Source organism: Winogradskyella sp. ABM4_392, from assembly GCF_056160445.1.
The window spans coordinates 57,672-288,357 of sequence record NZ_JBSWXE010000003.1 but is presented as its reverse complement, the minus strand read 5'-3'; the positions used below and the strand labels follow the sequence as shown (position 1 = coordinate 288,357).

The window sequence follows — 230,686 nt, the reverse complement described above, 5'->3', positions numbered from 1 at the left end:
CGATTGAGTTTAGATAATCCTATGACCTTACCAGATGATTTATAGGCTACATGCGCTTTTCCAATGATTGGTACAAAGTGATGCTCGCAATTAGAATAGAAAGTAATGTCCTTTTCTACAAGCATTTGATTGTATTGATATTTATTATCAAAAAGTGCAACTTTAGGTTTGTTTTCTGGATCTAAACCAGAAAAAATTTCTTCAATGTACATCTTAGCTACTCTGTCTGGTGTTCCCTTTAGAGAATCATCAGTAAGGTCTAAGCCAAGTACATCCATAATCTCTGAGAACAGAATAGAAATACGTTGTTTTTTTTCATCATTAGACATTTCAAAAGCATTGGCTTTCATTGGTGTGTCTATACCAGTAAATAAATGGTCATCTCCAATGTCATCTATAGATAATCCATTGAGTTGATGACCATTTCTGTTAGGAATAATTTTAGTTTTCATAGCATCTTTTTAATGTGCTGTATTTAAGTACTCCAAGCTTAAATCAAAGCACGAGTTATCGTTTTGAAATAGAGTTGTTTGATATACTTCTTTGACGAGAGCATTTAAATCTGCCTTTGTCAAAGGGTCTTTTATTCATATGTTTTGTAGCTCTTCCTTGCACACGTTTTCTCCACATTCTAAAGCTACTTGGTTTCATTTCGCGTCGCATAAGTTCTATAACTTCTTGTTCTTTTAAACCAAATTGAAATGTAATGGCTTCAAATGGTGTGCGATCTTCCCAAGCCATCTCAATTACACGATCTATTTGTCTTTCATTTAAAGTCATACTTATGCAGGCATCGAATATTGTAAATCGTATTTTACTTTTTCGTCTAAAAGTTTGTCAAAAAACTTTTTATTCTCTTTAAATGTTTTACTGTTTCTAAAATGAATAAACCGTCCTTGCGCATGTAAACTAGAGCCGTTTACCTTGTAAATTACTAGCTGGTAATATGGTATTATCCACGTAAAATTTTTCAGACCTTTGTTAATCATAATTAAAATACCTTTTGGTCTGAGCTCTATGTTAGCATAATTAATATCCGAAACCGTATTCATGATACTTTGCATATTCGGACTTACTTCGTCAATAATCATTCGTTTAGAGCCTATACCTTTCATTTTCAATTTCTGTACCAAACTAAAAGGACTGCCAACAAGGTCGGTAATGATTTGTTTGTGTTCAGAATTAAAATGTGTGGTATTTAAAATCATAACTACGTAAAGATACAAATGTTTAACCTTTTAAAATAATAGTTAAACAAAAATTAACAGAGAATTATGAAAGTATGTTCTGACTTTTAAAAAAATACTATTAATCAGTCTTTAATAGTCTACTTCTGTCTTGTAAAGTGTGTCGTTTTAAAATGCGAAAACTTTCTTTTACCACCTCAGGATCTTTTTTCATATTCCATAAAATATCGCTGGCACGCTTTCTGTTTTCCTTTATGTCTACAATAGGCTCTGGGTAATCTTCACCTAATTTAAAGTTGTATAACCCTTGTTCTAATTCAGTCATTAAATAAGGTTCATGAATAAAAGGCACATCTAAATGTGCAAGTTCTGGTACCCATTTTTTTATAAAATCAGCATCAGGATCGTGCTTAAGTCCGTTTAATGTTGGATTATAAATTCTTAGATTATTAATTCCGGTTTCACCTGCTTGCATTTGCAATTGCGGAAAATGAATACCAGGTTCAAAATCTAAAAACTGTCGCGATAAGTGTTCTGAGGCATTTTGCCAAGGCTGCCACAAAATATGTGTAAAAAAGGATACAAGCATGGCACGCATTCTAAAGTTTACATAACCAGTCTCTACTAAACAACGCATGCTTGCATCTACTAGAGGGAAACCTGTTTGACCTTCCTTCCAGGCTTGTTGGTATTTTAAGGAAATACTCTTTTTTAATTTTTGATACCCTTTGTTAACGCTTTCGTTTTCCATGGTATGTTCCATTTCAAACTTTTGAATAAAATGGGCTTGCCATCGTAATCGCGATAAAAAACCGCCAATATGTCTTTTATCGTTGCTTTGTTCTTTAAGGTTTTGAGCTTTTTGAAAAATCTGTCGGATAGAAACATTTCCCCAGGCAATATAAGGCGAAAGCCTACTGCAACTGGTACGTGATGCTTCTGGTTTTGATATGTTGAACATATAGTCTTTATGACGATTCTCAAAAAATGACGAAGCATATTTCCAAGCAGTAGAACTTCCACCTTTTTGAAATATTGAGTCTTTTGGTGTGTCTAAGTCTGTAACTGTAAGTACACTTTCTAATGTAGTTATGGCATTAAGGTGAAGTAACTGATTTTCTTGTGGATTAAACTCTACAAGTGGTTGACTCATATAGTCTTCCCATTGTTCTAACCAGTTGTCTCTATTGGTTAGCCCACGTTCTACACCATTGTTTTTGCTTTCGCTCCAACGGATAAAGTTATTACGACAATAACGTGTAAATTCTTTATCTCTATTGTATGTCACTAGAATGCCTGTTTCTACATGAGAGAAAATGGCATCTATTTTATAGAATTCTTGAATTAAATTAAATGCTGTTTGAATATCACTCGTAACGCTTAATACTTTGGTGTTATATGGCTCTAATTGCTTGTTAAGGTCATTGATTGATTCTTTAATGAAGTTAAAATGTCGTTCACTATAATGATTGTCGTTTAGTAAAATATGTTCAAACACATAAAGCAGTAGTGTAGGTTTAGCAGTGCTGAGCGCATTAGTAATAGCTTCATTATCCTGAAGTCGTAAATCGCGCTTTAGCCATACAACATTAATATGTGGTTTGTTAGTCATTATAGCGTATTGAGGAATTTTTCTGCCTTATTAAAATGGTTTTCTAGCGTAACCTTTTTCATACGATCTAGGTTGCCTAAAAGCATGCCTAATCTAGGATTGCTCTCAAAAAAATCACGATGCTTATCCATAAAGGTCCAAAACAAGCCATCCCAAGTGTCTTGCCATTCACCTTTGCTGTAGTTGCTCATTTTCATAATGTAATTGCTGCTGCTTATGTATGGTTTTGTAGACATTAAACCACCATCGGCAAACAAACTCATGCCATACACATTTGGCACCATAACCCAATCGTAGGAATCAATAAATAATTCCATAAACCATTGGTAAACTTCATCTGGATCGAACTCGCAAAGCACCATAAAATTCCCAAGAATCATTAGGCGTTCTATATGGTGAGCATAACCTGTTTTTAATACTTTTTTTATTACATCGTCTATGGGTTTTATGCCAGTAGAACCATCGTAAAATGATGCAGGAATTTTTCGGTCAAAGTTCCAGAAGTTTTTGGTGCGTTCCTCTGTGCCTTTTACTTCGTAAACACCTCTTATAAACTCGCGCCAGCCTAAAATTTGCCTTACAAAACCTTCTGTTGAATTGATTGGTACATCATTTTCTTTGGCATAAGTAATGGCTTTATCAATAACGCTTGAAGGATTTAGCAAACCAACATTAATCAAAGGCGAAAGTAAACTATGGTTTAAAAAATGCTCTTCTTTTACAATGGCATCTTCATACACACCAAATTCATGAAAACGGTACTCAAAAAACTGCTGTAACCACGCTTCACAAGATTCAAAATCGATAGGATAATTGATAAAGTCGTTTAGTTCACCATAGTGATTATCAAAATGTTTCTCTGTGTACTTTTTCGCTTCCTCATAATATTCAGACTCTTCAGGAAACTGAATGTTTGGTGGTGTTTTGTCTTTTGGATATTTCTTTCGGTTTTCAGAATCGTAAGTCCATTTACCTCCTTCAGGTTCTTGGGAAACCATTAAAATGTCTCGTTTTTTTCGTTGTTCTTTATAAAATGAAGTTTGAAAAAATTTCTTTTTTGAAGGTTTAAAAAATGAGCTGAGGTCTTTTTTTGTATTGATAAACAGTGGACTTTCATACCATTCAATTGTAATGTCTTTTGAATTTGATTTAATACGCTTTTCTAACCAATTGTCTGTTGGGTCAATAACATGAAGCGTTTCTGTACCATTGTCTATGAGTTTAGGTATCAATGTTCTGATATCACTATCGTCTGAAGTTGCTTTAATATAATTTACTGTCTTGCCTTTCGATTTTAAATAATCTTCATAAGCCTTCATAGATGCTCTATGGAACGCTATTTTCTGTTTATGAAATTTATAGTGTTTGAAAAACAGATATTCTTCAATGAGGTAAATAGCAGAATCGATTTCAAGAATAGGTGAATCCTGAAATAATTGATGAGGAAATAGTAATATGTAGTCGTTTTTTTTCATGTTTACTTCCTGCGAATGCAGGAATCTTATTTTAGTCTTATAATTTCTTTACTTTTACGACCAACAAGATTTTAAAACTTGAAGGTTGTCTAATTCTTTTAATACAGCTTAAACGATAGATGTTACTACCAATAGAGGGATTCCTGTTTTCACAGGAATAAACTCGGTTGTAACCATAGATTTCTAAATTTTCCATTGCTGTCGTAACGCTCGGCTTGCAATTGTACATTGAATTTACGATCACGAGGATCGTTACCAACTCCAGCCACATACATCCAATTACCATAGTTGCTGTGCACATCATAATCGAGTAGAAGGGATTCAAAATACGCAGCACCTATGCGCCAATCTAACTCTAACTCTTTAGCAAAAAAGGATGCTACGTTTTGGCGACCTCTATTGCTCATCCATCCTGTTTCTTTAAGTTCTATCATATTGGCATTTACAAAGTCAGACGCTGTTTCTCCATTAATCCATTGTTGAATTTGTGTACGATTTGTAGACCAATTATAATCTTTGTTTAGTATGCCTTCGAGTTTAAAAATCTGGTTGCCATGCTTCAGAGAAATGTATTTGAAATAGTCGCGCCAAATCAATTCAAAAATTAACCAGTAGGTGGATTGGTTTTTGTAATGTTCTTTTTCAAATTGCTTTACTTTCCAATAGATCGCTTTGGCAGAGATACTGCCATTAGCCAGCCAAGGCGAAAATTTTGAACTATAATCCTTGCCTACCAAACCATTTCTGGTTTTTTTATAAAAACCTAGTTTTTTGGTATTGAAAAAATAGTCATTCAATCGGTTTTGGGCTGAAGTTTCACCACCTTTAAACGGAAATGCTGAGTGTGGATGTATTTCAAAATTATTAAAACCTAAATCTGAAAGTGTTGGAATCCTTGTAGTGTTTTCGATACGATTACTTTTCGACAGTTGTGGTGTTTCAACCTCAGGCCTAATACTGATGTATTTTTCTAATTTCTTTCTAAAAACCGTAAAGACTTGCGGTGTTTTTGAAATCTCAAAATTGATATCTTCAGGATGAAATAGAAATTGATTGTAAATGTGATGCCAAGTCACATTGTCAATGTTTGCTTTAACTGCATTTTCAGTGTCAATTTCTTCTTGTGTCCATTCCTTTTGAAGGTAAATGGCTTCAACATTTAGTGTATTACAAAGCTTCGGAATTATTAATTCGGGATGCTCGTTGTATACTAATAATTCTATGTTGAGTTGACTAAGTTGTGCTTTTAAATCTTTAATGGTTTCAATTAAAAATTGTGCTCTGAATTTTTCTGTTTTTCTAAAACCAAAAGCATCAATTTGAAACTGTTTTGGATCGAAACAATACACACCAAAAACAGTATTACCATTTTTAGTAGCTTCGCTTAAAACAGTATTATCTATAGTTCTGAGATCATTTCTAAACCAAATCAGATTTTTTATGTCGTTTTTCTGCATTTTTCGCTACAATATTTTACGTTGTCCCAATTTTTTGCCCATTTTTTGCGCCAAGTAAAAGGTCGCTCACAAACTGGGCATATTTTTGTGGGTAGATGTTGTTTTTTTACACCTCTCATTCGGGTTTTATTAGGGCATTAATCATTCCTTTAAAAACAAAGGCATGAAATGGTAAAACCATATACCAATACAAACGACCCCAAAGTCCTTTTGGCCTAAATACGGCACGTTGGTAGAGTTTATTTTTTACAATTTTAAATTCAAGCCAAGCTTCACCAGGTAGGCGCATTTCGGCAAATAGGAGTAGTCGTTTTTCTTGTTTGTCTGCAAAAAGTACGCGCCAAAAATCTAGAGGATCTCCAGCTTCAAGATAAGTGTCGTGCGTACGTCCTCTTCTAAGTCCAACACCACCAAAGAGCTTATCTACATAGCCTCTTATTTTCCATAAACCATTAAAACTGTACCAGCCATTACGACCACCAATACTCCAGATTTTATTCAGCGTATAATCTTCATTTTCTATCGTTCTGGAGCGTATATCTTTAAAGCAGCCATACTGCGGTAATTCTATATGTTTAGATAGCTGATCTTTAAATCGTCCGCTACTGACTGCGTCTTTCCAACTAGAGATTACACTGTTTTGCTCAATTCTTTGAAAAGCTAATTCAACAGCCTCTTTATAAGAAAGCGGCGAAATGTCTATATGTGTATTGATATCACTTGGTTTGCCAATGACTTCCACTTTCATGCTATCGACCAAGGCTTGGGCCAATTGAAACGATGTTGAAGTGACAAAATAGAGCCAATAAGAAGAAAGTTTAGGGCTTAAAACAGGTAAGGTGTAGATATACCGTTTTAAACCACGTACTTCTGCAAATTGTAAAAGCATTTCCTTATAAGTTAATACTTCAGGACCAAAAATGTCATAGGATTTATTGTAGAGTGCTTCTTTGCCTAGGGCTTGTGATAAGTAGGTGAGTACATCTCTAATACCAAGAGGTTGAGTTTTTGTGTTCAACCACTTTGGCGTAACCATAACCGGAAGCTTCTCTACGATATCTCTTATAATTTCAAAAGAAGCACTACCACTACCTACAATAATACCTGCTCTAAATGTTGTCAGGGCATAGCTGTCAGATTTTAATGTTTCTTCAACTTGTAAGCGCGATTTTAGATGTTTAGAAAGTGAATCGTCGTTAACGATACCACTGAGATAGATAACTTGTTTACATTCAGTAGCTTCAACAAGATTTTTAAAATTATGAGCACACTGACGTTCTAAATCTTCAAAATCGTCAGCATCTGTGGCCATAGAATGAATGAGGTAATAAGCCGCATCTATGGTTTTTGGAATTTTATTAGGTTCTGGACTTAGAAAATCCATTTTTATAAAAGAACATTGAGGATGTTCTTCAATTTCGTCTGGAATGCGATTTAAATCACGAACACAACAAACCAACTCATGTCCTTCCTCAAGAAGTTGAAGCGCTAATCTTTTGGCAATGTAGCCTGTTGTTCCTGTAATTAGTATTTGCATTAGTCATTAGGTATTGCAAATTCTGGTTTTGGGCGTTGGTATTCTAATCGCTGTTTTAAATTCGGGATGGCATAACCGTCTAAACCATTAATAGTGGCTACTTTAGCTTTAGATAAGTTTATAAATCCATCCTTTTCCAACAAATCGTCTTGCACGTAAAGGTTTTCAATTTTTCCTATTAATAGTATGGTATTATTGGCTTCAATTGCATATTCCTCTACATAGCTCATGGCCATTTGTATCGGACAACCCTTTACAAAAGGCACAAAAAAATTGTCTTTATATTCTTCTTCTAGTTTAGTGGTATCAAATTCTGAAATCGTAGCATCGTATTTCGCTGAGGTATGATGTGCGTCTTCTAAAATATCTTCATGAATATGGTTGATGGTGAATTTCCCAGTGGACCTTATATTATCATAAGTATTTCGAATAACTGTTGTTGGTCTTAGGAAAAAACCTAATAAAGCAGGATTAGAACCTAAATGCGTAATGGAACTAAAAACCGCAACATTTGTAACATCTAAATTGTCTTTAGTACCAATTAGATTCGCAGATTTGTAACCACTACAACTGTTAATTAGGTTGATGCGATACAAATGATGCATGTTGTCTATGTCTTGAATACTAAAGGTTGCCATATTAAAGATTTAAAAAATTGTTGATTTTGATGTTCTCGGCCTTAAGGTCAAACATTAGGTTGTACAGTCCGAAAAAGGTTCGGTTGATGTAAATAAAATGCTTAGAACCACGATTACCATTCATGTTACGTAATTCTGTACTTTTCGAATATTTCTGACCCATTTCTGTAATTCTTCCAAAGAAATTAGCATCCGAAAAGTCAAATTCTTCTGAGTGAAAGGGTTGTGTAAAAAGGCTTAATAGCTCATGAAACATGTCGGTAAAAAAGATAATCTCTTCTTCGGAATCATCTTTTCTTAATATTTCAAGTTCGTAGAGTTTTTCTTTGAATTTTTCAGGGTTATTGATAGTATCTTTTTCCGCAAGTTCAAAATAAGGTTTGTAGAATTTCTCAGGAATAGTTTTCATACAACCAAAATCTAGAGCAATAAGTTGTCCGTCTTTAGAAATTAAGAAATTACCTGGATGCGGATCGGCATGTACTTTTTTAAGGTTATGAATTTGAAACATATAAAAATCCCATAACGCTTGACCTAATTGAGTTGCCAACGCTTTATTTGTATTATGACTGGCGAATTCAGAAAGATGTTCACCTTCCATATAATCCATGGTTATAATACGCTCAGATGATAAATCTTCGTAATATTCTGGGAACTTTAAATTCGGAATGTGCTTACAAGCGTCTACAACAGCTTTACTTTGTGCTATTTCGAGGTTGTAATTGGTCTCTTCTGTAAGTTTGTCTTCAACTTCTTTAAAATACTTGTCGGAGTCTTTTCCTTTTATATTAAACATCTTTATAGCCACTGGTTTTACCAATGCTAAATCTGATGCGATACTCTCTGCAACTCCAGGATATTGGATTTTCACAGCAAATTTTTTCCCATCCTTTTCTGCAATATGGACTTGGCCAATACTAGCAGCATTGACTGAAGTTGCATTGAAAGTATCAAATAAATCATCGGGATGTTTCCCAAAGTATTTTTTAAATGTTTTTATAACCAATGGTGGTGACAATGGTGGTACCGAAAATTGGGACAACGAGAATTTTTCTACATAAGCCTGTGGTAAAATGCTTTTTTCCATGCTAAGCATTTGTGCCACTTTGAGAGCACTTCCTTTAAGTTGTTTTAAGCTGTCGTAGATGTCCTCAGCATTATTTTGATTAAGACGTTCTTTAGCTTCGGCTTCAGATTTGGTAATCTTATCACCATAATATTTTAAGTAGTTAACACCAACTTTTGCACCTGTGGTTACCAGTTTTGAGGCACGAGATATTTTTGATATAGGTATGCTATCTATGGTCTTCATTTAATTGCTGTGTATTTTTTCTTTGTAAATAAACTTCCCAAAGTCAATTAAACTTTTAAGTGGTGTGGTATCTATGAGGTCAAAACTTGCACGTACTGATTTTTCAATAAATACATCTGTTTTTTCAAATGAAGGTGAACTGTCGTCTAACCAAAATTTCATCGTTAGAAGCAATTGCAACCATGCTGATTCTTTAATGCTACGTTGCTGTAATTTGGTTAATTGTTCTTGCTTTAAATCAATGGTTTTGATATCTAGCAATTCAATGTAATTTGTAAAACGCTGTTTTAAAGGTGCTAAAGTGCGTAATGTTTTTAATGACTTTTTGTGTTCACCCAAAGCATAAGCGACATAACTTCTGTTTGCTGTTAGAATTTCAAAAAAAGTGAAGTAAAAGCTTAAAAGCTTATTGCGTGCATCAAAGGAAGCGTAGTCATCACTTTTCTCTAAAACTGTAATTGTATTATCAAAGAATATTTTGAAGATGGATTGTTCTAAAATATCAAATGACGAAAAGAACTGATAGAATTGTTGTTCTTCAAAATTATTGTCCTTTGCAAACACATATACCGATTTTGGTTGTTGGTTATGTGTAAGGACATAATCCATATAATAAGAAATAAGATCTGCTTGCTTTATGTTTTTTTTCTTTGCCATTGTAATAGATTTACAATGTAAAGATACAAAATGTTTAACGATATAAATTAAAAGTTAAACAAAATTTAACTCCCAATATAAAGCAAGCAGATTTTTTAGGCTTATGCTTTTGATTTGGTATAGTACTTTTTGCGCAACCAAAAAGCGACACGTACCAATAGAATTAATGCTGGTACTTCTACTAAAGGGCCAATAACTCCTGTAAAGGCCTGGCCAGAATTAAGTCCAAAAACTGCAATGGCAACTGCAATGGCTAATTCAAAATTATTACCAGCAGCTGTAAAAGCAATAGCTGCATTTTTATCATAAGGTGCTCCCATTGATTTGCTCACAAAAAAGCCAATAAGAAACATTAAGGTAAAATAGATTAACAATGGTATGGCTATAATAAGTACATCACCAGGAATCTCAACAATCAGTTCACCTTTTAATGAAAACATCACAATAATTGTAAATAACAATGCAATTAATGTTAATGGTGAAATTGTTGGAATAAACTTTTGTGTATACCAAGCTTCACCTTTAAGTTTTACCAAGATTAGGCGCGACAATATGCCAAGTAAAAAAGGAATACCTAAATAAATAGCAACACTCTCTGCGATGGTTGCAATAGATATATCTACAATAGCACCTTCAAAACCAAAATAGGGTGGTAGCACAGTGATAAACAGATAGGCATAAAAGCTATAACCAAACACCTGAAAAATACTATTTAATGCCACTAAACCAGCACCATACTCACTACTACCTTCTGCCAAATCATTCCATACTAATACCATAGCTATACAACGTGCCAAACCAATAAGAATAAGGCCTACCATATATTCTGGGTGATTTTGAAGAAATAGTATGGCCAAAACAAACATTAAAACAGGGCCAATAATCCAGTTGAGCACTAATGAAATTGATAATATTTTTACATCCTTAAAAACCTTAGGTAGTAAGCTATAATTAACTTTTGCCAGTGGAGGATACATCATTAATATAAGTCCGATGGCAATAGGAATGTTTGTAGAGCCACTACTATAAGAGTTAATTAGCTCTGGAAATTTTGGAAAAAAGTAACCTATCCCAACTCCCAAAATCATGGCTAAAAATATCCATAATGTTAGGTAGCTATCTAGAAAACTGAGTTTCTTTTTCATTTTTGATTAGTGCTTTATTTGAGAAAAAACAAACTTCATTTCAGTGCCGATTTGAGTGCTACGTTCCAGGTACTTTTCGGCTTGTTGAGGAGTTCCATCCGCTATTTTTGGATCTTCGTAAGTAATTGGAATACGCTTTTCCGCACCAGCAATAAAAGGACAACCTTGATCCGCCGAAGAGCAGGTCATTATGGCGGCAAAACCACTTTGAGGGTTAAATTCTGACGCAATGGTTTTTGAAAATCCAATTATAGGATGCGTGTTTTCAGCATACTTTAAACTGTACACAGGATTGTTGCCTTCAGATAATGTTTCTACATTAAATCCAGCGTTAGAAAGTGTTTCTGCTGCTACAGGAAATAAAGCAGTAGCTTCTGTACCAGCTGAATAGCAAAACAGATTATCAATGCCATAGTACGTACCCAAGACTTGTGCCCAAGCTTGTGATAAATGACTTCTTCTAGAGTTGTGCGTACAAATAAAATTTAGGTTTACAGTGGTTTTGGCATCAACTTTAGATTGAATAAAATCTATTAAAGGTTGAAGTATTTTTTTTCGTTTTTCAGGGATTGAAGCTGTATCAAAGTTTTCAATATTTTCTTTTAACGTTGGGTATATCATGATCTAGATTTTGGATTTAACAACAGTTGCCATCAGGTGAACAACAAGGCTCATCATCCGTTAAATTTGAAAGTTGAAGTTTTGGTTTTTTTTCCTTTTTCCCAGGCTTTTCAGCATATACTGTGATACTGAAAATACCAACATCTTCAGAATTAAACTGTTCGATCATCTCTTTATCCAAATATTTACTTAAAATATCATCTGGAATAGTGATAGGCTTTTCTTTTTGAATATTAACATTCACAAAACCTTCATCAGAAATATGTTTTAGATATTCCTCTTTTTGAATTGCGCCAGCCACACATCCAGCATACATTTCGGCATCTTCTTTTAATGCTTTTGGCAAATCACCTACCAAAACAATATCAGAAATACTAAAATGACCTCCAGGTTTTAATACTCTGAAAATTTCACTGATAACTTTTTGTTTGTTAGGCACTAGATTAAGTACACAATTACTAACAATAACATCAGCAACATTATCGCTTACAGGCATATTATCGATATCACCTTCTCTGAATTCAACATTGTTGTAGCCAAGTTTTTCAGCATTAATGCGTGCCTTTTGTATCATAATAGGAGTGAAGTCTATACCAATAACTTTTCCTTTGCTACCAGTTTCATGTCTCGCTACAAAACAATCGTTACCAGCACCAGAGCCTAAATCTATAACGGTATCACCTTTTTGTATTAAAGCGAACTGCGTGGGTAACCCGCAACCTAAACCTAAGTCAGCATCACTGACATAACCTTTAGTTTCAGAATAATCATCCATCATTATGTTATAAACTTTGTTGGATGGAGTAGTGGCGCCACAACAAGATGAAGCATTTTCAATCTTACCTTGCTCGGCAATTTTTGCATATCGTTCTTTTACGATGTCTTTAAGTTCTTGTTCAGTTTTCATAATTATATGTTTTGTATTGATGTATAATCAATATGGTTTAACAACAGTTGGGTTTTTTAGATTCATAATCCAGAAATTGAGAGATAAGATTCTTTGCATTAGTCCAATTATCTTCATCTATACAATAGCACACACTAGTGCCTTCTATATTTCCTTTAATTAATCCAATATTTTTTAATTCTCTGAGATGTTGAGAAATTGTAGCTTGTGCTAAACCAATTTCTTCCACCAAATCACCACAGATACAGGTATTAGAATTGATTATGTGTTGTAAAATTGCAACTCTTGCAGGATGCGCAAATGCTTTTGCTATTGTAGCAATTTGGTTTTGCTCTTCTGTGAAAATCTCAGATTTCGTAAGTCCCATAATTTTTCTTAATTATTATATTGCAATATTACGATTAAATAAGTTGTCAAACGCAATTTCAATGTTAATTTTTCATTTTTAGGTATTCGTTAACATACTGCACTTATGTTATGTCGTAATTTTAACAAAACATTAATCAACATTTATAAAATGAAAAAATTAGTACTTTTTGCATTTGCCTTAACCTTAATGTTTAAGGTAAACGCACAGGTGGAAACACCACAGCCAAGTCCTTTTACTAAAATAGAGCAGAAGGTTGGTTTAACAGACGTAACCTTAGAATACTCTCGTCCAAGTATGAAAGGAAGAAAAATATTTGGGGATCTTGTACCTTATGGAAAAATGTGGCGTGCTGGTGCCAATAAAAACACTACTGTTACTTTTAGTGATAATGTTTCTATAGAAGGTAGCAAACTAAAAGCAGGTTCTTATGCCATATTTATCACTCCAAATAAGGACTCTTGGGACATTGTATTTTATTCAGATACAAATAACTGGGGAACACCAGCTGAATGGGATGATTCTAAAGTTGCAGCAAAGGCTTCTGTAAAAGTTTATGAAATGCCAATGGATGTTGAGACTTGGACTATTGGATTTGATGATTTAACTAATAATTCTGCAAGTATTGGTTTCGTATGGGAAAACACTTATGCTGCCGTTACTTTTAAAGTCCCAACAGAAGAGAAAGTATCAGCTTCTATCAAAAATGTAATGTCTGGTCCTTCAGCTGGTGATTATTACTCTGCAGCAGTATACAATTTATCTGAAGGTAAAGACTTAGATCAAGCAATGAAATGGATTGACAAAGCTGTAAAAATGACAGAAAAAGAACCACGTTTTTGGTATTTAAGACAACAATCTTTAATACATGCAGCAAATGGTGATAAAAAAGGAGCTATAGAGGCTGCAAAGAAATCTCTTGAAGGTGCAAAAGCAGCAGGAAATGCTGATTATATTAAAATGAACGAAGATTCTTTGAAAGAATGGGGAGCTATGTAATAGTAGCTAACCACATAGTAAAAAACGCAACTCATTGAGTTGCGTTTTTTATTTATAAGTTAAACCTATATGTTTTCTAACTAAATCCAGAGTTGAAATAAGCTCTTTGCTTTTTTCAAAAGTCATAACATCACTTTCGGTTTTACCTTTTCTAATGAGTTGATTGAAGTGTTCTGTTTCGTAACTATATCCAATTGTTTTATAATCAAAAATTTTAAGCTCTTCATTCTCATTTTTGTCAATTATAGTTACGGTTGAAGGTTCATGAAAGCGACCATTAATTTTAATAATTCCCTCTTCGCAGTGAAAAACAGCTTCTGTTTTAGTTTCTTCTTTTAATGTACTTCTAAGAATTGCTAAGACATCACTGTAATTAAATATCATTTTACATTCTGAATCTGCACCAGTTGGGAAGAATTCAGCCTCTGCTTCTATGATGTCAGGTTTTCCTAAACTAGAGATTGCTGTAAAAATAGGATAGATACCAATGTCTAAAAGACTACCACCTCCAACAGATTTGTCAAATAATCTTGATGTTACATCATACTCTGGCTTAAAACCAAAATCAGCCTCAAGCTTTATGAGTTTACCAAAATACTTTTGCTCAATTAAATCTAATGCATATCTAAAATGAGGAAGAAATATAGTCCACATTGCTTCCATTAAAAGTGTATTTTTTTCTTTTGAAAGTTGAATCATTTCTTCAACTTCCTTTAAATCCATGGCAAAAGGTTTTTCACACAAAACAGGAATACCTTGATTAAGACATAAAAGGGTGTGTTCTTTATGAAAGCTATGTGGTGTTGCGATATAAACAGCATCAACTTTAGGATCTAAACTTAACTCTTTGTAATTGCCATAAGCTACATCAGCATTAAATTCTACACCAAATCCCTTAGCTTTTTCAAGGTTTCTTGATGCAATAGCATATAGTTTAGCATTAGGGACAGTACTTAAATCCTTTGCGAATTTAGCAGCGATTTTACCAGCTCCAATAATTCCCCAACGTATTGTTTTAGTTTCCATTGTTTTGTGTTTTAGGTAATATAGGCTGAATTATATGTGCTATAACAATAACCAATATACAACCAAAAAGATTTAGCCATAAATATGGCATCCAATCAAAAGCCCAACCGATAATTACAATAGCTTGTGTAATTAGCGCTCCAATAAAAACAGAGTTACCTTTTACGTGTTTAAAGAAAAAAGCTAGCAAGAAAATACCAAGCACATTACCATAAAATATAGAGCCAATAATATTTACAAGTTGGATTAGATTTTCAGCCAAATCCGCAAAGCAGGCAATAATTATAGCTATAATTCCCCAACCTAACGTAAACCACTTGGTCATATTTACCATATGTACTTCACCTTTATCTACTTTTAGATTTCTGCCGTATAAATCAATGGATGTAATCGTTGCTAAAGCATTAATTTCTGATGCCGTTGAAGACATAGCTGCCGATAAAATTACAGCCAATAATAAACCGATTAAACCTGTTGGCAAATGATTTAGAATAAACCGAATAAACATGTAATCTCGGTCATTAGTTTGAGTGTCTTTGGCAGCGTCTTTGTAGAGCGTTTTTAATTCAGTCGACTTGGTTTTGTAAGCTTCGCTTTTAGGGTCAGACTCCAGTTTTTCAACTGTTTTTTCAAGAGCAATATATTTTGCCTTGTATTCTGGATCAATGGCTTTTTTAATTAAGAATTTAGACTCTAAACGATAGCTTTTTTCAATACTATCTATTTGAAATAATTCTTGTTTTAATTCAGGGTTTTCATCTTTTGCATAAGCTAAACTAAGACGTTGCTTCATATCAAACAATTCTGCTTGTTTATCTTGAAGCGCTCTATATTCATTTCCATATTCTGAAGCTAAAACTGTTTCAGTAGACTTATCAATAAAATTTAATGGTGAAGGGTTAAACTGATAAAATACAAATACCATAACACCAACCAGAAGAATAAAGAATTGCATAGGTACTTTTAGTAGTCCGTTGAAGAGTAGGCCCATTTGCATTTCTTTCATGCTTTTACCAGAAAGGTAGCGTTGCACCTGACTTTGATCTGTACCAAAATACGATAACATTAAGAATGTGCCACCAATAAGTCCTGTCCAAACGGTATAGCGATTTTCTAAATCGAAAGAAAAATCTAATACTTGCATTTTTCCAGTTGCACCAGCAATATCAATAGCATCAACTACAGAAACTTCATTAGGAATGAGGTTGATGATGATGATTAATGCAGCTACCATACCAGCAAAAATGACAAACATTTGCTGTTTTTGGGTTACTGTTACAGCTTTAGTACCTCCAGAAACGGTATAGATAATAACAAGAACACCAATGATAATGTTGAGCGTAACAATGTTCCAACCTAATACAACAGATAAAATAATGGCAGGAGCAAAAATGGTAATACCTGCTGCCAAGCCACGCTGAATTAAGAATAAAATGGCAGTAAGTGTTCTGGTTTTTAAATCGAAACGATTTTCGAGAAATTCGTAAGCGGTATATACTTTAAGCCGATGGTAAATAGGGATGAATACCAGACAGATGATAACCATAGCAATTGGCAAACCGAAATAGAATTGTACAAATCCCATGCCGTCTGAAAATGCTTGACCTGTGGTAGAAAGAAACGTGATAGCACTAGCTTGTGTTGCCATTACAGACAAACCGATAGTCCACCATTTTGTAGTATTTCCACCTCTTACATAATCCTGAACATTTTTGCTACCTCGCGTTTTCCATGTGCCATAACCTACAATTACAGCTAATGTAACAATGAGAACAGTCCAATCTATCCAGTCTAAAGTCTGTTGCATAAGCTTAAGCGAATGAAGCAGTTATAAAATAAAATAATACAATGTAAAGTGCATTTGCGATGAGTACGATGGTGTACATCTTGTCCCATTTTTGCTTTGGTTGCGGTTGATCTTGGTTCTGCATTTTAATAAAGTATTAGTTTTTAAGTTTATTAATTTCTTCTTTACCAGCAGAAAGTAAATTGGCAAAAAGTCGATAAGCACCAGAGACACCAGCAGGAAACTCTCTAAAAAAGCTTAAACCTGTGTATATGTAGTTACCTTTTCCGTATTTGGCAACCAATAAACTACCTTCTTTAGGCGATTCACCTTTATCATTCATGGATAGAAGTGGTGTAAATTCTTCTGACCAATCATTAGGGAAGTATAAACCACGTTCTTGCACCCAGCCATCAAAATCTTCTGTTGTAATTTTATTTGGAAAATTTAGTAGTGAGTGGTTAGGATCAAGTATTGTTACTGAGGCATTTTCATCTGTAACACGATCTCTTGAAAGTTGTAAATGGTAAGGTGATAAATTATCAACTTTTAGACGTCTGTTAGTATTATACTGCACGATAAGATTTCCACCTTCTTTAACATAGTCTAGTAAGAATTTTTGTTTGAATTTTAATTCATCTAAGATATTGTAAGCTCTGATACCAACAACAATTGCATCAAAATTTATAAGGTTTTCGGCTGAGATTTGTTCAGGTTTTATGATGGTAACGTTGTAGCCAATTTGTCTTAAACTCTCTGGTACAACATCTCCAGCACCTTCAATATAGCCTATGTTATTACCACGTTTGTCAATATCTAAACGCACCACTTTGCTTACGCTTGGCATTAAAACGGTTTGGAAAGGAATGTGACTGTAGTCTATTTCTACAAGTTCATCAGTGTAATATTCTCCATTAATGTTTACCATTGGAGTAATAAGACCTTCACTCTGATTTTTTGGAGGAATCACTGTAAATACTACTTTTTGAACGTCACCCTTATTAACAATTTCAATTTTTTGTTTTTGTGGATAGACATTCCAATCGTTTGGATATGCCATTTGCACATAGCCTTCAATTGCATCTCGACCAGCTTTTACAGTCACTTCAATCTCTTTTTGTTGATCATTTTCAAAAATGAAAACTTTATCAGAGATGCTTGCAGATACTTCTGGTATCACTTCAAAAGGCCTGTACAATTCACCTTTGTCTGGTTGCGAATAACGGTATACTACAGGCTTTGTTATGGTGATAGGTGTACCTTCAATGTTTAAATTAAAATCTACAAATGCAGCTCTTGGTGTTTCTGGCTTGCCTACCCATTGAGCATTATCGACATGATACATGCCAAGTGTGCTCTTTTTATTCAACCAATACGGAGTCGTATAATGTATGTTTTTTGGTATTGTAATGCCTTCGTTAAAATTTAATTTCTGGTTTTCTACCATATTCATATCCTTAGAAATAGCATTAGGAAGTGTCGATAATTTATAGGATTTTAAATTAATTGATGCAGAGCTTCGGTTTAATGCTTCGATATTTAGACTTACTGTTGAGTTGGGTGCTGCATGTGGTGAATTTGCTGATACTTCTAGGTATAAGCCTGCACAAGCCTCAATTATGGTCAGTAATTCTTTGGTTTTAATGGCTTTCCAATGCTCATCTTTTACATTTTGGAGCAATCTATAGGCTTCTAATAATTGTGGTAGGTGAGTGGCTGGATTTTTAAAATTAAAATTCTCTTCAACGGAGTTTAAAATGTCTCCGATTGCTTTTCCGTCTTCAATTCTATTCCAAGACGTGTCTATACCTGCAAACACTGAATTGCTATTATCCAGTGGTTCGCCTTTTAAAAACTCGATATATTCCTGTTGCCTTCCTCGTTGCGATAGACGACCAAAACCTTGGCATAAGTGCTGACTGCTTGCCAAAGCAGCAACTTCGTTGTTAGACATACCTTTACTTGGATAATAAACACCAATATCAAAATTCAGCATATTGCTTTTGTCGGCTTCTTCAAATTTTTCCTGGCTACCATAAAACCACCAAGACGTGTTAAAAAAGATACGCTTTGGCTGCCATGTATCAGTATATTGCAATTGTGATGGATATTGAGAGGCATCGTTTGCTAAATCGAAAGCTTCCATACTTAACATTGCGGAAGATGTGTGATGTCCATGAGTTCTACCAGGTGTTCTATGATCAAAACGGTTGATAATCACATCTGGTTTAAATTGTCTTATTGCCCAAACCACATCGGCAAGCACCAAATCTTTATTCCAGATATCTAGGGTTTCGTCAGGATGTTTTGAGTAGCCAAAATCGTTGGCTCTGGTAAAACGTTGTTCACCACCATCTACACGACGAGCTGCTAATAATTCTTGGGTTCTAATGACTCCAAGCAGTTCTCTAATTTCTGGTCCTATAAGGTTTTGTCCACCATCTCCACGTGTTAGTGATAAGTAGCCTGTGCGTGCTTTCACCTGGTTGGACATGTAAGAAATTAATCGCGTGTTTTCGTCATCTGGATGTGCTGCAACATATAAAACAGAACCTAAAACATTAAGCTTCTGAACAGCTTCATAGATTTCTGAGGAATTGAGTTTTTTGGGTTGTTGTGCTGATAAAGAAATTAAACAGCTAAAAACAAAGAGAATACAGAGTCTAATCTGAAACATGAGGTTATCTAGTTAGTGTGCTCATCAAATATAAAAAACATGCCTACTATAACCTTGTTTTTAGGTTTTGTTTAACGTTGGGTTTCTGAGATGTGAAATATTAGATACTAAAAGTTAGAAATGTGGACTGTAACTATGGTAGGTAATCTCTATGAATACTGGTAATTATAATTACAAATCGTTCCATAAAGAAACCTACATTCATTAGAATGGAAACTAATAACACAAAATAGATGTTTTTACCAAGTGGTTTGTAAAAAAGAATAAGAGGAAAAATACAATTAAAGAATAGCATTAACCAATATGCCCAAGCATATGGTCCTGTAGCACGATTAATAAAAGCATAGTCACCAGAATTTGGTAGTGCTAAAATCAGAAACCAACATATTATTGTGATTATTGAATAAATAATCATTATCCATCTAATGAAGTTGAAGGCAGAAGAGTAACTATTTTCTTTACTAGTTAGAATTCGTATTATTATAAGAAGGAATATAACCAGATATAAATAAGCAATGATGTACTTGCTTAAGAATATTGGGATTTCAAAAAGTTTATCAGATAAAAACATCCTTTAGAATAGCTACAACCACTTCTTCCTTTTAAAATAATAAAGCATTGCCAAAAATAGCACTATCATAACTCCCCAAAGTATATGGTAACCATACTTGTAGTGTAGTTCTGGAATGTTTTCGAAATTCATTCCATAAATACCTGCAATGAAGGTAAGTGGAATAAAAATGGTAGCAATAATGGTTAGCACTTTCATCACTTCGTTCATTTTGTTGCTAATGGTAGTCATGTACATATCCATTAAACTCCAGATCATTTCACGGTAGATATCTATGTTTTCTGATACTTGAATTAAGTGGTCGTAAATATCTCTGTAAAAGGTAATTGTGCGTTTGAAAATAAATGGATGCTCACCTTTTTCAATACGATTAATAATTTCGCGAAGTGGAAAAATTGCACGACGGACTTTTAGAATTTCACGTTTAAGTTGTTGTACTTCGATATTTATGTTTTCTCTGGCATTACCAGAAAACAATTCGGTTTCTAAATCTTCAATTTTGTTGCCTAAGGTTTCAATGATACTAAAGTAATTATCTACAATAGCATCAATTAATGCGTACATTAAATAATCGGATTTTAAACCTCTTATTCTTCCATTAGACAATCGCAGTCGCTCTCTAATAGACCCAAAAACATCTCCTTCGGATTCTTGAAAAGTTAATACATAGTTTTTGCCCAAAACAATACTTACCTGCTCAATAACAATGTTTTCGTCCTCATCGTAATAAAGCATCTTTAGTACTACAAAAAGATAATCATCGTATTCGTCTATTTTAGGTCGTTGAGAAGTGTTTACAATATCTTCTAAAACCAGTGGATGAAGGTCGTATTGTTTACCAATATCTTCAATTTTGTCTGTATGTTTTAGTCCATCGACATTTATCCAGGTTACCGAATCTGTTTCTTTATAGTTAACAGCATCTTCAATATTGAGTAAAATAGATTCTTCAATATGGTCTTTTGTGTAATCGAAGCATTCTACATGAAAATCTTTGTCTGATTTTTTTCCAGTATAAATTAGCGTTCCAGGAACCTGACCAATATGTTTTTTAGATTCTTGGGTGCGTTTTTTCTTAGTTCGTCTTTTAATCATAATTTAAAGGATACTGCTATCGTCTAAGGCATCTTTCTCCATTAAAGTTACAGCTTTTTGAAGAATTAAGTTATTTGGATAAGTAACCAAGTCTCCATTATCTTCTCTAAGGATGAGTTGAAATGCTCTAATATCTTCTATAATAGCTTCTACAGGATAATCTTTGTCGTGTATTTTTATCTTATCACCAACCTTGTAAGGGAATGAAAAGAACATAATTACTCCAGAAGTTATGTTGCTTAAAATAGACCAAATAGCAAATAAGGCTATACCGATAACAGCAAATACAGACGAAAACACTAAGGTGATGTCACTGGTTTTGGCACCGAGAATAAAGGCTTCTATCAACAATGCTAACAGTACCAAGGTTACTGTTGCATAACGACCAATTAGTGCAGCTCTGGCTTCGGTAGTTCCGCTTTTTTTACCAATTTTATTTACTGCGACAACAATTATCGCTCGTATAATTAGCATTACAACAAGAACAATAACGGAATAGATAATCTCAGATTGGTAAGTTTCAAAGAAATTTGACATAGAGTAATATGGTTAGTATATAAACAAAGGTAGATAATATTCTATTGTAACTTTAATGTAGTTCTTAAACTTTCGTCTGTATTATTGTTTTTGTTCCAATAGGCAGATTTAATCGTTTCTAGCTTAGTGGCTTTAGTTGTTAAAGTCTTTGCAGATGCACCAAATCCGCTTGTTGATGTTTCTTCCCAACCTAAAATTTCGAAAGGGAATGCTGTGTTAAAATTAATCTTCAGGCTTCGGTTTAATTCAGGATAGTTTAAAGTATATGTACCATCATTTAAATTTGCGAAAGCTTTGTAAGCAGTAATGGTTTTATGTTTTAATCTGGTAAACTCTAATGATGGAATTATACTAATTTCACCAATTGGTAAGGTACTTGGATTTATTCTCAGTTTAGTCCAAAGCTCATTTTCTGTCCATGTTTTTTCAAGTTTAAAATTTTGATCTGCTTCACCTTGAAAATAGGAGTGTGACATAATTTCAAACTGATTACGGTTATTAAGTTGCGTGTACACATGGCCACACCATTCTTGTATAGAAGCTGATACTTTTAGTGCATGTTGATTATTTGCTACAGGGAAAAACGTGCTCTGCATAATACTATATGGATAAATACCAGTGTTGAATTTTTTGGTGGCATTTAGCTTTAAAACTGGTATGTTGCTCTCGTCATAAGTATCTGCTTTGACTTGTGTGTCTGGTAAAAAATCTTCAGTAACAAAAACTAAAACGGCTTTACCATCTCTTATTTCACCATAACGCGCTTGTTCTAGTTTGTAAGATGTAATTTCTGCTTCACCTGAATACCAATAATCTTTATAAGCTTGAGATAACTCTTCTTTTGGCTGCTTTTCTTCAATCTCTGGACGTAAGTTTTCTGAGATTTCCGAAGAGGTTTCAACTGCTTCTTTACAACTTTGAAATGCAACTACTAAAATTGGGAATATAAAAAGTAACTTTTTCATGACTAATATTTATTATTTTCAATAAACTGATAGTCAGTAATAAATGATATGGAAAGGTGATGTTTACTGACAGGCAGGAGCCTAAAATGGGCTTTCTTACAAAGTTACAATCTGCTTAAGTGTTGGCAATGGCATTTAACGTTTCGTAAAGTAAATGTGTAGGTAAACCTACTACGTTGTTATAAGACCCTTCAATATTGGTGATTCCTACAGCTCCAATCCATTCTTGTATGCCGTAAGCACCAGCTTTGTCTAAGGGCTCGTAGGTGTTTACATAGTACCAGATTTCAGTATCTGTTAATGCCTTAAAAGTAACTTTAGTAATGGTGTTGACAATTTTTTGCTGAGTTGGTTGTGTAAAGCAAATTGAGGTCATTACCTCATGGGTTTTGTTGCTAAGCGATTTAATCATCCTAAAGGCATCCTCCTTGTCTTTTGGTTTTTCAACAGGTTTGTTGTCTAACCAAACAATGGTATCGCTAGTAATTAAAATATCTTTGTCTTTGAGTTGATTTTTAAAGGCTTCAGCTTTTAATTTTGCTAAATAATCTGTGATTTCTGTGCCTTTTAGAGTATTTGGATAAACTTCTTCAACAGGGTGAAGACGTACTTCAAAATCTATATTCATAGACTTTAAAAAGGCATGACGTCTTGGAGAAGCAGATGCTAAAATGATGTTGTAATCTTTTAGTTTATTGTTTAGCATATTACTTCAAAATAAAAGGATAAAGACTCATAGAAAGCATGCCTGTGAGCATAACTAGTTTTAACATCAGACTAATATGTTTGTAATGCGATTGTTGCTCTGCGCTAAAAATCTTAATGGTAATATAGATTAGTGGAGCAACAACAAATACTAAAAAGTAACCTACTAAAATTTGTTGCGTATATAAACTCGTGATAATGTAATACACAACTGCAAAAAGAGGGATTAAAGATAGCACAAACGCGATTTTATTTGCTCTATCTCTTCCTAAAACAATTGGCATGGTTTGCATACCAACCTTATGGTCTCCATTAATATCTTCAATGTCTTTTATAACTTCCCTTACCAGATTTATTAAGAAAGCGAAAATAGCATAGTCCCTTATAATTTCTAAAAAAGGCATGTTGGCTACATTGTTGAAAGACATCATAGAAGGGATTAATTCAAAAATGCCAACCACCAAAATACTCAGTGCAACAACAATAGATACCACAATATTTCCTATTAAAAACATCTGTTTTAGTGCAGTAGAGTAGATGTATAGCAACGCAGAACTAATAAAAAATACTACAAAAAGAGAAGAATAATTAATGTGATACGATAGGTAAAAACCTAGTCCAACACCTATAACATTTAGAAGCATGAAGTAGGTGTAGCCATCCTTTTCTGAAATGTATTTATTGATAATAACTTTGCTTGGTTTGTTCACCTTATCAGTGTCAATATCATAAATATCGTTAATTATATAACCTCCAGCCGCTATACAAAGTGTTGCTATTACCAAAATAGCGAAGGCAAAAGTACTTAGAGTTGTTGTAACACCTTGGCTTTCATTAAATGGAAGCAATAAAGCATATTTAATTAATATTTGCACAAGGGCAATCATAATTAGGTTTTTCCAACGGATTAGATTAAGAAAATGAATCATTTATAGGGATTAATGAGAAAGAATTTGATTGATTAAATAATAGACAACATAAACTACAAAAGAAAAAATAATAAGGCTTATAATAACTGTTCTCCTAAATAGTTTTCGTTCTTGTTTGCGAATTTTATTTTTAATTTTTTCTTTATCGGCTTTACTAAGATTTTTGTGCATAAACTCCATTTCGTAATGGAGATGAGCCTCTAAATCTAGTTTTTCTTTGTAAACAGAAAAAGGTGTACTTGTTTTTTGGTTAAAAGTAGATTGGTTGTTGCCAAACCCTATATAACCAAAACCAGTGCTATGTCGTCTGCTTCTACGAGCCATGTTATTTAATCGTATTTAGCGTCAAAATTACCATTCCACTTATTATGCACTTTTAGTACTTGCTCTATAACATCTCTGGCAGCACCTTTCCCGCCATGTTTATGTGAAATATACTTTGAAATAGCTTTAATTTCTGGCGCAGCATCTTGTGGACAACATGGTAGACCTGCTAGTTTCATAACAGGAAAATCTGGGATATCATCTCCCATATATAACACATTAGAGGCTTTTACATTTCGCTTTTCTAAATAATCGTTGAGTTGTTCAATTTTATTGTGCGCGCCTAAATAAATGTCTTTTACACCTAAGCCTTGCAAACGTTTACGAACACCTTCGTTAGAGCCACCAGAAATTATACACACATTAAAACCAGCATCAACAGCAGTTTTTAAAGCAAAACCATCTTTAATGCTCATTCTGCGAAGCATTTCTCCAGAGGTTGTAATGGTAACTGTACCATCAGTAAGTACACCATCTACATCAAAAATAAAGGTGTTGATATTTATAAGGTATTCTTTATAGCTTTTATCGTTGTCCATAAGTTTTAAGGTATGATATTTCTATCATTCAATTTTTTAAATATATCAAAATAATGTTTGTCAGTTCTTAATTCAATAACCAATTCTTTGTTATTGTTGGAAATGTGATACACTTCACCTGTTATTAATAAAGGTCTCAAGATAGTAATCAAATCTGAAATAGATTTTGAATTGTTTTCAGATATTAAAGTGTACTTCTTAAAGTTGTTTAGTTCTCTGAATTTCGGCTTTAAAACTTTTAAAAATGAATCTTTTATTTTCTTTTTTCTAATTACAAATCTTCCATTTTCTAATCCATGTGTTTTCCAAATAGAGGACACAAATAAGTTTTGGGTTTTAGTAGAAAGTAGCAAGTTACCTGAAGTTAAAGTAGATTTTTTATACTTTAAAACCCATTCTTTCGGAGTATTAATTTTGCCAATGACCAAATAAGACCAAGCGTTGTACTTACCCTCAGAGAAACCTTCATATTCTTTAATAAACTTTTCAAAAGTTAAGCAGAACTCTTTGTTAGCTTTATAAAAAGGTGATGACTGTTCAGAAGGTGAAGCGTTAGTCTCAATCATCTATAATTATGTGTTTTTTTAATTGAAGCCGTTAATAATTCATAAATGGCTTTATGCTCTTCGCTTTCTATCTGTTTTAGATGACGTTTTATGGTCTTTTTATCGTTGCGCTTTGCTGGTCCTGTTTGTGCCATGTAAGGTGACATATCCTGAACCTTTCTGGCAGTTTCCATAATCAATGGTTTTAGAATATCAAAGTTAATGCTTTTTGCATCACTTATTTCGTGGGCTATTCTATACAATTGATTGGTGAAATTATTAATAAAAACAGCCGATAAATGTAATGTTTGGCGTTGTTCTGTTGTAATCTTATGAGCTTTACAGCCTAAAGCTTCAGCTAAATCTTTTATAAACTGAAGATTTGCTTTTTCAGTCACTTCAATACAAATAGGAATCTCACTAAAATCTAACTCCGCATCCTTTGAAAAAGTTTGTAGAGGATAAAAAACAGCACGCTGATTTTTCTTATCTAAATCGTGGATAGAAACACTGCCAGACGTATGTGCTACCAACCTGTTTTCAAACGGTAGTGCTCTAGAAAGCGACGCAATACTATCATCGCTAACAGCCATAATATAAATGTCAGCATCTTCAAGTTTAGAAAAATCATCTATAGTATCAACTTCATTTGCGTAAGACGAAATATCGCTGTATGTGCGATTATACCATTGTTTAACAGTAACATCTTTAGCGTTTTTAAAGGCTTTATATAAATGAGATGCAACATTTCCTGCACCCAAAATTGTAACAGTTATCATGCTGTAAAAATAGTAAGATTTAGATTAAAAGAATAACTTTGAAATATGAGTAAATCTGATATCAAAACAAGAGATGATATATATCGCTTAGTCTCACAATTTTATGCAAAAGTGAGAAAAGATAAAGTGTTGGGTCCATTTTTCAATGAAACTATTAAAGATTGGGATGTGCATCTAGAACATCTTACAACGTTTTGGGAATCGAGTTTGTTTTTAAAAACACGTTATTATGGTAATCCTTTGGAAGCTCATGTTAAGGTAGATGTAGCTCACAACCATAGTATAAAAAATGAACACTTCGGACTATGGTTAAATCTGTGGTATCAGACCATTGACGAACTTTTTGAAGGCGACTATGCCGAAAACGCAAAGCGACGTGCTCGTAAAATGGGAACTTTTCTCTATCTCAAAATATTTGAATCCAGAAATAAATAACCCTTTCTTCTTATTAACTTTGTTGGTTTAAATGTTAATTTAAACCTAATCAAAAATGAAGCTATTAAAAGAATTTAAAGAATTTGCAGTAAAGGGCAATATGATGGATATGGCCATAGGTATTATCATTGGTGCTGCTTTTAATAAAGTAATAGATGTCCTTGCAAAACAAGTCTTATTACCACCTTTGTCATTATTATCTGATGGTACTAATTTTCAGGATAAAAGATTGATTTTGAGAGAAGGTGTAACTGATACTTCAGGTGCAATAATAACAAGTGAAGTAGCTGTTGAATATGGAAAACTCTTCGAAGTATTTTTAGATTTTTTAATTATAGGATTCACTGTGTTTATTGTTGTAAAAGCCATGAATAAATTAAGAAACAAAGCACAAGATACTAAGGACGCAACGGTTGCAACACCAAAGGATATTGAGCTGTTGTCTGATTTGAAAGTTTTGATGGAAGAGCAAAACAAACTCTTAAAATCTCAGGTTTCAAAATAATTGAAAATATATTAGTGAATTTTAACGCATTTGGGAACTGAAAAACAAAGCCAAAACGGTAAAAAGCACTATCTTTGCACGAGCTTAAAAAGCCCTTAAGACTATGCAAAAGAAAATCGCAAACTTCCTCTTTTCAACCAAACTTACTGCTGTTTTATTTATCGTATTTGCTGTTGCCATGGCTGTTGGTACCATTTTAGACCGTAATATGGATACTTCACCAACACCTTACACCAGAACTTTGATATACAACGCTTGGTGGTTTGAGACGATTATGGTCTTTTTTGTCATCAATTTTATTGGTAACATTTCACGTTATAAGCTTCTTAGAAAAGAAAAATGGTCTATCCTAATTTTGCATATATCTTGGATTCTAATCATAGTAGGAGCTGCGGTAACCAGATATATTGGTTATGAAGGTATGATGGCGATAAGAGAGGGTGAAACAGAAAGCCAGTTTAGATCTCAGAAAACATACATAAGCGGAAGAATTCTTGGTGATTACGAAATTAATGGGCAATTACAACAACGAAATATCATGGAAGCGGTGGATTTTTCACCTCGTCTAGATAATGATTTTGAAAGAACTTATGATTACGGCAATTCTAAAATTACCTTAAAGCTTCGAGAGTTTATAAAGGGTGCAGAAAAAGACATCATTCCAAATGATAAAGGTGAAAGTTATCTAAAAGTTGTTGAAGCTGGTGACGGTAGTCCACACAATCATTTTTTACAAGAAGGACAAGTATCTAGTCTGCATAACGTACTTATTTCTTTAAATAAAGAACAAGACGGAGCCATTAATATTTATAATACAGAAGAAGGACTTTTTATAAAATCTCCGTTCGAAGGTGAGTACATGACCATGGCAACAGGTCAGACGGGTTTATTGGTGAAAGATAGTTTACAACCATTAGCATTACGTTCGAGATATGTTATAGGAAATATGCAATTAGTATTTCCAAAACCTGTAGTTAAAGGTGTTTTTGGAATTGTAAAAAAACCAACCATACTAAAGGGTGATGACGATGGAGTAGTACTGGATGTTACTGCCAATGGAGAAACTAAAAGTATTAATCTATTGGGTGGACAAGGAATTTATAACAGACTCGAAGAAATTAAAGTTGGTGGCTTAGAGATTGCCTTGCGTTACGGTTCACGTTTAGAACAATTACCTTTTGAAGTAAAACTTAATGATTTTATTGCTGAAAAGTATCCTGGTACGGAGAAAGCGTATTCGTCTTACGAAAGTAAAGTAACCGTTTTAGATAAAGAGAAAGGTGATTTTGATTATCACATTTACATGAATCATATTTTAGACCACAGAGGTTACAGGTTTTTTCAGGCGAGCTTTGATCCAGATGAAAAAGGTACCATACTTTCTGTAAACCATGATCGTTGGGGAACGTATATTACCTATGCAGGTTATATGTTATTGTATTTTGGGTTAATGGCTATTTTATTTGCTAAAAACACAAGGTTTGATGATATAAGAAAACGTCTAAAAAAGCTCAAGGAAAAGAAAGTGAATATGATGACTATGATGCTTCTGTTTTTAAGCCTTTCAGGTTTTGCTCAACAGCATTCATCAAATGATGGTCATCAACACAATCAACAACCAATTAAGGCGCAGTTAGACTCTATTCTGAAAGCTAATGTTGCACCAGTAGAGCATGCAGATAAATTTGCAGAATTAGTCATACAAGACTATAGCGGACGTATGATGCCAATACATACTTACGCGTCTGAAATGTTGAGAAAACTCAGCAAAAGCGATACTTACGAAGGCTTAAATGCTACTCAGATATTCTTATCCATACAAGAGAGTCCTGTGCTATGGTATAATATGCCAGTGATTTATTTAACACCAAGAAAAGCAGATTCCATAAGGACTATAATTGGTGTAGATAAAGATCAAAAATATGTAAGTTTATTAGATTTCTTTACAGAAGATAGACGAAACAAATTAGGGCCATACCTTGAGGCTGCTTTTGATGCAAAGGTACAAGGTGGTTTTTTAAGTGAAGTAAAAAAGACCTACGAGCGCTTAAGTTTATTGTCTGATGCTATCGAAGGAAGAAATATAAAAATGTTTCCTGTACCAGAAGATGAAAATAATAAGTGGATATCATCTTTTGAATATACCCAGGAAGGTTATAAAGATGTTATTCAAGATTCGTTATATAGTGCTTTTGTTAGCAAAGGGTTTAACTACTATTTAATGACCTTAAATAATGCAAAACAGTCAGGCGATTTTACCAATGCAGACAGATTATTAGAAGATTTTAAGCGTACACAGCAAAAGTTTGGTAGTGAGGTAATGCTGTCTGATGAAAAAGTAAAATCTGAAATATTATACAATAAGTACGATATATTTAAGAAGCTGTTTAGTTACTATATGTATGCAGCGACCTTGTTATTTGTATTTATAATAATTCAAATTTTAAACTCTAAAGCCAAATGGCTAAAAGTTGTAATAAATACTCTATTGGTTATAGTTTTTGGTTTGTTTTTACTACACACCTTCGGGCTAATTTGGAGATGGTATCTATCTGGTCATGCACCATGGAGTGATGCCTATGAGTCTATACTTTTTGTGGCGTGGTCTACTATGTTGTTTGGTTTTATCGTAGGAATAACGAAGCAAAAAACTAAATCAGATAAAAAAGATGCTTCAAGTAAATTTTCATCTATTATTAGTAATAAAGGAAGTGTTTCGAGCTTAACAGTGGCTTCAGCTACGTTTGTGGCCTCAATGATGTTGATGATCGCTCATTGGAATTGGATGGATCCTGCTATAGCAAATTTAGAACCTGTTTTACAAGGCTATTGGTTAATGATTCACGTATCTGTAATTGTTGGTAGTTATGGGCCATTTGCTTTGGGTATGATATTAGGAATTGTGACTTTACTTCTAATGGTTTTTACCACCAAAAAGAATAAAAAGCACATGAATATTAATATTAAGGAACTGACAATCATTAATGAAATGGCGCTTACTGTAGGTCTAGTAATGTTGACTATTGGAAACTTTTTAGGTGGTATGTGGGCCAACGAAAGTTGGGGACGTTATTGGGGCTGGGATCCAAAAGAGACTTGGGCTTTAATTAGTATTATGGTTTATGCCTTTGTTATACATATGCGAATAGTACCGGGATTACGTGGCAGATGGTTATACAATTTAATGTCAGTGCTGGCTTTTGGTAGTGTTTTAATGACCTATTTTGGTGTTAACTTTTACTTAGCAGGATTACATTCTTATGCTAGTGGAGATCAGATCTTGAGTTTTCAGTTTATAGCCATTACCTTAATAATCATTGCCGTTTTAGCTTTCTTAGCATATAGAAAATATAAGATTTACTATAAATAGTCTAAACTTTATCTTTCAGTAGAAATCTTTAATAGTTATTTTTTCTTAAATTGAGGTATTAAAACTAACCCTCAAAAATGGACTACTTCAAAAAATTAGGAACTGCGAATGTACTAATGTTGATTTTGTGTGCAGTAATTATACTTGTTGCTGAATATTTATTTTTAACAGGAGATCAAATGCACGGTTTATTCATTGGTCTTTGGGCACCTACTTTGTTAGGTGTTATGATTTATTTAAAACTCGTTGATAATGGTAGCAAATGATATTGTATTATGGTTTTCTGTCATTGTTATAGTTTTGGTTGCTCTCTGGGCAATCCTAATGATACGTGCTTATAACAAAGCTAGTGAGAAGAAAGATTAAACAGTTCTTTTAGATAATTCAATATGAAAAAATGGTCAGTACTGTTCATATTCATGATGTTTTTCTCAACTTGTTTAGATGCTCAAATTCCTATTGAAAAGTTTCGAAAGGAGATTTCACAACTAAAATCAGAATCTGAAAAAGATACCTATTGGCAAAAACTTCATAAAACAGATCAGGATACTCTGCTAAGATTACCTACTGATAACATAACAAATTACGATTCTTTATCTACAAGTCTAATGATAAAGACAGTTCTGATGTTCAATATTCATGGCATTAAGGTTTACAAGAAAAATAACACTGTTCCTATACTCAATTTCACTCATAATTATATCGGAGAAGCCAATCTAATTTTCTGGCCAATTATTGCAAAATGTCTTTCAGTTGGTGGTTATATAAATACTTTCGCTACTGGTTTTCCTGCGTATCAGTTAGAAGCGATTTCAAATAATTTTTACAAATATTCTTTGGTTGGGAAGAAAGAAAAATACGCAGAACTTGTCCAAAAATTAGACACAGCGCAAAACGATTCAATTATTCCAAAACTTGAAGCTGCTTATCAAAGACAAAAACAGTTAAGGACGTTGGGAGTTGTAGATATCTTGGGTAATTGGTATGAGCAACCATTTAAAAACTTAAAAGAGGAGTATTGTTTTCAAATTGTTAGACTTTCAGACCAACATATTTATATAAAGCATGGTGGGTATCTGCAGAAACTAATTTTATTGGGTGTTGATGATGGCTTGAAAAAGTATAAAATTGAAAACGAGCCATTTGACTGGTATTATCAACTTGATAATGAAAATCGTCTTAAATTGCTAGATCAAAATAATTCAATTCTTATTGAATATTCTCAATGCAATTAATGAGTGTTTTTTTAGCTTAATCTTGAATATTCAAAAATAATATGCATATTTGTGCTATTATGATTGCCTAATTTACCCATCGGATATAAATCGTCACTACTTCATGTGATGTAAAATTGTTGAACATTTCAATATGTTCAGCTATAATTAATCGTACATTTTTAGTTATGCAATCAAATAAAGTTTCAATACGTCAATTTTTCAAATATTTAAAAATCGCAGTTTCTGGTAAAGAGCAGGAATTCACTTCAGGTAGTATTCGTAAAGCTGTTTTTATGCTTTCGGTTCCCATGATTTTAGAAATGCTAATGGAATCTATCTTCGCAATCGTTGATATTTTTTATGTTTCTCAAGTCAGTGTAAATGCCGTTGCAACAATAGGTTTAACCGAGTCTGTTATTACATTAGTATATGCTGTTGCTATAGGTTTAAGTATGGCTGCAACCGCAGTTGTTGCCAGACGCATTGGTGAGAAGGATAGGGAAGGAGCTTCACAAGCAGCAGTACAAGTGTTAGGATTAGGTATTATAGTAGCTGCTATAATAAGTGTTGTAGGTATTCTTTTTCCAAAGGAAATCCTACAATTAATGGGAGGTGAACCCGATTTAATTGCTGAGGGTTATGGGTACACCCAAGTGTTACTTGGAGGAAATGTTACCATAATGCTTTTGTTTTTAATCAACGCCATTTTTAGAGGAGCTGGTGATGCATCTATAGCCATGTGGGCTTTGGTGTTATCCAATGGTTTAAACATCATTTTAGACCCAATTTTTATTTTCGGTTTCGGTCCAATACCAACATTTGGTGTAGAAGGAGCGGCAATCGCTACAACCATTGGTAGAGGTACGGCAGTTATTTTTCAACTTTTAGTATTGTTTTATGGATGGAGTAAAATCAAAGTTGGTTTTAAAGACTTAGTGCTTAGAGTAGCAGTCATGCTTAACTTAATTAAAGTGTCTCTAGGTGGTATAGGTCAGTTTTTAATAGGCACATCTTCATGGGTATTTTTAATGCGTATTATGAGTGAGTTTGGTAGCGAAGTATTAGCCGGTTACACCATAGCTATACGTGTTATGATGTTTACCCTTATGCCTGCTTGGGGAATGAGTAATGCTGCTGCAACATTGGTTGGTCAGAATTTAGGTGCTCAAAAGCCAAACAGAGCAGAAGCTTCTGTTTGGAAAACGGGAAAGTATAGTGCAATTTTTATGGGATTTGTCTCTATTGTTTATCTCATTTTTGCACCACAAATTATATCATGGTTCACGCAAGAACCAGAGGTAATTAAAAATGGAGCACTTTGTCTAAGGATTATAGCCGCTGGTTATGTATTCTATGGTTACGGAATGGTAATCATAAATGCTTTTAATGGTGCTGGTGATACCAAGACACCAACTTGGATTAATTTTATTTGTTTTTGGTTGTTTCAATTACCACTTGCTTATATCACAGCATTAATGTTAGACATTGGACCTTTAGGTGTTTTTATTGCGATAACTTTAGCTGAAGTGTTGATTACTATTTTAGGACTTATATGGTTTAAAAAAGGTCATTGGAAAACAACACAGGTTTAAGATCATTTCGTGGTATTTTTTCTTAATTTTAAGTCCATAATAAAGAAGCTATGTCAAAAGATAAATTAGGATTGAATACCATTTGTACACAAGTTGGTGAAGTAAAGGACGAACAATTTAAAGGAGCAATTTCTCCCATATATTTAAGCTCATCTTACGAATTTTTAGATGTTGATGTAAAGCGCTATCCACGTTATTTTAATACACCAAATCAAGAATACTTAGCAAAGAAAATAGCTGCTTTAGAACATACTGAATCAGCTTTGATTTTTGGATCAGGCATGGCAGCTATTAGTCATATGTTTTTGGCGTTTTTACAAAAAGGTGATCATTTAGTTGTACAAAACACGCTATATGGTGGAACGGTTAATTTTATAAAAGAAGAATTTCCAAAATATGGAATAGAATACACCTTTACTAATGGTTACAAAGTTGAAGATTTTGAAGCGGCTATTCAACCTAATACAAAGCTCATTCATATTGAAACACCTTCGAATCCATTATTGACTATTACAGGTATTAAAGCCATTGCTAAGCTTGGTAAAACCAAAAATATCGTAACATCTATTGATAATACGTTTGCTTCGCCAGTAAATCAAAATCCGATAGATTTGGGTATAGATATGGTAATGCATTCTGCTACAAAATATTTTGGTGGTCATAGCGATATTTGTGCAGGTGCAGTAGCAAGTTCTCAAGAGCACATTGATAAAATTTGGAATGTAAGTAAGAATCTAGGAGGTAGCCTTAGCGATATGACGGTCTGGATGCTAGAGCGTAGTATGAAAACTCTAGGCTTACGTGTAAAAGCGCAAACCAAAAATGCTATGAAAATCGCAAAATGGCTAAACAAACATCCAAAAATTGCTAATGTGTATTATCCAGGTTTAAAATCGCATCCTGAGCATAAATTGGCAAAATCTCAAATGAAAGGATTTGGTGCTATGCTGTCTTTTGAGCTTAAAGAAGGTCTTGATGCTTATCAATTTCAGAAAGCATTAAAACTCATTAAATCTTCAATGAGTTTAGCAGGTGTAGAAAGTACCGTGATATCTCCACACTTAACTTCGCATGCACTTTTAACGCAAGAAGAGCGTGATAAGGTTGGGATAAGCGACCGACTAATTAGATTTTCAGTTGGTATTGAAGATGTAAAAGATTTAAAACGCGATATAGATAAGGCTATAGCTGCGCTAAAGTAGTTTTTGGTTTGCGGTTATCTGTTTTAAAGCTAATACCAACTTGTATTCTGTTGAGATTGTTTTTGCGAATGTGTTGCTTCAGGTAACCTATTTGTAATTGTGAGTAGCTAGTAACGTTAAAACCAAAACCTGTGTAAAATCTATTTTCATGAAATACCTGATCTTGAAAGTTTACAAAAGGTTCTTCTGAAACGTTTATGAAAACAGTATTACTCAAATTATATTTCAAACTTAATCGATATCTAAATCGATTTTGAAGTTCATTTCTGTTTGAAAAGTCTAAAAAGCGTTGCTCAAATCTAGCTCTATGTTGAATACTAAATTTAGACTTTGTTTGGTTATATGTGTACTGTTCATAAACACGATGCTCATGTACGTTGGGTTGATGGTCAAACTCAAAAACAGTCTCTATATCTAAATAAGCATAGGCTACCCCTAAGGTCTGATTTTTTTTTAAGTGATAGTTTCCTCGTAAAGAAATATAAGCTAAGTTATAGTTTGAAGACGCTTCATAAAATCGTAATTCGGCCCAAGGATTTATACTAAAGCGCTCGTTTAATCTATGATGACTCCCATAAGTATACCAAGAGCCTAAATGATTTTCTGATGAATTTTGGGCTTTGAGGTTAGTTGTAATTAAAAAGATAAATACTAGAAGTAGAATTCTCATGTGATTTACAATCTATGAGTTTGAGAATTAATATTCAGTTAAGTGAATGAAAAAGAGGAGCTCCATGAGAGCTCCTCCTTGTCATGGAATTATTAAACATGGTCTGTTAAATGATGGTGTTCATCAATTAATGGACCTCCTTCTATAATTTGATCAGAAGCTTCACTTGCAAATTTTTCAAAATTCAAGTGGAATGAGTGTGCTAATTGAATAGCTTTACTAATGTAGGCTCCTTTTTGTAACCACGTATTCATTGGGTCTAACATTTCTGTAGGAACATTAGGAATATATTTTGGCATGTATAACCCAAAGATTGGATGTTGCTCATAATCTACGCTGTCTAACTCTCCATTTAGAATAGCAGTAATCATAGCTCTTGTATATTTTAATTTAATACGAGAACCAACTCCATAAGGTCCGCCACTCCAACCAGTGTTTAGTAACCATACATTAACACCAGCTTCTTGCATTTTGTTGCTTAACATTTCTGCATATTTAGTTGGGTGTAATGGCATAAATGGTTCACCAAAACAAGCAGAGAATGAAGGAACAGGCTCTGTAATACCAGCTTCTGTACCAGCTACTTTAGCAGTATATCCAGAAATAAAGTGGTATGCAGCCTGACCAGGTGTTAACTTTGAAACAGGAGGTAATACACCAAAAGCATCACAGGTTAAAAAGAATATATTCTTAGGATTATCTGCATAAGATGGCTGTTGTATGTTATCTATGTGGTAAATAGGATAACTCACACGTGTATTTTGTGTTATGCTACTATCCATATAATCTACTTCACCGTTGTCTTTAAAGATTACATTCTCTAAAATAGCACCAGGTTTAATAGCTCTATAGATGTCTGGTTCTTTTTCTTCAGTTAAATCAATAACCTTGGCGTAGCAACCACCTTCAAAATTAAAGATTCTGTTTTCAGATGTCCAGCCATGCTCATCATCACCAATTAATTTTCTGTTAGGATCAGCAGATAGTGTCGTTTTACCAGTACCTGATAAACCAAAGAAAATGGCTGTTTCTCCATCTTCGCCAACATTGGCAGAACAGTGCATTGGTAATACATTTTTATCAACAGGTAGTATCATGTTTAGAGCAGAGAAAATCCCTTTTTTCATTTCACCTGTATATGCAGAACCACCAACTAATGCTATTTTTTTAGTGAAGTTAAGAATTGAGAAGTTACCTTGTCTTAAACCATATTTTTTTGGTTCAGGACATTCATAACCAGGTGCACAAAGCACTAGCCATTCTTCTTCAAAATTTTCTAATTCTTCTGCAGTTGGTCTTAAAAACATATTGTATATAAACATGTTAGACCATGGATATTCTGTTACAGTTCTAACTCCCATTTTGTATTCTGGGTCAGCACCTACAAAACCATCACGCACGTAAATTTCTTTACCACTCAAGTATTTTTCTATTTCACCTTGTAAATAGTCGAAATTTTCTGGTGATATGGCTTTGTTTGTTTTTCCCCACCAAACTCTATCTTTAGTATAATCGTCTTTTACTAAAAATCTATCTTGAGGTGAGCGTCCTGTAAATTTTCCAGTGTTAATGGCTAAGGTGCCATTAGAAGTTTCTTTGCCCATTCCTTTTTCAACGGTAATGGCTTGTAATTCTTCAGGAGAAAGATTCCAATGTGCTTTGGTATCTTTCAGTCCATACTTTGTGAGGTCTCTAGTTTTCATAATCGGATCTTTTAATAATGTTTCCATGAGTTAAAAATTTTAAAATGGCCAAATCAATGGCACTAAGGTTAATGTTGTTATTAAGAAGAGTAGAAGCAACGGTGCACCTACTTTTACATAATCAATAAATTTGTATCCACCTGCTGTCATTACCATAGCATTTGTAGTAGTACCTACAGGAGTTAAAAATGCTGTTGAAGCACTAATAGCTACGGCTATCATAAATGGTGCGGCAGATAGACTTAATGTGTTGGCTGCAATAATGACAATTGGTGCCATTAGTACTGCAGTTGCAGAATTATTTATCACTTGGCTAAAGGTCGTTGTAAGTAGAAATACTCCACCTAGTAGTACGATTGGATGTAATTCGCCTAAAGAATTAACTAATCCATCGGCAATAAGTTTTGCAGTTCCTGTTTTTTGAAGTGCTAATCCCATAGGAATCATAGCTGCAATCATAACTACACTTACCCAACTAATCCCTTTGTATGCTTTTGGTATTGGTACACATCCTGTTATTAATATAATACCTGCTGATATTAATGCGGCAACTGCACCAGGAACAATTTTAAACACTAATAATCCAATCATTAATACTAATGCAAAAAGTGCTATATAAGATTTGTAAGTAATATTGGTTACCGTTTTTGCCATACCTTCAGGACTACCAATAATTACTAGGTTTTCATGATAAGTTTTAAGTTGTTCTATATCGTTCCAAATTCCTCTGATTAAGAAAGCATCACCAGCTTTAACCACAATTTCTCTATCTGTAAATGGTTTATTGTTTCTAGATGCGGCCATAAGTTGAACACCAAATCGTCTAAAGTATCTTCCAATTCTTAAGCGTCTGCCAACTAATGTAGAATTTGGTGTTACAATAATTTCAGTCATACCGACCTCTTGATTAATTAAATTATTACGCAACTCATCTGCAATAGGTTCTAATGGTAGTAATCCTAATCTAAATTTTATCATTAATGCATTAATCGCTTCGGTAGTCCCTTTAACAGTTATAATGTCATGATATTTAAATTCAGTGTCATTTGAAGGAAATTCAATAAAAGCTTCATTTCCCTTAAGTAGATTAGGATGACGACGTTTAATTCTCAATATTGAGACTTGATGATTGTCCTCAAAATTCCATTTGCCAATATTGGTGCCAAGCAAGGGAGATACAGAACGTACTCTTAATCGGTAATAGTCACCTTCTACCTTGTAAGCTTCAATCCATTTGTGAAGCGTTGTACTAATATCTACAGGTTTATTGTTGGTTTTATTACTAGGTAATAATTTGTAGCCAATAAATCTAAAGTAGAGTAGTGCAATTAATAAAAGAGGAAGACCAATTAACCCAAATTCAAAGAAAGAAAAGCCTTCTAAACCACTTTCTAACATGGTATTATTAACAATAATATTCGGTGGTGTTCCGGTTAGTGTGAGTAAACCGCCAGTATTAGAGCCAAATGCCACAGGCATTAATAGTTTAGAAGGTAATGTCCCAATACTCCATGCAGAAGATATTGTTACAGGCATTAGTGTTGCTACTGTACCAGTATTACTAACAACACCAGATAGTAAACCAGAGCCTAAAGTTGTGATTAATAAAAGCTTTGTAATGCTTTTTCCAGCCATTTTTATAAACTTCTGACCAGCTAAGGCTGTCCAACCAGTTTGAGATAAACCTTCACCAATAATAAATAATGCAGCAATCATTATTACAGTAGGATTGCTAAAGCCACTTAAAGTTTCTTGTAGGTCTAAAATTCCAAAAAGAAATAAGCTGAGCATAGAGAGTAGTGCAATAATGTCTGGTGTAAATTTTCCCCAAATGAAAAGGATAATTGTAACTGTTAAAATGACCAGCATTAGATTCATAATGGTTAGTGCTTTAAAATCTACTGTAAAGTTAAAGGCAATACATACCAATATTTATGACGAATGTCATGCTTTTGAGGATTTACGAATTATTCAATTATTGGTAGATAATAGAATAACAATTCAAAGAAAATTTAAACGAAACCGTTTGCGAAATAGAAAGAAGATGAAATTCTATATACTTTTTAATATTTTTGACATTAGAGAAAAACTAAAAACACATGAAATTAGACATTTTAGCCATCGGAGCACATCCTGATGATGTAGAATTAGGTTGCGGAGCTACAATTGCAAAAGAGGTAGCAAATGGCAAAAAAGTTGGAATTATAGATTTAACAAGAGGAGAACTAGGAACAAGAGGTACGGCAGACACTAGAGATGAAGAGTCTTTTAATGCAGCAAAGATTCTTAATGTTTCTATGCGTAGTAATATGGAGTTTACTGATGGCTTTTTTGTTAATGATAAAGAACACCAAATAGAGCTTATAAAAGAAATACGAAAGTATAGACCAGAAATTGTGCTATGCAATGCCATAGATGATAGGCATATAGATCATGCTAAGGGAAGTAATTTGGTTAGTGATGCTTGTTTTTTGAGTGGATTGAGAAAAATTGATACTAAGCATGATGATGTTGACGATTGGCAAGAACCTTGGAGACCTAAAGTAGTATACCATTACATACAGTGGAAAGATTTAGAACCAGATATTATAGTTGATGTTACTGGTTACATTGAAAAGAAGATGGAAGCTGTTTTGGCATATAAAACACAGTTTTTTGATCCAGACAGTAAAGAACCAGAAACACCTATTTCTAGTAAAAATTTTACGGATAGTATAATTTACAGAGCAAGAAATGCAGGAAGACTTATTGGTACAGAATACGGTGAAGGATTTACTGTAGAACGTTATCCTGCAGTAGATTCATTATTTGATTTAAAATAAGTGCAGAAAACGTTTTGTAGAAAAATGTAAATAATTTACATTTGCAGTCCAATTTTAAATGGTGGTTGTAGCTCAGTTGGTTAGAGCGCCTGATTGTGGTTCAGGAGGTCGTCGGTTCGAGACCGATCTTCCACCCAAAAATACAAAGCCTTTCAGTAATGAAAGGCTTTTTTTGTATATCTATTTAAAGTTGTTATTCTGTAGCTTTATCAACAACTGGTTTATTTGCTCTATTTGCAATTTCCCATGCTGTGTAAAACACCAATCGAGCTCTGTTTTCTAGTAAATCATATTCAATTTTGTCTGCCGTGTCACTAGGTCTGTGATAATCATCATGTGTACCATTAAAATAAAAGATTACTGGAATATTGTTTTTAGCAAAGTTGTAATGATCTGATCTGTAATAAAAACGATTTGGGTCATTATCATCATTAAAGGTATAATCTAATTCTATGTTACAGTATTTTTTGTTTACCTCTTCCGAAATATTATGCAAATCTGTACTCAACTTGTCACTACCTATAAGATAGACATAGTTTCTATCACCTTCTTTGCGTTTTGGGTCTGTTCTACCAATCATATCTATGTTTAGATTTGCAACTGTGTTTTCTAAAGGAAAAATAGGATCATTATCTGTATAATGCCTAGAGCCTAAAAGACCTTTTTCTTCACCTGTAACATGAAGAAACAAAATAGAACGCTTTGGTCCATGTCCTGCTTTTTCAGCTTCTTTAAAAGCTTCTGCTATTTCTAGTATTGCTATAGTACCAGAGCCATCATCATCAGCACCATTATATATTTCACCATTTTTAATGCCTTCGTGGTCTAAATGTGCAGAAATTACAAGAATTTCATTTGGCTTATCTGATCCTTCAATAAACGCTACTACGTTTTCGGAAGAAATTTGCTCAGACTTATTTTCTATTTCTAAATTTAAGTTCGTTTTAAGTGCTTTTGCTTTATCATCTTCCAAAATTGAAGGGTGTAATGCTTTCGCTAAATTCTCATTAACCATTAACATCACCAATTCAGCATTATTACTTTTTAGAGATAATCGTCCTGAAGTTCCACTGGCTGCTTGCCTTTGATAATAAGGCGCATATCTGGTAAACATATATTCGTCTAAAAGAATCAATCCTTTAGCTCCATTTTCTATGGCAGCATCTCTTTTGCTAGATAAAGACTGACGACCATTTGTCCATTTGGTATCTTCCTTGCTTCCTGTTGTAACGTAGTTTCCATCGGTATCCTTAGGTTCACCAGCTTTGGCTAAAACAATTTTGTCTTTAACATCTATGTCTTTATAGTCCGAGTATTTTTCAGAATGAATTCCGTAACCAACATAAACTATTTCTTCTGTTGAAATTTTTGTGTTACCAGATGCTCTTAAAACAATATGCTCTTCAAAACTTTTAAAATCCTTACCATTTACAGATAATTTTGCTTCAGATACACTTTGTTTTTCTAGAGGAACTTCTTGGAAATAATCGTCATCACCCAATGGTGTTTGTATTCCTAATGTTTTATATTGATTTTTTAAATACTCAACGGCCATTTTTTGCCCTTTTTCACCGGTTTCTCTACCTTCAAATTCATCCGAGGCATATTTATAGAGCATTTCTTTAAGTTCATCAGCAGTAATGGTAGAAGCATATTTTGTTGGGTCTACAACTTTAGCTTCATTCATTTGTACCGAAGCTGTATTACTTTTTGAAGAACTTCCGCAATTAGTGATTAAAAGCGAAGCAAAAAAGATTAATAATATTTTTTTCATTTTATACATATTTATTTAATCGTAACAATTTTGAATAAAATTACGAAAATCGGAATTATTGAAGAGGTTTTTTGATTTTTCTTTAAGCAAAGCTTAATTCTAGATTATTTCAGGTTTTAAGCGTTCAGGTGAATTTGCCAAATACCATGCAGTTGCAAAGATGAGCCTTGTGCGTTTTGCGAGTAAAGGATAATTTATTTTATCTGCAGTATCTGTTGGCTTTGTGTAATCTTCGTGCTCACCATTAAAAAAGAAAACTACAGGTATGCCTTTTGTTGCAAAGTTATAATGATCAGACCTGTAATAGTAACGATTAGGGTCTCCAGTGTCATTATACTCATAATCTAAATCTAAATTTATAAAATTATAATTGGCTTCTTGAATTATAAAGTGAAGCTCCGTACTTATACGGTCTGCACCAATTACATAAATATAGTCTTCATTTCCATCATCTAAATGCCTTTCATCTACACGACCAATCATATCAATATTAAGATTGCTTACCGTGTCTTCTAATGGAAATATTGGGTTGTTGGTGTAATATCTAGAACCATGGAGTCCAACTTCCTCACCAGTAACATGTAAGAATACGATACTACGCTTAGGTCCATAACCATCTTCTGTGGCCTTTTTAAAAGCCTCAGCCATTTCAAATACAGCTGCTGTACCAGAACCATTGTCGTCTGCGCCTGGATAAATTTTACCATCTACAACTCCTTCATGATCTGAGTGAGCAGTTATGAATATATATTCATCTGGAAACTCTGAACCCTCTATATAGGCAATGACATTCTGTGATTCTTTTAAATCATCTGGTAAAACCGATTTTGGTACTATTTGATAATAATCCGGATGGGTTTTAGGCGGTTTTATTCCTAGCGAGTTATAATAACCTCTTATATAGTTACAGATATCATTATGACCTGTTTCTCCAGTCATACGTCCATAATACTTTTCTGAAGAAACTTCCTCTACGTAGAGTTTAAGCTCCTCAGTAGTAATGGTTTTTAAGTATTTTTCAACAACATTCTTATTGTCATAAGAAATGCTATCTTTTAATTGTTCAATTTTCTCACTATGTCTTAATGTAGCGCAAGAACCTACAAGAATAAGTGCTGAGGCAACTAATACTTTCATTTAACTAAATATTTCTAACGGATTAACTTTTGTTACAAATTCTAATAATCATTCTCTTGCGAAAAATTAGGGCTTGATAATAGAATTTAGTTGTAACTATTTGATTTAGGCAAAAATAAGTTAAAAGTGTTATATATTTTCTTACAGTGAGGATGAAATTTTATAAATCTTCATCAATGTCTATGTCTTCTAGTAATTCTTTAGAATCTTCAAGATTTTCTTCATCACGTTGTTCTAATTGCTCAATGTCACCTACTTCTGATGTATAAAAAACACTTTTGTAAATAGTAAGAGCTAAAGCAATTATGACCATTAAAAAAATATATTGGATAGATTTTGTTTTGGTTTTGTCTTTCTTAGACATAAAAACAATTAATAAACCACACACAAAGGCCACTATAATTGGTATTACAGCAAGATTTGAGAGCGGTGTAACGGCTAAGACAACTGCTAAAACCGCAGCTATAAATCCTAAAATGATAATTAATTTCTTTCCCATAACATTTTAATGTTTTAAACCAGTTGCAGATTGTATTTTTAATTCTCCATTACCAACAGGAATTTTAAATTTTGCGTAAACAGGAATTTTGTTTTCGTCAGCAGTTAACCATAGTAAATTAGAATTAGAACCCTTAAGAACATCACTGCCTTTAATTGATATTGCCAATTTGTAACATTCTTTAGATCCTATCTTGGTAGAAATAGTTTCTTTACTAACATATTTTAATGTAATGGTAGTTTCTTTATTGTCAAACAGTACCGTAAAGTCTTGTTGATCACCAGGATTCGCTTTGTGAATGTCTAAATTTCTTATGTAATACAATGTGCTTACAATGTCTTTTGTAGAAGCGTTGATTTTTACATTTTTGTTTTCATCCCAAGTTGTACCATCTTTTCTCTTTTTACGCTTTAAGCTTTTTACCAATTTTGCTTTATGGTTATACTTATATTGCATAAATTTATAATAACCACCTTCACTAATGTCTCTTTTATACAAATAAGGGGTTAGTGTTTTTGGATTTACATAACTTTCGTATAAGTCTCTAATTTTAAAGAAATTATCCCATTTTTTATAAGTCGCTGCAGTACACTTTAAACGCATAAGCGTACTTTTTGAAGTTTTTACTTCACTGGTTTCCATTTTAACTTCTGCAATATCGGTTAATATACCAGACATATTATACGATGCTGAAAAGACTAATTTTTCACCGAAAGCAATTGTATTGTTTTGGGCTGTTATAGACAATCCACATAAAAGTGTAAGAACAAAAAAGTATTTTTTCATAAAGATTGATTTGTGATAATAACGAAATATGTAGCATATATTGTGCCGAAAATACAATGCATTATTCAATGTTGCTAATTTTATTTAAAAATCACTGACAAACATTTTTAAAAAAACTAGATAAAAATCTTTGGCTACATCAAAAAGGGTTTTATATTTGCATCCGCAATTGGAGAAATGGCAGAGTGGTCGAATGCACTGGTCTTGAAAACCAGCGAGGGTCACACCTCCGGGGGTTCGAATCCCTCTTTCTCCGCCAAGATTTATTCAAAATCGAGCAAAGTCCTGTAAACACTATGTTTACGGGACTTTTTAGTTTCTACAAAACATCAAAAAGTGTATTAAAAACCATTCTGTTGGTGACCTTTTGGGTGACCTTTTTAAAACCTTTTTTAGGTCACCTATTTGTTAATAACTACATATAAATCAATTAGTTAAATACAAAATAACACCTAATTATTTCGTAAATTAATGTATAATTTTAAAGGTCACCAGAATGAACAAAACATTTGGATTATTATTCTACTTGAAGAAAAGTAAGGTAGATGCACAGGGCAAATGCCCTATTTATCTTCGTATTACCATAGATGGTAAACGTACAGAAATCAGTACAAAACGCAGTATTGAAGTTAATAAATGGAACAGTCAAGGCAATAAAGCAATTGGAAGAACTGAAGATATAAGAGAGCTTAACGCCTATTTAGATTCCCTTACTACAAAAGTATATCAAAGTCAAAGAGACCTAATTCAAGACAATAAAGAGGTCACTACAGAAATCCTAAAGAATAAGTTTTTAGGTATTGAAGAAAAAGAGCGTACACTCATAACAATTTTTGAAAACCATAATACACAAGTAAAAAAGTTAGTAGGTAGAGAATTTTCAGCAGGTACTTTAGAGCGCTACAAAACCGTATGCAAACATCTTAAAGAATTTATGCAGCATCAGTATAAAGTAAGCGATATAAGTATTAAGCGAGTAAACCACCAATTTATAACAGACTTTGAGTTTTACTTAAAAACCGTTAGAAACTGCGGACACAACAGCACCATTAAATACATAAAGAACTTCAAAAAAATAGTGCGTATTGCTTTGGCTAATGGTTGGATAGCAAAAGACCCTTTTTTAAATTACAAAGTACGTTTAAAAGAAGTTGAACGTCAATTCCTATCAGAAGAAGAAATACAAGATATGCTCGATAAAGAATTGCATACACCAAGATTGGAGCAAGTAAGAGACATATTTATTTTCTGTTGCTTTACTGGTTTAGCCTATAGCGATGTTAAGAAGCTCTCAAAAGATAATTTGGTATTTGGTATTGATGGCGATAAATGGATTAAAACAAAGCGTACCAAAACAGATACACGCAGTAACATTCCACTACTTCCAACAGCTTTAGATATTATAAAGAAATACGAAAACCATCCAGAGGCAGTAACAAAAGGTGTTTTACTTCCAGTGTTGAGTAATCAAAAGTCTAATGCTTACCTCAAAGAGATAGCTGATTTATGCAAAATAAATAAAAACCTAACCACGCATTTAGCTCGTCATACGTTTGCTACTACGGTAACTCTCTCAAATGGTGTACCTATGGAATCGGTCAGTAAAATGTTAGGTCATAAATCACTTAAAACAACCCAACACTATGCTAAAATATTGGATAGAAAAGTGAGTGATGATATGGCAATTTTAAAGCAAAAGTTCGCTAATAAAAGTAATGTAGAAGCATCCAAGCGATTAGCTAATTAGGAGATATAAACATTACTTTTTATTGAATTGGCTCTACATTAAGTCGAACCCTTGTAAACGCCTATAAAATCAAGGGTTTTTCTGTTAAAATATAGTGCATAAATGTTAATAAGTTTGTTTTAACTAAAGTTCAAAATGTAGTAAATTAACACAATATAAATCAGGCGTTTATGCCTTTTAATACGTTTTATAAGAAAATGACATTTGAAGTAATTACAAAGGATGATTTAAAGACTCTTAAACAAGAAATCATCACAGAACTGAAGACAATTTTAGGAAGCCAAACGGAGCAAAAAAAGTGGTTAAAATCAGCAGACGTAAGAGAGATGCTTAACATCTCACCAGGTACGCTACAAAACTTACGTGTAAACGGCACACTACCCTTTACCAAAATGGGTAAAACAATGTACTATGAGTATGACGATGTAGTTAGAATTTTAACCCAAAACAAAAGTGCATAATGAGATTATACATACCAGAGAATTTGGATGTCGACCAATTGATGTATGATAATCCACCGAATTTTAAAAAATACGGATGCAAAAGAGATAAGCTACTTTATATTATTCATTTAATAAATGCGCTACCTCTTTATAACAAAGACTTAATGTTTGATGGCTTTGTACCATTAAACTCTAAACTCTTACAAGATAAAATATCTAATTATAAGGAGTACATAGATTATCTATTGCACGACTTAAAAATAATTGAGACTGATGGACAATATATACCAGTCTTTAAATCCAAAGGGTATCGTTTAGTAGATGAATACAATACAGCGATTACTTCAACAGCTGTGACAGATTTTACTTTTTATAGAAAACTAAAAGTAGAACGAAACAATAGAGAAGCTTCTGTTAAGCACCTTGACTATTTAACAAAGTGGTTTAATGATAAGTTAGAAATTGATATTGATTACGTCAATGAATTTTTAGCACAAGAATTTAAATTAAAAGATAATAACGAACAGTTAAAGGATTATGATAGAAGTCGTAAAAAATTCAAAGAACCTATATCACAATTAAACCACGCAAAAATTAGCGCAGAAAAAATAGGTCGTCAAGATTATTATTTATTGCACGATGATAATGTGTATCGCTTTCATTCCAACCTTACTAATATGAGGAGCGTTATCAGAAATGCAGTAACGTATGATGGTCAAAAATTAATTTCGATTGATATTAAAAATAGTCAACCTTATTTAAGCACCATATTGTTGAGTCGTTCGTTCTGGATTGAGCAAAAAAATGAGCCAAATGCACAAAAAGAGTTGTCAATCACGTTTGACGAGCCCAAAAATCGACCTTTTTATTCTTTTAATAGTATAAATGATAATATTTATAAGGTTAATGGTAATATTAATGATAGAATGAATATATCACATATCAAAGTACACGATACTGATTCTTACATTATGTTAGGAGATATTGATAAAACCCTTATGAATAGTGAGTTTAGTCAGTATATAAATCTTGTGGTGAGTGGAACACTTTATGAGTTTTTAGAAGAACGCTTTTCAATCCTTTTAGGTGAAACCTTTGCTAACCGCAAAGAGGTTAAAACAGCAGTATTCCAAGTGCTATTTACAGATAATAGGTTTTTGGGGCAAGAGGATGCAAAACCAAAGAAGATGTTTAAGGAGATGTTCCCAAACGTATATGATGTGTTTAGACAGATTAAGAGTAAAGACAAATCACTACTTCCAAGATTGTTGCAGAGTATTGAGAGCTACTTAATGATAGATGTTATAGCAAAGCGTATATCAGCAGAATATCCAGATGCACCAATATATACAATACACGATAGTATTTCTACAACAGAAGAATACATAGACGTGGTTGAGGCTATAATGAAAGAGGAGTTATCTAAAGCCATAGGTCACGCACCTAAATTAGCTCGTGAGGAATGGTGTAAGAGCAATATGGTAAAGTATCTCGAAACCTTAAAGGAGAAAGCAAAGGTTGTGGCATAAATAATCCAAGATAATCCAAGACAGCTAAAGTAGGTTGTATTAAGTTCGTACATTAAAAAACAGATGAGTATAGAAGATTTAAGATTGAGAGCAAACGGTGAATATGAAATCAAAATATTTCAAATTGATACTACGCATAGAGATATTAAAGGCTTAACTAATCATCAAATAGTCAATACCCTTGTAAAACACCACAAAACAAGAATTGATGAAACAGAATCTATAAATGTAGAATTATTACCCAAGGTAATAGATGGTGTTCACTATTACACATACGTCTACAACGAAAAAGAAAAAAAAGCACATTGGGATAGTTTTTTACCTACCACATTATCAGAGAACCTTGACTTCACAGTTCTAAAAATATCATTTGTGTTGTTTGCTTGTATAGACAATAAAATATTTGCTGTTATTGGAGGAGGTGGTACAATGGTTATAAAGGCATTTCAAAATCATCGTTTTGGATTGGAGTTTTATGAATATCTAACAACTCTTGATGAAGAAATTGTCTCACTTACAACAAGAGGTATTTCTGGGACATTAACCCAAAGTAATAGAATTTTTAAGGAAGGCCAACGATTAAGTGATGTTCTAAATTTTGTAAATATTCCTACGAGTATTAATTTAATTTTAAAAGATGCTATTAGAGATACATATTTTGATTTTATAGATTTTGGAGATAAAAATGTACAATTAGAAATTGCTTCATATTTTCACATAAAACATAGAATCTCATTTGCAGAATTGCATTTACTATTTAAGAGAATTAATGAAATTATAGATACCCAAACAAGAAGACCTTTAACATCATTTGTAGAAATTAAAGAAAGAGGTTTAACAGATAGTGAATTTGTAAAAATCTTAATGATTGAGCTTCGTGATGATATGTTAAATAGATTTTCTCAAACAAGAGGGCAAAACCCTAAAAAAGCCGATATAGATTTTGTTCATCCATCTAAAATAAAGCAGTTCTATGAGTGCGATAGATTTGAGATAAAGATGAAAGGGCAACGCAAAGACTTTTTAGAAGTTAAGGATAGAAATAAAATTTATGAGGATGGTCTAAAATATATTTTTAATCAACTTGATTTAAATGCAAGCCAAGTAGATTTTAACAAACTAATGTGGGGATTAAAAGTTGAAGGATTTAAGGGAAATCAAAAAAAGAAATATGTATGGGCAAACTTTTGGCATTATGTGACCTGTGAACTACAATATGAAAATAAGCCTATATTTCATATAGATTCTAAATGGTATTTTGTAAAAGATGATTTTACAGACTCTATGAATCAATTATGTAGTCAAATGATTAATAGACATCATTCTCAAAGAAATATTTTATTTAACCCTTGGATTTCAAGTAGTGAAGATGCCTATAATTCTCTTTACAGAAATGAGCCTAATTATTGGGTTTTTGATAAAGCGTTAGGGCAGAATATTGAGCTATGCGATATTATGTATGAAAGTGATGATACAATTTATCTTATTCATATTAAAACAGGTTTTGATGCTAAAATTCGTGATTTATGTAACCAAATAGTTATTTCGGCCAATAGGTTTATGATTTCTCGTAATTCTGGAGATAATGCATTTGTCAATGATGTTATAGATAGCTATAATAGAAGAGCTGATAATGTTGGTTATGAGATTGCAGATAAGGATTCATTTATTCAAAAATTTGCTACAGGAGGTAAAGAAATAGTGTTTGTAATGGCATTTAAGTCAGATACACAACGTGTTCCTGTCATTAGAAATAATGTCGAAAAGTTAGAGTCTAATATTGCTAAATTCTCTTTAATTCAATGTATCAGGGAAATGAGCACTTTTAATTATCCCATTGAGATAATAGAAATAAGTAATTCTTAATATGTATATGGTACTAAAAGACTTAATAAAGAGAAAACTAAAGCTGTAGCTTAAATAAAATATTTGCACAACCATTGCATCTCTAAATTTTTATCTTTGTAACTGTGAAATTTGTAACAATCATATTATCCTTAATAATACTATTGCTTTCGGCAAAACCTTGTTCTGATGGTCAAAACATAGAAGACCAACATCAAGACGAGATAAGTGTTAATCACAACCATCAAGAAGATAGTGACGATTCTTGTCCTGTCACTTGTATTTGTAATTGTTGTGGTATGTCTATTACTTACGAACCAATCAAAACATTTAATTTAAAACTCAATATAGAAATTTCAACGGAGCTAATTTCTACATACCAACCTATTTATAGGTTTAATTTCCTTTCCAATATTTGGCAACCGCCACAAGTAATAAGCTAAAGTAACACGATTTTAAATCAATTATTTAGTTAATTACAATTATAATTCAATGAATAAATACATATTGAGCATAAAGCTCATATTAATACTTTGCCTATCATTACAGGCACAAACATCAGACATACAAATTAAAGTCATCACAGAGGCAGAAAATGAGCCTTTAATGGGTGCTACGGTTTACTTTGAGGCATTAGAAAAAGGTGCAGTTACCAATTTTGATGGTGTCGCAGAATTTACAGAAATACCAGAAGGCGAACATCAAATAGTAATTTCCTTTTTAGGTTTTGAAACATTAGAAACCACAATTCAAATTCCAAGTAATACAGAATTAGTGTTTAAGCTAAAAGAAGGTGGTAACGAATTGGATGCTGTCGTATTACAATCTACAAGAAGTACAAGAACAGTAAGAAAAATACCTACACGTATAGAGTTTATTGGTGCAGAAGAATTGGGAGAAAAAGCAATAATGAATCCTACCAATATTTCTATGGTGTTACGTGAAAGTACAGGAATTCAGATGCAACAAACATCATTAAGTAGTGGAAGTACTAATATCCGCATTCAAGGATTGGATGGTAGATACACACAACTATTAAGAGATGGATTTCCATTATATGGTGGTTTTTCAAGCGGATTGAGCATTTTACAAATACCACCTTTAGACTTGCAACAATTTGAGATAATCAAAGGAAGTTCTTCTACACTTTATGGCGGTGGTGCAATAGCAGGATTGGTTAATATGGTTTCTAAAACACCAGATGAAGAACCTGCTTTGGATATTATGCTAACGCAAACCCAAGCATTAGGAAGTACAGCTAATATCTTCTATAGTAAAAGAGATGAGAAATTTGGTTTTTCACTCTATGGTTCTGGTCACTATCAAAAAGCATACGACCCAGAAGATGATGGCTTTAGCAACCTACCAAAAACAACATCAATTTCTTTCAACCCTAAATTGTTTTATTATCCATCGGATAAAACAACACTTTGGTTTGGATTAAACGGAACATATGACGATAGAATTGGTGGTGATATAACTAAAATTGAAAATGGTGAAGATGGTATTCATCAATATACAGAAGAAAACAACTCAAAACGATTAAGCAGTCAATTTGTATATCAAACACAATTAGATTCCGTTAGTTCATTAGAGTTTAAAAATAGTGTCTCTTTTTTCGATAGGAACTTAACTGTTCCGGATTTCAATTTTGATGGCAAACAAACAAATACGTTTACTGAAATATCTTATAATACAGCATCAGAAAATACGGATTGGATAGTTGGAGCTAATCTATATACCTCAAATTTCGATGAAAATGATAACGCACCATTACAAAGAGACCAAAAAGATGTGACCTTTGGAGCATTTGCAAATAATATTTACGACATATCGGATAATTGGATATTAGAAACAGGATTAAGAGCAGATTATAATACGGATTTCGGTTTCTTTCCACTTCCAAGAATTTCATTACTTTATAAAAACAATAGTGGATTTTCAAGTAGAATTGGTGGAGGTTTAGGGTATAAGATTCCAGATATTTTTACAGAAGAAGCAGAGTATATCAATTTTGAAAATGTGCTTGCTATAGATAAATCTACAGTAGATGCAGAACGTTCTTATGGTGTTAATTTTGATTTGAATTATCAAACTCGTCTATCTGATGAGATTGGTTTTTCGATAAATCAATTATTCTATGTTACCGCTATTAATGATGGATTGCTTTTAAATTCAACAGATAACGGATTATTTCAGTTTGAAAATGCACCAGATGAAATCTTTAGTAAAGGAGCAGAAACCAATATAAAATTTACATACAAAGACTTTAGATGGTTTTTAAACTATGCACTTATTGATACCAAACTAAATTATTTACCTGGTAATCCACAAAAGCCATTAACAGCAAAGCATAACGCAGGTAGTGTTTTAATGTACGAATCTGAAAAATGGCGTATTGGTTATGAAACCTTTTATACAGGAAAACAATTCTTATCCAATGGTACAGAAACTACAGACTTTGTAACTATGGGTTTATTGGTGATGCGTAATTTTAAATTAGGAAGTGTATTTGTGAATTTTGAGAATTTTACAGATAGAAGACAAAGCAGGTTTTCACCTTTAGTTTTACCGCCACACGACAATCCTGTTTTTCCAGAGATTTATGCACCTACAGATGGTTTTATATTTAGTGTAGGTCTTATTATTAAACCATTTGGAAACGAAGACCACGATTAAATATGGAAACAATAGAACAAGTATTAGAGTCAAAAAATATTCGTGTTACAGCAATGCGTATGTTAATTTATAAGTTTCTTGCAGAAAAAGAGATAGCGGTAACATTGAGTGATATTGAAAATGCTTTTGAAAAAGCAGATAGAACTACCTTGTACAGAACTATTAAAACTTTTGAAGAAAAGGATATTGTGCATCAAATAGACGATGGCACAGGGATAACAAAATATGCGTTATGCGAAAAGGGATGTAATTGTGATATAAAAACCGATTTACACTTACATTTCCATTGTAACAATTGCAATGAAACCATTTGCCTAACAGAACATAAAATACCGCAAATTAAAGTACCTGATGGTTTTGTGTCAGAGAATGTAAATTTGGTGGTAAAAGGTATTTGCGATAAGTGTAGTGGCTAATAATTGCACTTCCATTGCACTTACTATTAAAGTACATTTATCCAAAATTAGTGAATATGAAGTTTAATACTAAAATACCTAAACATCTTAAACAGGCGTATAACGAAGAATTAAAACTATACAGTTTCTGTTTAGAAAATAAGCATTTTGGCAATGCTTGGTATCATTTAGAACGCAGTCATATCATAGGGCAATCTTATCCAATAGAACATACCTATTCACATTGGTTAATGCTAAAATTTGGATTTAGACAAAAAGATACTAAAGAAGTAATAGGTCAAATAGTTAGGTTGTTTGTGGGTGGCTGGAAATCATTTATAAATCACGTTCCACTTGGTAATACAGGTGGAGCAAACGTGCCACCATTAAAACGGATGCCTATTCCCAATGACATTGAAAAATTATTAGATATTAAATGAAAAAAAAGAAAGTCAATTTAAGAGATTTAAAACCAAATTCAGAAGAACAACATTCTCACGATGATGGTCACGACCACGGAGATGGAAGTGCATTCAAGACATACATTCCTGCTATTATAAGTTTTGTTATGTTAATGGTAGGTATCGCTGTAGATTATTTTGATGCGATTCCTCAATTTGAAGGATTGATTCGAGTAGTTTGGTACACTTTAGCATATATTCCAGTTGGATTTCCTGTAATTAAAGAAGGATGGAAAAGTCTTATAAAAGGCGATGTTTTTACCGAGTTCTTTTTAATGTCTATTGCCACCATTGGTGCGTTTATCATTGGTGAATATCCTGAAGGTGTGGCAGTAATGCTATTTTATGCAGTAGGAGAATTATTTCAAAACGCAGCAGTTAATAGAGCAAAAGGAAATATTAAAGCCTTATTAGATGTTCGACCAAAAGAAGCCAATGTATTTCGTGATGGTGATTATGTTAGTGTGTCGCCAGAAGCTGTAAATATTGGTGAAAAAATACAAATTCGAGTAGGTGAGAAAATACCGTTAGATGGGATTTTATTATCCGAAAAAGCATCTCTAAACACCGCAGCGTTAACAGGCGAGAGCAAACCAGATTCCATTCAGAAAGAAGCAAAGGTTTACGCAGGTAGTATCAATTTAGAAAGCGTTATTGAAGTTGAGGTAACTAATAAGTTTGAAGACAGTTCTATTGCGAGAATATTAGATTTGGTTCAAAATGCTACAGCTCGTAAGTCTAAAACAGAACTATTTATTAGACAGTTTGCTCGTATCTACACACCAATTGTTGTGTTTTTAGCTATTGGTGTTACTTTTATACCTTACTTTTTTGTAGATGATTATGTGTTTAGAGATTGGTTATACAGAGCATTAATTTTCTTGGTAATATCTTGTCCTTGTGCCTTAGTGATTTCAATTCCATTAGGATATTTCGGTGGATTGGGAGCAGCTTCAAAAAATGGAATATTATTTAAAGGTGCTTCATTTTTAGATGCTATGACCAAAATAAATACTTTGGTAATGGACAAAACAGGAACCGTTACCAAAGGTGTTTTTAAAATCAAAGAAGTAAAAGCAATTGGTTGGAATGAAACCGAATTTATGCAATACTTAATGGCGTTGGAAGAACAATCCACGCATCCAATTGCTAAAGCCATTTTAGAGTACAAAGCTGAAGGAGAAGATTTTGAAGCACAAGACGTTTCTGAAATTGCAGGTAAAGGTTTAAAAGGCGTTGTTAATGGTAAAACAGTTTTAGTAGGAAATAAAGCCTTAATGACTGCGAATAATATAAATGTTCCATCTGAAACGGAATCTATTGTAGAATCGATAGTATTAGTTGCAATCGATAATCAATTTGCAGGTTATGTAGTCATAGCAGATGAATTAAAGGAAGATGCAAAAGAAACAATTACAGATTTACATAAAGTAGGCATTAAAAATATTATGATGCTTTCTGGTGATAAAGATTCTATAACTCAACAAGTCGCTAAAGAGTTAAATATTGAAAATGCTAAAGGTGGTTTACTACCAGAAGATAAATTAAAGGAAGTAGAAATTTTAAAGAAGTATCCTGAAAATAAAGTAGCTTTTATTGGTGATGGTATTAACGATGCACCTGTTTTAGCAGTAAGTAACGTTGGTATTGCGATGGGTGGTTTAGGTAGTGATGTAGCTATTGAAACAGCAGATGTCATTATTCAAACAGACCAACCATCTAAAGTAGTGAGAGCCATTAAAATTAGTCGTTCTACACGTAAAGTAGTTTGGCAGAATATCATTTTAGCTTTTGGTGTCAAAGTGATTGTTTTGATTTTAGGAGCAGGTGGTTTAGCTACAATGTGGGAAGCAGTATTTGCAGACGTAGGCGTGGCATTATTAGCAATTTTAAATGCTGTTAGATTACAGAAAATGAAATGGAGTTAAGCATTAAACTTCTGTTAATTAAACAGGTATTTGTTAAAATTTCGTAACTTCGCATTTACAATGAAACTAGTATTCCATAAAATAATGTCTTTGTTAATGGCTTTTGTAGTGTTATTCTCTACAATGTCTTTTACTATGAATATGCATTATTGTGGTGATACTTTAGTAGAAACTGCTATTTTCCATAAAGCTAAAGGTTGCGGAATGGAAATGGAAAAACCTTCAACTGAAAGCTGTTCAATTACAAAGAAAAATTGTTGTGATGATAAGCAATTAGCTATTGAAGGTCAAGACGAACTACAACTACAATTAGACAAAATTACGTTTGAGCAACAGGTATTCATAGCTTCATTAGTTTACACCTATATCAACCTTTTTGAAGGGTTAGATAACAATGTATCTTCTTATGAAGAATACAAACCACCACTCGTCGTCAGGCAAATCTTCAAGATTGACGAGACTTATTTAATTTGATTTTTAAACATTAGACTGTTTTATCCTATAGCTTTATGCTATGTGGATAATTTGTTGTATTCGGTGTTGTCCTAACACCAATGTCTAACTGTTTAATTATCAAAACCAATGCTAAACAAAAGCATCAAATTCTTAATAGAAAACAAACTCGTAGCAATTCTGTTACTCGTCCTTTTCGTTGGATGGGGAACTGTAAATGCACCTTTCAATTGGGATACAGGTTTTTTACCAAGTAATCCGGTAGCAGTCGATGCTATTCCAGATATAGGTGAAAATCAACAAATTGTATTTACCAAATGGGATGGTCGTTCACCACAAGATATAGAAGACCAAATTACCTATCCATTAACCACATCCTTACTTGGTATTCCAGGAGTAAAAACCATACGTAGCTCGTCTATGTTTGGCTTTTCAAGTATCTATATCATTTTTGAAGAAGACATAGAGTTTTATTGGAGTCGAAGCCGAATATTAGAAAAACTAAATTCCTTACCAAGCGGCTTATTGCCAGATGGAGTTAATCCTGCATTGGGTCCAGATGCTACAGGATTAGGTCAAATATTTTGGTACACACTCGAAGGTCGTGATGAAAACGGAAATGTAACGGGTGGTTGGGATTTACACGAATTACGTAGTATTCAAGATTACTATGTAAAATATGCTTTATCCTCTGCAAGTGGTGTTTCCGAGGTTGCATCTATTGGTGGTTACGTGCAAGAATACCAAGTGGATGTAAACCCAGAACTAATGCGACAATATAATATTGGTTTGCACCATATTGTTAAAGCAGTTAAAGAAAGTAACCGAGATATTGGAGCACAAACATTAGAAATCAATCAAGCCGAATATCTGGTACGTGGTTTGGGTTATGTGAAATCCATAGCAGACATCGAAAATGCAGTAGTCACTTCAGAAGATTATACTTCAATTAGGATAAAGGATATTGGTAAAGTTTCATTAGGTCCTGCAACAAGACGTGGTTTATTAGATAAAGAAGGTGCAGAGGTTGTTGGTGCTGTTGTGGTGGCTCGTTATGGCGCAAACCCAATGGAAGTTATCAATAATGTGAAAGAGAAGATTAATGAATTAAGTGCAGGATTACCTTCAAAAGTATTGGCGGATGGTAGAACTTCCCAAGTAACAATAGTCCCATTTTATGACAGAACAGAACTGATACAAGAAACTTTAGGTACACTCAATGAAGCATTGACTTTAGAAATCTTAATTACCATCCTGGTAATTATCATTATGGTATTTAATCTTCGAGCTTCCATACTAATTTCTGGACTTTTACCAGTAGCGGTTTTAATGGTGTTTATTGCGATGAAACTCTTTGGTGTTGATGCTAATATTGTGGCATTATCAGGTATTGCTATTGCTATTGGTACAATGGTCGACGTAGGTGTCATACTATCAGAAAACATTATAAGGCATTTGGATGAAAACGAAAATGTCATTCCGACAGAGCAAGGAACGAGCGACGAGGAATCTCATAAAAAGTTACCCATAAACACAGTAGTCTATAACGCAACAGCTGAAGTGTCTGGTGCAATCGTAACCGCAGTTATGACAACTATTATCAGTTTCATTCCTGTATTTACAATGATTGGAGCGGAAGGAAAACTATTCAGACCATTAGCCTTCACAAAGACTTTTGCATTAACAACTTCTATAATAGTAGCGTTGTTTTTAATTCCACCGTTTGCTGCATTTTTATTCAGAAAGAAAAACATCAAAAACACTTTTAAATATGTTTTAAATGGTGTTTTAATAGCATTGGGAATCGTAGCCATAGTCTATGGATATTGGTTAGGATTAATTTTAATTGCGTTTGGGATTACAGCATTTCTCAATCTTCAAAGTAAGATAACAGACAAGCAAGCTAATCTTATCAATATCATTATTTCGGTATCAGCTATTGTATTCTTGTTAGCCGAATATTGGAGACCATTAGGCGTTGATAAAAGCATTTTTTGGAATCTCATTTTTGTGAGTGTTATTTGCTTTGGTTTATTAGGTGTTTTCTCATTATTTATAAAATACTACACACGTATTTTAAGGTGGTGTTTAGATAATAAGTTATTGTTTTTATCTGTACCAACGGCTATTGTAATTGCAGGTTTTTTCATTATGAAAAATACAGGCAAAGAGTTTATGCCCTCATTAAATGAAGGCTCATTTCTACTAATGCCAACCTCGATGCCTCATTCTGGCGTGGAAGAAAATAAACGTGTTTTACAGCAATTGGATATGGCAGTAGCCAGTATTCCAGAGATTGAAACCGTAGTTGGTAAAGCAGGTAGAACAGAATCAGCGTTAGACCCAGCACCTTTGTCGATGTATGAAAATATCATTCAGTATAAACCAGAATATATGCTGAATGAAAACGGAGTACGCCAACGCTATAAAGTCAATGATGATGGTGAATATGTGTTAAAAAACGGAATGTCATTGCGAGCGGAACAGCGTGAAGCGTGGCAATCTCTTAAAGCAAAAGAACAACTCATTCCAGACGATGATGGCGAGTTTTACCGAAACTGGCGACCAGAAATACAATCACCAGACGATATTTGGAACGAAATTGTAAAAGTCACCAAATTACCAGGTGTCACATCAGCACCAAAATTACAACCTATTGAAACCCGATTGGTAATGCTACAAACAGGTATGCGAGCACCAATGGGAATCAAAATAAAAGGACAAGATTTAAAAGAAATCGAAGCTTTTGGAATGCAGTTAGAAACCATTTTAAAAGAAGCTGAAGGAGTAAAGGATGAAGCCGTTTTTGCAGACCGTATTGTAGGTAAACCGTATTTACTTATCGATATTGACCGAGAAAAAATTGCACGTTACGGTGTAAGTATTGAAGAGGTGCAAAACGTATTAAAAGTAGCTGTTGGTGGTATGTCCTTAACCCAAACCGTTGAAGGTCGTGAGCGTTATGGTGTACGTGTGCGTTATCCAAGAGAATTACGAGCAAATCCAACCGATTTGCAACAAATTTACGTGCCTGTTGAAAAAGGCAGTCCTGTACCTTTAAGCGAATTGGCAACCATTCGTTATGAGCAAGGTCCACAAGTGATTAAAAGTGAAGACACCTTTTTAGTGGGTTACGTGTTGTTTGATAAACTAGATGGTTATGCCGAAGTCAATGTAGTTGAAAATGCACAGGCAATGATTCAAAGTAAAATTGATTCAGGTGAATTAATAGTCCCAAAAGGCATTAATTATCAATTTACAGGAACTTACGAAAACCAATTACGTGCCGAAAAAACCTTATCGGTAGTTGTACCATTAGCATTGGCAATCATTTTCTTAATTCTGTATTTCCAATTTCGTTCAGTAGGGACATCACTAATGGTATTCACAGGTATTGCAGTTGCTTTTGCTGGTGGTTTTGTAATGATATGGCTCTATGGTCAAGATTGGTTCTTAAACTTCAATGTCTTTGGTGAAAATCTGCGCGATTTATTTCAAATGCACCCCATTAATTTAAGTGTAGCGGTTTGGGTTGGGTTTATTGCACTATTTGGTATCGCAACCGATGATGGAGTTGTAATGGCAACTTATTTAACACAAACATTTGATAGAAATACACCAGAAAATAAAAAAGAAATCAGAGCATCAGTAGTAGAAGCAGGAGAAAAACGTATTAGACCTTGTTTAATGACAACTGCTACTACCATATTGGCATTATTACCAGTATTAACATCTACAGGAAGAGGTAGTGATATTATGATACCTATGGCAATACCAAGTTTTGGTGGAATGTTAATCGCTTTAATAACACTATTTGTAGTCCCTGTTTTATATAGTTGGAAAGCAGAAGTTAAACTTAAAAGAACAGTATAATGAAACATATAAAATCACACATAAAGTCAGTCATTTTTCTTTGTTTTTTAATCTTTGTTCTCAAAGGAAATGCGCAACAATTAGATGTGCTCATTAATGAAGCATTAGATAACAACCCTGAAATTCAAAAATTTGAATTGCAATACAAAAGGGTTTCAGAAAAAGTAAATGAAGTAAATACGGTTCCTAATACAGAATTTGGAGTTGGTTATTTTGTAAGTGAACCAGAAACTCGAACAGGTGCGCAACGCTTTAAGGTGTCTGCAAAACAAATGTTACCGTGGTTTGGTAATATTTCGGCAAGAGAAAATTACGTGAGTTCGTTAGCAGATGTTAAGTATGAAGATATTGTAATTGCGAAGCGAAAACTAATGTCTTCAGTTTCACAATCTTATTATAGACTATATGCTAATAAAGCAAAACAAAAGGTATTAACAGAGAATATCAATCTGTTAGAAACTTATGAAACAATGGCTTTGACTTCTGTTGAGGTTGGTAAAGCATCAGCGGTTGATGTATTGCGTTTACAAATGCGTCAAAACGAAATGCAACAACTCAAAGATGTGTTGCAACAACAATTTTTAGCAGAACAAACTAACTTCAATAATCTATTGAATAGAGGTAATGATGTTACCGTGAATGTGGTAGATAGTTTAATGATACCTTCTGAAGACTTTGATATTACTTTTGAAAAATTAGTATTACATCCTGAATTACTAAAATTTGATAAACTCTATCAATCCATAGAGCAATCAGAATTATTGAATCAAAAAGAAAGCAGTCCAATGATTGGTTTTGGGTTAGATTATATCAATGTTTCCGAAAGGCCAGATATGAATTTCTCGGATAACGGTAAAGATATTGTAATGCCTATGGTATCGGTATCAATCCCAATTTTCAATAAGAAATACAAGTCTATTTCCAAACAAAACGAATTGGAACAGCAAGAAATTAATTATCAAAAACAAGAGCGTTTAAACAGTTTAAAAACCGTGTTAGATAAAGCTATAAACGACCGAATTTCAGCAAGAATAAGTCATAAAACAGCAATAAAGAACCTGAAACAAGCTAAAGATGCAGAACAAATTCTTATCAAAAGCTATGAAACTGGCACGATTGATTTTAATGATGTTTTGGATATTCAGGAATTACAATTAAAGTTTCAAATCAATCAAATAGAATCGGTTAAGGGTTATTATTTACAGAGTACTATTATTAATTATCTAATTCAATAAAAAATGACACATACATATAAAATAACAGGAATGACCTGTGGCAGTTGCAAAGCTTCTGTAGAAAAAAGTTTAGAAAGCATTGACAATGTTACTAATGTTGAAGTTAATCTCGAAAAAGGAGAAGCTGAAGTTACAATGAGTAGCCACGTTGCTACAGAAACACTGAAAAAAGCGTTATCTGAAAAATATACACTATCTGAAAAGAAAGAAAAGAATGTGTTTGCTTCTTCAAGTATGTCGGCAATGCCAATGGAAGAAGAAAAAAGCAAACTACAGCAATTAAAGCCCTTACTACTAATCATCTTTTATATAGCAACCGCAAGTGTATTATTGCATTATAAAGATTGGAGTTGGAGTGCTTTTATGCTCGATTTTATGGGCTTATTCTACATCGTGTTTAGCTTTTTCAAAATGTTAGATTTAAAAGGCTTTCCAGAATCATTTAAAATGTACGACCCATTAGCAAAACGAGTCCCTGCTTATGGTTGGGTATATCCTTTTATCGAAACAGCTTTAGGATTAATGTTTTTAATGCGCTTTAAAGTAGAAATTGCTTTAATAATAACACTTGTTGTTTTAGGTATTACAACTGTTGGAGTTACTAAAACATTATTGGATAAAAAATCGATTAGATGTGCTTGTTTAGGTACAGCTCTGAAACTTCCTATGACAGAAGCCACTTTTATTGAGAATGCCATTATGATTGTAATGGCAGTATTAATGCTAATAAATTAAATAATAACCACTAAAATTTTAAAAATATGAACACGCAAGAACACAAAAACAACGAAAATGGAATGAGTAATTACACGAAGTTTTTTTTAATGTTAGGCTCATCATTCATAGCAATGTATATCACAATGTATTTAAACACCTATGAATTTGACCACGTATGGTTTAGTCTCACACGTTTTTATATGGTTTGTTTGGGTATTGCCACAATGGCTTTGATTATGTTCTTTTTTATGAAAAATATGTACAAGAATAAAAAGAAAAATATGGGTATAGTCATAGGTAGTATTGCACTATTTGCAATTGCTTTAGGATTAGTACGTGACCAAAAATCAACTGTTGGAGATGTTCTATGGATGAAAGCTATGATACCACATCATTCCATAGCAATATTAACAAGTGAAAGAGCAGACATAAAAGACCCAGAAGTCAAGAAGTTGGCAGAGGATATTATTAAAGCACAGAAGAAGGAGATAGAAGAAATGAAAGTAATGATAAATCGTTTACAGAATGAAAAATAATAAAACGGTCATATACATAGGATTACTCGCAGTAGGTTTGCTTTTGGGTTGGTTACTTTTTGGTAGTTCATCAAACGAGGAGACAGAACATAATCACAATGAAGTTTCAGAAACCAATCAAATGTGGACCTGTTCAATGCATCCACAAATTATGCAACCAGAACCAGGTGATTGTCCTATTTGTGGAATGGATTTAATTCTTGCCGAAAGTGGAAGTGATGGCCTGTTAGCAGACCAATTCAAATTAACCGAAAATGCGATGGCTTTAGCCAATATTCAAACAACTGTTGTAGGCAAAGGAAATGTTGATGGCAACACCCTTAAATTATCTGGTAAAATTGCTGAAAATGAAGAAGCTAATGCAGTACAAGTCAGTTATTTTTCGGGTAGAATAGAACGTTTGAATATCAGTTTTACAGGAGAAGAAGTCCGTAAAGGTCAATTACTAGCAACCATTTATTCGCCAGAATTGTATGCAGCACAACAAGAGTTAATTACAGCATCGTCTTTAAAGGAATCACAACCTGCATTGTACAAAGCGGTTCGTAATAAATTGAAGTTATGGAAGCTATCTGAACATCAAATCAATCAGATTGAAGAAACTCAAAAAATAAAAGAAAACTTTCCAGTTTATGCAACCGTTTCAGGTACAGTTACCGAAAAATTAGTAGAACAAGGCGACTACATCAAACAAGGTCAACCATTGCTTAAAATTGCAAATCTCAATACGGTTTGGGCAAACTTTGATGTATATGAAAATCAAATCGATTTATTTAAAAAGGGACAAGAAGTTTTAGTGACTACAAACGCTTATGCTAATAAGGAATTTAAAGGGAAAGTCGATTTCATTGAACCAATATTAAATACCAAAACAAGAACAGTAACCTTACGTGTGGTGCTTAATAATAAAAACGATGTATTTAAACCAGGAATGTTTGTAACCGCCAATATTGAACGAGTTTCAAGAAGTAATGATGAGGTATTAACAATCCCAGCATCTGCTGTACTTTGGACAGGTGAACGTTCTGTTGTCTATTTAAAAACCAATCCAGACCAAACCGTTTTTGAAATGCGTGAAGTTGTTTTAGGGAATCAAATTGGTAATGAATATGAAGTTTTAGAAGGATTATTTGTTGGAAATGAAATCGTAACTAACGGAACATTTACTGTAGATGCTGCTGCACAACTACAAGGCAAAAAATCAATGATGAATAAGCAAGGTGGTAAAACAATGACAGGTCACGAAGGTCATTTAGGTATGGATAATAATTTAAAAAATGAAAGCGACCATACTTATATGAATGAACGCTTAAAAGTGTCAGGGAAATTTCAAGAGCAATTAAAAGAGGTATACTATGATTACATCAATTTAAAAGATGCTTTAGTAAAAGAAGACTCAAAAGGTAGTTCAAAAAATGCAACTACTTTACTATCAAATTTGGGTAAGATAGATATGAAATTGCTTAAAGATGAAGCACACAATCATTGGATGTCATTAATAGATGAGATAAAATCTTCTACAACTTCAATAGCCGGTTCACAAGACATTAAAACCCAAAGAAATCACTTTAAACACTTGTCTTCACATTTAATAAAAGCGGTTCAAATATTTGGTGTAAAAGAAAAGGTATATGTAGAATTTTGCCCTATGGCAGATAACAATAACGGAGCCTATTGGTTAAGTAAAGAAGAACAAATCTTGAATCCATATTTTGGTGATGCAATGCTTAAATGTGGTGAGGTTAAACAAACAATAGAATAAATAAACACAGATAATAAATAAATTTTTAAACAATGAAAAAAGTAATTTTAAGTGTAGCTGTAATAGTAGCTATGGGATTAACAAGTTGTAAAAACGAAACTAAAAAAGTTGAAGAAAATACAACAACTGAAGTGTCAAAAGAAATTGCAATGACAGATTTATCGTTTGGTGTAAGAGGTAATTGCGGTATGTGTAAAAATACCATTGAAAAAGCAGCCAATAGTGTTGAAGGTGTTACTGCTGCAAACTGGGATAAAGACAAAAAGAAAATAGATGTATCTTTCGATAGTTCTAAAACAGATGCAATGGCAATTCATAATGCAATCGCAGCTTCAGGTTATGACACTGAAAAAGTAGCAGGAAACGAAGAAGCATACGATGGTTTACCAGGTTGTTGTAAATATGACCATAATATGGCTATGAATCAGTCTGGAGAAATAAAAGCTGATGACCATTCAAATCACGACCACTAAATAACAGTAAAAGAGTCTTTTTCGGAAGGCTCTTTTTTTATTCCCCACAACCCAAAACCCAGTTTTTTCGTGCCTCAAAATCCTCTGTCTTTTGTATTGTTCCGCTCACCTAACAAGTTTAGCGTTTTTTTGTCTTTTAGGTAATAGCATATTACAGCTTTGGTTTTTCATAAAATCAAACCAAACAGCAATAAGCTATTCTGTTATTATTCTATCATAAAACCCTAAACTCACCCAAGCTATGTTACATAATGCGTAGTTATAGCAACTAAAAGCGCTATAACGGTCATTATGTAAAATATCCGCTATAGTCAACGCTCAATTTAGAACTTAAAATCAAATTTAGAGCTATATTGAAACAGTAGTAAGATGAGGTAAGTTAAAATATTAGTTATCTCATTCATCTGCACAAAACCATCGTTAAGTCCAAGTATTCCTTATCTCAAGTCTTTGTTTGTTTCATTTCGTTAACAAATATCAAGTAACATACAGCTATAATTGAAAACCTTTAAATTGTGCTTAACTTGAAAATGCAGTACATAATAAAATAAAAAAAGATAGCAAATATAGGTAGCTACCTAATGCCAACGCTATATGCTATAAAGGTCAAGCCCTAAAGGGTTTTAAATAAAACTTTTTTCAAAATAGTTCTTCTATTTCATTAAACGTATTAACATAAAAAACTTTTATTCAAAAACCTTGACAGCATCATCCACGCTACCAAAGCATCAGCTTTCTTTTTTTGTTTTCTTTAAAAAAATAATAGTAAAAAGAAAAAGCCCTATGATACAAAACCATAGGACTCTTTCAGCTTCAAAGGTCAGAATGAAACTTATGCTACTTCTACGATATTTAAAACGTTATATGCGCCATTTTTAAGCGGATATTGAACACCGTTAATCTCTTGAAAGAACTCAACCAAAAGCAAGTAAATATCGTTTCCTGTACCTGTTGGCACACCTGCTGGAGTTAGTGTTTGCGATGCAGAAGTCGAATCAATTGCAATATTTACAGTCGGACTGTACTCAATCGCATTATCTGTAGTATCGAAGTCAACTTTTAGATAAGCCGATGTAAAACTAACGTGAGTCGCACCACTTGGATAAGCAATATCGTTTGTTGGTGTTAAATTTGGGATTGAAATTTCACCTGTAGAACCATCAACACTAAAAGGAGCAAATAAAACAGCACTTAAAATAGCTCTATTATTGAAATCAAAGCCTTTTAAAGCAGCTTTACCCTCTGGTGTTGCTAATCCTGTAGCTACATTTCTTTCGCCTCTTATAGAACTTGTATCAAAGTTCTTAATTTTTGTCATTACTTGCGTAACACGACTTGAAACACGATTATCTTTTGCTTTAATCATTAAGTTTCTTGCAGAAGTTCTTAACAACTTACCAGAAGATGCAGAACTTCCAAATTCAGAACCATTTTCACGAGTACGCTCAAAAGCAGGATCGTTTTGAATACGCTCTTTTGAAACACCGCTTTTAGTCTTTACTAAATAGCCTTCTTTACCCTTGTAAAACGTCAAATTATCTAACGTTCCTTCGAGTTTAATAATACCTTTTAACTTTGCCATAACAATACGTTTTTTAATGATGAATAATCAAATATACGTGCTATAAAGCATCAATGTTTATAAGCACTTCCGTACTGTTTACAACTTGCCAAAACTTCCGAAATAGATAGTTTTTTCACTGCGATAATTGTCGTATATTGTATATAAGAGCTTTAGAGCTACGGTATAGCTAAAGTATAGTTAGAGTATTAATTTTAAATTTTGAGCCAATGAGCAGAATCTGTATTTACCCTAAAGACGTTCAAATAGTAACAGGTAAAAGTGAGCGTTATGGTAGGTCAATTATCAAGAAGATAAAAGACCACCTAAACAAAGAAGCTCACCAATTAGTTACTATTGATGAATTTTGCGACTTTATGGGCTTTGAAATCAGTAAAGTACGAGGATTAATCAAGTAAATTTCGTATCTTTAAGACAAGGTTTTAAAGGTGACCTATTAGGTGACCTCATAATGGTACAGGACTGAAACATCGATAAATAAAGACGCTGAGAAAGAGGTTCACTTACCTCTTTCTCCGCAAAAGAGTTCCAAGAAATAGGAGCTCTTTTTTTGTTTATAGTATATCTTTGCAACAAAAAAGAACATGTCTATAATCGAAAAATTGAAGTGGCGTTATGCAACAAAAAAGTTTGATACTACAAAAAAACTATCTAAAAATCAGATAAATACTTTAAAAGAAGCATTTAATCTTACTGCATTATCCTATGGTTTACAAACTCTAAAATTGGTCATTGTTGAGGATAAAATTTTTAGGGAGCAGTTGGTAGAACATTCTTATGGTCAGCGCCAAGTGGTTGATGCATCACATTTATTAGTCATTTGTATTCAAAATGAAATTAACGAAGATGATGTTGACACTCATTTTAATACTGTAAAAAATATTAGACAAACACCAGAGGAAATTTTAAATCCATTTAGAGATGGTCTTAAATCTACTATCCAAAATATGACTATCGACAAAAAAACCGATTGGGCTACTAGACAAGCTTATATTACATTGGGTAATTTAATGACAGTTTGTGCGGTAGAGCAAATAGACAGCTGTCCTATGGAAGGTTTTGTTTCAGATAAAGTAGATAGTATTTTAGAATTAGACAAATATGGTTTAAGTTCTGTGCTTTTATTTCCTGTAGGTTTTAGGGCAGACGATGATATGTTTGCTAATCTCAAAAAAGTGCGATTACCATTGTCAAAAACCATTATAGAGTTATAATTAAGCTTTTTATAGTGCTTCAAAAGTTTATATTTGTTTAAATTAAAATCAAAAAATTTATGCCTGGATTTGAGTTAATCGGTGACTTAGAACGTAAAGAAGTTAATGATGTTTTAGATAATGGAGTCTTAATGCGCTATGGATTTGATGGTATGCGAAATGGCCATTGGAAAGCCAAAGAACTTGAACAAGAGCTTACTAAAACCTTTGATTCGAAATTTGTTCAGTTGGTATCGAGTGGAACAGCTGCTGTCTCGGTAGCCTTAGCTTCTGCAGGAGTAGGTGCTGGTGATGAAGTAATTATGCCAACATTTACCTTTGTGGCTAGTTTTGAAGCGATAATGATCCTTGGTGCAATTCCTGTATTAGTAGATATTGACGATACTTTAACTCTCGATCCAAAAGCGGTAGAAGATGCTATTACTCCGAAAACAAAAGCAGTTATGCTGGTACAAATGTGTGGAAGTATGGGTAATATGGATGCACTGAAGGTAATTTGTAATAAGCATAATCTAATATTTGTAGAAGATGCGTGTCAAGCCATTGGCGGAAGTTATAAAGGTAAGCCACTTGGAAGTATAGCTGATCTAGGCTGTTTCTCGTTCGATTTTGTAAAAACTATTACATGTGGTGAAGGAGGAGCTGTAGTAACTAATAATAAAGACTATTACACTAATGCCGATCATTATTCAGATCATGGTCATGACCATATAGGAAAAGATAGAGGTGCAGAAACACATCCTTTTTTAGGCTATAATTTTAGAATATCAGAGTTAAATGCTGCTGTTGGTTTGGCACAAGTAAAACGATTGCCAGAGTTTATTACTATTCAAAAACGAAACTATTCGATTATAAGAGAAGTATTAACTGATATTCCAGAAGTTACATTTAGAACAGTCCCTGAAGGAGGTGAAGAGAGCTATGCCTTTTTAAATTTCTTTTTACCAGATTTAGAATCTGCACGAAAAGTATCCCAAGGTTTCAAAGACAATGGTATAGATGCTTGTTTTCATTATTACGATAACAATTGGCATTACATAAGGAAATGGGATCATCTTAAGGAACTTAAATCATTATATCCAATTTCTAAAGAAGTTAAAGACGGACTTCAGTATTTAAAAACTAAGACTTTTGAGCAGTCTGATACTTACATCGCCAGAAATATCTCTTGTTTAATAAAATTATCTTGGACAGAGGAAGAGGTTAAAGAAAGAGCCGAAAAGATGGCACAAGTTATTAAATCTATCTAATTATTAAATAATTCAACTTAATGAAGAAATCATTTTTTTTAATTGCTGTATTTTTATTTTCAACATTTTTCTTAACAGCGCAAAGTAACTATAAAGACTTTTGGGACAATCTTTTAAAAAACAATAGAGAAGAAGCGTTCAAAATACTTAATAAAAAAAAGGACAATTCTACGGAGTGGTTAATCCTCAATGAGATTTCTAGGATAGAATTAGGTCAGTTAGAAAAAAACAAAGATTTTATTGATAAATTTATAAAGCAAGACGATTTTGAACATTATCTATTTGCTTTTTGGAGTAACCCCTTCATTTTTGATGATTATTTAGGGGATGGATTTAATGACCATGTTGTAGAGGCAATAAATAAAATTACTCCAGATAAAGTTGAAAATATTGATTTAGTAGATGCCTTAGTATATCTAAGATCAGCCGAGAGACGCCATTTTAATGATTGGGAATCTTATTATCAACAAAATTCTAAGATTAATAGTATTAAGGACTGGCAATACTGTGGTGCTTTTGAAAATATGAACAAAAGTGGTATTGATAAATTTTATGAACCTGAGACTCAAGCAAGCAATGATATGGTTTTTGATGCAAGAAGTAATGGTTCTTTAAAATGGTATCCAGGGATTGGCAAAAAAGAAGCGTATCAATTTTATGAAAATCATGTTGAATATGGATCAGGTGTCCATTATGCTCAGACATTTATTACATCTTCAATAGATCAACGTGTTACTTTAAGACTAGGTAGTGGATCTGCATTTAAAATATTTTTAAATGATATTGAAATTTTTAAAAATGATAAAGATGTCAATACAGACCTTAACGGTTATGAGCTAAAAGTTAATTTACCCAAAGGTACAAACCGACTTTTAATAAAATCTGCAGAAAGTACTTCTACTTCCTATTTTATGCTTTCAATTTTAGATGAAAACAAAGCTCCATTAGACAATTTTATGGTTTCGAGCCAGCCTGTCACCTACAATTCATCAAGTTTAGATCAATTAAACCCAACGGAAAAAGAAAATGATTTTGAAAACTTTTTTAAATTAAAGGTTAAGCAAAATCCTGAAGATTTTTTCTATAGTTATGCTCTATTTAATACTTATATAAGAAACTCAAAGTATGACGAAGCAAGAGCTGTAATTTTACCTTTTTACGAGGAATACCCTCAAAGCTCTTTTTTAAGAAAAGCACTTATTACTACCTATAAGTTAGAAGGCGACTCAACTTCTATTAATGAATTAAATGAAAATATCGAAAGAGATGATCCTGAATATTACCTGCCAATCCTAAATAAAATAGGTAATTACAACGAATTATTAAGGATGAGTATGACGGATTTTGAGGATTATATTGCTAAACTTAAAAAGGCATTCGATTCAAAACTAATTCATGCATCAGCAGATTTCTTTTATTATGCTAGAAAGGAAAACATGGTAGAATTACAAAAGACGCTAGACGCTATTAATAAAAATTCTATCGGGAACCAGAAGTTTAATCTCACTTTTATTCCACTCTATGATCAGATTTTTCAAGATCAGGATAAAACAGTTAAACTGCTAGAGGATATGATATCAAAAACATTTTCTATAAGGGCGGAAAATAAGCTCATTAGATATTACGAAGATAGAAATCAGAAAGACAAATGTGTAGACCTAATTACTAAATACTATGATGAATTAAAAACTGACAATGCTTACATAAAACGAATAGTAGATAAGCTAATAGAATATCAAAGATATAAAGAAGCATTGCCTTATGTAGATCAATTATTGGAGAATTATCCTTATAGTTTTGTCGCTATGGAATATAAGGGTGATATATTGAGACAGCTAGATAAAAATAAAGAAGCACTTAAATATTATAGACAAGCATTAGAACATAACAGTGCTGACTCTGGTCTCAGAAAAAAGATAACTGATCTTTCTAAAAAAGAAGATATTATTAAAGATCTTATTATTGAAGATGTTTATGCTTTTGTAGATAAACACAGAAATAAAATTACCAAGAATAACTATGGTTTTAATATTCTTTTAGATGACAGTAATGTTGAGATATACGAAGAAGGTGGATTTAAATATCGCTATATATATGTTTATGAGATAACTTCTAATAATGGAGTAGAAACTTTTAAAGAATATAACCTAGGGCTAACAGGATCTTATAATATTTCAAAGTCTGAATTAATAAAACCTAGTGGTAGTATAGTACCAGCAGATAGGAGAGGCTCATCTTTGGTATTTACAGATATAAGTATTGGTGATGTAGTTTATATTGATTATGAAGGTACTAGGTCTACATCTGGACGATTTTACAAGGATATCTCAGATAAATATCAATTTTACTCATTTCATCCAATAGTAAAGTCTTCTGCTAAGGTGTTAGTGCCTAATACTACCAAAATTAATTACGAGTTTATTAATGGTGATTTAAAACCGACAATTAAGAAAAAAGATAAATATACACTTTATCAATGGGATGTAAATAATCCTGAAACTTTACCGTATGCTGAAGATTATATGCCAAACACAGTTGATGCTGTTGGGTACCTACATTTTAGTACAATACAAGAATGGGATGATGTATCAGAATGGTATTCGGATTTGGTGAGATCGAGAATAGAAATAAATGATTTAGTAAAAGCAGAGTTTAAAAAATTGTTTCCTAATGGCCATGAAAATCTAAGCGAAGACGAAAGAGCAAAGATTATTTATAATTATGTAGCCAAAAGTTTTAATTATAGTTATGTGAGTTTTAGACAAAGTGGATTTATTCCTCAAAAACCTGCTAAGACAATTAATACTAAGCTTGGTGATTGTAAAGATTTTTCAACATTATATATTACCATGGCGAAAATGGCAGGCCTTAAATCTAATCTTGTACTAGTTCTTACATCAGATTATGGTAGAAATAATTTGGTTTTACCAAGTACCGATTTTAATCATTGTATTGTTAAAGTTTTTATAGATGGAAAAGAGCAGTTTTTAGAATTAACAGATAAATATTTACCTTACAAATCATTACCTACTAGCTTAAGAGGCGCTACAGCATTAGAAATTCCTTTTGATTCTGAAGATAATTCAAAAAAGTATAATCTTATACATCTAGATAATGTTAATAGAGATTTCTCTGAAATAAAAAATGTAGTTACCTTAAATATTTCAGAAAAAGACATGAACCTTTTGATAAATACAGATGTAAAAGGGCATAATACTTCCTATTACAATCAAGTATTTGATGAGCCAAATCCTGAGGTTATAAGAAAATCTATACTTGAAGATTATAAAGGTAAATTAGTTGACGATTTTAATCTAAATAAGGTTAGTGATATTTCAAACTCTAATGATGGTGAGACTGTTTCATATAAATCAGACCTTACTATTAATAAAAAACTTAACAGTATTGGGTCTATAAAAATTCTACAACTGCCTATTATAACACATCCTTATGAAAGCTCAATTATTCAATTAGAAGAAAGAAATTTCCCTATTGATTACATACAATATGAGTATGTTGATAACTATGTTACGGATTATATAATTGATTTGGACGCATCACAATCATTCGTTGAGATACCAGAAAGTAAATCATTTACATTCAAAGAGCATTCTTATAGTATAACTTATGAAAACCCTCAACCTAACAAGTTAACAGTATCAATAAAATGTAAAACATCTTTAGATAATATTAGTCCAGAAGATTATGCTGAATATAAGCTATATGTAAAAAGTATTTTAGATGCTGAAGCAGAATATATAGGATTTAAATAATGCTGTATAGTTAGTGTATAGGTAGATTTTAAAGTTAGCTGTAAACTGTTTCATATTTTTAGAAAAATTAAAAGTATGAAGCAGTTTTACATCATAACACTATTTATATTAATTGGTACTAAGCAATTGTTTTCTCAACAAACACCAATTGATTTTTCTCAACAGGCTCATCAGTTTACTGCTTTTGCAAATAGTGGCTTTGCATTTAATGTAGACCCAACAAATCCTAGCAATGATGTCGGTCAATTTTTTAATGATGGCTCACAGGATTGGCAAGGCTTTTATTTAGATTTGTCTAATCCAATAGATTTGGCTTCAGAACAGGTCTTAACCTTGTCCTTTTATCAGTTCGATCCTAATATGCATACCATTATGGTGAAATTAGAGAATGGTACAGAGCCAGATGTAGAGGTGGTTCAGACTAATTCAGGATCTGGTTGGTCTTACGATTTATCTTTCGATTTTTCAAATGCTATCTTAAGCGGAAATGGATCTTCTATAAATGCTATGGGAACATACTCTAGACTTGTAATTTTTATTGATGGCGGAACTATGACACCAGGCACATATCTTATAGACGATATAAATGATGGTTCCGAGGCTACAGATCCTTATGAGTTAGATGTTATTTATGAAGACTTAGTGTGGGCTGATGAGTTTGATAATAATGGAGTAGTAGACACTAACAAATGGTTTCATCAAACACAATTACCAGCTGGTGGCAGTTGGTTTAATGGTGAGCAACAACATTACACCAATCGTATTGAGAATTCGTATGTAGAAAATGGATTTTTAAATATTGTGGCTATAAAAGAGAATTTTACAGACCAAGGTGAAACTAAGCAATATACATCAGCACGTTTAAATTCTAAATTCGCATTTACTTATGGTAGAGTAGATGTTAGAGCTAAGTTACCAGAGGGTAATGGTACATGGCCAGCAATTTGGACTTTGGGTAAAAATATTAATGAAGCAGGCGCATATTGGCAAACTCAAGGCTATGGTACTACAGGATGGCCAGCTTGTGGGGAAATAGACATTATGGAGCATGGATTAGGACCAGTAAACCATGTAAGTAGTGCCATACATACACCATCTAGCTTTGGAAGTACAATTAATTACCAGTCCTTTATTTTGAATGATGTTGCCAACGATTTTCATGTGTATTCCATGAACTGGTCACCAAATCAAATTACGTTTTTAATAGATGGAGTAGGTTTTTATACGTACAATCCTGCTCTTAAAGATGCAAGTACATGGCCTTTTGATGAAGATCAGTATCTACTTCTTAATATAGCAATGGGTGGAACAGCAGGTAGTATAGATTCATCATTTTCACAAAGTGAAATGGTAATAGATTATGTAAGGGTCTATCAGAATACATCTCTTGGTCTAGAAGAAATAGCTCAAGAGAAATTTTCTGTTTATCCAAACCCTGTTTCGAGTAAAGTTAATATTGGCAGCAATGTTGAAATAAGTAGTATAGCGCTTTATAGTACCTATGGACAACTCATTGTTGAGAAAAAATCAAATACTGATGTATTAGATGTAAGTCAATTAAACCATGGAATTTACATGCTTAAGATAACATCTAACAATCGTATAATTACAAAGCGAATAATAGTTAACTAGTAGTTAACGTAGTCTACTATTTCTAGTCCATAACCTATCATACCAACACGTTTGGTCTGTAAGCTGTTAGATAATAAGTTTATTTTGCTAATTTTTAAATCGTGTAGTATTTGAGCTCCAATACCAAAATCTTTAGAGTCCATAGAAATTCTTGGTGCTTTTACCAATTTTCCTTCTTCTTGGCTTTCTTTTAGAACAGATAAACGCGATAACAAGTTCATAGACTCAGCTTGCTGATTAATAAATATAATGGCGCCTTTTCCTTCCGTGTTAATAGCGTTAAACATATCATCTAACTTTTGGTCAGCATTGTTTGTTAGCGTACCAAGAATGTCATTATTAACTAGTGTAGAGTTTACACGCGTTAATACTGTTTCGTCAGATTTCCATGTGCCTTTTGTTAATGCAATATGAACTTGATTGTTGGTTGTTTGTAGATATGCTCTCAGTCTGAATTTACCAAAACGTGTCTCTATATTGAAGTCTTCTCTTTTTTCTATTAAAGAATCATGCTCCATGCGGTAAGCAACTAAATCTTCAATAGAAACAATTTTTAAGTCAAATTTTTTAGCGACTTCCATGAGCTGAGGTAATCTTGCCATGGTACCATCTTCATTCATTATTTCTACAATAACACCAGCAGGTTCAAAACCAGCTAAACGTGCAAAATCTATTGCTGCTTCAGTATGTCCTGTACGTCTCAGTACACCACCTTCTTTAGCAACTAAGGGAAATATATGACCAGGTCTTGCTAACTCAAAAGGCTTTGTGTCTTTATTAACTAAAGACTTTATGGTCTTTGCTCTATCACTTGCAGAGATACCAGTGCTAACGCCATTTCCTCTTAGATCCACAGAAACAGTGAAAGCTGTTTCCATTGGGTCTGTGTTATTTCTTACCATCATGTTAAGTTCTAATTCTTCACAACGATGCTCTGTAAGTGGTGCACAAATTAACCCTCTGCCATGAGTTGCCATAAAGTTGATCATCTCTGGAGTTACCATTTCAGCAGCAGCTAAAAAGTCTCCTTCGTTTTCACGATTTTCATCATCAACTACTATAATTACTTTGCCTTGACGAATGTCTTCAATGGCTTCTTCGATGGTGTTTAACTTGGTATTTGTGTCCATAGCAATATTCATAACCTAAGAATTTAGTTATGCAAAGATACGGTTATTTAATGTTATGAATACAACTTTGATAGAAGTCGTAAGTAATCTTATTTCTAAGAATAATATATTTTAAAGGGTAGAGTGGTAGTGATAAAATTAAAACCAAAGGATTAATTCTCTTATCTTTCTGACCTATGGTTGTATAGAATTTAGAGTACACATAAGCATCTACAACAACATAAATGGCGAAGAATATAAAGGCAATTATACTTAAACTTAATGCTGCATCAGCCACCTCTGGTAATTTGTTGTTTTTACAAATAAAGTGCAATCCGAGTAAAGCACCACCAATAAGAAAACTAACCAAGCTTGTTTTAGAGTAATCTTTGTAATCTTTTAGTAATGACTTACCTTTTATGAGTTTATCATCTACTTCTAAACCTTCTTCTTTTAGATTTTCTAAAGGAATATTTCTATTTAAGAGGTTGTGCAATGCTATTTCCTTAGGTTTTTTGTCAAGATCAAATTCACCTTGTTCTTTTATCACACCAACTAATTCTTCTACTGTATACTTCTTATAATAGTTATAAGATTTAGTTTCGCTTTCTGAAAGTTGAAATTTGTTCTTAGGTGTAAACAATCTTTTTAGAGGAACTATTATTGCATCAAACTGAAAAACACCTTTATCATTTGTAGCTCTTGTTGTTAAATAAATACTCAATGGAAGCATAACAGCGGTTGATAACCATGAACCAATTATAGGACTAAAACTTCCTTTTTCAGCACTGTTTTTAGCGAATATGCCAAAGAAATGATAGGTTAAGAATAGTACAACTGCAATAACAATTGGTAGTCCTAAACCACCTTTTCGGATTAAAGCACCAAGAGGAGCACCCACAAAAAATAAAATTATACATGCAATTGCCAGAACAAATTTATCATGAAAAGCTATAATGTGTTTGTTCAACCATATAGCTTTAGTTTCAAAGTTTTTTTTGTTAGAGTCTATTATTTGATTTGTACTGTTAGCAGAATTTAGAGCAAGGTTAATAATCTGTCCTTTCTTACTTGTGGAAAATAGATCTAATATATTACCTGTAAACAATGAATCCTTTTTGGTGTTAATATTTAGATTTAAAGCTGCATAAGTGGTTCTGTTATACAATGTGTTTGATAAAGACTTGTAATCCTCTTTTCGTTGACCCTTTAAGCTATCTATTGTGTAATTAAGCTGTTCAATATTGAGCATTGAGTGTTTTCCCTTGTAATTTTTTTCATCAAGGTCTTCATCATTTAAAATTTCTAAATCTATATTAATTGTATAGCTATCAAAGTAACTTTTGGCATGAGGTCTATTTACGTTCCTACGATTATCTTTATCTATTATTTCTTCGTAATAATTCCCATTAATAAGTTCTAACTGTAATATATTAGAGTCTTCGCTGCTTTTTAATTCACCTTTTTCAGATATTATGACTTTGTAGTTTCCACGTCTTACAGAACTTTTGTCGTGTATAATTACATTCTCTAAATATTGACCTCTTTCACCAGTTTTTTTATCAACCTTAATATTTATATTTCCGATCTCATTAAACTGACCTTCAGCAATGGCGAGTGCAGGTTTCACTTTAGCAATATTTCGTCTTAGGTTGTAAAAGTTATACTCTCCCCAAGGAATAACATTATTTGCAAAAAAGAAACAAGCAATACCAAGCCCAACAATAAAGACACTCAGACTTCGCATTGCTCGCTGTAATGAGATACCTGTAGATTTCATAGCAGCAAACTCATAGTTCTCGGCAAAGTTTCCAAAAACCATTATTGACGATAATAATATGGTTAGAGGCACAACCAAAGGAATGAGCTTTGGCATGTAATAAAGAATAAACTTCGCGGTTACAGAAACATCCAAATCTTTACCTGCAAGCTCAGATATATAAAGCCATACACCTTGAAGTACAAAGATGAACATGAATATAATAAAGACGCTAAAAAACGTCCTTAAAAATGTGATAAGTATGTACCTATCTAATATTTTCACACATTAAGTATTAAAAACCTTAGTCTATTCTATTGATAAAGTAATCTGCGTATTTACTTTCGTCAAAAGTAAACAAGGTTTTTGAGATAGGTTGGTCGGTTTGAAAAGAATTAACAGTTAATGTTGTTTTTGTTCCGTTTTTACCAACTTCAATAAGGTTATATATGTGTTTTGTAGTAGCATCAATACCTAATAAAACATGCTCTATTTCAGAATTGGTATCCATAGGACTCAATTTTACATACTGAATTTTTCTTCCTTGTACATTCTGAATAATATCCATTTTATAAGTATAGCCATCTTCGTAAAACGATAACATTTTACTTGGAGTAATTGTGCCTTCTTCGTCAGTGTTGTCTGAAGAAATTGTAACTTCTTCATCTTCAGGACTTATGGTGTAAAGTGTTTTGCCATCAAATATCCTTGTAACTCCTAATATATTTAGCTTATACTTTTCGCCTTCGATAACAACATCTCCACGAGTCTCTTGGCTCATGTTCTCTTCATTAACATTATTCAGTTCGTATTTAAAGTCAATAGAAATGTTTTTATAGCCTTTTATTTTGTTGCTTACTTCTGTTAATAGTGTTTCTGCTTTTGCATCATTTTGTGCAAAACCTGTAAAACCTAAAGTAATAAATGCTAAAATTAATAATCGTCTCATTTTATATAAGTATAATATTATTGTTGTTCATTTTCTAATAATTGATCCAGAGCTACTAAATCTGGTACTAAAACCTGTCGTGCTTTACTGCCTTCAAAAGGGCCTACAATACCTGCAGCTTCTAACTGATCTATAATTCTACCGGCTCTATTGTAGCCTAGTTTTAGTTTTCGTTGTAATAAAGATGCCGAACCTTGTTGCGCAGTTACAATAATTTCAGCAGCTTCTCTAAACAACTTATCTCTGTCTGCAATATCTATATCAAGATTTGTGCCACCCTCTTCACCAACATATTCTGGTAGCATGTGCGCATCTGGATATGCTTTCTGAGAACCAATAAATTCTGTGATTTTTTCAACTTCTGGAGTGTCAACAAAAGCACATTGCAAACGAATAAGATCGTTACCTTGTGTATAAAGCATATCTCCACGACCAATAAGTTGATCTGCACCTGAGCCATCTAAAATGGTACGAGAATCTATTTTACTTGTTACTCTAAAGGCTATACGTGCAGGGAAGTTAGCCTTAATAATACCTGTAATTACATTAACCGAAGGACGTTGTGTTGCTATGATTAGATGAATACCAATAGCACGTGCCAACTGTGCCAATCTGGCAATTGGTGTTTCTACTTCTTTACCAGCTGTCATAATTAAATCCGCAAACTCATCAACAACTAATACAATGTATGGTAAGAATTGGTGACCGTCATTAGGATTTAATTTTCTAGCTTTAAACTTAGCGTTATACTCAGCAATGTTTCTACAAAATGCATTTTTAAGCATTTCATAACGGTTGTCCATTTCTATACAAAGTGAGTTAAGGGTGTTAATCACTTTTGTGTTATCTGTAATAATGGCATCTTCACTATCTGGAAGTTTTGCCAAATAATGGCGTTCTATTTTATTAAAAAGCGTTAATTCTACCTTTTTAGGATCAACCAAAACAAACTTTACTTCGGCAGGATGTTTTTTGTATAATAACGAAGTTAAAACAGCGTTTAGACCAACCGATTTACCTTGTCCTGTTGCACCAGCCATAAGCAAGTGAGGCATTTTGGCTAAATCTACCACAAAGGTTTCATTGCTAATGGTTTTACCAAAAGCAATAGGCAATTGCATTTTAGATTGCTGAAACTTTTGCGATGCAATCACAGAACGCATAGAAACTATTGTTGATTTCTTGTTAGGAACCTCAATACCAATAGTTCCTTTACCAGGAATTGGTGCAATAATTCTAATACCCAAGGCAGCAAGCGATAAAGCGATATCATCTTCAAGGTTTTTAATTTTTGAAATTCTAATACCAGCATCTGGTACAATTTCGTAAAGTGTAACCGTAGGACCAATAGTTGCTTTTATACTGGTAATACCAATTTTGTAGTTGCTTAGTGTTTCTACAATTCGGTTTTTATTTTCCTCAAGTTCTTCCTGATCTATAGAAATACCTTCATTGTCGTATTTCTTCAATAAATCTAAGTGTGGAAATTGGTAGTTGCTTAACTCTAAAGTTGGGTCAAATTGCCCAAAATCTTCAACAAGTTTGTCAGCCAGATTATCAGTTTCAGATTTTTCTTCTTCTACTGTTTCAACTTCAACCTTTAGCTCTGATTCTAATTTTGGTTCTTCTTTAAGCTTCGGCTCAACTTCAATATTTAAAGGCTTTTTATCTTCCTTAGGTTTAGAGTGATTGCTTATTGTAGGCTCTGGTTTATCCAAAGAAATCTCAAAAGCAGATTTAATTGCTTCAGCTTCTTCGGTAAGGCTATTGTCAACAATAGCAGTTTGCGTATTATCTTCTGTGCTTGGATTCATATCATTTTGAAAATCCTTTTTTGCACTACTAAATAGTTTAACAAATGTATCTCCAGTAACTTTAAATCTTAAAGCCAAATAGGCGATGAGTCCAAAAAGAAGTAATAAGGCAGTTCCAATTTTGCCAATATAATCTTGAAAGAAGTGATTCATTTCATAACCAACAGTTCCACCAAGGATATCGAATTTATGAGTGAAGAATCCAAAGAAAATGGACAGCCAAATAACGATTAATGTTCCCCAAATCCAATGTTTTCTCAGTTTTGCTTTATTAAGATTAAGTGTTACATAAACTCCGGAAAGAAAAATTAAACCAGAAAAAATAAAAGATGGTATACCAAATCCTTTACTTATAAACAGTTCGCTAACCCAAGCACCTAGTTGACTTGCCCAATTTTTATAAGTCTCTGAACGTTCTGGGAAATTACTTAAAGCACTCTGATCTTCCTTACCTGTGAATATAAAAGACAAAAAGGAAATAAATAAAAGTACTCCCAAAATAATCAGCAAACTTCCGAAGATTAATTTTTGCTGATTAGAAAGTGCAAGAGACGGTTTTTTAAATGTCTTTTTTGGCTTTGCCTTGGTTGTATTTTTCTTTTTAGTTGTTTTTTTTGCCATGTTATGCCGAATAGAATCGGTAACTACCTCAATACCTTTAAGGTGTATATTGTTTATTATATTTTTTTATCTCATTTGGAATCCCATTAACGAAATCTTCAATAATACGAAGATCTTTAGCAAATTGTGATCCCTCAAATCCAGAAATGTCTTCTGTTTTTATGTTAGAATTATAAAACTCTAAATATTTACTTGCCAAAGGTACAAAAGACCAATGCCATTTTTCTTCATTATATCCTGTTCTTCCATTATTTTTATTGGTATAAACCTGATAAAACCCAAAATTGTTGGCATGCTCTTTTAACCATGTGTAGGTTTTTAAACCTTTTCCGGTGTTAAAATACGAATTATTTAAACTATTCAAATCTATATCTGTTCCCCAATGATGTCTAGATGTTGAAGGCATGGCACTATATTCTAATATTTTTTTAGCTCTATTAATTGGGTCTATATTATTGTATTTGTTCCATTTTCGATTCCAAATCGCTTTTTGTTCATAGAAATTTCGTGTGCCAGATATAATCTTTAAATCAATACTGTCTTTTTTAGCTGCTTTAACCATTTTTAGAAAAGCTTGATATACTGAGTGGTTAAGGTAAATTTCTTTTGCTGCATATCTGCTTTCAACTTTTACAAAGGTAGAATCTGATTTGTAGTCAAATTTACCTAGAACAAAAGCAGAAGTAATATTAAGGGTGTCTTTTGGTATGTTATTTTTTTCAATCTTAGTTTTTGCTTCAGTTTTAGTATTAACAACTGATAATATTTCTTTGGGCTTGTCATTACAGCTAGTTTGAAGTAGAATAAAGTAAAGTGAAATAAAAAATAGCTTCATTTTATTATACATCATAGGTCTAAGATTGATTAAGTTTTCAATCATGTAACGTAATTAAGCTAAGGTTTGGTATTTAAAATATTTTAGGTAGATAGATTATTCCTGCGATAATAACTGCAACTACTGAAGCAATAAAAACAGCACCAGCAGAAATATCTTTAATAAGTCCAATCTTTGGATGGTGCTCTGGATGAATAAAATCTGCAATGTATTCTACAGCAGTATTAACGCCTTCTATGCTCATTACCAAGCCAATCATTGCAGTTTGAAACATCCATTCTGTAGCTGATATATCAAAATAAAAACCAGCAATAGTAACTACTATGGCAATAAAGACTTGAATTTTAATGCTGGCTTCGGTTTTAATAAGAATAAGCATTCCTTTAAAAGCAAAGCCAACACTTTTTAGTCTATTTACTATAAATGACTCTTTGTTTTGTTGCATCTAACTAATTAAGATAAGCTGCTTAAAGCACTAACGTAATCTGGCTCGTCTGCAATTTCAGAAACTTGTTCTGTGTGTAATATAGTACCATCAGTGTCAATAACAACAACACATCTAGATAATAATGTTTCAAACGCTCCATTTGAGAATGCCAAACCGTAATCTTTTCCGAACTGACCTGTTTTGTAATCCGATAAGCTTACAACGTTATCTAAGCCTTCAGCACCACAAAAACGTGCCATTGCAAATGGTAAATCTTTAGAAATACAAAGTACTTTAGTGTTTTCTAACTGACTTGCTTTTTCGTTAAAGGTTCTTACTGATTGAGCGCAAGTACCAGTATCTACACTTGGAAAGATATTTAATACTAATCGACTACCTTCAAAATCAGAAGAACTCATATCTTTCAATTCTGTATTAGTTAGCTTAAAATCTGGGGCTTTGCTACCAACTTCTGGTAAGTTTCCTATAGTTTCTACTGGAGTGCCTCCTAGTGTTACTTTTGCCATGTTTTAGTGTTTTAATTTTTGTTAAAAATAAAAAAAGCAATACTGAAAAGTGTAAATAAAATGATAATGTTTTAAAGAAAAAGCCATATCAATACTAAGATTAATATGGCTCTTATTCTATAATATTCTAAATACTTATCTCAACTCAGCACCAAGCTTATTTTCAAAATTAGATTGAAGCTTGTTCATTATTTTATCGATTTGCTTATCGTTAAGCGTTTTGTTTTCATCTTGTAATGTAAAGCTGACAGCATAACTCTTTTTGCCTGCAGGTAAATTTTTACCTTCATAAACATCAAACAGATTTATAGCTTTTAGCAATTGTTTTTCAGTTTGCTTGGCAATCGTGTAGATATTGTGAAAGGTAACGCTATTGTCTAGTAATAGTGCAAAATCTCTACGTACTTCAGGATACTTAGGTATGGCAGTAAACTTAATTTTGTTATGCTGTGCCATGTCTAACACATTGTCCCAATTAAAGTCAGCAAATAATACGTTTTGAGAAATCCCAAAATGCTTTAAAACAGATTTTTTAACCAAACCAAATTCAACTAAAGTTTTCTTACCAATAGAAAGGCTCATGCCTTCACTAAGAACATCGGTTTTATGAGGTGCAGATTTTAGTCGGTTTAAGCCTAAACGCTCTAATACAGCTTCAATAGTACCTTTTAAATAAAAGAAATCACTAGGTGTAGCTTGTGTGTTCCAACGTTCTTGTGCTTTGTTTCCGGTTACAAAAAGTGCTAGATGTTTGTGCTCTTCTCTGTTATCTGAATATTGATGGTAAGTTTTACCAAATTCAAATAACTTAAGATCGTCACGTTTTCTATTAATATTATGCGAAACAGCTTCTAATCCAGAAAACAATAATGATTGACGCATAACTTCTAAATCATTACTTAATGGATTTAGCATTTTTACGTTATGGTCTGGATTAAGTTGCTCACTTAACTCAACATATTTTGGTGATGTCAATGAGTTAGCCATAATCTCAAAGAACCCTTGAGAAGCCAACTGATTGCCAATGACATTTTGAAGTTTATAATCTTCAAAACGCGATGTGTTAGAAATAGAAGCGTTTAGCTTTTCAGTAGTTTTTATGTTGTTGTAACCGTAAACTCTTAGGATTTCTTCAATAACGTCAGCTTCACGCTGTACGTCATTTCTAAAAGACGGAACAGTAAGTCCTAATCCAGCTTCAGTAACATTATTGATCTTAATGTCTAAAGAGGTTAAAATACTTTTTATGGTTTCTTTCGGAATTTCTTCACCAATTAATCGCTTGGCATTATCAAAACTCAATACAACCTGAAAATCTTCAATCTTATTAGGATAAGCATCAGAGATGTCGCTCGTTATTTCACCACCTGCAATTTCAGTAATTAAAAGTGCAGCACGCTTTAAAGCATACTTTGTAAAGTTTGGGTCAATTCCTCTTTCAAACCTAAAAGAAGCGTCTGTGTTAAGGCCGTGACGCTTAGCTGTTTTTCTAACGCTTACAGGATCAAAATATGCACTTTCTAAAAAGATGTTGGTTGTAGCTTCAGTAACACCAGAATCTATACCACCAAAAACACCAGCAATACACATTGGCTTTTCGGCATCACAAATCATTAAATCATCTTCGTGTAACTCTCTTACAACCTCGTCTAATGTTGTGAATTTTGTACCAGCTTTACAGGTTTTTACTTCCACCTTGTTACCAGTGATTTTTGCAGCATCAAATGCATGTAATGGTTGTCCTAATTCATGCAAAACATAATTAGTAACATCTACAATATTATTAATAGGTGACAAACCAATAGCTTTTAATCGGTTTTGCAACCAGCTTGGAGACGTTTCAACTTTAACACCAGAAATTGTAACACCACAATAACGTGGACACTTTTCTTTGTCTTGTACTTCTACATCTACCTTTAAAGAACGTGTATCTACGTGGTAAGACATTACCGAAGGCGATATCAACTCAAGGTTAACCTCTTTTTGTAACAAACCAGCTTTTAAATCTCTTGCCACACCATAGTGACTCATTGCATCTGCACGGTTTGGTGTTAAGCCAATTTCGAAAACTTCATCATTTTCAACCTCAAAAATTTCAGCTGCAGGAGTACCAACTTTTAGGTCAGCATCAAGTACCATAATGCCATCATGAGATTCGCCAAGACCAAGTTCGTCTTCAGCACAAATCATTCCGTGGCTTTCTTCACCTCTAATTTTACCTTTTTTGATTTTCCAAGCTTCACCTTCAGCAGTATAAAGTGTTGTGCCAATTGTAGCGACAGGTACTTTTTGTCCTGCAGCCACATTGGGTGCACCACATACAATTTGTACAGGTTCAGCTTCACCAATATTTACTGTTGTTACTTTTAATCGGTCTGCATTTGGGTGTTGTTCGCAAGTCAATACTTCGCCAACTACGATACCTTTTAATCCTCCTTTTACAGATTCGTAGGTTTCAATACCTTCTATTTCAAGGCCAAGATCTGTAAGTAGTTCGCCAGTTTTCTCGGCATTCCAATCTATATTAATAAACTGTTTTAACCAGTTGTAAGATATCTTCATGTGCTGTTTTATTCAAGCTACAAAGATAAAAATACTTGTACGTTAATGAAATTTGAATATGCTTTTTTATGTAAGCTTTTTGTTGTTATTTCGAACTTTATATAAACTCATATTATAATGCGATATATTTTAATCCTCTTGGCTACTGTGATGATGGTTTCTTGCAAGAATGAAGTGAAGAACAAATATCTGGAAGTAGGAACTTATAGAGCATGGTTGCCAATTAAAGATAATGAAGAAATTCCTTTCGTTTTTAAGGTTGAATCTAAAGACAAATTAAAGATATACAATGCAGAAGAGGTTATTAATGTAGATGAGATAGAATATAAAAACGACTCGGTTTATATTCACCTACCTGTATTTAGAGATTATCTGGTTGCTAAAATTAGTAATGAAGAAAGTTTGCAAGGGTTTTATGTAAGTCCTGATAGAAATAGAAAAGTACCTTTTAGAGCAGAAGGCCATGATGATATAAGATTTCCTGTAAAAGGTAAATCTACTCAGAACGTATCTGGAATTTGGGAAACCGTATTTAGCAAAGGTATAGAAGGAGATGAATACATTGCAAAAGGCATTTTTAAACAAGAAGGGCAGAAGGTTACGGGTACTTTTAGAACCACAACTGGCGATTACCGTTATTTGGAAGGTGTTATGGATGGCGATACCATGAAGTTATCAACCTTTGATGGTGCGCATGCCTTTTTGTTTACAGCTACAGTAACCGACTCAACCATGAATGGTTATTTTTATTCTGGAAATCATTGGAAAGAGCCTTTTGAAGCGAAACGTAACGAGGTTTATGAACTACCAAGTGCCAATGAACTAACTTATCTTAAAGAGGGTTATGATAGTTTAGATTTTGTATTTCCAAACACTTCTGATGGGTTGGTAGGTCTTAAGGATGACCGATTTAAAAACAAAGTTGTGGTAGTGCAAATCATGGGAACCTGGTGTCCTAACTGTTTGGATGAAAGCAAATACTACGCAGACTTTTATAAAGCGAATAAGGATAAGGATATAGAATTTATTGCCTTAGCTTTTGAGTATGCCAAGGATAAAGAAACCGCCTTTAGTCGTATAGACAGACTACAAAGTAAAATAGGTATAGACTATCCTGTACTTTTAGCACAATATGGTGGTGCAGACAAAGCCAAGGCTCAAGAAAAGTTACCTATGCTAAACCATGTGTTATCTTATCCGACCTCTATTTTTATTGATAAAAAAGGAAAAGTAAGAAAGATACACACAGGATTTAATGGACCTGCAACAGGTGAGAAATATACTGAGTTTAAGAACGAGTTTGAGAGTTTCGTAGCAAGCCTAATAGAAGAGTAAATAAGAAAACGTTATCGTAGATTTTTAAAGGTCTTCGCGCTAAAAAGTGGATAAATAAATATCTTCGCATTGTAAATAGAAGTGTGATTATTTGATGAGTTTACAATGAAAAAGACATTATATCTTTTATTTCTGTTTCCAATATTGCTCTTTGGGCAAATTAATGAGAGCGATTCGTTAAAAATTAAAGCCAATCTATCACTTACAGGTTTTTGGCAAGCAGGTAATGTAGAAACACTAATCTTTAGAGCAAAATCTGGTATTACTTACAAACCATGGAAAAAATGGGTGGTTAAAACCCAAAATTCATATGTGTATCAAGAATTCGGGAAGGAAAAAGCTGATGCCGATTTTTTAAGTCTTAACTTCCTATACTTTAATCCAGAAAAAAAGATTTATCCTCAGCTATTAGGCTTTTTGAGCACTAATTACAGACGCGAAATAAGTTCACGTTCCTTATTGGGTGGTGGTGTAACCTTTCAGGTGTATAAAAAGGATAAGAATTGGTTGAAGTTTTCGGTAACCAGTGAGTATGAGCAAACTAATTTTAACAACACCAATTTTAATCTAAATGCCTATGATGGGAATAATGAAATTGATACTTGGCGCGGAACAATTTGGGTTAACGGTAAGTACTACCTTTTTAAAGACAAAGTAATTTTAAGCCATGAGAGTTATGTGCAACCCTCTTTAGAGGAAAGTGATAATTACCGTTGGCAAGCCGATTTTGGACTCGAATTCCCAATATGGAAATTCCTCAACTTTAAGATTAACTATTTGCGCACTTTTGAAAGTATTGTAATTGAAGGTCAAAAACGTGAAGACCAATTTTTAACCTTTGGGTTAACGTTGAAGAGTTATTGAGGATAGAATTTTCAGAAGTAGGCGAGAACAAGCAATTACTTATAGCAATTGTTGTAGCAGTTTTTTATTTAATTTCTTCTGTTAGCTTGTTCAAATATTCAGTCATTTTTTCCAAGTCTTTCAATTCAGTTTTTGATCGTCTATTATTCCAGTAGAAAGAATGACTTCCAATTTCAGTTTGAATTTTCGGATTATAAACTTTCTGAATTCTAAAATTTTTAATTAACCGAGTTCTTATAACAATATTGATAAGGCGTTTTTGCTTTCTCGGTTTTCCTAAGACTCTTATCGATTCGTGAGCCATTCCTCCAAATTCAGGCATACAGTAAACTTTTGCTCCTGGTCTGAACTGTTTACTTCCTCTCTTAATTTCCTTATTTTCTCCCCAAAAATGTTCGTCAACTATATTTCCAACAATACACCACTCAAACTCTCGACTGTCATAATCGATATTTTTGTTTGGATTAAACCAATTTGATATTTTTTCAGCTAAGTTCAATTCTGTTTTAACGTTTTCTCAAATTGCATACAACGGTTTTGGCTATGGCTCGTTGCGGAAAATCATAGCTGATTTTCCGCCGTAACCTAAAGATAGCAAATTGCAATGACACGAGTGCAACGAACTGGCGAAGCAATTCCGATTAGGAATTCAGCCGCAATGAGCTATGCACGTTGTTGTAGTGCGTTTTTAATTCCACAAATATTCTAATTCAACTCTATTTTTGTCAATTGATTTAACTATGAAAGTTGCTCCATAATTCGCAACTGAAGTATAGGTTTTTCCATTTTCTTCTCTTGTCGTAAATCCGCCACTAATGACCAAATACGTCTTTCCCTCATCAATGTCCCATTTGTAGTTTTTCGAAAGTTTCAAGTCGAGTAAATTCGGACAATTATCTTTAAATTCTTTTTCTTTCGAGAATTCCCAATGACAATCTTTATTTAATGCCTTTGATTTACTTTTTATTAGTTCTAATATTTCTCCTCTTTCGAAAGTGCTCTTTATAGTACTTGGATACCAAATTCCATTTAGTTTATTTGATAATTCTTTTTCCAAACTTTTTCTGTCAGAGTTTAATTTCTCAAAAAAATCTGAAAAAAGTACTTTTTCTAAATTCCGATATTCATAATCTTGCCAATCGCAATATCTGTCGATTTCTAAAGTGTCTAAATCCTTGATAATTGTATATTCATTGGTAACAGAACTTATATATTTTTCCTCACAAGAATCTTTGAATTTAAGTGCTTGATTCCAAAAATCATTAAGAAGTTTGATTTTATCAGCATTCATTTCAGTATCATTTGAGACAGCAATTTTTTCACTTATTTTGTATCCAGGACGAATTATTTTTCCGAAAATCTTGTTTTCTTTTTTAGTGAATTCCATTTTTTTGAAAATGAATGATTCTCCTCTTGAAACATAATTGATTGTTAACTTTTCGAATTCGGCAATTTCAGTTTGTTCCTTTTTACAAGAACAGAATAAAGTTAAAATCAGAAAGAAAAATATTGTTACTGTTCTCATTTTCAAATGCACTACAACACGTAAATAAGTCTGTATTTACAATTATTCACTGCTAATATAAAAATAATTATAAAACCCTTATAGTCAGTAGTATTATTGGTTTTTGCACACATGTGTTTTATATAACATCTCATATAAAAATATCAAAAGTGTTATATAAAACACATGTATATTGTTTATATGTAATGAAGGTAAATTAAATGTTTTAAAATGGCATATAAGTCACTAATAAGGCTTGTATCACAAACAACACCACAAAAGGAATAAACAAATACCCAACCACATCTCTGGCTTGTATTTTAATGCCTTTACCCATTACTGGAAATACAATAAGTAAAAAGAAAGGCTGTAACAGATTGCTTAAGCTTTCGCCATAGGCAACAGACATAGACGCTCTTGCTGTCATTGCAGTAACTTCGGTAGGCGAGAGGTTGGTGCCAAGTTCTTGTACCATGTTTAAAATACTTGGACCAATAACAGCAAATTCACCACCAGCAGATGGTATTGCAAAATTGATGATGCCACCAGATAGGTAAGAGATAAAAGCATAATTTTCGGTAGTGGCAATAGTCACCAAAGCATTAGTGATTTTTTCGCCCAAACCAGAAGCTAACATAATACCCATTATACCTGCATAAAACGGATATTGAAACAACACGCCAGAAATATTGCTACTGGCACGTTTCATAGCAATGCTAAAGCGCATTGGTGTAATGTGTAAGAGCATCCCAACGATAAGAAAAATGAAGATCATAATGTTAAAGTTGAGGTCAAAGCCTTTGGTGGCAAAGTGGTAAACAATATAAGCTAATCCAAGTGCAGCAACAGTAAGCTGCAACCAACCAGCATTATTTAACGCATCAGATAGTGCTTTATAGGGTAATTTGTAAGAGAGCGCTTCGTCTTTAACCGAATGGGTTTCGTTATCTAACGAGGTTTGTAAATCCTTGAGTTCTTTGCCTTCATATGATTTAGGTATGAGCAACCAAATCAGTAGTGGAGAAACTACCACAAACAAAACAATCATTGCAATATTTAGCATCGCTCCTAAACTATAACTTGTAGAAATAGTATCGTTTAAAATACCTTCTTGTATTAAAAAGTTGTTTTCTGTATTAAGCAACAAGGCAATGGAACTCGATAAACCGCAAACCCAACCATTAAAAGAAAAGTACACACAAGCCACCAAAAAAGGATAGTGAATACCTTTAATACGCAAAGCCAATTCGCGACCTAAAATGGCAGTAACTACGACCATTCCAAAGCTAATTAAGGATAGTAATGCGCCAAGCGCAATGATAATTACATAAACCTGTGTTGGTGTTTTAATGTATTTAGTAATGTGGTCAATCCCTTTTTTTACAGGTGAAGATTGCGCAATACAGTAAGCAGTAATGATAATAAGTACAATCTGCATACCGAATGATAACAGACTCCAAAAACCGTCATACCAACCTTGTAAAATATTAATAGGTTGGTGGTCTGTAAATACCAAGGCTAAAACAAAAGTGAGTAGAGTAAGCAGTAGCGCAAACACATAAGCACTTGGCATGTATTTGGTAAAACCATCTGTAAATTTCTGACCGAGTTTGGTAATCATGGTGGGTGTTGTTTTGCTAAAAATCGGAATTTACATTGAATTTTAAAAACGGAAACAACAAAGTGTTCCGTTACTTATAGTGTCATTTTAAGACTGTTTTAGCGTTTTTGCTGTATAAATTAGGGTAAGATTAACACAATTTTTAACTAGATATATTACATTATAAGGAGTGAAAATGAATAGTAATTCCACAGCATTGTGAAGTTACACTTAAAGCTGAAAAAAGAAGCTTTAAGAAATATGATAAAAGAACAAAATAATTTATGGAAAATGTATTAGTTGCTGGTGCTAATGGTACCACAGGAAAACAAGTTGTTAACATTTTAAAGAATTCGCAATATTTTAATCCGATTGCTATGGTGCGAAAAGAATCGCAGTTAGAGCAATTTAAAAATGAAAATATAGATACCGTTTTAGGTGATTTAACCAAGGATTTAACGCATGTTGTAAAAAATGTAGATAAAGTGGTGTTTGCAGCAGGTTCTGGCGGAAAGAATGTTGTTGAGGTTGATCAGGAAGGTGCAAAACGACTAATAGATGTATCTAAGATGGCAAATGTTAATAAATTTGTGATGTTAAGTTCAATGGGAGCTAATACTCCAGCGAAGTTTGAAGACCTAAAAGATTATATGGAAGCCAAGCAAAATGCAGATAAGCATTTAAGAGAAAGTGATTTGAACTATGCGATTATTAGACCAGGAACATTAAAAAATGAAGAAGGTAAAGGTAAAATTGAAATTGCAGAAAACGAATTGAAAAAACAGGGAGAAATCAGTAGGGCAGATGTTGCGCAAACATTAGTTAGAGCTCTGCATGATGATGCTCCTAAAAACAAAACTTTTGAAATTTTAGAAGGTGAAACCTTGATAGGAAAAGCCTTTGAAGTTGCTATGAATTAAAAAGAAGTTTTAATTCAATATAAAAATTGAAAATTCGAAGAGGTGTGATTTGGTCATGCCTCTTTTCTTTTGTCTTAATAATGCGTTAATTAACAGTTAGTTGCTGTTCTTTAACAAGTCGCTAACAGCTTTGCTTTTAAAAACGGTCTACCTTGAAACCATATTCATCAGCAAAACACGTTTGGTTATGTTTTGAAGGTCTGGTTTTTGTTGGTGCCAGGCCTTTTTTTTCATTCCTGCGAAAGGAGGAATCTCATCACAAAAGGTCCTATATCTATATAAACCACATATTGTCATTCTGAACTTGTTTCAGGATCTCTGAGAGTTTCAAAACCTTAACTAATATAATTCCAGATATTACGGTACTTGCTCATTTGTCTGTAAGTATTCAAAATCATTCTATGTTCCGGTAAAGCTAAGCTAGGGTCGAGATTTAAAACCGACTTCGCATGATATCTGGCAAGTTCAAGTATGTCCTTATCCTTCACAATATCTGCAATTCTAAGATTTAAAACACCACTCTGTTGTGTACCCATAATATCGCCAGGACCTCTAAGTTTCAGATCCACTTCAGCAATTTCAAAGCCATCTGTAGAACGCGCCATGGTTTCTAAGCGCGTTTTGCTATCATTACTCAACTTGTGTCCGGTCATTAAAATACAATAACTCTGTTCGGCACCACGACCAACGCGTCCACGTAGCTGGTGTAATTGCGATAAACCAAAACGTTCAGCGCTTTCAATAATCATAACCGAAGCATTTGGCACATTAACACCAACTTCAATAACAGTAGTTGCAACCATAATGTTGGTTTTACCTTCAGCAAAGCGTTGCATCTCATAATCTTTGTCTTCGGCTTTCATTTTTCCATGAACAATAGAAATTTGATAATCTGGTGTTGGAAATTCTCTTGAGATACTTTCGTAGCCATCCATCAAATCTTTATAGTCCATTTTTTCACTTTCTTGAATTAGAGGATACACGACATAGATTTGTCTGCCTTTAGCAATTTCGTCTTTCATAAATCGAAAAACTTTCAGTCGATTATTATCGTATCGATGAACTGTTTTTATCGGTTTTCTACCAGCTGGTAATTCGTCAATAATTGAAATATCTAAGTCGCCATAAACAGACATTGCTAAGGTTCTAGGAATTGGCGTTGCGGTCATGACTAAAACGTTAGGAGGTAGTTCGTTTTTATGCCACAATTTTGATCTTTGTTTTACTCCAAAACGATGTTGTTCATCAATAATAGCAAGTCCTAAATTTTTAAATTTTACCTTATCTTCGAGCAGCGCATGAGTGCCAATTAAGATCTGTAAATTGCCATTTTCGAGATTTTCATGAATAATTCGTCTATCTGAAGTTTTAGTTGATCCAGTTAATAATGAAATACTGATATTCAATTTATTACACCATCTTAATAATCCATTATAGTGCTGAACTGACAAAATTTCAGTTGGCGCCATTAAACAGCATTGAAAACCGTTGTCAAGTCCCATGAGCATTGACATAAATCCAACTATGGTTTTGCCAGAGCCTACATCTCCTTGTAAAAGACGATTCATTTGTGCATTGCTTCCTAAATCTGCTCTAATTTCTTTAAGAACACGTTTTTGTGCATTAGTTAAATCGAAGGGTAAATGGTCTTTGAAAAAGGTGTTGAAATAGTCTCCTACTTTTTCAAAAGTGAAGCCTTTTATTTTTGATTTGTGGATTAAATTTTTCAAAATTAACTGCAGTTGAATGTAGAATAATTCTTCAAATTTTAATCGAAATTGTGCTCTAGAAAGTAGCTCTGGAGACTTCGGAAAATGCACATTAAAAAGTGCGTCAGATTTTGATAATAATTTTAATTCCCCTCTAATTGTATCCGATAAAGTTTCAGCATAACGTCCTTTGGTTTCCAAAAATAATTGCTGCATTATTTTGGTTACAACCCGATTTGTTATCCCTTTGTTTGATAGTTTTTCGGTTGACGGATAAATGGCTTGCATGGCAGAACGAAGACTTTTTTTGTGCTCTGATAGGAGTTCTAATTCAGGATGTGGCATGCTAAATTTACCATTAAACCAATTGGTTTTACCGAAAATAACATAAGGTTGTCCTGTTTTTAGGTTTTCTCTTATCCATTTTTGACCTCTAAACCATACCAGTTCCATTACACCAGTATCGTCTCTAAATTCTGCTACCAAACGTTTTCCTCTTTTTTGGGCTACTTCTCTAAAGTTGCTTATTTTTCCAACGACTTGGACTTCAGCATTATTGCGTTGTAATTGGTTGATTTTATAATATTTAGTGCGGTCGATGTAGCGGTTTGGGAAGAGGTTAATCAAGTCCTGATAGGTGTGAATACCCAACTCTGAGCGCAACAAATCTGCTCGGTTAGGTCCAACGCCTTTAAGGTAATCGATAGGTGTTTGTAAGTTCACACTCATAGTTGCGAATTTACCAAATTCTTATAAAGGGATAATTCTAAAATTTTGTTATTTCTAATCTATAAGGTTTAGTGTTTGTTTTAAAAGTTTTACTTTGGTCTAATCCTTGATTTAATCGGAATTATGAAAAAATTATTGGTTGTATGTCTGTTGTTTGTTTCTGTGTTTTCTTATGCGCAACAAACGGATTATGTGGATTTTAGAAGAGCGGAAGCTTTATTGGTTTTTAATCAGTTAGCGGTAGATAGCACAACTTATAATTCTTACGAAATTGATTTTAAAATTTTAAAACCAACAGATTCTATTTATTTAGATGCTGTAAATATGAAGTTTAAGCATGTAGCTCTAGATAATTCGGCGGCAACATTTAAAAATGATGGTGAAAAATTAATTGTTTTCAATGACTTTAAACCTAATGAATCTTACAAATTAAGTTTTGTCTTTAACAATGCGCCCAAAAAGGCTATGTATTTTATAGGATGGGAACATGAGGGTAAGAATCAAATCTGGACACAGGGTCAAGGGAAATACACAAGTAATTGGTTGCCAAGTCTTGATGACACAAACGATAAAATTGAGTTTGATTTAAAGTTTCTTGCACCAAAAAAGTATAAGGTTATTTCAAACGGTACTTTAAAATCAAAGTCTGATAATCTTGGTAATACTTTGTGGGAATATGATATGCAAAAGCCTATGTCTAGTTACTTGGTGGCTGTTGTGGTTGGGGAATATAATAAGAAATCAGAAGCTTCAAAAAGTGGTATTCCTTTAGAGTATTACTATTATCCGGAAGATTCTTTAAAAGTCGAGTCTACCTATCGTTACTCTAAAAAAATGTTCGATTTTTTAGAAGAAGAAATTGGGTTTGCATATCCATGGCAAAACTACAAACAAGTGCCAGTACACGATTTTTTATATGCTGGTATGGAAAATACAAGCTGTACCATTTTTTCAGATGCTTTTATGGTAGATGATATAGGTTTTAATGATAAAAACTATGTCAATGTTAATGCGCACGAATTGGCGCATCAATGGTTTGGTGATTTGGTTACGGCAACGTCTGGTGAGCATCATTGGTTACAAGAAGGTTTTGCAACCTATTATGCCTTGTTGGCAGAGCGTGATATTTTTGGTGATAATCATTATTATTTTAAGCTTTATGAATCTGCTGTAGATTTAGGTCGCCAAGATTTGGCGGGTGATGGCACATCGCTTCTTGATCCTAAGTCGAGTAGTTTAACCTTTTATCAGCGTGGTGCTTGGGTGCTTCATGCATTGAGAAGTTTGGTTGGTAATGATGTGTTTAAAAATGCAGTGAAAGCGTATTTAGATAAACACCAGTTTAAAAACGTTGAAACTTCAGATTTTATAATAGAAGTAGAGCGTTTTTATGGTAAGTCGCTAAATACATTTGTTGATGTGTGGATTAAGCGAAAGGATTTTCCTGTTGATGCAGCTTTTGGGTTGCTTCAAAATGAATCTACTTTTATTAACGAGTATCTCATGGTAGATTGCCAGGCAAAAACCTCTAAATGTGAAGAGTATTTAAAATATTATGTCTCAGACGAAGCAAAGGTTAAAGTGATTTCTCAAATGCCAGAATTGGTAACAAATGATACCTTTAAACATGGTTTTAAGGTAAGGCAAGCAATTTCGCAATACGTAAGGCAAATACCAAAAGAGCTAAAGGAAAACTATGAAACCTTGTTAGATGATAAGTCTTACGTAACTATAGAAAATGCCTTGTATAATCTTTGGACGTCATTTCCGGAAGAACGAGCAAAATACCTTTCTAAAACCAGAAATGTAGTAGGCTTTAATGATAAGAATGTGCGCTTGCTGTGGATTGCTTTAAATCTTAACACACCTTTTTATCAGGCCGATAATAAACAAGGCTTGTTTGAAGAACTGGTAAGTTATACTGATGAGCGCTACAATGTAGATTTGCGTATGAATGCCTTTAGCTATCTTAATCTTATGAATGCTTGTAATGATACCTGTAAATCTAATCTTGAAAAAGCAAAGTCGCACCATAACTGGAGAATGGTTAAGTTTGCAAAAGATATGTCTGAAAAATTAGAAAAAAAACAATAATGCGAGCATTAGTCATTTCTGGAGGTGGAAGTAAAGGTGCTTTTGCAGGTGGAGTAGCGCAATACCTTATGGAGCGTGAAAATCGCGAGTACGATATGTTTTTAGGGACATCTACAGGTAGTTTGTTGGTGCCGCATTTGGCAGCAAACGATATTCCGAAACTTTACGACATATTTACCAATGTACAGCAGCAGGATATTTTTAGTGTAAGTCCTTTTGTGCAGCGAAAAAAAGGTGATAGAGAGTATGTGTCTATTGATTTTGTAAATTCTTTATGGCAGTTTATAAAAATGAAGCGCACCTTCGGTGAAAGTAAAGCGCTAAAGCGAAATATTAGAAAAAACTTCACTTTTGAAGAGTTTCAAAGAATCAGAGAGACTAAACATGATGTCGTTGTTACGGTTTCTAACCTGTCAATGAATCGCGTGGAGTATAAATCTATTAACGACTGTTCTTATGAAGAGTTTTGTAATTGGATATGGATTTCGTGTAACTACATTCCATTTATGTCTTTAGCTAAGGTTGATGGTTACGAGTATGCGGATGGCGGATTAGGTTGTGTTATTCCTATTAGAGAAGCCATATTAAGAGGTGCGACAGAAGTCGATGCGGTTGTTTTGGAGGCGGAAACTATGGGAAAACAGCGAGTGCTAGGTAAAAACCCATTCTCTTTAATGATGAATTTATTCGGTCATTTGCTCGATCAGGTAGAGCGAAGCGACATTGTTATAGGAAAACTTGCGGCAAAAAACAGAGATGTAAAACTCAATTTGTATTACACACCAACAAGCTTAACAGAAAATTCTTTGATTTTTAGTAAGCGTTTAATGGAAAAATGGTGGCAGCAAGGTTATGATTATGCTGAGAAAAAGCATTCGGTGTAATTACCACATCTCACCAACCTCTTCTTTTATAAAAGAAAGCGCTGCATTGCTTGGTGCAGGTTTATCCATAAGCTCAGTTAGAACTACTTCACGCAACTTATCTGCACTATCGGTTTTTTCATTCATGTTTGCTTTTCTAATCAATTGAATCGTGGCATTTTTTGCAGCTAAAATTATACTCCAACATTGGTCGCTAACGTAGATTTGTTGGGTTAGATTATGTTCAAATTCCTGTTCAATCGTGGCTATAAGTAAATTCTCGTAATTATCTTTATTTGAAGATGTTGGGTTGATTCTTGTTAATAAACTCTGTGGTTTAATACGTTCTAAAAAAAGAGACATGCGTTCGTACGCTTGAAGCCTTAATGGAAATGATTCCTTTTGTAAATCTTTTGTGAGTAAAAAATGACGTCTTTTGTTTTCGTTATCCATTTGTTCTCTGAAAAACAAATAGGCAATAGCACCTGTTATAAGTGCAGGAATTGTGTACATTAAAAGATTAAGAAGTTGTTGTTCCATAAAATTAGTTATCCTTTTTGCCGCCAAGATAAACACAATCTTTTAATTCTTGCATATTTTTAAAAGCAACTGCTGTCTTTTCGTAATTAAAGGTGTGCTTAAACTCTTTTGTAAGGTTATGATCATCTACGTTCATTTCTATGTCTCGCATATTAAATTGGCAAGGGTGTTCGTAGCCAGCTGCATGCGTAACTTCCATAAGTTCTTTTCTAAAGGTTTTAAAATACTGTGCTAAACGCTCAGATTTTAGTGGAACATTAATACCGTTTTGTAACCATTTTTTCTGTGTGGCCACACCAGCAGGACAGCGGTTTGTATGGCAAATTTGTGCTTGTATGCATCCAATACTCATCATTGCTTCACGTGCTACATTAATACAATCTACTCCCATCGCAAAAGCCATTGCTGCTTTTGCAGGAAATCCGAGTTTTCCACTGCCAATAAAAACAATACGTTCAGTAAGATTATGTTTTTGAAAAAGTTTATACACATCACTAAATCCATAGACCCAAGGTAAAGAGACATGATCCGCAAAACTAGGTGGTGCTGCACCTGTACCACCTTCGCCACCATCGATAGTAATGAAGTCTGGTCCACGATTATCGCGTTCCATGATTTGCGCTAATTCTTCCCATTGTTCTAGCTTACCAATGGCAGCTTTTATACCAACAGGTAAACCTGTAGCTTCTGCAATACTTTCAACAAAATCAACAAGTTCTGGTACGGTAGAAAAGGCTTTGTGATTTGGAGGTGATAATACAGTTTTACCAACTTCAACACCTCTTATTTCGGCTATTTCTTTAGTGATTTTTTTTCCAGGAAGGACTCCGCCTTTTCCTGGTTTTGCACCTTGAGATAGTTTTACTTCAATTGCTCTTATAAAGGGGTTATCCTCAACTAGTTTCACCATTTTTTCCATTGAAAATCCTCCATCTTCAGCACGTACTCCGAAATAACCAGTACCAAAATGGAATACGACATCACCACCATTGCTATGGTATGGAGATAAACCACCTTCTCCTGTATTGTGGTACGCGTCAGCAAGCTTTACACCTTTATTCAAAGACTCAATGGCTTTTGCTGACAAAGAACCGAAACTCATTGCAGACACATTGATAATTGAAGCTGGTCGGTAAGGTCGTTTACGCTTGTTATAGGCACCCATTACTTTTGCACAAGGAGCAAATGTTTTGTCTAGTGCGCTTGGGTGATTTTTTTCAACCTTATAAGGCATCATCGCATTGTTTATAAAAATGTGCTGATGTGCGTATATATCTCTATCTGTACCAAAACCTTCGTAGTTGTTTTCTTGTTTTGCAGATGCATAAATCCATCCACGTTCTATACGGTTAAAAGGTAATTCTTCACGGTTGTTAGCGACAAAATATTGACGCATTTCGGGTCCGATGCTTTCTAATAAATAGCGCAAATGACCTACTATTGGGAAGTTATGACTAATGGTGTGTTTGCGCTGAAAGAATATGTCTCTAATAGCTACGAGTGCTAAAAAAATGATAATCCAAAGCCACCAAGGTATATTGCCTAAGAATTCTAAAATGGAATCCATAATATGAAATAAAAATTTGGACTAAGATATTGAAAATTGATGATATGAAACTCTTGATATTTTGTTTATAATTATTGGGTTTTATGTATGGAAAAGCCTAATACAATGCGTAATTTCACAGTTTGAAAAAATGAAGTCTTGGAAAAGTATCTCAGTCAACTTAACGACGCACAATTAGCACCAACATTACAGAAAGATGGGCCAATGATTGTTATCGCTGGTGCAGGTTCTGGTAAAACACGTGTACTTACATATCGCATAGCTTATTTAATGAGTCAAGGGGTAGATGCCTTTAATATTTTGGCATTAACCTTTACTAATAAAGCGGCTCGTGAGATGAAAGGTAGAATTGCTGATATTGTTGGCGATAGCGAAGCTAAAAACCTTTGGATGGGTACGTTTCACTCTGTGTTTGCTAAAATCCTTAGGTTTGAAGGTCACCATTTAGGTTTTCCAAGTAACTTTACAATTTACGATACTCAAGATGCGCAAAAGCTCATAGGTTCTATAATTAAAGAAATGGGACTCGATAAGGATATCTACAAAACCAAGCAAGTCTATGGTCGTATTTCTTCGTATAAGAATAGCCTCATTACTGTTAAAGCTTATTTTAGGAATCCAGAGCTCATGGAAGCAGATGCTATGGCACGCAGGCCAAAAATGGGAGAAATATACAAAGAGTATGTAGATCGTTGTTTTAAAGCAGGAGCGATGGATTTTGATGATTTGTTATTAAGAACTAATGAGTTGTTGACGCGTTTTCCTGCAGTATTGGCGCAATATCAAAATCGTTTTAGATATATTTTGGTAGATGAGTACCAAGATACCAACCACTCGCAGTATCTTATCGTAAGGGCCTTGTCTGATCGTTTTCAGAATATTTGTGTGGTAGGTGACGATGCACAAAGTATCTATGCCTTTCGTGGAGCAAACATTAATAACATCCTTAATTTCCAAAAGGATTATGACGATGTAAAAGTCTATAGATTAGAGCAAAACTACCGTTCTACAAAGATGATTGTAGGAGCTGCCAATTCTGTTATAGAACACAATAAAACTAAGCTCGATAAAATTGTCTGGACAGCTAATGATGTCGGAGAACAGGTCATTGTGCATAGAACTATGACAGATGCAGACGAAGGTCGCTATGTGGCTAGTACTATTTGGGAAACCAAAATGAATAAGCAATTACAAAATAGTGATTTTGCTGTGCTTTATCGAACAAATGCGCAGTCTCGTGCTATTGAAGATGCTTTAAGAAAGCGTGATATTCCATATAGAATTTATGGTGGATTATCCTTTTATCAACGTAAAGAGATTAAAGATGTAACAGCTTATTTGCGTTTAATTTTAAATACTTCAGACGAAGAAGCTTTAAAGCGTGTTATAAATTATCCAGCAAGAGGCATTGGTCAGACTACGGTAGATCGTTTAGTTGTAGCAGCCAATGCAACAGGAAAGACCATTTATGACATTATGAAAGATATTGATAGTGTATCTATCAATATTAATAATGGTACCAAAAACAAGCTAAAAGATTTTGTAACGTTGATAGAAAGTTACAAGGTTATGAACCAAAACGCTAATGCGTTTGAATTGGCAGAACACGTTGCTAAAACAAGTGGTCTTATACGCGAGTTAGGTAAGGATGGTACACCAGAAGGCGTTACCAAAATGGATAACGTTCAGGAATTGTTGAATGGTATTAAAGATTTTGTTGAAGGTCAGATAGAAGTTGCAGATAGCACAGGTTCTTTAGCTGAGTTTTTAGAAGATGTGGCATTAGCAACAGATTTAGATGGTGATAAAGGAGATCCTAATCATGTGGCTTTAATGACCATTCACTTGGCAAAAGGTCTAGAGTTTCCTCATGTGTTTATTGTTGGTATGGAAGAAGATTTGTTTCCAAGTGCCATGAGTATGAATACCAGAAGTGAGCTTGAAGAAGAGCGTCGTCTGTTCTACGTTGCATTAACAAGAGCTGAAGAGCAAGCATATCTTACCTATACAGTATCACGCTATCGATGGGGAAAACTTATTGATGCAGAACCAAGCCGATTTATTGAAGAAATTGATGATGAATTTATAAACATCACAACTCCGTTAAAAGAGCAACGTTTCAACCCAATGCTAGATGCTTCAATCTTTGGTGATATTGAGCCTAATAAGGTCCGTTTTGCAAAGCCAAAGTCTCCAAAGTTTAAAAAGAAAGAGACCAAGAAACCTGAGAAGTTTCAAATTAGCACACCAAAAAAGTTAAAGCCGGTAAGTCAGACCAATACGGGAACCAATTTATTTGACACCAAGTTAACTGTAGGAAATATAGTGAATCATCAACGTTTTGGTAGAGGAGAGGTGCTTAAAATTGAAGGTGCTGGAGGTGACTTAAAAGCCGAAATTAAGTTTGAAAATGGTGATACTAAAAAACTATTATTGCGTTTTGCTAAGCTTGAAATTATAAGCTAATCACTTCACCATACATACCGAATTGATATTACCATCATTATCATATTCCTTCACAGAATTTGTAGGATCTGTAATCCACTTTCCGTCTACAATAAATTTATAGTGGTATTTTCCGCCAGATAAGCTTTTGTTATAAACCCAACAATCATTCTCCTTTATCATTTCGCAATCATCTTCAGTCCAATCATTAAAATCACCACTAAGAATAACAGTTTCAGCATCTTGATAATCACAAAGTTTAAATGTTACATTCTTTTGTATATCGATTATAGAGTTGTAACCTCCATATTCATTTTCAACTTTTGAAGGATTTTGAGGATCAATAATCCAAAGGTGTTTGTCTATAATGAATTTATACTGATAAATATCTGGTTTTAATTGCAAGGTTACCTCCCAGCCATTTTCTGTTGGTTTCATTTTAAAACCAGTTTCATCCCAACGGTTAAAAGTCCCACTAAGAATAACCTGTTTGGCATCTTTATAACCTTTTAATTTAAAGGTAACGTTACCATAATCAGTAGCAAAAGCACTGTAAAGTTTAAGGTTGTAGGTCATAAGTTTATGACCTCCATAATCTCTGGCATCTACAATATTTTCAAAATCTTCGGACGGTTCTGCCCAATGAAATCCATTAACAATGAATTTGAATTCCCAGTCAAAATCTGATGTAAAAATGGAAAGATCCTTTTTTAACTCATAGATACTATCATTCACTTTGTTCATTTTCCATTGGTCCTTTGCCCAATCGTTAAATTCACCAGAAACACACACATATTCTATTTCATCTCCATTATTCTTTATGTTGGGATAATCATTAACATTGAATATGAATGTAAGATTTTCGCCTTCAATTTTGTAGCCCTTTTTGTTTTGGGAATTAATGTTGATGGTTAAAAATAAAAGACCTATAAAAGGTAGTAATATCTTGTTTTTTATTGTCAAGGTTCAGTAATAGGATTCGCTATAAAATATAGCTTCTTTTTCCTGTAATTGATTATTGTTCTTTTTTGCATGAAGAATTCAAAACCTAATACACCATCTAAGTTAGTACCAAATGCATTATTCATTTTTTTTAAGTTAGCAAGTACTGTTTTCATTGGTCCAAAGTAAATTGAATCATTCAATTTTACTCTGTACAATTTTCCTGCCAAAACCTTTTTCTTTTTGCCGCTGGCACCTGTAAGTTTTAATTCTCTGCTTGGATAAAAGTAATCTAAAATTTCTGAATCTAAGTCTTTATTAAGCTGATTGTACTCTGCAGCTGTGTCTAAACCAAATTGTACTTTCTTATCACCAACATAAGCGTCCAAAATAATTGTATGCTTTTTTAGTTTAAAATCTATACTGTCTTCAACAGTTTCTGCATAAACTTTGTTAGAGAGTTTATTCCCTTTTTTGTCAATTCGAGTTAAGGTTAACTGATTAAGGTGCATGTCTATAAAAATTTCAAAATCCTTCAGAACATTGTATCCAATAATGCCTAAAAGTTTAATCTTCTTCGTTTTTTCAATATGAGATAAATCTATAACATCAGCATTGAGCTTCTCAAGGTTTATATCATTTATGCTTAATAGGTTGAGATGCTTTTCCTTTACATCTTCAATATTGTCATTAACACCACTTTTTTGCTTACCATCATCACCATATTTTCGGGTAGGTTTAAAATGAACGCTGTTTAAAATAAGTGTTTCAGAACCAGTATCCACGATAAAGTCGCCAACTTCATCAAGAATTTCTACTTCTACAACTATGAGTTGGTCTATAACCTTAAACGGTATACGCGTAGTAGAAGCGTTTACAAATTCCGCTTTAGTGAAAAAGAAAGGAGGAACGTCCTTTATAGGTTTTGTTTCAGTTGCAAAACTTTTTGCAAAGAACAAGAGTACGATGATTATTTTGATTGATTGATGCATACTATATAGACTGTAAATGCATGTTAATTGTTACAGTCTTAAAAAAGTTTATATTTTTTTTAGCATTTATATGTATCTTTAAATTATGGCAGAATTCATTAAAATATATCCTGAAAATCCGAATCCAAAAGCGGTTCAGAAAGTGGTTGAGGTCTTAAAACGAGGTGGATTGGTAATTTATCCAACAGATACTGTATATGGTTTAGGTTGTGATATCACTAACATCAAGGCGCTTGAACGTATAGCGCAGATTAAAGGTGTAAAGCTAGAAAAGTCTAACTTCTCATTTGTATGTGAGGATTTAAGCAATCTTAGTGATTATGTAAAGCAAATAGATACTTCTACTTTTAAAATTCTGAAACGTGCTTTGCCAGGTCCTTACACGTTTATTCTGCCAGGTTCTAAAAGTTTACCTAACCCTTTTAAAAAAAGAAAAACAGTAGGTATTAGAGTGCCAGACAATTCTATCGCTTTAGCTTTGGTGAGTGCTTTGGGTAATCCTATAGTATCGACGTCTATAAGAGATGAAGACGATATTGTAGAATACACCACAGATCCAGAACTTATTCTCGAAAAATGGGATAATCTTGTCGACATGGTTGTTGATGGTGGCTATGGTGGAAATGAAGCCTCTACTATTATAGATCTTTCAGATGAATCACCAAAAGTTGTAAGAGAAGGTAAAGGGAGTTTAGAAATATTTTAAATCTGATTTAAAACCTTTGCACCTTTACTACTATTAAAATAAAATAGAACCAAAGAGATTATTCCGCACACTAAAAATCCAACAAACAAAGGTGTTACAGAATCAACAACATAAGTACCTATGTAATCTGCTATAGGTACAGCCATAACTGTAGAAATGAAACCGTTTAAGGCAGAACCAATACCAGCAATATGTCCCATAGGTTCCATGGCTAATGCACGAAGATTACCAAACAAAAATCCAATAGTGAAAAATTGAAGTGCAAAAAATGTAATAAGAATTTCTATACTTGGATTTTTACCAGAGTTAAATAGAATAATGAATATCAACGATATTACTATAAAACTTATCATGGCAGTATGCACAATGTTTTTCATTCCAAATCGCACTACTAATTGACTGTTGAAAAACGTTGCTAGACCAACAGAAATAGCTAGGCTGGCAAATATGAGAGGAAACTCATCAGCAAGATTGTACTGTTTTTCAAAAATGCGTTGAGATGTACTAAGGTATACCATAAAAGAACCTGTTATAAAACCAGATAATAAAGTATAAATCACTGCAGATCTAATTTTAAAAAACTGAACTGTACCTGTTTTAAAAATAGAAAGTCTGTATGGTATTCTGTATTTGTCTTTTAGAGTTTCAGGTTGTCTTAGCCAATACCATATAACAACAAGAATTCCGAAAAAAAGATTAAACGTAAAAATAGATTTCCAGTGATAGTGGTTCATTAAAAACTGCCCTAAGGTAGGTGCCACAACAGGTACAAGGATAAACACCATAACTACGATAGACAAAATTTTAGCCATATAATCTCCCTCATAAGAATCTCTTACCATGGCTATGCACATAGTTCTTGGAGAGGCAAGCGCAACTCCTTGTAATACTCTACCAAAAAGCATCATCTCAAAGCTTTTAGTCGTTATACATATTATGGATGCTAATATAAAAAGTACAAAACCTACATAGACTATAGGTTTTCTCCCAAAACTATCCGAAAGCGGTCCAAAAATCAACTGACCTATGCCTAAACCAAGAAAAATAGAAGTGATGAGTTTAGGTAGTTCTAAAGGTTCGTTAATACTAAGATGATTTCCAATTAGTGGTAAAGCTGGAAGAACAGCATCTATAGATAGCGCAACAATAGACATTAATGCAGCCATTAAAACAACAAATTCAAATTGTGAGCGCTTTTGTTTTTCCATGCCGCAAAAGTAAACTATTTATTACCTATTTTTGAGTAGAACGTGACTAGTAAATATTAAACCTTTGTTAAGATGCTTACAGAAACACTTGTAAAATTATTCAAAAGAGATCTCGAAAAATTAAAGCAAGAAATAACAGCCTATAAAACAGAAAAACAGCTTTGGATTATATCTAATGAAATTTCAAATTCAGCAGGTAATTTATGTTTACATATAGTTGGTAATCTAAATCATTTTATTGGCGCGGTTTTGGGTAAGACAGGATATGTTAGGCAACGTGATTTAGAGTTTTCTCTTAAAGATGTTCCTATAGAAGAAATGGTAAAGAAAATTGAGGATACAATGCTTGTGATAGAAGAAGCTTTGAGTAACTTAACTGAAGAAGATTTGCAAGCTGAATATAGGCGAAACCCCTTTGAATACTACATGTCTACGGAATTCTTCCTTGTCCATTTATTAACGCATTTAACGTATCATTTAGGTCAAATTAATTATCACAGACGCTTACTTGACGCATAAGAAATTTTAATCTTTTAGAGGTAAATTGTTAAGAATTTGTTCATAAATATTTCTGCACTTTTTTCATTATTGAATTTTCAATCTAACCTCAAAAATTAACTTTTTTTTTGAAGATAATTGTTCAAATCGTCGTTTTTTTTGATGTTTATTTAACGTTATCTTAATGTTAATAAAAGTGTTAAAAAAAATGAATTTCTGTTCTCAAAAAAAGGAGGAATAAATTGGATATTTGGTCTCGTCCAAATATTAATCTAAATACATTTCCTCATGCAAATAACACATATCCAGAAACGGGATTTTTCAACAAAACCATTCCAACTCAGTAAAATTACCAATGCAGTTTTAAAGGCCATGACAGCTCTAGAACATGGTGGTTTAGAAGATGCTGAACGTATTTCTCAGAATGTTTTAAATGTGTTATTAGAGCAAAAAGAAAAGGAACCTAAGTATGTGCCAACGGTTGAAGAAATTCAAGATGCTGTTGAGAATGCGTTAATGGAAAATTCATTTTTTGATGTAGCAAAAGCTTATATTCTTTATAGAGATGAACAAGCCAGAAAACGTAAGACCAACATCTTTGAAAAACGAATTAATCTAAAGCCATATGAATATCCTGATTTGTATGAGTATGTGCCCGCAATAAGGCACTCGTATTGGATTCATACAGAGTTTAATTTCACCAGCGATATTCAGGACTTTAAAGCAGGCTTATCAGATGTTGAACGTAGTGCGATTAAAAACACTATGCTTGCTATTTCTCAAATTGAGGTTGCAGTAAAATCATTTTGGGGAGATATATATCACAAAATGCCAAAGCCAGAGATAGGTTCTGTAGGAGCAACGTTTGCTGAGAGTGAAGTAAGACATCATGATGCTTATTCTCATTTATTGGAGATTTTAGGTCTTAATAAAGAATTTAAAGACTTAAAAAAGAAGCCTGTAATAATGCGTCGCGTTCAGTATTTAGAAAATGCTTTAAAAAATTCTAAAAGTGAAGATAACAGAGCATATGCAGATGCAGTTTTATTATTCTCATTATTTATTGAGCATGTATCTCTATTTTCTCAGTTCCTTATTATAATGGCTTTCAATAAGCACAAGAATGTATTAAAAGGTGTTTCTAATGTAGTTGAAGCAACATCAAAAGAAGAGCAAATCCATGGTGATTTCGGAATAGATATTATTAGAATAATCAAAAATGAAAATCCAGATTGGTTTGATGAGGATTACAATGCAACAGTTCAGGATATGTGTAGAGAAGCTTTTGATGCAGAAAGTAAAATTGTAGACTGGATTTTTGAAAAAGGAGAAATAGACTTCTTACCAAAAGCCGTTGTAAACGAATTCCTTAAAGACAGATTTAATAGATCTTTAAAAAGTATTGGAATAGATACAATTTTTGATACTGACGAAAAATTATTAGCCGAGACTGAATGGTTTGACGATGAAATTATAGGAACCAAACATGGTGATTTCTTCGTGAAACGATCAATCAACTATAGCAAAAGAACCCAAAGTATAACCAGTGATGACCTTTTTTAAAAATGATAGAACAAAACCAGATTAATAGCGCAAACACAACAGAAAACAAAACAGAAAACGAATTAATAAATGCAAGAAAAAAGTCGTTACAACAATTAAAAACCAAAACAGATGGTGATTTTAGTTGGTTAACAGACCACAGTCGTAAATTTTTAGCGTCTGGTTATTTAACAGAAGGAGTATCGGCAGAAGAACGCATTAAAGAAATAGCTGACAGAGCAGAACAAATCTTAGGAATTCCAGGTTATGCAGATAAGTTTTATAACTATATGTCACTAGGTTATTTCTCGCTATCGTCACCAGTGTGGTCGAACTTTGGAAAAGAAAGAGGACTTCCTATTTCTTGTTTCGGATCTCATGTAGATGATGATATGGGTAACATACTTTATACCCAATCAGAAGTTGGTATGATGTCAAAACTTGGCGGAGGTACTTCAGGTTTCTTTGGTAAAATAAGACATCGTGGTGCTGCTGTAAAAAATAATGGTCAGGCTTCAGGTGCAGTGCATATTATGCAGTTATTTGAGTCTATGGTAGATGTTGTAAGTCAAGGGTCTGTACGTCGTGGACGTTTTTCACCTTATTTGCCAATAGATCATCCAGACATTATGGAGTTCTTAGAAATAGGTACGGAAGGAAATCCAATCCAGGAGTTAACACATGGTGTTACAGTTACTAACGATTGGATGCAAGAAATGATTGATGGTGATGTTGACAAACGTACAATTTGGGCAAAAGTATTACAACGAAGAGGTGAAATGGGCTACCCTTACATCTTCTTTACCGATAATGCTAATAATGGTGCGGCAGATGTGTATCAAGACAAAAAGATGCCAATCTATGCAAGTAACCTTTGTACAGAGATTATGTTACCATCTAATGATGATTGGTCTTTTGTATGCTGCTTATCTTCACTAAACGTATTGCATTACGAAGATTGGAAAGATACAGATGCGGTTGAGACTATGATCTATTTCTTAGATGCTATAATCACTGAGTTTACTGAAAAATTAGAACGCTACAAGGATTCTCCAAACAGAGATGATCAACAAACGTTCTTATTTATGGAGCGTGCATATAACTTTGCAAAAGATAATAGAGCGTTAGGATTAGGTGTTTTAGGATGGCATTCTTTATTACAGTCTAAAATGTTGGCATTCAACAGTCAAGAAGCATTTAATTTAAATAGTAAGATCTTCAAACTTATAAAAGAGAAATCTTATAAAGCATCTGAAGAATTAGCAGAACGTTTCGGTGAACCAAAAGTATTAAAAGGCTATGGCAGAAGAAACACAACTTTAAATGCTGTTGCACCAACAACGTCTTCTGCATTTATCTTAGGGCAAGTATCTCAAGGCATTGAGCCAATTTGGTCTAACATCTATGTAAAAGATATCGCAAAGATTAAGACTACTATTAAGAATCCATATTTAGAAGCATTTTTAGAGTCTAAAGGGCAAAACATGACTGAAGTATGGAGAAGTATTAGAGATTACGATGGTTCTGTGCAGCATTTAGATTTTATGACTGAGGAAGAAAAAGATGTCTTTAAGACCTATTCTGAAATCGATCAAATGGATATTATCTATCAGGCAGCTAATAGACAAAACCACATCGATCAAGGACAGTCAGTTAATATAATTGTACATCCTGATATGTCTGTGAAAGAGATTAATAAAATCCACGTTACAGCATGGAAATTGGGCTTAAAGTCCCTATACTATCAGCATAGTATGAATGCAGCTCAGAAGTTTAAGCAAAAGAAAGAGTGCGCAAGTTGTGAAGCTTAAATTTCAAAACTTATAAATAAAAAACCCGATTTCTCAATCGGGTTTTTTATTCGTGTGAAGAAAAAATTATAATGGAATATTTCCATGTTTGCGCTTAGGTGTGCTAACTTCTTTATTTTCTAGCATACTAAATGCTTTAATTAGCTTTCTTCGTGTGTTTTTTGGTAATATTACTTCGTCAATATAACCACGTTCAGCAGCACTATAAGGATTTGCAAAAAGCTCTGCGTATTCAGCTTCTTTTTCTTTCCATTTCGCTTCAGGATCTTCTGCAGCAGTAATTTCACGTTTAAAAATAATTTCAGCAGCACCTTTTGCACCCATCACTGCAATTTCTGCGTTAGGCCAAGCAAAATTCATGTCAGAACCAATGTGCTTAGAGTTCATTACATCATAAGCACCACCATAAGCTTTACGTGTAATAACGGTAACTCTTGGTACAGTAGCTTCACTAAATGCATATAATAACTTGGCACCATGTACTATAATACCATTCCATTCTTGATCTGTTCCAGGTAAAAAACCAGGTACATCTTCAAATACTAATAATGGAATATTAAAAGCATCACAAAAACGTACAAATCGTGCCGCTTTTTTAGAGCTGTTTACATCTAATACACCAGCTAAAAACATGGGCTGGTTAGCAACTATTCCTATCGATTTTCCTCCAAGTCTAGCAAAACCTACAATAATATTTTCAGCATGATCTTTATGAATTTCATAAAACGAATCAGTATCAATAACACCTTCAATGACACTATGCATGTCGTAAGGCTTATTAGGGTTATCTGGAACGATTTCTGAAAGGCTTTCTCTTACTTCATCTTTAAGTTCAAAGTCTATATCTTCAGGTTTCTCTTTGTTACTTTGAGGTAGATAGCTTAAAAGTTTTTTAACATCCTCAAGACATTCTACATCATTAGCAGAGGTTTTATGTGCTACACCAGATTTGGTAGAATGGACACTAGCACCACCAAGTTCTTCACTTGTTACTTCTTCGTTGGTTACGGTTTTTACAACATTTGGACCTGTTACAAACATGTAGCTTGTATCTTGTACCATAATGGTAAAGTCTGTCATGGCAGGTGAATAAACTGCACCACCAGCACAAGGTCCCATTATTGCAGAGATTTGAGGAATAACACCTGACGCTTGTACATTTCTGTAAAAAATATCAGCATAACCACCTAGAGAGCGTACACCTTCTTGGATACGTGCTCCACCAGAATCGTTAAGACCTATAATTGGTGCACCAACGTTAACAGCCATGTCCATGATTTTACAGATTTTTTCGGCATGTGTTTCAGATAATGAACCTCCAAAAACCGTGAAATCTTGCGCAAAGACATAAACCAAGCGTCCATCAACATTACCATAGCCAGTAACTACACCATCACCATAAAACTTTTGATCTTCCATACCAAAGTCTTTAGTTCTATGTGTTACTAAAGCACCAATTTCTTCAAAAGAACCTTCATCTAATAGGTAAAGAATACGTTCTCTTGCTGTTAGTTTTTTCTTTTGGTGTTGTTTATCTATTCGTTTTTGACCTCCACCTAATTTAGATAAGGCCATTTTTTCATTAAGTGTTTTTATTTTAGAACTCATTGTATCTTAATTAGGTAGTCTTAATAATTTTTGATCTGCTAGATATTGCTTCAAGGCTAATTTTGCAGCGATCTCTGCTTCAGCTTTATGTTGCTCCTCTAAAAGGCTAGGTGAGTAGTACTTTTTTACAAAATGTGTATCGAAGTTTCCACTTCTAAACGCATCGTGCTCACAAACAAAACGACCAAAAGGTAATGTAGTTTGCACACCTTTAACGTGATAGTTATCTATAGCTTTTATCATAAGCTCAATGGCTTCTGCACGTGTTTTGCCGTAGGTTATAAGTTTTGATAACATTGGATCGTAATAGATTGGTACATCCATACCTTCTTCAAAACCATTATCTACTCGAATATTTTCACCAACAGGTAATTTGTAAACTTCTAGATTTCCAACACTTGGTAAGAAATCATTCATAGGATCTTCTGCATATACACGAAGCTCTAAAGCATGACCATTAATTTTTAAATCTTCTTGTTTAATGTCTAAAACTTCACCACGAGCCACTTTAATTTGAAGCTCGACTAAATCAACACCTGCAATCCACTCTGAAACCGGATGCTCTACCTGTAGTCTCGTGTTCATTTCTAAGAAATAGAAATTATGGTCAGCATCCATTAAGAACTCAACAGTACCTGCGCCAACATAATCACAAGAACGCGCTACGTTTATAGCAGCTTGTCCCATTCTTTCTCTAAGTTCTGGAGTTAATATTGCTGAAGGAGCTTCTTCAACAACCTTTTGATGACGACGTTGCACAGAACATTCGCGCTCAAAGAAATGAACAATATTGCCATGTGTGTCTGCCATCACCTGAATTTCGATGTGTCTTGGGGAAGTAACGTATTTTTCTACAAATACAGAACCATCACCAAATGCAGAAGTGGCCTCACTAATGGCACGTTTCATTTGGCTTTCAACATCTTTTTCGTTTTCAACAATACGCATGCCTTTTCCTCCACCACCTGCAGCAGCTTTTATAAGGATAGGTAAACCAATTCGTTTTGCAATTTCAACCGCTTCTTTTGGGTCGGTAACAGCATGATCTACACCAGGTACCATTGGGATGTCGTAATCTTTAACAGCATCTTTGGCTGCTAATTTATCTCCCATCATTTTAATGGCTTTGGAGCGAGGACCAATAAAAATAACATCATTTTTTTCGCATAACTCTGCAAAATCAGCATTTTCACTTAAGAAACCATAACCAGGATGTATACCATCGACGTTTAAAGATTTTGCAACTTCAATAATTTTATCTCCTTTAAGGTAGGATTGGTTAGATGGTGCAGGACCAATGCAAACGGCTTCGTCTGCAAATTTTACGTGAGGTGCATTTCTATCGGCTTCAGAAAATACAGCGACAGTTTTTATTCCCATTTTTTTTGCAGTTCGCATCACACGAATTGCAATTTCGCCACGATTGGCAACTAATATTTTTTTCATATGAGTTTCTTTTGGCGTCACTTCGAGTGTTTTTTGATAAAAAATTTTATCGAGAAGTTCTCGATACATTTTGTTCATAATTCACAAAACACTCGAATTGACTCATCATTTTATTCGAATTCGATTAAAAGTGCATTTTTTTCAACAGTATTTCCTTGGCTTACTTTGATAGATTTTATGACTCCATCACGAGGTGAGTTGATAACGTTTTCCATTTTCATGGCTTCAAGAATTAATAATGGATCATCTTCTTTAACTTCTTGAGCTTCTTTTACATTAATCTCTAAGATTAAGCCTGGCATTGGTGCCTTAACGTCGTTTACTTTTTTAGAAGCACCAATTTCAAAACCTAGGGCAGCTATTTGCTGATCTAAGGCATCGTTTAATACAACATCATAAGTGTTGTTGTTCACTTTAACGCTGTATTTTTTTTTGTTGAAATCTGAGCTAACAATGTTAGCTTTAATTGAACCGTTGTTTTGAAGGATATGATACTTATTTGTTGAGGTTTCAACAGCATCAAGTTGGTCTACTGCTTCTTCGGTTACATCAAACTCATAAGAAGCATTAACTTTTGCTTTATACATATGTAGAGGTTTATTAAACTTTGGCTAAGTTATATTTTAATGGACTTCTAAAATATGAAATAAATCATGTTTACAGAAAGACTTTGATAGATTATAACAATTTATTGACAGAATAAATTGTGTTTTCTAATCGGTTTTAAAAGTTGAGTTATCTTGATGTCTGCGAATGGCTTTTCTTGATAGAATAATTCCAATTATTAAAGACACAAAAGCACCAATTGAGATGCCAGGAATAAATCGTATAAACAAAAAGAAATCATAAGCGCCATGAAATAATACAGCTAAAAATAAACCAGCCATATTAAGTTTTATTCTATTGTTTGAAAATTTAGCCAATCCCATAAAATAACCCATTAGAATACCAAAAGTTGCATGTGCTGGTACAGCGGTAAAAGCTCTTAAGATTGCAGTTTCGTAACCGCCTTGTAGAACATACATGATGTTCTCTGTGCAAGCAAAACCCATTGATACCATAACTGCATATATAATACCATCGTATGGTTCGTTGAAAGCCTTTTTTGGTTGGGCAAAATACTTTACAATAACATATTTACTAAACTCTTCAGAAAGGGCTACAACCACAAAAGCCTGAATAAATTGTTGCCAAACACTGTATTCATCTGTAATAGGAATAAATCGTCCTGTAATAAGATAGAGAATGGTTACGATGAAGATACTAACAACTGCACCAAAAAGAAAATTAGCAATTAAAAGTCCTACAGGTTCTTTTTCATATTTATCATGAAAATAGATGTAAATGATTATCGTAAATATTGGTGCAACAGCACAAAGAATTAAATTCATAGTTCTAGTTGGGCTTTAATTGCATCTAAGATAAAACTATAATACGATTTGTTAGTTGGGATAAAGTGATTGTTCGTTTCACTTTCTTTTAGAAGTTGTTCAAACTCGTTAAATGACACTAGTTTTAAAGCTTCAACTTCTTCTTTCTGAGGTATTAAATCTGATAAGTTTACTTTTAATTCTGCAATATAAACCTGATGAAATTCATTATCTTGAATAGTGCCGTTGGCATAAGAACTTTTATGAAGTTTTGTGCCTACTTTAGTCAATTCTTCAGGCTTTAATCTCAGTCCGATTTCTTCTTTTGTTTCTCTTAGAGCAGCGTCTACAAAAGTTTCGCCAGCATCTATATGACCTGCAGCCGAAACATCCCAAAGTAATGGATGAATTGCCTTTTTATGAGAGCGTTGTTGCAATAAAATTTCACCATTTTTGGTGTATAGCCAAAGATGGATGGTATTATGGTACCAACCATTTTTGTGGGCTTCAGACTTAAGGGCAGTTTTACCAGTTGGCTCACCATTAGCAGTAACTATGTCTATGTATTCGTCCATATAAAAAAGATTCCCACTTTCGTGGGAATTTTATCATTTGAAATAACTAAACGTTTCTCCGTCTTTAATTTTTAGAAGTGTTTCATAAATAAGTTTTATGACGTTTTCAACATCATCTTTATGCACCATTTCAACAGTTGTATGCATGTAACGTAATGGCAAAGAGATTAGGGCAGAAGCTACACCACCATTGCTATACGCAAAAGCATCTGTATCTGTACCTGTAGCTCTGGATAATGCAGCACGCTGAAAAGGTATTTTCTTTTCTTCAGCTGTATCTGTAATTAAGTCTCTTAACTTTTGTTGCACAGCAGGAGCGTATGCAATAACAGGACCATCACCAATTTTTGCTAAACCTTGCTTTTTAGGGTCTATCATAGGTGTTGTGGTATCGTGTGTAACGTCAGTAACGATAGCAACGTTTGGTTTTATGGTTTCGGTAATCATTTCCGCGCCACGCAAACCAATTTCTTCTTGCACCGAATTGGTAATGTAAAGCCCAAACGGTAATTTCTTTTTATTATCGTGCAGTAAACGCGCTACTTCAGCAATCATAAAACCACCCATTCTATTATCGAGTGCTCTACACACAAATTTGTCCTTATTAAGAATATGGAATTCGTCAGGATAAGTAATAACACATCCTACATGCACACCCATTTTTTCAACTTCATCTTTGTCTTTTGCTCCAATATCTATGCAAATATTATCTGGTTTTGGTGGCTCTTCTTTAGCTCTGTTGCGAGTGTGTATAGCAGGCCAGCCAAACACGCCTTTTACAATACCCTTTTTGGTATGGATATTTACAACTTTACTTGGTGCAATCTGGTGGTCGCTACCACCATTTCTTATCACGTACAATAAACCGTTGTCTGAGATGTAATTAACATACCATGAAATTTCATCAGCATGTCCTTCTATTACAACTTTGTATTTTGCCTTAGGATTTATGACTGCTACAGCAGTTCCGTAAGTATCTGTTATAAATTCATCTACATACGGTTTTAGATAATCCATCCATATTTTTTGCCCATCCCATTCGTAACCTGTAGGTGAGGCATTATTTAAGTATTTTTCTAAAAAGTCCATCGACTTTTTGTTGAGTAATTGCTTTTTAGCCATTGGTAAAAATTTTCCTTAAAAATAATAATATTAATACGATTTTAGGGTTAATGGAAGTAATAATTGTTAATTTTGAATTCCTTGAAATTTGTTCTTTGGAACAGTTTTAGTTGTAGTGTTCAATATGAAATATATTACTTACATAGCATTGTTGTTTTCAACATTGGTTTTTGCTCAGGTAGATCCTGTAGAGCAAGACTCTACGGTTGTACACTATATGATTATTGAAGGCGATTCTATTCCTGTTACTGAGGTTGAGTTAGATGAAGTTCTGATGCTTCCAAACCTTAGTTTTAAAGACAGAAAAGCACGTATTAGGTATATTGTTTTAAGGCGAAAAACTCATAAGGTTTTTCCGTATGCAAAATTGGCTGCTGAGCGTTTAGAAGCTTTGCAACAAAGATTAGATCAGTTAGAGAAAAAGCGTGATAAAAAGAAGTATGCCAAGGTTATACAAAAGTATATTGAGGATGAATTTTCGTCTGAATTAAAAAAACTTACCAAAACCGAAGGTCAAATTCTCGTAAAGCTTATTCACAGACAAACAGGTAAAACCACATTTGACCTTATTAAAGAACTGCGGAATGGTTGGCGTGCCTTTTGGTTTAACAATACTGCTAGTTTATTTGATATTTCCTTAAAAAAAGAGTTTAATCCATTAGAGGTTGAAGAAGACTATCTCATTGAGGATATTTTACAGAGAGCTTTTCAAAATCGAATTTTAGACAGACAGGATGCAGCTTTTGAAATAGATTATTACGCCTGTGTAAACAAGTGGTCCGAACCTAAAAAGAAATCCAACAAATCTGAATAGTCAATGCGTACACAAACCAAACTAGAAGAACAATTAAACGCTTGGTCTCATGGTATTGGTGCTGCTTTAGGAATTGCTGCCTTGGTGTTGCTCATTGTTTTTTCTGATAATGAGACTAAGCCATGGAGTCTATTTAGTGTTATTGTTTATGGTATCTCTATTATTATTTTGTTTATGGCCTCAACCTTTTACCATGCTGTAAAAGGGGAGAAGCGTAAGCATAATTTTAGGATTGTAGATCATATAAGTATCTATCTGCTCATTGCCGGAACTTATACTCCTGTACTTTTAATTACGCTTAGAGAAAGCAATGGATGGCCGTTGTTTTGGGTAGTTTGGGGAATAGCTGCTTTTGGCTTAATATTAAAACTCTTTTTTACCGGAAGGTTTGAAGTGTTTTCTACACTGTTGTACCTTGTAATGGGATGGCTTATTGTTTTTGACTTCTCTAATCTTTCTGATGCTATTGGACCTAAAGGTGTGTTATGGCTTTTTGCAGGTGGCTTATCTTACACAGTTGGTATTATTTTTTATGCAATACAGCGTATACCATACAATCATGTTATTTGGCACCTCTTCGTATTGGGTGGTGCTATTTGCCATTTCTTCATGATTTTTAATCATGTGATATAAAATACATTTTCTGTTTTCTGAGGAATTTAACCGCAATGGATTATAGCCGTTGTTAGCTACTGTGCTTTTAGGTGTTATGGTTTATTTGTACTATTAATTTTCTATTCGGACAAATTATGTAAAAGTCGATATTTCCAATTCCATAACTGTGCATATAGTATTTATAAGCATAGTAATTCCCTTTTTCATACAGTAAGTCCTCTAATTCAAATTCTAACTTCCTCAAGAGTGCTGTGAGCAAAGTCCAAAAACTTTTTCTCCTGATTATCAAATGGTGTTTTTTTCCAAAATTCAGTTTCCCAATGACTCCTTAATTCCTCGCTTGGATATTTAGTAAAGAATTCCGCTTTTGGATTTTCAAAATATTTTGCTGTTTGGTCATTAATTTTGTTAATCCAAATTGAATATCCATCTCCATTAAAAGCTCTTTCAGTTTCGTATTGATAAATTAGTTCTCCATTGTTAAATTCAAAGCCAGTCAGTTCGACATTGTAGTTGCGTTCTTCGGCTTTCTCAATTGGATTCCAAAATAGATTTGAACCTGGTAGTACTTTCCAATAAAAACCTGGAATCAAAATCAGAATTAAAAGTATTGTTGAAAGTCGATAAAATTTCGGTTTGTTTTTTTGCTTTAAGGCTTTAAATATTTTCCACGCCAAAACGGGATAAATAAGAACTATGATTAAAGTTAAAAACATCTATAAAGTTTGTTTCAGCATTGTAGCTAACGACCTGCTAAACGTTCTCGTGTATGATTTGTTGCGGTTTAGTTTGCTCTAAGTTAGCAAAAAAGACAAACCCGATTGAATTTGTCCGCTGATTTTTCCACCGGGAAAATCAGCCAGCAATGAATTATACACGTTGTTGTAGCTAGTTTTTTTCTATTGGGTATTTAAAGTTAGGATATTCTGTTTCAAAATATTCATTTTTTTCCTTAACTACAGTATTGTCAATCATTCCTGTAGATAGATTTATTTTCCCGAATCCGAAGTACCAATTCTCGGTTTCATAAAACTTTATTTCGGACTTTATCAATCGTTTTGAATTATTGCTACTGTTTTTTTTAATCCAAAATAAATCCTGCTCGCTATACATACCTCCAATATGTAACATAACGCTCTCAAAACTTATTCTTTTTAAGAGGGTTTCGATATTCCAAATCAGGTCATTGAAATCTTCCAAATCATATCCTAAATATTTAAACGTTCTAGAAAATGATATTATATATGATTCATAAAAGTATGGATATTCATTATTCCCTTTTGAAAACATTGATGAATGTATGTAGTCATATTGTTCAGAGTTTGACATTTCGTCAATTATTTTGATGGCATTTTCGTATTCTTTATCAATTAATATTACTCCGTATATGTAATTGTATTCGTACATGTTTTTAATTAGCTACAACTAGTTATATACCAACTAATATATGGCTTATTTGTTAAAATAACGGGATAAACTAATGTTTTGGGTTTGTTTTATCCTTTTATAATATCCTTATATTCTTCAAAGAAGGTTTCAAATAAAATCATATTGGTATTAAAGAATTCCATAACTGCTCTCCAGGTGTTTTTGTTGTGGATAGACACTTTTTGTTCTAAGGGTAGGTAAATACGAGAGATTTCTTTGCCATTGTCTAAATAGTATTCTTCTTCGTATATGGCATCTGGTAAGTAATCTGTTTGAAGTATGTTTTTTAAAGCTACTAGTTTTTCCCAACAGTTAATTCGGTTTTCGAGATCGTCTTCTAAATCTAGTGTTATAAATGCCTTTTTGGTATCGAAATGAAATTTAAAAGACATGCCTTTTATTTTGGTATTGTATAATATCCATTTTCTAGGAAATGATTTTCCAAAGCTAGTCCAGAATTCTTGACGTAATAACCGACTTTCTTCCTTGCTAAACATCTATATAAAGTAAGCAATTAACACACCTAAGCTAATAGCGATCAGCTTAGATAAATTAAATTTATGACCTTCTCCGGTTTCAAACAAAATGGTAGTAGAAATATGCAAAAAGATACCAATAACTACGGCATTAATACTCATAAGTAGGTTAGGACTCAAAGATGTTGTATTAGATACCAAAGTACCAAGAGGTGTCATTGCTGCAAATACCAGCATAAAACTGATGGCTTGTTCTTTGGCATACTTAGATTGTAACAAAAAAGAGGTAAGCAAAGCTGCAATAGGTATTTTGTGTATAAAAACACCATATACCATATCGTTATGCTGATGGATAGGAAAGCCTTCTAAAAAGCTATGAATACATAGACTTATAAATAACAACCAAGGAAATTTGTGGTCTTTTGGGTGTATATGTACATGGCCATGCTCAGCACCTTTAGATAAAAACTCTAATATAATTTGCAGCAGAATACCACACATTATAAAAAGACCTGTTTGTTTGGTATCTAAATGGTGATAGACTTCAGGTAGTAAATCAAAAAGTGTGAGTGCTAATAAGAATGCTCCACTAAACGACAGCAGTAACTTAGTGTAGATTGATTTTTGCTTTTTGGTTAAAAAAGCAATGACAACACCAATGATAATCGCATATATAGGAAAAAGATACTTATTCATTTATTTAAAAATCATAATTAAGCGCTCAGAGGTTTCTGGATGGTATTTTCCCAGCTTGTAGTCTCCAAAAACATCGAGAAGGTGTACCTCAGCTTTTTCAAATAAGGTTTTAAAGTCATCTAAGGTCAATGCTTTTACACGCTCTTGAAACTGGTGTTGTTCTCCATCAATTTCAAAATTAATATCTTTAACAATATAGCCATCCTTTATACTTCGTTTTTGGTGAAAGTCTATGCCATCAACAGTTTTTACATCTTCTGCAACTAAGTGTTCAGTAACATAATTAACATTCATAAAATCGATAACTCCAAAACCATAGGTGTTTAATTCTTCTTTAATAGATGTAATGGTTTTTAGGTTACAGGTGTCATCTTCAAAATAGCCAAAACTTGTAAAGAGATTAAAAACAGCATCAAAAGTTTCAGGATACGGTTTGGTCATATCATGAACAACAAACTTTAGCGTATCATTTGCAAACTGGCTGGCGTGTTTTATACTTTGCTCAGACAAGTCAACACCAGTAACATTAAAGCCCAATGAATTTAGGTATATAGAGTGTCTGCCTTTACCACAGGCTAAATCCAAGATTTTTCCGCCTTCTGGAATATTAAGGTAATTGGTGAGATTATCCATAAAAAGCTGAGCTTCAGCATAATCTCTGTCTTTATATAAAATATGGTAGTATGGTGTATCAAACCACGAAGCGTACCATTGTTTTGTTGAATTTGCCATAAGATATTACGTGCTGCAAAAATAGTTTAAATTTGCAATCTATTTGACGTGTTATATGGACAATAATTTCAAAATGGTAGCCAAAACCTTATTTGGCTTTGAAGATATATTAGCTAAAGAACTCACTCAGCTTGGAGCAATGCAAGTAGAAAAGGGTGTTAGAAACGTGAGTTTTGTTGGTGATAAAGGTTTTATGTACAAAGCTAATATGGGACTTAGAACAGCTATAAAAATTTTAAAGCCTATTAAATCTTTTAGAGTTGCCAGAGAGGAAGATCTATATAACAACGTAAAGAACATTAAATGGGAAGATTACTTAAAGTCTGATGGTTCTTTGGCTGTTGATGCTACGGTACATCATAGTGTTTTTACACATTCTAAATACACAGCTTTAAAAACCAAAGATGCTATTGTAGATCGTTTTAGAGAGCAAGATGGCAACAGACCTAATATAGATTTACGATTTCCAGATTTAAAAATTAACGTGCATATAGATCGTCAACGCTGTACAATTTCATTAGATACTTCTGGTGAGTCCTTACATAGACGAGGCTATAAAACAGCAACTAATATTGCTCCAATAAACGAAGTTTTGGCAGCAGGATTAATTATGATGAGTGGATGGGATGGTCAATCCGATTTTATGGATCCTATGTGTGGTAGTGGTACTATTCTGGCAGAAGCAGCTATGATTGCATGTAACATTCCGCCAAACTTAATGCGTAAGGAATTTGCTTTTGAACGTTGGGAAGATTGGGATGTTGATTTATTTGAAAAGATTGAAGAATCTTTGTTGAAGAAAACTAGAGATTTTCATCATAAAATAATAGGTTATGATAAATCTCCTTCTGCTGTAAAAAAAGCAAAAGAAAATATAAAGAATGCGCATTTAGATGAGTTTATTCATATACAGCACGAGGATTTCTTTAAAACTCAAAAAGCAGGTTCATCTAAATTACATATGGTGTTTAATCCTCCGTATGGCGAGCGTTTAGAAAATCTTAATGTAGAAGAGTTTTACGGTAATATTGGCACCACGCTAAAACATGGTTACCCAAATACTGATGCATGGCTGGTAACCTCTAACCTCGAAGCTTTAAAGTACATTGGTTTGCGACCATCTCGAAAAATAAAAGTATTTAACGCAAAATTAGAATCGCGCTTAGTTAAATACGAAATGTACGAAGGCAGCCGAAAAGCCAAAAAACAAAACGATTAAAGCTCTTTTTGTTCATCAGGATTGCGACCTACTTGCGTTTTTGGGTAGGTATCAAACAAATCTTTAACCAAACCATCGATGTATGGTATCAGTTTTTTTTCTGGTTTGTTTAACTCACACAACACAGAAGCATGCCATAATACCTTATTGGTTTCAAAATCGGCAACATACACAATGAGTGTTTCCTCTTCGTAGGTTTCCTCATGTATGGTACAACTTTCCCAATATTCTAAATGTTTAGAATGCTCACAGTTTTCAAACTCTACGGTTTCTTCGCTGATGATAATTCTAAAACCAGCTTGCAATTGTGGATTAAGAACATTGGTTTTATGTGCTTTATTTTCCATTTCTAAAGCAACAGCATCACCAATGGTTTGTCTTACCAAATCGTTATCTAGTTGTGGATAGTTAAGATGCTCAACAGTAAAATCCTCAATACAGAGTACGTAGGTATCATATTGGTTAAAATCCACATCTAAGTTGTAGTCGTACACCACTTCGCTTGTTGCAGCACAATTAAAAAGTAGTAGTAATAAAAATCCCGAAATTATTGAATAAACTCTCATAACGCAGTAATTTAGAATGTTCTTAAAGTTCTAAATTCTACATCACAATTACTATGACATTTGTCAAGTTTAAGAGTATGTTACGGCTTTCTGATAATCCAGATGTCTTGTGGTACCCAAGATTTTGTGTCTGAAGTCAATTGTATGTGTTCTAAAACAGTCGTTGCTTTAAATAAATTTTTAACAAATACCTTTGGGTGAAAAGCGGCATAAGTTCTGTGGCCTTCTTTAATACTGCCTCTAACCACTAACTTACCTTGATTGTATTCTGAAAGTTCAGCCTCAGTTAGCTTTACTTTAAAATTGTCTCCATGCATGGTTAATAGCATAATACCATTTGGTTTTAAGATACGAAGTAATTCATTAAACCAATCGTAATGCATTTGCTCTGAGAGGTGTGTAAAAATTGAAATACCATAGATAACATCCATTGAATTGTCTTCGTATGGTAGTTTTGCTTCTAATTCGTTTTTATTAAACTGTATGTTTGGCAAGTTTTTAGAGCACCAATCTATTGAGTTTTTATTGTAGTCTGTTGCAAAGAATTGGCAGCCATTATTAATAACTTCTGGCATATGCCTAACAACTCTGCCTGGTCCACAGCCCCAATCTAAAATGTTTTTATCCTTTAATTCTATGTGTTTTTTAAAGTATTCTGATAGGGTTTTTGCCATGTTTTGTCCACCATTATAGTATTTGTCATAATTCATTTGGAATGACTCATACATTAAATAATCTGGTGGAAGTACAACGTCTGGATGTGCTTTTTTAAACTGAGCGTTAGCTTTTCTGTTTTTGAATTTTTGAATGCGAAATCTAATAAGATCAGCAACGTAGATAAGATTGAGTTGCCTTAATAGGTTAGATAATTTCGCTTTATTCATTTTTGATTCTATAAAATTTGAAGGCAAATATAGTGTATTGAAAAATTACCGTAGTGCTTCTAATAGCAAATTATAATCGTATTGTAAATCTTCATGAAGTACACTTATTTTTTTCTTTAAAGCCAGAGTTTGTCTTTGGTATAGATTACTCAATGTTCTGTTTCTATGTATGGATGGTCTAAGCTCGTTTAGTTGCTCACAAAAGTAGAGTAGGAGCTCAACTTCAGTAGATTTTTTGTTAGAATATCTACTGTATACCCTAATCTGACGCAAAATCTTCCGGATGGTTTTTTTCATGTAGAAGTAACTATCTGTATTTATACCATCAAACAATTCATCTAATGAAGATTTTACGCTTGCAACGTAACCATCTTCATCATGTGCTTCGAATAATAAATAGGTGAGTAGTGCCTTATTCTCTTTTTTAAACTTACCAAGACGAAGACAAAGTTCTAGTAAATCTTCTTTTGGTAAGTGCTTAAGCTCTTTTTTTATGGTAACGATAGATTCTATCTTCATTTAGAGATAATCTTTATAAAGGAATTTTAATAGTGTTTTCTAATGGTACGTTTCACTCTAAATAATCGATAAACACCTATACTTAGAATAAAAGCAGAGACAATGATGAGAATAATACCATAAGATTTTAAATCTGAAAAGAACTCGAGTTTTAAAATAGTGACTCCTGTACCGAGGATTACCAAAAATGTTCTGAAGTAAGCTAAAAAAGTACGTTCGTTAGCAAGCTTAGTGCGTTCAATCGCAAGCCAGTCGCGAGTTATTAATGGTTTGTTTTCGTCTTTATTAATTTCTGACATTTAATCTTTTCCTTTTAATAAATTAATACTTACAGTTGCTAGTTCGCTATCAGGAAATTTAGCAAAGTGCATATCATCTGGCGTTAGGCCTGCTTTTTCTGCGATGTTTCTAAACACATCAACTTCTACAATGTATTGGTCACTGTAACCATGAGTGGCATCATAAGCTGTAGCTGCAGTTTTACCAATATTTTTAGCTGTTAGAGAAGGAGCAATGGTATGTAATTCTATGATTAACAAGCCAAATTTATCAACATAAGGCTTCCATTTGCTGAGATGTTCTAGTAATGATGCTTCCACATCATTATTGTTTAAACGATTACCAGCACTAGCATATGCGCCTGTTGATGTGCTAATAAAATCATATTTGTTGTTTGGTGCTTCCCAAATACGATTGTGGTCTAAGAAGGTTCTAACGTTGAGTAAATCTTTGAGATCTATATTGTAGTCTTCTTTTAAATCTGAAGCTAAAAGATCTGGTCTTCCGATGTCTCCCCAAATTACCTTGGCCCAAATGTCGGCAGCAATCAGGTTGGCTCTAGTAACCTTTAAAGCCGCTTTGTTAAAATCTGCTCCAACCAAAAACAATGGATGGTCATCTAATAGTTTTCCTCGAAGGGTTTGTTGCTCAATAATATTAAAAATATGCTCTATAAATGCACCATTACCACAACCCATATCTAAAATGCCTTTTGGCTGAAGGTCAATAGGTCTGTTAAATAAATCGATGATCACCTTGTCTATAACTTTGAAGTACGTGGCATGAGCACCACCACTTCCCCAAACATTCATTTCACGATGTACGTGTTTTTCAGTATCATTTGGTGAATCTGTTTTAAGTACTAATGGATTACCAAAAATGAGTTCGTCTAGTTGCAAAAATGTTGGTAAATAAGATACGGTTACACCATAGGCACTTGCACGTTTTGCAAAAAAGAGGCCTTTGTCTGTAAATTGATATGTGTCTCGTTTCTTTTTAAACCATCCTAGATGTGAAAAGAAATCAAGAATCTTTTTAAAGCTTTCAGGATCTTTATGGTATTCTTCAGCGGTAAAAGAAGCTTCCATAAAATACTTGTGAAATAATCCGTTAACACCTAATAAAACAATGATAGGTCCTGCAATGGTGCCTTCAATATGTTTGTAGATTTGGTATTCTATTGAAGTTTCATCCGAAATGTCTAGACCAAAGTTATTTTCAAACTTTTTAAAAATGCGTTCTAATGCAATAAACGCATCTGTACTTATCATTTTTTCAGTTGCAAACCTATCAGAATAGCGCAATAGGTTTACTGCGTCTTCATAAAGATGTACCAATTGAAATGCTGCCTCTGACTTTTCGTTGGTAGCGTATGTTATTGTATTGTCTTTATTACTGAGGTCTTGCTCTAGCCAGCCTTGAGAACACAAAACTCTAAGTGCAACATTAAGGTAGCCTTCATTAGCATCAAAAATGTCAGAGAGTGATTTTAAATTAATAGATTTTTTTTCTAAGATATAGGCTAGAATTTGCTTTTTGTACAATGAAAATGCTGAAGTTGCTGTAGCAATACCATCTAAATGACGAAAAATTATACCTCTTAGTTGAGATTTATCTGACTTTGTTAGCATGAAGACTTTTATTATTATTTAAATATAAAAAAACCATCATAAAAATGATGGTTATAGCTATGTATTTTAAAATACAATAAGATTACTACTCATTTAAAATTGATCGTATTGTTCTAGGCCTTACGGTTTCTAAATCTTTGGTTTCGTATGGTATCATTTTTAAAATGTACTCAAAAGCTCTAATTCTAGCATTTGTTTTTCTGTTGGCCTTAATAACCTTCCAAGGTGCATGTTCTTGTGTTTTTTCAAACATAAGTTCTTTGTATTTAGTATAGTCATCCCATAAAGCTAAAGCACGTCTGTCTACATCGCTGTATTTCCATTTTTTAGTTGGAGTATTTATAATATCATTGAAACGACGCTCTTGTTCAGCTTTTGTAATAGAGAAATAAAGTTTTAGTAAGTAAATACCAGAGTCTTGTATCATTTTTTCAAATTCATTAACCTGAGACATAAATACCTCGTATTGCTTTTGTGTACAGAAACCATTAACAGGCTCTACAACAGCTCTATTATACCAGCTTCTATCAAAGAATACGATTTCTCCGTTGTTTGGCAAACGGTTTATGTAGCGCTGAAAATACCATTGACCTACTTCTGTTTCGTTTGGTTTTGGTAAGGCAACAACACGTATGGCTCTTGGTGGTAAATGTTGAATAATGCGTCGAATAGCACCTCCTTTTCCGGCAGCATCTCTGCCTTCAAACAAAATCACAATTTTTTTGTTATTGGCTACAACCCATTGTTGAAGAATGAGCATTTCTTCCTGAAGTTTTTCTAGACGTTTTTCGTATTTAACATTTCTTACCGTTTTGTTGATGTCTAAATGCCCTTGTCTTAGCAAAGCGCCTAAGCCTTTCTTAGTATTGATAATACTTAATTCTTTTTCGGATAAATTTCTTAATGGACTCATTATTGATCTAATTGAATTGAGTTTCTAAAATAACGTTGTACAATGTTTGGGTCTGGTAATATAGACTTGTAGTTGTTTCCCTTATTGTCGTAATCAAATAAACTAAGCACATACTTAATACTCTCTATTCGTGCTCGTTTTTTATCGTTTGATTTAATGATTACCCAAGGTGCAAATGCATTATGCGTTCTCGAAAACATTTGGTTTTTATATGTTGTAAATTCATCCCACAGCTCTTGGCCTTTTTCATCAACAGGACTAAATTTCCATTTTTTTAAAGGATTATTTAGTCGACTTTCAAAGCGCCTTTGTTGTTCTTCTTTAGATACCGAAAACCAAAATTTTATGATGTGTGTGCCAGATTCGTAAAGCATGTGCTCAAATTCTGGTACCTGAATCATAAATCGATTATATTGTGTTTTGTCACAAAATCCCATTACAGGCTCTACCACAGCTCTGTTGTACCAACTTCTATCAAAAAATACAATTTCGCCTGCATTTGGTAGCTCTTTAATGTAACGATTAAAGTACCATTGTGTTTTTTCGACTTCCGTAGGTTTATTCAATGCGACAATACGCATTGCTCTGGGATTTAAATGCTCTTTAAAGCGTTTTATGGTTCCTCCTTTGCCAGAGGCATCACGTCCTTCGAAAATGATAGCGATTTTTTTATTTTCTTTTTGAACCCATCTTTGAAAATCAACAAGTTCAGCCTGTAACAGAAGTAGCTCTTTTTCATATTCGTATTTCTCTAAAGCAGTTTGAAACAACGGTTCTTCTGCTTTATGTTTTTCTAAGTACGAAATTATGTCTGAGTGTTTTCTAAAAGTTGTAAGTGTATCTTGTGTTAGCATGCATTTAATTTGATATGGTGAATATCAAATTTAAACTTTAGTAAGTAGAAATTTTATGATATATATCATTAGGTTATTTGCAAAATAAAAGCCTTTCAAAAAATGAAAGGCTTTGTAAATTTTAAATGCTACGTTAATCTATCTTAACTTCGGAAAATCATGAGGGTTTGTCTCATGCATTACACCATAAACAGCTTCAAAAATATCTTCTACAGATGGTTTAGAGAAATAATCGCCATCTGTGCCATATGCTGGTCTGTGAGGTTTAGCAGCTAACGTTTTTGGTTGGCTGTCTAAATACTGATAAGCGTTTTGTTCATTTAATATTTGATCCAAAATATATGCTGAAGCACCACCTTTTACATCTTCATCAATAACCATAACACGATTAGTTTTTGCAATACTCTTAACAATGTCATGATTTAAATCGAAAGGTAATAAAGATTGTACATCTATGATTTCGGCATCAATACCAACCTCTAGTAATTCTTTTGCTGCCTGCTCAACTAAACGCAGTGTAGAACCATATGACACAAGTGTAATATCTTCCCCTTCCTTAATAATTTCTACAACTCCAATAGGTGTTTTAAACTCACCAATATTACTTGGCATTTTTTCTTTTAAGCGGTAACCATTAAGACATTCTACGATAAGAGCAGGTTCATCACTTTCAAGAAGTGTGTTGTAAAAACCAGCAGCTTTGGTCATGTTACGAGGTACTAAAACATGAATACCTCTAATGAGGTTAAGAATACCTCCCATTTGAGAACCAGAGTGCCAGATACCTTCTAGTCTATGACCTCGTGTTCTTATGATTAATGGTGCTTTTTGGCGACCTTTGGTTCTGTATTGTACAGTAGCCAAATCATCACTCATTATTTGCAGAGCGTAAAGTATATAATCTAAATACTGAATCTCAGCAATTGGTCTTAGACCTCTCATAGCCATACCGATGCCTTGACCTAAAATTGTAGCCTCTCGTATACCAGTATCAGAAACTCTAAGCTCACCAAACTTTTCCTGTAAACCTTCTAGGCCTTGGTTAACATCGCCAATATGTCCTGCGTCTTCACCAAATACTAAAGCTTCAGGATAATTGTTGAAAATGGCTTCAAAATTATCTCTTAAAATTACGCGTCCATCAACTTCTGTAGCATCAGCATTGTAAGTAGGTAATACTTCCGATTGATACTCAGCTTTTAACTTAGACTCACTATATAAATGAGAACTATATTTAGGTTGAATCTTCTCTATATAATTATTTATCCAATCTTGGAGTGCAATTTTTTCATTTGATGTTTCTGAAATGACATAACGCAATGCTTTACGTGCAGTTGACAAAATATCTTTACGAATAGGTTCATCAATAGCATTTAAATCATTCTTTAATTTTGATATAAAGACACCGTTTGAACTCGATTTTTCCAAGGCTTCTAATAATGATACAACCTCAGTTTTTTCAACTTTCATTGGGTTAATAAAGGCTGACCAAGCGGCTTTTTTACCATCTCTTACAGCTTTTTTTACTTCCTTCTCTAATGTAACCAGTTCTTCATCTGTAGCAATATTATTGTCAATCATCCATTGACGCATCTGAGCGTTACAATCGTACTCAGCTTCCCATGCTAAGCGTTCTTCGTTTTTATAACGCTCATGAGAGCCTGATGTAGAATGTCCTTGAGGTTGGGTGAGTTCTTGTACATGAATCATGACAGGTACGTGCTCTTTTCTGGCAACTTTTGCAGCACGTTGGTAGGTATCTATTAATTCGGCATAATTCCATCCATTTACTCTAAAGATTTCATACCCATTAGTATCCTCATCTCGTTGAAAGCCTTTTAGGATTTCAGAAATATTTTCTTTTGTTGTTTGATGTCTTGCATGAACCGAAATACCGTATTCATCATCCCAAATACTAATAACCATTGGTACTTGCAGTACACCTGCAGCATTAATGGTTTCAAAAAACAAGCCTTCACTTGTACTTGCGTTACCTATAGTTCCCCAAGCAATTTCATTTCCTTCTTTAGAAAAGTTAGTTGTGTCTATACCTTCGACATTTCTGTAAATTTTAGAAGCCTGTGCTAAACCTAATAATCTTGGCATTTGACCAGCAGTAGGAGAGATATCTGCGCTAGAATTCTTTTGTTCTGTTAGATTCTTCCAATTCCCATTTTCATCTAAACTATGTGTAGCAAAATGTCCTCCCATCTGGCGACCAGCAGACATTGGCTCTTCGCTTAGATCTGTATTTGCATATAGGCCTGCAAAGAATTGCTCTATCGTTAATTCTCCAATAGCCATCATAAACGTTTGGTCTCTGTAATAACCAGATCTAAAATCACCATTTTCAAACGCTTTTGCCCATGCAATTTGTGGTACTTCTTTTCCGTCACCAAAAATCCCAAACTTAGCCTTACCAGTTAAAACTTCTCTACGACCTAGTAGACTACACTCTCTACTTGTTACTGCAAGTTTGTAATCATTGATTACTTCTGCTTTAAAATCTTCGAAAGTTATTTCTGTTTTTGTGTTAGGATTTGTTTTCATATTGGCCGAATATTAAGCACTACAAATGTACTAAACATAGACCTTTTGTGCAATAGCTAAAAGGTGGATAATTTTAAACAATCCTTAATGAAATTGTGTTTTTGTTAGATTTTATTCAAAAAAAATCAAAAAATTAACATTTCAATAAGAATATGTTAATACCATTTACGTCTAAATAGACCTAGAAGTACTTGGGGATCTACAGTAATAATAAATCGAATTCTTTCACCATAATTTGGTTCTGCAATTTCCCAACCAAGATTAGAATATATTGGAAAGTATAACTCAAAATAGTCTTCAACTAAATTTAGTCTTACACCAGAATCGTAAACAAAATGAGCGCTGTCAAATTTATTCTTAACCAGCCCAATGTCACCATAGGCTTGTATGTATCTCCAGATTGAGGTGCTAAAGTTTGCTGTGGTCATCCATTGGTTTGCAAAAGGTGTTTCTAACATAGATTTAAAACCACCTTCTGTTATAATTAATTGTTGACTGAACAAACCAGCAGCTTCAGAACGACCTAGATAGTTTAAGTCGAATAAGTAATCAGTTGGTCTATCTAACGCAAAACTAAAATAGTTAGAATTTGGATCTGTATCGTTATTTAAGAATATACCAGCAAACAGTCTTAAGTTGATATTTCTGTTGCTCTTAGTTAATTTTCTAAACTCATAACTTGCTGAGATTTTACTAAAATTACTTGCAAGTTGTAAATCTGTGCTAAAACTTGAGAAGTTGATTCTTCCAGGGTTGAAATGTGTGTATCTCAGATTAAAAACACCGTAATCTGGTTCGTCAATTTCTACGATGGCATTCTCGCCAACGTCTCTTGTTATACTAACATATCTAGCTGTTATATTATCTACTTGGTCAGCTCTAAAATCATCATCATCTCTAAACCTAAGTGTAAGCGATGGTCTTATTCTTGTAAAGAAGGCATCTTCAGCAAAAGATTGATAGCCAGCAGAAATCCCATAAGTGATATCAAATAAGTTCTTGTTTTCTATATTATGAGTATAAAAAATAGAAGTAGAGCCTGTTAGTGATTTAGATTTTGTGGCATATTGAGGCGAAAATCTATAATTAAGACGCTTTCTTAATATGGTTTTGTTATAAATCTTAGTCCCAAGTGTTAAACCATCATAAATGTTATTAAATTCTACTAAAGGCATAAAAAACACCTGGTTGTAGTACGGGTCTTCAATGTCTTTAAATAGCCTGAATTGTAAAGGTTTGTTGCTAAAAAATGAACCGTTAATGGCTTTATAATTATCACGTTGATTAAACTCAGGTATTACATTATTATAGTCTAAGACAAACTTCTCTATATTATCTTTAGGTAGACTTATAGTTTTTGTACCCTCAATATTTTCTACCCATTGTTTTCCTATAATAGAATCATTATTAACGCTAAATAATGAAATAGGCATGTTATTATTACGCTTGTTTTTAACGGTAACTTTTATAGAGTCTTCTGTTGTTTCAATATGTTTAATTTTAAAATCGATTTTTTTACGCGTGCCAATGTAATCGGTAAAAAACCAATCAATATTTCTTGATGTTTTATTGTTTATAAAATCTTCAAAATCAGCTATATTTATATCTTGTTTGAGCTTATTTTGTTTTAGGAATTCTGTTATTGTCTTAGATAAATCTATGTCGTCTGTAAATTTATCTAAATAGTTGAGCCCAACACCAGCCTTATATTTTCCTGCTATGTTGGCATTAAACTTAATTAAGGAATCTTTAGATGTAGTTAATGGCTGATCTCTGTTCTTCCTCGCAATTTCCATTGAATATAAAAAATACTGAAAATTAAAGTCTACATCTGCAGCATGAAAAGCTCTAATTCCCCAAACATTGGCTAAAGTTCCAAGTAATTTCATATCTGGATAATATTCTTCTACATACTTTATCATGAAGTAAATTTGAAGACCATCAGACAGCCAGTGTTCTTTTCTAGGGTTTAGTAACAAAATATTATCTATATATTTTTTTAATGCACTTTTTAATAATTTTAATTCATATTGAAACTGGTCTGGAAATGGTCTTAAGAAATCCGGTAACTGATTAAGTCCATACAACGGATTTTTGTTGTAGTCTATTCTAGAAACTAATAATATTTTGTGAGGATATTGGCCTAAATTTTCAGTAAGAAAACGAGCAATTTTGTCAGTTAAAATAGCTTTGTCGGGTCCTGGCAAACCTCTTTCGTTAATGTTTGATACTAATATTAAATCATCAGTTTGTATTGAGCGAAATAAAGGAAACTTTTGAAGTGCTAAGTAGGTATCTGTTCGGTCTTTACCAAAATAGACTGTAGTTTGTCTTTTGATCTCTGTGTTTATATTAAAGGACAAGAGGTCTAACTCAGAAGTTGGTCTATAATTCAAAGGGTGCTCAATGGTAATTTTAACGTCAGATTTTGGGATGAATAAATCATCTAGGTTTTTGTTACTGTAATAGTGCCATTTCCCATCAAATACAGCAGGTGTGATATACCAGTATTTAAGTTCAAAATCTCTGTTTTTTGTAAAACCATAATCTGTAAATGTCGCATCTGGTAATACTAAAATATAGCTGAGATTTATATTGTAAGATTCGCCTGGTAAAACGGTTTTCTCTAAATTAACCTTTAAAACATCTGGATGTTCATCTAAATACCCAAAGTTAAGATCTGTTTTATCTGTATTATCTGTAATGCTAGTAATTAGTGTAAAACCACGTTGTTCGCTTTTGGCAAGGTGGAATTTGGTACTAAATTCTTCTTCAAATCGTTTGGCTAAGGGTGTAGATTTAGAAGAGTAGCTGTTATTCCAATCGTGTAAATATATTTCGTTAAGACTATCATTGGTTTTGTTCTTATATAAAATAGTTTGGGATATGGTAATAGTCTTTGTTTCTACATCTACGTTTGCATTAACGTCAATAAAGTTTTGCCCATACAATGATGTACAAAAAAGTATGAATATAAATGATATGAAAAATCTTTTAATCAATGCGAAACAACAAATTTAAGGGCTTTAGAGTTTGGTACGGAAAACCTAAGAAAGTAAACACCTTCACTAAGGTTAACTATATTAAATGTTTGATTTTTATTGGAGTTAGTTTGAAGAACTTCAACTAATTGACCTAAATTATTATAAATATATAGAAGTTTATTGAATAGTTGAGGTTGTTTGATGTAAATACTTAATTTTGAATCAACTAATGTATTGCTAAGAACTATATCTTGAGATTTTAGCGAGTGGTCATTGGTTGAAAGGGTAACATCAGCTTCTAGAGACAGTGTTACGGGCAAATGATCACTAAAATTATGTAATGAGTCTCTAATTTGTTGTGAAAACTCTGAGTTTACATCACCACAATTTGAAGAATTAATAGCACTATTATAACAGGAAGTTAGTCCATTATTTCCATATACCTGATAAGAATTGGGCACATAAGTAATATCTGCAGTACTAATCATGTTTTCTGATGTTAAAATAAAATCAAAACGATCATCAAAACCACCAGTTGTACCACCTAATCCAGTCTGTGTTCTTGTAGATTGGGTAAAGACATCTAGATAACTAGTGTTGTTATGCCAACTTCCGATTCGGTTTGGTGGATCTACAAATGTAATATTGTCACTAGAATCTATGAGCTCTTGAAAAGCAGGCTCTGAAGATGTATATAAATTAAGATCACCACCCAAAAGAATGTTGGAGTCTGATGGTAATGTTTCTAGGTATGCATCTAGTTCGGTTACCATCTCAAAACGTCTTTGAGCGTTTGTTGTACCGCTCGAAGCCTTTAGGTGACAAACAATAACATAAACGTCAATTGGGTTGGTATCTTGGTCAACAGTATCTAATCGTACTCTATAAACATTAAAGTCTCTCAGGTCTGTAGGTACAATAATTTCTTCTTCAATACTGAACTTTGAACTATTGTAATACAATAAATTCTGAAGGTCGTTTTGATTTCCAAAATTATCATCTGAAGTGTTAGAAACATATGTTGCCATCTCAAAATTTGGATCTATTGCTGTTCTTGTAATATTAAGAACGCTATTGGCACCAGTAATGTTATTGAGTTCGCAAACTAAAAATAAGTCTGGTTGGTAATCCCCTAAAATGATAAACAAGTCTTGTTCGCGTCCTTGCACAGCATCTTCCAAGGGATAATTCAGCAAGTTGTAGAACATAACCTTGAAAGTTTCTTGTGCAGAAACATTAATAATGCTTATTAATCCGAAGATTAAGAAACTTATTTTTTTCTTTTTCATAGACTATAAAAATAGAAAAAATTAGAAGTTTGGACTTAATCCGTATTCTTTATAGAATTTATTTAAGATATCTATAACCTCATCAGATGAGTCTACCAAATGAATTAAATCTAAATCCTTAGGGCTAATATTTCCAGCTTCTAGCAAAGTAGTCTTTACCCAATCAAACAATCCGCCCCAAAATTCTTTTCCAACTAAAATAATAGGAAACGTTTCAATTTTGTGAGTTTGTATAAGTGTGATAGCTTCAAAAAGTTCATCTAGCGTACCAAAACCTCCTGGCATTACAACAAAGCCTTGAGAATATTTTACAAACATTACCTTGCGCACAAAGAAATAGTCAAAGTCTAAACTCTTATCATTATCTATATAAGGATTATCATGCTGCTCAAAAGGTAATTCTATATTTAAACCAACAGAGGTTCCGCCTGCGATATGAGCACCTTTATTACCAGCTTCCATAATACCTGGTCCACCACCTGTAATAACACCGTAGCCGTGTTCAACAATTTTTTGAGCCACATCCACAGCTAGTTGATAATATTTATGGTCTGGTTTGGTACGTGCAGATCCAAATATAGAGACACAAGGTCCTATTTTACTTAGCTTTTCATAACCATTTACAAACTCTCCCATGATTTTGAAAATTGCCCATGAGTCATTGGTTTTTATTTCATTCCAGCCTTTGTGTTTGCTTTCTTTTCTCATATTATATATTGATGTCTTTTTATTAGTTTATTGATGCACAATATAGTGTTATTTCAATTCCTTCTTCAAAAATTTTGCTGTATAGCTGTTTTTGTCTTTTATTATTTGCTCTGGAGTGCCTTTAGCTACAACTTGTCCACCACCTTTTCCTCCTTCGTATCCAATATCGATGATGTGGTCTACAGTTTTAATAACATCTAGATTATGTTCAATGATTAAAACAGTATTTCCTTTGTCTACCAGTTTATTTAGAACTTTCATTAATACTCTAATGTCTTCAAAATGAAGTCCTGTTGTGGGTTCGTCTAAAATGTAGAATGTATTACCTGTGTCGCGCTTACTAAGTTCGGTCGCCAATTTAATACGTTGCGCTTCACCACCAGAAAGCGTTGTGCTTTGTTGTCCTAAGGTAATGTAACCTAAACCTACATCCTTAATGGTTTTTAGTTTTCGATATATTTTAGGAATGTGTTCAAAGAAGTCTACAGCTTCTTCTATAGTCATATCTAAAACATCACTTATAGATTTACCTTTATATCTGATTTCTAATGTTTCACGGTTGAATCGCTTACCTTGGCAAGTTTCACACTCTACATATACGTCTGGTAAAAAATTCATTTCTATAACACGCAATCCACCACCTTGGCAGGTTTCGCAACGACCACCAGCAACATTAAAACTAAAGCGTCCTGGTTTGTAACCACGAATCATGGCTTCTGGGATTTGAGAGAATAGCTTACGTATTTCATCAAATGTTTTGGTGTATGTTGCAGGATTACTTCTTGGTGTTCTGCCAATTGGCGACTGGTTAATGTCTATAACCTTATCTATTTGCTCTAAACCTTTGATGCTTTTGTATGGCATCGGTTTTTTAACTCCATTGAAGAAATGAGCATTTAAAATAGGGTAGAGAGTCTCATTGATTAAAGTAGATTTACCACTTCCTGAAACACCAGTAACTCCAATCATTTTTCCTAATGGAAATTCTACATCAACATTCTTTAAGTTATTACCTGTACAGCCTTTCAGAACAATTTTGTTACCATTACCTTTTCGTCGTTCTTTTGGGATTTCAATTTCTTTTTTGCCACTTAGATAGTCAGCGGTCAAAGTATCATGCGATAGTAGCTCTTTCGGAGTACCTTCACTAATAATCTCACCACCATGCTTTCCTGCAAAAGGACCAATATCAATGACATGGTCAGCACGTTCTATCATGTCTTTATCGTGCTCAACTACAATTACAGAATTCCCAACATCTCTTAGAGATTCTAACGAATTGATTAGCTTTTCGTTATCGCGTTGGTGAAGGCCAATACTGGGTTCATCTAAAATATAAAGTACTCCAACAAGTTGCGAACCAATTTGTGTTGCCAATCGAATACGTTGAGCTTCTCCACCAGAAAGTGATTTAGAGCTGCGATTGAGAGTTAAATATGTTAAGCCTACATCTAGTAAAAACTGCGTACGCGCTTTTATTTCTTTTATGATTTCTTCAGAAATTTTACGTTGCGTTTCAGAAAGTCTGTTTTCTAAGCCTTTTAACCATTCAGCTAATTCTACAACGTCCATTTTTACAAGGTCAGCGATACTTTTACCATCAACCTTAAAGTAGAGTGATTCTTTACGTAAACGAGACCCTTCGCAAACATCACATTCTACTTTATCCATATATTCTTTAGCCCAACGTACCAAAGATGTAGAATCTGATTTATACTGGTTTTCAATAAAACTGGCTACACCTTCAAAATCTATGTTGTAATCTCTAGTCACACCAAGTAGTTTACTTTCTACAGCAAATTTGTCTTTACCACCATATAAAATCATTTGTTTCGCTTCCTCAGGAATGTCTTTCCAAGGGTCGTTTAAAGTAAAGTCGAAACGTTGTGCTATAGTATGAAACTGCTTAAAAATCCAGCTTTTTTTCTCAGGACCATGTGGTGCTAAGGCACCATTTTTTATGGATAAGTTTTCATCTGGCACTAATTTTCTTTCATTAACCACATAGAGCTCACCAATACCATTACAGTTGGGACAGGCACCTTTTGGTGAATTAAATGAAAAGTTATTAGGCTCTGGATTAGGATATGAAATTCCAGAAGATGGACACATCAAATTTCGGCTAAAATAACGTGGCTCATTGGTATCTTGGTCTATGACCATTAATACATCTTCACCATGATACATCGCAGTATTGATAGATTCTATAAGACGTTTTTCGTTGTCTTGAGAATCATCAATCTTTAAGCGATCTATGACGATTTCTATATCGTGTGTTTTGTAGCGATCTAGTTTCATGCCTTTTTCAAGGTCTACAATCTCACCATCGGTACGTACTTTTACAAAGCCTTGTTTAGCAATTTGTTCAAAAAGTTCACGGTAGTGTCCCTTTCGAGAACGAATGACAGGAGATAAGATATTAATGCGCTTGCCATTATAGGATTCTAGTATAAGATCTTTAATCTGCTCATCGCTGTAGCTTACCATCTTTTCACCGGTTTCATAACTGTATGCATCAGCAGCTCTGGCAAACAGAAGACGTAGAAAATCATAAATTTCAGTTATGGTACCAACTGTGGATCGTGGCGACTTACTAGTTGTTTTTTGTTCTATAGCTATAACAGGAGAGAGGCCATCTATTTTATCTACGTCTGGACGTTCTAGGCTTCCTAAGAACTGTCTTGCGTAAGCAGAAAACGTTTCTATGTAGCGTCGCTGTCCTTCAGCATAAATGGTATCGAATGCTAGAGAAGACTTACCACTACCCGAAAGCCCAGTAATCACTACCAATTTTTCTCTTGGTATGGTAATATCAATGTTTTTTAGGTTGTGAACACGTGCACCTTTTACTTCAATAGACTCGTCGAAATGGCTCATAGATGGTTATCGCTTCTTCTTTAATTCTAGCAAAGTTGCAAAGGTACAATTTTTAGATGTTAAATTGATATGAAGGTTATGTGCATAATGTTGGTCTCGAATATATTGAGCACTAATGTTGTGGTATTAAATAGAAAAGTCGGGATAATCATCCCGACTTTCAATATCTGACTAACAAGGTTTGTTTTCAGTGGCATTAATTCTTTATAATTTCTTTTACTAATGTTGAATCCTTGTTGTTTATTTTTATGAAATACATGCCGTTTTGTAGCCAACTAAGATTGATTTCAGTTTTACCAATTTCAATTTGCCCATTTTTTATTAATCTACCATTTATATCAATTATTTCATATTGACTTGACAATCTAGAATTAACCGTAAGGATATCTCTCGTTGGTATAGGATATATAGAAATTATTTCCGTTAATGAATCTACATCATCTGAGCTAAGGGTGTCATCTATAATTACTTCACCTACAGTAGGCGGTGTAGTTGAAACATCAACATTATTTTCGTCTGAGATTACCACTCCAGTAAATGCGATGGGGTAGGTAGTATTTACAGTAGAAGACTCAATAAAAATAGGCAGATCTAGAATATTTCCAGTGCCTGCGGATACTAATGCATTTGTTAATGAAAATATAAGGACTCTATAAGTTTGTGGCGCTATCTCTTGAGCAGTCACTGTAAAGCCGTTAAGACGAGGTGTCATTCCGATACTTGTAGGATTAAAAGTAAATCCAGTTGGTAAAACAAAATCAAACTGTGCGCCTTTTACAATATTGTCATTATACAAATCAATTGATAATGTCTGGGATGTGTTTGAGGCAAATGCACCATTGTTCAAGGTTAAATAGTTATTCCCTCCAAGCAAGCTAGAATTATTTTCTATGCTTGGTCTAGAGCCTAATATAATATCTTGAATTGCTAAAACATCTAAGATATTGATGGTATCATCAGCATTAAGGTCTACAAGATCATAATAGAAAACAGTTGGTGGGTTTCCAAAAATGTAATCTACAGTACTTAGGATATCTAAAACATTAACCATCTGATCTCCATTGGCATCTCCAGGTGGACTGTTTATTACAGTTATGGACCCATCTAATGGACATGATGTTGTAACATCAGTATTGCTTACATCAGACAATGTTACGTTAGTTATGGGAATTGTGTATGTGCCGGGTGTCACAGTCGCTCCAACCAATGTTGGAAATGATAAAATAGCTACATTACCTACAGGTATAGTGTCGGTTGATAAGGAAAAACCTATTACTCTATAAGTGTTTCCGCCAACATTTGCACAAGAGATATTAAAACTCACAGGAATTCCTATGTTGGTAATATCAACAGGATTAAAGATAAAATCGGCTGGGAATGTTATATCAAACTGAAACCCTTTTATAATATCCGTATTATCTAGTACAACTTCAAAATTAGATTGCACACCTACAAATCCATTAGCATCTTCAAGAGTAACGCAATTGTATGCAAAACTACTACAATCTGTACTAAAACTGGTTTGTGGATCTTTGTTTGTCCAATTGGTGTCACTCCAGGTTACATCTTCTACTTCTACGCAAAATAAATTTGGATTTGAGGTAATATCAAAATTAGCTGTACTGATATTTTGATTAGCAAAAGGACTATTGTTTAGTATAAGAGATGATAAATCATTATTGTTTGCTAAAACCAGAAACGTATCTATATTGCTAGATAAATCTAAAGTAGTTAGCATATTAAAAGAACAATCAATACTTTCTAAAATTAAATAAGTACTTAAGTCTAAAGAAGTCAATAAGTTGTTACTACAGTTTAGTTTTAAGTCAGAACTACCAAAATTTGTACCTAATGTTAAATTAGTTAATTGATTATCATTACAGTCTATATTTTCTAGAGAATTTAAGCTAGTTAAGTCTAGACTAAGTATATTGTTATAAGAACAATCTAGCACTTCTAATCCACCGAGGCTACTTATATCTAAGGTGGTTAAGTTATTATCAGAACAGTCTAAAACAAAAAGACTTGTAAAATCTTCAATACCTGTTAAATCACTTATACTTTCATTACTAACATCTAAAAATGAAAGTGAACTAATGTCGCTAGTTAAAACCTTTCCGTTAATTGTACCATCACTATCTATACCTTGGGTAATTAGGGATTGCTCAAAATTATTATCAGGTATTTGAGTCATAGTACAGTCTAAAGTGAATCTTGTTTGTGGGTCTATGTTGGTCCAATTGGCAGTGCTCCAAGCCACATTTTCAACTTCAATACAGCAGAGGTCTGGGTTGTTGGTTGTATTAAAATTTGCATTACTAATATTCTGATTAGCGAAAGGACTATTGTTTAATATTAAGGATGATAGATTGTTATCGTTAACAATAACTGTATCTGTATCAATATTATTTGATAGGTCTAAGGTTGTTAACATATTGAATGAGCAATTAATCTCATACACGATTAAGTAAGTACTTAAGTCTAATGAGGTTAATAAATTATTGCTACAATTTAATACTAGGTCTTCAAAGCCGAAATTTGTGCCCAATGTTAGACTTGTTAATTGGTTATTTTGGCAGTAAATAGTTTCAAGAGAGTTGTTTGCACTCAGATCCAAGGCTGTTAAATTGTTGTCAAAACAGTCTAAACCCATCAATAATCCAAGATTACTTAAATCTATACTGGTTAAGTTATTGTCAGAACAATCTAAAAAGAATAAATCTTCAAAATCTTCAATTCCTGTTAAATCGTTAATTCCTTGGCTACTTACATCTAAAAAACTAAGTGTATTAATATCAGAAGTTGGCACTTGTCCATTAAGAACACCGTCACTATCGATTCCTTGATTTAGTAGTGCTTGTTCGAAATTTGGATCAGGGATCAAAGTTTGACTGTAAGTAAAATGCGTAAAAAGTAAACAAAATAATAGCAAGACATTGTTTTTCATCGGTTGGTGAATTAAAGAATTAATATAAAGTAAGGAAAGGAAGGAGATGTATTTAAAGGTCAGTAAATCAGTTGTTTGCACCTAATAATCACGATGTTAGGTATATTTAATCGATAAACGAATTCAAAACGTATTATTTATCAAACTTTTCTTTATACCTAGTTATGGTGAGTATATAAAGGCTAAATGTCCAAGAAAGACAATGTTTTTCTGTAAGAAAAAACGATGTTTTACCCGAATTAAACCCGACTTAGACCCGAGATAGGCCAAAATTATATCCTTGTTAGCCCATCTGTAAAATTGTAAGCAATTCTAAATTTAGATATCCCTTTTATTGGGTATGGTTTTATACTAAGCTTATAACTAATTTAGCATTAAAGTGTTACCGTTTAAAGAAATTATAGTTATCTAAACGAAAAATAACGGTTTAGATATTTCATGCTATGTATTTTTTTCTATTTTAACCTTTGATAATTAGCTATTAATCAATTATGAGATATCATAAACGCCATGCCTTTGCATTGCTTTTTTATTTATGTATAGGTATCGCTGCCGCTTATAATATATCTAATGTTTTTATAACGGATCAGCCCAAATCTAAAGTAGTATTACCTCCTTCGGCAAGTATTTCTGGTACGACCACAGTTTGCCTAAATGAGACACCGCAACCTATAATTACGTTTACCGGTTCTGATGGTGATGTGCCTTATACTTTTACCTACACTTTAAATGGTGGTGCTAATCAGACGATTACTACAACAGGCACAAATGATTCTGCGACCTTACCTGTAAATACAAATTTAGCAGGCACATACATCTATGAATTAATTTCCGTGACAGACGCTAATAACGATACGGAAACTATTAATGATACTGCAACTGTTACTGTTGCTAATCCACCAACTGTTAGTTTTACTTTTAATAATGGAGATTGTTCTGCAGATGGTGTCAATTTTAATGCCACAGCATCAGGTAATGGGCCTTTTACATACAGTTGGTCTTTTGGTGACGGTACTACTTCAACCGATGAAGATCCTTTACATATCTACGATGCTTTTGGTTGTGGGTTTTCAAACTATACAGCAACATTAGACGTTACGGATGCCAATGGTTGTACTGCTTCCGTTTCAGAAACCGTGAATGTGGAACAGCGTCCAGATTTAAGTTTTGAAGATTTAGATGCACAATTTACTCCACCTTTTGATAATTGTGGTAATAATACTGTGGATCCTGCATATACTATTAATGTTGGTAATACTTCAACATCCACAGCTTGTATTACATCTTATGATATCGATTGGGGAGATGGTACATCGGAAACTAACGTTACATTTCCTTTATCGCATACCTATGCTAATTTGGGATCCTTCAATATGGTGATTACTGGTTATGGTGATAGTGGGTGTAATGCCACAGAAACCATTTTGGTTAAAAATTCAAGTAATCCTATAGGTGCTATTATAAGTCCAGGTAACACGGTGAATTTATGTTTACCAGCTAATGAGCTTGCATTCGCCATTGGTTCTTGGGGACCAAATCCTCCCGATACGACTTATTTTGTAGATTATGGTGATGGTACACAGGCAACATATACGCAAGATGATTTAATAGCTGCTGTAGCTAATTACGATCCTAATAATCCGGAATTGGCGGATCCTTTTCCAATTCCACATGAATATACCGAATCGAATTGTCCAAATCCGAATTATACCATAACCTTAATCATTGCTACCTCTTGTGGAGAGACCGTATTAACGGCAGGACCCATCATTATTTTGGCGCAACCTGAGGTAGATTTTGAATTTGAGAGTCCGAGTTGTGTCAATACACCAGTACAATTTACCAACCTTACCGAAGGAGGTTTTGGACCCAATTGTGTCACACAAGCAGCACATAATTGGGATTTTGGTGATGGTAATACTTCCAATTTAGAAAATCCAATACATACTTATACATCGCCTGGTACTTATACAGTGACTTTAACAGAAGAAAACTTTTGTGGTATATCCGAGCCTGTGGTTAAGACCATTTGCATAGAGCCAGATTTGGTTGCAGATTTTTCTTTAGATAGTAATGATGGCTGTATTCCTTTTGATGTTGTAGCAACTAATACTACTGACTTATCGCAGTCTTGTGGTGGAGAAACATATTTATGGGAGGTGACATATGCTTCTGACTTTTGCGGTACATCAGCATCTTGGGGTTTTACAAATAATACAGATGAGACCTCTGAAAATCCATCGTTTCAATTTTTAAATGCAGGTATCTATATTATAAGCATGACGATTACCAATACGTGCGGTGATTTTACAACCACTCAGCAAATCAATGTAAAGCGTCCACCAGTAGCTAGTATAGATCCTATCGCTGATGCCTGTGGTACTGCTAGTTTTAATCCTTCAGCTATGGTGACTACCTGTGCACCAACTACAGACACAATAACCTATAGTTGGTCTTTTCCTGGTGGTACACCTGCAACATCTAATCTCTTAGATCCAGGAACGATTAGCTACACGACACCAGGAAACTATACAGTAACGTTTAGCATTACCAACGCTTGTGGTACTGCTTCGGTCACCGAAGATTTTTCAGTCAATGAAAGCCCAACGCTAACCAATACCGATTTTGATCAAACGTTGTGCTCTGGTAATGACAGTAGTGCCATAGTGCTTACGTCAGATAATGTGAATACGACTTATACATGGACGTCTAACAATCCAGCAGGTCTTACAGGCTTTATTCCAAATGGAACCGGAGATACTATTCCGGCACAAACGCTTATCAATACCTTAGGTACACCCATAGATTTAATATATACGGTAACACCAGATATTAATGGTTGTGTTGGTCCATCCGTAAATTTTACAATAACTGTAGAGCCAGCTCCTTTTATTGATGTACAGCCACAACCCGAGACTATTTGTCTTAACGGTATACCAAATGATTTAAGCGTGAGTTATCAAGGTACAGGCACACCAAATTACCAGTGGTATGTGAATACCGTAAATGACACTACTACAGGTACCGCTATAGCTGGTGCGACATCGGCAACATACATACCACCAACAGATAGTATTGGTACCTTATACTATTATGTGATTATTACGTTTACAACAGGAGATTGTAACGAAATTATTTCCGATACAGCTGAAATTACAGTAGAAGCTGTTGCGCAAATCGATACCGAGCCTATAGCTACACAATCCATTTGTATTGGAGGTTCCTCAGATGAACTTTCGGTCAGTATCACTGGAGGTGCGGGAACGGTAAGTTACCAATGGTTCAGTAATACAGCTAATACCAATACAGGAGGCACTGCGATAGCAGGTGCTACAGCGGCCAGCTATACACCACCTGTTTTTACAACTGCAGGAACATTTTATTACTATGTTGAGGTGAGTTTCACAGGTAGTGGATGTTCAGGGTTAGTGAGTGCTGTTGCTGAGGTTATTGTGGTTGATGATCCAGACATTACGAGTCCAGATTTTGGAATGCAAAGTGTTTGTCAGAATACCAATGTCAATCCTTTAGACGTTCAAGTGTCTGGTGGATTAGGGACTATTTCTTACCAATGGTATATCAACACCGTAAATGATACAACGACAGGCACACCTATCGCAGGTGCGACAGCAGCGACATATACACCACCTTCAGATGTGGTGGGTACATTTTACTATTACTGTATTGTAACCCAAGATGTGTCAGGTTGTGAGGTGACGAGTTCAGTCGCCACAGTTGAGGTCACTGCAGCTGCTCAGTTTACGACGCAACCGCTTTCTGATGAGTTGTGTTTAGGAGATACCACAGCAGCGTTGAGTGTGGCTTACACTAATGGCACAGGTACACCGAGTTACCAATGGTATGAGAATACCGTAAATGATACGACAACAGGTACAGCCATTGCTGGAGCAACAACAGATACATATCAGCCTGTAGTAGATACTGTGGGTACAACCTATTACTATGTTATCATTACGTTTAACACAGGAGGCTGTTCTGAAATTATTTCCAATGTTGCTGAAATTATTGTGAATAATACTCCAAGTATAGCTGATGGATCTGTCTTAATCTGTAGTGGCAATACGTTTGAATTTGTACCAGAAACTATTGCCAGTAATGTGGTTCCGTTGGGGACGACGTACACCTGGTCTGATCCTGTGGTAAATCCTGCTGGTAGTATTACAGGTGCATCAGCACAACCCACAGCAAGTGCAACTATTTCTCAATTTTTAGAAAACACGACGGTTAATCCAGCAACAGTGACGTATACGGTTACACCAGATGCCAATGGTTGTATTGGTGCTGATTTTGAAGTTGTGGTAACAGTTAACCCTTCAATTTCGGTGGCTTCAACAGTGTTTAACAATAGTTGTTTCAATTCAGATGATGCTTCTATTGCAATTACCATTACGGGTGGAGTGCCTTTTACTTCAGGGAATCCCTATCAAGTGAGTTGGACTGGCCCAAACGGTTTTGCTAGTACTGCAACAAGCATTTCAAACTTGGAAGCAGGAACATATACTTTAGATATTTTGGATGATGGTGGTTGTCCGTATAATGAAAGCTTTACGATTACCGAACCTGATGAACTTGTTTTTAGTGCCGTTAATTTCGATCCAGAAACCATATCTTGTTTTGGTGCCAATGATGGCGAGATTAGTATTGACATCAACGGAGGTACTGAACCTTATGTATATAACTGGACACGCAATGGCAATCCATTTTCTAATGATGAAGATTTAAGCGGTTTAGAAACTGGTACGTATGCTATTACGGTAACCGATGCCAATAATTGTGGACCAATCAGTTCAACTTTTGTAATTGAAGAACCGCCATTATTGGATGTGACTTTACAAAGTCAGACGAATGTCATTTGTTTTGGTGATGCTACGGGAGCTATTGAGGTTTCAACCGTTGGTGGTCGACCAGATTATACTTATAGTTGGATAGGACCCAATGGTTTTACCAGTACGTCACCCAACATCACAGATTTGTTTGCAGGTCCTTATGAATTAACTGTAACCGATAGTTCTGATTGTACAGATACGTTAAGTGTTACGATTATTCAGAATGATCAAATCACTATCGATGTCACCACTACTGAGTTAGAGTGCTATGGCGACAATGATGCGTCTATAACCATTAATAATATTTCAGGAGGTGTAGCGCCTTATGATGTGGCTTGGAGTAATTTTGGTACAGGTATGAGTCAGACCAACCTTTCCGCAGGCACGTACACCATTACCATTACTGATGCTGAGGATTGTGTGCGTGCCTTCCCAATTGTTATTGATGAAGCGCCAATTTTTCTTATCGACCCTGTAGTGACACAGATATCCTGTGCTGGAGAAGATGATGCCAGTATTGTACTTAATTTTCAAGGAGGTTTAGACCCTATTACTGTGGTTTGGGACGATGATGCTTCTGCAGGAGTAGAGCGTAATAATTTAGCGCCAGGCACCTATAGTGTTACTATTACTGATGGTACTCCTTGTGTGATTCAGGAAAGTTTTACCATTTTTAATGTCTTACCCTTACAATTGTCTGCCAATGTTACTGATGCTTTAGATTGTGATGATCCCAACAGTGGTGCTATCAACCTATTAATTCAAGGCGGTACACCACCATTCTCGGTATCTTGGTCTAATGGTGCTACTACGGAAGATTTAGCAGCTATACCACCAAATACTTATGTGGTTACGGTAACAGATGCTAATGCTTGTAGCATCGAAGGTAGCTGGGATGTTAACCGTTTTGAGCCTTTGACTTTGGATGTGGATACCCAATCTGAAGTAGATTGTGATACCAAAACCGTGAACCAAACCTTTGTGGCTATGGCCAGTGGTGGAGTACCACCATTTACCTATAACTGGTCTAGTGGTACTGTGAGTGGTGCTAATAACGAACTCATGACTACCGATGCCGATGGTTTGGTGCTGCTTGAAGTCACGGACGCACAAGGTTGTACGACCAATTATAGTCTTAATGTGGATATTCCTGTGCTTGGTGATCCAGATTTTGAGGTGTCTTCTTTTGGGTTTAGCAATTTTGGTATCTACTCAATTTCAGATCCTATTAGCTTTACCAATTTGGCTACTGGTGATTATCTCAGCGTTTTATGGGACTTTGGTGATGGTAGTTTTTCTGGAGAGGAAAACCCAACCCATACCTACAGTGCTGTAGGTTCATATGTGGTTACACAAACCGTGACGTATCCTTTTGGTTGTGTGTATGAGCGTGTCATTACTTTGTATGTAGAAAAAGGTTATAAATTGATAATGCCAGATGCCTTTACACCAAACGAGGATGGTATTAATGATTTCTTTGGGCCAGTATATGAAGGGCTCAATAGTTTAGAATTAAATATTTACGATACTTGGGGCAGTCTGATTTACACTGAAGACGATGCTAATTTTACGGGTTGGGACGGGAAGATTAATGATGAGGTTGCTGAAAACGGCAATTACTATTACACCTTTAGTGCTAAAACCTTTTACGGTAAAACCATCACAGCCCAAGGCGCCTTTGTATTTATAAAATAAACCTTATGACTTTAAGACCCATATTTACCTTAATTATACTTATATGCTGTTGGACCGTTAGCGCTCAAGATCCAGTTTTTACACAGTCTAATTATATACAAGAAACGTTAAATCCTGCCTTTTCTGGTTTTGAGGATAACGACCGTATTGCAGCTGGTATTTTGAGCCGTGTGCAATGGCCTAATCTCGATTTGCAAATTCACACACAGTATGCCTATGTGAATAAGTCGTATGATTATGGTCCTAGTCTCGGCTTTGGAATTGGTTTGAATGCCGTTTGGCAGTACGAATCGTTTAATAATTATAATTACGCTCAAGTCAATCTTAATTATGCGCATCGTATTAATTTGAATAATGGTTGGTATTTTAGACCAGCAGTAGAAGTTGGAGTAGGAAATAAGAGCAACCGTTTTAGGAATCTCACCTTAGCCGATCAGATTAATATTAATTCAGGATTTATCAATCCAGTATCGGTTGATCCACTAGCGAGCCGATTAAATAGTATTTACTTTTTAGATATTAATGCTGGTTTTATTGTTGAACGCCAAACCTTTAATGATATCAGCTATTGGATAGGTGGTTCGGTACGACACCTTAATCGTCCTAATATTTCTATTGTTGAAGGTGAAAAGTTACCGCTTGATATTTTTTATTCCTTTCATGGTAATGTTCGTTTTCCGTTTTTACATGATAATACCATTATGATGACCACCAACCTCATGGTGCAAGGTCCTTATAATCGTCTAGATGTTGGTACTATATTTCAGCTCGATGCTATTTTGCTAGGACTAACAGCAGCTACCAATCCTGCACGTAATGATGGTAACGCACATCTATTAACATCGGTTAATGCCTTTGTAGGCTTTGAGTATGATACCTTTCGATTTGGCTTTTCCTATGATAAGAATACCTCAAATATTGGACGCACCGATGGTGTATACGAGTTGTCTATGACGTATTTGTCGCGTTGCAGACGTTGTAATAAGGATCGTAGTCGGAAGAAGTAGGTTTATAGACTATTAGACTTTTAGATGGTTAGATGGTTAGATGGTTAGACGGTTAGATTGTTAGACTTTTAGATTGCTTCGTTCGTTCCTCACTCTTAGTCACGCTTCAACTGCATTGGCAAAATACGTATCGACAGTAGAAAGACTTTTTGGTTTGATTTTGGTTTTCAAAAATGAACGTAAAGAAAGACATAGAGGACAAAGCTATAAATTGAATACTAGATTCCGTGTCAAGCACGGAATGACAAAAAATAATTAAGGTAATAATAAACAGATTGCCGCGTCGCTACGCTTCTCGCAATAATACTTCAAACTTAATAATCAAAATATCGTCGTACTTATGATTTGGACATCGTCGGAAACGCTAAAAGGATTGCGGTATATATTATCGGTTAAGAAAACATATACCGCAATTACCCAAACGTCAAAACTTAATTACAACGTATTGTAATGTTTTAGTTTATATAAACAGAAGGTGTGTGCCTTCCTCATTAGCACGACTGTAAAAATCACCAATCGTAATGATGCCATCTAGCTCATCAATAAAGTCTTCCTCTTTAAGGTGGAACATTTCAACAGCGAGTTTACAACCCCAAAGTTTACAACCAGAATCTGAAAGGATTTCTAAAAATTCGCCTACAGGAGGCATATCTAGTTTTTCCATTTCTTTTTTCATCATTTTGGTTGCCAAGGCTTCAACACCTGGTAAACCACCTAACATTGTTGGTATGTGCATTGCAGGATTCCCTACGGTAGCTACATGGAGGTTATCTAATTTTTTCTTTTGTATGGCTTCTAAACCGAAGAATGTAAAGAATATTTCAGATTCTATGCCTTCCATACGTGCTCCGTTTGCCATTACAAAGGCTGCGTAAACATTCTCAATCGTTGCTTTAGATAAAATGAAAAGCATTTTTTTAACTTTTGTGCCCATGATGATGTGTTTTAATGAGGTTAATAATGCGCTTTAAATACAGCTCTTTGGTTTAGGAATTCCAGCGATTTTAGTCGATACTTTTAAAGGACCACCAGGAAACAGGTTATAGAATTCCTTGATGTTTATCACACCACTTTTTTTGATTCCTCTAATTGATAGTGGTTCTTCTTTATGGTGTTTGTCTTGTAAGTATTCAATGACCTCCCAATGTTTTTGGGTCATTACCACATTACATTCGCCTGCAATACATTCACAAACTTCACGATTCCATTGGTTAAAATCCGTTAAATACCCTTCTTCGTTAACATCGATTTCTCTATTTGCAATTAATTTTTTCATGATTTTAAAATTTTAAAGGTTTTTATATTAGTGTTATGCTTCGATTTTTTTGCCTTTGGTAGACATATTTCTACCAACAAATGGAATAGGAATGCCTTTGAGTAGCATATTCCAATAGATCCATCTAAATGCTAATTTTCCCCAATGGTTAAAGACACTTTCTTTTAGTAATTTAAGAGGCCCAAACGTGGCAAATGGGAATGTCCCATGTACGGGTTCTTGTTCATAATTAAAATCAATTAATAAGGCTTTATTATCACCTGTTTCAATAAAACAATTGGCATGACCATCGAATTCTTCTTTTAAACTTTGGCCTTGCAGATATAACATAATGTTATCTGTAAGTGTTTCTGCCTGAAAATGGGCTACAGAACCTGCTTTAGATGCAGGGACATTAGTAGCGTCGCCAATAACAAATATGTTTTCATGTGCCTTAGATTGCAATGTATGTTTATGTGTTGGTATAAAGTTTAAATCATCTCCCATTCCAGAGCGTTCTATAACTTCATCACCCATATTTGTTGGTACAGTGACTAGTAAATCAAATGGAATTTCCTTATCTACATAATCGACAATTGCTTTCCTTTCATTATCCACTTCCATTATAGCAAAATCCGTCTCTATCTTAATATTTTTCTCTTTTAATAAGTAGTTTAATGCCTTAGTACATGAAGGTTTAGTAAAAGCACCATCTAATGGAGTTACGTATGTAATATCCACTTTATCTCGCATACCTTTATTCTTAAAGAAAGAATCTGCCAAAAATGCAAACTCTAAAGGAGCAACAGGACACTTTATAGGCATCTCAGTAATATGTACTACCAATTTACCACCTTCCCATGTACGTAGTTTTTCTCTAAGGGCTTTGGCACCTTCATAAGTATAAAAGTCAAAAATATCCTTTCGCCATAATGGTCCTAATAACCCGTCGGTTTCATCAGGTGCAATTTTAGATCCTGTAGCTACGATAAGAATATCATAGTTAATGTTATCATCATTTTCCAGAACTACCTTATTGTCATCAGGAACAATGAGTTCTATCTTTTTCTGAATGTAGTTTACACCCTTAGGGATAAATTTTTTGCCCACCTTTTTTACCTGATCTTCTGTATAAGTATCAAAAGGTAAAAACAAAAACCCAGGTTGGTAATAATGTGTTTTATATTGGTCTATAATGGTAATTTGCCATTCCTTTTTAGGGAGTTTTTTTACCAGATGGTTTGCCATCATTGTACCTGCAGTACCAGCTCCTAAAATCACTAAATTTTTCATCGGACTTTAATTTTGGTTATGTGTTCAATCATCTTCTGATTTCTATTGGTAAAGTTACTGTGATAGCTCAAAATTGAGTATGACAATTGTCATGTGCTATTGTAACAAATGTTACACAAGAAAATAATCTCGAAAGACTTGTTTTTAAAGGGGTTTGCAACAACTGGTTTTTCTAAAACTTATCTATGACTTTTGTCATACATCTTCACGTATTTGCCTTTTATTTTTGTTAGTGGCTAAGTGCTAACCAAAATTCGATAATGCGATAAAACGATATATTCTAAAGCCATTTTATTCGCAGAATGTTTAAAACTTTCTCATTATGAAAACATCATTTATTAAACTCATTGTATTACTCTTTTCGCTCGGCATATATGCCCAAACGGGTCATATCATGCAAGGCGTTGGATCTGTAAATATGTCTATGGGTGGAGCTGCAACGGCACAACCATTAGACATTTCTGGTGCTATGCATTGGAATCCAGCAGCCATATCTGCTTTTGATGATAACATATTAAAGTTCGATTTGGGCTTTTTCTTTTCATCACCAGAATTAAGTTCAAGCTTACCAGCAGGTATGTTGTACCAAGCAGGTGACTTTGGTCCTGGTTCACCAGCATCACCTCCTGTATTTGGTACCACTAAAGACGATAGAGGTATGTCTTATATGCCTGCTATCGGCATGGTTTGGGGCAATGCAAACAGCAAACACACCTTTGGTGTATCGGCATTTGGTATTAGTGGTTTTGGTGTCACGTTTCCACAAGAAACCAATTTACCAATGGATATGAGCGGTAATCCGAATATGGATTGGAATCCAAACAATTCAAATCCTCTTAACTGGCCTCAAGGCCTTAATGGATTTGGGCATATTGAGTCCGACTACATGTTGTTGCAAGTTAGTGGTACGTATGCTTATGAGCTTAACGATAAACTATCTATAGGTATACAACCTAATTTTAACTATGCCGCATTAGAATTAAATCCTAACCCAATAGCGTCACCAGATTTCCCAGCATCAATGGGAGGCACAGGTAAGGGCTACCCAAAAGCTGATAGTACACCAGCCTTTGGCTTTGGTGCACAGTTAGGTATATTTTACGATTCAAGTTCTGGTTTAAAACTTGGGGCTTCCTACAAAACCAATCAAACATTTGGAGCTTTTGAATTTGATAACAAATATCTCGATGGTACAGATGCAACAGATGTAGAATTTCAGATGGATTATCCTGCGATTATGTCGCTAGGGTTGGGCTATTCATGTACTAATTTTGACTTTGCTTTAGACTTTAGACGTGTATTTTATGAAAATACTGAAGGTTTTGAAGCTAGTGGCTGGGAGATTGGAGATAATGGTTTTCCTACCGGAGCTGTCAAAGGCTTTGGATGGCAAGATATTTCCATTCTTTCCGTTGGTTTTCAATATAAAGGTCTTAATAAGTTGCCAATGCGTATTGGATACACTTACAGCGGCAATCCTATAGATGAAGACTTAACATTTTTCTCAACACCAGCAACCGCCATTATCAAAAACGCCTACCAATTTGGATTGAGTTATGAGATTAATGATAACTGGAGACTCGATGCTGTGTATCATTATGGTGATAGCAATGGTAGTACGGAAGGACAAATTTTAGATCCAAGAGCGATTACTCCAAATAATCCATTGGGTGAGTTGCCTGGTACATCAGTATCTTATGACATGACGACGTCTATGGCCATGTTTGGGGTTAATTATACATTCAATAAAAAGGTAAAAGATTAATGTAAACCTTAGAATTGTCGGATACTTTTAATAATTCTATTTGAAAAAATCCAGTACTACGGTACTGGATTTTTGCTTTTTAGAGGATTGAATTCTGTATCAAAGCTTCCTATTGGTAGATGGGTATGGAATGACAAAAGAGTAGTCAGTAGTCAGATTATTAGACTTTTAGATAATTAGATTGTTAGATTGCTGCGTCGCTACCCTTCTCGCAATGACGCTTCATAGATAAATTATAAAAATAGCATCGTACTTGCGATTCCGACATCGTCGGAAAACCAACAATTTTAAGAAGTAATGAGCTAGGGATATAATTGGGATATGTATGAAGGATTGAAACACCAGACTCTAATATGTTATTAAATAATCAATTATTAGCGAATGGTGCTTAAGCAACTTCCTATAAATTGTTTTGATTTTTTTGATTCGTTTTTTTATCAAGAAAAAAATGAATGGAAAGGTTTCTTGATATATAATTTAGATAGTCGAAGTGAGATTTTGTATGTTCATTTTTGAAGCACCAAAAATGAACCAAAAAGTGCTTCGCTGTAAGAGGAAATTACAGCGTACCGTTCGCTTTAGTGTTTTGTGATTTTTCTTTATAACTGGATTTAGTGGTTGCCTACTTGATTTTGGTTTGTAATGCTGTTTTTACAGCTCACTATTTCTGCTTACAGCGGTTTCCGACTGTGTCGGAATTTCAAGATGATTTTAGTGGTTAGTGATTGGATTATTAGACTTTTAGATAATTAGACATCTAGATTGCCACGTCGCTATGCTTCTCGCAATGACACTATAATTTAGATTGTCAAAATAGCATCGTACTTGCAATTCCGACACCGTCGGAAAACCAACAATTTTAAGAAGTAATGAGCTCGGAATATAATTGGGAAATGTATGAAGAATTGAAATACCAGACCATTAATATGTTATTAAATAATCAATTATTAGCGAATGGTGCTTGAGCAACTTCCTATAAATTGTTTTGATTTTTTGGGTAGCCTGTCCTGAGCACAGTCGAAGGGTTTTGGTCTTCAAAAATGAACGTAAAGAAATAGAGAATAAAGCTATAAACTCAATACTAGATTCCGTGTCAAGCACGGAATGACAAAAGCGTAATTGCGTTAATAACTAACAGGTTGCTACGTCGCTACGCTTCTCGCAATGACATTTCGGCTGGGCTCAGTACAGGCTCGAAGGGTAGTCATTGTAGTTACTATTCTTTTTTAATGGCTAAAAAAGAACCAAAAAAGCCTTTTGCTGTAAGAGGAAATTACAACGTACCGTTCGCTTTAGTGCTTTATGATTTTTCTTTATAACTGGATTTAGAAGTAGCCTACTTGATTTTGGTTTGTAATACTGTTTTTACAGCTCACTATTTCTGCTTACAGCAGTTTCCGACCTTGTCGGAATTTCAAGATGGGTTTTAGTAGTTAGGGATTAGGTATTAGTAGTTAGGGATTAGTGGAAAAATAGGCTACTTCATAAAAAATATTACATTTACAACACCTAAACACCAACAATGCCCAAACAAAATACCTTAGCCGATGCTGTTCAGCAATTGATTACAGCTATTCTAAAAGCTTTAGGGTATCACAGCACACCAAAGCGTACCTGGCATCAACATGTGGTGCCTTACGAAGAGGGATGGGCTGTGCGTCGTGAGGGCAACAAGCGTATTACCTCAAAACATCGTAAGCAAGGTACAGCGATACGCAAAGCCAAAACGTTGGCCAAACGTTATAATGCCGATGTTATTATCCATCGTGCCAGTGGTGGTATTCGTAAGCGGTTGAGTTATAAGGACAGGTGATAAGTCCGCTGTAATGCAAAAGCTTTTTGGTGCGATTCACGAAACAATTTTCTATCAAAATAGCAATCACAATCATTTTATAATGTGTTTGCTTGTAGGTAAATACTTGATATTCAGTTGTTTTGTGGTGCTTTTCTTGTCGTTGGTCTAATAAAAGACAGTTGTTACAGAAAATGCATTAATTTAAAACATCCTTTAGGTACCGTATCCTTAGCGGTATATAATTACATAATTCGTTGTTGACCATAAACGTGTAAAATTTATTACTGGACATAAGTTTTACAACTAGGCATGTAACTTAAAAATCAACGAATATGAAAAACACAAGAAACCATGGTAGACATAGTTTTGCGGGTAAAAACGAACTATGTACAATGACCTCTTATAACCAAGAGCGTATTGGTAGATTTGGCAGAATGTTTAGGGAACTCCATCCATTATACCTAAATCCTAAAACACTAGCAGACTTAGGGGCTAAAAATGGGCCTATGGATGCTAAGACCACTCCAAAATTCACCAATGACATCCCTTTGGGTATGATATTCTTTGGTCAATTTGTAGATCATGATATTACCTTTGATACCAGTTCTAACTTTAGCAGTATCAATGATCCTAATGCTATAGAGAATACCAGAACTGCCCATCTGGATTTAGATTGCGTATTTGGAAGTGGTCCCGAAGATGAACCTTTTTTGTATGATGATCCCAATGGTAGAGGTCTCTATTTGTTAACCGGTAAAACCAATAAAAATCATGGCCAATTGGCCAAACACGAAAAGCACGATTTACCACGTACAGGTACAGGTACCGCTATTATAGGCGATCCTCGAAATGATGAAAACCGTGTATTGTCCCAATTTCAATTGGCTATGGTACGTTTTTATAATGCGGTTTATGACGATATAAAGAAAGATTATGCAGCTAAAGGATTAGAACGCTCTGCTGTAGACATCTATGAAGAAGCACGCGAAAGTGTTACTTGGCATTACCAATGGATTGTTGTCAACGATTTCTTGCCAAGCCTTTGTGGTCATAAAATTGTGAATGATATTCTAGGCAAGGGAAGACAGTTCTATAAGCCCTGTGAAGAATCATTTATACCAGTCGAATTTTCGGTAGCCGCCTATAGGTTTGGGCATTCCATGATAGCACAAAACTTAAAGTTACAGGTCAGTGGTGATGCACATAGTATCTTTTCAGATGAATTCGGTAAAGGCTTTTCCAAAATAAATGACGACAAACAGGTTGTGGAATGGGAAACGCTTTTTGATATCGATGGGACTTTTCAAAAAGCAGAGCAATTAGATACCAAACTTGCGAGCATACTATTAGAGTTGCCATTTATAAGATCTACCAATGCCGCAGATAAGTCTTTAGCCACAAGAAACCTAAGGCGCGGTCAAAGCTTTTTGCTGCCATCGGGAGAAAGTGTAGCAGTCCATATGAATAGACCTACAAGCGAAGTCGATGACGTAAAGAATCTCATCAACAATCTAGCGGATACCCACAATATTAATCTCGATGCAGGGACGCCATTATGGTTCTATATTTTAGCAGAAGCAGAAGAAATTGGTAAGCTAAAACTAGATGGTGGTAGTATCCCAGGCGAAGGTTTAGGACCTGTTGGTGCCACTATTGTGGCGGAAGTTATTATTGGCTTGTTAGAGCTCGATAACCATTCCTATCTAGGAAGCAATAGAGACTGGACTCCAACCTTAGGTACCGATAATGCCTTTATGATGAGCGATTTAATAGCCAAGTCCTTAACAGCGGTTAATTTATAGTGTAATACCATTTAATAGATTTTTATTACCATATATCTAAATAATAGTTAAGATACTGGTATTATTAATATCTTCAAAATAATTCCCTAAGTACCGTTTCCTTAGCGGTATATAATTACATAATTCGTTGTTGACCGCATCGGATGGCAGTATACCCAATATTGGGTATGGTTTGCTATGATGCATGTTATTAATTTTAGTTCTTAGTAATACAATAAAATTTAGAGCATAAATGTCTGAACTCAACGATAAAAAAAAGGAGCTTCTTAAATCCATAGGATTTCCAGTTGACAAGTTACCTGAAAGTAAATTAAATCTATTTATTGAAAGTATTGATGATAGTTTTATTGAAGATACTTCTATAGATTTTGATCATTTCATAGAAAAATTTGATTTAGCCAAAGAAGTACAAAATATACTCGCTTCAGATAATAGTGACATTGTTAATTTATTAAAGCAGTTAGAAAAACTACGTAAGAAAAAAAAAGGTGAATAATGAGTATTACCGAATTTGAGGAAGAAATAGAACGTCGCAGAAACACATTTATTGATGCATTAAATGAGATGCTTATTACCGAAAACACTGCGTCTGACGATTTACAAAACTTGCAGATAATTATTAATGATGTTCATAGAAAGGCAACAAGCTATTTTAATAAGTTTGAAGAGTCCATTGCGCTATATGAACATGAAGATTATAAAGCTGGGAAAAATATTCAATTAGCCAAGGTCAATAATACAAAAATAGTTCTTGATACTATTGTAAATTTTTGGCAAGTATTCAACAACACATACAGACCTATAAAAGGGCTTAGCATACCTATACCTAATGAATCTGCTTATCAAACTATGCAGCAGTATTTGTCATCTTTTGATAAAGATAGTGCCAAAGCATTAGAAAAAAGATTTAGAGCAAATCAGTTACCAATTGCTGGTTTTATTTCAAAGCATAAGTTCAATCCAATAAATTATATTCAAATGACAAAAAAACAACAAATAACATTCGGAATTATAGCAGGTGTAGTATTGCTTATCGCATTAATGGTAATTGCATTGGTCTTTGGTTGTCAAACGCAACAGGCAGATAAAATCTTTTCTGTAGTGTTAGCTTTGGCTGGTGGAGCATTTGCTATGGCTTTAACAGGCACATTTGCATTTAATAATAAAATTGTTAACGCAGGTGGTCCTTTAGGAGTGTTTGCGCTACTTTTCTTTTTTAATCCAGCACAAGTAGAAGATTTTAAATCTTGCCAAACCGATATCTCAGGTACCATCTATTATGGGGATGATATTGTAGATAATGTAGGTGTCAAACTTATTAAGTCAGACCAGTCTACTAGCACCAATGCCAATGGCAATTTTACAGTTAATAGTGTAGATTTTGCATCACTTCCTGAGCTTGTAGAAGTTAAGCTAACTAAAAGACGTATACAGTTAGATTCTATTATTAAGATTAATAAAAAAGACTTAGAAGGATCGATAAATATCAAATTACCAAAGCATTGTGTTACCTGTACAAGAACTGACTCAACAGGTGTCCATGCAGGTAGAGTACAAAAATGCTCAGCATCAAACAATTATATTCAAAACTATATAAAAGGTTATACTAAAAAAAGCAGTGAGCTAAAACTTAATGTGGATTGCATAGAAAACTAATTTGTAATTGTAGAAAGTGAAAATTAATGACTAAATAAAATTATAATTATGAACACAAAATGGAATGCCAAAAATAATAGAGGAGAATTTGAATACATGTCATCAAGAGGCAATTCACTTAAAGGTGTGATTACTAAAATAGATTCAAAAAATTCTAGGTTAATAATTGAAAAAAACGATTTTAAATCAAAAAGTTATGCGAAATCTATTGTTAAGAAAAATGTTAAAGGATTGAATACTAATCAACTAGAAAATATTGTGTTCAGTTATTATAATACTGGGGATTCAATATGGACTAGGGTACAACATCATACAAATACTTCTGGAGCAGATTTACCAAGTAATGCAAAGGATCATTACAATGGAGCAATCCCTAATTGTGGAGGAGACACTCTCGATTATCCGACTAAAGCAAAATACACTGGAAAGATTCGTGAGAAATGTAATAACAATAACTTATTAAAGACATATTATAAATATAAAGTGGTATGAGAAAAATAAATGTAAAAATAACAATACTTGTATTTACAATTTTAATGATAGTAAGTTGTAAATCTAATCCAAGGCTGACAAACTTAGATAGAGGACTTTTTAAAATAGAAGATTTAGATGCTAATCTTGCAGAATCCATAATTGGGTCTAACGTTAAAATTATACCTCTTGAGAAACCAACGCCTGCCAAAAAAGAAAAAGCTAAGACTTTTTTTAGTTTAAACGACTCAACACAAGTTACTTATTTGAGAATCTTAAGTGACATGGTTGGTAATAACCCAGACACTTTAATTAAGTATATAAAAACTGACCTTTCTAACCCGGCAAAATCCAGTTCTAAAATTACTAAAACGGATTATTCTAAATTCAATGTTAGGATTCACCTGTCTACCATAAAAGATTACGCAGAATATGATAAAGAAATGATGAGAAGAAGAGATGCAAATACAGAAGGATTTAGCTACTCCAGAAGGAATCACACAATGCTTCATCCAAATACAAGACTATCATATCTCAATACCAGATTAGAACTGGATGACAATAACATCATAGAATTTTTAACAATAGATAAGTTAGAAAACGAGTTTGAGTTAATTGATTTAGGTTCTTTAGAGCGACAGCAAGAAGTTACATTTAATTCTAAGGTCTCTGCAGAATATGGTGGTGGTACAACCACAGATTCTAAAAGAACAACAAGTTTAGATAGATCAAATCCTAAGGGTACTACAGTTATTAATAAATATGATGAAAATGGAAATCTTATTGAAAGTCAAACCACCGACGATAGAACATCTGCTGGCAATAGGTCAAGTGAAAATAATGAATCAAGAAACATAAATACAGGAGCGTCTGGAGAAGCTTCATTTTCCAATAAAGACGCCATAAAAGAAGCGCTAAATATCAAAGCAAATCGATTAAAATCTGGTTTTTCATTTAGTCCGTCTCAAATTACCTTATCTCAAAAAGCAGGTAACCTCAGAGAAATTGCAGATAATGTTATTGTCACTGCAACGATGCAAATAAAAGACAACCAGCTAATACCTGACGATATTTACAGTTTTCGTAATCTTTTTAATGATTCAGGAGCAAATCCTTTTTCTAAGGTGATAATGGATAGGAGAACCGTTAAATATTTTCCTTGCAAGGAGGCTAATTATGAAGATGTAAATTTAAAAGCGACACTAAATGGTGTTATTAGAAAAGTAAGAAATCAAAGAAGAGGAAGAAGTAATTATGAATTTGATGACAAAGTAACCTATCATTTATTTGAATATGAAAATGATGTTCCGTCCAAAATTAATTTATCGGAATATTGCATAAGGTCATTAAACGTAAAGATTAAGATTGATGGATTAAATAATGCATTGACACTAAAAACAGAGTATCCAACAACTCAAGACATAACATTACTTTCTACAGACAACCCAAACTTATTTGTCACGTGGTTAAACAGACAGTTTGAGTATATTAGAAATACACCAATAAAAGACATAGATAGAGGTAGATTTGTGCATCCAATCTACAAGATATTTATTAGGTATCCTGGAGGTAATAAGACCTATATAATTAACGACAAACCACCAACAGATGGCGACTTAGCAACTCTAAAACAAGTTGTAGAGGCTGAGACATCAAATGTGAATCCTGAGCCGTCAAAAGGATAAGTCATATTGATTAATGCAAATACAAGTTTTGTCAATAATTTATAAACCAAGCCCTTGCAAACCCAAGGGCTTTTTGTAAATTTATTGTCCTTAAAAAATAGCTTCTTAAAGTCCTTTAAACATTATTAAATAACTGTTTATAACAGTGTTCTAAATTTATGACCGCTACTCAAATAGAAAAAAACGTCATTGAATTAGTTGGTAACTTCAACAAAGAAGAATTTGTATTTGACTTACTCAAAGCATACGGTATTTCAAAAACTTCGATTACCCGTCTAAAAAAAGGTGATTTCAATTTATCTAAAGTCGAAGGGGAAGTTCTCTATAAAAGTAAAATGCTTTTTAAAGAAGTTGAGACTGGAACACTTTTAACCGTTATCGATGACCTTACCAAAGAACCTGAATCTCTAAAGCACAATCCACGTTTTGTAATTGTAACAGACTACAAAACATTAGTAGCTAAAGACATCAGAACAGGTGCAACTTTAGATATACCTATTCTTGAAATTCATAAGCACTTTAGCTTCTTTTTGCCTTGGGCTGGTCAAGAAAAGTATTCTCAAAAAAATGAGAATTATGCCGACAGAAAAGCGTCATACAAAATGGCGAAGCTCTATGATATATTGGTGACTGAAAACCCTAACATCTATGATGATGGCGGTCATAATCTAAATATCTTTCTATCTCGTTTATTGTTTTGCTTTTTTGCAGAAGATACCGACATATTCCCTATTGAGGGGATGTTTACAGATACCTTGACACAACATACCAAAGAAGATGGTAGCGATGTCAATATGTTTTTAGATAGACTCTTTAAGGTCCTGAATACTAAAGATAACAGTAATGAAGCATCCCACTTTAGAGAGTTTCCTTATGTAAATGGTGGTTTGTTTAGAGATACCATTGTGTCACCACAATTTACTAAAGAGGCACGTAAAATTATTTTAGACTGTGGTGATTTAGACTGGAGTGAAATTAACCCAGATATTTTTGGGTCTATGATACAGGCAGTGGTAAATCCTGCGTATCGTAGCGGTTTGGGTATGCATTATACCTCTGTCCCAAATATTATGAAGGTAATTGAACCTTTGTTTTTAAATGAGTTGTATGATGAGTTTGAAAAGCATAAAGAAAACCCTAAAAAACTACGCCAATTAATATACAGAATATCCAAACTTAAAATATTTGATCCTGCTTGTGGTAGCGGTAACTTCTTAATTATTGCTTATAAAGAACTACGAAAATTAGAAATAAAAATATGGCAACAGATTAATGAGTTAGAACCGCAATACTCTTTTGTGTTTACCGAAGTAAAACTCTCACAATTCTATGGTATAGAGTTGGACGACTTCGCTCACGAAATGGCAATTTTGTCTTTATGGTTAGCTGAACACCAAATGAACAAAATCTTTATAGATGAGTTGTTTGATTTTGGTAGAGCCAAACCTATTTTACCATTAAAAGAAGCAGGTCATATCACACAAGGTAATGCAACTCGTTTAAATTGGGAAGATACCTGTCCTAAAAACGAAGATGATGAAATCTATATTTTAGGAAATCCACCTTATTTGGGAACACGTAATCAGGACAAACACCAGAAATTAGAAATGAAAAGTGTTTTTCATTCAATAAAGAAAAGTGGTAAGCTTGATTATATTTCTTGTTGGTTTTTGTTGGCATCAAATTTTATTAAGAACACTAAAAACAAATATGCATTTGTTTCTACAAACTCTATTTGTCAAGGAGAACAAGTGCCTATTCTGTGGCCTTTAGTGTTAGGTGATGAACTTGAAATTACCTTTGCTTATCCCTCGTTCAAATGGAGCAATAATGCAAAAGGTGGTGCTGGAGTGACTGTAGTTATTATTGGAGTTGGACAAAAAAGCAATTCTATTAAAAAATTGTATTTAGAAAATAAAATTAAAAGTAAAGTTAAGGAGATAAACCCTTATTTAGCAGGAGCACCAACAATTTATGTAAATAGTAAAAGTAAACCAATAAATGGATTGCCCATTATGGTTAGAGGGAACTATACAGGGTGTTGTAATGCTTTAATATTAACGCTCGAAGAAAAAAACGAATTGATTAAAAAGCATTCTGATTCGGTTAAGTTCATAAAACCATTGATCGGTTCGTCTGAATTAATTAGTGGAATTTCAAGATATTGTTTGTGGATTTCTAATAGCAATTTGGATGAGGCAAAAAAGATTGTGCCGATTCTTAATAGAATTAATGAAGTGAAAACTGAAAGATTAAAAAGTACGGATAAAGGTCAAAATCAAATAGCAAATAAGTCTCATCAGTTCAGAGAATTTAATGAAACTACCTTACAATCTATAGTTATTCCTGTTGTATCATCAGAAAGCAGAAAATATATTCCTATAGGTTTCATACAGCCTGGAGAGATAGTACCTAATTCAGCACAAATAATTTATGATTGTGAAACTTGGGTTTTTGGAGTTGTGAGTTCAAGAATGCATATGTGTTGGTTGAATTTAGTAGCTGGTAGGCTTGAAAATCGAATAAGGTATTCTTCCTCTATTTGTTATAATACTTTTCCGTTCCCAGAAATCAATCAAAAGCAAAAAGAACAAATCAATTTACACGTTTTTGAGGTATTAGCAGAGCGAGAAAAGCATTCGGGTAAAACTTTAGCACAATTATACGACCCAGATAAAATGCCTAAAGGTTTAAAAGAAGCACATCATCAATTAGATTTAGCAATAGAGCGTTGTTATCGTTTAAAACCTTTTGAGAGTGATACAGAACGTTTAGAGTATCTTTTTAAAGAATATGAAAAGATGATAAATAAAAATACCTTGTTAGAAAAACCGAAAAAGAAACGTAAAAAGAATGCTTAATGAAACGGTTTATTGGTAAAATTTATTGGTTTGAAGGGTTTTTTAAAGAAGAGATTTTCTCAACTTATGAGAGTGTTACTATTCAAAGAGCAATTTTAGAAAATAATATTTTTAAGATTAGTTATGCTAATGATAAAAATGATATAAATGCACTAATAAGTTTAAAATCTAATGATGGTTTTTCTTTTGCTGGTTCCACAAAGGGAATAGACGATGATAAGTTTTCAGGAAAAATTAATTTAGAATATTATCAAAACAAAAAGAAAAGTATCTTAATCGGTAAATGGATAGATGAAGGAGAAATTGATACTTGTTTAATTGAGTTAACAGAAGTAAAAGAGTTTAAAGATTAGATATGCCAGATATAGTTCACGTAAAATACCAACAAACAGGTAAAAGTAAAAGCACTAACGAATTAGGTATGCGAGAAATGCAACAAAAAGCATTTGAGGCTCGTACAGCCCAATATTTACTCATAAAAGCACCACCAGCTTCAGGGAAATCTCGTGCCTTAATGTTTATTGGTTTAGATAAATTAATCAACCAAGGGATTAAAAAGGTTATTGTTGCTGTACCTGAAAGGTCCATAGGTAGCTCATTTGCTAAAACAGAGTTAAAAAAACACGGTTTTTTTGCAGATTGGATTCCTAATCCTAAATACAATCTATGTACACCTGGTGGTGATCAAAGTAAAGTAAAAGCATTTTTAGAGTTTTTAGAAACAGATGAACAAATATTAATATGTACACATGCAACATTACGCTTTGCTTTTGAAGCAATCGACGAAAAACAATTAAACGACTGCTTGTTGGCAATAGATGAATTTCACCACGTTTCTGTAGATGGTGATAATAAATTAGGTTTGGTTTTAAGTAGTGTTATGGACAAATCTAATGCTCACGTCGTAGCAATGACAGGGTCATTTTTTAGAGGGGATTCAGTTCCTATTTTATTACCAGAAGATGAAGCGAAGTTTATAAAAGTAAAATACGATTACTACCAACAGTTGAACGGCTATAATTATTTAAAATCGTTAGGAATTGGTTATCATTTTTATCAAGGGAGATATACATCAGCCATTAATGAAGTTTTGAATGAAAAAAAGAAGACGATTGTACATATTCCTAATGTAAATGCTGGTGAGTCTACCAAAGATAAGTATGAAGAAGTCAATAGAATTATTGACAGTTTAGGAGAATTAGAATATCAAGACCCAGAAACAGGGGTATTGTATGTAAAGAGTAAAAAAACTGATAAAACTCTAAAGATTGCAGATTTAGTTCACGATAACCAAAAGGATAGAGATAAAATACAAGAATATTTGCGTAACATAAATGATGTTGACGATATAGATATTATTATAGCATTAGGTATGGCTAAAGAAGGTTTTGATTGGCCATATTGCGAACACGCTTTAACAGTAGGCTATAGAGGGTCGTTAACTGAAATTATTCAAATAATTGGTAGAGCAACAAGAGATAGTGAAAACAAAACGCACGCACAGTTTACCAATTTAATAGCGCAACCAGATGCAGAAGATGATTTGGTGAAACTATCAGTTAATAATATGCTGAAGGCTATTACTGCTTCCTTACTAATGGAGCAAGTTTTAGCACCAAATTGGAAGTTTAAACCAAAATTTCCAGAAGAAGATGAGGAAGACACAGACGATGACGATGATACAATAAAAATAAGAGGGTTCAAGCTACCAAGTTCACAAAGAGCTAAAGATATTATTGAAAGTGATTTGAATGACTTGAAGGCAAAAATTATGCAAGATGACCAAATGCTAAAAGCAATGCCTGGTAATGTGGACCCAGAGGTTATTAATAAAGTCTTAATCCCTAAAATAATCAAAGAAACCTATCCCGATTTATCCGATGAAGAAGTAGAAGCGGTACGTCAACACGTTGTTGTAGATTCTGTTATTAAGAACGGAACTATTGAAGAACAAGGAGATAAACGATTCATTCGTATGGCAGATAGTTTTGTGAATATTGATGATATTAATATTGATTTAATAGATACAATCAACCCTTTCCAAAAAGCATTTGAGATATTATCTAAATCGGTAACAGCATCAGTATTTAAAGCAATCCAAGAAACTATTGATGCTACAAGAATAACAATGACCGAAGAAGAGGCTATTATTTTATGGCCTAAAATAAAGAATTGGATAGCAAAAACAGGTGAGCAACCCAGCATTCAATCTTTTGACCCCCAAGAAAGACGATTAGCGGAAGCTATTATATTTTTAAAAGAAGCAAAACGAAAAGCAGCAGCTAATGAGTAAGAAAAAAACATTGGATGATATTTTTAATGATGATGAGTTTGGGATATTAGATTCAAAACCCAAAAACTCTAATGTGAAAACAGAAGATGAACGCTTAATTGAATCGTTCCAAGAAATTAATGCTTTTTACGAAAAACATCACAGAGAGCCTGAAGCTACCAATGTAACTGAGTTCAAATTACTTTCAAGATTAAAGGCTTTAAGAAATGACCCAAATAAAACAGCCATTTTAAAGCCTTATGACAACCACAATCTACTCAATACAAAAGAAGAGGTAAAGTCAGTTGCAGATATACTAAAGGATGATGATTTAGGGATATTAGACACCGAAGAAACCTTATCTATTTTTAAACTAAAAAACGTTCCAAATTCAGCAGATAGAGCAGAATCTGATTTTGTAGCACAAAGAACGGCTATGAAAGATGAAGAGTTTTTGCCTTATGAATCGATGTTTAAAAAGGTTCAAAAACAAATACGGGAAAGAAAAATAGCTTTAAAAAGATTTAGAAATCCAGAAAAGAATTTAAAAAAAGGAAATTTTTACGTACTTGATGGAGTGCTTTTATATTTAGAAGAAATTGATTTAAGTAGAACCCTTGAAGATGAACCTGTAAGTGATAAAAACAGAAAAGATGGTCGTACAAGGATAATATTTGAAAATGGTACTAAAAGTAATATGCTTTATCGGTCTTTAGGTAAACAACTGCTTAACAACGGACATTTAGTAACTAAAACAGAATTAGAAACATCTAAAGAATTATTTAATAATGTAAATGCTGTAAATGAAGAAGATTTAGAGTCAGGGTGGATCTATGTATTAAAATCAAAATCTTCTCACAAAGACATCAAACAATTTATAAACCTTTATAAAATAGGATATTCAACAGTTCCAGTGCCCGAACGTATTAAGAATGCTTCAAAGGAGGCTACATATTTAATGGCAGATGTTGAAATTGTCGCATCATATAAAGCTTATAACCTCAATGCTCAAAAGTTTGAAAATTTAATACATCGTTTTTTTGCAGAAGTATGTCTAAACATAGACATAAATGATGATAAAGGAAGAAGAATTACACCAAGAGAATGGTTTGTAGTGCCGTTAGCTATAATAGATAAGGTAATTCAATTAATACTATCTGGTGATATTATAAAATACAGGTATGATAACGTAAATAAAATTTTAGTAAAAAAATAATATGTCAATACTAATTGCTTTATGTTTAATTGTAGCGATACCTAGCTTTGCAATTTCAATACTTCTGTTATTAGATAAGTACAACACATATGGTTATAAATTATTTAAAGGCAATAGTAATATTATTATTGTTTCGTTTTTTCTTTTATCTGTATCTCTATTAATATTAATTTTTGTTCTAAATTACACTAACACCATAATTGAGAATAGTAATGGTGATTATAAAAATATTGGTCCACTTGGTGATATCATAGGTGGTTTATTAAATCCAGTAGTCGCATTTATTGGTATTATAGCAGCCTCTTTAGCTTTTTATGCGCAATATCGTGCCAATGCTCAAGTCCAAAAACAATTTCAAATACAACAATTTGAATCTCAATTTTACGAAATGCTTCGTTTGCATAAAGAAAATGTAAACGAAATGAAGATTACTGGATATGATGTATCTATTCAAAAATCTACTCAAGAGATAGAGGTTGAAAATGGAATTTCGACTAAAAATAGAACTACTACTGAATCTCAAATAGTAAAAATTACTGAATCAAGAAAGGTTTTTGTTACAATGCATACAGAATTGATTGCTTTATATGAATTTTTAGAATTTTATAATAAACAATATGAGACTTCATTTGACAAAGAAGATTTATTGGCTTATGCTTACAAGCTTTTTTTCTTTGGAATTAAATCGGACATTCCATCATCTGAAGTTATAGATGATCTTTCAATGATTCGCTTTAAAAACCATTTGAATAATGTAAGAAATAGACATAGGATAAGTAATGGAAAAACCAATGTTTTTGAAAGAGCTAATAAAGATGTTTGGATGACAAATGTGGAATTGTATATTAAATATAGTCCTTTTTCTGGTCACGAATCAAGGTTAGGTCATTACTATAGACATTTGTATTCGACGGTTAAGTTTGTGGTCAGTAAGGAAGGAACATTATTTGATTACAAGCAGATTAGAGAATATTTAAAAATTTTAAGGTCTCAAATGTCCAATGATGAACAACTTATGCTATATTATAATTGTATCATAGGGTTTGGTCAAGATTGGGAAATAAACGGATTTCTTACAAAGTATAGAATGATTCATAATTTACCTGTAGATAAGGTTAAGTATGCTACTCACCCCAGAGTACATTTCAGAAAATATATAAATTCTTTAAAAAAAGAAGATGGACCTTTATTTGAGTGGGGTGATAATTAAGAACTATGACAATAAAAACACTAAAGTATTATTCTGATATTGCTCATAAAATTCTTAATTCTGAAACACAGTATCTATCAAATAAAACAATTATTTCAAAATTATTTAATAATCAAATTACTAATGATTTTGAGGGTTTTGTAAAAAATAGGTTAACAATTATAGATAGTTACTACTCAACTCAAATGAGTAAGCGTTTATATGGTATTGATGAATTAGCTAAAGCTATTTCTGTTTGTTCTGATGATACTTTACAAAAACAGACAGTAAAATTCCTTAATAACCCAAGTGAGGATAATATAATAAGCTCGTTATTTCTGAAAGAATATGGTATAGACAAATCGGGTAAACCTTTTGGTAAAGCAATCTCGTTAATATCTAAATACATATATTTCTTAAACGATGGGAATTTCCCCATTTATGATAGTTTGGCAATAGATGCATACAAGCTATTTAAAAAGAATGACCTTGTAAAGACTAAAGTTGCAATAGGTGAAGACAATTACTTTGATTATATGAAGCAACTAAATATGCTTTCTAATGTTAACAACTACGAAAAGTTAGATAATTTACTTTGGTTAACTGGAAAATTATCTAAAGGTAGTTTTGCTATTTTAATGACAAAAGATAAATATGAAGGTTTAGTTAGCGATTTAAAAAATGACTTATTAAAAGCTAATAGTAAGCAAAAGGATAATATTATCAGAAACCATATCAAAAAAATATATTCTAATTCAAAACTATTTACAGATGAACAGAAGTTATTTTTTGAATTTGTTTTTAGTCTAGAGTAGCAAAAATCCCGCACAGCAAAACCATACGGGATCAAATTAAAGAATCTAAAACTCTAATACTCTAAAGCTCTAAACCTCTACCTATCCAGCAACAGCAATTTTCATACTATGGCCTTGCGCCAACTCGTACAAATCACCATTAACCTCTTGGTAAAATACAATACCAGTAGCAGCATACAATGCCGTAGTCACAGGTATCGGAGCATAAGCCGTTAAATCAACGGTCAAATCTGTAACAGCACCAACCATGCCACCAAGCGCAATAGCATTACTATAAGCAATACCACCAACACCATTTGGGGTCTCTTCAACAGGCTCATACAGTTTAAGTGCAGGTTCCCACTCATAATTACTAACATACCCAGCCGCTAAAACCAACTTACAATGCGTGGCACCCGTTGGAATATCTATGTAATTGGTAGTTTCAAAATCTGGGATAGACCACGTCACCGTATCCCTATTAGCGTTAATAGTTGGGCCAGTAGAAGGAGCATTAAATTGCACATCAAAAAGTTTAAACTTATTAAAGTTAAGACCAATAAAGCTCTCGGTATTATCTACCAGGTTAATATTACGCTGTCCACGCAAACCAGCACCAGAGTTCATCAAGCGACGAATAACACCTGCAACGCGACTACTAATCTGGGAGTCAGCAACGATTCTAACAATAGAAGCAAAGCTTTCTCTAAAACTTTTACCACATCGATTCGCACCAGCAAACTCTTGCATATTCTCACGAGTACGCTGATATTCTGGCGAATGCATAATGCGATTTCTACTCACACGACTCTTTGTTTTTACAAAGTTCTGACCATCTTTTCTGTAAAAGGTCAATCCCTCTAGGGTACCTTCTAATCTTACAAACGAATTGTTTCTTGCCATGATTTTAATGATTTAGGACATAGCTCAGCAATGGCATAATAATGCTAAGCACATCAGGTTAAACTTTTCCCAGAAGCATTCTGGGACATCGTAAGGTATGTAGGGGAGATACAGCAAGCTACAAATCCGGATTTTATAGTTAGCACATATACGTTGGCTAAACTGCTGTGAGTCAAACATATAAAATTATTTTTTAACCACTTGTCGATTAATAATGTCATATTATCTATAAAAAATACATTTCATCGATGATTTTGCAATACAAGAGCAAAAACCAACCCCCATTTTAAAAGATTAGCAACCACACCCGAATACCCATTAGAAATTTCATAAAAATGAAAACTTATGGAAAATAAAGCAGTTGATTTTCAGATTGTTAGTGTGTTTAGGGACTAGTGGTCAGTAGTTAGGGATTAGATTATTAGACTTTTAGATTATTAGACTGTTAGATTGCTACGTCGCTATGCTTCTCGCAATGACACTTCAATTTAGATTGTCAAAATAGCATCGTACTTGCAATTCCGACACCGTCGGAAAACCAACAATTTTAAGAAGTAATGAGCTAGGGATTTAATTGGGATATGCATGAAGGATTGAAACACCAGACTCTAATATGTTATTAATTTATCAATTATTAGCGAATGGTGCTTGAGCTACTTCCTATAAATTGTTTTGATTTTTTGGTTCGTTTTGCATCAAGGCAAAATGAACGTAAAGAGATAGAGAATAAAGCTATAAACTCAATACTAGATTCCGTGTCAAGCATGCCTGACAGCAAACAGGTATCCAGAAGCAAATGACACTAAGTAACAAAAATTTCAGCTACAAAGAACAACCAAACCACATATGGAGCTCCTTCGGGTCTCCTTCGGGTCTCCTTCGGGTCTCCTTCGGGGTTGCTTCGGGTAATGCGGGTATCAAGTTCCTGTTCTTAGTAGTTAAGAAATAGCCTTTCTTTCAAAGTTTGTCTATAAACTTACTCTAATGTTAATAAAAAGCTAAATGTATTATATCTAATGGTTTAAGTCGTCTAAATGTCCGTTTTACATCGTATCTTTAGTAACGATAAAAACAAGTGCTATGAACTCATTTCAAAAATTAAGATTAAGACTGTTAAAGTCCAGGTTACAGGCCGCAAACATACCACAGCCAAAGGTGGAGTTATCACCAAAATCTAAAGACGCTAATAAGACCGTTAAGGATGATGATGCCTTTATGTTTATCTAGTACATCAACTAGAGCACACTACGATTCCCTTAACTTTACTGAAATAGGATAGTGGTCACTAAAACCGCTGGTATCAATCTTTTTACCCATACCACCAAAATGTTTGGGCACACCATAGGCACCAGACTTTACCATTTCAGGAAAACGCTCAATAGTTACAGAACCCGAAATTACTTTAATAGTGCTGTTGCTTTTTAGCATGTTCTCATTAGCCAAAAATTGATCGAGCATGTTAGGCTTATTTCCAAAATAAAAACTGGCAGTGCCATAATCCATCAACGGCCACATAAGGTTTAAGAAATAAGGAATACGACCACGTACTACACGCGCTCGACTTCGCAAAGCAATCGCAAAACGTGTGAGCGATTCATTAAAAGGCTCATCATTAAAGTCACCCATGGCTAGTACAGGAGTATCATCTCCATGCACCTCTCTAATACGTTGGTGGAAATAACTTAAGGTTTCACCAGCAATCTGTCGGTAACCTTCAGACTCGTACTGTCCACCACTGCGTGAAGGCCAGTGGTTAGCTATCAACACCAAACGCTGTTGGCCTTGGCTATGGTTGGTTAAAAAGTTAACTTGTAGAATATCTCTGGTGGCTGTTCGTCTAAGTACAAAATGGTCGTACACTTTAGGCTCGCCGTTTTCTTCTTCCACGCTAAAGAGATCCGCATCGTAGATAAAGGCTACGTCAATACCACGACGATCATCTGAGTCGTCATGCACTAAGGCATAATTCCGATTCAACACACCCATTTTCTGAATCAACAGATGAAGCACGTGGGCATTTTCAACCTCACAGACTCCCAGAATATCAGGGCCGTTGCCATTATTCAACTGCATAATAATACGGTTGAGTTGGTCTAACTTCTGATTCAATTGTGTTGGTCCCCAGCCTTTAACATCACTACCAATAGCACGTTGTAGTTTTTCGGTGCGCCTTGGCGAGTGTTCAATATCAAAAAGGTTTTCTAAATTCCAGAAAGTAATGTGGTAGTCCATATCGTATATTGTTTTGGGATACGGCTAATAATTAGTTGGTTATAGTGGATGTTTAAAAGTAGTGGATTTTAGACTAAAATCAAAATAGGGTTAGTGAAGGAAGATTCATAGATACAACGTGGAAATCTAACAGAGATTTAGTATACTTGTTACACCAATAAAAAATACAATCAAAAATGAAATTACTAGGGATAGGATCGCGCATTCATCATTCAGAACACGGCAAAGGAGTTGTGACTAATGTCACTTCAAAACACTATTGGGTGACCTTTATAGATAAGGGTTTAGAGACTTTAGCGCTCGATGAGGACTTTGAGGTTATTGAAGCCGCAGAGGATGATGTAGATACCGTAAGTTTTTATGAGGTTGAAAAAAGCCTAAAAGACATTCTTAAAAAATGGTCCGATGTCTCTGAGGTGGTTTCCATTGCGGATAAGTGGAAAGGTGGTAAACTTATTTTAGAACCTGGTGATACCAACCTACAAGGCAAAGAACTGCCAATAGATACCTTTTTTCATAAGATTACCATGGTACGTGATCGCTTGCGCGTAATGGAGCAAAAGATAAACTCAAGTAATCTTGAAGAACAAGAAAAGATTGATTTGCAGCAATACATTACCAGAAGTTACGGAAGTTTAACGAGTTTTAATGTGTTGTTTAAGCTGAAAACGCAGCAGTTTGTTGGGCAGCGGTCTAAGTAGTATTTAGTAATGAGTAGTTAGTGGTTGGATTGTTGGATTTCCACGTTTGTTGCTTGCTTGTAATGGTATTACGGCTTGGCTCAGTACAGGCTTTTATGGTCATGGTGGTTACTGATGCTATTCTTTTTTAATGGCTAAAAAAGAACCAAAAAAAGCCTTTTGCTGTAAGAGGGAATTACAAAGTACCGTTCGCTTTAGTACTTAGTGGTTTTTCTATATAATGGGATTTAGAGGTTGCCTACTTGATTTAGGTTTGTAATACTGTTTTTACAGCTCACTATTTCTGCTTACAGCGGTATTCCGACGTTGTCGGAATTTCAAGTTGGATTTAGTAGTTTGTGGTTAGATTGTTAGTAGTTAGTAGTTAGCAGTTAGTGGTTAGTAGATAGGAGGCAGTTAACAGTAGGTAGAAAGTAGTCTCAGTAATTCAATAGTACTATCTATCCGTACTAATGGATTAAAACTTTAGTCCTTTTACCTCTCCCATATCTAATTCAAAAACTAGGAATTTATGGGAGGTTGGTAACTTGGCGCCACTTTCGGTAGTTATCCATTGATCCCAAGATGCTTCAAGGCCATCAATAGGCAAAATATCTACCCACATTTGAAAGCTTTTTGGTCGTCCGTTTTCATCCAAATGCCATAGATAGGAATCGCCAGGAGTAGTCCCACCTTTAGTATAGGTTATAAGCAAAGACTTTTTGCCATCGTCTGATGTTACCAATCGACGTTCAGTTCCTTTGTCAAAGACTTTGTAAGGTGCCACTAACCAAAACGAGTCGTTATTAAAGTAGTCTGTGGCTTTATTGATGTAATCTTGTTTTTCTATACCATTGTATTCTTGCTGGCCAGCAAATACCTTTGAGTTATCATAGTTTTTAAAATCTAGAATTACGGTCATAGCATCCCATGATACTTCACAGGTATGGTCAGTTTTGTACCATTTGTAATGGTGTTTACCTTTAAACGTCCATTCTATATAATCGGTATTAAGGTATGCTTCTTCGTTTAGCGCATTTAACATGCTAGTCGCTAATTGATCAGCTTCTGTGCCTAGTTTTCCAGTAGGTAAGTCCTCGTTATACTTCAAATACATAAACCCAAAGAAGAGTAGTGTAGGTAATGTAAAGAACACTATGAGTCCTCCTATGATTTTAAATATGCGTTTAGTCTTTGAGGTTTTTGGCATTTTAAGATTCTTAATATTACGAGTAATTAATTTTCGGTGCAATTGTAATTTGCCACAGAACAACATTACTCGTAATGAGTTGTATTATTAATTATCAGATTTGTAGCCCTTAGGACGTTTCCAACGTACAGGAGCTTTTGGTTCTGGTTTTAATTCAAACTCGTTTTCTTTTAAAAGCTTTAGTGCTTCTTGTACCGCACGTTCTAATTGAGGATCATTTCCTTTTGAAGTTTCTTTAGGATGCTGAATCACTTCAATATCTGGTGCAACACCCTCACCTTCTACAGCCCATTCACCATTTACATCATAGAAACCTCCACGAGGCGCAACCATACGTCCACCATCAATAAAACGTGGAGTATCCCAAGTACCAACAAGTCCTCCCCAGGTTCTTGTACCGATTAGTGGTCCTAAGTTTCTCATTTTAAACATGTAAGGAAGTAAATCTCCACCAGAGCCAGCACGCTCGTTAATCAACATAACTTTTGGTCCCCAAATACCTGCAATAGGTGTGGTCCAAGGGCGTTTGTCGCCAGCTTTACTGTTAAAGTAACCGTAGATCTCTCGAGACATAATATCCATCATATAATCTGCCGCAGAACCACCACCATTATTACGTTCGTCTATAACAACCCCTTTTTTATCTTGCTGAGCGAAATAATATCTGTTGAAAGAGGTAAAACCTCCACCACCAGTGTTTGGTACATAGACGTAAGCGAGTTTACCATTAGATAATTCATCAACTTTACGACGGTTACTCTCAATCCAATCGATACTCCTTAAGCTACGTTCATTACTTACAGGTTTTACAAGTACGCTACGAGCATTGGTAAGTGTTGGTTGCGAATTTACCATTAAGGTAATTTCTCTGCCAGCAGTTTGCTCTAATAAGGCATAAGGATTTGTTTTGCTATTTAATGTTTTTCCGTTAATCGCCAGGATGTAATCTCCTTCTTTAACGTCAATACCTGGTTTTGCCAAAGGCGCATCAATATTAGGATTCCAACGTTCTCCAGTGTAAATTTTAGAAATCTTGAAGTTGCCATTGGTTTTTTCAAAATCACAACCTAGCAACCCAACAGCGACACGGTCTACGTTAGGGAAATCACCACCAGAAACATAAGAATGTCCAACAGCAACTTCACCACTCATTATATCCACTACGTAGTTTAGGTCTGTTCTGTGACGTACATGGTCTATCCAAGGTGCGTACCATTTGTATACTTCGTCCCAAGGTGCACCATGCACATTATCTACATATAAGAAGTCTCTCATGTAGCGCCAGCCTTCTTTAAAAATTTGATGTGCTTCAGCTTTAGGATCTAACTTTATTTTGATGTCAATCTTTAAGTTGTCTTTTCCTGGTTTTGGTGGAGCAGATGTGCCTGTTAATACCCAATTACCATTCTGGGAAAGCAAAATAGATTTTCTGTCGTTAGACGCTACCATTTGCGAAACGCCTTCAGCAAAGTCCGAAGCTTTTTCTTTTTCAACATCATACGAATGTACTTTTAGTCCTCTAGCATTAGGAATAGCCTCGGCAATAAAAACCGTGTTTTTAGGACCTTTTAGTAAAGCTATGTAGTTCCTGTCAGGTAAGTTTAGCGCCACAGCTCTATCGAAAATACCATCTTTATCAATTGTTACTGTAACTCCATCAGATGATTTTTTATCGTTCTTTTTATCCTCTTTCTTATCATCATTTTCCTTCTTTGCTTCCTCCATGTCACTTTTAGGAAGGTTAGGTGCTTTGTCATTTTTACTTAAAACAACTGCATACAAACTTCTGGTAAGGTTAGCTGCAGGATCGTAATTACTCATGTCTAACCAACCACTTTGTAATCCGTAGTTGGTACTCGCCAATGTATAAAGGTATTTCCCAGACTCATCCCAAACTGGCGTAATGGCATCAGCTATAGGATCTGTAATCTGAATCACTTTTTTAGAGTCTATGTTGTAAGCAAAAATGGCTTTAAAATGATTTTCTTGCTGTTTTGCGTATGCTATCCACTTGCTGTCTGGTGACCAAACAGGATTCATAGAACGGTTAGGATGCGCATATCGGTCTGTATCAATCTTTTTAGTCTTTTTAGTTTCAAGATTAATAATCCAAACGTTATAATGTGTGTCTGTATAAGCGATATGCTTACCATCTGGAGACCAATCTGGTTGAAAGTAAAACGTTGGATTTGGCAACGAAATCGCTTCGACATTATCACCATTTTGATCTGCTAGCATTAATTGGTATTCGCCACTTTTGTCAGAAAACCAAGCGATTTTATCACCATTTGGTGACCATATAGGATTTCGATCTGCAACAGCAGGTGAGTTGGTAATATTTTTCCATGTACCGTTTTCTTTAGGTTCAGTAAAGATTTCACCACGATGTTCAAAAATAGCACGCTTTCCTGTTGGTGAAACATTAGGATTTATTAATTGTCTGGCAGAAACATTATCCCATTTTGTTCTGTAGAAATTGAGATCTGCTTTAACATCAATATTTAATTGCTTTGTTTTGTTTGTTGAAGGATTGAAAACGTGAAGATAACCACCTTGTTCGTAAATCAATTTATCATCACACGCATCTAAACTTTTTACATCAAACTTTTTATGAAAAGTTACTTGATTTTCTTCTTTAGTTGAAGGGTTAAAAGACCAGATGTTCATGGTGTAATCGCGTTCGGACATAAAATACACCAGTCCGTTTAACCAAACAGGATCTAAATGACGCTCCTTTGTTGGTTGCGATGTTCTTACTAGGTCTTTTGTTTTTAAATCTACAACCCAAATAGGCATTGCTTGTCCGCCACGATAGTTTCTCCACTCAGCATCCCAACCTGTAATAGGAGTATAGGCGAGATGTTTGCCATCTGGAGACATTTCTCCGTAAGCTGCTCTGGGAATATCTAAAGCTTCTGGCAAACCACCATCTGTAGAGACTGTGAAAAATTTATTGGTCATTGTTGGCTGTGCTTCTCTTCCGGATCGGAATAATACTTTGCCATCTGGTGTCCATCCTTGCACAAAATCACCACCAGGATGATAGGTAAGTCGTTTTGGTTCTCCACCTTCAGCAGGCATAACAAATACATCAACATTGCCGTCGTATTGCGCTGTAAAGGCAATTAGTTTTCCGTCATTAGAAAAATGAGGATTAGACTCATAGCCTTCATCACTGGTTAATCGTATTGCTGTGCCACCATTTAGAGATGATTTCCAAAGATCGTTAGCATATACAAAGACCACATCATCCCCATGAAGTGTAGGTTGTCTTAATAATTGAGTGCCTTGAGAAAATGAGAAAATAGAAGCGCATAGCGCTACAATTGCAATGTGATTTTTCATATCTGGTTGGTTTTAATGGTGGTTACTAGTTGATTGATGTAGCTAAAGATACGATATCCTCAAATTGAAAATTTAAAAACAATGTTAAAACCCAACTGCAGTATCGTCTCCTCTATGGTCAGCACCACCTTCAAGTGTGCCATCATCCAAAACTAAAATACCATCTACTTTACCAATTACAGGAGAACGTGTTTGGTTGATGTTGTATCCTAAATTTTCTAATTGTTTGATAAGGTTTTTGTCAAAAGAATTTGGTTCCATTCTAATTTCATCTGGCAACCATTGATGATGAAAGCGTGGAACATCAACTGCATTTTGCATTGTAAGTCCAAACTCATGCACATTAAGAATGGTTTGTAATACAGAGGTTATAATTGTAGATCCACCAGGTGTGCCTACTGTCATGAAGAGTTCACCTTCTTTTTCTACAATAGTAGGTGTCATAGAACTCAACATCCGTTTTTCTGGCGCAATGCTATTAGCTTCTGCACCAATAAGACCAAAGTAGTTTGGTTCGCCGGGCTTGCTGCTAAAGTCGTCCATTTCGTTATTAAGGAAGAAACCTAATTCTTCAGCATACAATTTAGAACCATAAGCACCATTTAGTGTCGTGGTTACAGCAATGGCATTTCCGAATTGATCTACGATAGAGTAGTGCGTGGTTTCATCACTTTCATAACCAACAATATTACCATGTGACAAGTCATCTGAAGGAGTCGGTTTTTCAAATGAAAAATTATTTATTCTATCTTGAAGATAGACATCACTCAATAAAGTTTCTGTTGGGATGTCTACAAAATCTGGATCACCTAGATAATAGCTTCTGTCTGCATAGGCAAGCTTTTCGGCTTCGACGATAACCTGAATGGTTTTTAAAGCGTTGTGACCATAATCATCTAAATCGAAAGGCTCAATCATCTTCATAATTTGCCCTAAACAAATACCACCAGAAGATGGAGGAGACATGCTGGTGATGGTTAAATCGTCATATTCAAAAGTTACAGGATTTCGCCATTTGGCTTCATATTTCTTTAAATCTTCAAGTGTAATAATACTGCCTTCAGATTGAAGAAATGATACTAGAGTTTCTGCGGTTTTGCCAGTATAAAATTCATTTCTGCCATAATCAGAAATACGCTGAAGTGTTTGAGCTAAAGCTTTGTTTCTTAGTGTATCTCCGACTTTAATAGATTTATTAAATAGTATTTGTTTTTTGTTTACGGCAGTGAAAATACTATCGTATGCAGCGAATCGTTTTGCTTGTTTTTTGGTAACAACGAAACCGTTATTTGCTAGTTCTATGACAGGTTTTAATATAGTTTTTATATCGAGCTTACCATATTTTTTTTGGGCTTCAAAAATACCTGCAATTGTTCCTGGAACTCCAATAGCCATGCTGCCAACAGTGCTTAGGTTTTTTATCACATTACCATTCTCATCGAGATACATGTTTTTTGTTGAAGCCAGTGGAGCCTTTTCTCTGAAATCTAATGCTCCTTTTGTGTCATCAGCTAATCTAAAAACCAAAAACCCGCCACCACCAAGATTACCAGCATAAGGATAGGTTACCGCCAAAGCCATTTCGGTTGCCATCATAGCATCAAAAGCATTACCACCTAGTTTTAGAATTTGTACACCAATCTCAGAAGCCTCCTTTCTGGCGCTGACAACCATTGCTTTTTCTGCAATAGTCCCACGTCTATTAACCTCTGTTTTTTGTTGTTTTGATGCATCTTTACAAGCAATAAAACTGAATAAAATTAATAATGTTAATAAGCAGTTTTTCATAGTTCGAATCGCTTTTTTATTTCAATTAGTTTTGAGTTGCTGTAGGCTCTTAATTCTTCAAAAAATGAGGTAAACTCATGTTCAAAATCTGAGTAATGTTCTTTTAGCTCTTTAGTAGCTTCATTCATTTTAGATTTGCCTTTTGTACGTTTGTTCATACCGTTTAATACGAGTTGAATACCTTCAACCGTGGCATAGCTTAAAAGCCAGTTGCCTTCAATCATTATTGGTGTTAAATGTTTGAAGCGATCTGGTAAAATTTCAAAATTAGCATTTAGACTCTGGTAAAAACCATCTATATATTTTGCTAATGGAATATTTGAATATTCTTGCCAGTTTTTTGCCAAGAAATGGTCATAGAAAATATCCACTATAACTCCACTATAATGCCCATAATTTTTGTGCAAACGCTTGGTGCTTTGTCTAAAAATAGGATGTGCATCTGTAAAGGTGTCAATAGCTCTGTGCAACAAAATTCCAGCCTGAACTTTTTTAGGATAAGCTTTATATTTATTGCCTCTAATGCCATCGGCAACAAAATTTCCGATGGTTAAGAGCTCATCGTCTCCAGATAGATAAATGTGGGCGAGAAAATTCATAGGTTCGAATTTACAAATTCGTAATAACAAAATAGTATTAACATGTTATATTTGCTCAAAATCAAAAATCTATGACTTTAATTAAATCTATTTCAGGAATTCGTGGAACTATTGGAGGTGCTGTTGAGGACAATTTAACGCCAATTGATGCAGTAAAATTTGCAGCAGCTTACGGTACTTGGCTAAAGCAACAACGCAATAAGGACAACTACAGAGTTGTGGTTGGTAGAGATGCACGTATTTCTGGTGAAATGATTCAGAGTTTAGTAATGAATACCTTAGTTGGTATGGGAATTCATGTTATAGATTTAGGCCTATCAACAACACCTACCGTTGAGGTTGCTGTACCAATGGAACATGCAGATGGTGGTATTATTTTAACAGCAAGCCATAACCCAAAACAATGGAATGCTTTAAAATTATTGAATCATAAAGGTGAGTTTTTAAATGGAGTAGAAGGCAAGAAGATTTTAGATATTGCTGCATCTAACGATATGACATTTGCTGAGGTGGATGATCTTGGTAAGATTACTAAAAATGATGCGTATATCGACTTGCATATCGATGAGGTTTTAGATTTACCGTTAGTCAACAAAGGTGCTATTGAAGCCGCTAATTTTAAAGTAGTAGTAGATGGTGTAAATTCTACAGGAGGTATTGCGATTCCATTATTATTAGAGCGTTTAGGTGTTGAACCTGTAAAATTGTATTGCGAACCAACAGGTCATTTTCCGCATAATCCAGAGCCTTTAAAGGAGCACTTAGGTGATTTAGCAAAAGCTGTGGTAAAAGAACATGCTGATTTTGGTATCGTGGTAGATCCAGATGTAGATCGTTTGGCATTTATGGATGAAAAAGGAGAAATGTTTGGTGAAGAATATACTTTAGTGGCTTGTGCAGACTATGTGTTGAGTAAAAATCCAGGAAATACCGTTAGTAATATGAGTTCTACACGTGCCTTACGCGATGTTACCGAAAAGCATGGAGGAACTTACGAAGCCAGTGCAGTTGGTGAGGTAAATGTAGTAGAATTAATGAAGAAAAACAACGTAGTTATTGGTGGTGAAGGTAATGGAGGCATTATATATCCTGAGTTACATTACGGACGCGATGCGTTGGTTGGTGTTGCTTTATTTTTAAGCCTTTTAGCAGAGAAGAAAATGTCTGTAAGTGCATTGCGCGCAACGTATCCAAATTACTATATGAGTAAGAAGAAAATTCAATTAACACCACAATTAGATGTTGATGCTATTTTAAAGACTATGGAAACTAATTATAGTCACGAAACATTAACAACTATAGATGGTGTAAAAATTGATTTTGCAGAAAGTTGGGTACACTTAAGAAAGAGTAATACCGAACCTATTATTCGCATTTATACCGAAGCTCAGTCGCAAGAAGTTGCAGATGATTTAGCAGATCGTTTTATTGCTGAAATAAAAGCTATCGCTAATATTTAGTATCTTTAAGTTATGATTTCTGAAGCAAAGACACATAACACATCAACGCTAGAAGCTTATTTTGAGCAATTCAGGAAACATATTGTTGGTCAAGATCAGACTTTTATATCTCCTTTTGGAGAACAAAAAATAATCTATACAGATTGGACGGCTTCTGGACGTTTGTATAGACCAATTGAAGAAAAATTGCTAAATGAGTTTGGACCTTTTGTGGCTAACACACATACCGAAACGACAGTTTCTGGTACAGCTATGACAAAAGCGTATCATAAAGCTAAACATATTATAAAACACCATGTTAATGCTAATGAAGACGATGTTTTAATCGTTACAGGAAATGGAATGACAGGTGTAGTTAATAAGTTTCAACGTATTTTAGGGTTGAAAATTCCTGAAAACCTAAGAGATTATACAACTGTGCCAGATGAAATGCGACCTGTTGTTTTTATTTCGCATATGGAACACCACTCTAACCAAACCTCTTGGTTAGAAACTATTGCCAAGGTAGAAGTTGTGCCACCAGATGATAACGGTTTATTCTGTTTAAAAAATCTTGAAGTATTATTAGAACAGTACAAAGACAGAACATTAAAAATTTGCTCTATTGTTGGTGGATCTAATGTTACAGGTATACAAACACCATATCACAAAGCAGCTAAGCTTATGCATCAGCATGGAGGTGTGTGTTTTGTGGATTTTGCATGTTCGGCACCTTATGTAGATATCAATATGCACCCAAAAGATGAAGAAGAACAGCTTGATGCTATATTTTTCTCACCACATAAATTTTTAGGAGGACCAGGTACTTCTGGTGTGTTGGTTTTCAATAAGAAATTATACCATAATATGGTACCAGATTGTCCTGGTGGAGGTACTGTAAGTTGGACGAATCCTTGGGGAGAACATAAATACATCGATAATATTGAAGACAGAGAAGATGGTGGTACACCAGGATTTCTTCAAACTATAAAAACAGCCTTATCCATTAAGCTGAAAGAACAAATGGGTGTCACCAATATCCTTGAGCGCGAGCACGAGCTTATAGATATTATTTTCAGCAAGCTGCAACCGGTTTCTAACATTAATATTTTGGCTGGTCAGCATCAAGATCGTTTAGGTGTTATTTCGTTTTATATCGATGATTTACATTACAATCTTGGTGTAAAATTACTGAACGATAGATTTGGAATACAAACTCGTGGTGGATGCAGTTGTGCTGGTACGTATGGACATTTTTTATTACACGTAGATCAGCAAACCTCTAAAGAGCTTACAGACGAGATTTCTATTGGAGATTTGGTGCGCAAACCAGGTTGGATTCGTATGTCTATTCACCCAACTACTACTAATAAAGAGATTGCGTATGTCTGTAATAGTATAATCGACTTAGCCAAAAATCACGAAGAATGGGCTAAAGATTATGAATACTCTCGTTGTAATAACGAATTTATCCATAAGTCGTTAGTAGAAAAGACTTCAAGTGATGTAAATGTTGATAATTGGTTTAATCTAGATTAGAAACTCTTTTTATTTAAAACTTTCAGGAACTTTGTTTCTGTGTTTCCAACGCTTATGTGTCCACAGATAATATTGTGGTGCTTCTTTAATTTGTTGTTCTACAAGTTTGAAGAAAATATCGGTGATTTCGTAGTCTTTATATTCATTAGGATTTTCTGAAATGGTTTTGAATGTCGTTTCATAGTACCCACGTTTTATCCGCTTTACACTAAAGAATACTACAGCCATATCAAGCTTTTTCGCAAGCATTTCTGCACCTGTATACATTGGTACTTTTATACCCATAAACTCATTCCAGTGAAATGCTTTATTTGCTTTAGGCGATTGGTCAGAAACAAAACCATTTATAGTCAACTCACCATTAGATTTACATTCTTTTAAAACATTAAATGTTTCTTTTGTAGTAATAAGGTAAGTATTATGTCTAGCTCTAATTCGTTTTACAAGTCTGTCAAAATATTTGTTTCTTAAACGCTTATAGACCGCATAGCCTTTATGCTTTACATATGTTTGAAGTATGAAAATCCACTCCCAACTACCATAATGAGCACACATAAGAATGATACTGCGTTGTTTTTTTTCTAAATCGTTTATCAACTCGATGTTACTAAATCGGTATCGCTTTTTTAGTTCTTTTTCAGAGATTGTCATAGATTTTATCGACTCTACAATCATATCACATAAGTGATGATAAAACTTACTTGTGATTTCTCTAATTTCCTTATCCGATTTTTCAGGAAACACCAACTTTAAATTGGCCTTTACGGTAGACTTTCTATAGCCAAAAATTTTATAAAGAAAAATGTATAACACATCTGATAATGCGTATAGTAATCTAAATGGCAATATTGAAATTAACCAAAGAATAGGGTAAATAATGATGTAGGCAATAAGTTGCATAAAAGCTAGTTCTTTCTAAAGCGCAAATATATTATATTTGATTCAATAGATATTTTTTATGTACAATTTAGATTTTGTTACCATTATAATAATTGCAGCTAATGTCGTAATGTCACTAAAAGGTTTTGACGACCGTTTATTTTTTGAAAAGTATAAGTTTAACGTTGGTAGTATAAAGCGTGGTGAGCAAATACGCATGTTTAGCTCTGGATTTTTGCATGTTGATACAACACATTTGTTGTTTAATATGATTACGCTTTACTTTTTTGCAGGATATGTTATAGGTCCATTGGGAACTTATAATTTTTTAATCATTTATTTTGCGAGTTTAATTTTTGGAAATTTACTGTCATTATATTTTCATAAAGATGAATTTTGGTATACAGCTGTAGGTGCTAGTGGAGCCGTTACTGGAGTATTGTATTCTGCGATTTTGCTAGATCCAGGAATGAGTTTGTATATGTTTTTTATTCCTATTCCTATACCAGGTTATGTTTTTGGTGTTGGGTATTTATTATACTCTATCTACGGTATGAAAAATAGAATTGGAAACATCGGACACGATGCGCATTTTGGAGGTGCAGTAGGCGGCTATGCTGTCACACTAATATTAATGCCAAGTCTATTTAAAACAGATTTAGGGCATATTGGTTTGTTGGCAATACCAATCGTTATTCTTTATGTACTCTATAAAACAGGTAAATTACACTAAAGGAAAAGCCTGCAAATTGCAGGCTTTAAAATCTATTAATTATTGTAAGTTTAAGGATTTCCTAGCATCTGTCTTATTTTACGTTCTAACGCAAATCCTCTAAGATTTTTTGCCACAATTCTACCTTCTTCATCCAATATGTATGTTGCAGGTATTGACGTAATGTTATATTGCCTAGCAACAGGATCGTTAAAGTACATTAAGCTCGATACATGATTCCATTTTAAGCCATCTTTTTCAATAGCGGCTAGCCAAGCTTTTTTAGGGTCTTTTTGGTTTGGAGTACCATCTAAAGATACACCTATGATTTCTAAGCCTTTATCATGATATTGTTCATATACCTTAACTACATTCGGATTTTCTCTTCTGCAAGGACCACACCATGCTGCCCAGAAATCAATGATAGTTACCTTTCCTTTAAGATCATTTAAACTAACTGTTTCACCATCTGGTGTTTGAGACTCAAAGTTTGGTGCTATTTTACCAATTTCTAGATAAGCTGTTTTTTCGTATTCCTTGTATAGCTCATCTAGTTTTTGTTTTACAACTTGTCCTCGTTTAGACTCTTTTAAATCTTTCGGGAAACTTTCATAAGCTTCTTTGTATTTTAAAATATCAAAACCAGCTCTGCTAGACTCTAGTTGAATGAGATTTAAACTAAAGAAACTGTTATTATTTTCTTGAACAAACTGCAGTGGATAGGCTCTTTGTCTTTCTCTCAAGGATTCCATAACTTTACTAATAGAATCTCTTTGTTGTGGTGCAGGTTCTTGCCCAAGTTCTCTAAATTTATTCATAATGGCTTCTCCTTCATCCTTAAATGCCATCATACCGTTTTGAAAGTCTTCATAACTCTTGTTAGACTCAGAACCTATAACCTTTGACTCCATAGGAATCTCTTTATTAAAATCTATAGTTATATCACTATTTTCTAACATAAAAACCACATTTCCTGGGCTTCCATCCGCAGATAAAAAATATACACTAGGTTCTTCGACGTTACCTTTTATTGAAAATTTACCATCCATCACTACAGCAGAGTCTTTAATGATTTGCTGTCCTTTTTCATCTATTTGTGCAAGACGAATTCTTATACCATTATGTACACCTTCAGCATTACCATTTATAAGAAATTCATTTTCTTTTCGTTGATTACAACTTGCTATAGTAATTCCGATAACTAATAAAATCAGTATTCTTTTCATTTCAGTCATTTTCAATTTTTGCAATAGCAAATATAATAACATAGGGTAATTATTCTAGTATTTCATTGTGAATTAAATCTTAAATAGAACTCTTATTTCAACTATACCATATTTTACAATACTTTTGCAACAAAGCAAATGACTATGCATAATGATACCATTGTAGCACTAGCAACACCTTCTGGTAGTGGTGCCATTGCAGTTATAAGATTATCAGGTAAAGATGCTATTGAGATAGCTTCTTCATCATTTAAATCTGTTTCTGGTAAAAATCTTAAAGATCAAGCGACTCATACAATTCATTTAGGTCACATTATTGATGGTAACAAGACCCTAGATGAAGTTTTGGTATCTGTATTTAAAAATCCTAATTCTTATACTGGTGAGGATGTTATTGAAGTGTCTTGTCATGGTTCACCATATATTCAGCAAGAGATTATTCAGTTATTTTTGCGACATGGATGTAGAATGGCAAACGCAGGTGAGTTTACATTACGTGCCTTTTTAAATGGCAAATTAGACTTAAGTCAAGCCGAGGCTGTAGCTGATTTAATAAGCAGTGATAATGAAGCTTCTCACCAAATTGCCATGCAACAAATGCGTGGTGGCTTTTCTTCAGAAATAGCCAAATTAAGAGAAGAGCTTTTAAACTTTGCATCTCTAATAGAGTTAGAATTAGACTTTGCCGAAGAAGATGTTGAGTTTGCAGACCGAACACAATTTAAAGCACTTATTGAGCGTATCACTTTTGTATTGAAGCGTTTGATAGACTCTTTTGCAGTTGGTAATGTTATTAAAAATGGAATTCCTGTAGCCATTGTAGGAGAGCCAAATGTTGGTAAATCTACACTTCTTAATGCGCTTTTAAATGAAGAGCGTGCTATAGTTTCTGAAATTGCTGGAACTACCAGAGATACTATTGAAGATGAAATCTCCATTGGAGGAATTGGTTTTCGATTTATTGATACTGCAGGTATACGAGAAACAGAGGATATTGTTGAAAGTATCGGCATTAAAAAAACCTTTGAAAAAATAGAACAATCTCAAGTAACAATTTATCTGTTTGATGCAAGCAAGGCTATTGATACACTTGAGGATGTGAGGATAGAAATTGAAAAAATAAGGAATAAATATCCACAAAAACCATTATTAGTTATAGCCAATAAAATTGATCGATTAGATGACATACAATTGGCAAAGATAAATTCTACTATTGCAGATGTTTTATTGCTTTCTGCAAAAACAGGATTTGGTGTTGAGCAATTAACCAATTCGTTATTGAATTTAATTAATACAGGAGCTTTACGTAATAATGAAACTATTGTAACAAATACGCGTCATTATGATGCGTTATTAAAAGCTTTTGAAGAAATTCAAAAAGTGCAACATGGTTTAGAAACAGGTTTGTCTGGCGATTTGTTGGCTATAGACATACGACAAGCTTTATATCATTTTGGTGAAATTACAGGCGAAATCACCAATGACGATTTACTTGGAAATATATTTGCGAATTTCTGTATCGGGAAGTAAGCTTCTTACTTAATAATCCTTAACCTTAGCACCTTTGTTATTAAATACACCATTGATAACATTACCAGATTTTGCGTATTTCATTTTCCCCAGGCCATCTATTTTATCATCAACAAACATGCCTTTGTAAACTGAAGTATCTACATAAGTATATTTTCCATAACCATTTCTTTTTCCATCGGTCGAGTAAGCTCCTGTGTAGGTACTTTTGTTTTTCCAATAGTAAGTTCCTATATGAGCACGGTATCCATTATTGAAATAACCTACATATATGTCGCCATTATTGTATGTATATCTTCCAAATCCATTGCTGCAATTACCAACACAGTTGCCAGATATTTTAGCAGCATTAAAATCTTTACCGAGATCTGTTACAAAAGAACCATTTTCGTACTTTCCAATACTTTTTATAGCACCATTTCTATCAATAACATAACCATAACCATGCTGTTTCCCATTTTTCCATTGTCCTATGTAGGTATTACCTGTTGATGACCAATAATAAAACCCAGTACCTTCTCGTCTGTTGTTATTATATTCGCCATGATAAGAGCCACCATTACTATAATTTATATAAGTAACACCATTAAGAGCTCCATTAATAAAAGTAGATTCAGTTACAGATTCTGGTAGTTTTACTTTTCCCCAACCATTTTTGCAATCACCTTCTACACATTGATAACCAGAAGAACTAGAGTTGCTTGATGTTGTACTTGTTGTGTTAGATGTGTTTGTTACTTTGGTTGATGAATTACTCTTGGTATTCAATTCATTATTATAAAGCCTTCCTTTAAACACCTTGTTTTCTCTAGCAGCATCAAAACCTGGTAATACATACATAGGTACATTATCAATAAAAATAACAGGATCTCCATTATCTAGATATTCAAATGTTGCTTTTTTATAATCTATATGTTTTCCTTTTACTACGATAAAAAAGTTCTCTGTTTCTATATTACGATTGTAAACTATAGATGATGTATCAGTAGTAATAATACGCATAGGTTTTATTTCCTTATGCTTAATATTTTTATAATCATCAACAATATAGGTTATACCATTGCTTTTGTCTATTCTATAATCAATCATATGTGGGCCAATAAAAGAAAACTCTCTTGATTTTACTTTATTATAACCATGAACATAGTTGATAAACTTTCCGTCATATGCATAGTTAATATATGGTAAGCTTTTAGACAATACAGTTGTAATAGGAACGCGAGTATCTAAAGTGTGATTGGTGTCTATAAAATTTGGAACAGAATAGTAAGTTTCCGTAAGACCATCGTAGACTACTTTTTCATTAGGTTTAACTCCTTTACTTATTGCCATATCTTTAGCATGTTTTCCATTTATATATACGGCTTCTCGTTTTTCACCTGTTTTTAAACCACCAGGAATATAATAACCAAGTTCTATTTTTAATGGTTTATTAACATCGCTGTAATATCGATTATGTGTTTCAAATACTCTTGGGGTTTCTTTATTTGCATCATAAAATTTAGTTTTATTTCCTTTAGAATCAGTTTCTACAACATATTCATAAGTGTCTGATGATAACTCTTCCTTAACTAATAAGCCATCGCGATAATGTACTTTGTTTGTAAAACCAGGAGTTCCATTAGCATATACATATTCCGTACTAACTATAATAGTGCTGCCTATTTTCTCATAACTGTAATATCTGGTTTGGTCTAAGGCACCATTTTTTTTTGAAACCATTTCTATAACACGATTTTGACTATCGTATTTATAATTTTTTTCATTACCGTATGTGTTTTTCTCGTATGTTAATAGATTTTTACTATTGAATTGATAGTTGTACTCTGAACCTGATTTATACTTGTATCTGACAATGTTACCTCTAGAGTCATATTCAAAAGTGTCATCATAATTATTTCCGATTATTCTACCTGAATTATCATAATAATATCTAGTTCCGAAATTATATACAAGATTCCCCTTTCTATCAAAGATTTTACCTTCGGATGCATATATATCACCTTTTAAGGAAAAGTGTTCTTTCTTGTGTTTAAATCCGATAGGATTAACAGGTGCATTAATAAAATCTACCTCTTGTGCAGAAATACTTAAACTAAATGTTGCTAAAAAAATAAGGCTTAGTAGGTTTTTCATGATGTAAAAGTTTATACAAAAATCAAAAAAGTTACTTAACGAAACCATACGATAAATTACGTATTTTAAGAAAGTACATATTTATTTCATCAAATTGAAATTAATCAGTTGACTTTAAAAATTAATCTTTGGTCTACAATTACTACATTGTAACAATTGTTACGAATATAAGAGTAGTTCTCCATTAGTTTTGAGATCTCACTAACTAAATTATTTATGGATTTAAATCAAATTTTTGGCTATATCGGAGCTTTATTTATTGGAGTTGTTCTTGGGCTTATTGGAGGTGGAGGCTCTATTTTAACCGTTCCTATCTTGGTGTATTTACTATTTGTAAACCCTGTTACTGCAACAGCCTATTCACTATTTGTAGTTGGAGTTTCTTCCTTAGTTGGAGCCATTAGAAATATACAAAAAGGCTTGGTAGATTTTAGAACTGCCATTGTTTTCGCTATTCCAGCTTTTATTGCAGTATATATTACCAGAAAATATTTGGTACCAGCAATTCCAGAAGAGCTGTTTAGTGTTGGTGATTTTTTAGTAACAAAGAATATAGGTATAATGATATTTTTTGCAATCGTAATGCTGGTTGCGTCTGTATCCATGATTAAGAATAAAAAGGCCAAAGCAGTTTCTGATTCCGTAGTAGTCTTTAACTATCCATTAATTGTTACTGAAGGTATAATTGTTGGTGTTATAACAGGAATAGTTGGTGCAGGAGGTGGATTTTTAATCATTCCGGCATTAGTGCTATTGGCCAAACTACCAATGAAAAAAGCTGTGGCCACATCATTACTTATTATTGCCATAAAATCATTAATTGGTTTTATAGGTGATGTTGAAAATTTAGACATTGACTGGACATTCCTTTTAACTTTCACATCCATATCTGTAGTCGGTATATTTTTAGGGATTTACCTCTCAAATTTTATTGAAGGAAAAAAGCTAAAAAAAGGATTTGGCTGGTTTGTGTTAATCATGGGTATTTACATTATTTATAAGGAATTAACAATGTAACTTTTGTTACAACTCATTTTTTAAAGTGTTAGTAATTTGAGTGAAATTTATTCACATTAACCAAAATAATTATGAAAATAGAACAGATTTATACAGGATGCTTAGCTCATGCAGCGTATTATATTGAAAGTAAAGGTGAAGCTGCTATTTTTGATCCATTGCGCGAGGTTCAGCCTTACATTAATAGAGCTAAATTAGACGATGCAAAAATTAAATATATTTTTGAGACGCATTTTCATGCAGATTTTGTTTCTGGTCACTTAGATCTTAAAGCGAAAACTGGTGCAAAAATTGTATTTGGGCCAACTGCAAAGCCAAACTACGAAGCTATTGTTGCAGAAGATAATCAGATTTTTGAAATAGGAGATTATAAGGTGAAAGTTATCCACACACCAGGACATACTATGGAAAGTACAACCTATTTACTCATAGATGAAAAGGGCAAAGAGCATGGTATTATTACAGGCGATACGTTATTTATAGGTGACGTTGGTAGACCAGACTTAGCACAAAAAGTAGTTGCTGAACTTACTCAAGATAAATTAGCATCTCATCTATACGATTCTTTACGTAATAAAATAATGCCATTGAGCGATGATTTAATTGTGTATCCAAATCACGGAGCAGGATCTGCTTGTGGTAAAAATATGAGTAAAGAAACTACTGATACACTTGGCAATCAAAAGAAAACCAATTACGCGCTTAGAGCAGACATGACCAGAGAAGAGTTTATAGAAGAGCTTTTAGATGGTTTAACAGAACCTCCAGGATATTTTCCGCAGAATGTACTAATGAATATTAAAGGTTACGAGAGTTTTGACAAGGTTATGGATAAAGCTCAAAATCCGTTATCACCAAAAGCTTTCGAAGCTGCTGCTAACGAAACAGAAGCTATTGTATTAGATGTTCGTCATCAATCAGAGTTTATTAAAGGACATATTCCACGTTCTGTTTTTATTGGTATCGATGGTAATTTTGCACCATGGGTAGGAGCATTAATTGTAGACGTTACACAGCCTATTTTATTGGTAGCACCAAAAGGAAGAGAAGAAGAAGTGGTTACCAGATTATCTAGAGTTGGTTTTGATAATGTTATAGGTTACTTGGATGGAGGCTTCGAAGCTTGGAAAGATGCTAATATGGAGGTTGACACAATAACTTCAATTTCTGCTGAAGAATTTGCTAAAGATTTTGAAGAGAAAAAAGATGTGGTTTTTGATGTTAGAAGAGAAGGTGAATATGTTGCTGAACATGTAGATGGAGCTAAAAACACACAACTAGATTATTTGAATAATTACCTAAGCGAATTCCCAGAAGATAAAACATTCTATGTGCATTGTGCTGGTGGATATCGTTCAGTAATTGCTGCATCGATATTAAAAAGTAGAGGAATTCATAACTTGGTGGATGTAGCAGGCGGTTATGATGCTATAAAGAAAACCGACATCCCAAGAACGGATTATGTTTGTCCTTCAACTTTAAAATAAAAAAAACTTAAGTTGTAATTAATTAGGCATGTGCTCTTTATTGTAGTACATGCCTTTTGTGTAACATAGGTTACGCTATATCAAAGGTTAAACAACTAATTTTACGATAGTTAAAAATAAAAATTATTCTTATGTCATTTTTTGCTTCATTATTTGGTTCTAAAACATCACAGAGTGATGCCATAAAACTATTATCACCAGAGGAATTTAAAGCGCAAGTTGAAAACAAAAACGTTCAACTTATAGATGTTAGAACACCACCAGAGTTTAAAGGTGGTCATATAAAAGGAGCAAAAAACATAGATTTTTTCTCTGGAAAGTTCAACGTAGAATTTAATAAATTAAATAAAGATAAAGCTGTTTATGTATACTGCCGTAGCGGAAGTAGAAGTAGACAAACGTCTAAAAAGCTAGAAGCTATGGGCTTTATTGAAATCTATGATTTAAAAGGAGGTATATTAAGATATTAGTAATTTCAACATGAGGTACATTTTAATATTATTCATTTCTGTCTTTATTTTGAGTTGCAATAACTCCAAAAACAAAGATCTATCTGCATTTGAAAAAAACATGCAAGCCAATAATCATCCAGGCAAAAAATTGATGGAAACCAATTGTTACGTTTGCCATAGTCCAACTGCCAGTCACGATGATAGAATTGGTCCTCCAATGGTAGCTATAAAAAGACATTATATTGATGATGAAACAACCAAAGAACAATTTATAGCAGATATGAAAGCTTGGATAAAAAATCCAAACGAAACTGATGCCAAAATGAGAGGTGCTGTTAGACGTTTTGGAGTAATGCCAAAACAAGCTTTCCCAGAAGAGACCATTGAAAAAATTGCTGACTACATGTATGATTTTGAGATCGATCAACCAGAATGGTTCGAAGATCATTTTAATGAAGAAAAAGGAAAACACAACGGAAATGGTCAAGGTAAAGGAATGGGCAAAGGAAAACATCAGCAACAAGCACAAACCAGTTATGAAGATTTACCTTATGGAGAAAGAGGTGTAAAGTATGCTTTAACCACCAAAGCTGTTTTAGGAAAAAACTTAATGGGTACAATTCAAAAAAAAGGCACATTAGAAGCCTTAGAATTTTGTAATGTTAGAGCGTATCCATTGACTGATAGTATGGCTGTAGTTCATAATGCAAGCATAAAACGTGTAAGCGACAAACCTCGAAACCTAAAAAACAAGGCCAATTCAGAAGAATTAGAATACATCAATACATTTAAAACGTTGGTTGCAGGTGAAAAAGAAATTAGTCCAATAGTAAAAGAAACAGAGGACGATGTTCATGTGTATTATCCGATTGTAACAAATACAATGTGTCTACAATGCCATGGTAAACCAGAAACTAATATTAAGCCAGATGTTTTAAAAACATTAACTTTACTATATCCTGAAGATAAAGCAAAAGGCTATTCAGAAAATCAGGTAAGAGGTATTTGGAATGTATCTTTCAAAAAGAATTAAAAGTCAGGTATGAGCAAATTTTCTGAAATAATTAATAAAGACAAACTCGTTTTAGTCGATTTTTTTGCAGAATGGTGTGGACCTTGCAAAATGATGACTCCTATTTTAAAACAAGTAAAGGACAACCTAGGTAACAGAGTCTCTATTATAAAAATTGATGTTGATAAAAATCAGGCCTTAGCTGCCAGATACCAAGTGCGTGGTGTGCCAACTCTCATGTTATTCAAAAATGGCGAGCAAGTTTGGCGACAATCTGGTTTACTACAAAAAGACGATTTAATAAATCTCATCACTACTAACGATTAAGTTTTAAAATAAAGATAAACTTCCTTTTTAGATTTCTTCAATTTAAAGGTTAGTTACCTGTTTTTTTTGTATATAAGCATTTTATTAACTCTTTAATTTATGAGTTGTTTTATTAGCTAACTGTTAAATAAAAAGGTATAATTTTAGTGTTTTAATAATAAATTCAATACTTATGTAACAAAAGTTACATTCTTTAAGTGAAAACAATCTAATTTTAAACAGATTGATTTTTAACTAACTAACACTAACTAAATTCTCATATAAACTATGAAATCTCATTATCAAATCTTAGTAATTGGTGGAGGTACGGGAGGTATTATGACTTCTGCCAACTTATTAGCAAAAGATAAATCATTAGACATCGGTTTAATAGAGCCAGCTGAGTGGCATTATTATCAACCAGCATGGACACTTGTAGGTGGAGGAACTTATGATTTTGAAAAAACAAAGCGACCAATGTCGTCGGTAATGCCAGAAGGATTAGATTGGATTAAAGATTTTGCAACGGGTTTTAATCCAGAAGGAAATGCAGTATCAACAAAAGAAAGTGGTGATATTACTTATGATTATCTAATTGTTTCTCCAGGACTTGTGATGGATACATCACTCATTGAAGGTTTAACAGAGTCTCTAGGTAAAGGAGTAGTGTGCAGCAACTACACAGATCCAAAGCATACTTGGGAAGTTTTAAGAAATTTTAAAGGTGGTAATGCTGTTTTTACGCAGCCAACAACACCAATTAAATGTGGTGGAGCACCACAAAAAATAGCCTATTTAGCAGCAGATTATTTTAAAAAGAATGGTCTTAAAAATAAGAGCAATGTCGTTTTTGCTACACCTGGTTCTGTAATTTTTGGAGTTAAGGAAATTAGAGAGAGTTTAATGCAGGTTATTAGCAGATATGGTATTCACTTCAAACCTTTTTATGCACCAATAAAAATTGATGGAGAAAACCAAATGGTAACTTTTAAAGGTGTTGGTACTGGCGAAAATAAGTGTGTGATTAATGAAGATAATGAGCTTAGAGAAGTCATGTCTGGTGAGCAAATTATTGAAATGCCTTTTGATATGCTTCACTTAGCACCACCTCAAACTGCACCAAAATTTGTGAAAGAATCATCGTTGGTTAATGATGCAGGTTGGTTAGATGTAGATATACATACATTACAACACAATAAATATCCAAACATATTTGGTTTAGGTGATGTAGCAGCATTGCCAACTGCTAAAACAGGTGCTGCTATACGCAAACAAGTGCCTGTGGTATCTGATAATATTCGTCAGTTAATTGCCTATAATAAAAAAGGAAATAAATCTTATAACGGCTATTCATCCTGTCCATTAGTGACAGGCTATGGTAAAATGATTTTAGCCGAATTTGATTATGATAATAATTTCATTCCAGATCCTAAACTTAAGCAAATGCTTGTCTTTAACAGTGAGAAAGAGCATTGGAGATTATGGATGCTAAAAAAATATGGATTGCCATATTTATACTGGAATAAAATGATGAAAGGAAAAGAGGTTTAGTCAATCCTTTAATTTTGATTTAATAGCAACTGAGCATCTTGAAAAATTTTAAGATGCTTTTTTATTTACTGACAAAAGTCATCTTTTTTGTAAAATTTTGAAGCTACTTTAGCTTTTGTAAACGATAAATAGATTAACCAATGAACAACTCTTTACTAATATATGATCACAACAACGGAGTAATAATGATAGCTGTTTTTGCTCTAGTTTGCGTTATTTTAGTAGCCGTCCTCGTTAATTTTATGTCTGGCGGAAAAAAGAAAAACGATAGTAACGAAACTAACTAAACTAATTTAACTTTATGTATTGCATGGTTTTTTAGCTTTGCAGTATTTTGAAATTCTTCTTGAATTTTGGGTTAAAGAAAGAGGCTTGATTAAAAAATCAAGCCTCTTTTTATTGCTATAACTTGGTTAAGTTTAAAATCTATATTGTAAAAATGCTGAAAAGTTACGACCAGGTTCAGTAATTGGAACACGACCAAAATCAGCCTGATTGGTAAATGAAAAATTGAGATGATTATTGTAAGTTTCATCAAAAATATTCAATACAGCAACTCCTAAGGTAAAATTCTTAAAAGCATTAATACCAATACGCGCATCTAAAGTTTGATAACCATCAGTAGTAGTTTCACCAAAGCTTTCAGAAATATCATCTTGTTGAGATACTAAGTTATATTGTAGGTTTGCCCAATACTTCTCTTTTTTAACACCAACTGAAAATCGTGTTGTAAAAGGTGGTGTAAGCGGTAAGGATTCATTTAAATCTTTGTTTTTTGCATACACGTAAGCAAATTCACCTTTTACGAAATAGTCTTTTAGAAAATCTAATTCTGCTTTAATTTCAAAACCTGTTTTATAAGCCTCATCCAAATTTCTAAAAACTTTAGCATGCTGTGGCTGTGCCATTGGCATAAACTTACGGTCTAAGTTTTCATCAACAACAGCAACGATGTAGTTTTCAAAAAATGAATAGTAAAAAGACGCTTCATACTTAAAAGCATCTAAACCATTTTTTAAAGGTTCATAACCTTTAAAGCCGATTTCAAATTGGTTATTAACTTCAGCATCCAAGTTAGGGTTTCCAACATACTCATAAGGATCTTGGCCAACAGTGAAGTGATTTATAAAACGCTCAATCATATTTGCAGAGCGTACACCACGACCATAAGCTGTTTCTATTGTAAAGTTGTCTGAAACGATTTTCTTAACAGAAACAGTAGCACTTATATTGTGCTCTGTCCGTTTCTCTAAATCATACATAGCTTCAAAATCGGCTTCAGGATCTTTAATGTCTGAAACAACATTATCATATCTAATACCAGCTGTTAGAATTGTACTTGGACTAACACTATATTTAGCTTCCGTAAAAACACCTAAGTCATTAATGTATGAATCTTGCCATACCTTGTCTGTAAATAGCATTGGTTCTGGTAGTATATTTCCATTCATTACTTTCACTAATCGCTCTCTATTACCATCTCTGGCAACATTAAGCATGTCGATACCAGAAAAAATGTTTAAGCTTTTTGCTGGTTGCCAATGTAACTCTAATTTACCACCTGTTGTCGTAGCATCAACATTAGACGCTGCTTCCATCATATTAAAAGATGGTCTGTTTGTGTTTGTCATTAAATGATCTACATAGCTGTAGTAAGCCTTTGCATTTACAGATTTAATAACCTTGCCAATATTATCTAGTTTATAGTCTAATGAAATAATACTACTATTATCGTAGTCTGTATCCATTGGTAAGGCAGCATGCAAAACATCTCTACCAAAAGACTGTCTCCAGTGTGCTTGCAAGCGTTGGTTTTCTGTAAAGTTATAGCCAACTTTTACACCATAATCTGTACTTCTAAAAGACGATGGAATTTCAGTACCATCACCATCTTCATAATTACCAAAATCTCTGTATCCAGCATTAGCTACAATATCATATTTTTCTTGTATGTATTGTAGTTGAGCCATATTTACAAAAGAATTACCGTTGCTTTCATAGCCTCCAGAGATTTTGCCATGTAATCCATAATCTAAATAATTTGGTTTTTCGGTCACCATGTTAATGACTCCACCAAACGTAGGTCCGTATCTTACAGTATATGGTCCTTTTATGATTTCAATTTTCGAAATCTCTTCAGGAATAATATGTGTTGTAATAGGATCCATTCGGTTTGGACAAGCATGCATCGCTTTGGTTCCACCATCATATTGAATGTTAAGCTGCTCGTATTGAGACGCTCTAAACGATGGGTCAATGGCATAATTGCCTCGTTTTATAGATGCAAATCCAACAATATTATTGAATAAATCTGCTACGTTTTTAGGCTGTACAATATTCTCTGCATATTTGTTAGACACTATTGTTAGTACAGGATCTGTTTTTTTATTTCCTGTAACTATAACCTCATTTAGTTTTGTTGTTTTTTTATTTAAGGTGTCTTGCTCTGTTTCTTTTTGAGCATAAGACACAGCAGTAAGTAGTACACATAACAGTGCACTATACAATGTTTTCATTTATAGTATAATTATAATTTAAAAAAAATATGGGTAGATATTATCTACGTTTACAAATGAAAACTATACTTGTGGAGGGTGAAACCAATCTTCAGTATTCAAAAAAGAATATAAATTGTTATAGCAATTTGGTGCGTGTTTTTTAAGAACAAACTCAGTAATCTCCTTAATATCCTCTTTAGGATAAGAAACTAGCATAAGTTCTTTAAAATCTACAATACTTTCGGGTGTTTTCTCATTGCTGTCTTGCGATTCAGCTACTTTTTTAAGGTGACATTTACCGTTACATTGTAACTCTGGTTTGTCCTTGTTTTCACAAAGCGTTTCTATAAACCCAACAGGATCAAGTTTATAGTAAGCATAGGTAATGGATACCCTTAAACTATTAGATAGTATAAGAGCTGCAAGTAGTATAGAAAGAATGTAAGTACCTATTTTCATGCTCTGCAAAAGTATACTTATTGTAAAATTATCATACTGACTTTTGTCATAAATTTTTTACGATGCAATCATGTAAAGTTCCTTATTAGATTTTACTCTTAAAGTAACATTCGTTACATAGCTTTAGGCTATTGTTTTTTAATTTTGAATAAATTATTTAAATAACAATTTATCATGAATACATCAGAAACATTACAGGAAGCACAAACATTTTCAATGCCAAGAATAGGTGATAAGGCACCAGAATTTAAGGCAGTTACAACACAAGGAGAGATTAACTTTCCTTCGGATTACAAAGGCAGTTGGACAATACTATTCAGTCACCCAGCAGATTTCACACCAGTATGTACATCAGAGTTTATGACTTTTGCTCATTTAGAAGAGAAGTTTAATAAAGCGAATTGCAAATTAGTTGGTTTATCTGTTGATGGATTGTACAGTCATATTGCATGGTTAAGAACTATTAAAGACAAAATTGAATTTAATGGGATGAAAGATATTGAAGTTACATTTCCATTAATTGAAGACATTACTATGAATGTAGCCAAAAAATATGGGATGATTCAACCAGGTGAACATCAAACCCAAGCTGTTAGAGCTGTATTCTTCATTGATCCAGAAAGTACTGTTAGGGCAATCATATATTATCCGTTGAGTTTAGGTAGAAATTTTGATGAAATATATAGAGCGCTAATCGCTATGCAAACGTCTGATAAGTTTAATGTGGCAACACCAGCAGATTGGGAACCTGGTAAAGATGTGATTATTTCACCAGCAGGTTCTTGTGGTGTGGCTGAAGAACGTATGACTAACACAGATGACCTAGAATGCAAGGATTGGTTTTTCTGTACAAAAAAATTAGATAAGGATACTGTTTTAAAAGAAATATTAAAATAATGAAGAAAGAGGGTTTCTAATTTAGAAACCCTCTTTTGTAATATAGGTTACATTAGTAACTTTGTATCATCTATATCTTTGAAAAAACGTTTCATATGGATACCGAAATCCTCGCCAGAATCCAATTTGCCTTCACAGTAGCTTTTCATTATATCTATCCGCCTTTAAGTATTGGTATAGGTTTAATCATGGTGATTTTTGAAGGTTTATATCTAAAAACAGGTAAAAAACAATATGAAATTTTAACGCGTTTTTGGTTGAAAATTTTCGCCATTACCTTTGGTATTGGTGTTGCAACCGGAATCATAATGGAGTTTGAATTTGGTACCAACTGGTCTGTATATTCCAAATATGTAGGCGATATTTTTGGTAGTGCTTTAGCCGCTGAAGGTTTATTTGCTTTTGGTCTCGAAAGTACCTTTTTAGGAATTTTAATTTTCGGTTGGAATCGTGTATCTCCAAAAGTACATTTCATTTCAACTATAGGTGTATTTCTGGGATCTATGTTTTCAGCAGTTTGGATTGTGGTAGCTAACAGTTGGCAACAAACACCAGCTGGTTATCATATTGTTGGAGAAGGATTAACTGCTAGAGCAGAAGTCACTGATTTTTGGGCAATGGTTTTTAATCCGTCGAGTGTAGATCGTATTATTCATGTATGGCAAGGAGCATTTTTAGCTGGTGCTTTTATGGTATTGAGTGTTCATGCGTATTATTTATTAAAAGGACGATATGTAGAAATCTCTAAAAAAGCCTTTAAAATCTCATTGTTGGTAGCAACAATTATCTCACTAACACAATTAGTTTCAGGACATAGTTCTGCTGATGGAGTAGCCGTTAATCAACCTGCAAAATTAGCAGCTATGGAAGGGCATTATGATAAATCTTCAGCAGCTGATTTATATTTATTTGGTTGGGTAGATGACGAGTCGCAAAAAGTTACCGGATTAGGTATTCCTGGTGGTTTATCTTTTTTGGTACATCAAGATTTTGAAGAACCAATACAAGGTTTAAATGCATTTCCAAAAGATGAAATCCCAACACAAGTTAATGCGGTATTTCAGTTTTACCACATCATGATTTCTATTGGTATGTTTTTAATTGGATTAACGCTTTATGCTTCTTATTTATGGTGGAGAGGAAAGTTATTTGATAAAAAATGGTTACTTAAAATATTTGCATTTTCGGTGTTATTACCTCAAATAGCTAATCAAGTCGGTTGGTTTGCTGCCGAAATGGGTAGACAACCTTGGGTAGTTTATGGTCACTTAAAAACAAGTGAAGCCTTTTCGCAAGAGGTCTCTGCAAATCAAATATTATTCTCGTTAATCTTATTTTTGGTGGTATATGCGATATTGTTTTTACTGTTCCTTTATTCTTTAAATAAAAAGATAAAACACGGTCCGTATAACGAAGCAGAAAACCCAGACGAATTTTTAAAATACACTTAATAGCAGTACTATGGAAACATTTTTAGGTATAGATTATCCAACATTATGGTATTTAGTTGTAGGGCTATTGTTTTCGGGTTATGCCATTTTAGAAGGTTTTGATTATGGTGCTGGTGCATGGCATTTATTTTTAAGAAAAGACTTAAGCAGACGTATTGCCATTAATGCCATTGGTCCGCTTTGGGATGCTAACCAAGTGTGGTTAATCATTGGTGGAGGTGCATTATTTGCTGGTTTTCCAGTAATGTATGCTACCATGTTATCAGCAATGTATATTCCATTCATGCTATTTTTAATGTTATTGGTGTTGCGTTCTGCTGCCATAAAATTTAGAAGTGCAGAAGAAATGAAATGGTGGAGAAAAACTTGGGATATTACCTATTTTGTATCCAATACATTAATCGGATTTTTATTAGGTGTTGTATTAGGTAATGTGCTTCAAGGCTTTGAGCTTCATGAAAATTTTGAATATAAAGGAGGTATTTTCTTTTCGTTTTTAAATCCGTATGCATTAATGGTAGGATTTACCACACTGTCTATCTTTATGACACAAGGAGCTATTTTCCTAATGCTTAAAACGGAAGGTAGATTGCACGACAGATTGTCCTTTTTACTTAAAAAAGGTATGATATTCTTTATTATAAGTTTTGCCATTACATCTTTATACACGCTAACATTTCTACATGGCGTAACCGATAAATTTAAAGAGCAACCTGTATTTTTTGTTTTGCCCATTTCGGCGTTTTTAGCAGTAGCAAATGTGCCAAGGTTAGTCTCTAAGAAGAAGTATTCACATGCCTTAATATTTTCTTCATTGATAATGGCATTTTTATTAATGCTTGTGGCATTTCAGTTATATCCAGTATTGTTACCTTCTACAATAAGTCCAGAGTATAGTGTTACTATTTACAATGCTGCGTCTTCACAGAAATCTTTGGGAATTATGTTGACCATTGTACTCATTGGTGCACCACTTTTGGCAGGATACTTTTTATTTTTATATAAAACATTTCACGGTAAAGTGAAATTAGACGATACCAGTTATTAAGGTATGAGCGATAACTGTTTCCGTGAAAAGAGCACCTATTTAGGTGCTCTTTTTTAATGTAACAATTGTGACAGCTTATGTTAGTTTTAATTAGCAACTTCGTTTAATTATTGTAAACTCATTAATGATGAAAATTAAAATTACTTTTCTATTAATTATTGGTCAAATAATTTTTAACACGTGTTATTCTCAACAAGAATTTACGGTTTTAATAGAGCCTTTATCAATAGCTAACGCACCAAGTGTACATTCTTTTTCTTGGGGAAAAACTTCTGATGGTAAATGGGTAATCATTGGTGGTAGAATAGATGGTCTACATAGAAGACAACCATTTGCAGCTTTTTTAGAAAATGATAACAACAAAAATGTTTACATAATAGATCCTGTTGCCAACCAAACATGGAGTGCATCTTTAAGTGTTTTGCAATCATCAATATTTGAGCAATTACAGTCCACAAACCAAGAGTTTTATCAAAAAGGCAATACATTATACATAATTGGCGGTTATGGTTTTAGCGCAACACTAAATGACCATATTACATATGATAAGTTAACTGCAATAGATGTTGATGGTTTAGCTAATGCAGTTATTAATAGCACAACTATTTTACCATATTTTAGACAAATTACAGAAACTAATTTAGCAGTTACTGGAGGGCAATTAGGATTTTTAAATGATGTCTTTTATTTATGTGGAGGACAATATTTTGAAGGTAGATATAATCCAATGGGACCAAATAATGGACCAGGTTTTATTCAAAATTATACTGAAGAAATTAGAACCTTTCAAATTTTAGATGATGGTACAAACCTTGCGATAACAAATTATTCAGCTCAAAACGATACCAATAATTTACATCGACGAGACTATAATATGGCTCCTCAATTTTTCCCAGATGGATCTCAAGGTTTTACTATGTTTAGTGGTGTTTTTCAGCATAATGTTGATTTACCTTGGTTAAATACTGTTGATGTTACACCATCTGGTTATACGGTAAATAATACGTTTAATCAATACCTAAGCCAATACCATAGTGCAAAAATCCCATTATATGATGTCTTAAATAGCACAATGCACACCTTGTTTTTTGGTGGAATGAGTCAATATAAATTAGATATAAATGGTAATTTGATACAAGACAATGATGTACCATTTGTAAAAACAATTAGTAAAGTAACAAGATTTAGTGATGGATCAATGGTAGAGAGTAGTCTGGGAATTGAAATGCCAGCACTCTTGGGTTCAGGTGCTGAATTTATACCTGTAAATGATGCAAATATCTACTTAACACAAGAAATTGTTGATATAAATAGTTTGCCTGAAGGTGCAACTTTAGTCGGATATATTTTTGGAGGTATAGAAAGTACACAAGAAAATATTTTCTTTATTAATACTGGTACACAGAGTAGTGCAAGTAATCTAGCTTTTAAGGTTTCAATATTAAAAAGTGCATTGAGTGTTGATGAAGTGCCACTTAACTCAAATAACATTTTCAATTTAAAAGTTTACCCAAATCCTACAACTGATATGTTTTCAATTGAAGTTTTTGTTCCTAACGCAGAGCAAACTAAAATTGAGATTTTTGATTTGTTAGGTAAAAAAGTAAAAGAATCTTTAGTAGAAGAAGGTATAGGCAATCAAATTATTCCAATGGACTTGTCTGATTTGGCTTCTGGAGAATATATTTTGATTTTCAAAAATGGATCAACCAAAATTGAAAAGAAAATCATCAAAAAATAGTTGCTCTTATATGCTACTGTAACATAGGTTACTGTAAAAGTTATTTTTATATATAATCTTTACATAGGATTAAAGACAATAAACTTCGTTTTAGTCTCAAGCTAAATTCATAATTTCAACAAAATGTCAAAAATAGTTGTTTTAGGAGCCGGAATTTCAGGACATGTAGCAGCGTCGCACTTAAGACGTAAGCTATCAAAAGAACACGAAGTTGTTGTAGTGTCTCCTAACAGTAATTACCAATGGATACCCTCTAACATTTGGGTTGGTATTGGTAGAATGAAATCTAAAAAAATCTTATTTCCTTTAGCTCCTTTATATAAAAAGAAAGGTATTGATTACAAACAAGCAAAAGCCGTAACATTTCATCCAGAAGGCGATACAATAGAATCTAAGCCTTATGTTGTAGCTGAATATGTTACAGGAGATAAAAAAGGAATGACAGAAAAGATTACCTATGATTATTTAATTAACGCTACTGGTCCTAAATTAAATTTTGAAGCTACAGAAGGGTTAATGCCGGGAAAAAACGGAGCTTATTCTGTGTGTACCTATGGTCATGCTGAGCATGCATGGGAAGGATTGAAAGCGCAGATTGAACGTATGAAGAATGGAGAAAAAGTAAAAATTCTTATAGGTACAGGTCATGCAAAGGCTACATGCCAAGGCGCTGCTTTTGAATATATTCTTAATGTTGAAAAAGAACTGAGAAAATATGGTGTTCGTGATATGGCAGAAATCACCTGGATATCTAACGAATATCATTTAGGTGATTTTGGAATGGATGGCATGCTGATGAGTTATGGCGATATGATTATGAAGTCCAGCGAAATGGTAGAAATGATTTTTGAGGACAGAGGCATAAAATGGATTTTAGGAGCTGGAGTCAATAAAATTGAAGATGGAGTAGCACATTATGAAAATCTTGACGGTGAGTTTAAAACCGAAACCTATGATTTTGCAATGTTAATTCCAGCATTTTCTGGTCATGGTTTTAAAGCTTATGATAAAAATGATAATGATATTACAGACAAGCTGTTCAAAGGATTTATGATTGTGGATGCTGATTATTCGTCAAAACCATACGAAGAATGGACTGTACAAGATTGGCCAGAAACCTATCAGAATCCAAATTATAAAAATATTTTTGCACCAGGTATTGCTTTTGCACCACCACATACTATATCTAAACCCAGAGAGAGTAAAAATGGTACAGCAATTTTCCCAGCACCACCACGTACAGGTATGCCTTCAGGTATCACCGCAAAGTTGGTGGCAGATAATATTATAGATAGTATAAAATCTGGTAAAGAATCTTTGCATCATAAAGGCTCTATGGGAAATATGGGAGCTGCGTGTATAGCATCGGCAGGTTACGGACTTTGGGATGGTAGCGGAGTAAGTATTACAACTTATCCAATTGTTCCAGATTTTGTTAAATATCCAGAATCACATGGTAGGCACTTAGGAAAAACCTTTGGAGCGATTGGTTTAGCAGGACATTGGTTAAAGTTAATGTTGCATTATGCATTTATATACAAAGCCAAGATGAAACCATTTTGGTGGTTGATTCCTGAATAGAGAATCAAACTTAAACGATAAACGTAAGTTAATTAGGTTGCCTAAAGTCAAACCTAATTAAAGTAAAAATAATATTAATTAAAAGATACCTGCTTTCGCAGGCAATACTATGAAACGAATATCACCACGAATGCGATTTAGAATGATGAACCCAGTACTGCAGTTTTTTAAGTTTATCATTTTAAGTATAAAGATTATGATTATTGTTGCAGGAGGACATGGTGGCACGAGAAAGGTCGACTAGTTTAGTTAACTAGTTTTTTTTGGTTAGTGTTAAGAAGCATCTTTTTTAAAGGTGCTTCTTGCTTTTTTGGGCTATTTCTACTCATAATTTGTTTTTTTAATAATTGCATCTGATTAATATCATTGTCTAAATTATCATGTTACAGTAAATTCATTTCATTACTAATTTAAATAGGTGTAAAATGAAAAATGTATTGTTATTAGTAGTATTTATGGTTTTTGGAACCATTACTATCGCAGCACAGGACAGCGACAGAGACCAAGTTAGAGATCAAGATCGTTTAATGTTGGTTGATGGAGATGTTTTACAAATTAGAGACCGAGATCAAATACGCTTACAAGATCAGGTAACTTTAAATGATGGAACTGTACTAAATACAGATGGAACATATCAAACAAGAGAAAAGAAAAAATTAAAACTTAAAAATGGTCAATGTTTAGATATGAATGGGGAGATGTACCAAAATGAATATCAATATAGAAAAATGGTACAAAAAGAGAATAAAGGCTTAACAAAAGAACAAATACAAGAAAGAAATCAAAACAGAATTCATTATATGCTTGTAGATGGTGAAGTTATTCAAATTCAAAATAGATCTCAATTGAGATTACAAAATCAAATAAAGTTGGGTAATGGTACAGTTGTTAATCCTGATGGGTCTTATCAAACACAACAAAAAAAACAATTGCGTTTACAAGAAGGCGAGTGTTTGAATATGGATGGTGAAATGTTTAAAAATACATATCAACATCGAAAAAAAATAGCTAAAAAAAATAAACTAAGTAAAAAGAATAAGCTAAACCAAAAGGCTAAAAAGAAAAACAAGGTTAGCAAAAAGACTATGAAGAAAGGTAATTAAAAAAATAAGGGATTTAATTTTTTAAATCCCTTTTTCGATATAACTAAAGTGTAAGGTGATGAAAAACTTTCAATACATATTGGCACTTTTAGTCCTTTTACTTTTCAACAATCCTGTGATTGGTCAAAAAATTAAAAGTGTTAATCAGAACTCAAAAACAAAAGATTCTACAGACGTTAAATATGAAAAAGATTCAAGCTATGTATCATTGAATCTTAGTTACATAAGTGACGCAGTCTTTTTGGGAAGAAAGGACTCTATTGCCATGCCATATTTATATGCTTCAGTAATGTATCATCATAAGTCTGGTATTTATGGAATGGGCTCATTGTCTTATCTAACAAAAGCAAATGAAAGTAGAGTAGATTTGTTTTTAGTATCCTTAGGATATGATTTTTCGTATAACAATTTTGATGGAGATGTATCCATTACTAAGTACTTTTTCAATGAAGATAGTTATAATGTTATTTCTCATGTCAGTGCTGATGTAACAGCAGTTTTAAGTTACGACTTTCAGTATTTTAACTTGGCTGCAACAGTTGCAAATTATTTTAATAATAATGACACATCAGATTTCTTTTTATCTACAGAGATAAGTCACGATTTTATAACCAACAACCAAAAGTTTCAGATTTCGCCTGCAATAGGTGTTTATTTTGGGTCTCAAAATTTTTATCAAGAGTATTATACTAATAGAGGAAGTAGTGGTCAAGGACAAGGACAGGGTCAAGGTGGTTCTGTAAACTCTACAAGCGGATATACCATCACTGTTGAAGAAAGTGAAAGATTTAATATAATGGCAATTGAGTTTGGCATACCAGTTTGGTACGAAGTAGATCCTTTCATTTTTATGTTTTACCCTAATTATGTTATACCTCAAAGTCCTTCTAGACTAATTGTAGATGATATAGTTTATGAAGAAGATTTAGATGCTACATTTTATTTTATGTTAGGTATAAGCTTAAAAATATAAGTATAGATAAATAATGCCATCAAAAGGTTCTAATTGCTTTAGTAACCTTTGTTACTAACTAAAATTAAAGCTCACCTTAATTTTGAATCAAATTAAAGAGACATGTATAAACTAAAATATATTATCACATTCATTTTAATGGGTTTCATATCTAGTATTTATGCTCAAGACATAAAACCTATTTCTAAAGATGAAGTATTAAGTAAGGTTTCAGAATCAAATCAGCAAATAAAAATTTCGATTGAAGCTTTTAATGAGGCCAAAGCAGATTACAGACAGACCAATGCTGTGTTTTTACCAAATATTAGTGTGTCTCACACTGCCATAGCTACAACAAATCCGTTAATGGCATTCGGATCTAAGCTAAATCAAGAGATTGTAACTCAGGCAGATTTTAATCCAGATGCATTAAATGACCCAAGTCAGATTGAAAACTATGCTACGGTTTTTGAGTTTCAGCAACCATTAATCAATATGGATGGATTCTATCAACGTAAAGCTGCAAAGTATAAAATGGAGGCTATGGCTCTGCAAACAGACAGAGTTAAGGATTATGTGAATTTTGAAGTCGAAAACGCTTATATGCAATTGCAATTAGCATATAAAGCGGTTACTGTTTTAGAAAAAGCGTTGGAGGCCACTGAGGCAAATTTACAACTGGCACAAAATAGTTATGATCAAGGCTATTTACAACAGTCTGATGTGCTTTTGGTTGAAGTGAGAGTAACAGAGGTAAAAAACCAATTGCAAACGGCAAGGAGCAATGTAAAAAATGCTTCAAACTATTTATCATTTTTAATGAACGATGTTTCAGATGTGGTTTTAAAACCACAGGATTCTCTTCAGTTGGAAACTACCGTTTTAGAAACTGATAAAAGGCTTAGTGAAGAACGTGCAGACATAAAAGCAATGCAATTAGCTTCAAATGCCAGAGAGACCATGTACAAGTCAGATAAAATGACATTTCTACCAACCTTAAATGCCTTTGGTAGCTACCAATTGTACGACGATAGTTTATTCCAGTTTGGTGCTGATGGTTATTTAATTGGTGCCGAATTAAAATGGAATATACTTCAAGGTACCAAGCGATTTGGTAAAGCAAAAAAGTCAAAGGCAACTCTAGAAAAGTCAAAATTAGAGTATGAGCAATATGTATCTAAAAGTCAATTAGAACTCAATAAAACCAAACGCCTACTTCAAGATATGGAAAGCAAATTGCAATTATCAAAATTAGCAATGGAACAATCTAAAGAAGCTTTAAGAATTAGAACAAACCGATTTAAAGAAGGCTTAGAAAAAACAACAGATTTATTGATTGCAGAAACACAATTTGCACAAAAAGAACTAGAATATTATCAAACCATTTTTGAATATAATAGCACTAAAGCATATTTAAAATTTTTAACCGTAAACTAAAATGAAGACATTATCTATACATAAATTATTTGCCATCGTTACTTTATTCGCATTTCTAAGTTGCGGACAAGACGAAAAAGAAGGTGTAAAAAACACATCAAAACCTGTTTCGGTTGTTGTGGCAAAAGTAACAGCCAATGATGACAATTCGCCATTAGTGGTTAGTGGTACTGTTGAAGCTGTAAATAGTGCAAACCTGAGTACGCGTCTCATGGGTTATGTAGAACGTATCAATGTAAAAGTAGGTGATAAAGTATCTAAAGGTCAAACTTTAATTGTTATAAACAATACCGATTTACAAGCTAAAAGAGCTCAGGTAAACGCTGGAATTTCTGAAGCAAAAGCAGCTTTTACCATCGCTGAAAAGGATTATAACCGTTACAAAAACCTTTTTGATCAAAATTCTGCTTCCCAAAAGGAATTAGATGATATGACAGCGCATTATAATATGGCAAAAGCAAGATTAGAAGCTGCACAACAGATGAAAAACGAAATCAATGCTCAATTTGCTTATACGAATGTAAAAGCGCCTTTTAGTGGTGTTGTTACAGGAAAATTTATAGATGAAGGCGCTTTAGCAAATCCAGGAATGCCATTATTGGCTGTAGAATCACCACAAAATTTTGAAGTAATTGCTAGAGTTCCAGAAGCCATCATATCAGATATTAAAGAAGGTGAAACTGTTAATGTTGTGGTGTCTTCCATTGATGCTCAGTTAAAAGGAAAAGTTTCAGAAGTAAGTACATCTTCAGCAAATTCTGGTGGACAGTATTTGGTAAAGGTGAGTTTGGATTCAAAAAACGATAAGGTACGTACAGGTATGTTTACTTCAGTACAATTTCCGAATTTAAAACATCAAACATCAAACTCCACTAAAACAATCATGATTCCAAAGGACGCTATAATTACTAATGGTCAATTATCTGGAATTTATACCGTAAGTCAGCAAAACACAGCGGTTTTACGTTGGTTAAGATTAGGGAAAACTTTTGGTGATAAAGTAGAGGTATTATCTGGCTTGTCGGCAGATGAATCGTACATATTGTCTTCAGAAGAGAAACTTTATAATGGAGCTAAGCTAAGTATTCAGTAAACAATCAAAGTAAGCAGTTAATTTAAATTAAAAAACATGAAAGAAGGTTTAGCAGGAAAAATTGCCAAAGGCTTTATAAGTTCTAAACTTACAGTGCTTTTAATGATTGTTTTTATGGTCATTGGAGTATACAGTTCGTTTTTAATTCCTCGAGAAGAAGAGCCGCAGATTGATGTACCAATGGCAGATATTTTTGTGGGTTATCCTGGTGCAAGTCCTACAGAAGTTGAGTCTAGAGTTATAAAACCATTAGAAAAACTCATTTCTAATATCAAAGGTGTTGAATATGTGTATTCTACATCAATGCAAGAGCAAGGTATGGTGATTGTACAGTTTTATGTGGGTGAAGATATTGAACGCTCATTTGTAAAACTTTATAACGAAATCAATAAGCATATGGATATAATGCCACAAGGTGTTACGTTTCCTTTGGTAAAAACACGTGCTATTGATGATGTGCCAATGCTTGGCTTAACCTTATGGAGTGAGAATTATGACGATTATCAATTAAAACAAATTGCACAAGAGTTAACAGACGAAATAGAGAAGGTTAACGATGTATCTGCAACGCAAAAAATAGGTGGAAGAAATCGTGAGCTGCGTGTAGTTTTAGATAAGGATAAACTAGCCTCTAGCGGCTTAGATTTTTTATCAGTTGCAGAAATGATTAAAGCTAATAACCAGCAACTAAGTTCTGGTAGTTTTGATAGAAATGATACGGAATTTCTTGTAAAAACAGGTGAATTTCTTCAGACCAAAGAGGATGTTGAAAATTTAGTTGTTGGTGTATTTAAAAATCAACCGATTTATTTAAGTCAGGTGGCTACTGTATTAGATGGTCCACAAGTGCCAGTTAACTACGTAAGTCTTGGATTTGGTTCTGCCAGTGAAAAGATTAATGATTACAAATCAGAATATCCTGCAGTTACAATTTCTGTGGCAAAGCGCAAAGGTGCGGATGCTATGAAAATTTCCGATGTTATTATAGACAAGGTAGAGCACCTGAGAGCGACATTAATTCCAGATGATGTTCATGTGGAAATTACACGTAATTATGGTGAAACAGCTTCTCAAAAGGTATCTGAATTATTAATGCACCTAATTGGAGCAATAATCGCTGTAACTATTGTTGTTATGTTGGCTATGGGATGGCGTGGTGGATTGGTGGTGTTTTTGTCTGTGCCTATTACTTTCGCATTAACGTTGTTGAGCTATTACTTGCTCGATTATACATTAAACCGTATTACGCTCTTCGCTTTAGTATTTGTAACAGGTATTGTGGTAGATGATTCCATTATTATTGCCGAAAACATGCATAGGCATTTTAAGATGAAACGTTTGCCATTTAAACAAGCCGCTTTATATGCTATTAACGAAGTTGGTAACCCAACCATTTTAGCAACATTTACGGTAATAGCATCGGTTTTACCTATGGCATTTGTATCTGGTTTAATGGGACCTTATATGAGTCCGATGCCAATTGGTGCGTCAATCGCTATGTTGTTGTCGTTATTTGTGGCGTTAACGATTACACCTTATTTGGGTTATATTTTCCTTAGAGAAAAAGACAAGAAAGCCGATGCTTCGGTTGAAGATGAAACTTCAGGTCTTTCAGATTCTAAAATATTTAAGATTTATTCAAAGTTTGAAACACCACTTATTGAGAATAAAACCAAACGTTGGGCATTTTTAGGTATAACATTTTTCTTATTGATGGGTTCTGTTGCGTTGTTTTTCACAAAAACTGTGGCTGTTAAAATGTTGCCATTTGATAATAAGAACGAATTTCAGGTGGTTATCGATATGCCAGAAGGTACAACATTAGAGCGTACTTCTCTTGTAGCAAAAGAAATAGGGCAGTACCTTGCTACCAGACCAGAAGTTGTAAACTACCAAAGTTATGTTGGTACCTCTGCACCAATCACTTTTAATGGTTTGGTACGTCATTACGATTTACGTGGTGGAAGTAATATGGCAGATATTCAGGTGAATTTAACTGATAAGCACGATAGATCAGCGCAGAGTCATGATATCGCTAAGCTTTTGCGTCCAGACATTCAGCAAATTGCTTCAAAATATAATGCCAATGTAAAATTAGTTGAGGTACCACCAGGACCACCTGTATTATCTACAATTGTAGCAGAGGTTTATGGTCCGGATTACGACGAGCAAATCCGTGTGGCAGATTCAGTGCAATCTATTTTAAAACGTACAACTGATGTTGTTGACATTGATTGGATGGTTGAATCAGATCAAAAAGAATTCAATTTTAAAATAGACAAAGAAAAAGCAATGCTAAATGGTGTAGCGCCACAGCAGATTGCCTATACCATGAATATGGCTTTGTCTAATAGACCTGTAACGACATTATATGATGAAGATGCTTCAAATCAAGTTGGGTTGATATTAGCTTTGGATGAAAATGAAAAGTCGACACTACAAGATATTGCTAATTTAAAAGTAAAATCTCAACACGGTAATTTGGTTCCAATTATAGATTTAGTAACTATAGAAGACGGAACTAAACCAAAGAGTATCTATCGTAAAAATCAAAAGCGTGTGGTTTATGTTATGGCAGATATGGCAGGTGAGTTAGAAAGTCCGGTTTATGCTATTTTAGGTATGTCTGATAAACTTCAGAAAATCAACTTACCAAAGGGTTACAGTATGGATGAACTATACATTAGTCAACCAGAATTTGAAGATGATTATACAGTAAAATGGGATGGTGAATGGCAAATTACTCTAGAAGTATTTAGGGATTTAGGTATGGCGTTTTTAGGTGTAATCATCATCATTTATATTTTAATTGTAGGTTGGTTCCAAAACTTTAAAGCACCTGTGGTTATGATGGTTGCCATTCCATTATCATTAGTTGGGATTGTTCTAGGACATTGGATGCTTGGTGCATTCTTTACAGCAACGTCTTTTATTGGTATGATAGCCTTAGCTGGTATTATGGTACGTAATTCGGTATTGCTCATTGACTTTGTGAATTTAAGATTGGCTGAAGGCATTCCATTAAAGCAAGCAGTTATTGAGGCAGGTGCAGTAAGAACAACACCAATTTTGTTAACAGCAGGTACTGTTGTTATTGGAGCTTTCGTTATTCTTTTCGATCCGATTTTCCAAGGTTTAGCAATTTCATTAATGGGAGGGACCATAGTATCGACAGTATTAACTCTTTTGGTTGTGCCGTTGGTGTATTATATGATTGAAAGGAAAAATTATAAATAAAATCAGAAGCTATGAAATTAGTAATAGTAACAGCCGTAGAAGAATTTCAAAATGACGTTTTGAAATTATTTAAAGAGGCAAATATAGAGAGTTTCAGTACTTCAGATATTGATGGCTATAAGAGCACACCTAATTTGTTAGCCACATCGAGTTGGTTTCCTAGTGTTAAAGGTGGAAGCGAATCTCACATGTTTTTTTCATTTACTGAAGAAGAACAAATAGAACGCTTATTTCATTTAATCGCAGAATTTAATTCAGGTATTGAGACCAACAATCCAATTAGAGGAGTTGTGTTGCCTATTGAAAAATATATATAAAAATTTAATTATGAAAAATAGAATAGTAAGAGGTATAGCAGGAACATTTATTTTAATTAGTTTATTATTAGCGATATACGTCAATCAAAATTGGCTTTGGTTTACCGCTTTTGTAGGAGCTAATTTATTGCAGTCATCTTTAACCAAATGGTGTTTAATGGATACTATATTAGAGAAGTTGGGTGTGAAAAATTAGTTAAAATATGTAACATATTAATATAGATTGCGTCACATAAGTGTAAATAAATAAAATCATGGAATCTAATTATCATACACTCAAACGCACAGACAATCAGTTAATAATGATTACGCATTTAGCTCAGTTATTGACTTATATAACAGGATTTGGTGGATTAATAGTTCCATTAATAATCTGGGCAACACAGAAAGACAGAGTCGATGGCATGGACCAACATGGTAAAGCTATAGTAAACTTTCAGTTAAGTCTTATTGTGTATTGTTTAATAAGTATACCTCTAATTTTCCTGTTTGGTTTAGGTATTTTAATTCTAATATTAATGGGAATTTTAGCCTTTGTAATGCCAATCATAAACGCAATAAAAGCTAGTAATGGAGAATTACCTAGCTACCCATTATCTCTTAGTTTTATTAGTTAGTTACTCGTGCTGAACTTGTTTCGGTATATCATTTAAAGAGATAATAAAAAATGCTCATCGTAAAAGATGAGCATTTTTTTATTGTATTTTTTTGGTGTTACCTAATTATTTAACATCACTGGCATAACAAGCATAGTAACATGCTCACCTTCGTCTAATCCATCAACTGGAGTTAAAATACCAGCTCTGTTTGGTAGGCTCATTTCTAACTGAACATCATCAGAGCTTAAATTATTAATCATTTCTGTTAAGAAGCGAGAGTTAAAACCAATTTGCATATCATCACCTTGGTAATCACATGTTAATCGTTCTTCTGCTTTGTTGCTGTAATCTACATCTTCAGCAGAAATATTAAGTTCTGCACCAGCTATTTTTAAACGGATTTGATGCGTTGTTTTGTTAGAGAAAATACTAACACGACGAACAGAATTTAAGAATTGTGTTCTTGCAATAACTAGTTTGTTAGGATTCTCTTTAGGAATCACAGCTTCGTAGTTTGGATATTTACCATCTATTAAACGACAAATTAATACCGAATTATCAAAGGTAAACTTAGCGTTAGACTCGTTATATTCTACCAAAACATCTTCTTCATTTCCTGCTAAAATTCCTTTTAATAGATTTAAAGGTTTTTTAGGCATAATAAATTCAGCAGACTCAGTTGCACTGGCGTCATCTCTAGTATATTTTACCAATTTATGAGCATCTGTAGCTACAAAGGTTAAATTGTCTTGAGAGAACTGAAAAAATACACCACTCATTACAGGTCTTAAATCATCATTACCTGCAGCAAAAATAGTTTTGCTAATTGCTGTAGCTAATATATCTCCCATTATGGTTGTTTTGCTTGCATCTTCTACAGAAACAGCATTAGGGAATTCGGCACCATCAGCATAAGCCAAAGCATATTTACCATGGTTAGAACTGATTTCTACAGTATTGTTTTCTTCAACTACAAAGGTTAATGGTTGCTCAGGAAACGTTTTTAACGTGTCTAATAATAAACGAGCTGGTAAAGCAATGCTACCTTCAGAATCACTCTCTACATCGATTGTAGAAGACATTGTTGTTTCTAAATCACTAGCCGAAATCGTAAGTTTCGATTGGCTTAATTCAAATAAGAAATTATCTAAAATAGGTAATGTGTTACTGTTATTAATAACACCTCCTAATACCTGAAGTTGTTTGAGTAAATATGTACTTGAAACTATAAATTTCATGCTAAAAATTTAAAATTTTATCAATTATAACGTATCCTACAAATATATCTTAATCGTATAGATTTGTAAAACAAACTTATTAACAAATTCTAGGTGTATTTCTTCTTTCTAAAGAAGTTAAAAGCCAAACCAAAAACAGCAAGTAGTGCCAATGGTAATGCAATGTTTAAGAGTTGCCAAGTGCTGCTTTCTTCCTTTATTTTATCTTCATCAAGGTAAGCAACGCTTATTTCTTTGGCTCTAATGTTTATAAGTCCTGTATCGTCTAAGAGGTAATTGACAGCGTTAAGTAAAAATTCTTTGTTGCCATATAGAAAACCTCTATAATCTACACCTAGTTCTAAAGGTCTTCTTTGTCTAACGTCATTTTTTATAACATCACCATCAGAAATAACCACCATTTTTGTAGGAGAGCTTTTGGACTTAAAATTTTTCACTTTAAAAGGTAAAACACGTTGGTCATAAACCGAAGTGAATTCACCTTCTAATAAAACAGCCAAGTTTTGTGGACCAGAATTATATAAACTCTCATCAGGAGATTTGGTAACGTCATTTAGAGATATACTAGTTGGTACTCCTTCTAATCTAGATTTAGGGGAACTTTGAAGCAATATTGTTTTATTGACATCATTTTTAAGCGTGTCCATTGGACTTGCAAAATCGTAACGTACTAATTCTAAGTTTTTGGTAATAGGATGCTCTTGGTTAGACGAGGCCAAAGGTGCATATTGCCATTGAATAGGTTGCAATTGAGCTTGACTACCTTCTCCTATAGCCAACATAATTGGAGCAGAGTAGAGGTCTTTTACCAAACTAGGATTTACCCTTACACCATATTTAAAAAAGAAATCATTGAGATTAAGGTCTCTCATAATGGAGACGCTAGAATTTGTGGCATTTCGCAAACTATCCTCATCCATTACTACAGACTCAGTAAGCCATAAACTCTTTCCACCTCTCATGGTATACTGATCGAGTACCAGTTTTTCTTCATCTGAAAACGCTTGAGTTGGTTTAGCAACAACTATTAAATCGTATTGTTTAAGCTTATCTAAAGTACCTTGTGGGTTAGTTGCAACACTATCTAAAGTAAAAGGTGCAATTTTATAGTAAGACTGGGTTGTTTGAAGAAAATCTGCAAGGTTTAAATCAGCGAGTTCGCCATTACCTTTTAGTACAGCAATAGTCTTAGATTTTGAATTTACGAGTTTATTAAAAGCATCAGCAAACGCATACTCAAGGCCTTGAACTGAATTGTTGATTTGTTCTGATAGGTCTTGCGTAATACTCTTTTTTAATAGAGGAATTTTAACTGTTTGGTCTCCATAGCTAGCAAAAGCCCAAGGGAAAATTATTTCTTGCGTTACTTTACCTGTGCTATTATCTGTGTTGATATATGGCTCTAGTCCAGAGCGTGTAAGTTCATCAATAATTTGTTCTCTGGTAGATTCATCCTCAATAGGATTGATATAGTTAACTTTTATATTATTGGTTTTGAGTTGAAATTCTTCAATGATTTGTTTTGTCTCGGTTTGAAGTAATCTAAATTCTGAAGGAAATTCACCTTCTAAAAAAACATCAATTATTAATGGAGAATCTATATTGTCTATTATAGTATTTGTGGCATCAGATAATGTATAACGTTTGTCCTTGGTTAAATCAAAACGGCCATAAACCGAACTCGATATAGCGTTTACTATTACGAGTCCAGCCAATACAATGAGTATGTATATTAGATTTTTATTCTTCTTCATTACTCTCGTATGTAATTTCTTCTTGATAATGTCTTAATTCAGAGACTTTATCATTCTTAAAAATGATTTCTACACATTCCTTTTCACTATTAAAGGCACCAGGTTCAATGCCTAAACCATAATTCCATTTATTATTGTCATGATCTTTTATACTGTCATCCCAAGACAACCATTCGTATTTTCCTAAAAGTGAGGTTATTTTGGTTTTAGAAGCACCTATGAGTGTGTCAGATTCTATAGTGTTGTCAATCATCTCGTAACGTAAGGCTGGTTTTTCAATCCATGCTTCACTATCAAAATACTTTTGATGATGGTAATTGCTAACAATATTCACAAAAGGATAAAACATATAGAAATAAACAAAAGGTGTTAAAACCAAGCTGATTAATCCTGTTAACCATTTGCGTTTGTCTACCGTATTCAAAAACAAAAAGAGTAGTACAAAGACTACTATCATAAATATGACTAAAAAGGGTGTTATAATCATTGTTTCTGAATTCTAAGTTTTGTGAATAATAAAAACGCTAAAGCTATACTTATAAAATATATCAAATCTCTTGTGTCGATAACTCCACGACTCATACTGTTGTAATGCGCAGACATCCCAAGATTTTCCATATATACTAAATCACCAAATACATTGTAGTTTGAAAGGCCTTCGAAACCAAAATACATAAAGAAGGAGATAAATACTGCAATGATAAATGCAACAATCTGGTTGTCTGAAAGCGTAGAAGCAAACACTCCAATTGCTGTATAAGCAGCGACAAGGAACAGTAGACCAAAATAAGATCCAATGGTACTTCCCATATCTAAATTACCTTCTGGACTACCTAATTGGTAAATAGAATAAACATAAAGCAGTGTTGGGATTAATGCTAATATGATGAGAATAAAAGCACCAAAATATTTACCCAGTACAATCTGAAAATGTGAAATAGGTTTGGTGACTAATAGCTCTAAAGTACCTTGCTTTTTTTCATCACTAAAACTACGCATGGTTACAGCAGGAACTAAAAAGATAAGAATCCAAGGTGCTAATAAAAAGAATGATGATAAGCTTGCGACACCATTATTAAAAATATTAAAGTCACCTTTAAACACCCATAAAAACAAACCGTTTAATAATAAAAACACACCAATAACCAAATACCCAATTGGTGAGGCAAAGAAGGTGTTTATTTCTTTTTTTAATATTGCTAACATAAATTAGTATCTAGTAATTAGTAGAAAGTATTAAGTACAGTGGTTATGTGTTTAATCATAAATTTTTCTTTGCGATTCTGCAACTTTGCGAGCGTTTTTTTAGTAATCTAATATATTTTTTTCAATAAATTGTTTTATTAAATCAGTATCGGAAGCAATAACTTTTTTTGTGCTTAAATTAACTCTAAAGTGTGGGTAACAACTTCCTCCATCTAATACGTTTCCTATAAAGTCTTCTTTCCAATTCCCACTTTCTTTTGGTTTATTTGTTGGATTGCACATAAATAATATTTCAACAATCTTATCCAAATTATCATCATAATATGCAAAATATTGTCTTACGTAGGTATTGTGTTCTAATCTTTTCCTTCCTTCGTAACCTAATTTCTCTGCTTTCAATTTTCGAAATTGCTTAAGAATTTCAACATCACTTCTTATTAAGTTTTCTATTTGCCTAACTTCAGAATGACTTAGTTCAAAATAAGATTCATCATGATGTAGCATTTTAAAAATCACATATTCATCACCAGATATTATTCCTGTTTTATTTCCACAACTCAAAGTTAAAAACAGTAAAAAGAAAGCGATTTTTTTCATTTTAAACTTACCAGTTTATCCACACTCCAAGCTTCAGGTTTAGCATTAAACAAAGGTTTAGTTTTTGCCCAAACACTTTTAAATAAAGCTGAATGTCTGTAATTATTTAAATCATTTTCAGAATTCCAATAACTATACGTAAAAAAGATATTGGTATTGTTCTGATCACGATATAATTCTAAAAAATTACAACCTTCAAACGCTCTAATTTTAGATTTATTCGCTTCAAAATTAGCCAAGAATTCTTCAATCTTGGATGGTTCAAAACTCATTTTTACAATTCTTACTAACACTACTTAAGATTTTAAAAAGTTTACTGTTACTGTATCCATTGTTTTTAATCCCATTAGTGTAGAGGCGCTACCTACAGTGCTACAATTACTTTTATAGACCGCTATCTCCAAATAACCAGATGAATTAAAGACTACTAATCCTTTGCCTTCATCATTACGTTTAGATTCTTCAATATCAAAATTTACAATGTCACTGTATCTGTTGTGAATTTTTCTAAACTTGTGATTTCGAGCTGAGATTTCGTATTGTCGTGTTTTTTGCACTTCCTCAAAAAACTTCCTTTTAATGTTAGTAACAACATTACCATAATTATCTATGTATATAACACTACCTATAATTTGATTTTTGTCATCGTTAACAAATGGGTTCAAATTTTTAATAGGCTTAATAGTGTTAATAACTTTTCCAATTACCTCAAGTGTGCCTCCTCTTGCGATATGGCATGCTACTTTTACAAAAACATCTAGAACAGGAAAATTGGTTTCAATTTTATCATGGATATTAATTTCAACAATTTTTTCTGGCGCAATCTCCGAGCAAATCATGCTCATTATACCATTGTTGGCGCATATAAAGTAATGGTCATCTAACTTAACTGCAATATGCTTATTTTCAGGGCTTAACTCAGAATCAATTCCTATAATATGGATAGTACCTTTTGGGAAACTACTATACGCATTTAGAATAATATATGCTGCTTCAGATATATTAAATGGCGATACAGAATGTGAAACATCAACAATTCTAACTTCAGGTAATTCGCTATAAATAGCACCTTTAATCGCACCAGCAAAGTGATCTTTTTCTCCAAAATCAGTGGTTAAAGTGATAATTGCCATGGATTAATTGTTGATATTTTTTTTAGAATTGAGGTTGTAAAATTGTTAGATTTGTTTGTACACAATCGTTACACAAAACTAAGAAAAGAAAACAGATTAACACACTAAATTAATTAGCCTTTTGAACGAACTTATTCTAGAATTAGAAGAAATTACTCCAAAAGAATTCTTCGGTGCCCAAAATGCCAACATTGAACTATTAAAAAAATACTTTCCTAAACTAAAAATTGTTGCTCGAGGTAATAAAATCAAAGCCTATGGTGATGAAGATTTACTAGAGGAATTTGATACGCGAATGATGATGCTTATGAAGCATTTTGGAAAGTACAACAAGCTTGATGAAAATGTAATTGAGCGAATCTTAACAAGCAACAGTAGCGAAGATTATTCAACCTCTGCAACAAGCGGCGAAGTTATAGTGCATGGCGTAGGAGGCAAACTCATTAAGGCGCAAACAGTTAATCAAAGGAAACTGGTAGAGAGCATACGTAAAAATGATATGGTTTTTGCTATTGGACCTGCTGGTACTGGTAAGACCTACACAGGTGTGGCATTGGCTGTACAAGCTTTAAAGAGTAAGGAAGTAAAACGTATTATACTAACCAGACCTGCTGTTGAAGCAGGAGAAAATCTTGGGTTTTTACCTGGTGATTTAAAAGAGAAATTAGATCCTTATATGCAACCTTTGTATGACGCTTTACGTGATATGATTCCGCATGAAAAGTTAGAAAGCTATATAGAAAAAGGCGTGATACAAATAGCACCATTAGCTTTTATGCGTGGTCGTACGTTAGATAATGCATTTGTAATCTTAGACGAAGGTCAAAATACAACGCATGCACAAATGAAAATGTTCTTAACGCGTATGGGTAAAAACGCAAAGTTTCTTTTAACAGGCGATCCTGGTCAGGTAGATTTACCACGTCGTACCATTTCTGGTTTAAAGGAAGCTTTACTTGTTCTTAAAAATGTTGAAGGTATTGGTATGGTTTATTTAGATGACAAAGACGTCATTCGCCATAAATTAGTTAAGAAAGTCATTGCAGCCTATAAAAGTATAGAAAACAGAGATTAATTTTTATTAGGAGCATTTCCAGCTTTCCGCTGTATCTTTTTATTTGCTGACTTCGACTACGCTCAGTCACCAAATAAAAAGGATGCCGCTTCAATCTGGGCTAGGGTTCAAACTAAAAGTAATAAGCACAACAAACAAATAGCTAATACCCAAAAGCTAAAAGCTAAATAAAATGAATAACACAATTACAGACACCAATTTCAACTTTCCAAATCAAAAAAGTGTTTATAAAGGAAAAGTAAGAGAGGTTTATAATATAAACGATGAGCAATTGGTAATGATTGCTACTGATAGACTAAGTGCTTTTGATGTGGTGATGCCAAAAGGAATTCCTTATAAAGGGCAAATTCTTAATCAGATTGCCACCAAAATGATGAAAGATACTGAGGATTTGGTGCCAAATTGGTTAGTGGCAACTCCAGATCCTAATGTAGCTGTTGGTCATTTGTGTGAACCGTTTAAAGTTGAAATGGTAATTCGTGGCTATATGTCTGGTCATGCAGCCAGAGAGTACAAAGCAGGTAAAAGATTACTTTGTGGTGTGCCAATGCCAGAAGGTATGAAAGAGAATGATAAATTTCCAGAACCGATAATAACTCCGGCTACAAAAGCAGAAATGGGTGACCATGATGAAGATATCTCTCGTGAAGATATTTTAAAACGTGGCATAGTCTCTGAAGAGGATTATATAGTGTTAGAAGACTATACCAAAAAACTATTTCAACGAGGTACAGAAATTGCTGAGGAACGAGGCTTAATACTTGTTGATACAAAATACGAATTTGGGAAAACCAAGGATGGAAAAATTGTATTGATTGATGAAATCCATACACCAGATTCTTCACGTTATTTTTATGCAGACGGTTACCAAGAGCGTCAAGATAATGGTGAAGCACAAAAGCAATTGTCTAAGGAGTTTGTGCGTCAGTGGTTAATTTCTAATGGCTTTCAAGGTAAAGAAGGTCAAAAAGTCCCATTTATGAGTGATGCCTATATTGAAACTGTAAGTGAGCGTTACATTGAGTTATATGAAAACATTACTGGTGAAGCCTTTGTAAAAGCGGATGTTTCAAATATTCAGAGTAGGATAGAAGCTAATGTTTTAGAGTATTTAAAAGCATAGTTATTCCTTTTCTAACTTTTCTAGTTTCTCTCTCGAAAATGGATTTTCGTTTATAGCCAATGCTTTTTTGAAATTTTCTTTCGCTTTTTCTTTATTCTCTACCTCCAGATAATAATCGCCAAGTGAATCATAGACATTAAAACTTTTTGGGTAATAATGTATGTTCATTTCAAAAAACTGCTTGGCTAGATCATGTTTATTCATTTGCATGAGTTGATAACCCATTCCATTAATAGTTGCTTCATCAGGTTTATTTTCAAAGCCTAAAATTTCTGTTACTTTAGTGTAATGTGCCTTCATTCTGTCAACAATATCTGTATTTGGTGCCATAACATCAGCAAAACTTACTTCAAATTTATAGAAGTCGAAAGCAAATCTTAAACCATCATATGTTGTTATTAAGGGAGCTGAGCCATGATTATCATTTTCATAATATTTAGACTTAAACTTTAAAGTGTTGTTTTTAGAATTTCTTAATAAGTCTCTGGTATCAAAGACTGAATTGATATGGTCAGTCATTGGTCCCTTTTGTTTTCTAACTGAGATTGTATCCATGCCTGGCCCTAAGGTATTAGCAATACCTAAGTAAAGTGATTTGTTTTTATATATTTCACCATTAAGGTTTGAATTTTTTAAGGTGACTAAAAGAGCTTTATTGTCCCACCACATAGAAGGGTCAATAGAAATATAGCTTGTGAATAAACCTGGATTATTTTGTAGTACATCAATAACTAATAAACCACCAAAAGAATGACCAATAAACATTCTGTATGCAGATGTTGGATAATTTTTTTCAACATATGGAAATAATTCGTTCTCTAAAAACTTTACAAATTCTCTGCCACCTCCAGATTGAGAAACCATTTCTTCAGGTGCCATTGGTGGATATGGTTCAGATTTAGTAGGTGTCAAGTCTCGTGTTCGATTAGTATTGGGTATCGCAACAACCATCATATTGGGTATAATATTATTTGCAGCTAACTGTTGTGTCAAACCTACAACAGAAGTAAAATGAGCATCACCATCTAGTAAATAGATGACAGGGTAAGATTTAGAAGGAAAAGGTGGTACATGCACCATTAGTTTTCTATCTTCATTTAAAATGTCAGAGTGTAGACTATCTATTTTTCCAATAACGATATCATTTTGGCTAACAATTATATCTGATGTTAGGAATAATACAACTAAAAACAATTTTAAAATTCTCATAATTGATTGATTTAATGGCTTTAAGGTAAGTTTTTATTTTTAATATTTGATTTTAAAACTTCTTAAAGTTTGATTGAAATAAAGCGAATTATGTGAAGTGTTAGTATTTTTCTTTCAGAGTCTTAGTATGATGCTCAACATGATGTGCTGTCCACATTATAATCTCGCGAATTGGCATTTTGCCCATGAGTGGATGTGGTAGAATTAGTTTGTCTAAGTTTTTATCACTTATCTTTTTTGTTTTGTATTGTAGCTTTTTACTTTCTGTTTGTAATCGGTTGAGGATGTATTGTTTTTCATCAATCTCTGGAATCTTCATATTCCGTGAACCTTTAAACGTTTTTCCTTTAGCATCTTTTAAACGCTCGTGATATCGGTTAACAATAGTGTCGTAATCTCTAACAGATCTGTTGGCTTTTCCAAATTTATAACGGATTAAGAATTTTGGAAGGCTTAAGGCGTTATTGAGTGGAATGATACTTTGTAACAGATGTAGTGCTTGTTGCCCTTGTGTCCATTTTCCTTCAGGACCTTGTGACCAGGTTTCATTAGGTTGTTGCTCTAACCAACTGATTAACTCAGAATGCTTCGCATCTATAAGATTTGCAATTTCTTCTTTATCCATAAAAGTTGATTTTAGATAAAGAAAAGATATGGATTTTTGTTGAATGTTTAACCAGCTGTTAATTATTCTTCTTCCTTTTCCTGCACAACAACCTTGTCTTTCTTAAAGATAGGTACTAAGTAAGATAAATTAAAACCAAAGCCAACTCCAAAGCGACCACTGTCGTAGGTGCGATTAAAACCAGGTATATAAAGGTTTTCATAATCATTTGGTGCCGTTTCTGTTATTAAACCTTTGAGTTGTGCATTAATACCAGCATAGAAATTATTAAATAATTCTGCTTTTATCCCAATAATTATTTCTGCCCAAATTGCAGTTAGACCAGAGTACTCAGTACCCTCTTCTACAGTGAATTGCTGATTCCAATATTGGTTATAAACATTATAAATTTCGTAACTATTTAAGGTTTGGCTAAATGTACTGGCACCACCTCTAAAACCAACATAAATCATATTTTCCATATCTAACCAGTTTTTATAGAAGTTAAGGTCTATACCACCTTTAAAATAACTACCTTTAGTAGTGTTGCTTAGAACTTCATTTTCTAAAGTATATTCTTCATTTCCTATTTCACCAGCTAAGTAGATACGTTTTGTAAGGCGATAGTCACCCATAACCTCAAAACCAGTATAGTTGTCATCAAAAAAAGTACGAGCTAATTTACTAATATCAGCACCTAAACGCAGCCCGTATTTTTGCTTGTATATTAAAGTGTCCTTAACAGTTTTCTTATCTTCTTGTGCCATTACCATTGTAGAAAATAATAGCAACAGAATACTACTTTTAATGAAAGATGTGTACATGTACTGTGTTTTCATTTTCTACTAAAATTTCAATAATTTCTTCACTTTCTATCCATAAATCATCATCATCACCATCCGGATTTACTTCTACATCTATTAAATTAAATACACTTTTATACCCACAAGCTCTAGAGACATACTTAAATTCTGTTGTATATTCAATTTCAATAATGTCAATGTTTGAATCATTATTAGGATTATCATTTAACCTTAGATTAGTATCCTTTTCTAATATAAAACGAGATGTAGTTGTTTCTCCATCATTTGTATTTCCAATTAGAAGAGGAAGTTTAACGAAATTTGAATTTCTGTTATAAACACGTCTCTGTTGAGTATCAAAAATATCTTCTAATAAGACAGCACTAGAGTTATCTGTATCGTCTGGAATTGGTATATCAGGACTATCTCCATAGACCGTTAAACGTGTTACAGATTTTAGCTCGTCTTGTTCATCTGCGTCATAAAATTCTACAAAAAGTCTAGGTGTAGTTGGAGTGCTCTCAGCGCAGATGTCGTCGCGTTCGCAACTAATAAGTACTACTAAAAGTAATAGGAGTATAAATTTTAACTTTTTCATTAATTATTTTTCAAACAATACAACAGTTTCAATATGCGCTGTATGCGGAAATTGATCGACCAAACTTAACTTTTTTATTTGATATCCTGCAAGTAATAACTGCTCAGTATCTCTAGCTTGTGTGGCAGGATTACAAGATACATAAACCAAACGGTCTGCATTAAGGTTTATTATTTTTTTAAGGGTTTTTGGCGCAATACCAGCTCTGGCAGGATCTAAAATTATGGTACGTATCTTATTTTGATATTCTGGATGTTCTGTTAAGAATTTACCAACATCTGCAGCATAGAATTCTAAGCCTTTTATATTGTTTCGCTTTGCATTTTCTATTGCATCTTCTATAGCTGAAGCTACAATATCTACACCAACAATTTTAGTGTTATTTGCTTTACTCGCTACAATTTGTCCGATAGTTCCAGTACCACAGAAAAGATCTAAAACTACCGTATTGTCTATAGCTTCTTTATTTTCTAAAGCATAGTTAACTACTTTAGAATATAGTTTTTCGGCACATTTAGGATTAGTTTGAAAAAAGCTTTTCATGCTAATTTCAAAATTGAGGCCTAATAATTCTTCAACTATTTTATCTTTTCCATAAACTAATTGAATACTTCCTGTATTAGCTATAGTTCTGTCTCCAACCTCATCATTAATTGTGTGAAGTAAACCAGCAATTCTATCACCAAATAGTTGTACTAGATAGTTTGCAAATGCATCTAAATCAAATTGATCTAAGTCGTAAGAAGTTGTTACAAGATTAAAAAGTAGCTTATTGGTTTTGTAAGATTTTCTAACCACAAAATATCTAAAGAACCCTTCCTTTTTTGGGCCATGCCATGGTGCTAAACCAGTGTTTTTGCAGTATGCTCTAATATCTTTCAGGTGGTTTTCAACTTCAGCATCAAATAGACCAGAATCACTATTTAGATTGTCTCCACACCACCAAAGCCCTCTGCGTTTAAAGCCTAGTGTAAACTCATCCACATCTGTATTTGCTTCGCGATCAAAACCAATAGCAGAAAACCCATATTCCATTTTATTACGATAGTGAAAGGTATTTGGTGAACTTACAAATTCATCAAACTTAGTTTCTATATCTTTTACTTTACCAATACGTTTAAAAAGTTCTAGAGTACTTTGCCTCTTATACTCATGTTGTTTTTCTATAGGTAAATTAATATAAGGTGCGCCAGGAATATCTTGGTAAGGCATTTCTACTTCATCTTCAGAAGATTTTAAAACCTCTAAAAGTTTGCACTCGGCATATTTTTTACTTGACTTTTTTACCTGAGCCTTGACTAATTGTCCTGGTAAAGTATTAGGTACAAAAATTACAAATTCACCATGTCCATTTCTAATTCGGCCAATGCCTTTGCCGCCAAAAGCATAATCTTCTATTAAGATATCTAAAATTTCTCCGCGTTTTACAAACTTGTTTCGTTCTCGTCTTGGCATTAATCGTTAATTAGTCTGCAAATATAGTCGCATTTTAGTAATTGACTCAAAGAATTTGAAGGCAACTTTAGTCAAAATAATTCATAAATATTTATTAATTTGCACTCATCTAGGGATGATTTCTCTCCCACGCTGCTTTTTTAGGGCTTCACCATAACTTCTAAACATGGATGCGCAAAGTCACTAAAAGAATAAAGGTAGAGTAGGAACTCGCTAAGCGAGATTTGACATTTCATAATACTCGACTTAGTTTTTGTTTAATTTTTTTAAATATTTTGAAGATGGCTGTTTTAGACCACATTTCGTCGCAAGAAGCGATGGCACTAGAAAATAAATATGGTGCGCAAAATTATCATCCCCTACCTGTTGTACTTAGTAAAGGTGAAGGTGTTTATGTTTGGGATGTTGAGGGTAAAAAGTACTATGACTTTTTATCTGCATATTCCTCATTAAACCAAGGACACTGTCACCCTAAGATTGTTAATGCAATGGTGGAGCAAGCTCAACGACTTACATTAACTTCTAGAGCTTTTTATAATGACATGCTAGGGCGTTATGAAAAATATGCAACCGAGTATTTTAAGTTTGATAAGATGCTTCCAATGAATTCTGGTGCAGAAGCTGTAGAAACAGCTTTAAAGCTTTGTAGAAAATGGGCTTATGAGGTAAAAGGAATTGATTTAAATAAAGCAGAAATTGTAGTTTGTAAAAACAATTTTCATGGAAGAACAACAACCATTATATCATTTTCTAACGATCCTGTAGCTCGTAAAAACTTTGGTCCATATACAGACGGATTTATAAAAGTTGAATATGATAACTTAAAAGAGTTGGAAGAGGTACTTAGCACTACCCCTAATGTAGCAGGTTTTATGGTTGAACCAATACAAGGTGAAGCTGGTGTATATGTACCAAGTGAAAACTACCTAAAAGAGGCTAAAGCACTTTGCGAAAAGTATAATGTCCTTTTTATTGCGGATGAAGTGCAAACAGGGATCGCACGAACAGGTAGATTACTAGCTACCTGTGGCAATTGTACATGTGCAAAGAAAGATTGTTCTGGTACACCAGAGGTAAAACCAGACATTTTGGTTCTAGGTAAAGCATTGAGTGGTGGATTATACCCAGTATCTGCTGTAATGGCAAATAACGAAATTATGAATGTCATACAACCAGGAAATCATGGTAGTACATTTGGTGGTAATCCAATTGCAGCAGCAGTAGCAATTGCTGCATTAGAAGTAGTTAAAGAAGAAAATTTAGCTGAAAATGCTGACTTTTTAGGCAAGATATTTAGAGCAGAAATGAATAAGTACATTAAAGATAGTACTATAGTAAATTCTGTTAGAGGAAAAGGATTGCTAAATGCTATTGTGATAAATGATGATGAAGATAGCGATACAGCATGGAATATTTGCCTTAAGTTGAGAGATAATGGATTATTGGCAAAGCCAACACATGGTAATATTATAAGATTTGCGCCTCCGCTGGTAATGACTGAAGAGCAGTTGCTAGACTGTGTATCTATAATCACGAAAACTTTAAAAGAATTTGAATAACCGAATAAAGTTTTAATAAAAAAAAACCACGATAATTTATCGTGGTTTTTTTTGCTTCATTTTATTTGTTATCTACATCCAGCATTTTCAGCGGCTTCATAGATCTGTTGCATAGATTCTGCAGGTACATTAGGATTATTTTCTAACATTCCTATGTACCAATCAAAGAAAGCACAAGGGTTAACCATAGCCCATATTACAAACGCAAGACCAATAAATGATATAAACAATGATATGATTGCAAATATCCTTGCACTTTTCATTGCTGAACCGTTACTGTATGCTTCAGGTGTAGCATTGAATTTTTTAAGTTCCTGACTAGCAATTACAATTGCTATAATAGCTGCAACTGTACCAAGACCATAGGCACAACAGCATATTATTCCTATTACAGATAAAATGTAAACTAAAGTAGTGTTGAGTTTTTGCATAAATGAAGTTAATTAGTTGATAAATAGTTTTAATATATAATTAATAACAGCAGCTAAAAGTGTTAAGCCTGCTAGGCTCAATTTAATTTTTTCGCTATGTTTTATTTTTATAATCATATCAAAAATAAGGAATACAAAAAAAAGCATCATAGGATAAAGTGCAGGATACATTAAAAACGATGCCACAACATCACCTTTAAATAAAAGTGCTACAGAACGCTGAAAGCCACAGCCTATACAGTCAATGCCAAAATGTTTTTTGCTGGCACATGACAGCATGTAATCTTCTAGGCCTTTTAAAAGTATAAACATAAAGCTAATTTAATAATTTACATTTACTTTAAATAGTATTAGAATAATTGTCTTATACCTTATTTTTGTTTGAATTATTATAAAACATATGAATATTTCTAGAGTTATTAATCTTATTTGTGTAGTTGTTGGTGGTATAGTAGCTATATACGCTCAAGCAGGAGAAAAACAAAACACTTATCTTTTAATGGGAGGTATTATACTTTTAATGTTTGGTATTTACAGAACATCGCGAAATATTCCTAGTAAATACGAAAAACAGGAAGAAGAATCTTTTGTGAAATCTGAACCAATTGAAGATGATGAAGAAAGGTGATGTTGTTGAAACAATAGATGATGCCATAACAGGAACTGTTAAACACGTTTTAGGCACAGTCATTACTATTGAAGATACTAATGGTTTTGAGTTTCAGTTTGAAGAAAACGAATTAATGCTTGTGCATTCCAGCACATCTTTAGTTAATGCCATTTTGGATGCAGATATAGAGTCTGTAAAGAAAGAAAAAGAGACTTCAAAACGAAAAATTGTACCAACGGTTAAGCCAAAAGAGCGTCATGCTCCAAAGTTTGAAGTCGATTTGCACATACATCAACTTACCGATTCTACAAAAGGCATGACTAATTTTGATATGATGAATCTACAGTTGGATACTGCCAGAAGACAATTAGAGTTTGCCATTCGAAAGCGTATTCCAAAAATGGTGTTTATCCATGGAGTAGGAGAAGGCGTTTTAAGACAAGAACTCGAAACCCTTTTAGGACGTTACAATAATGTTCAGTTTTATGATGCTGACTATAAAACTTATGGTATTGGTGCTACTGAAGTTAGAATTTTTCAAAATTTAGAGCCATAAATTGTGTTGTTATTCTTCAATAACAATATCGTAAGTTAATGTTCCAAAATCTATATCTGTACCAGATAATATTTCTAAATTAGCACCAGTAACTAAAAAATTAACAGTCACAGCTCTGGTATATATATTACCTCCAATATGTTCTATTGGACCATAATTAGTGTTTTCTAAAGGGTTAAGGTAGTGAAACTCTAACTGTCCGTTAGCATCATTGTTACGGTTTGCAAGGTTTCTTGGGTTTTGGGTATCGGTACTGTCTTCATCTATCGTTGGTACTCCATCACCATCGTCATCTGCATCTAGATAATCTGGCATCATGTCTCCTCCATTGGGTAGATTGCCATCAGTATTTAATGGATTTGTCATTGGGTCATCATCATCATCTGAATCATTTAACTCGTTAATAGTTAGTACGTTGTCATTATCGTCGTCTTGGTCTTGGTAATCTGGTATGCCGTCTAAATCAAAATCATCATCAGTTAAATCTCCGTTGCCATTTCTGTCTTCGTAAATGTTTGGTATACCGTCGTTATCATCATCCACAACACTTACAGTCGCTAGTACTGTACCACCATTTTCAGCTTCGTAGTCTTCAATAATGGTTAAGTCTCCAGAAGGTATTAATTCGCAGAGTTCGTTATTGCCCAAACTTCTGTTGTAAGTCCTATATAAAAATCTAATGGATGACTCATTGATAGTAAATACAGTAGGGTCATCTACAGGTGTGGCTTCAGTAAATGGAAATTCTTCGTTAGCACCTCTTGGTATAATTAATGATAAAGACTCATTAGGATCTTCTCTGGTATCATAAATAAGAAAAGATTCTGTATTGTTGGTACATATTTCTAATTCTTTATCAAATTCTAAATCTACTGTAATAATATCACCATCATCACAGGCTGTTAAAAGTAGGAAGACAAAAATTATAAAAAAGTGGCGCATCATAAGCTTACATTTTGAACAAAAATAATGGATTTGTAAAATTATAACGTTGCATTATCTAAATAATTTTATTTGCGATATTTTTGCACTATGAAGCAAGTATATTTAGATAATGCGGCTACTACAGCTTTGCGACCAGAAGTTATAAATCGTATGGCAGAAGTTCTTGCCAATACTTACGGCAATGCATCTTCTACACATAGTTTTGGACGCTCGTCTAAAGCTTTATTGGAGCAATGTCGCAAGAATATTGCTAGCTATTTTAATGTATCAGCTTCTGAGATTGTTTTTACCTCTGGTGGTACAGAAGCAGATAATTTAGCTTTGCGTAGTGCTGTTAGAGATTTAGGTGTTACAGAAATTATTACTTCAAAAATAGAGCATCATGCGGTTTTACATACAGCAGAACAACTGCAAAAGGAATACAATGTTAAGCTAAGTTTTGTTAATCTTGATGCATGTGGAATGGTAGATTACACGCATCTTGAAAACTTGTTAAAATCATCTAATAAAGCTATTGTAAGCTTAATGCATGTAAATAATGAAATAGGGAATATCTTAGATATTGAGCATGTAGCCAAGTTATGTAAGGATAACGATGCTTTGTTTCATTCTGATTGTGTGCAGTCTGTAGGGCATTTTAAATTAGATTTGCAAGATATACCAATCGACTTTTTTGCTGCTAGTGCTCATAAATTTCATGGACCTAAAGGTGTAGGGTTCTGTTTTGTTAGAAAAGAATCTGGATTAAAACCTCTGATTTTTGGTGGTGAGCAGGAGAGAGGTCATAGAGCTGGCACAGAGTCTATTCATAATATCGTTGGTATGAACGAAGCTCTTAAAATAGCATACAATAATATTGATATTGAAAGAGAAAAAATTACTTTAATTAAAACCTACTTTATTAATCAGTTGAAAAAAGTAATTCCATCAGTAAGTTTTAATGGTGGTTGTGAGGATACTACAAAAAGTACATATACTTTAGTTAATGTCTGTTTGCCTTTAGAACCATCAAAGGCACCAATGCTTCAATTTCAATTAGATCTTAAGGGTATAGCTTGCTCAAAAGGAAGTGCATGCCAAAGTGGTAGCAGTCAGCAATCTCATGTTCTTTCAGAAATTCTTGATGAAGAAAAATTAAAGTATCCTTCTGTACGATTTTCTTTCAGTGCTTTCACAACTAAAGAAGAAATTGATTATACCGTTAATGTTCTTAAAGAAACTATCAATGCTTAATAATAATCTTTTCAGTTTTTTCTGTATTAGCTTTTGAAGTTACATTAACAATATACACACCATCACTTAAATCTATAGTTGATAATTGATAACGGTTAGATACAGAATTGTATAATTGATTGAGCATTCGTTTTCCAGCTACATCGAATACTTCAATGGTTTTTACATCTAAACCATTAGGGTTAATTACTGATAATAGGTGGTTGTTATTATCCTGGCGAATTGTTAAATCACTAACCTCAAGGTCATCAATACTCAATGCCTGTCCTGGTATAAATACTATTTCAAAACGGTCTGTATAATTACCTGGCTCTATGTTTAAGTCATAATCTTGATTTCTTAAATCAACATAAAGATTATCTTGAATATCGTGAATGTAAATACCTTGGGTATCTTCAAAATTTTGAACATCAAAGATTCTAAAACGTAATGGTTGTTGCTCTTCAATATCTACAATTAACGGAATTGTAAGTGCTTCATCAAAAGCATAGGCTTGACCGGAATATTGCTTACCATCGAGAAGAAAATAAGCATCAGTATCATAACTCTCTGAACGTTTTGGTTCTAAACCTCTATCATGTCCTGGTGTTGCAGAGTCATGAAAATTAAGAACTACTTGTCTTGTATACTGGTTTTCACCAACAGTAAAATCTACATTGATTCTAAAACGTTTATAATCTTCAGGAACTTCAGAAAGTCCATTTTCTTGATAATTTAGTCCAGGATTGGTGGTTCTAAAGAAATAACTGTCAGTTCCTTCTTTTTCATAGACTCTATGCGCATTCTTTGTTCTAACTGTTCCGGTTGTACCAGTAATTCCTTCGACCATAAAACCTTGTCCTATTGGTATATAGCGTCTGGCAAGCTTAGTTCCTGTTGCTGGTGGACCAGGAGGTAAGGAGTACATGTTATCTTGTTCATCATAAGTAAAAAATACAGCTGGTGTCGTCGTAATAACTGTTCCTGCAGGATTGATTGTATATTCAGAATAACCACCAATATAATCTTGTAATACGTGAGAAGGCACATTACCATATTGTTCCCAATAATAAAGTGTAGCTTCAATAGCATTAACGTTATCGCTATCGTGTATAAATGCAGCAGAGTCTATTGCACTTGGATAGGGATTACCAACTAGGGTAAAATCTCCTGCGGCCACAGGACTTCCAATAGTTCCATTATTAGGCTTTCCTCTAAAATCATAATCTGTATTGCCAGTTGTTGCAGTACCAGATCCTTTCATAGTAAATCCTAATCCTGGAGCTAAATCACCAGTATCACCTAAATATATCC

The 230,686-nt window shown here is 33.7% G+C and carries 197 protein-coding genes and 2 tRNA genes (2 of these 199 only partly in view); 92 read left to right on the top strand and 107 right to left on the bottom strand.

What is annotated here, in order from left to right:
- From folE to ACXAFS_RS09900, 15 genes are all read right to left on the bottom strand, one after another.
- On the bottom strand, positions 1-452 hold the 5' portion of the coding sequence (gene folE / locus ACXAFS_RS09970; protein ID WP_475306704.1) for a GTP cyclohydrolase I FolE. The gene continues 241 nt to the left of window position 1, outside the view; the window shows 452 of its 693 coding nt (coding positions 1-452); its start codon is at positions 450-452; the stop codon falls past the left edge of the window.
- A gap of 55 nt (positions 453-507) precedes the next feature.
- Positions 508-780: a TIGR03643 family protein gene (locus tag ACXAFS_RS09965; protein ID WP_475306702.1), complete on the bottom strand. Its 273-nt coding sequence runs from the start codon at positions 778-780 to the stop codon at positions 508-510.
- 2 nt (positions 781-782) lie between these two features.
- A complete protein-coding gene (locus ACXAFS_RS09960; protein ID WP_475306701.1) occupies positions 783-1,208 on the bottom strand; it encodes a hypothetical protein in 426 nt (141 codons plus the stop codon).
- Positions 1,209-1,308: 100 nt separating this feature from the next.
- Positions 1,309-2,799, bottom strand: coding sequence for a cryptochrome/deoxyribodipyrimidine photo-lyase family protein (locus tag ACXAFS_RS09955; protein ID WP_475306700.1), 1,491 nt, complete (start codon positions 2,797-2,799; stop codon positions 1,309-1,311).
- Complete coding sequence (locus ACXAFS_RS09950; protein WP_475306698.1) at positions 2,799-4,274, bottom strand: cryptochrome/photolyase family protein; 1,476 nt, start codon at positions 4,272-4,274, stop codon at positions 2,799-2,801. Before ACXAFS_RS09950 ends, ACXAFS_RS09955 begins: the two co-directional genes overlap by 1 nt.
- Before the next feature lie 149 nt (positions 4,275-4,423).
- Entirely contained in the window at positions 4,424-5,731 is a 1,308-nt protein-coding gene (locus tag ACXAFS_RS09945; protein ID WP_475306697.1) for a DASH family cryptochrome, read from the bottom strand.
- Positions 5,713-5,850 carry a DUF2256 domain-containing protein gene (locus tag ACXAFS_RS09940; RefSeq protein WP_331810214.1) on the bottom strand — a complete coding sequence of 46 codons (138 nt, stop codon included), beginning with the start codon at positions 5,848-5,850 and terminating at the stop codon, positions 5,713-5,715. The genes ACXAFS_RS09945 and ACXAFS_RS09940 overlap by 19 nt, the downstream gene beginning before the upstream one ends.
- On the bottom strand, positions 5,847-7,268 hold the full coding sequence (locus ACXAFS_RS09935; RefSeq protein WP_475306696.1) for an SDR family oxidoreductase: 1,422 nt from the start codon (positions 7,266-7,268) through the stop codon (positions 5,847-5,849). Before ACXAFS_RS09935 ends, ACXAFS_RS09940 begins: the two co-directional genes overlap by 4 nt.
- Positions 7,268-7,906, bottom strand: coding sequence for a flavin reductase family protein (locus ACXAFS_RS09930; protein WP_475306694.1), 639 nt, complete (start codon positions 7,904-7,906; stop codon positions 7,268-7,270). The genes ACXAFS_RS09935 and ACXAFS_RS09930 overlap by 1 nt, the downstream gene beginning before the upstream one ends.
- Before the next feature lies 1 nt (position 7,907).
- Complete coding sequence (locus tag ACXAFS_RS09925) at positions 7,908-9,218, bottom strand: ABC1 kinase family protein (RefSeq protein ID WP_475306693.1); 1,311 nt, start codon at positions 9,216-9,218, stop codon at positions 7,908-7,910.
- On the bottom strand, positions 9,219-9,875 hold the full coding sequence (locus ACXAFS_RS09920) for a TetR family transcriptional regulator C-terminal domain-containing protein (protein WP_475306692.1): 657 nt from the start codon (positions 9,873-9,875) through the stop codon (positions 9,219-9,221).
- A 101-nt stretch (positions 9,876-9,976) separates the two neighbouring features.
- Positions 9,977-11,020: an ACR3 family arsenite efflux transporter gene (gene arsB, locus ACXAFS_RS09915; protein ID WP_475306691.1), complete on the bottom strand. Its 1,044-nt coding sequence runs from the start codon at positions 11,018-11,020 to the stop codon at positions 9,977-9,979.
- A 6-nt stretch (positions 11,021-11,026) separates the two neighbouring features.
- A complete protein-coding gene (locus ACXAFS_RS09910) occupies positions 11,027-11,641 on the bottom strand; it encodes a low molecular weight phosphatase family protein (protein WP_475306689.1) in 615 nt (204 codons plus the stop codon).
- A 16-nt stretch (positions 11,642-11,657) separates the two neighbouring features.
- Positions 11,658-12,548, bottom strand: coding sequence for an arsenite methyltransferase (locus tag ACXAFS_RS09905; RefSeq protein ID WP_475306688.1), 891 nt, complete (start codon positions 12,546-12,548; stop codon positions 11,658-11,660).
- A 37-nt stretch (positions 12,549-12,585) separates the two neighbouring features.
- Positions 12,586-12,915: an ArsR/SmtB family transcription factor gene (locus ACXAFS_RS09900; protein WP_475306687.1), complete on the bottom strand. Its 330-nt coding sequence runs from the start codon at positions 12,913-12,915 to the stop codon at positions 12,586-12,588.
- A gap of 150 nt (positions 12,916-13,065) precedes the next feature.
- Between ACXAFS_RS09900 and ACXAFS_RS09895 the strand changes: the two genes are divergently transcribed.
- Positions 13,066-13,914: a DUF2911 domain-containing protein gene (locus ACXAFS_RS09895; protein WP_475306685.1), complete on the top strand. Its 849-nt coding sequence runs from the start codon at positions 13,066-13,068 to the stop codon at positions 13,912-13,914.
- Between the two features lie 48 nt (positions 13,915-13,962).
- Here ACXAFS_RS09895 and ACXAFS_RS09890 read toward each other — a convergent pair whose 3' ends face one another.
- From ACXAFS_RS09890 to ACXAFS_RS09830, 13 genes are all read right to left on the bottom strand, one after another.
- Positions 13,963-14,940: a Gfo/Idh/MocA family protein gene (locus ACXAFS_RS09890; RefSeq protein WP_475306684.1), complete on the bottom strand. Its 978-nt coding sequence runs from the start codon at positions 14,938-14,940 to the stop codon at positions 13,963-13,965.
- Positions 14,930-16,747: a sodium:solute symporter family protein gene (locus ACXAFS_RS09885; protein WP_475306682.1), complete on the bottom strand. Its 1,818-nt coding sequence runs from the start codon at positions 16,745-16,747 to the stop codon at positions 14,930-14,932. The genes ACXAFS_RS09890 and ACXAFS_RS09885 overlap by 11 nt, the downstream gene beginning before the upstream one ends.
- A gap of 136 nt (positions 16,748-16,883) precedes the next feature.
- Entirely contained in the window at positions 16,884-19,403 is a 2,520-nt protein-coding gene (locus tag ACXAFS_RS09880; RefSeq protein ID WP_475306681.1) for a PIG-L family deacetylase, read from the bottom strand.
- Between the two features lie 133 nt (positions 19,404-19,536).
- The gene (gene nrfD, locus ACXAFS_RS09875; RefSeq protein ID WP_475306680.1) at positions 19,537-19,974 is read right to left on the bottom strand and encodes an NrfD/PsrC family molybdoenzyme membrane anchor subunit; all 438 of its coding nucleotides are present in this window, start codon (positions 19,972-19,974) and stop codon (positions 19,537-19,539) included.
- A gap of 12 nt (positions 19,975-19,986) precedes the next feature.
- Complete coding sequence (gene corA / locus ACXAFS_RS09870) at positions 19,987-21,069, bottom strand: magnesium/cobalt transporter CorA (protein ID WP_475306678.1); 1,083 nt, start codon at positions 21,067-21,069, stop codon at positions 19,987-19,989.
- Between the two features lie 3 nt (positions 21,070-21,072).
- A complete protein-coding gene (locus ACXAFS_RS09865; RefSeq protein WP_475306677.1) occupies positions 21,073-21,606 on the bottom strand; it encodes a mechanosensitive ion channel domain-containing protein in 534 nt (177 codons plus the stop codon).
- A 41-nt stretch (positions 21,607-21,647) separates the two neighbouring features.
- A complete protein-coding gene (locus ACXAFS_RS09860; RefSeq protein ID WP_475306675.1) occupies positions 21,648-22,571 on the bottom strand; it encodes a septum formation inhibitor Maf in 924 nt (307 codons plus the stop codon).
- Between the two features lie 115 nt (positions 22,572-22,686).
- Positions 22,687-23,277: a Maf-like protein gene (locus ACXAFS_RS09855; RefSeq protein ID WP_475306674.1), complete on the bottom strand. Its 591-nt coding sequence runs from the start codon at positions 23,275-23,277 to the stop codon at positions 22,687-22,689.
- Between the two features lies 1 nt (position 23,278).
- A complete protein-coding gene (locus ACXAFS_RS09850; protein WP_475306673.1) occupies positions 23,279-24,205 on the bottom strand; it encodes a geranylgeranylglycerol-phosphate geranylgeranyltransferase in 927 nt (308 codons plus the stop codon).
- Between the two features lie 9 nt (positions 24,206-24,214).
- Positions 24,215-24,529, bottom strand: a complete 315-nt coding sequence (locus ACXAFS_RS09845) for a hypothetical protein (RefSeq protein ID WP_475306671.1) — start codon at positions 24,527-24,529, stop codon at positions 24,215-24,217.
- Positions 24,530-24,534: 5 nt separating this feature from the next.
- Positions 24,535-25,068, bottom strand: a complete 534-nt coding sequence (locus ACXAFS_RS09840; protein WP_475306670.1) for a KdsC family phosphatase — start codon at positions 25,066-25,068, stop codon at positions 24,535-24,537.
- 5 nt (positions 25,069-25,073) lie between these two features.
- Positions 25,074-25,634 (bottom strand): hypothetical protein, encoded by a 561-nt coding sequence (locus ACXAFS_RS09835; protein ID WP_475306668.1) that lies wholly within the window; start codon positions 25,632-25,634, stop codon positions 25,074-25,076.
- Positions 25,631-26,392: a Rossmann-like and DUF2520 domain-containing protein gene (locus tag ACXAFS_RS09830; protein WP_475306666.1), complete on the bottom strand. Its 762-nt coding sequence runs from the start codon at positions 26,390-26,392 to the stop codon at positions 25,631-25,633. Before ACXAFS_RS09830 ends, ACXAFS_RS09835 begins: the two co-directional genes overlap by 4 nt.
- A 45-nt stretch (positions 26,393-26,437) precedes the next feature.
- On the opposite strand from ACXAFS_RS09830, the gene ACXAFS_RS09825 reads away from it, so the two are divergent.
- From ACXAFS_RS09825 to ACXAFS_RS09795, 7 genes are all read left to right on the top strand, one after another.
- Positions 26,438-26,827, top strand: a complete 390-nt coding sequence (locus ACXAFS_RS09825) for a group III truncated hemoglobin (protein WP_475306665.1) — start codon at positions 26,438-26,440, stop codon at positions 26,825-26,827.
- A 55-nt stretch (positions 26,828-26,882) separates the two neighbouring features.
- On the top strand, positions 26,883-27,332 hold the full coding sequence (gene mscL / locus ACXAFS_RS09820) for a large conductance mechanosensitive channel protein MscL (protein ID WP_475306663.1): 450 nt from the start codon (positions 26,883-26,885) through the stop codon (positions 27,330-27,332).
- Between the two features lie 103 nt (positions 27,333-27,435).
- The gene (locus tag ACXAFS_RS09815; RefSeq protein WP_475306662.1) at positions 27,436-30,702 is read left to right on the top strand and encodes a cytochrome c biogenesis protein; all 3,267 of its coding nucleotides are present in this window, start codon (positions 27,436-27,438) and stop codon (positions 30,700-30,702) included.
- A 77-nt stretch (positions 30,703-30,779) separates the two neighbouring features.
- The gene (locus tag ACXAFS_RS09810; protein WP_076621073.1) at positions 30,780-30,968 is read left to right on the top strand and encodes a hypothetical protein; all 189 of its coding nucleotides are present in this window, start codon (positions 30,780-30,782) and stop codon (positions 30,966-30,968) included.
- Between the two features lie 123 nt (positions 30,969-31,091).
- Positions 31,092-31,937 carry a hypothetical protein gene (locus tag ACXAFS_RS09805; protein ID WP_475306660.1) on the top strand — a complete coding sequence of 282 codons (846 nt, stop codon included), beginning with the start codon at positions 31,092-31,094 and terminating at the stop codon, positions 31,935-31,937.
- Positions 31,938-32,104: 167 nt separating this feature from the next.
- Positions 32,105-33,511 carry an MATE family efflux transporter gene (locus ACXAFS_RS09800; RefSeq protein WP_475306659.1) on the top strand — a complete coding sequence of 469 codons (1,407 nt, stop codon included), beginning with the start codon at positions 32,105-32,107 and terminating at the stop codon, positions 33,509-33,511.
- A 50-nt stretch (positions 33,512-33,561) separates the two neighbouring features.
- Positions 33,562-34,713, top strand: a complete 1,152-nt coding sequence (locus ACXAFS_RS09795; protein WP_475306657.1) for a trans-sulfuration enzyme family protein — start codon at positions 33,562-33,564, stop codon at positions 34,711-34,713.
- Here ACXAFS_RS09795 and ACXAFS_RS09790 read toward each other — a convergent pair.
- The 3 genes from ACXAFS_RS09790 to ACXAFS_RS09780 all read right to left on the bottom strand — a co-directional run bounded on the left by ACXAFS_RS09790 (position 34,694) and on the right by ACXAFS_RS09780 (position 39,015).
- On the bottom strand, positions 34,694-35,383 hold the full coding sequence (locus ACXAFS_RS09790) for a DUF2490 domain-containing protein (protein ID WP_475306655.1): 690 nt from the start codon (positions 35,381-35,383) through the stop codon (positions 34,694-34,696). The genes ACXAFS_RS09795 and ACXAFS_RS09790 overlap by 20 nt on opposite strands.
- A 92-nt stretch (positions 35,384-35,475) precedes the next feature.
- Positions 35,476-37,113, bottom strand: a complete 1,638-nt coding sequence (gene pckA, locus ACXAFS_RS09785; RefSeq protein ID WP_475306654.1) for a phosphoenolpyruvate carboxykinase (ATP) — start codon at positions 37,111-37,113, stop codon at positions 35,476-35,478.
- Between the two features lie 12 nt (positions 37,114-37,125).
- The gene (locus tag ACXAFS_RS09780; protein ID WP_475306652.1) at positions 37,126-39,015 is read right to left on the bottom strand and encodes an SLC13 family permease; all 1,890 of its coding nucleotides are present in this window, start codon (positions 39,013-39,015) and stop codon (positions 37,126-37,128) included.
- 170 nt (positions 39,016-39,185) lie between these two features.
- On the opposite strand from ACXAFS_RS09780, the gene bshB1 reads away from it, so the two are divergent.
- Complete coding sequence (gene bshB1 / locus ACXAFS_RS09775) at positions 39,186-39,908, top strand: bacillithiol biosynthesis deacetylase BshB1 (protein WP_475306650.1); 723 nt, start codon at positions 39,186-39,188, stop codon at positions 39,906-39,908.
- A gap of 60 nt (positions 39,909-39,968) precedes the next feature.
- Positions 39,969-40,044: transfer RNA gene (locus ACXAFS_RS09770), tRNA-His, on the top strand.
- Between the two features lie 57 nt (positions 40,045-40,101).
- Here ACXAFS_RS09770 and ACXAFS_RS09765 read toward each other — a convergent pair.
- The 4 genes from ACXAFS_RS09765 to ACXAFS_RS09750 all read right to left on the bottom strand — a co-directional run bounded on the left by ACXAFS_RS09765 (position 40,102) and on the right by ACXAFS_RS09750 (position 44,104).
- Complete coding sequence (locus ACXAFS_RS09765) at positions 40,102-41,682, bottom strand: M28 family peptidase (protein WP_475306649.1); 1,581 nt, start codon at positions 41,680-41,682, stop codon at positions 40,102-40,104.
- 99 nt (positions 41,683-41,781) lie between these two features.
- Positions 41,782-42,819: a M28 family metallopeptidase gene (locus ACXAFS_RS09760; protein ID WP_475306648.1), complete on the bottom strand. Its 1,038-nt coding sequence runs from the start codon at positions 42,817-42,819 to the stop codon at positions 41,782-41,784.
- 160 nt (positions 42,820-42,979) lie between these two features.
- On the bottom strand, positions 42,980-43,318 hold the full coding sequence (locus ACXAFS_RS09755) for an FUSC family protein (protein WP_475306647.1): 339 nt from the start codon (positions 43,316-43,318) through the stop codon (positions 42,980-42,982).
- 6 nt (positions 43,319-43,324) lie between these two features.
- Positions 43,325-44,104, bottom strand: coding sequence for a DUF3108 domain-containing protein (locus tag ACXAFS_RS09750; protein ID WP_475306645.1), 780 nt, complete (start codon positions 44,102-44,104; stop codon positions 43,325-43,327).
- A 171-nt stretch (positions 44,105-44,275) separates the two neighbouring features.
- On the opposite strand from ACXAFS_RS09750, the gene ACXAFS_RS09745 reads away from it, so the two are divergent.
- The 17 genes from ACXAFS_RS09745 (at position 44,276) to ACXAFS_RS09665 (ending at position 64,180) form a co-directional block, all read left to right on the top strand.
- Positions 44,276-44,363: transfer RNA gene (locus ACXAFS_RS09745), tRNA-Ser, on the top strand.
- Positions 44,364-44,600: 237 nt separating this feature from the next.
- Positions 44,601-45,851: a site-specific integrase gene (locus tag ACXAFS_RS09740; RefSeq protein ID WP_475306643.1), complete on the top strand. Its 1,251-nt coding sequence runs from the start codon at positions 44,601-44,603 to the stop codon at positions 45,849-45,851.
- 170 nt (positions 45,852-46,021) lie between these two features.
- Entirely contained in the window at positions 46,022-46,312 is a 291-nt protein-coding gene (locus tag ACXAFS_RS09735) for a helix-turn-helix domain-containing protein (RefSeq protein ID WP_475306641.1), read from the top strand.
- A complete protein-coding gene (locus tag ACXAFS_RS09730) occupies positions 46,312-47,823 on the top strand; it encodes a hypothetical protein (RefSeq protein ID WP_475306640.1) in 1,512 nt (503 codons plus the stop codon). The genes ACXAFS_RS09735 and ACXAFS_RS09730 overlap by 1 nt, the downstream gene beginning before the upstream one ends.
- Positions 47,824-47,886: 63 nt before the next feature.
- Positions 47,887-49,689: a DUF6119 family protein gene (locus ACXAFS_RS09725; protein ID WP_475306639.1), complete on the top strand. Its 1,803-nt coding sequence runs from the start codon at positions 47,887-47,889 to the stop codon at positions 49,687-49,689.
- 104 nt (positions 49,690-49,793) lie between these two features.
- Positions 49,794-50,111, top strand: coding sequence for a DUF6660 family protein (locus ACXAFS_RS09720; RefSeq protein WP_344730117.1), 318 nt, complete (start codon positions 49,794-49,796; stop codon positions 50,109-50,111).
- Between the two features lie 49 nt (positions 50,112-50,160).
- Entirely contained in the window at positions 50,161-52,347 is a 2,187-nt protein-coding gene (locus ACXAFS_RS09715; protein WP_475306637.1) for a TonB-dependent receptor, read from the top strand.
- Between the two features lie 2 nt (positions 52,348-52,349).
- The gene (locus tag ACXAFS_RS09710; protein ID WP_079738441.1) at positions 52,350-52,763 is read left to right on the top strand and encodes a Fur family transcriptional regulator; all 414 of its coding nucleotides are present in this window, start codon (positions 52,350-52,352) and stop codon (positions 52,761-52,763) included.
- A 56-nt stretch (positions 52,764-52,819) separates the two neighbouring features.
- The gene (locus tag ACXAFS_RS09705) at positions 52,820-53,182 is read left to right on the top strand and encodes a DUF3703 domain-containing protein (RefSeq protein WP_079738442.1); all 363 of its coding nucleotides are present in this window, start codon (positions 52,820-52,822) and stop codon (positions 53,180-53,182) included.
- Positions 53,179-55,131 carry a heavy metal translocating P-type ATPase gene (locus ACXAFS_RS09700; RefSeq protein WP_475306636.1) on the top strand — a complete coding sequence of 651 codons (1,953 nt, stop codon included), beginning with the start codon at positions 53,179-53,181 and terminating at the stop codon, positions 55,129-55,131. The genes ACXAFS_RS09705 and ACXAFS_RS09700 overlap by 4 nt, the downstream gene beginning before the upstream one ends.
- Before the next feature lie 60 nt (positions 55,132-55,191).
- On the top strand, positions 55,192-55,605 hold the full coding sequence (locus ACXAFS_RS09695; protein WP_475306634.1) for an HYC_CC_PP family protein: 414 nt from the start codon (positions 55,192-55,194) through the stop codon (positions 55,603-55,605).
- A 108-nt stretch (positions 55,606-55,713) separates the two neighbouring features.
- On the top strand, positions 55,714-59,457 hold the full coding sequence (locus ACXAFS_RS09690; RefSeq protein ID WP_475306633.1) for an efflux RND transporter permease subunit: 3,744 nt from the start codon (positions 55,714-55,716) through the stop codon (positions 59,455-59,457).
- Positions 59,457-60,692, top strand: a complete 1,236-nt coding sequence (locus ACXAFS_RS09685; RefSeq protein ID WP_475306632.1) for a TolC family protein — start codon at positions 59,457-59,459, stop codon at positions 60,690-60,692. The genes ACXAFS_RS09690 and ACXAFS_RS09685 overlap by 1 nt, the downstream gene beginning before the upstream one ends.
- A gap of 3 nt (positions 60,693-60,695) precedes the next feature.
- Positions 60,696-61,427, top strand: coding sequence for a heavy-metal-associated domain-containing protein (locus tag ACXAFS_RS09680; protein ID WP_279301686.1), 732 nt, complete (start codon positions 60,696-60,698; stop codon positions 61,425-61,427).
- Positions 61,428-61,453: 26 nt separating this feature from the next.
- Positions 61,454-61,945 (top strand): DUF305 domain-containing protein, encoded by a 492-nt coding sequence (locus tag ACXAFS_RS09675; RefSeq protein ID WP_238673321.1) that lies wholly within the window; start codon positions 61,454-61,456, stop codon positions 61,943-61,945.
- Complete coding sequence (locus tag ACXAFS_RS09670; RefSeq protein WP_475306630.1) at positions 61,935-63,707, top strand: efflux RND transporter periplasmic adaptor subunit; 1,773 nt, start codon at positions 61,935-61,937, stop codon at positions 63,705-63,707. The genes ACXAFS_RS09675 and ACXAFS_RS09670 overlap by 11 nt, the downstream gene beginning before the upstream one ends.
- Before the next feature lie 32 nt (positions 63,708-63,739).
- Positions 63,740-64,180, top strand: coding sequence for a heavy-metal-associated domain-containing protein (locus tag ACXAFS_RS09665; protein WP_475306629.1), 441 nt, complete (start codon positions 63,740-63,742; stop codon positions 64,178-64,180).
- A gap of 832 nt (positions 64,181-65,012) precedes the next feature.
- On the opposite strand, the gene ACXAFS_RS09660 is transcribed toward ACXAFS_RS09665, so the two are convergent.
- A complete protein-coding gene (locus tag ACXAFS_RS09660) occupies positions 65,013-65,762 on the bottom strand; it encodes a hypothetical protein (protein ID WP_418513541.1) in 750 nt (249 codons plus the stop codon).
- A 209-nt stretch (positions 65,763-65,971) separates the two neighbouring features.
- Between ACXAFS_RS09660 and ACXAFS_RS09655 the strand changes: the two genes are divergently transcribed.
- From ACXAFS_RS09655 to ACXAFS_RS09635, 5 genes are all read left to right on the top strand, one after another.
- Complete coding sequence (locus ACXAFS_RS09655; protein WP_279301690.1) at positions 65,972-66,160, top strand: hypothetical protein; 189 nt, start codon at positions 65,972-65,974, stop codon at positions 66,158-66,160.
- A gap of 186 nt (positions 66,161-66,346) precedes the next feature.
- Positions 66,347-66,976, top strand: coding sequence for an NAD(P)H-dependent oxidoreductase (locus ACXAFS_RS09650; RefSeq protein ID WP_475306627.1), 630 nt, complete (start codon positions 66,347-66,349; stop codon positions 66,974-66,976).
- Between the two features lie 59 nt (positions 66,977-67,035).
- Positions 67,036-68,226, top strand: a complete 1,191-nt coding sequence (locus ACXAFS_RS09645; protein WP_475306626.1) for a DegT/DnrJ/EryC1/StrS family aminotransferase — start codon at positions 67,036-67,038, stop codon at positions 68,224-68,226.
- A gap of 20 nt (positions 68,227-68,246) precedes the next feature.
- A complete protein-coding gene (locus ACXAFS_RS09640; RefSeq protein ID WP_475306625.1) occupies positions 68,247-71,999 on the top strand; it encodes a transglutaminase domain-containing protein in 3,753 nt (1,250 codons plus the stop codon).
- 75 nt (positions 72,000-72,074) lie between these two features.
- Positions 72,075-73,631: a family 16 glycosylhydrolase gene (locus tag ACXAFS_RS09635; protein WP_475306623.1), complete on the top strand. Its 1,557-nt coding sequence runs from the start codon at positions 72,075-72,077 to the stop codon at positions 73,629-73,631.
- On the opposite strand, the gene ribB is transcribed toward ACXAFS_RS09635, so the two are convergent.
- From ribB to pheT, 8 genes are all read right to left on the bottom strand, one after another.
- Entirely contained in the window at positions 73,628-74,773 is a 1,146-nt protein-coding gene (ribB, locus tag ACXAFS_RS09630) for a 3,4-dihydroxy-2-butanone-4-phosphate synthase (RefSeq protein ID WP_475306622.1), read from the bottom strand. The two genes, ACXAFS_RS09635 and ribB, sit on opposite strands and share 4 nt — an antisense overlap.
- A gap of 31 nt (positions 74,774-74,804) precedes the next feature.
- Positions 74,805-76,784: an LptF/LptG family permease gene (locus ACXAFS_RS09625; protein ID WP_475306621.1), complete on the bottom strand. Its 1,980-nt coding sequence runs from the start codon at positions 76,782-76,784 to the stop codon at positions 74,805-74,807.
- A gap of 19 nt (positions 76,785-76,803) precedes the next feature.
- A complete protein-coding gene (lolA1, locus tag ACXAFS_RS09620) occupies positions 76,804-77,448 on the bottom strand; it encodes an outer membrane lipoprotein periplasmic chaperone LolA1 (RefSeq protein ID WP_475306620.1) in 645 nt (214 codons plus the stop codon).
- A 17-nt stretch (positions 77,449-77,465) separates the two neighbouring features.
- Positions 77,466-79,883: a DNA translocase FtsK gene (locus tag ACXAFS_RS09615; protein WP_475306618.1), complete on the bottom strand. Its 2,418-nt coding sequence runs from the start codon at positions 79,881-79,883 to the stop codon at positions 77,466-77,468.
- A 37-nt stretch (positions 79,884-79,920) separates the two neighbouring features.
- Positions 79,921-80,763, bottom strand: coding sequence for a M15 family metallopeptidase (locus ACXAFS_RS09610; RefSeq protein ID WP_475306617.1), 843 nt, complete (start codon positions 80,761-80,763; stop codon positions 79,921-79,923).
- Between the two features lie 28 nt (positions 80,764-80,791).
- Entirely contained in the window at positions 80,792-81,163 is a 372-nt protein-coding gene (locus tag ACXAFS_RS09605; RefSeq protein ID WP_475306616.1) for a diacylglycerol kinase, read from the bottom strand.
- 8 nt (positions 81,164-81,171) lie between these two features.
- Positions 81,172-81,672, bottom strand: a complete 501-nt coding sequence (tpx, locus tag ACXAFS_RS09600) for a thiol peroxidase (protein WP_475306615.1) — start codon at positions 81,670-81,672, stop codon at positions 81,172-81,174.
- Between the two features lie 135 nt (positions 81,673-81,807).
- Positions 81,808-84,234 carry a phenylalanine--tRNA ligase subunit beta gene (gene pheT / locus ACXAFS_RS09595; protein ID WP_475306613.1) on the bottom strand — a complete coding sequence of 809 codons (2,427 nt, stop codon included), beginning with the start codon at positions 84,232-84,234 and terminating at the stop codon, positions 81,808-81,810.
- Between the two features lie 117 nt (positions 84,235-84,351).
- Here pheT and ACXAFS_RS09590 point away from each other — a divergent pair, with 117 nt between their 5' ends.
- Together ACXAFS_RS09590 and ACXAFS_RS09585 are read left to right on the top strand one after the other, a co-directional pair.
- Positions 84,352-85,569: a peroxiredoxin family protein gene (locus ACXAFS_RS09590; RefSeq protein ID WP_475306612.1), complete on the top strand. Its 1,218-nt coding sequence runs from the start codon at positions 84,352-84,354 to the stop codon at positions 85,567-85,569.
- Positions 85,570-85,674: 105 nt separating this feature from the next.
- A complete protein-coding gene (locus ACXAFS_RS09585; RefSeq protein WP_475306611.1) occupies positions 85,675-86,433 on the top strand; it encodes a DUF481 domain-containing protein in 759 nt (252 codons plus the stop codon).
- A 64-nt stretch (positions 86,434-86,497) separates the two neighbouring features.
- On the opposite strand, the gene ACXAFS_RS09580 is transcribed toward ACXAFS_RS09585, so the two are convergent.
- From ACXAFS_RS09580 to ACXAFS_RS09570, 3 genes are all read right to left on the bottom strand, one after another.
- Positions 86,498-86,932 (bottom strand): hypothetical protein, encoded by a 435-nt coding sequence (locus tag ACXAFS_RS09580; protein WP_475306609.1) that lies wholly within the window; start codon positions 86,930-86,932, stop codon positions 86,498-86,500.
- Positions 86,933-87,121: 189 nt separating this feature from the next.
- Entirely contained in the window at positions 87,122-87,958 is an 837-nt protein-coding gene (locus ACXAFS_RS09575) for a hypothetical protein (RefSeq protein ID WP_475306608.1), read from the bottom strand.
- 205 nt (positions 87,959-88,163) lie between these two features.
- Positions 88,164-89,558, bottom strand: coding sequence for a short-chain fatty acid transporter (locus ACXAFS_RS09570; protein WP_475306607.1), 1,395 nt, complete (start codon positions 89,556-89,558; stop codon positions 88,164-88,166).
- A gap of 263 nt (positions 89,559-89,821) precedes the next feature.
- Between ACXAFS_RS09570 and ACXAFS_RS09565 the strand changes: the two genes are divergently transcribed.
- Complete coding sequence (locus ACXAFS_RS09565; protein WP_475306605.1) at positions 89,822-90,457, top strand: SDR family oxidoreductase; 636 nt, start codon at positions 89,822-89,824, stop codon at positions 90,455-90,457.
- A 335-nt stretch (positions 90,458-90,792) separates the two neighbouring features.
- On the opposite strand, the gene recG is transcribed toward ACXAFS_RS09565, so the two are convergent.
- A complete protein-coding gene (gene recG / locus ACXAFS_RS09560; RefSeq protein WP_475306604.1) occupies positions 90,793-92,895 on the bottom strand; it encodes an ATP-dependent DNA helicase RecG in 2,103 nt (700 codons plus the stop codon).
- 123 nt (positions 92,896-93,018) lie between these two features.
- Between recG and ACXAFS_RS09555 the strand changes: the two genes are divergently transcribed.
- The gene (locus ACXAFS_RS09555) at positions 93,019-94,989 is read left to right on the top strand and encodes a M1 family metallopeptidase (protein WP_475306602.1); all 1,971 of its coding nucleotides are present in this window, start codon (positions 93,019-93,021) and stop codon (positions 94,987-94,989) included.
- Positions 94,989-95,873 (top strand): patatin-like phospholipase family protein, encoded by an 885-nt coding sequence (locus tag ACXAFS_RS09550; protein WP_475306600.1) that lies wholly within the window; start codon positions 94,989-94,991, stop codon positions 95,871-95,873. Before ACXAFS_RS09555 ends, ACXAFS_RS09550 begins: the two co-directional genes overlap by 1 nt.
- Here ACXAFS_RS09550 and ACXAFS_RS09545 read toward each other — a convergent pair whose 3' ends face one another.
- Both ACXAFS_RS09545 and ACXAFS_RS09540 read right to left on the bottom strand, forming a co-directional pair.
- A complete protein-coding gene (locus ACXAFS_RS09545; RefSeq protein WP_331810277.1) occupies positions 95,874-96,392 on the bottom strand; it encodes a DUF7935 family protein in 519 nt (172 codons plus the stop codon).
- Between the two features lie 4 nt (positions 96,393-96,396).
- Complete coding sequence (locus ACXAFS_RS09540) at positions 96,397-97,959, bottom strand: FMN-binding glutamate synthase family protein (RefSeq protein ID WP_475306598.1); 1,563 nt, start codon at positions 97,957-97,959, stop codon at positions 96,397-96,399.
- Between the two features lie 138 nt (positions 97,960-98,097).
- Between ACXAFS_RS09540 and ACXAFS_RS09535 the strand changes: the two genes are divergently transcribed.
- The gene (locus ACXAFS_RS09535; RefSeq protein WP_475306596.1) at positions 98,098-100,425 is read left to right on the top strand and encodes an ATP-dependent helicase; all 2,328 of its coding nucleotides are present in this window, start codon (positions 98,098-98,100) and stop codon (positions 100,423-100,425) included.
- Here ACXAFS_RS09535 and ACXAFS_RS09530 read toward each other — a convergent pair whose 3' ends face one another.
- Both ACXAFS_RS09530 and ACXAFS_RS09525 read right to left on the bottom strand, forming a co-directional pair.
- Positions 100,426-101,367 (bottom strand): hypothetical protein, encoded by a 942-nt coding sequence (locus ACXAFS_RS09530; protein ID WP_475306595.1) that lies wholly within the window; start codon positions 101,365-101,367, stop codon positions 100,426-100,428.
- A complete protein-coding gene (locus tag ACXAFS_RS09525; protein WP_475306593.1) occupies positions 101,364-102,338 on the bottom strand; it encodes a pepsin/retropepsin-like aspartic protease family protein in 975 nt (324 codons plus the stop codon). Before ACXAFS_RS09525 ends, ACXAFS_RS09530 begins: the two co-directional genes overlap by 4 nt.
- An 85-nt stretch (positions 102,339-102,423) precedes the next feature.
- Between ACXAFS_RS09525 and ACXAFS_RS09520 the strand changes: the two genes are divergently transcribed.
- The gene (locus ACXAFS_RS09520; RefSeq protein WP_475306592.1) at positions 102,424-103,044 is read left to right on the top strand and encodes an L-threonylcarbamoyladenylate synthase; all 621 of its coding nucleotides are present in this window, start codon (positions 102,424-102,426) and stop codon (positions 103,042-103,044) included.
- On the opposite strand, the gene ACXAFS_RS09515 is transcribed toward ACXAFS_RS09520, so the two are convergent.
- Complete coding sequence (locus ACXAFS_RS09515; protein WP_475306591.1) at positions 103,041-104,252, bottom strand: multidrug effflux MFS transporter; 1,212 nt, start codon at positions 104,250-104,252, stop codon at positions 103,041-103,043. The genes ACXAFS_RS09520 and ACXAFS_RS09515 overlap by 4 nt on opposite strands.
- A gap of 72 nt (positions 104,253-104,324) precedes the next feature.
- On the opposite strand from ACXAFS_RS09515, the gene ACXAFS_RS09510 reads away from it, so the two are divergent.
- The 3 genes from ACXAFS_RS09510 to ACXAFS_RS09500 all read left to right on the top strand — a co-directional run bounded on the left by ACXAFS_RS09510 (position 104,325) and on the right by ACXAFS_RS09500 (position 108,103).
- Positions 104,325-104,771 (top strand): DinB family protein, encoded by a 447-nt coding sequence (locus ACXAFS_RS09510; RefSeq protein WP_475306589.1) that lies wholly within the window; start codon positions 104,325-104,327, stop codon positions 104,769-104,771.
- A gap of 267 nt (positions 104,772-105,038) precedes the next feature.
- Positions 105,039-106,313 (top strand): ribonucleotide-diphosphate reductase subunit beta, encoded by a 1,275-nt coding sequence (locus ACXAFS_RS09505; protein WP_475306588.1) that lies wholly within the window; start codon positions 105,039-105,041, stop codon positions 106,311-106,313.
- 2 nt (positions 106,314-106,315) lie between these two features.
- Complete coding sequence (locus ACXAFS_RS09500) at positions 106,316-108,103, top strand: ribonucleoside-diphosphate reductase subunit alpha (protein ID WP_475306587.1); 1,788 nt, start codon at positions 106,316-106,318, stop codon at positions 108,101-108,103.
- A 66-nt stretch (positions 108,104-108,169) separates the two neighbouring features.
- Here the strand turns inward: ACXAFS_RS09500 and ACXAFS_RS09495 are convergent, their stop codons facing one another.
- From ACXAFS_RS09495 to ACXAFS_RS09470, 6 genes are all read right to left on the bottom strand, one after another.
- A complete protein-coding gene (locus tag ACXAFS_RS09495) occupies positions 108,170-109,711 on the bottom strand; it encodes an acyl-CoA carboxylase subunit beta (protein ID WP_475306585.1) in 1,542 nt (513 codons plus the stop codon).
- A gap of 6 nt (positions 109,712-109,717) precedes the next feature.
- On the bottom strand, positions 109,718-111,157 hold the full coding sequence (gene accC, locus ACXAFS_RS09490) for an acetyl-CoA carboxylase biotin carboxylase subunit (protein WP_475306584.1): 1,440 nt from the start codon (positions 111,155-111,157) through the stop codon (positions 109,718-109,720).
- Between the two features lie 110 nt (positions 111,158-111,267).
- Positions 111,268-111,744, bottom strand: a complete 477-nt coding sequence (locus tag ACXAFS_RS09485) for an acyl-CoA carboxylase biotin carboxyl carrier protein subunit (protein WP_475306583.1) — start codon at positions 111,742-111,744, stop codon at positions 111,268-111,270.
- Between the two features lie 126 nt (positions 111,745-111,870).
- Positions 111,871-112,548 (bottom strand): PrsW family intramembrane metalloprotease, encoded by a 678-nt coding sequence (locus ACXAFS_RS09480; RefSeq protein ID WP_475306582.1) that lies wholly within the window; start codon positions 112,546-112,548, stop codon positions 111,871-111,873.
- Positions 112,545-113,102, bottom strand: a complete 558-nt coding sequence (locus tag ACXAFS_RS09475; protein ID WP_475306580.1) for an NUDIX hydrolase — start codon at positions 113,100-113,102, stop codon at positions 112,545-112,547. Before ACXAFS_RS09475 ends, ACXAFS_RS09480 begins: the two co-directional genes overlap by 4 nt.
- Positions 113,103-113,135: 33 nt before the next feature.
- Positions 113,136-114,224, bottom strand: a complete 1,089-nt coding sequence (locus ACXAFS_RS09470; RefSeq protein ID WP_475306579.1) for a M42 family metallopeptidase — start codon at positions 114,222-114,224, stop codon at positions 113,136-113,138.
- Positions 114,225-114,348: 124 nt separating this feature from the next.
- On the opposite strand from ACXAFS_RS09470, the gene ACXAFS_RS09465 reads away from it, so the two are divergent.
- Positions 114,349-115,038 carry a DUF4294 domain-containing protein gene (locus tag ACXAFS_RS09465; RefSeq protein WP_475306577.1) on the top strand — a complete coding sequence of 230 codons (690 nt, stop codon included), beginning with the start codon at positions 114,349-114,351 and terminating at the stop codon, positions 115,036-115,038.
- A gap of 3 nt (positions 115,039-115,041) precedes the next feature.
- Positions 115,042-115,671 carry a PAQR family membrane homeostasis protein TrhA gene (gene trhA, locus ACXAFS_RS09460; RefSeq protein WP_475306576.1) on the top strand — a complete coding sequence of 210 codons (630 nt, stop codon included), beginning with the start codon at positions 115,042-115,044 and terminating at the stop codon, positions 115,669-115,671.
- Between the two features lie 206 nt (positions 115,672-115,877).
- Here the strand turns inward: trhA and ACXAFS_RS09455 are convergent, their stop codons facing one another.
- From ACXAFS_RS09455 to ACXAFS_RS09435, 5 genes are all read right to left on the bottom strand, one after another.
- Positions 115,878-116,369, bottom strand: a complete 492-nt coding sequence (locus ACXAFS_RS09455) for a hypothetical protein (RefSeq protein WP_475306575.1) — start codon at positions 116,367-116,369, stop codon at positions 115,878-115,880.
- 172 nt (positions 116,370-116,541) lie between these two features.
- Positions 116,542-116,982: a hypothetical protein gene (locus ACXAFS_RS09450; RefSeq protein WP_475306573.1), complete on the bottom strand. Its 441-nt coding sequence runs from the start codon at positions 116,980-116,982 to the stop codon at positions 116,542-116,544.
- 167 nt (positions 116,983-117,149) lie between these two features.
- Positions 117,150-117,578: a DUF4268 domain-containing protein gene (locus tag ACXAFS_RS09445; protein WP_475306572.1), complete on the bottom strand. Its 429-nt coding sequence runs from the start codon at positions 117,576-117,578 to the stop codon at positions 117,150-117,152.
- Complete coding sequence (locus ACXAFS_RS09440; RefSeq protein WP_475306571.1) at positions 117,579-118,253, bottom strand: ZIP family metal transporter; 675 nt, start codon at positions 118,251-118,253, stop codon at positions 117,579-117,581.
- Entirely contained in the window at positions 118,254-118,985 is a 732-nt protein-coding gene (locus ACXAFS_RS09435) for an SAM-dependent methyltransferase (RefSeq protein ID WP_475306570.1), read from the bottom strand. It abuts the gene before it with no gap.
- Between the two features lie 55 nt (positions 118,986-119,040).
- On the opposite strand from ACXAFS_RS09435, the gene ACXAFS_RS09430 reads away from it, so the two are divergent.
- Positions 119,041-120,204, top strand: coding sequence for a THUMP domain-containing class I SAM-dependent RNA methyltransferase (locus tag ACXAFS_RS09430; RefSeq protein ID WP_475306568.1), 1,164 nt, complete (start codon positions 119,041-119,043; stop codon positions 120,202-120,204).
- Here ACXAFS_RS09430 and ACXAFS_RS09425 read toward each other — a convergent pair.
- The 13 genes from ACXAFS_RS09425 to ACXAFS_RS09365 form a co-directional block, all read right to left on the bottom strand.
- Positions 120,201-120,770 (bottom strand): DUF4136 domain-containing protein, encoded by a 570-nt coding sequence (locus tag ACXAFS_RS09425; RefSeq protein ID WP_475306567.1) that lies wholly within the window; start codon positions 120,768-120,770, stop codon positions 120,201-120,203. The two genes, ACXAFS_RS09430 and ACXAFS_RS09425, sit on opposite strands and share 4 nt — an antisense overlap.
- Before the next feature lie 80 nt (positions 120,771-120,850).
- Complete coding sequence (locus ACXAFS_RS09420) at positions 120,851-121,654, bottom strand: class I SAM-dependent methyltransferase (RefSeq protein ID WP_475306566.1); 804 nt, start codon at positions 121,652-121,654, stop codon at positions 120,851-120,853.
- A 45-nt stretch (positions 121,655-121,699) separates the two neighbouring features.
- Positions 121,700-122,173: a hypothetical protein gene (locus ACXAFS_RS09415; RefSeq protein ID WP_475306564.1), complete on the bottom strand. Its 474-nt coding sequence runs from the start codon at positions 122,171-122,173 to the stop codon at positions 121,700-121,702.
- A 26-nt stretch (positions 122,174-122,199) separates the two neighbouring features.
- A complete protein-coding gene (locus ACXAFS_RS09410; protein ID WP_475306563.1) occupies positions 122,200-122,472 on the bottom strand; it encodes a DUF202 domain-containing protein in 273 nt (90 codons plus the stop codon).
- Positions 122,473-124,083, bottom strand: coding sequence for a class I SAM-dependent methyltransferase (locus ACXAFS_RS09405; protein WP_475306561.1), 1,611 nt, complete (start codon positions 124,081-124,083; stop codon positions 122,473-122,475).
- A gap of 85 nt (positions 124,084-124,168) precedes the next feature.
- Positions 124,169-124,996 carry a polyphosphate kinase 2 gene (ppk2, locus tag ACXAFS_RS09400; protein ID WP_475306560.1) on the bottom strand — a complete coding sequence of 276 codons (828 nt, stop codon included), beginning with the start codon at positions 124,994-124,996 and terminating at the stop codon, positions 124,169-124,171.
- Complete coding sequence (ppk2, locus tag ACXAFS_RS09395; RefSeq protein WP_475306559.1) at positions 124,996-125,850, bottom strand: polyphosphate kinase 2; 855 nt, start codon at positions 125,848-125,850, stop codon at positions 124,996-124,998. Before ppk2 (ACXAFS_RS09395) ends, ppk2 (ACXAFS_RS09400) begins: the two co-directional genes overlap by 1 nt.
- 138 nt (positions 125,851-125,988) lie before the next feature.
- Positions 125,989-128,400, bottom strand: a complete 2,412-nt coding sequence (locus tag ACXAFS_RS09390; protein WP_475306557.1) for an alpha-ketoacid dehydrogenase subunit alpha/beta — start codon at positions 128,398-128,400, stop codon at positions 125,989-125,991.
- A 155-nt stretch (positions 128,401-128,555) separates the two neighbouring features.
- Positions 128,556-131,402: a gluzincin family metallopeptidase gene (locus tag ACXAFS_RS09385; RefSeq protein WP_475306556.1), complete on the bottom strand. Its 2,847-nt coding sequence runs from the start codon at positions 131,400-131,402 to the stop codon at positions 128,556-128,558.
- A complete protein-coding gene (locus tag ACXAFS_RS09380; protein ID WP_475306554.1) occupies positions 131,399-132,673 on the bottom strand; it encodes a T9SS type A sorting domain-containing protein in 1,275 nt (424 codons plus the stop codon). Before ACXAFS_RS09380 ends, ACXAFS_RS09385 begins: the two co-directional genes overlap by 4 nt.
- Positions 132,674-132,694: 21 nt before the next feature.
- Positions 132,695-133,381, bottom strand: a complete 687-nt coding sequence (locus tag ACXAFS_RS09375; protein ID WP_475306553.1) for an LOG family protein — start codon at positions 133,379-133,381, stop codon at positions 132,695-132,697.
- Between the two features lie 48 nt (positions 133,382-133,429).
- On the bottom strand, positions 133,430-136,258 hold the full coding sequence (uvrA, locus tag ACXAFS_RS09370) for an excinuclease ABC subunit UvrA (protein ID WP_475306552.1): 2,829 nt from the start codon (positions 136,256-136,258) through the stop codon (positions 133,430-133,432).
- A 196-nt stretch (positions 136,259-136,454) separates the two neighbouring features.
- Positions 136,455-139,142, bottom strand: a complete 2,688-nt coding sequence (locus tag ACXAFS_RS09365; RefSeq protein ID WP_475306550.1) for a T9SS type A sorting domain-containing protein — start codon at positions 139,140-139,142, stop codon at positions 136,455-136,457.
- Between the two features lie 554 nt (positions 139,143-139,696).
- On the opposite strand from ACXAFS_RS09365, the gene ACXAFS_RS09360 reads away from it, so the two are divergent.
- Together ACXAFS_RS09360 and ACXAFS_RS09355 are read left to right on the top strand one after the other, a co-directional pair.
- Positions 139,697-145,747 carry a PKD domain-containing protein gene (locus tag ACXAFS_RS09360; RefSeq protein WP_475306549.1) on the top strand — a complete coding sequence of 2,017 codons (6,051 nt, stop codon included), beginning with the start codon at positions 139,697-139,699 and terminating at the stop codon, positions 145,745-145,747.
- A gap of 5 nt (positions 145,748-145,752) precedes the next feature.
- Positions 145,753-146,754, top strand: a complete 1,002-nt coding sequence (locus tag ACXAFS_RS09355) for a PorP/SprF family type IX secretion system membrane protein (RefSeq protein ID WP_475306548.1) — start codon at positions 145,753-145,755, stop codon at positions 146,752-146,754.
- A gap of 460 nt (positions 146,755-147,214) precedes the next feature.
- Here ACXAFS_RS09355 and ACXAFS_RS09350 read toward each other — a convergent pair whose 3' ends face one another.
- Genes ACXAFS_RS09350 through sqr form a run of 3 tightly spaced genes read right to left on the bottom strand, consistent with a single transcriptional unit; the run spans position 147,215 to position 149,302 of the window.
- Entirely contained in the window at positions 147,215-147,688 is a 474-nt protein-coding gene (locus tag ACXAFS_RS09350; protein ID WP_475306546.1) for a DsrE/DsrF/DrsH-like family protein, read from the bottom strand.
- A gap of 33 nt (positions 147,689-147,721) precedes the next feature.
- A complete protein-coding gene (locus tag ACXAFS_RS09345; RefSeq protein ID WP_475306545.1) occupies positions 147,722-148,030 on the bottom strand; it encodes a TusE/DsrC/DsvC family sulfur relay protein in 309 nt (102 codons plus the stop codon).
- A gap of 33 nt (positions 148,031-148,063) precedes the next feature.
- Complete coding sequence (gene sqr, locus ACXAFS_RS09340; protein WP_475306544.1) at positions 148,064-149,302, bottom strand: type III sulfide quinone reductase, selenoprotein subtype; 1,239 nt, start codon at positions 149,300-149,302, stop codon at positions 148,064-148,066.
- A 322-nt stretch (positions 149,303-149,624) separates the two neighbouring features.
- Between sqr and ACXAFS_RS09335 the strand changes: the two genes are divergently transcribed.
- The 13 genes from ACXAFS_RS09335 to ACXAFS_RS09275 all read left to right on the top strand — a co-directional run bounded on the left by ACXAFS_RS09335 (position 149,625) and on the right by ACXAFS_RS09275 (position 166,829).
- The gene (locus ACXAFS_RS09335; protein WP_475306542.1) at positions 149,625-151,067 is read left to right on the top strand and encodes an OmpP1/FadL family transporter; all 1,443 of its coding nucleotides are present in this window, start codon (positions 149,625-149,627) and stop codon (positions 151,065-151,067) included.
- Between the two features lie 1,522 nt (positions 151,068-152,589).
- Positions 152,590-152,880 (top strand): DUF2188 domain-containing protein, encoded by a 291-nt coding sequence (locus tag ACXAFS_RS09330; protein ID WP_475306541.1) that lies wholly within the window; start codon positions 152,590-152,592, stop codon positions 152,878-152,880.
- Positions 152,881-153,194: 314 nt separating this feature from the next.
- The gene (locus ACXAFS_RS09325; RefSeq protein WP_475306540.1) at positions 153,195-154,664 is read left to right on the top strand and encodes a peroxidase family protein; all 1,470 of its coding nucleotides are present in this window, start codon (positions 153,195-153,197) and stop codon (positions 154,662-154,664) included.
- A 232-nt stretch (positions 154,665-154,896) separates the two neighbouring features.
- Complete coding sequence (locus ACXAFS_RS09320; RefSeq protein ID WP_475306539.1) at positions 154,897-155,160, top strand: hypothetical protein; 264 nt, start codon at positions 154,897-154,899, stop codon at positions 155,158-155,160.
- A complete protein-coding gene (locus tag ACXAFS_RS09315) occupies positions 155,160-156,320 on the top strand; it encodes a hypothetical protein (RefSeq protein WP_475306537.1) in 1,161 nt (386 codons plus the stop codon). The genes ACXAFS_RS09320 and ACXAFS_RS09315 overlap by 1 nt, the downstream gene beginning before the upstream one ends.
- Before the next feature lie 48 nt (positions 156,321-156,368).
- Complete coding sequence (locus ACXAFS_RS09310) at positions 156,369-156,812, top strand: hypothetical protein (RefSeq protein ID WP_475306535.1); 444 nt, start codon at positions 156,369-156,371, stop codon at positions 156,810-156,812.
- The gene (locus tag ACXAFS_RS09305; RefSeq protein ID WP_475306534.1) at positions 156,809-158,476 is read left to right on the top strand and encodes a hypothetical protein; all 1,668 of its coding nucleotides are present in this window, start codon (positions 156,809-156,811) and stop codon (positions 158,474-158,476) included. Before ACXAFS_RS09310 ends, ACXAFS_RS09305 begins: the two co-directional genes overlap by 4 nt.
- Before the next feature lie 158 nt (positions 158,477-158,634).
- Positions 158,635-161,337, top strand: coding sequence for a DNA methyltransferase (locus ACXAFS_RS09300; protein ID WP_475306532.1), 2,703 nt, complete (start codon positions 158,635-158,637; stop codon positions 161,335-161,337).
- Positions 161,337-161,690 carry a hypothetical protein gene (locus tag ACXAFS_RS09295; protein ID WP_475306531.1) on the top strand — a complete coding sequence of 118 codons (354 nt, stop codon included), beginning with the start codon at positions 161,337-161,339 and terminating at the stop codon, positions 161,688-161,690. The genes ACXAFS_RS09300 and ACXAFS_RS09295 overlap by 1 nt, the downstream gene beginning before the upstream one ends.
- A gap of 2 nt (positions 161,691-161,692) precedes the next feature.
- Positions 161,693-163,630 carry a DEAD/DEAH box helicase gene (locus ACXAFS_RS09290; protein WP_475306530.1) on the top strand — a complete coding sequence of 646 codons (1,938 nt, stop codon included), beginning with the start codon at positions 161,693-161,695 and terminating at the stop codon, positions 163,628-163,630.
- Positions 163,623-164,825, top strand: coding sequence for a GIY-YIG nuclease family protein (locus ACXAFS_RS09285; RefSeq protein ID WP_475306528.1), 1,203 nt, complete (start codon positions 163,623-163,625; stop codon positions 164,823-164,825). The genes ACXAFS_RS09290 and ACXAFS_RS09285 overlap by 8 nt, the downstream gene beginning before the upstream one ends.
- Before the next feature lies 1 nt (position 164,826).
- On the top strand, positions 164,827-166,035 hold the full coding sequence (locus ACXAFS_RS09280; protein WP_475306527.1) for a putative phage abortive infection protein: 1,209 nt from the start codon (positions 164,827-164,829) through the stop codon (positions 166,033-166,035).
- A 5-nt stretch (positions 166,036-166,040) separates the two neighbouring features.
- The gene (locus ACXAFS_RS09275) at positions 166,041-166,829 is read left to right on the top strand and encodes a hypothetical protein (RefSeq protein ID WP_475306526.1); all 789 of its coding nucleotides are present in this window, start codon (positions 166,041-166,043) and stop codon (positions 166,827-166,829) included.
- 81 nt (positions 166,830-166,910) lie between these two features.
- On the opposite strand, the gene ACXAFS_RS09270 is transcribed toward ACXAFS_RS09275, so the two are convergent.
- Positions 166,911-167,711 carry a hypothetical protein gene (locus ACXAFS_RS09270; RefSeq protein ID WP_475306525.1) on the bottom strand — a complete coding sequence of 267 codons (801 nt, stop codon included), beginning with the start codon at positions 167,709-167,711 and terminating at the stop codon, positions 166,911-166,913.
- A 1,080-nt stretch (positions 167,712-168,791) separates the two neighbouring features.
- Between ACXAFS_RS09270 and ACXAFS_RS09265 the strand changes: the two genes are divergently transcribed.
- Positions 168,792-168,938, top strand: coding sequence for a hypothetical protein (locus ACXAFS_RS09265; RefSeq protein WP_475306523.1), 147 nt, complete (start codon positions 168,792-168,794; stop codon positions 168,936-168,938).
- 18 nt (positions 168,939-168,956) lie between these two features.
- On the opposite strand, the gene ACXAFS_RS09260 is transcribed toward ACXAFS_RS09265, so the two are convergent.
- Positions 168,957-169,943 (bottom strand): endonuclease/exonuclease/phosphatase family protein, encoded by a 987-nt coding sequence (locus ACXAFS_RS09260; protein ID WP_475306522.1) that lies wholly within the window; start codon positions 169,941-169,943, stop codon positions 168,957-168,959.
- A gap of 176 nt (positions 169,944-170,119) precedes the next feature.
- Between ACXAFS_RS09260 and ACXAFS_RS09255 the strand changes: the two genes are divergently transcribed.
- A complete protein-coding gene (locus ACXAFS_RS09255; protein WP_475306521.1) occupies positions 170,120-170,644 on the top strand; it encodes a hypothetical protein in 525 nt (174 codons plus the stop codon).
- Positions 170,645-171,101: 457 nt separating this feature from the next.
- Here ACXAFS_RS09255 and ACXAFS_RS09250 read toward each other — a convergent pair whose 3' ends face one another.
- From ACXAFS_RS09250 to ACXAFS_RS09235, 4 genes are all read right to left on the bottom strand, one after another.
- Positions 171,102-171,833 carry a hypothetical protein gene (locus tag ACXAFS_RS09250; protein WP_475306519.1) on the bottom strand — a complete coding sequence of 244 codons (732 nt, stop codon included), beginning with the start codon at positions 171,831-171,833 and terminating at the stop codon, positions 171,102-171,104.
- A gap of 87 nt (positions 171,834-171,920) precedes the next feature.
- Positions 171,921-175,178, bottom strand: a complete 3,258-nt coding sequence (locus tag ACXAFS_RS09245) for a S41 family peptidase (RefSeq protein ID WP_475306518.1) — start codon at positions 175,176-175,178, stop codon at positions 171,921-171,923.
- Between the two features lie 84 nt (positions 175,179-175,262).
- Positions 175,263-176,966, bottom strand: coding sequence for a gamma-glutamyltransferase (ggt, locus tag ACXAFS_RS09240; protein WP_475306517.1), 1,704 nt, complete (start codon positions 176,964-176,966; stop codon positions 175,263-175,265).
- Entirely contained in the window at positions 176,963-177,565 is a 603-nt protein-coding gene (locus tag ACXAFS_RS09235; protein ID WP_475306516.1) for an acyl carrier protein phosphodiesterase, read from the bottom strand. The genes ggt and ACXAFS_RS09235 overlap by 4 nt, the downstream gene beginning before the upstream one ends.
- Before the next feature lie 71 nt (positions 177,566-177,636).
- Between ACXAFS_RS09235 and glmM the strand changes: the two genes are divergently transcribed.
- Both glmM and ACXAFS_RS09225 read left to right on the top strand, forming a co-directional pair.
- The gene (glmM, locus tag ACXAFS_RS09230; RefSeq protein WP_475306515.1) at positions 177,637-179,025 is read left to right on the top strand and encodes a phosphoglucosamine mutase; all 1,389 of its coding nucleotides are present in this window, start codon (positions 177,637-177,639) and stop codon (positions 179,023-179,025) included.
- A gap of 12 nt (positions 179,026-179,037) precedes the next feature.
- Entirely contained in the window at positions 179,038-180,543 is a 1,506-nt protein-coding gene (locus ACXAFS_RS09225) for an aminotransferase class V-fold PLP-dependent enzyme (RefSeq protein ID WP_475306514.1), read from the top strand.
- Between the two features lie 9 nt (positions 180,544-180,552).
- On the opposite strand, the gene ACXAFS_RS09220 is transcribed toward ACXAFS_RS09225, so the two are convergent.
- Complete coding sequence (locus ACXAFS_RS09220; protein WP_475306513.1) at positions 180,553-181,443, bottom strand: lysophospholipid acyltransferase family protein; 891 nt, start codon at positions 181,441-181,443, stop codon at positions 180,553-180,555.
- 58 nt (positions 181,444-181,501) lie between these two features.
- Here ACXAFS_RS09220 and ACXAFS_RS09215 point away from each other — a divergent pair, with 58 nt between their 5' ends.
- The gene (locus ACXAFS_RS09215) at positions 181,502-182,155 is read left to right on the top strand and encodes a rhomboid family intramembrane serine protease (protein ID WP_138434435.1); all 654 of its coding nucleotides are present in this window, start codon (positions 181,502-181,504) and stop codon (positions 182,153-182,155) included.
- A 50-nt stretch (positions 182,156-182,205) separates the two neighbouring features.
- Here ACXAFS_RS09215 and ACXAFS_RS09210 read toward each other — a convergent pair whose 3' ends face one another.
- A complete protein-coding gene (locus ACXAFS_RS09210; protein ID WP_475306512.1) occupies positions 182,206-183,360 on the bottom strand; it encodes a redoxin domain-containing protein in 1,155 nt (384 codons plus the stop codon).
- Between the two features lie 144 nt (positions 183,361-183,504).
- On the opposite strand from ACXAFS_RS09210, the gene mnmE reads away from it, so the two are divergent.
- Positions 183,505-184,890 carry a tRNA uridine-5-carboxymethylaminomethyl(34) synthesis GTPase MnmE gene (gene mnmE, locus ACXAFS_RS09205; RefSeq protein WP_475306511.1) on the top strand — a complete coding sequence of 462 codons (1,386 nt, stop codon included), beginning with the start codon at positions 183,505-183,507 and terminating at the stop codon, positions 184,888-184,890.
- A 9-nt stretch (positions 184,891-184,899) separates the two neighbouring features.
- Here mnmE and ACXAFS_RS09200 read toward each other — a convergent pair whose 3' ends face one another.
- Positions 184,900-187,026: an MORN repeat-containing protein gene (locus ACXAFS_RS09200; protein WP_475306510.1), complete on the bottom strand. Its 2,127-nt coding sequence runs from the start codon at positions 187,024-187,026 to the stop codon at positions 184,900-184,902.
- 216 nt (positions 187,027-187,242) lie between these two features.
- Here ACXAFS_RS09200 and ACXAFS_RS09195 point away from each other — a divergent pair, with 216 nt between their 5' ends.
- The 6 genes from ACXAFS_RS09195 to ACXAFS_RS09170 all read left to right on the top strand — a co-directional run bounded on the left by ACXAFS_RS09195 (position 187,243) and on the right by ACXAFS_RS09170 (position 192,851).
- Complete coding sequence (locus ACXAFS_RS09195) at positions 187,243-188,043, top strand: sulfite exporter TauE/SafE family protein (RefSeq protein WP_475306509.1); 801 nt, start codon at positions 187,243-187,245, stop codon at positions 188,041-188,043.
- A gap of 71 nt (positions 188,044-188,114) precedes the next feature.
- Positions 188,115-189,530 carry an MBL fold metallo-hydrolase gene (locus ACXAFS_RS09190; RefSeq protein ID WP_475306508.1) on the top strand — a complete coding sequence of 472 codons (1,416 nt, stop codon included), beginning with the start codon at positions 188,115-188,117 and terminating at the stop codon, positions 189,528-189,530.
- 131 nt (positions 189,531-189,661) lie between these two features.
- A complete protein-coding gene (locus ACXAFS_RS09185) occupies positions 189,662-190,000 on the top strand; it encodes a rhodanese-like domain-containing protein (protein ID WP_475306507.1) in 339 nt (112 codons plus the stop codon).
- Between the two features lie 10 nt (positions 190,001-190,010).
- Positions 190,011-191,015, top strand: a complete 1,005-nt coding sequence (locus tag ACXAFS_RS09180; RefSeq protein WP_475306506.1) for a c-type heme family protein — start codon at positions 190,011-190,013, stop codon at positions 191,013-191,015.
- A gap of 9 nt (positions 191,016-191,024) precedes the next feature.
- Positions 191,025-191,321: a thioredoxin gene (gene trxA, locus ACXAFS_RS09175; protein ID WP_475306505.1), complete on the top strand. Its 297-nt coding sequence runs from the start codon at positions 191,025-191,027 to the stop codon at positions 191,319-191,321.
- 267 nt (positions 191,322-191,588) lie between these two features.
- Positions 191,589-192,851, top strand: coding sequence for an NAD(P)/FAD-dependent oxidoreductase (locus ACXAFS_RS09170; RefSeq protein WP_475306504.1), 1,263 nt, complete (start codon positions 191,589-191,591; stop codon positions 192,849-192,851).
- 419 nt (positions 192,852-193,270) lie between these two features.
- On the opposite strand, the gene ACXAFS_RS09165 is transcribed toward ACXAFS_RS09170, so the two are convergent.
- Both ACXAFS_RS09165 and ACXAFS_RS09160 read right to left on the bottom strand, forming a co-directional pair.
- Positions 193,271-195,367, bottom strand: coding sequence for a TonB-dependent receptor (locus ACXAFS_RS09165; protein ID WP_475306503.1), 2,097 nt, complete (start codon positions 195,365-195,367; stop codon positions 193,271-193,273).
- 63 nt (positions 195,368-195,430) lie between these two features.
- Positions 195,431-195,808 (bottom strand): hypothetical protein, encoded by a 378-nt coding sequence (locus ACXAFS_RS09160; protein ID WP_475306502.1) that lies wholly within the window; start codon positions 195,806-195,808, stop codon positions 195,431-195,433.
- Positions 195,809-195,982: 174 nt separating this feature from the next.
- On the opposite strand from ACXAFS_RS09160, the gene ACXAFS_RS09155 reads away from it, so the two are divergent.
- The 14 genes from ACXAFS_RS09155 (at position 195,983) to ACXAFS_RS09090 (ending at position 211,282) form a co-directional block, all read left to right on the top strand.
- Positions 195,983-196,705 carry a peroxiredoxin gene (locus ACXAFS_RS09155; RefSeq protein WP_475306501.1) on the top strand — a complete coding sequence of 241 codons (723 nt, stop codon included), beginning with the start codon at positions 195,983-195,985 and terminating at the stop codon, positions 196,703-196,705.
- A 95-nt stretch (positions 196,706-196,800) separates the two neighbouring features.
- On the top strand, positions 196,801-198,156 hold the full coding sequence (locus tag ACXAFS_RS09150) for a cytochrome ubiquinol oxidase subunit I (RefSeq protein ID WP_331810390.1): 1,356 nt from the start codon (positions 196,801-196,803) through the stop codon (positions 198,154-198,156).
- Positions 198,157-198,166: 10 nt separating this feature from the next.
- Positions 198,167-199,204 carry a cytochrome d ubiquinol oxidase subunit II gene (cydB, locus tag ACXAFS_RS09145; protein ID WP_475306500.1) on the top strand — a complete coding sequence of 346 codons (1,038 nt, stop codon included), beginning with the start codon at positions 198,167-198,169 and terminating at the stop codon, positions 199,202-199,204.
- 124 nt (positions 199,205-199,328) lie between these two features.
- Positions 199,329-200,945, top strand: a complete 1,617-nt coding sequence (locus tag ACXAFS_RS09140) for a T9SS type A sorting domain-containing protein (protein WP_475306499.1) — start codon at positions 199,329-199,331, stop codon at positions 200,943-200,945.
- Between the two features lie 123 nt (positions 200,946-201,068).
- Positions 201,069-202,526, top strand: coding sequence for an NAD(P)/FAD-dependent oxidoreductase (locus ACXAFS_RS09135; protein ID WP_475306498.1), 1,458 nt, complete (start codon positions 201,069-201,071; stop codon positions 202,524-202,526).
- Positions 202,527-202,635: 109 nt separating this feature from the next.
- Positions 202,636-202,770: a hypothetical protein gene (locus tag ACXAFS_RS09130; protein WP_475306497.1), complete on the top strand. Its 135-nt coding sequence runs from the start codon at positions 202,636-202,638 to the stop codon at positions 202,768-202,770.
- A gap of 181 nt (positions 202,771-202,951) precedes the next feature.
- Positions 202,952-203,629 (top strand): DUF6799 domain-containing protein, encoded by a 678-nt coding sequence (locus ACXAFS_RS09125; protein WP_475306496.1) that lies wholly within the window; start codon positions 202,952-202,954, stop codon positions 203,627-203,629.
- Between the two features lie 58 nt (positions 203,630-203,687).
- Positions 203,688-204,602: a hypothetical protein gene (locus ACXAFS_RS09120; RefSeq protein ID WP_475306495.1), complete on the top strand. Its 915-nt coding sequence runs from the start codon at positions 203,688-203,690 to the stop codon at positions 204,600-204,602.
- Positions 204,603-204,704: 102 nt separating this feature from the next.
- A complete protein-coding gene (locus ACXAFS_RS09115; RefSeq protein WP_475306494.1) occupies positions 204,705-206,018 on the top strand; it encodes a TolC family protein in 1,314 nt (437 codons plus the stop codon).
- 1 nt (position 206,019) lies between these two features.
- Positions 206,020-207,111 (top strand): efflux RND transporter periplasmic adaptor subunit, encoded by a 1,092-nt coding sequence (locus tag ACXAFS_RS09110; protein ID WP_475306493.1) that lies wholly within the window; start codon positions 206,020-206,022, stop codon positions 207,109-207,111.
- A 36-nt stretch (positions 207,112-207,147) separates the two neighbouring features.
- Positions 207,148-210,348 carry an efflux RND transporter permease subunit gene (locus ACXAFS_RS09105; RefSeq protein ID WP_475306492.1) on the top strand — a complete coding sequence of 1,067 codons (3,201 nt, stop codon included), beginning with the start codon at positions 207,148-207,150 and terminating at the stop codon, positions 210,346-210,348.
- Positions 210,349-210,359: 11 nt separating this feature from the next.
- A complete protein-coding gene (locus ACXAFS_RS09100; protein ID WP_475306491.1) occupies positions 210,360-210,665 on the top strand; it encodes a hypothetical protein in 306 nt (101 codons plus the stop codon).
- A 10-nt stretch (positions 210,666-210,675) separates the two neighbouring features.
- Positions 210,676-210,861, top strand: coding sequence for a YgaP family membrane protein (locus ACXAFS_RS09095; RefSeq protein WP_331810397.1), 186 nt, complete (start codon positions 210,676-210,678; stop codon positions 210,859-210,861).
- Positions 210,862-210,919: 58 nt separating this feature from the next.
- Positions 210,920-211,282, top strand: coding sequence for a DUF4870 domain-containing protein (locus tag ACXAFS_RS09090; RefSeq protein ID WP_475306490.1), 363 nt, complete (start codon positions 210,920-210,922; stop codon positions 211,280-211,282).
- A 101-nt stretch (positions 211,283-211,383) separates the two neighbouring features.
- Here ACXAFS_RS09090 and dnaN read toward each other — a convergent pair whose 3' ends face one another.
- The 7 genes from dnaN to ACXAFS_RS09055 form a co-directional block, all read right to left on the bottom strand.
- Positions 211,384-212,502: a DNA polymerase III subunit beta gene (gene dnaN / locus ACXAFS_RS09085; protein WP_475306489.1), complete on the bottom strand. Its 1,119-nt coding sequence runs from the start codon at positions 212,500-212,502 to the stop codon at positions 211,384-211,386.
- A gap of 89 nt (positions 212,503-212,591) precedes the next feature.
- Entirely contained in the window at positions 212,592-214,256 is a 1,665-nt protein-coding gene (gene gldG, locus ACXAFS_RS09080; RefSeq protein ID WP_475306488.1) for a gliding motility-associated ABC transporter substrate-binding protein GldG, read from the bottom strand.
- Entirely contained in the window at positions 214,243-214,713 is a 471-nt protein-coding gene (locus ACXAFS_RS09075; protein ID WP_475306487.1) for a hypothetical protein, read from the bottom strand. Before ACXAFS_RS09075 ends, gldG begins: the two co-directional genes overlap by 14 nt.
- Positions 214,714-214,739: 26 nt before the next feature.
- The gene (gene gldF, locus ACXAFS_RS09070) at positions 214,740-215,462 is read right to left on the bottom strand and encodes a gliding motility-associated ABC transporter permease subunit GldF (RefSeq protein WP_475306486.1); all 723 of its coding nucleotides are present in this window, start codon (positions 215,460-215,462) and stop codon (positions 214,740-214,742) included.
- Between the two features lie 99 nt (positions 215,463-215,561).
- Complete coding sequence (locus ACXAFS_RS09065) at positions 215,562-216,059, bottom strand: hypothetical protein (RefSeq protein ID WP_475306485.1); 498 nt, start codon at positions 216,057-216,059, stop codon at positions 215,562-215,564.
- A complete protein-coding gene (locus ACXAFS_RS09060) occupies positions 216,056-216,352 on the bottom strand; it encodes a putative quinol monooxygenase (RefSeq protein WP_475306484.1) in 297 nt (98 codons plus the stop codon). Before ACXAFS_RS09060 ends, ACXAFS_RS09065 begins: the two co-directional genes overlap by 4 nt.
- 3 nt (positions 216,353-216,355) lie before the next feature.
- Positions 216,356-217,192, bottom strand: coding sequence for an SAM hydrolase/SAM-dependent halogenase family protein (locus ACXAFS_RS09055; RefSeq protein WP_475306483.1), 837 nt, complete (start codon positions 217,190-217,192; stop codon positions 216,356-216,358).
- 121 nt (positions 217,193-217,313) lie between these two features.
- Here ACXAFS_RS09055 and ACXAFS_RS09050 point away from each other — a divergent pair, with 121 nt between their 5' ends.
- On the top strand, positions 217,314-218,267 hold the full coding sequence (locus ACXAFS_RS09050) for a PhoH family protein (protein WP_076615065.1): 954 nt from the start codon (positions 217,314-217,316) through the stop codon (positions 218,265-218,267).
- A 172-nt stretch (positions 218,268-218,439) separates the two neighbouring features.
- A complete protein-coding gene (locus tag ACXAFS_RS09045; protein ID WP_475306482.1) occupies positions 218,440-219,390 on the top strand; it encodes a phosphoribosylaminoimidazolesuccinocarboxamide synthase in 951 nt (316 codons plus the stop codon).
- On the opposite strand, the gene ACXAFS_RS09040 is transcribed toward ACXAFS_RS09045, so the two are convergent.
- The 5 genes from ACXAFS_RS09040 to rlmD all read right to left on the bottom strand — a co-directional run bounded on the left by ACXAFS_RS09040 (position 219,391) and on the right by rlmD (position 224,059).
- Positions 219,391-220,599, bottom strand: coding sequence for an alpha/beta hydrolase-fold protein (locus ACXAFS_RS09040; RefSeq protein WP_475306481.1), 1,209 nt, complete (start codon positions 220,597-220,599; stop codon positions 219,391-219,393).
- A gap of 100 nt (positions 220,600-220,699) precedes the next feature.
- On the bottom strand, positions 220,700-221,224 hold the full coding sequence (locus ACXAFS_RS09035) for a DinB family protein (protein ID WP_475306480.1): 525 nt from the start codon (positions 221,222-221,224) through the stop codon (positions 220,700-220,702).
- A 62-nt stretch (positions 221,225-221,286) separates the two neighbouring features.
- Positions 221,287-222,042: a DUF6048 family protein gene (locus ACXAFS_RS09030; protein WP_475306479.1), complete on the bottom strand. Its 756-nt coding sequence runs from the start codon at positions 222,040-222,042 to the stop codon at positions 221,287-221,289.
- A complete protein-coding gene (locus ACXAFS_RS09025; RefSeq protein ID WP_475306478.1) occupies positions 222,008-222,604 on the bottom strand; it encodes a DUF6452 family protein in 597 nt (198 codons plus the stop codon). Before ACXAFS_RS09025 ends, ACXAFS_RS09030 begins: the two co-directional genes overlap by 35 nt.
- A gap of 3 nt (positions 222,605-222,607) precedes the next feature.
- The gene (rlmD, locus tag ACXAFS_RS09020) at positions 222,608-224,059 is read right to left on the bottom strand and encodes a 23S rRNA (uracil(1939)-C(5))-methyltransferase RlmD (RefSeq protein ID WP_475306477.1); all 1,452 of its coding nucleotides are present in this window, start codon (positions 224,057-224,059) and stop codon (positions 222,608-222,610) included.
- A gap of 281 nt (positions 224,060-224,340) precedes the next feature.
- Between rlmD and rocD the strand changes: the two genes are divergently transcribed.
- Positions 224,341-225,618 carry an ornithine--oxo-acid transaminase gene (gene rocD, locus ACXAFS_RS09015; RefSeq protein WP_475306476.1) on the top strand — a complete coding sequence of 426 codons (1,278 nt, stop codon included), beginning with the start codon at positions 224,341-224,343 and terminating at the stop codon, positions 225,616-225,618.
- Positions 225,619-225,686: 68 nt separating this feature from the next.
- Here rocD and ACXAFS_RS09010 read toward each other — a convergent pair whose 3' ends face one another.
- Together ACXAFS_RS09010 and ACXAFS_RS09005 are read right to left on the bottom strand one after the other, a co-directional pair.
- On the bottom strand, positions 225,687-226,049 hold the full coding sequence (locus ACXAFS_RS09010; RefSeq protein ID WP_475306475.1) for a CCC motif membrane protein: 363 nt from the start codon (positions 226,047-226,049) through the stop codon (positions 225,687-225,689).
- A 12-nt stretch (positions 226,050-226,061) separates the two neighbouring features.
- Entirely contained in the window at positions 226,062-226,361 is a 300-nt protein-coding gene (locus tag ACXAFS_RS09005) for a DUF2752 domain-containing protein (RefSeq protein ID WP_475306474.1), read from the bottom strand.
- Between the two features lie 88 nt (positions 226,362-226,449).
- On the opposite strand from ACXAFS_RS09005, the gene ACXAFS_RS09000 reads away from it, so the two are divergent.
- Together ACXAFS_RS09000 and ACXAFS_RS08995 are read left to right on the top strand one after the other, a co-directional pair.
- Positions 226,450-226,677 carry a hypothetical protein gene (locus tag ACXAFS_RS09000; protein ID WP_475306473.1) on the top strand — a complete coding sequence of 76 codons (228 nt, stop codon included), beginning with the start codon at positions 226,450-226,452 and terminating at the stop codon, positions 226,675-226,677.
- Complete coding sequence (locus ACXAFS_RS08995) at positions 226,664-227,215, top strand: Smr/MutS family protein (RefSeq protein ID WP_475306894.1); 552 nt, start codon at positions 226,664-226,666, stop codon at positions 227,213-227,215. The genes ACXAFS_RS09000 and ACXAFS_RS08995 overlap by 14 nt, the downstream gene beginning before the upstream one ends.
- 9 nt (positions 227,216-227,224) lie before the next feature.
- Here ACXAFS_RS08995 and ACXAFS_RS08990 read toward each other — a convergent pair whose 3' ends face one another.
- Positions 227,225-228,160, bottom strand: a complete 936-nt coding sequence (locus tag ACXAFS_RS08990; RefSeq protein ID WP_475306472.1) for a hypothetical protein — start codon at positions 228,158-228,160, stop codon at positions 227,225-227,227.
- Between the two features lie 87 nt (positions 228,161-228,247).
- Between ACXAFS_RS08990 and ACXAFS_RS08985 the strand changes: the two genes are divergently transcribed.
- The gene (locus tag ACXAFS_RS08985; protein WP_475306471.1) at positions 228,248-229,393 is read left to right on the top strand and encodes a cysteine desulfurase family protein; all 1,146 of its coding nucleotides are present in this window, start codon (positions 228,248-228,250) and stop codon (positions 229,391-229,393) included.
- Here the strand turns inward: ACXAFS_RS08985 and ACXAFS_RS08980 are convergent.
- Positions 229,383-230,686 carry the 3' portion of a T9SS type A sorting domain-containing protein gene (locus tag ACXAFS_RS08980; protein WP_475306470.1) on the bottom strand. 475 nt of this gene lie beyond the right edge of the window, so only the last 1,304 of its 1,779 coding nucleotides appear in the window; its start codon lies off the right edge, out of view — the gene reads right to left on this strand; the stop codon is at positions 229,383-229,385. The two genes, ACXAFS_RS08985 and ACXAFS_RS08980, sit on opposite strands and share 11 nt — an antisense overlap.

What these genes read in the sequence shown, in the direction of transcription:
- ACXAFS_RS09965 (WP_475306702.1), bottom strand. Translation starts at nt 780, where the DNA reads ATGACTTTAAATGAAAGACAAATAGATCGTGTAATTGAGATGGCTTGG.
- ACXAFS_RS09960 (WP_475306701.1), bottom strand. Translation starts at nt 1,208, where the DNA reads ATGATTTTAAATACCACACATTTTAATTCTGAACACAAACAAATCATT.
- ACXAFS_RS09955 (WP_475306700.1), bottom strand. Translation starts at nt 2,799, where the DNA reads ATGACTAACAAACCACATATTAATGTTGTATGGCTAAAGCGCGATTTA.
- ACXAFS_RS09950 (WP_475306698.1), bottom strand. Translation starts at nt 4,274, where the DNA reads ATGAAAAAAAACGACTACATATTACTATTTCCTCATCAATTATTTCAG.
- ACXAFS_RS09945 (WP_475306697.1), bottom strand. Translation starts at nt 5,731, where the DNA reads ATGCAGAAAAACGACATAAAAAATCTGATTTGGTTTAGAAATGATCTC.
- ACXAFS_RS09940 (WP_331810214.1), bottom strand. Translation starts at nt 5,850, where the DNA reads ATGAGAGGTGTAAAAAAACAACATCTACCCACAAAAATATGCCCAGTT.
- ACXAFS_RS09935 (WP_475306696.1), bottom strand. Translation starts at nt 7,268, where the DNA reads ATGCAAATACTAATTACAGGAACAACAGGCTACATTGCCAAAAGATTA.
- ACXAFS_RS09930 (WP_475306694.1), bottom strand. Translation starts at nt 7,906, where the DNA reads ATGGCAACCTTTAGTATTCAAGACATAGACAACATGCATCATTTGTAT.
- ACXAFS_RS09925 (WP_475306693.1), bottom strand. Translation starts at nt 9,218, where the DNA reads ATGAAGACCATAGATAGCATACCTATATCAAAAATATCTCGTGCCTCA.
- ACXAFS_RS09920 (WP_475306692.1), bottom strand. Translation starts at nt 9,875, where the DNA reads ATGGCAAAGAAAAAAAACATAAAGCAAGCAGATCTTATTTCTTATTAT.
- arsB (WP_475306691.1), bottom strand. Translation starts at nt 11,020, where the DNA reads ATGAAAAAGAAACTCAGTTTTCTAGATAGCTACCTAACATTATGGATA.
- ACXAFS_RS09910 (WP_475306689.1), bottom strand. Translation starts at nt 11,641, where the DNA reads ATGATATACCCAACGTTAAAAGAAAATATTGAAAACTTTGATACAGCT.
- ACXAFS_RS09905 (WP_475306688.1), bottom strand. Translation starts at nt 12,548, where the DNA reads ATGAAAACTGAACAAGAACTTAAAGACATCGTAAAAGAACGATATGCA.
- ACXAFS_RS09900 (WP_475306687.1), bottom strand. Translation starts at nt 12,915, where the DNA reads ATGGGACTTACGAAATCTGAGATTTTCACAGAAGAGCAAAACCAAATT.
- ACXAFS_RS09895 (WP_475306685.1), top strand. Translation starts at nt 13,066, where the DNA reads ATGAAAAAATTAGTACTTTTTGCATTTGCCTTAACCTTAATGTTTAAG.
- ACXAFS_RS09890 (WP_475306684.1), bottom strand. Translation starts at nt 14,940, where the DNA reads ATGGAAACTAAAACAATACGTTGGGGAATTATTGGAGCTGGTAAAATC.
- ACXAFS_RS09885 (WP_475306682.1), bottom strand. Translation starts at nt 16,747, where the DNA reads ATGCAACAGACTTTAGACTGGATAGATTGGACTGTTCTCATTGTTACA.
- ACXAFS_RS09880 (WP_475306681.1), bottom strand. Translation starts at nt 19,403, where the DNA reads ATGTTTCAGATTAGACTCTGTATTCTCTTTGTTTTTAGCTGTTTAATT.
- nrfD (WP_475306680.1), bottom strand. Translation starts at nt 19,974, where the DNA reads ATGTTTTTATCTGATAAACTTTTTGAAATCCCAATATTCTTAAGCAAG.
- corA (WP_475306678.1), bottom strand. Translation starts at nt 21,069, where the DNA reads ATGATTAAAAGACGAACTAAGAAAAAACGCACCCAAGAATCTAAAAAA.
- ACXAFS_RS09865 (WP_475306677.1), bottom strand. Translation starts at nt 21,606, where the DNA reads ATGTCAAATTTCTTTGAAACTTACCAATCTGAGATTATCTATTCCGTT.
- ACXAFS_RS09860 (WP_475306675.1), bottom strand. Translation starts at nt 22,571, where the DNA reads ATGAAAAAGTTACTTTTTATATTCCCAATTTTAGTAGTTGCATTTCAA.
- ACXAFS_RS09855 (WP_475306674.1), bottom strand. Translation starts at nt 23,277, where the DNA reads ATGCTAAACAATAAACTAAAAGATTACAACATCATTTTAGCATCTGCT.
- ACXAFS_RS09850 (WP_475306673.1), bottom strand. Translation starts at nt 24,205, where the DNA reads ATGATTCATTTTCTTAATCTAATCCGTTGGAAAAACCTAATTATGATT.
- ACXAFS_RS09845 (WP_475306671.1), bottom strand. Translation starts at nt 24,529, where the DNA reads ATGGCTCGTAGAAGCAGACGACATAGCACTGGTTTTGGTTATATAGGG.
- ACXAFS_RS09840 (WP_475306670.1), bottom strand. Translation starts at nt 25,068, where the DNA reads ATGGACAACGATAAAAGCTATAAAGAATACCTTATAAATATCAACACC.
- ACXAFS_RS09835 (WP_475306668.1), bottom strand. Translation starts at nt 25,634, where the DNA reads ATGATTGAGACTAACGCTTCACCTTCTGAACAGTCATCACCTTTTTAT.
- ACXAFS_RS09830 (WP_475306666.1), bottom strand. Translation starts at nt 26,392, where the DNA reads ATGATAACTGTTACAATTTTGGGTGCAGGAAATGTTGCATCTCATTTA.
- ACXAFS_RS09825 (WP_475306665.1), top strand. Translation starts at nt 26,438, where the DNA reads ATGAGTAAATCTGATATCAAAACAAGAGATGATATATATCGCTTAGTC.
- mscL (WP_475306663.1), top strand. Translation starts at nt 26,883, where the DNA reads ATGAAGCTATTAAAAGAATTTAAAGAATTTGCAGTAAAGGGCAATATG.
- ACXAFS_RS09815 (WP_475306662.1), top strand. Translation starts at nt 27,436, where the DNA reads ATGCAAAAGAAAATCGCAAACTTCCTCTTTTCAACCAAACTTACTGCT.
- ACXAFS_RS09810 (WP_076621073.1), top strand. Translation starts at nt 30,780, where the DNA reads ATGGACTACTTCAAAAAATTAGGAACTGCGAATGTACTAATGTTGATT.
- ACXAFS_RS09805 (WP_475306660.1), top strand. Translation starts at nt 31,092, where the DNA reads ATGAAAAAATGGTCAGTACTGTTCATATTCATGATGTTTTTCTCAACT.
- ACXAFS_RS09800 (WP_475306659.1), top strand. Translation starts at nt 32,105, where the DNA reads ATGCAATCAAATAAAGTTTCAATACGTCAATTTTTCAAATATTTAAAA.
- ACXAFS_RS09795 (WP_475306657.1), top strand. Translation starts at nt 33,562, where the DNA reads ATGTCAAAAGATAAATTAGGATTGAATACCATTTGTACACAAGTTGGT.
- ACXAFS_RS09790 (WP_475306655.1), bottom strand. Translation starts at nt 35,383, where the DNA reads ATGAGAATTCTACTTCTAGTATTTATCTTTTTAATTACAACTAACCTC.
- pckA (WP_475306654.1), bottom strand. Translation starts at nt 37,113, where the DNA reads ATGGAAACATTATTAAAAGATCCGATTATGAAAACTAGAGACCTCACA.
- bshB1 (WP_475306650.1), top strand. Translation starts at nt 39,186, where the DNA reads ATGAAATTAGACATTTTAGCCATCGGAGCACATCCTGATGATGTAGAA.
- ACXAFS_RS09765 (WP_475306649.1), bottom strand. Translation starts at nt 41,682, where the DNA reads ATGAAAAAAATATTATTAATCTTTTTTGCTTCGCTTTTAATCACTAAT.
- ACXAFS_RS09760 (WP_475306648.1), bottom strand. Translation starts at nt 42,819, where the DNA reads ATGAAAGTATTAGTTGCCTCAGCACTTATTCTTGTAGGTTCTTGCGCT.
- ACXAFS_RS09755 (WP_475306647.1), bottom strand. Translation starts at nt 43,318, where the DNA reads ATGGGAAAGAAATTAATTATCATTTTAGGATTTATAGCTGCGGTTTTA.
- ACXAFS_RS09750 (WP_475306645.1), bottom strand. Translation starts at nt 44,104, where the DNA reads ATGAAAAAATACTTTTTTGTTCTTACACTTTTATGTGGATTGTCTATA.
- ACXAFS_RS09740 (WP_475306643.1), top strand. Translation starts at nt 44,601, where the DNA reads ATGAACAAAACATTTGGATTATTATTCTACTTGAAGAAAAGTAAGGTA.
- ACXAFS_RS09735 (WP_475306641.1), top strand. Translation starts at nt 46,022, where the DNA reads ATGCCTTTTAATACGTTTTATAAGAAAATGACATTTGAAGTAATTACA.
- ACXAFS_RS09730 (WP_475306640.1), top strand. Translation starts at nt 46,312, where the DNA reads ATGAGATTATACATACCAGAGAATTTGGATGTCGACCAATTGATGTAT.
- ACXAFS_RS09725 (WP_475306639.1), top strand. Translation starts at nt 47,887, where the DNA reads ATGAGTATAGAAGATTTAAGATTGAGAGCAAACGGTGAATATGAAATC.
- ACXAFS_RS09715 (WP_475306637.1), top strand. Translation starts at nt 50,161, where the DNA reads ATGAATAAATACATATTGAGCATAAAGCTCATATTAATACTTTGCCTA.
- ACXAFS_RS09710 (WP_079738441.1), top strand. Translation starts at nt 52,350, where the DNA reads ATGGAAACAATAGAACAAGTATTAGAGTCAAAAAATATTCGTGTTACA.
- ACXAFS_RS09705 (WP_079738442.1), top strand. Translation starts at nt 52,820, where the DNA reads ATGAAGTTTAATACTAAAATACCTAAACATCTTAAACAGGCGTATAAC.
- ACXAFS_RS09700 (WP_475306636.1), top strand. Translation starts at nt 53,179, where the DNA reads ATGAAAAAAAAGAAAGTCAATTTAAGAGATTTAAAACCAAATTCAGAA.
- ACXAFS_RS09695 (WP_475306634.1), top strand. Translation starts at nt 55,192, where the DNA reads ATGAAACTAGTATTCCATAAAATAATGTCTTTGTTAATGGCTTTTGTA.
- ACXAFS_RS09690 (WP_475306633.1), top strand. Translation starts at nt 55,714, where the DNA reads ATGCTAAACAAAAGCATCAAATTCTTAATAGAAAACAAACTCGTAGCA.
- ACXAFS_RS09685 (WP_475306632.1), top strand. Translation starts at nt 59,457, where the DNA reads ATGAAACATATAAAATCACACATAAAGTCAGTCATTTTTCTTTGTTTT.
- ACXAFS_RS09680 (WP_279301686.1), top strand. Translation starts at nt 60,696, where the DNA reads ATGACACATACATATAAAATAACAGGAATGACCTGTGGCAGTTGCAAA.
- ACXAFS_RS09675 (WP_238673321.1), top strand. Translation starts at nt 61,454, where the DNA reads ATGAACACGCAAGAACACAAAAACAACGAAAATGGAATGAGTAATTAC.
- ACXAFS_RS09670 (WP_475306630.1), top strand. Translation starts at nt 61,935, where the DNA reads ATGAAAAATAATAAAACGGTCATATACATAGGATTACTCGCAGTAGGT.
- ACXAFS_RS09665 (WP_475306629.1), top strand. Translation starts at nt 63,740, where the DNA reads ATGAAAAAAGTAATTTTAAGTGTAGCTGTAATAGTAGCTATGGGATTA.
- ACXAFS_RS09660 (WP_418513541.1), bottom strand. Translation starts at nt 65,762, where the DNA reads ATGGCAAAGTTAAAAGGTATTATTAAACTCGAAGGAACGTTAGATAAT.
- ACXAFS_RS09655 (WP_279301690.1), top strand. Translation starts at nt 65,972, where the DNA reads ATGAGCAGAATCTGTATTTACCCTAAAGACGTTCAAATAGTAACAGGT.
- ACXAFS_RS09650 (WP_475306627.1), top strand. Translation starts at nt 66,347, where the DNA reads ATGTCTATAATCGAAAAATTGAAGTGGCGTTATGCAACAAAAAAGTTT.
- ACXAFS_RS09645 (WP_475306626.1), top strand. Translation starts at nt 67,036, where the DNA reads ATGCCTGGATTTGAGTTAATCGGTGACTTAGAACGTAAAGAAGTTAAT.
- ACXAFS_RS09640 (WP_475306625.1), top strand. Translation starts at nt 68,247, where the DNA reads ATGAAGAAATCATTTTTTTTAATTGCTGTATTTTTATTTTCAACATTT.
- ACXAFS_RS09635 (WP_475306623.1), top strand. Translation starts at nt 72,075, where the DNA reads ATGAAGCAGTTTTACATCATAACACTATTTATATTAATTGGTACTAAG.
- ribB (WP_475306622.1), bottom strand. Translation starts at nt 74,773, where the DNA reads ATGAATATTGCTATGGACACAAATACCAAGTTAAACACCATCGAAGAA.
- lolA1 (WP_475306620.1), bottom strand. Translation starts at nt 77,448, where the DNA reads ATGAGACGATTATTAATTTTAGCATTTATTACTTTAGGTTTTACAGGT.
- ACXAFS_RS09615 (WP_475306618.1), bottom strand. Translation starts at nt 79,883, where the DNA reads ATGGCAAAAAAAACAACTAAAAAGAAAAATACAACCAAGGCAAAGCCA.
- ACXAFS_RS09610 (WP_475306617.1), bottom strand. Translation starts at nt 80,763, where the DNA reads ATGATTGAAAACTTAATCAATCTTAGACCTATGATGTATAATAAAATG.
- ACXAFS_RS09605 (WP_475306616.1), bottom strand. Translation starts at nt 81,163, where the DNA reads ATGCAACAAAACAAAGAGTCATTTATAGTAAATAGACTAAAAAGTGTT.
- tpx (WP_475306615.1), bottom strand. Translation starts at nt 81,672, where the DNA reads ATGGCAAAAGTAACACTAGGAGGCACTCCAGTAGAAACTATAGGAAAC.
- pheT (WP_475306613.1), bottom strand. Translation starts at nt 84,234, where the DNA reads ATGAAGATATCTTACAACTGGTTAAAACAGTTTATTAATATAGATTGG.
- ACXAFS_RS09590 (WP_475306612.1), top strand. Translation starts at nt 84,352, where the DNA reads ATGCGATATATTTTAATCCTCTTGGCTACTGTGATGATGGTTTCTTGC.
- ACXAFS_RS09585 (WP_475306611.1), top strand. Translation starts at nt 85,675, where the DNA reads ATGAAAAAGACATTATATCTTTTATTTCTGTTTCCAATATTGCTCTTT.
- ACXAFS_RS09575 (WP_475306608.1), bottom strand. Translation starts at nt 87,958, where the DNA reads ATGAGAACAGTAACAATATTTTTCTTTCTGATTTTAACTTTATTCTGT.
- ACXAFS_RS09570 (WP_475306607.1), bottom strand. Translation starts at nt 89,558, where the DNA reads ATGATTACCAAACTCGGTCAGAAATTTACAGATGGTTTTACCAAATAC.
- ACXAFS_RS09565 (WP_475306605.1), top strand. Translation starts at nt 89,822, where the DNA reads ATGGAAAATGTATTAGTTGCTGGTGCTAATGGTACCACAGGAAAACAA.
- recG (WP_475306604.1), bottom strand. Translation starts at nt 92,895, where the DNA reads ATGAGTGTGAACTTACAAACACCTATCGATTACCTTAAAGGCGTTGGA.
- ACXAFS_RS09555 (WP_475306602.1), top strand. Translation starts at nt 93,019, where the DNA reads ATGAAAAAATTATTGGTTGTATGTCTGTTGTTTGTTTCTGTGTTTTCT.
- ACXAFS_RS09550 (WP_475306600.1), top strand. Translation starts at nt 94,989, where the DNA reads ATGCGAGCATTAGTCATTTCTGGAGGTGGAAGTAAAGGTGCTTTTGCA.
- ACXAFS_RS09545 (WP_331810277.1), bottom strand. Translation starts at nt 96,392, where the DNA reads ATGGAACAACAACTTCTTAATCTTTTAATGTACACAATTCCTGCACTT.
- ACXAFS_RS09540 (WP_475306598.1), bottom strand. Translation starts at nt 97,959, where the DNA reads ATGGATTCCATTTTAGAATTCTTAGGCAATATACCTTGGTGGCTTTGG.
- ACXAFS_RS09525 (WP_475306593.1), bottom strand. Translation starts at nt 102,338, where the DNA reads ATGCATCAATCAATCAAAATAATCATCGTACTCTTGTTCTTTGCAAAA.
- ACXAFS_RS09520 (WP_475306592.1), top strand. Translation starts at nt 102,424, where the DNA reads ATGGCAGAATTCATTAAAATATATCCTGAAAATCCGAATCCAAAAGCG.
- ACXAFS_RS09515 (WP_475306591.1), bottom strand. Translation starts at nt 104,252, where the DNA reads ATGGAAAAACAAAAGCGCTCACAATTTGAATTTGTTGTTTTAATGGCT.
- ACXAFS_RS09510 (WP_475306589.1), top strand. Translation starts at nt 104,325, where the DNA reads ATGCTTACAGAAACACTTGTAAAATTATTCAAAAGAGATCTCGAAAAA.
- ACXAFS_RS09505 (WP_475306588.1), top strand. Translation starts at nt 105,039, where the DNA reads ATGCAAATAACACATATCCAGAAACGGGATTTTTCAACAAAACCATTC.
- ACXAFS_RS09500 (WP_475306587.1), top strand. Translation starts at nt 106,316, where the DNA reads ATGATAGAACAAAACCAGATTAATAGCGCAAACACAACAGAAAACAAA.
- ACXAFS_RS09495 (WP_475306585.1), bottom strand. Translation starts at nt 109,711, where the DNA reads ATGAGTTCTAAAATAAAAACACTTAATGAAAAAATGGCCTTATCTAAA.
- accC (WP_475306584.1), bottom strand. Translation starts at nt 111,157, where the DNA reads ATGAAAAAAATATTAGTTGCCAATCGTGGCGAAATTGCAATTCGTGTG.
- ACXAFS_RS09485 (WP_475306583.1), bottom strand. Translation starts at nt 111,744, where the DNA reads ATGTATAAAGCAAAAGTTAATGCTTCTTATGAGTTTGATGTAACCGAA.
- ACXAFS_RS09480 (WP_475306582.1), bottom strand. Translation starts at nt 112,548, where the DNA reads ATGAATTTAATTCTTTGTGCTGTTGCACCAATATTTACGATAATCATT.
- ACXAFS_RS09475 (WP_475306580.1), bottom strand. Translation starts at nt 113,102, where the DNA reads ATGGACGAATACATAGACATAGTTACTGCTAATGGTGAGCCAACTGGT.
- ACXAFS_RS09470 (WP_475306579.1), bottom strand. Translation starts at nt 114,224, where the DNA reads ATGGCTAAAAAGCAATTACTCAACAAAAAGTCGATGGACTTTTTAGAA.
- ACXAFS_RS09465 (WP_475306577.1), top strand. Translation starts at nt 114,349, where the DNA reads ATGAAATATATTACTTACATAGCATTGTTGTTTTCAACATTGGTTTTT.
- trhA (WP_475306576.1), top strand. Translation starts at nt 115,042, where the DNA reads ATGCGTACACAAACCAAACTAGAAGAACAATTAAACGCTTGGTCTCAT.
- ACXAFS_RS09455 (WP_475306575.1), bottom strand. Translation starts at nt 116,369, where the DNA reads ATGTTTTTAACTTTAATCATAGTTCTTATTTATCCCGTTTTGGCGTGG.
- ACXAFS_RS09450 (WP_475306573.1), bottom strand. Translation starts at nt 116,982, where the DNA reads ATGTCAAACTCTGAACAATATGACTACATACATTCATCAATGTTTTCA.
- ACXAFS_RS09445 (WP_475306572.1), bottom strand. Translation starts at nt 117,578, where the DNA reads ATGTTTAGCAAGGAAGAAAGTCGGTTATTACGTCAAGAATTCTGGACT.
- ACXAFS_RS09440 (WP_475306571.1), bottom strand. Translation starts at nt 118,253, where the DNA reads ATGAATAAGTATCTTTTTCCTATATATGCGATTATCATTGGTGTTGTC.
- ACXAFS_RS09435 (WP_475306570.1), bottom strand. Translation starts at nt 118,985, where the DNA reads ATGGCAAATTCAACAAAACAATGGTACGCTTCGTGGTTTGATACACCA.
- ACXAFS_RS09430 (WP_475306568.1), top strand. Translation starts at nt 119,041, where the DNA reads ATGGACAATAATTTCAAAATGGTAGCCAAAACCTTATTTGGCTTTGAA.
- ACXAFS_RS09425 (WP_475306567.1), bottom strand. Translation starts at nt 120,770, where the DNA reads ATGAGAGTTTATTCAATAATTTCGGGATTTTTATTACTACTACTTTTT.
- ACXAFS_RS09420 (WP_475306566.1), bottom strand. Translation starts at nt 121,654, where the DNA reads ATGAATAAAGCGAAATTATCTAACCTATTAAGGCAACTCAATCTTATC.
- ACXAFS_RS09415 (WP_475306564.1), bottom strand. Translation starts at nt 122,173, where the DNA reads ATGAAGATAGAATCTATCGTTACCATAAAAAAAGAGCTTAAGCACTTA.
- ACXAFS_RS09410 (WP_475306563.1), bottom strand. Translation starts at nt 122,472, where the DNA reads ATGTCAGAAATTAATAAAGACGAAAACAAACCATTAATAACTCGCGAC.
- ACXAFS_RS09405 (WP_475306561.1), bottom strand. Translation starts at nt 124,083, where the DNA reads ATGCTAACAAAGTCAGATAAATCTCAACTAAGAGGTATAATTTTTCGT.
- ppk2 (WP_475306560.1), bottom strand. Translation starts at nt 124,996, where the DNA reads ATGAGTCCATTAAGAAATTTATCCGAAAAAGAATTAAGTATTATCAAT.
- ppk2 (WP_475306559.1), bottom strand. Translation starts at nt 125,850, where the DNA reads ATGCTAACACAAGATACACTTACAACTTTTAGAAAACACTCAGACATA.
- ACXAFS_RS09390 (WP_475306557.1), bottom strand. Translation starts at nt 128,400, where the DNA reads ATGAAAACAAATCCTAACACAAAAACAGAAATAACTTTCGAAGATTTT.
- ACXAFS_RS09380 (WP_475306554.1), bottom strand. Translation starts at nt 132,673, where the DNA reads ATGAAAAAGAAAAAAATAAGTTTCTTAATCTTCGGATTAATAAGCATT.
- ACXAFS_RS09375 (WP_475306553.1), bottom strand. Translation starts at nt 133,381, where the DNA reads ATGAGAAAAGAAAGCAAACACAAAGGCTGGAATGAAATAAAAACCAAT.
- uvrA (WP_475306552.1), bottom strand. Translation starts at nt 136,258, where the DNA reads ATGAGCCATTTCGACGAGTCTATTGAAGTAAAAGGTGCACGTGTTCAC.
- ACXAFS_RS09360 (WP_475306549.1), top strand. Translation starts at nt 139,697, where the DNA reads ATGAGATATCATAAACGCCATGCCTTTGCATTGCTTTTTTATTTATGT.
- ACXAFS_RS09355 (WP_475306548.1), top strand. Translation starts at nt 145,753, where the DNA reads ATGACTTTAAGACCCATATTTACCTTAATTATACTTATATGCTGTTGG.
- ACXAFS_RS09350 (WP_475306546.1), bottom strand. Translation starts at nt 147,688, where the DNA reads ATGGGCACAAAAGTTAAAAAAATGCTTTTCATTTTATCTAAAGCAACG.
- ACXAFS_RS09345 (WP_475306545.1), bottom strand. Translation starts at nt 148,030, where the DNA reads ATGAAAAAATTAATTGCAAATAGAGAAATCGATGTTAACGAAGAAGGG.
- sqr (WP_475306544.1), bottom strand. Translation starts at nt 149,302, where the DNA reads ATGAAAAATTTAGTGATTTTAGGAGCTGGTACTGCAGGTACAATGATG.
- ACXAFS_RS09335 (WP_475306542.1), top strand. Translation starts at nt 149,625, where the DNA reads ATGAAAACATCATTTATTAAACTCATTGTATTACTCTTTTCGCTCGGC.
- ACXAFS_RS09330 (WP_475306541.1), top strand. Translation starts at nt 152,590, where the DNA reads ATGCCCAAACAAAATACCTTAGCCGATGCTGTTCAGCAATTGATTACA.
- ACXAFS_RS09325 (WP_475306540.1), top strand. Translation starts at nt 153,195, where the DNA reads ATGAAAAACACAAGAAACCATGGTAGACATAGTTTTGCGGGTAAAAAC.
- ACXAFS_RS09320 (WP_475306539.1), top strand. Translation starts at nt 154,897, where the DNA reads ATGTCTGAACTCAACGATAAAAAAAAGGAGCTTCTTAAATCCATAGGA.
- ACXAFS_RS09315 (WP_475306537.1), top strand. Translation starts at nt 155,160, where the DNA reads ATGAGTATTACCGAATTTGAGGAAGAAATAGAACGTCGCAGAAACACA.
- ACXAFS_RS09310 (WP_475306535.1), top strand. Translation starts at nt 156,369, where the DNA reads ATGAACACAAAATGGAATGCCAAAAATAATAGAGGAGAATTTGAATAC.
- ACXAFS_RS09305 (WP_475306534.1), top strand. Translation starts at nt 156,809, where the DNA reads ATGAGAAAAATAAATGTAAAAATAACAATACTTGTATTTACAATTTTA.
- ACXAFS_RS09300 (WP_475306532.1), top strand. Translation starts at nt 158,635, where the DNA reads ATGACCGCTACTCAAATAGAAAAAAACGTCATTGAATTAGTTGGTAAC.
- ACXAFS_RS09295 (WP_475306531.1), top strand. Translation starts at nt 161,337, where the DNA reads ATGAAACGGTTTATTGGTAAAATTTATTGGTTTGAAGGGTTTTTTAAA.
- ACXAFS_RS09290 (WP_475306530.1), top strand. Translation starts at nt 161,693, where the DNA reads ATGCCAGATATAGTTCACGTAAAATACCAACAAACAGGTAAAAGTAAA.
- ACXAFS_RS09285 (WP_475306528.1), top strand. Translation starts at nt 163,623, where the DNA reads ATGAGTAAGAAAAAAACATTGGATGATATTTTTAATGATGATGAGTTT.
- ACXAFS_RS09280 (WP_475306527.1), top strand. Translation starts at nt 164,827, where the DNA reads ATGTCAATACTAATTGCTTTATGTTTAATTGTAGCGATACCTAGCTTT.
- ACXAFS_RS09275 (WP_475306526.1), top strand. Translation starts at nt 166,041, where the DNA reads ATGACAATAAAAACACTAAAGTATTATTCTGATATTGCTCATAAAATT.
- ACXAFS_RS09270 (WP_475306525.1), bottom strand. Translation starts at nt 167,711, where the DNA reads ATGGCAAGAAACAATTCGTTTGTAAGATTAGAAGGTACCCTAGAGGGA.
- ACXAFS_RS09265 (WP_475306523.1), top strand. Translation starts at nt 168,792, where the DNA reads ATGAACTCATTTCAAAAATTAAGATTAAGACTGTTAAAGTCCAGGTTA.
- ACXAFS_RS09260 (WP_475306522.1), bottom strand. Translation starts at nt 169,943, where the DNA reads ATGGACTACCACATTACTTTCTGGAATTTAGAAAACCTTTTTGATATT.
- ACXAFS_RS09255 (WP_475306521.1), top strand. Translation starts at nt 170,120, where the DNA reads ATGAAATTACTAGGGATAGGATCGCGCATTCATCATTCAGAACACGGC.
- ACXAFS_RS09250 (WP_475306519.1), bottom strand. Translation starts at nt 171,833, where the DNA reads ATGCCAAAAACCTCAAAGACTAAACGCATATTTAAAATCATAGGAGGA.
- ACXAFS_RS09245 (WP_475306518.1), bottom strand. Translation starts at nt 175,178, where the DNA reads ATGAAAAATCACATTGCAATTGTAGCGCTATGCGCTTCTATTTTCTCA.
- ggt (WP_475306517.1), bottom strand. Translation starts at nt 176,966, where the DNA reads ATGAAAAACTGCTTATTAACATTATTAATTTTATTCAGTTTTATTGCT.
- ACXAFS_RS09235 (WP_475306516.1), bottom strand. Translation starts at nt 177,565, where the DNA reads ATGAATTTTCTCGCCCACATTTATCTATCTGGAGACGATGAGCTCTTA.
- glmM (WP_475306515.1), top strand. Translation starts at nt 177,637, where the DNA reads ATGACTTTAATTAAATCTATTTCAGGAATTCGTGGAACTATTGGAGGT.
- ACXAFS_RS09225 (WP_475306514.1), top strand. Translation starts at nt 179,038, where the DNA reads ATGATTTCTGAAGCAAAGACACATAACACATCAACGCTAGAAGCTTAT.
- ACXAFS_RS09220 (WP_475306513.1), bottom strand. Translation starts at nt 181,443, where the DNA reads ATGCAACTTATTGCCTACATCATTATTTACCCTATTCTTTGGTTAATT.
- ACXAFS_RS09215 (WP_138434435.1), top strand. Translation starts at nt 181,502, where the DNA reads ATGTACAATTTAGATTTTGTTACCATTATAATAATTGCAGCTAATGTC.
- ACXAFS_RS09210 (WP_475306512.1), bottom strand. Translation starts at nt 183,360, where the DNA reads ATGAAAAGAATACTGATTTTATTAGTTATCGGAATTACTATAGCAAGT.
- mnmE (WP_475306511.1), top strand. Translation starts at nt 183,505, where the DNA reads ATGCATAATGATACCATTGTAGCACTAGCAACACCTTCTGGTAGTGGT.
- ACXAFS_RS09200 (WP_475306510.1), bottom strand. Translation starts at nt 187,026, where the DNA reads ATGAAAAACCTACTAAGCCTTATTTTTTTAGCAACATTTAGTTTAAGT.
- ACXAFS_RS09195 (WP_475306509.1), top strand. Translation starts at nt 187,243, where the DNA reads ATGGATTTAAATCAAATTTTTGGCTATATCGGAGCTTTATTTATTGGA.
- ACXAFS_RS09190 (WP_475306508.1), top strand. Translation starts at nt 188,115, where the DNA reads ATGAAAATAGAACAGATTTATACAGGATGCTTAGCTCATGCAGCGTAT.
- ACXAFS_RS09185 (WP_475306507.1), top strand. Translation starts at nt 189,662, where the DNA reads ATGTCATTTTTTGCTTCATTATTTGGTTCTAAAACATCACAGAGTGAT.
- ACXAFS_RS09180 (WP_475306506.1), top strand. Translation starts at nt 190,011, where the DNA reads ATGAGGTACATTTTAATATTATTCATTTCTGTCTTTATTTTGAGTTGC.
- trxA (WP_475306505.1), top strand. Translation starts at nt 191,025, where the DNA reads ATGAGCAAATTTTCTGAAATAATTAATAAAGACAAACTCGTTTTAGTC.
- ACXAFS_RS09170 (WP_475306504.1), top strand. Translation starts at nt 191,589, where the DNA reads ATGAAATCTCATTATCAAATCTTAGTAATTGGTGGAGGTACGGGAGGT.
- ACXAFS_RS09165 (WP_475306503.1), bottom strand. Translation starts at nt 195,367, where the DNA reads ATGAAAACATTGTATAGTGCACTGTTATGTGTACTACTTACTGCTGTG.
- ACXAFS_RS09160 (WP_475306502.1), bottom strand. Translation starts at nt 195,808, where the DNA reads ATGAAAATAGGTACTTACATTCTTTCTATACTACTTGCAGCTCTTATA.
- ACXAFS_RS09155 (WP_475306501.1), top strand. Translation starts at nt 195,983, where the DNA reads ATGAATACATCAGAAACATTACAGGAAGCACAAACATTTTCAATGCCA.
- ACXAFS_RS09150 (WP_331810390.1), top strand. Translation starts at nt 196,801, where the DNA reads ATGGATACCGAAATCCTCGCCAGAATCCAATTTGCCTTCACAGTAGCT.
- cydB (WP_475306500.1), top strand. Translation starts at nt 198,167, where the DNA reads ATGGAAACATTTTTAGGTATAGATTATCCAACATTATGGTATTTAGTT.
- ACXAFS_RS09140 (WP_475306499.1), top strand. Translation starts at nt 199,329, where the DNA reads ATGATGAAAATTAAAATTACTTTTCTATTAATTATTGGTCAAATAATT.
- ACXAFS_RS09135 (WP_475306498.1), top strand. Translation starts at nt 201,069, where the DNA reads ATGTCAAAAATAGTTGTTTTAGGAGCCGGAATTTCAGGACATGTAGCA.
- ACXAFS_RS09130 (WP_475306497.1), top strand. Translation starts at nt 202,636, where the DNA reads ATGAAACGAATATCACCACGAATGCGATTTAGAATGATGAACCCAGTA.
- ACXAFS_RS09125 (WP_475306496.1), top strand. Translation starts at nt 202,952, where the DNA reads ATGAAAAATGTATTGTTATTAGTAGTATTTATGGTTTTTGGAACCATT.
- ACXAFS_RS09120 (WP_475306495.1), top strand. Translation starts at nt 203,688, where the DNA reads ATGAAAAACTTTCAATACATATTGGCACTTTTAGTCCTTTTACTTTTC.
- ACXAFS_RS09115 (WP_475306494.1), top strand. Translation starts at nt 204,705, where the DNA reads ATGTATAAACTAAAATATATTATCACATTCATTTTAATGGGTTTCATA.
- ACXAFS_RS09110 (WP_475306493.1), top strand. Translation starts at nt 206,020, where the DNA reads ATGAAGACATTATCTATACATAAATTATTTGCCATCGTTACTTTATTC.
- ACXAFS_RS09105 (WP_475306492.1), top strand. Translation starts at nt 207,148, where the DNA reads ATGAAAGAAGGTTTAGCAGGAAAAATTGCCAAAGGCTTTATAAGTTCT.
- ACXAFS_RS09100 (WP_475306491.1), top strand. Translation starts at nt 210,360, where the DNA reads ATGAAATTAGTAATAGTAACAGCCGTAGAAGAATTTCAAAATGACGTT.
- ACXAFS_RS09095 (WP_331810397.1), top strand. Translation starts at nt 210,676, where the DNA reads ATGAAAAATAGAATAGTAAGAGGTATAGCAGGAACATTTATTTTAATT.
- ACXAFS_RS09090 (WP_475306490.1), top strand. Translation starts at nt 210,920, where the DNA reads ATGGAATCTAATTATCATACACTCAAACGCACAGACAATCAGTTAATA.
- dnaN (WP_475306489.1), bottom strand. Translation starts at nt 212,502, where the DNA reads ATGAAATTTATAGTTTCAAGTACATATTTACTCAAACAACTTCAGGTA.
- gldG (WP_475306488.1), bottom strand. Translation starts at nt 214,256, where the DNA reads ATGAAGAAGAATAAAAATCTAATATACATACTCATTGTATTGGCTGGA.
- ACXAFS_RS09075 (WP_475306487.1), bottom strand. Translation starts at nt 214,713, where the DNA reads ATGATAGTAGTCTTTGTACTACTCTTTTTGTTTTTGAATACGGTAGAC.
- gldF (WP_475306486.1), bottom strand. Translation starts at nt 215,462, where the DNA reads ATGTTAGCAATATTAAAAAAAGAAATAAACACCTTCTTTGCCTCACCA.
- ACXAFS_RS09065 (WP_475306485.1), bottom strand. Translation starts at nt 216,059, where the DNA reads ATGAAAAAAATCGCTTTCTTTTTACTGTTTTTAACTTTGAGTTGTGGA.
- ACXAFS_RS09055 (WP_475306483.1), bottom strand. Translation starts at nt 217,192, where the DNA reads ATGGCAATTATCACTTTAACCACTGATTTTGGAGAAAAAGATCACTTT.
- ACXAFS_RS09045 (WP_475306482.1), top strand. Translation starts at nt 218,440, where the DNA reads ATGAATAACACAATTACAGACACCAATTTCAACTTTCCAAATCAAAAA.
- ACXAFS_RS09040 (WP_475306481.1), bottom strand. Translation starts at nt 220,599, where the DNA reads ATGAGAATTTTAAAATTGTTTTTAGTTGTATTATTCCTAACATCAGAT.
- ACXAFS_RS09035 (WP_475306480.1), bottom strand. Translation starts at nt 221,224, where the DNA reads ATGGATAAAGAAGAAATTGCAAATCTTATAGATGCGAAGCATTCTGAG.
- ACXAFS_RS09030 (WP_475306479.1), bottom strand. Translation starts at nt 222,042, where the DNA reads ATGAAAACACAGTACATGTACACATCTTTCATTAAAAGTAGTATTCTG.
- ACXAFS_RS09025 (WP_475306478.1), bottom strand. Translation starts at nt 222,604, where the DNA reads ATGAAAAAGTTAAAATTTATACTCCTATTACTTTTAGTAGTACTTATT.
- rlmD (WP_475306477.1), bottom strand. Translation starts at nt 224,059, where the DNA reads ATGCCAAGACGAGAACGAAACAAGTTTGTAAAACGCGGAGAAATTTTA.
- rocD (WP_475306476.1), top strand. Translation starts at nt 224,341, where the DNA reads ATGGCTGTTTTAGACCACATTTCGTCGCAAGAAGCGATGGCACTAGAA.
- ACXAFS_RS09010 (WP_475306475.1), bottom strand. Translation starts at nt 226,049, where the DNA reads ATGCAAAAACTCAACACTACTTTAGTTTACATTTTATCTGTAATAGGA.
- ACXAFS_RS09005 (WP_475306474.1), bottom strand. Translation starts at nt 226,361, where the DNA reads ATGTTTATACTTTTAAAAGGCCTAGAAGATTACATGCTGTCATGTGCC.
- ACXAFS_RS09000 (WP_475306473.1), top strand. Translation starts at nt 226,450, where the DNA reads ATGAATATTTCTAGAGTTATTAATCTTATTTGTGTAGTTGTTGGTGGT.
- ACXAFS_RS08995 (WP_475306894.1), top strand. Translation starts at nt 226,664, where the DNA reads ATGAAGAAAGGTGATGTTGTTGAAACAATAGATGATGCCATAACAGGA.
- ACXAFS_RS08990 (WP_475306472.1), bottom strand. Translation starts at nt 228,160, where the DNA reads ATGATGCGCCACTTTTTTATAATTTTTGTCTTCCTACTTTTAACAGCC.
- ACXAFS_RS08985 (WP_475306471.1), top strand. Translation starts at nt 228,248, where the DNA reads ATGAAGCAAGTATATTTAGATAATGCGGCTACTACAGCTTTGCGACCA.